This is a genomic window from Embleya sp. NPDC020886, from assembly GCF_044333915.1.
GTDB lineage: Bacteria > Actinomycetota > Actinomycetes > Streptomycetales > Streptomycetaceae > Embleya.
This window is the reverse complement of the sequence record NZ_JBIRRX010000004.1, coordinates 115,344-342,925: the sequence shown is the minus strand read 5'-3', so window position 1 is coordinate 342,925 and position 227,582 is coordinate 115,344. Positions and strand designations below refer to the sequence as shown.

General features: G+C 71.5%; 203 protein-coding genes, 7 tRNA genes, 3 pseudogenes and 2 riboswitches (2 of these 215 cut by a window edge). Of the genes and pseudogenes, 89 read left to right on the top strand and 124 right to left on the bottom strand.

Going from position 1 to position 227,582, the window contains the following annotated elements; all coding sequences use genetic code 11:
* The 9 genes from ACH4U8_RS16590 to ACH4U8_RS16550 form a co-directional block, all read right to left on the bottom strand.
* A protein-coding gene (locus tag ACH4U8_RS16590) for a hypothetical protein (RefSeq protein ID WP_360304516.1) crosses the window boundary here: on the bottom strand, positions 1–187 show its 5' portion. 218 nt of this gene lie to the left of the window's left edge; the window shows 187 of its 405 coding nt (coding positions 1–187); the start codon lies at positions 185–187; its stop codon lies off the left edge, out of view.
* 45 nt (positions 188–232) lie between these two features.
* Complete coding sequence (proB, locus tag ACH4U8_RS16585) at positions 233–1,336, bottom strand: glutamate 5-kinase (RefSeq protein WP_379992274.1); 1,104 nt, start codon at positions 1,334–1,336, stop codon at positions 233–235.
* An 83-nt stretch (positions 1,337–1,419) separates the two neighbouring features.
* Positions 1,420–2,862: a GTPase ObgE gene (gene obgE, locus ACH4U8_RS16580; RefSeq protein WP_360304512.1), complete on the bottom strand. Its 1,443-nt coding sequence runs from the start codon at positions 2,860–2,862 to the stop codon at positions 1,420–1,422.
* A 111-nt stretch (positions 2,863–2,973) separates the two neighbouring features.
* Positions 2,974–3,228 (bottom strand): 50S ribosomal protein L27, encoded by a 255-nt coding sequence (rpmA, locus tag ACH4U8_RS16575; RefSeq protein WP_360304510.1) that lies wholly within the window; start codon positions 3,226–3,228, stop codon positions 2,974–2,976.
* An 11-nt stretch (positions 3,229–3,239) separates the two neighbouring features.
* Positions 3,240–3,554, bottom strand: coding sequence for a 50S ribosomal protein L21 (gene rplU, locus ACH4U8_RS16570; protein ID WP_078977259.1), 315 nt, complete (start codon positions 3,552–3,554; stop codon positions 3,240–3,242).
* 210 nt (positions 3,555–3,764) lie between these two features.
* Positions 3,765–7,430, bottom strand: a complete 3,666-nt coding sequence (locus ACH4U8_RS16565; RefSeq protein ID WP_395778499.1) for an Rne/Rng family ribonuclease — start codon at positions 7,428–7,430, stop codon at positions 3,765–3,767.
* A 151-nt stretch (positions 7,431–7,581) separates the two neighbouring features.
* Entirely contained in the window at positions 7,582–8,451 is an 870-nt protein-coding gene (locus tag ACH4U8_RS16560) for a TIGR03936 family radical SAM-associated protein (RefSeq protein WP_360305439.1), read from the bottom strand.
* A gap of 71 nt (positions 8,452–8,522) precedes the next feature.
* A complete protein-coding gene (locus ACH4U8_RS16555; RefSeq protein WP_395778497.1) occupies positions 8,523–9,176 on the bottom strand; it encodes a hypothetical protein in 654 nt (217 codons plus the stop codon).
* 516 nt (positions 9,177–9,692) lie between these two features.
* Positions 9,693–9,983: a hypothetical protein gene (locus ACH4U8_RS16550; RefSeq protein WP_395778495.1), complete on the bottom strand. Its 291-nt coding sequence runs from the start codon at positions 9,981–9,983 to the stop codon at positions 9,693–9,695.
* Between the two features lie 316 nt (positions 9,984–10,299).
* Between ACH4U8_RS16550 and ACH4U8_RS16545 the strand changes: the two genes are divergently transcribed.
* Positions 10,300–11,124 carry a helix-turn-helix domain-containing protein gene (locus ACH4U8_RS16545; protein ID WP_395778493.1) on the top strand — a complete coding sequence of 275 codons (825 nt, stop codon included), beginning with the start codon at positions 10,300–10,302 and terminating at the stop codon, positions 11,122–11,124.
* Positions 11,121–11,312, top strand: a complete 192-nt coding sequence (locus tag ACH4U8_RS16540) for a DUF397 domain-containing protein (protein ID WP_395778491.1) — start codon at positions 11,121–11,123, stop codon at positions 11,310–11,312. The genes ACH4U8_RS16545 and ACH4U8_RS16540 overlap by 4 nt, the downstream gene beginning before the upstream one ends.
* Before the next feature lie 210 nt (positions 11,313–11,522).
* Here ACH4U8_RS16540 and ACH4U8_RS16535 read toward each other — a convergent pair whose 3' ends face one another.
* The 10 genes and pseudogenes from ACH4U8_RS16535 to ACH4U8_RS16490 form a co-directional block, all read right to left on the bottom strand.
* Complete coding sequence (locus tag ACH4U8_RS16535) at positions 11,523–13,463, bottom strand: TIGR03960 family B12-binding radical SAM protein (protein WP_360304493.1); 1,941 nt, start codon at positions 13,461–13,463, stop codon at positions 11,523–11,525.
* Positions 13,464–13,582: 119 nt separating this feature from the next.
* Positions 13,583–14,833, bottom strand: coding sequence for a rod shape-determining protein RodA (rodA, locus tag ACH4U8_RS16530; RefSeq protein ID WP_395778489.1), 1,251 nt, complete (start codon positions 14,831–14,833; stop codon positions 13,583–13,585).
* Positions 14,830–17,064 carry a penicillin-binding protein 2 gene (mrdA, locus tag ACH4U8_RS16525; protein ID WP_395778892.1) on the bottom strand — a complete coding sequence of 745 codons (2,235 nt, stop codon included), beginning with the start codon at positions 17,062–17,064 and terminating at the stop codon, positions 14,830–14,832. Before mrdA ends, rodA begins: the two co-directional genes overlap by 4 nt.
* Before the next feature lie 49 nt (positions 17,065–17,113).
* A pseudogene (mreD, locus tag ACH4U8_RS16520) lies at positions 17,114–17,620 on the bottom strand (rod shape-determining protein MreD); the annotation flags it as partial.
* A 4-nt stretch (positions 17,621–17,624) separates the two neighbouring features.
* Positions 17,625–18,671, bottom strand: coding sequence for a rod shape-determining protein MreC (gene mreC, locus ACH4U8_RS16515; RefSeq protein ID WP_395778487.1), 1,047 nt, complete (start codon positions 18,669–18,671; stop codon positions 17,625–17,627).
* Positions 18,672–18,785: 114 nt separating this feature from the next.
* On the bottom strand, positions 18,786–19,805 hold the full coding sequence (locus ACH4U8_RS16510; protein ID WP_078979486.1) for a rod shape-determining protein: 1,020 nt from the start codon (positions 19,803–19,805) through the stop codon (positions 18,786–18,788).
* A 423-nt stretch (positions 19,806–20,228) separates the two neighbouring features.
* Positions 20,229–20,639 (bottom strand): nucleoside-diphosphate kinase, encoded by a 411-nt coding sequence (gene ndk / locus ACH4U8_RS16505; protein ID WP_355543167.1) that lies wholly within the window; start codon positions 20,637–20,639, stop codon positions 20,229–20,231.
* A 119-nt stretch (positions 20,640–20,758) separates the two neighbouring features.
* The gene (locus ACH4U8_RS16500) at positions 20,759–21,094 is read right to left on the bottom strand and encodes a DUF4233 domain-containing protein (protein ID WP_360304487.1); all 336 of its coding nucleotides are present in this window, start codon (positions 21,092–21,094) and stop codon (positions 20,759–20,761) included.
* A gap of 83 nt (positions 21,095–21,177) precedes the next feature.
* Positions 21,178–22,602, bottom strand: a pseudogene (locus ACH4U8_RS16495) (bifunctional folylpolyglutamate synthase/dihydrofolate synthase); the annotation flags it as partial.
* Between the two features lie 44 nt (positions 22,603–22,646).
* The gene (locus ACH4U8_RS16490; RefSeq protein ID WP_395778486.1) at positions 22,647–25,280 is read right to left on the bottom strand and encodes a valine--tRNA ligase; all 2,634 of its coding nucleotides are present in this window, start codon (positions 25,278–25,280) and stop codon (positions 22,647–22,649) included.
* A gap of 313 nt (positions 25,281–25,593) precedes the next feature.
* On the opposite strand from ACH4U8_RS16490, the gene ACH4U8_RS16485 reads away from it, so the two are divergent.
* Both ACH4U8_RS16485 and ACH4U8_RS16480 read left to right on the top strand, forming a co-directional pair.
* Complete coding sequence (locus ACH4U8_RS16485; RefSeq protein ID WP_395778484.1) at positions 25,594–26,244, top strand: hypothetical protein; 651 nt, start codon at positions 25,594–25,596, stop codon at positions 26,242–26,244.
* A 114-nt stretch (positions 26,245–26,358) separates the two neighbouring features.
* Positions 26,359–27,006, top strand: coding sequence for a hypothetical protein (locus tag ACH4U8_RS16480; RefSeq protein ID WP_360304479.1), 648 nt, complete (start codon positions 26,359–26,361; stop codon positions 27,004–27,006).
* 21 nt (positions 27,007–27,027) lie between these two features.
* Here ACH4U8_RS16480 and clpX read toward each other — a convergent pair whose 3' ends face one another.
* From clpX to ACH4U8_RS16445, 7 genes are all read right to left on the bottom strand, one after another.
* Positions 27,028–28,308: an ATP-dependent Clp protease ATP-binding subunit ClpX gene (gene clpX, locus ACH4U8_RS16475; RefSeq protein ID WP_360304477.1), complete on the bottom strand. Its 1,281-nt coding sequence runs from the start codon at positions 28,306–28,308 to the stop codon at positions 27,028–27,030.
* Between the two features lie 152 nt (positions 28,309–28,460).
* Entirely contained in the window at positions 28,461–29,123 is a 663-nt protein-coding gene (locus ACH4U8_RS16470) for an ATP-dependent Clp protease proteolytic subunit (RefSeq protein ID WP_360304475.1), read from the bottom strand.
* Between the two features lie 106 nt (positions 29,124–29,229).
* The gene (locus tag ACH4U8_RS16465; protein WP_020550724.1) at positions 29,230–29,802 is read right to left on the bottom strand and encodes an ATP-dependent Clp protease proteolytic subunit; all 573 of its coding nucleotides are present in this window, start codon (positions 29,800–29,802) and stop codon (positions 29,230–29,232) included.
* Positions 29,803–30,179: 377 nt separating this feature from the next.
* Positions 30,180–30,386: a hypothetical protein gene (locus ACH4U8_RS16460; RefSeq protein WP_379991399.1), complete on the bottom strand. Its 207-nt coding sequence runs from the start codon at positions 30,384–30,386 to the stop codon at positions 30,180–30,182.
* A gap of 99 nt (positions 30,387–30,485) precedes the next feature.
* A complete protein-coding gene (locus ACH4U8_RS16455; protein WP_360304473.1) occupies positions 30,486–30,629 on the bottom strand; it encodes a hypothetical protein in 144 nt (47 codons plus the stop codon).
* Between the two features lie 267 nt (positions 30,630–30,896).
* A complete protein-coding gene (gene tig / locus ACH4U8_RS16450) occupies positions 30,897–32,318 on the bottom strand; it encodes a trigger factor (RefSeq protein WP_395778482.1) in 1,422 nt (473 codons plus the stop codon).
* A gap of 116 nt (positions 32,319–32,434) precedes the next feature.
* Positions 32,435–32,510, bottom strand: a tRNA-Pro gene (locus ACH4U8_RS16445).
* A 96-nt stretch (positions 32,511–32,606) separates the two neighbouring features.
* Here ACH4U8_RS16445 and ACH4U8_RS16440 point away from each other — a divergent pair.
* Positions 32,607–32,680, top strand: a tRNA-Gly gene (locus ACH4U8_RS16440).
* Positions 32,681–33,161: 481 nt separating this feature from the next.
* Here the strand turns inward: ACH4U8_RS16440 and ACH4U8_RS16435 are convergent.
* Positions 33,162–33,998 (bottom strand): EamA family transporter, encoded by an 837-nt coding sequence (locus tag ACH4U8_RS16435; RefSeq protein ID WP_395778480.1) that lies wholly within the window; start codon positions 33,996–33,998, stop codon positions 33,162–33,164.
* 176 nt (positions 33,999–34,174) lie between these two features.
* On the opposite strand from ACH4U8_RS16435, the gene ACH4U8_RS16430 reads away from it, so the two are divergent.
* The 3 genes from ACH4U8_RS16430 (at position 34,175) to ACH4U8_RS16420 (ending at position 37,336) form a co-directional block, all read left to right on the top strand.
* Positions 34,175–35,068 carry an ADP-ribosylglycohydrolase family protein gene (locus ACH4U8_RS16430; RefSeq protein ID WP_395778478.1) on the top strand — a complete coding sequence of 298 codons (894 nt, stop codon included), beginning with the start codon at positions 34,175–34,177 and terminating at the stop codon, positions 35,066–35,068.
* A gap of 295 nt (positions 35,069–35,363) precedes the next feature.
* Positions 35,364–36,149, top strand: coding sequence for a hypothetical protein (locus tag ACH4U8_RS16425; RefSeq protein ID WP_395778476.1), 786 nt, complete (start codon positions 35,364–35,366; stop codon positions 36,147–36,149).
* A 308-nt stretch (positions 36,150–36,457) separates the two neighbouring features.
* Complete coding sequence (locus ACH4U8_RS16420) at positions 36,458–37,336, top strand: hypothetical protein (protein ID WP_395778474.1); 879 nt, start codon at positions 36,458–36,460, stop codon at positions 37,334–37,336.
* Positions 37,337–37,390: 54 nt separating this feature from the next.
* Here the strand turns inward: ACH4U8_RS16420 and ACH4U8_RS16415 are convergent, their stop codons facing one another.
* Together ACH4U8_RS16415 and ACH4U8_RS16410 are read right to left on the bottom strand one after the other, a co-directional pair.
* Positions 37,391–38,389: a LacI family DNA-binding transcriptional regulator gene (locus tag ACH4U8_RS16415; RefSeq protein WP_360304461.1), complete on the bottom strand. Its 999-nt coding sequence runs from the start codon at positions 38,387–38,389 to the stop codon at positions 37,391–37,393.
* Between the two features lie 149 nt (positions 38,390–38,538).
* Complete coding sequence (locus ACH4U8_RS16410) at positions 38,539–40,323, bottom strand: bifunctional metallophosphatase/5'-nucleotidase (RefSeq protein WP_379991475.1); 1,785 nt, start codon at positions 40,321–40,323, stop codon at positions 38,539–38,541.
* Positions 40,324–40,566: 243 nt separating this feature from the next.
* Here ACH4U8_RS16410 and ACH4U8_RS16405 point away from each other — a divergent pair, with 243 nt between their 5' ends.
* Entirely contained in the window at positions 40,567–41,379 is an 813-nt protein-coding gene (locus ACH4U8_RS16405) for an integrase (protein ID WP_360304459.1), read from the top strand.
* A gap of 141 nt (positions 41,380–41,520) precedes the next feature.
* Here the strand turns inward: ACH4U8_RS16405 and ACH4U8_RS16400 are convergent, their stop codons facing one another.
* From ACH4U8_RS16400 to ACH4U8_RS16390, 3 genes are all read right to left on the bottom strand, one after another.
* Positions 41,521–42,012, bottom strand: a complete 492-nt coding sequence (locus tag ACH4U8_RS16400; RefSeq protein ID WP_360304457.1) for a glutathione peroxidase — start codon at positions 42,010–42,012, stop codon at positions 41,521–41,523.
* 129 nt (positions 42,013–42,141) lie between these two features.
* A complete protein-coding gene (locus tag ACH4U8_RS16395; RefSeq protein ID WP_360304455.1) occupies positions 42,142–43,056 on the bottom strand; it encodes an NAD(P)-dependent oxidoreductase in 915 nt (304 codons plus the stop codon).
* Positions 43,057–43,321: 265 nt separating this feature from the next.
* The gene (locus tag ACH4U8_RS16390; RefSeq protein WP_126642630.1) at positions 43,322–43,693 is read right to left on the bottom strand and encodes a hypothetical protein; all 372 of its coding nucleotides are present in this window, start codon (positions 43,691–43,693) and stop codon (positions 43,322–43,324) included.
* A gap of 807 nt (positions 43,694–44,500) precedes the next feature.
* Between ACH4U8_RS16390 and ACH4U8_RS16385 the strand changes: the two genes are divergently transcribed.
* The 6 genes from ACH4U8_RS16385 to ACH4U8_RS16360 all read left to right on the top strand — a co-directional run bounded on the left by ACH4U8_RS16385 (position 44,501) and on the right by ACH4U8_RS16360 (position 49,150).
* Positions 44,501–45,349 (top strand): class II aldolase/adducin family protein, encoded by an 849-nt coding sequence (locus ACH4U8_RS16385; protein ID WP_360304453.1) that lies wholly within the window; start codon positions 44,501–44,503, stop codon positions 45,347–45,349.
* Positions 45,350–45,508: 159 nt separating this feature from the next.
* Positions 45,509–46,054: an RDD family protein gene (locus ACH4U8_RS16380; protein WP_360304451.1), complete on the top strand. Its 546-nt coding sequence runs from the start codon at positions 45,509–45,511 to the stop codon at positions 46,052–46,054.
* Positions 46,055–46,240: 186 nt separating this feature from the next.
* Positions 46,241–46,451: riboswitch (cobalamin riboswitch) on the top strand.
* Positions 46,452–46,478: 27 nt separating this feature from the next.
* Positions 46,479–47,192, top strand: a complete 714-nt coding sequence (locus ACH4U8_RS16375; RefSeq protein WP_360304449.1) for an energy-coupling factor ABC transporter permease — start codon at positions 46,479–46,481, stop codon at positions 47,190–47,192.
* Complete coding sequence (locus ACH4U8_RS16370) at positions 47,189–47,557, top strand: energy-coupling factor ABC transporter substrate-binding protein (RefSeq protein ID WP_360304447.1); 369 nt, start codon at positions 47,189–47,191, stop codon at positions 47,555–47,557. The genes ACH4U8_RS16375 and ACH4U8_RS16370 overlap by 4 nt, the downstream gene beginning before the upstream one ends.
* A gap of 4 nt (positions 47,558–47,561) precedes the next feature.
* Positions 47,562–48,305 carry a cobalt ECF transporter T component CbiQ gene (gene cbiQ / locus ACH4U8_RS16365; protein ID WP_360304445.1) on the top strand — a complete coding sequence of 248 codons (744 nt, stop codon included), beginning with the start codon at positions 47,562–47,564 and terminating at the stop codon, positions 48,303–48,305.
* The gene (locus ACH4U8_RS16360; RefSeq protein WP_395778472.1) at positions 48,302–49,150 is read left to right on the top strand and encodes an energy-coupling factor ABC transporter ATP-binding protein; all 849 of its coding nucleotides are present in this window, start codon (positions 48,302–48,304) and stop codon (positions 49,148–49,150) included. Before cbiQ (ACH4U8_RS16365) ends, ACH4U8_RS16360 begins: the two co-directional genes overlap by 4 nt.
* A gap of 19 nt (positions 49,151–49,169) precedes the next feature.
* On the opposite strand, the gene ACH4U8_RS16355 is transcribed toward ACH4U8_RS16360, so the two are convergent.
* The 8 genes from ACH4U8_RS16355 to ACH4U8_RS16320 all read right to left on the bottom strand — a co-directional run bounded on the left by ACH4U8_RS16355 (position 49,170) and on the right by ACH4U8_RS16320 (position 56,388).
* A complete protein-coding gene (locus tag ACH4U8_RS16355; RefSeq protein ID WP_395778470.1) occupies positions 49,170–50,270 on the bottom strand; it encodes a PP2C family protein-serine/threonine phosphatase in 1,101 nt (366 codons plus the stop codon).
* A gap of 64 nt (positions 50,271–50,334) precedes the next feature.
* Positions 50,335–51,162: an Fpg/Nei family DNA glycosylase gene (locus tag ACH4U8_RS16350; protein ID WP_395778468.1), complete on the bottom strand. Its 828-nt coding sequence runs from the start codon at positions 51,160–51,162 to the stop codon at positions 50,335–50,337.
* Between the two features lie 128 nt (positions 51,163–51,290).
* On the bottom strand, positions 51,291–51,758 hold the full coding sequence (locus ACH4U8_RS16345) for a ribose-5-phosphate isomerase (RefSeq protein ID WP_360304437.1): 468 nt from the start codon (positions 51,756–51,758) through the stop codon (positions 51,291–51,293).
* A 37-nt stretch (positions 51,759–51,795) separates the two neighbouring features.
* Positions 51,796–52,554 (bottom strand): hypothetical protein, encoded by a 759-nt coding sequence (locus tag ACH4U8_RS16340; protein ID WP_379991478.1) that lies wholly within the window; start codon positions 52,552–52,554, stop codon positions 51,796–51,798.
* Positions 52,555–52,664: 110 nt separating this feature from the next.
* A complete protein-coding gene (locus tag ACH4U8_RS16335; RefSeq protein ID WP_395778466.1) occupies positions 52,665–53,261 on the bottom strand; it encodes a biotin transporter BioY in 597 nt (198 codons plus the stop codon).
* A gap of 130 nt (positions 53,262–53,391) precedes the next feature.
* Complete coding sequence (locus ACH4U8_RS16330) at positions 53,392–54,789, bottom strand: aldehyde dehydrogenase family protein (RefSeq protein WP_360304431.1); 1,398 nt, start codon at positions 54,787–54,789, stop codon at positions 53,392–53,394.
* 189 nt (positions 54,790–54,978) lie between these two features.
* Positions 54,979–55,674, bottom strand: coding sequence for a hypothetical protein (locus tag ACH4U8_RS16325; protein ID WP_360304429.1), 696 nt, complete (start codon positions 55,672–55,674; stop codon positions 54,979–54,981).
* A gap of 84 nt (positions 55,675–55,758) precedes the next feature.
* Positions 55,759–56,388: a disulfide bond formation protein DsbA gene (locus ACH4U8_RS16320; protein WP_379992015.1), complete on the bottom strand. Its 630-nt coding sequence runs from the start codon at positions 56,386–56,388 to the stop codon at positions 55,759–55,761.
* Positions 56,389–56,664: 276 nt separating this feature from the next.
* Here ACH4U8_RS16320 and pepN (ACH4U8_RS16315) point away from each other — a divergent pair, with 276 nt between their 5' ends.
* The 3 genes from pepN (ACH4U8_RS16315) (at position 56,665) to ACH4U8_RS16305 (ending at position 62,184) form a co-directional block, all read left to right on the top strand.
* A complete protein-coding gene (pepN, locus tag ACH4U8_RS16315) occupies positions 56,665–59,208 on the top strand; it encodes an aminopeptidase N (RefSeq protein WP_395778464.1) in 2,544 nt (847 codons plus the stop codon).
* A 90-nt stretch (positions 59,209–59,298) separates the two neighbouring features.
* Positions 59,299–61,842, top strand: a complete 2,544-nt coding sequence (gene pepN, locus ACH4U8_RS16310) for an aminopeptidase N (protein WP_360304425.1) — start codon at positions 59,299–59,301, stop codon at positions 61,840–61,842.
* Positions 61,843–61,914: 72 nt separating this feature from the next.
* Positions 61,915–62,184: a hypothetical protein gene (locus tag ACH4U8_RS16305; protein WP_379992018.1), complete on the top strand. Its 270-nt coding sequence runs from the start codon at positions 61,915–61,917 to the stop codon at positions 62,182–62,184.
* 75 nt (positions 62,185–62,259) lie between these two features.
* On the opposite strand, the gene malQ is transcribed toward ACH4U8_RS16305, so the two are convergent.
* Both malQ and ACH4U8_RS16295 read right to left on the bottom strand, forming a co-directional pair.
* Positions 62,260–64,434, bottom strand: a complete 2,175-nt coding sequence (gene malQ, locus ACH4U8_RS16300) for a 4-alpha-glucanotransferase (RefSeq protein WP_395778462.1) — start codon at positions 64,432–64,434, stop codon at positions 62,260–62,262.
* Positions 64,435–64,580: 146 nt separating this feature from the next.
* Complete coding sequence (locus tag ACH4U8_RS16295) at positions 64,581–65,123, bottom strand: HNH endonuclease (RefSeq protein ID WP_126642612.1); 543 nt, start codon at positions 65,121–65,123, stop codon at positions 64,581–64,583.
* Between the two features lie 190 nt (positions 65,124–65,313).
* On the opposite strand from ACH4U8_RS16295, the gene ACH4U8_RS16290 reads away from it, so the two are divergent.
* From ACH4U8_RS16290 to ACH4U8_RS16275, 4 genes are all read left to right on the top strand, one after another.
* Positions 65,314–67,533, top strand: a complete 2,220-nt coding sequence (locus tag ACH4U8_RS16290) for a prolyl oligopeptidase family protein (protein ID WP_395778460.1) — start codon at positions 65,314–65,316, stop codon at positions 67,531–67,533.
* Between the two features lie 171 nt (positions 67,534–67,704).
* Positions 67,705–68,739, top strand: a complete 1,035-nt coding sequence (locus ACH4U8_RS16285; protein WP_360304419.1) for a mechanosensitive ion channel family protein — start codon at positions 67,705–67,707, stop codon at positions 68,737–68,739.
* An 86-nt stretch (positions 68,740–68,825) separates the two neighbouring features.
* Complete coding sequence (locus ACH4U8_RS16280; RefSeq protein ID WP_360304417.1) at positions 68,826–70,304, top strand: SDR family oxidoreductase; 1,479 nt, start codon at positions 68,826–68,828, stop codon at positions 70,302–70,304.
* A gap of 89 nt (positions 70,305–70,393) precedes the next feature.
* A complete protein-coding gene (locus tag ACH4U8_RS16275; RefSeq protein ID WP_395778890.1) occupies positions 70,394–70,780 on the top strand; it encodes a globin in 387 nt (128 codons plus the stop codon).
* 116 nt (positions 70,781–70,896) lie between these two features.
* Here ACH4U8_RS16275 and ACH4U8_RS16270 read toward each other — a convergent pair whose 3' ends face one another.
* The 8 genes from ACH4U8_RS16270 to ACH4U8_RS16235 all read right to left on the bottom strand — a co-directional run bounded on the left by ACH4U8_RS16270 (position 70,897) and on the right by ACH4U8_RS16235 (position 80,774).
* Positions 70,897–71,541, bottom strand: coding sequence for a hypothetical protein (locus ACH4U8_RS16270; RefSeq protein ID WP_360304415.1), 645 nt, complete (start codon positions 71,539–71,541; stop codon positions 70,897–70,899).
* Positions 71,538–71,978: a thioesterase family protein gene (locus tag ACH4U8_RS16265; protein ID WP_360304413.1), complete on the bottom strand. Its 441-nt coding sequence runs from the start codon at positions 71,976–71,978 to the stop codon at positions 71,538–71,540. The genes ACH4U8_RS16270 and ACH4U8_RS16265 overlap by 4 nt, the downstream gene beginning before the upstream one ends.
* Before the next feature lie 130 nt (positions 71,979–72,108).
* On the bottom strand, positions 72,109–73,773 hold the full coding sequence (gene ettA, locus ACH4U8_RS16260; protein WP_360304411.1) for an energy-dependent translational throttle protein EttA: 1,665 nt from the start codon (positions 73,771–73,773) through the stop codon (positions 72,109–72,111).
* Positions 73,774–74,039: 266 nt separating this feature from the next.
* A complete protein-coding gene (locus tag ACH4U8_RS16255; protein ID WP_395778458.1) occupies positions 74,040–75,458 on the bottom strand; it encodes a thioester domain-containing protein in 1,419 nt (472 codons plus the stop codon).
* Between the two features lie 542 nt (positions 75,459–76,000).
* Entirely contained in the window at positions 76,001–76,471 is a 471-nt protein-coding gene (locus ACH4U8_RS16250; RefSeq protein WP_360304407.1) for a single-stranded DNA-binding protein, read from the bottom strand.
* Between the two features lie 165 nt (positions 76,472–76,636).
* On the bottom strand, positions 76,637–78,283 hold the full coding sequence (locus tag ACH4U8_RS16245) for a GTPase (RefSeq protein ID WP_395778456.1): 1,647 nt from the start codon (positions 78,281–78,283) through the stop codon (positions 76,637–76,639).
* Positions 78,280–79,665 carry a GTPase gene (locus tag ACH4U8_RS16240; RefSeq protein WP_395778454.1) on the bottom strand — a complete coding sequence of 462 codons (1,386 nt, stop codon included), beginning with the start codon at positions 79,663–79,665 and terminating at the stop codon, positions 78,280–78,282. Before ACH4U8_RS16240 ends, ACH4U8_RS16245 begins: the two co-directional genes overlap by 4 nt.
* Positions 79,666–79,721: 56 nt before the next feature.
* Positions 79,722–80,774 (bottom strand): Gfo/Idh/MocA family oxidoreductase, encoded by a 1,053-nt coding sequence (locus ACH4U8_RS16235; protein ID WP_360304401.1) that lies wholly within the window; start codon positions 80,772–80,774, stop codon positions 79,722–79,724.
* 161 nt (positions 80,775–80,935) lie between these two features.
* Here ACH4U8_RS16235 and ACH4U8_RS16230 point away from each other — a divergent pair.
* Positions 80,936–81,008: transfer RNA gene (locus tag ACH4U8_RS16230), tRNA-Arg, on the top strand.
* A gap of 347 nt (positions 81,009–81,355) precedes the next feature.
* On the opposite strand, the gene galK is transcribed toward ACH4U8_RS16230, so the two are convergent.
* From galK to galT, 3 genes are read right to left on the bottom strand one after another with little or no spacing between them, the layout of a single operon-like run.
* Positions 81,356–82,465 carry a galactokinase gene (gene galK, locus ACH4U8_RS16225; RefSeq protein WP_360304399.1) on the bottom strand — a complete coding sequence of 370 codons (1,110 nt, stop codon included), beginning with the start codon at positions 82,463–82,465 and terminating at the stop codon, positions 81,356–81,358.
* Positions 82,462–83,427, bottom strand: a complete 966-nt coding sequence (galE, locus tag ACH4U8_RS16220) for a UDP-glucose 4-epimerase GalE (RefSeq protein WP_360305426.1) — start codon at positions 83,425–83,427, stop codon at positions 82,462–82,464. Before galE ends, galK begins: the two co-directional genes overlap by 4 nt.
* A gap of 5 nt (positions 83,428–83,432) precedes the next feature.
* Positions 83,433–84,539 carry a galactose-1-phosphate uridylyltransferase gene (gene galT, locus ACH4U8_RS16215; RefSeq protein ID WP_395778452.1) on the bottom strand — a complete coding sequence of 369 codons (1,107 nt, stop codon included), beginning with the start codon at positions 84,537–84,539 and terminating at the stop codon, positions 83,433–83,435.
* A gap of 172 nt (positions 84,540–84,711) precedes the next feature.
* Between galT and ACH4U8_RS16210 the strand changes: the two genes are divergently transcribed.
* The 5 genes from ACH4U8_RS16210 (at position 84,712) to ACH4U8_RS16190 (ending at position 89,344) form a co-directional block, all read left to right on the top strand.
* Positions 84,712–85,515: a DeoR/GlpR family DNA-binding transcription regulator gene (locus tag ACH4U8_RS16210; RefSeq protein ID WP_360304395.1), complete on the top strand. Its 804-nt coding sequence runs from the start codon at positions 84,712–84,714 to the stop codon at positions 85,513–85,515.
* A gap of 85 nt (positions 85,516–85,600) precedes the next feature.
* Positions 85,601–85,840, top strand: a riboswitch (cobalamin riboswitch).
* Positions 85,841–85,995: 155 nt separating this feature from the next.
* A complete protein-coding gene (locus ACH4U8_RS16205; RefSeq protein ID WP_380020865.1) occupies positions 85,996–86,985 on the top strand; it encodes an ABC transporter substrate-binding protein in 990 nt (329 codons plus the stop codon).
* Complete coding sequence (locus tag ACH4U8_RS16200) at positions 86,982–88,136, top strand: FecCD family ABC transporter permease (RefSeq protein WP_395778450.1); 1,155 nt, start codon at positions 86,982–86,984, stop codon at positions 88,134–88,136. Before ACH4U8_RS16205 ends, ACH4U8_RS16200 begins: the two co-directional genes overlap by 4 nt.
* The gene (locus ACH4U8_RS16195) at positions 88,133–88,906 is read left to right on the top strand and encodes an ABC transporter ATP-binding protein (protein ID WP_395778448.1); all 774 of its coding nucleotides are present in this window, start codon (positions 88,133–88,135) and stop codon (positions 88,904–88,906) included. Before ACH4U8_RS16200 ends, ACH4U8_RS16195 begins: the two co-directional genes overlap by 4 nt.
* Before the next feature lie 90 nt (positions 88,907–88,996).
* On the top strand, positions 88,997–89,344 hold the full coding sequence (locus ACH4U8_RS16190; RefSeq protein WP_395778446.1) for a hypothetical protein: 348 nt from the start codon (positions 88,997–88,999) through the stop codon (positions 89,342–89,344).
* Between the two features lie 10 nt (positions 89,345–89,354).
* Here ACH4U8_RS16190 and ACH4U8_RS16185 read toward each other — a convergent pair whose 3' ends face one another.
* Positions 89,355–90,014 (bottom strand): RICIN domain-containing protein, encoded by a 660-nt coding sequence (locus ACH4U8_RS16185; protein WP_395778444.1) that lies wholly within the window; start codon positions 90,012–90,014, stop codon positions 89,355–89,357.
* A gap of 423 nt (positions 90,015–90,437) precedes the next feature.
* Here ACH4U8_RS16185 and ACH4U8_RS16180 point away from each other — a divergent pair, with 423 nt between their 5' ends.
* From ACH4U8_RS16180 to ACH4U8_RS16170, 3 genes are all read left to right on the top strand, one after another.
* A complete protein-coding gene (locus tag ACH4U8_RS16180; protein WP_395778442.1) occupies positions 90,438–91,637 on the top strand; it encodes a helix-turn-helix domain-containing protein in 1,200 nt (399 codons plus the stop codon).
* A 101-nt stretch (positions 91,638–91,738) separates the two neighbouring features.
* Positions 91,739–91,936 (top strand): hypothetical protein, encoded by a 198-nt coding sequence (locus ACH4U8_RS16175; protein WP_395778440.1) that lies wholly within the window; start codon positions 91,739–91,741, stop codon positions 91,934–91,936.
* 209 nt (positions 91,937–92,145) lie between these two features.
* Positions 92,146–92,706 (top strand): hypothetical protein, encoded by a 561-nt coding sequence (locus tag ACH4U8_RS16170; protein WP_395778439.1) that lies wholly within the window; start codon positions 92,146–92,148, stop codon positions 92,704–92,706.
* Positions 92,707–92,712: 6 nt separating this feature from the next.
* Here the strand turns inward: ACH4U8_RS16170 and ACH4U8_RS16165 are convergent, their stop codons facing one another.
* Complete coding sequence (locus ACH4U8_RS16165) at positions 92,713–93,630, bottom strand: LLM class flavin-dependent oxidoreductase (protein ID WP_395778437.1); 918 nt, start codon at positions 93,628–93,630, stop codon at positions 92,713–92,715.
* Between the two features lie 163 nt (positions 93,631–93,793).
* Between ACH4U8_RS16165 and ACH4U8_RS16160 the strand changes: the two genes are divergently transcribed.
* A complete protein-coding gene (locus ACH4U8_RS16160) occupies positions 93,794–94,759 on the top strand; it encodes a pirin family protein (protein ID WP_360304376.1) in 966 nt (321 codons plus the stop codon).
* 189 nt (positions 94,760–94,948) lie between these two features.
* Here the strand turns inward: ACH4U8_RS16160 and ACH4U8_RS16155 are convergent, their stop codons facing one another.
* Entirely contained in the window at positions 94,949–95,686 is a 738-nt protein-coding gene (locus ACH4U8_RS16155) for a Mut7-C RNAse domain-containing protein (protein ID WP_395778435.1), read from the bottom strand.
* Positions 95,687–95,826: 140 nt separating this feature from the next.
* Here ACH4U8_RS16155 and rpmG point away from each other — a divergent pair, with 140 nt between their 5' ends.
* Positions 95,827–95,991 (top strand): 50S ribosomal protein L33, encoded by a 165-nt coding sequence (gene rpmG / locus ACH4U8_RS16150; RefSeq protein ID WP_360304372.1) that lies wholly within the window; start codon positions 95,827–95,829, stop codon positions 95,989–95,991.
* 82 nt (positions 95,992–96,073) lie between these two features.
* Here the strand turns inward: rpmG and ACH4U8_RS16145 are convergent, their stop codons facing one another.
* The 3 genes from ACH4U8_RS16145 to ACH4U8_RS16135 form a co-directional block, all read right to left on the bottom strand.
* Entirely contained in the window at positions 96,074–96,934 is an 861-nt protein-coding gene (locus ACH4U8_RS16145) for a MerR family transcriptional regulator (protein WP_395778433.1), read from the bottom strand.
* Between the two features lie 206 nt (positions 96,935–97,140).
* On the bottom strand, positions 97,141–98,049 hold the full coding sequence (locus ACH4U8_RS16140; RefSeq protein WP_395778431.1) for a hypothetical protein: 909 nt from the start codon (positions 98,047–98,049) through the stop codon (positions 97,141–97,143).
* On the bottom strand, positions 98,046–100,112 hold the full coding sequence (locus ACH4U8_RS16135; protein ID WP_395778430.1) for a hypothetical protein: 2,067 nt from the start codon (positions 100,110–100,112) through the stop codon (positions 98,046–98,048). The genes ACH4U8_RS16140 and ACH4U8_RS16135 overlap by 4 nt, the downstream gene beginning before the upstream one ends.
* 312 nt (positions 100,113–100,424) lie before the next feature.
* Here ACH4U8_RS16135 and ACH4U8_RS16130 point away from each other — a divergent pair, with 312 nt between their 5' ends.
* The 3 genes from ACH4U8_RS16130 to ACH4U8_RS16120 all read left to right on the top strand — a co-directional run bounded on the left by ACH4U8_RS16130 (position 100,425) and on the right by ACH4U8_RS16120 (position 103,397).
* Positions 100,425–101,684 carry an MFS transporter gene (locus ACH4U8_RS16130; RefSeq protein WP_395778428.1) on the top strand — a complete coding sequence of 420 codons (1,260 nt, stop codon included), beginning with the start codon at positions 100,425–100,427 and terminating at the stop codon, positions 101,682–101,684.
* A gap of 47 nt (positions 101,685–101,731) precedes the next feature.
* On the top strand, positions 101,732–102,100 hold the full coding sequence (locus ACH4U8_RS16125; RefSeq protein ID WP_395778426.1) for a GntR family transcriptional regulator: 369 nt from the start codon (positions 101,732–101,734) through the stop codon (positions 102,098–102,100).
* 133 nt (positions 102,101–102,233) lie between these two features.
* On the top strand, positions 102,234–103,397 hold the full coding sequence (locus ACH4U8_RS16120) for a DUF5925 domain-containing protein (RefSeq protein WP_379992012.1): 1,164 nt from the start codon (positions 102,234–102,236) through the stop codon (positions 103,395–103,397).
* 99 nt (positions 103,398–103,496) lie between these two features.
* Here ACH4U8_RS16120 and ACH4U8_RS16115 read toward each other — a convergent pair whose 3' ends face one another.
* Positions 103,497–104,288, bottom strand: a complete 792-nt coding sequence (locus ACH4U8_RS16115) for an exodeoxyribonuclease III (protein ID WP_379992013.1) — start codon at positions 104,286–104,288, stop codon at positions 103,497–103,499.
* A 131-nt stretch (positions 104,289–104,419) separates the two neighbouring features.
* Between ACH4U8_RS16115 and ACH4U8_RS16110 the strand changes: the two genes are divergently transcribed.
* On the top strand, positions 104,420–104,794 hold the full coding sequence (locus ACH4U8_RS16110) for a nucleotide pyrophosphohydrolase (protein ID WP_360307761.1): 375 nt from the start codon (positions 104,420–104,422) through the stop codon (positions 104,792–104,794).
* A 14-nt stretch (positions 104,795–104,808) separates the two neighbouring features.
* Here ACH4U8_RS16110 and ACH4U8_RS16105 read toward each other — a convergent pair whose 3' ends face one another.
* A complete protein-coding gene (locus ACH4U8_RS16105; RefSeq protein ID WP_395778424.1) occupies positions 104,809–105,120 on the bottom strand; it encodes a hypothetical protein in 312 nt (103 codons plus the stop codon).
* The gene (locus ACH4U8_RS16100) at positions 105,113–105,949 is read right to left on the bottom strand and encodes an ATP-binding cassette domain-containing protein (protein WP_360307755.1); all 837 of its coding nucleotides are present in this window, start codon (positions 105,947–105,949) and stop codon (positions 105,113–105,115) included. Before ACH4U8_RS16100 ends, ACH4U8_RS16105 begins: the two co-directional genes overlap by 8 nt.
* A 1,173-nt stretch (positions 105,950–107,122) precedes the next feature.
* On the opposite strand from ACH4U8_RS16100, the gene ACH4U8_RS16095 reads away from it, so the two are divergent.
* Together ACH4U8_RS16095 and ACH4U8_RS16090 are read left to right on the top strand one after the other, a co-directional pair.
* Positions 107,123–107,725, top strand: a complete 603-nt coding sequence (locus ACH4U8_RS16095) for a TetR/AcrR family transcriptional regulator (RefSeq protein WP_360307752.1) — start codon at positions 107,123–107,125, stop codon at positions 107,723–107,725.
* A gap of 66 nt (positions 107,726–107,791) precedes the next feature.
* Positions 107,792–108,928, top strand: a complete 1,137-nt coding sequence (locus ACH4U8_RS16090; RefSeq protein WP_395778422.1) for a serine hydrolase domain-containing protein — start codon at positions 107,792–107,794, stop codon at positions 108,926–108,928.
* Positions 108,929–109,027: 99 nt separating this feature from the next.
* Here the strand turns inward: ACH4U8_RS16090 and ACH4U8_RS16085 are convergent, their stop codons facing one another.
* Positions 109,028–109,777: a hypothetical protein gene (locus tag ACH4U8_RS16085; RefSeq protein WP_379990783.1), complete on the bottom strand. Its 750-nt coding sequence runs from the start codon at positions 109,775–109,777 to the stop codon at positions 109,028–109,030.
* Positions 109,778–109,885: 108 nt separating this feature from the next.
* Positions 109,886–110,344 (bottom strand): GNAT family N-acetyltransferase, encoded by a 459-nt coding sequence (locus ACH4U8_RS16080; RefSeq protein ID WP_395778420.1) that lies wholly within the window; start codon positions 110,342–110,344, stop codon positions 109,886–109,888.
* Positions 110,345–110,600: 256 nt separating this feature from the next.
* Here ACH4U8_RS16080 and ACH4U8_RS16075 point away from each other — a divergent pair, with 256 nt between their 5' ends.
* Positions 110,601–111,773, top strand: a complete 1,173-nt coding sequence (locus tag ACH4U8_RS16075) for an amidohydrolase family protein (RefSeq protein WP_360307740.1) — start codon at positions 110,601–110,603, stop codon at positions 111,771–111,773.
* A 58-nt stretch (positions 111,774–111,831) separates the two neighbouring features.
* Here the strand turns inward: ACH4U8_RS16075 and ACH4U8_RS16070 are convergent, their stop codons facing one another.
* The 3 genes from ACH4U8_RS16070 to ACH4U8_RS16060 are packed head-to-tail and all read right to left on the bottom strand — an operon-like array spanning position 111,832 to position 115,018.
* Positions 111,832–113,004 carry a type ISP restriction/modification enzyme gene (locus tag ACH4U8_RS16070; protein ID WP_395778418.1) on the bottom strand — a complete coding sequence of 391 codons (1,173 nt, stop codon included), beginning with the start codon at positions 113,002–113,004 and terminating at the stop codon, positions 111,832–111,834.
* Entirely contained in the window at positions 112,986–114,449 is a 1,464-nt protein-coding gene (locus ACH4U8_RS16065) for a carboxylesterase/lipase family protein (RefSeq protein WP_395778416.1), read from the bottom strand. The genes ACH4U8_RS16070 and ACH4U8_RS16065 overlap by 19 nt, the downstream gene beginning before the upstream one ends.
* A gap of 23 nt (positions 114,450–114,472) precedes the next feature.
* On the bottom strand, positions 114,473–115,018 hold the full coding sequence (locus ACH4U8_RS16060; RefSeq protein ID WP_360307731.1) for a TrmH family RNA methyltransferase: 546 nt from the start codon (positions 115,016–115,018) through the stop codon (positions 114,473–114,475).
* Between the two features lie 271 nt (positions 115,019–115,289).
* Between ACH4U8_RS16060 and ACH4U8_RS16055 the strand changes: the two genes are divergently transcribed.
* Entirely contained in the window at positions 115,290–116,567 is a 1,278-nt protein-coding gene (locus ACH4U8_RS16055; protein ID WP_395778414.1) for a metallophosphoesterase, read from the top strand.
* A gap of 123 nt (positions 116,568–116,690) precedes the next feature.
* On the opposite strand, the gene ACH4U8_RS16050 is transcribed toward ACH4U8_RS16055, so the two are convergent.
* The gene (locus ACH4U8_RS16050; RefSeq protein ID WP_379990786.1) at positions 116,691–117,458 is read right to left on the bottom strand and encodes an SDR family NAD(P)-dependent oxidoreductase; all 768 of its coding nucleotides are present in this window, start codon (positions 117,456–117,458) and stop codon (positions 116,691–116,693) included.
* A 97-nt stretch (positions 117,459–117,555) separates the two neighbouring features.
* Between ACH4U8_RS16050 and ACH4U8_RS16045 the strand changes: the two genes are divergently transcribed.
* Positions 117,556–118,152, top strand: coding sequence for a 3'-5' exonuclease (locus tag ACH4U8_RS16045; protein ID WP_360307723.1), 597 nt, complete (start codon positions 117,556–117,558; stop codon positions 118,150–118,152).
* Between the two features lie 40 nt (positions 118,153–118,192).
* Here the strand turns inward: ACH4U8_RS16045 and ppgK are convergent, their stop codons facing one another.
* The 12 genes from ppgK to ACH4U8_RS15985 form a co-directional block, all read right to left on the bottom strand.
* A complete protein-coding gene (gene ppgK / locus ACH4U8_RS16040) occupies positions 118,193–118,930 on the bottom strand; it encodes a polyphosphate--glucose phosphotransferase (protein WP_379990787.1) in 738 nt (245 codons plus the stop codon).
* A gap of 125 nt (positions 118,931–119,055) precedes the next feature.
* Positions 119,056–121,710 carry a right-handed parallel beta-helix repeat-containing protein gene (locus ACH4U8_RS16035; RefSeq protein WP_360307717.1) on the bottom strand — a complete coding sequence of 885 codons (2,655 nt, stop codon included), beginning with the start codon at positions 121,708–121,710 and terminating at the stop codon, positions 119,056–119,058.
* 171 nt (positions 121,711–121,881) lie between these two features.
* The gene (locus ACH4U8_RS16030) at positions 121,882–123,048 is read right to left on the bottom strand and encodes an LCP family protein (protein ID WP_395778412.1); all 1,167 of its coding nucleotides are present in this window, start codon (positions 123,046–123,048) and stop codon (positions 121,882–121,884) included.
* Between the two features lie 211 nt (positions 123,049–123,259).
* Positions 123,260–123,913, bottom strand: coding sequence for an ACT domain-containing protein (locus tag ACH4U8_RS16025; protein WP_360307711.1), 654 nt, complete (start codon positions 123,911–123,913; stop codon positions 123,260–123,262).
* Positions 123,914–124,093: 180 nt separating this feature from the next.
* Positions 124,094–125,515: a tetratricopeptide repeat protein gene (locus ACH4U8_RS16020; protein WP_395778411.1), complete on the bottom strand. Its 1,422-nt coding sequence runs from the start codon at positions 125,513–125,515 to the stop codon at positions 124,094–124,096.
* Positions 125,516–125,657: 142 nt separating this feature from the next.
* Positions 125,658–127,019 carry a YhgE/Pip domain-containing protein gene (locus tag ACH4U8_RS16015; protein ID WP_395778409.1) on the bottom strand — a complete coding sequence of 454 codons (1,362 nt, stop codon included), beginning with the start codon at positions 127,017–127,019 and terminating at the stop codon, positions 125,658–125,660.
* Positions 127,019–127,678: an ATP-binding cassette domain-containing protein gene (locus ACH4U8_RS16010; protein WP_395778407.1), complete on the bottom strand. Its 660-nt coding sequence runs from the start codon at positions 127,676–127,678 to the stop codon at positions 127,019–127,021. The genes ACH4U8_RS16015 and ACH4U8_RS16010 overlap by 1 nt, the downstream gene beginning before the upstream one ends.
* A 129-nt stretch (positions 127,679–127,807) precedes the next feature.
* A complete protein-coding gene (locus tag ACH4U8_RS16005) occupies positions 127,808–128,110 on the bottom strand; it encodes a DUF397 domain-containing protein (RefSeq protein ID WP_360307699.1) in 303 nt (100 codons plus the stop codon).
* A gap of 164 nt (positions 128,111–128,274) precedes the next feature.
* Positions 128,275–128,350: transfer RNA gene (locus tag ACH4U8_RS16000), tRNA-His, on the bottom strand.
* Positions 128,351–128,459: 109 nt separating this feature from the next.
* Positions 128,460–129,071, bottom strand: a complete 612-nt coding sequence (gene orn / locus ACH4U8_RS15995; RefSeq protein ID WP_379991808.1) for an oligoribonuclease — start codon at positions 129,069–129,071, stop codon at positions 128,460–128,462.
* Between the two features lie 4 nt (positions 129,072–129,075).
* Positions 129,076–130,323, bottom strand: a complete 1,248-nt coding sequence (locus tag ACH4U8_RS15990) for a GlxA family transcriptional regulator (protein WP_395778405.1) — start codon at positions 130,321–130,323, stop codon at positions 129,076–129,078.
* Positions 130,324–130,556: 233 nt separating this feature from the next.
* Positions 130,557–131,483, bottom strand: coding sequence for a LysR substrate-binding domain-containing protein (locus ACH4U8_RS15985; RefSeq protein ID WP_360307690.1), 927 nt, complete (start codon positions 131,481–131,483; stop codon positions 130,557–130,559).
* Between the two features lie 11 nt (positions 131,484–131,494).
* Between ACH4U8_RS15985 and ACH4U8_RS15980 the strand changes: the two genes are divergently transcribed.
* From ACH4U8_RS15980 to ACH4U8_RS15970, 3 genes are all read left to right on the top strand, one after another.
* A complete protein-coding gene (locus tag ACH4U8_RS15980) occupies positions 131,495–132,607 on the top strand; it encodes a putative sulfate exporter family transporter (protein ID WP_360307687.1) in 1,113 nt (370 codons plus the stop codon).
* Positions 132,608–133,244: 637 nt separating this feature from the next.
* The gene (locus ACH4U8_RS15975) at positions 133,245–133,742 is read left to right on the top strand and encodes a universal stress protein (RefSeq protein ID WP_020550635.1); all 498 of its coding nucleotides are present in this window, start codon (positions 133,245–133,247) and stop codon (positions 133,740–133,742) included.
* 165 nt (positions 133,743–133,907) lie between these two features.
* Entirely contained in the window at positions 133,908–135,104 is a 1,197-nt protein-coding gene (locus tag ACH4U8_RS15970; protein WP_360307683.1) for a MerR family transcriptional regulator, read from the top strand.
* Positions 135,105–135,114: 10 nt separating this feature from the next.
* On the opposite strand, the gene ACH4U8_RS15965 is transcribed toward ACH4U8_RS15970, so the two are convergent.
* The gene (locus ACH4U8_RS15965) at positions 135,115–135,780 is read right to left on the bottom strand and encodes a helix-turn-helix domain-containing protein (protein WP_360307680.1); all 666 of its coding nucleotides are present in this window, start codon (positions 135,778–135,780) and stop codon (positions 135,115–135,117) included.
* Positions 135,781–135,956: 176 nt separating this feature from the next.
* Here ACH4U8_RS15965 and ACH4U8_RS15960 point away from each other — a divergent pair, with 176 nt between their 5' ends.
* Positions 135,957–138,425 (top strand): beta-glucosidase, encoded by a 2,469-nt coding sequence (locus tag ACH4U8_RS15960; RefSeq protein WP_395778403.1) that lies wholly within the window; start codon positions 135,957–135,959, stop codon positions 138,423–138,425.
* A 136-nt stretch (positions 138,426–138,561) separates the two neighbouring features.
* Here ACH4U8_RS15960 and ACH4U8_RS15955 read toward each other — a convergent pair whose 3' ends face one another.
* Positions 138,562–138,765 carry a chaplin family protein gene (locus ACH4U8_RS15955; protein WP_395778401.1) on the bottom strand — a complete coding sequence of 68 codons (204 nt, stop codon included), beginning with the start codon at positions 138,763–138,765 and terminating at the stop codon, positions 138,562–138,564.
* 214 nt (positions 138,766–138,979) lie between these two features.
* Between ACH4U8_RS15955 and hemC the strand changes: the two genes are divergently transcribed.
* Entirely contained in the window at positions 138,980–139,879 is a 900-nt protein-coding gene (gene hemC, locus ACH4U8_RS15950; RefSeq protein ID WP_395778399.1) for a hydroxymethylbilane synthase, read from the top strand.
* 98 nt (positions 139,880–139,977) lie between these two features.
* Here the strand turns inward: hemC and ACH4U8_RS15945 are convergent, their stop codons facing one another.
* Entirely contained in the window at positions 139,978–140,451 is a 474-nt protein-coding gene (locus tag ACH4U8_RS15945; protein ID WP_360307668.1) for a hypothetical protein, read from the bottom strand.
* A 285-nt stretch (positions 140,452–140,736) separates the two neighbouring features.
* On the opposite strand from ACH4U8_RS15945, the gene ACH4U8_RS15940 reads away from it, so the two are divergent.
* A complete protein-coding gene (locus tag ACH4U8_RS15940; RefSeq protein ID WP_360307665.1) occupies positions 140,737–141,285 on the top strand; it encodes a hypothetical protein in 549 nt (182 codons plus the stop codon).
* Between the two features lie 65 nt (positions 141,286–141,350).
* Here ACH4U8_RS15940 and ACH4U8_RS15935 read toward each other — a convergent pair whose 3' ends face one another.
* Entirely contained in the window at positions 141,351–141,590 is a 240-nt protein-coding gene (locus ACH4U8_RS15935; RefSeq protein WP_360307662.1) for a hypothetical protein, read from the bottom strand.
* A gap of 131 nt (positions 141,591–141,721) precedes the next feature.
* Between ACH4U8_RS15935 and ACH4U8_RS15930 the strand changes: the two genes are divergently transcribed.
* Entirely contained in the window at positions 141,722–141,928 is a 207-nt protein-coding gene (locus ACH4U8_RS15930; RefSeq protein WP_360307659.1) for a hypothetical protein, read from the top strand.
* Here the strand turns inward: ACH4U8_RS15930 and ACH4U8_RS15925 are convergent.
* Positions 141,919–143,082, bottom strand: coding sequence for a nucleoside 2-deoxyribosyltransferase domain-containing protein (locus ACH4U8_RS15925; RefSeq protein ID WP_395778397.1), 1,164 nt, complete (start codon positions 143,080–143,082; stop codon positions 141,919–141,921). The genes ACH4U8_RS15930 and ACH4U8_RS15925 overlap by 10 nt on opposite strands.
* 165 nt (positions 143,083–143,247) lie before the next feature.
* Between ACH4U8_RS15925 and ACH4U8_RS15920 the strand changes: the two genes are divergently transcribed.
* Positions 143,248–144,915, top strand: coding sequence for a protein kinase (locus ACH4U8_RS15920; protein WP_395778395.1), 1,668 nt, complete (start codon positions 143,248–143,250; stop codon positions 144,913–144,915).
* A 16-nt stretch (positions 144,916–144,931) separates the two neighbouring features.
* On the opposite strand, the gene ACH4U8_RS15915 is transcribed toward ACH4U8_RS15920, so the two are convergent.
* Positions 144,932–146,653 (bottom strand): class I adenylate-forming enzyme family protein, encoded by a 1,722-nt coding sequence (locus ACH4U8_RS15915; RefSeq protein WP_395778393.1) that lies wholly within the window; start codon positions 146,651–146,653, stop codon positions 144,932–144,934.
* A 164-nt stretch (positions 146,654–146,817) separates the two neighbouring features.
* On the opposite strand from ACH4U8_RS15915, the gene ACH4U8_RS15910 reads away from it, so the two are divergent.
* Both ACH4U8_RS15910 and ACH4U8_RS15905 read left to right on the top strand, forming a co-directional pair.
* Positions 146,818–147,675 (top strand): enoyl-CoA hydratase-related protein, encoded by an 858-nt coding sequence (locus ACH4U8_RS15910; RefSeq protein WP_395778391.1) that lies wholly within the window; start codon positions 146,818–146,820, stop codon positions 147,673–147,675.
* 159 nt (positions 147,676–147,834) lie between these two features.
* Positions 147,835–148,320 carry a MarR family transcriptional regulator gene (locus ACH4U8_RS15905; RefSeq protein WP_360307644.1) on the top strand — a complete coding sequence of 162 codons (486 nt, stop codon included), beginning with the start codon at positions 147,835–147,837 and terminating at the stop codon, positions 148,318–148,320.
* Between the two features lie 69 nt (positions 148,321–148,389).
* Here the strand turns inward: ACH4U8_RS15905 and ACH4U8_RS15900 are convergent, their stop codons facing one another.
* Both ACH4U8_RS15900 and ACH4U8_RS15895 read right to left on the bottom strand, forming a co-directional pair.
* Positions 148,390–150,654: a RelA/SpoT family protein gene (locus ACH4U8_RS15900; RefSeq protein ID WP_395778389.1), complete on the bottom strand. Its 2,265-nt coding sequence runs from the start codon at positions 150,652–150,654 to the stop codon at positions 148,390–148,392.
* A gap of 243 nt (positions 150,655–150,897) precedes the next feature.
* A complete protein-coding gene (locus ACH4U8_RS15895) occupies positions 150,898–152,034 on the bottom strand; it encodes a phosphotransferase family protein (RefSeq protein ID WP_395778387.1) in 1,137 nt (378 codons plus the stop codon).
* A gap of 225 nt (positions 152,035–152,259) precedes the next feature.
* On the opposite strand from ACH4U8_RS15895, the gene ACH4U8_RS15890 reads away from it, so the two are divergent.
* On the top strand, positions 152,260–153,072 hold the full coding sequence (locus ACH4U8_RS15890) for a phosphatase PAP2 family protein (RefSeq protein ID WP_360307635.1): 813 nt from the start codon (positions 152,260–152,262) through the stop codon (positions 153,070–153,072).
* A 277-nt stretch (positions 153,073–153,349) separates the two neighbouring features.
* Positions 153,350–154,015, top strand: a complete 666-nt coding sequence (locus tag ACH4U8_RS15885) for an HAD family hydrolase (protein WP_360307632.1) — start codon at positions 153,350–153,352, stop codon at positions 154,013–154,015.
* Positions 154,016–154,544: 529 nt separating this feature from the next.
* Here ACH4U8_RS15885 and ACH4U8_RS15880 read toward each other — a convergent pair.
* Complete coding sequence (locus ACH4U8_RS15880; protein ID WP_360307629.1) at positions 154,545–155,570, bottom strand: hypothetical protein; 1,026 nt, start codon at positions 155,568–155,570, stop codon at positions 154,545–154,547.
* 357 nt (positions 155,571–155,927) lie between these two features.
* Between ACH4U8_RS15880 and ACH4U8_RS15875 the strand changes: the two genes are divergently transcribed.
* Both ACH4U8_RS15875 and ACH4U8_RS15870 read left to right on the top strand, forming a co-directional pair.
* Positions 155,928–156,365 carry a hypothetical protein gene (locus ACH4U8_RS15875; RefSeq protein ID WP_360307626.1) on the top strand — a complete coding sequence of 146 codons (438 nt, stop codon included), beginning with the start codon at positions 155,928–155,930 and terminating at the stop codon, positions 156,363–156,365.
* A 385-nt stretch (positions 156,366–156,750) separates the two neighbouring features.
* Entirely contained in the window at positions 156,751–157,086 is a 336-nt protein-coding gene (locus ACH4U8_RS15870; protein WP_360307623.1) for a hypothetical protein, read from the top strand.
* A 64-nt stretch (positions 157,087–157,150) separates the two neighbouring features.
* Here the strand turns inward: ACH4U8_RS15870 and ACH4U8_RS15865 are convergent, their stop codons facing one another.
* The 4 genes from ACH4U8_RS15865 to ACH4U8_RS15850 all read right to left on the bottom strand — a co-directional run bounded on the left by ACH4U8_RS15865 (position 157,151) and on the right by ACH4U8_RS15850 (position 162,886).
* The gene (locus ACH4U8_RS15865) at positions 157,151–158,500 is read right to left on the bottom strand and encodes an AAA domain-containing protein (protein WP_360307620.1); all 1,350 of its coding nucleotides are present in this window, start codon (positions 158,498–158,500) and stop codon (positions 157,151–157,153) included.
* Positions 158,491–160,050 (bottom strand): hypothetical protein, encoded by a 1,560-nt coding sequence (locus ACH4U8_RS15860; RefSeq protein WP_395778385.1) that lies wholly within the window; start codon positions 160,048–160,050, stop codon positions 158,491–158,493. Before ACH4U8_RS15860 ends, ACH4U8_RS15865 begins: the two co-directional genes overlap by 10 nt.
* The gene (locus tag ACH4U8_RS15855) at positions 160,047–161,246 is read right to left on the bottom strand and encodes a hypothetical protein (protein WP_395778383.1); all 1,200 of its coding nucleotides are present in this window, start codon (positions 161,244–161,246) and stop codon (positions 160,047–160,049) included. The genes ACH4U8_RS15860 and ACH4U8_RS15855 overlap by 4 nt, the downstream gene beginning before the upstream one ends.
* A 74-nt stretch (positions 161,247–161,320) precedes the next feature.
* Positions 161,321–162,886, bottom strand: coding sequence for a hypothetical protein (locus ACH4U8_RS15850; protein WP_395778381.1), 1,566 nt, complete (start codon positions 162,884–162,886; stop codon positions 161,321–161,323).
* Between the two features lie 505 nt (positions 162,887–163,391).
* Between ACH4U8_RS15850 and ACH4U8_RS15845 the strand changes: the two genes are divergently transcribed.
* A tRNA-Lys gene (locus tag ACH4U8_RS15845) sits at positions 163,392–163,465 on the top strand.
* 226 nt (positions 163,466–163,691) lie between these two features.
* On the top strand, positions 163,692–164,906 hold the full coding sequence (locus tag ACH4U8_RS15840) for a cytochrome P450 (RefSeq protein ID WP_360307596.1): 1,215 nt from the start codon (positions 163,692–163,694) through the stop codon (positions 164,904–164,906).
* Positions 164,907–164,952: 46 nt separating this feature from the next.
* Here ACH4U8_RS15840 and ACH4U8_RS15835 read toward each other — a convergent pair whose 3' ends face one another.
* The 5 genes from ACH4U8_RS15835 to ACH4U8_RS15815 all read right to left on the bottom strand — a co-directional run bounded on the left by ACH4U8_RS15835 (position 164,953) and on the right by ACH4U8_RS15815 (position 169,249).
* A complete protein-coding gene (locus ACH4U8_RS15835) occupies positions 164,953–166,248 on the bottom strand; it encodes a cytochrome P450 (protein WP_360307593.1) in 1,296 nt (431 codons plus the stop codon).
* Entirely contained in the window at positions 166,245–166,868 is a 624-nt protein-coding gene (locus ACH4U8_RS15830; RefSeq protein WP_360307590.1) for an ATP/GTP-binding protein, read from the bottom strand. Before ACH4U8_RS15830 ends, ACH4U8_RS15835 begins: the two co-directional genes overlap by 4 nt.
* Positions 166,849–167,208 carry a DUF742 domain-containing protein gene (locus ACH4U8_RS15825; protein WP_360307587.1) on the bottom strand — a complete coding sequence of 120 codons (360 nt, stop codon included), beginning with the start codon at positions 167,206–167,208 and terminating at the stop codon, positions 166,849–166,851. The genes ACH4U8_RS15830 and ACH4U8_RS15825 overlap by 20 nt, the downstream gene beginning before the upstream one ends.
* The gene (locus ACH4U8_RS15820; protein WP_360307584.1) at positions 167,205–167,666 is read right to left on the bottom strand and encodes a roadblock/LC7 domain-containing protein; all 462 of its coding nucleotides are present in this window, start codon (positions 167,664–167,666) and stop codon (positions 167,205–167,207) included. Before ACH4U8_RS15820 ends, ACH4U8_RS15825 begins: the two co-directional genes overlap by 4 nt.
* 83 nt (positions 167,667–167,749) lie before the next feature.
* Complete coding sequence (locus ACH4U8_RS15815; RefSeq protein WP_395778379.1) at positions 167,750–169,249, bottom strand: sensor histidine kinase; 1,500 nt, start codon at positions 169,247–169,249, stop codon at positions 167,750–167,752.
* Between the two features lie 706 nt (positions 169,250–169,955).
* Here ACH4U8_RS15815 and ACH4U8_RS15810 point away from each other — a divergent pair.
* The 3 genes from ACH4U8_RS15810 (at position 169,956) to ACH4U8_RS15800 (ending at position 173,574) form a co-directional block, all read left to right on the top strand.
* Positions 169,956–171,215: an Ig-like domain-containing protein gene (locus tag ACH4U8_RS15810; protein WP_395778377.1), complete on the top strand. Its 1,260-nt coding sequence runs from the start codon at positions 169,956–169,958 to the stop codon at positions 171,213–171,215.
* A 165-nt stretch (positions 171,216–171,380) separates the two neighbouring features.
* The gene (locus ACH4U8_RS15805) at positions 171,381–172,568 is read left to right on the top strand and encodes an Ig-like domain-containing protein (RefSeq protein WP_360307575.1); all 1,188 of its coding nucleotides are present in this window, start codon (positions 171,381–171,383) and stop codon (positions 172,566–172,568) included.
* Positions 172,569–172,878: 310 nt separating this feature from the next.
* Positions 172,879–173,574, top strand: a complete 696-nt coding sequence (locus ACH4U8_RS15800) for a DUF6629 family protein (protein WP_360307572.1) — start codon at positions 172,879–172,881, stop codon at positions 173,572–173,574.
* Positions 173,575–173,604: 30 nt separating this feature from the next.
* Here the strand turns inward: ACH4U8_RS15800 and ACH4U8_RS15795 are convergent, their stop codons facing one another.
* Positions 173,605–174,621: an S-adenosylmethionine:tRNA ribosyltransferase-isomerase gene (locus ACH4U8_RS15795; protein WP_395778375.1), complete on the bottom strand. Its 1,017-nt coding sequence runs from the start codon at positions 174,619–174,621 to the stop codon at positions 173,605–173,607.
* A complete protein-coding gene (locus tag ACH4U8_RS15790) occupies positions 174,618–175,322 on the bottom strand; it encodes an SDR family NAD(P)-dependent oxidoreductase (protein WP_395778373.1) in 705 nt (234 codons plus the stop codon). The genes ACH4U8_RS15795 and ACH4U8_RS15790 overlap by 4 nt, the downstream gene beginning before the upstream one ends.
* 133 nt (positions 175,323–175,455) lie before the next feature.
* Between ACH4U8_RS15790 and soxR the strand changes: the two genes are divergently transcribed.
* Complete coding sequence (gene soxR, locus ACH4U8_RS15785) at positions 175,456–175,929, top strand: redox-sensitive transcriptional activator SoxR (protein WP_360307563.1); 474 nt, start codon at positions 175,456–175,458, stop codon at positions 175,927–175,929.
* 80 nt (positions 175,930–176,009) lie between these two features.
* On the opposite strand, the gene ACH4U8_RS15780 is transcribed toward soxR, so the two are convergent.
* Positions 176,010–177,266 carry a hypothetical protein gene (locus ACH4U8_RS15780; RefSeq protein ID WP_360307560.1) on the bottom strand — a complete coding sequence of 419 codons (1,257 nt, stop codon included), beginning with the start codon at positions 177,264–177,266 and terminating at the stop codon, positions 176,010–176,012.
* A gap of 286 nt (positions 177,267–177,552) precedes the next feature.
* On the opposite strand from ACH4U8_RS15780, the gene ACH4U8_RS15775 reads away from it, so the two are divergent.
* Together ACH4U8_RS15775 and ACH4U8_RS15770 are read left to right on the top strand one after the other, a co-directional pair.
* Positions 177,553–178,359: a YoaK family protein gene (locus tag ACH4U8_RS15775; RefSeq protein WP_395778371.1), complete on the top strand. Its 807-nt coding sequence runs from the start codon at positions 177,553–177,555 to the stop codon at positions 178,357–178,359.
* Positions 178,360–178,589: 230 nt separating this feature from the next.
* The gene (locus ACH4U8_RS15770; protein WP_395778369.1) at positions 178,590–180,227 is read left to right on the top strand and encodes an ABC-F family ATP-binding cassette domain-containing protein; all 1,638 of its coding nucleotides are present in this window, start codon (positions 178,590–178,592) and stop codon (positions 180,225–180,227) included.
* Between the two features lie 260 nt (positions 180,228–180,487).
* Here the strand turns inward: ACH4U8_RS15770 and ACH4U8_RS15765 are convergent, their stop codons facing one another.
* Entirely contained in the window at positions 180,488–181,012 is a 525-nt protein-coding gene (locus ACH4U8_RS15765; protein WP_395778367.1) for a pyridoxamine 5'-phosphate oxidase family protein, read from the bottom strand.
* 42 nt (positions 181,013–181,054) lie between these two features.
* Here ACH4U8_RS15765 and ACH4U8_RS15760 point away from each other — a divergent pair, with 42 nt between their 5' ends.
* From ACH4U8_RS15760 to ACH4U8_RS15750, 3 genes are all read left to right on the top strand, one after another.
* Positions 181,055–182,047: a helix-turn-helix transcriptional regulator gene (locus ACH4U8_RS15760; RefSeq protein WP_395778365.1), complete on the top strand. Its 993-nt coding sequence runs from the start codon at positions 181,055–181,057 to the stop codon at positions 182,045–182,047.
* A 334-nt stretch (positions 182,048–182,381) separates the two neighbouring features.
* Positions 182,382–183,140 carry an ABC transporter ATP-binding protein gene (locus tag ACH4U8_RS15755; protein WP_026218223.1) on the top strand — a complete coding sequence of 253 codons (759 nt, stop codon included), beginning with the start codon at positions 182,382–182,384 and terminating at the stop codon, positions 183,138–183,140.
* 22 nt (positions 183,141–183,162) lie between these two features.
* Positions 183,163–185,727: an FtsX-like permease family protein gene (locus ACH4U8_RS15750; protein ID WP_360307545.1), complete on the top strand. Its 2,565-nt coding sequence runs from the start codon at positions 183,163–183,165 to the stop codon at positions 185,725–185,727.
* Between the two features lie 140 nt (positions 185,728–185,867).
* Here the strand turns inward: ACH4U8_RS15750 and ACH4U8_RS15745 are convergent, their stop codons facing one another.
* A complete protein-coding gene (locus tag ACH4U8_RS15745) occupies positions 185,868–186,635 on the bottom strand; it encodes an endonuclease V (RefSeq protein ID WP_395778363.1) in 768 nt (255 codons plus the stop codon).
* Positions 186,595–187,752 carry an acetamidase/formamidase family protein gene (locus tag ACH4U8_RS15740; protein WP_395778361.1) on the bottom strand — a complete coding sequence of 386 codons (1,158 nt, stop codon included), beginning with the start codon at positions 187,750–187,752 and terminating at the stop codon, positions 186,595–186,597. The genes ACH4U8_RS15745 and ACH4U8_RS15740 overlap by 41 nt, the downstream gene beginning before the upstream one ends.
* Positions 187,753–187,955: 203 nt before the next feature.
* On the opposite strand from ACH4U8_RS15740, the gene ACH4U8_RS15735 reads away from it, so the two are divergent.
* From ACH4U8_RS15735 to ACH4U8_RS15710, 6 genes are all read left to right on the top strand, one after another.
* Positions 187,956–189,128, top strand: coding sequence for an amidohydrolase family protein (locus ACH4U8_RS15735; RefSeq protein WP_395778359.1), 1,173 nt, complete (start codon positions 187,956–187,958; stop codon positions 189,126–189,128).
* Between the two features lie 180 nt (positions 189,129–189,308).
* Positions 189,309–189,761, top strand: coding sequence for a hypothetical protein (locus ACH4U8_RS15730; RefSeq protein ID WP_395778357.1), 453 nt, complete (start codon positions 189,309–189,311; stop codon positions 189,759–189,761).
* A 103-nt stretch (positions 189,762–189,864) separates the two neighbouring features.
* Entirely contained in the window at positions 189,865–190,371 is a 507-nt protein-coding gene (locus tag ACH4U8_RS15725; protein ID WP_395778355.1) for a hypothetical protein, read from the top strand.
* A 121-nt stretch (positions 190,372–190,492) separates the two neighbouring features.
* Positions 190,493–190,876, top strand: a complete 384-nt coding sequence (locus ACH4U8_RS15720; RefSeq protein WP_360307528.1) for a BlaI/MecI/CopY family transcriptional regulator — start codon at positions 190,493–190,495, stop codon at positions 190,874–190,876.
* A 4-nt stretch (positions 190,877–190,880) separates the two neighbouring features.
* Positions 190,881–191,804, top strand: a complete 924-nt coding sequence (locus tag ACH4U8_RS15715; RefSeq protein ID WP_395778353.1) for a M56 family metallopeptidase — start codon at positions 190,881–190,883, stop codon at positions 191,802–191,804.
* 406 nt (positions 191,805–192,210) lie between these two features.
* Positions 192,211–193,086 (top strand): TauD/TfdA dioxygenase family protein, encoded by an 876-nt coding sequence (locus tag ACH4U8_RS15710; protein WP_395778351.1) that lies wholly within the window; start codon positions 192,211–192,213, stop codon positions 193,084–193,086.
* Positions 193,087–193,195: 109 nt separating this feature from the next.
* Here the strand turns inward: ACH4U8_RS15710 and ACH4U8_RS15705 are convergent, their stop codons facing one another.
* The 7 genes from ACH4U8_RS15705 to ACH4U8_RS15675 are packed head-to-tail and all read right to left on the bottom strand — an operon-like array spanning position 193,196 to position 202,000.
* Complete coding sequence (locus tag ACH4U8_RS15705; RefSeq protein ID WP_360307519.1) at positions 193,196–193,606, bottom strand: hypothetical protein; 411 nt, start codon at positions 193,604–193,606, stop codon at positions 193,196–193,198.
* Position 193,607: 1 nt separating this feature from the next.
* Positions 193,608–196,175: an Hsp70 family protein gene (locus ACH4U8_RS15700; protein WP_360307516.1), complete on the bottom strand. Its 2,568-nt coding sequence runs from the start codon at positions 196,173–196,175 to the stop codon at positions 193,608–193,610.
* Positions 196,172–196,918, bottom strand: coding sequence for a hypothetical protein (locus ACH4U8_RS15695; protein ID WP_395778349.1), 747 nt, complete (start codon positions 196,916–196,918; stop codon positions 196,172–196,174). Before ACH4U8_RS15695 ends, ACH4U8_RS15700 begins: the two co-directional genes overlap by 4 nt.
* A complete protein-coding gene (locus ACH4U8_RS15690; RefSeq protein WP_360307510.1) occupies positions 196,918–197,379 on the bottom strand; it encodes a hypothetical protein in 462 nt (153 codons plus the stop codon). The genes ACH4U8_RS15695 and ACH4U8_RS15690 overlap by 1 nt, the downstream gene beginning before the upstream one ends.
* Before the next feature lie 5 nt (positions 197,380–197,384).
* Complete coding sequence (locus ACH4U8_RS15685; RefSeq protein ID WP_395778347.1) at positions 197,385–198,659, bottom strand: hypothetical protein; 1,275 nt, start codon at positions 198,657–198,659, stop codon at positions 197,385–197,387.
* A complete protein-coding gene (locus tag ACH4U8_RS15680; protein WP_395778345.1) occupies positions 198,652–200,652 on the bottom strand; it encodes an AAA family ATPase in 2,001 nt (666 codons plus the stop codon). The genes ACH4U8_RS15685 and ACH4U8_RS15680 overlap by 8 nt, the downstream gene beginning before the upstream one ends.
* A gap of 49 nt (positions 200,653–200,701) precedes the next feature.
* Positions 200,702–202,000: a hypothetical protein gene (locus tag ACH4U8_RS15675; RefSeq protein WP_395778343.1), complete on the bottom strand. Its 1,299-nt coding sequence runs from the start codon at positions 201,998–202,000 to the stop codon at positions 200,702–200,704.
* Between the two features lie 206 nt (positions 202,001–202,206).
* On the opposite strand from ACH4U8_RS15675, the gene ACH4U8_RS15670 reads away from it, so the two are divergent.
* Positions 202,207–202,280 (top strand) — tRNA-Lys (locus tag ACH4U8_RS15670).
* Between the two features lie 82 nt (positions 202,281–202,362).
* Here ACH4U8_RS15670 and ACH4U8_RS15665 read toward each other — a convergent pair.
* Positions 202,363–203,388, bottom strand: a complete 1,026-nt coding sequence (locus tag ACH4U8_RS15665; RefSeq protein ID WP_395778341.1) for a DUF4328 domain-containing protein — start codon at positions 203,386–203,388, stop codon at positions 202,363–202,365.
* A gap of 201 nt (positions 203,389–203,589) precedes the next feature.
* Positions 203,590–204,411, bottom strand: coding sequence for a polysaccharide deacetylase family protein (locus ACH4U8_RS15660; RefSeq protein ID WP_395778339.1), 822 nt, complete (start codon positions 204,409–204,411; stop codon positions 203,590–203,592).
* Positions 204,412–204,521: 110 nt separating this feature from the next.
* Here ACH4U8_RS15660 and ACH4U8_RS15655 point away from each other — a divergent pair, with 110 nt between their 5' ends.
* The 4 genes from ACH4U8_RS15655 (at position 204,522) to ACH4U8_RS15640 (ending at position 207,729) form a co-directional block, all read left to right on the top strand.
* Positions 204,522–205,094, top strand: coding sequence for a hypothetical protein (locus ACH4U8_RS15655; RefSeq protein WP_360307492.1), 573 nt, complete (start codon positions 204,522–204,524; stop codon positions 205,092–205,094).
* Complete coding sequence (gene cseB / locus ACH4U8_RS15650; protein ID WP_395778337.1) at positions 205,091–205,780, top strand: two-component system response regulator CseB; 690 nt, start codon at positions 205,091–205,093, stop codon at positions 205,778–205,780. Before ACH4U8_RS15655 ends, cseB begins: the two co-directional genes overlap by 4 nt.
* On the top strand, positions 205,777–206,991 hold the full coding sequence (locus ACH4U8_RS15645; RefSeq protein WP_395778335.1) for a sensor histidine kinase: 1,215 nt from the start codon (positions 205,777–205,779) through the stop codon (positions 206,989–206,991). The genes cseB and ACH4U8_RS15645 overlap by 4 nt, the downstream gene beginning before the upstream one ends.
* Positions 206,992–207,117: 126 nt before the next feature.
* Entirely contained in the window at positions 207,118–207,729 is a 612-nt protein-coding gene (locus ACH4U8_RS15640) for an NTP transferase domain-containing protein (protein ID WP_395778333.1), read from the top strand.
* A 75-nt stretch (positions 207,730–207,804) separates the two neighbouring features.
* Here ACH4U8_RS15640 and ACH4U8_RS15635 read toward each other — a convergent pair whose 3' ends face one another.
* Positions 207,805–208,335, bottom strand: coding sequence for a cell division protein SepF (locus ACH4U8_RS15635; protein WP_360307480.1), 531 nt, complete (start codon positions 208,333–208,335; stop codon positions 207,805–207,807).
* A gap of 378 nt (positions 208,336–208,713) precedes the next feature.
* On the opposite strand from ACH4U8_RS15635, the gene ACH4U8_RS15630 reads away from it, so the two are divergent.
* The 4 genes from ACH4U8_RS15630 to ACH4U8_RS15615 all read left to right on the top strand — a co-directional run bounded on the left by ACH4U8_RS15630 (position 208,714) and on the right by ACH4U8_RS15615 (position 213,341).
* Positions 208,714–209,460, top strand: coding sequence for a hypothetical protein (locus ACH4U8_RS15630; RefSeq protein WP_395778331.1), 747 nt, complete (start codon positions 208,714–208,716; stop codon positions 209,458–209,460).
* A gap of 64 nt (positions 209,461–209,524) precedes the next feature.
* Positions 209,525–212,113, top strand: a complete 2,589-nt coding sequence (locus ACH4U8_RS15625) for a PQQ-binding-like beta-propeller repeat protein (protein ID WP_395778329.1) — start codon at positions 209,525–209,527, stop codon at positions 212,111–212,113.
* Between the two features lie 212 nt (positions 212,114–212,325).
* Positions 212,326–212,766 carry a DUF6325 family protein gene (locus tag ACH4U8_RS15620; protein ID WP_360307471.1) on the top strand — a complete coding sequence of 147 codons (441 nt, stop codon included), beginning with the start codon at positions 212,326–212,328 and terminating at the stop codon, positions 212,764–212,766.
* Positions 212,767–212,879: 113 nt separating this feature from the next.
* Positions 212,880–213,341, top strand: a complete 462-nt coding sequence (locus ACH4U8_RS15615; RefSeq protein WP_360307469.1) for a hypothetical protein — start codon at positions 212,880–212,882, stop codon at positions 213,339–213,341.
* Positions 213,342–213,414: 73 nt separating this feature from the next.
* On the opposite strand, the gene ACH4U8_RS15610 is transcribed toward ACH4U8_RS15615, so the two are convergent.
* A complete protein-coding gene (locus tag ACH4U8_RS15610) occupies positions 213,415–213,741 on the bottom strand; it encodes a rhodanese-like domain-containing protein (RefSeq protein ID WP_395778327.1) in 327 nt (108 codons plus the stop codon).
* 43 nt (positions 213,742–213,784) lie between these two features.
* Between ACH4U8_RS15610 and ACH4U8_RS15605 the strand changes: the two genes are divergently transcribed.
* Positions 213,785–214,417, top strand: a complete 633-nt coding sequence (locus tag ACH4U8_RS15605; RefSeq protein WP_395778325.1) for a TetR/AcrR family transcriptional regulator — start codon at positions 213,785–213,787, stop codon at positions 214,415–214,417.
* Between the two features lie 42 nt (positions 214,418–214,459).
* Here the strand turns inward: ACH4U8_RS15605 and ACH4U8_RS15600 are convergent, their stop codons facing one another.
* The 4 genes from ACH4U8_RS15600 to ACH4U8_RS15585 all read right to left on the bottom strand — a co-directional run bounded on the left by ACH4U8_RS15600 (position 214,460) and on the right by ACH4U8_RS15585 (position 217,378).
* Positions 214,460–215,113 (bottom strand): hypothetical protein, encoded by a 654-nt coding sequence (locus tag ACH4U8_RS15600; RefSeq protein ID WP_395778323.1) that lies wholly within the window; start codon positions 215,111–215,113, stop codon positions 214,460–214,462.
* A gap of 138 nt (positions 215,114–215,251) precedes the next feature.
* Positions 215,252–216,481, bottom strand: coding sequence for an MFS transporter (locus ACH4U8_RS15595; RefSeq protein ID WP_395778321.1), 1,230 nt, complete (start codon positions 216,479–216,481; stop codon positions 215,252–215,254).
* A gap of 58 nt (positions 216,482–216,539) precedes the next feature.
* Positions 216,540–216,968 (bottom strand): MarR family winged helix-turn-helix transcriptional regulator, encoded by a 429-nt coding sequence (locus tag ACH4U8_RS15590; RefSeq protein ID WP_395778319.1) that lies wholly within the window; start codon positions 216,966–216,968, stop codon positions 216,540–216,542.
* A complete protein-coding gene (locus ACH4U8_RS15585; RefSeq protein WP_395778317.1) occupies positions 216,968–217,378 on the bottom strand; it encodes an SRPBCC family protein in 411 nt (136 codons plus the stop codon). The genes ACH4U8_RS15590 and ACH4U8_RS15585 overlap by 1 nt, the downstream gene beginning before the upstream one ends.
* 196 nt (positions 217,379–217,574) lie before the next feature.
* Here ACH4U8_RS15585 and gndA point away from each other — a divergent pair, with 196 nt between their 5' ends.
* The gene (gndA, locus tag ACH4U8_RS15580) at positions 217,575–219,011 is read left to right on the top strand and encodes an NADP-dependent phosphogluconate dehydrogenase (protein WP_395778888.1); all 1,437 of its coding nucleotides are present in this window, start codon (positions 217,575–217,577) and stop codon (positions 219,009–219,011) included.
* Between the two features lie 61 nt (positions 219,012–219,072).
* Here the strand turns inward: gndA and ACH4U8_RS15575 are convergent, their stop codons facing one another.
* The 3 genes from ACH4U8_RS15575 to ACH4U8_RS15565 all read right to left on the bottom strand — a co-directional run bounded on the left by ACH4U8_RS15575 (position 219,073) and on the right by ACH4U8_RS15565 (position 220,551).
* The gene (locus ACH4U8_RS15575) at positions 219,073–219,603 is read right to left on the bottom strand and encodes a hypothetical protein (protein WP_379987625.1); all 531 of its coding nucleotides are present in this window, start codon (positions 219,601–219,603) and stop codon (positions 219,073–219,075) included.
* Between the two features lie 136 nt (positions 219,604–219,739).
* Positions 219,740–219,823 (bottom strand) — tRNA-Leu (locus ACH4U8_RS15570).
* Between the two features lie 179 nt (positions 219,824–220,002).
* Complete coding sequence (locus ACH4U8_RS15565; RefSeq protein WP_395778886.1) at positions 220,003–220,551, bottom strand: TetR/AcrR family transcriptional regulator; 549 nt, start codon at positions 220,549–220,551, stop codon at positions 220,003–220,005.
* 34 nt (positions 220,552–220,585) lie between these two features.
* On the opposite strand from ACH4U8_RS15565, the gene ACH4U8_RS15560 reads away from it, so the two are divergent.
* The 3 genes from ACH4U8_RS15560 to ACH4U8_RS15550 all read left to right on the top strand — a co-directional run bounded on the left by ACH4U8_RS15560 (position 220,586) and on the right by ACH4U8_RS15550 (position 224,054).
* A complete protein-coding gene (locus ACH4U8_RS15560) occupies positions 220,586–220,723 on the top strand; it encodes a hypothetical protein (protein ID WP_360307449.1) in 138 nt (45 codons plus the stop codon).
* Positions 220,724–220,843: 120 nt separating this feature from the next.
* Entirely contained in the window at positions 220,844–222,316 is a 1,473-nt protein-coding gene (locus tag ACH4U8_RS15555) for a purine-cytosine permease family protein (RefSeq protein ID WP_395778315.1), read from the top strand.
* A gap of 58 nt (positions 222,317–222,374) precedes the next feature.
* Complete coding sequence (locus ACH4U8_RS15550) at positions 222,375–224,054, top strand: amidohydrolase (protein WP_360307446.1); 1,680 nt, start codon at positions 222,375–222,377, stop codon at positions 224,052–224,054.
* A gap of 18 nt (positions 224,055–224,072) precedes the next feature.
* Here the strand turns inward: ACH4U8_RS15550 and proP are convergent, their stop codons facing one another.
* Together proP and bcp are read right to left on the bottom strand one after the other, a co-directional pair.
* Positions 224,073–225,548, bottom strand: a complete 1,476-nt coding sequence (gene proP / locus ACH4U8_RS15545) for a glycine betaine/L-proline transporter ProP (protein WP_395778884.1) — start codon at positions 225,546–225,548, stop codon at positions 224,073–224,075.
* A gap of 75 nt (positions 225,549–225,623) precedes the next feature.
* Complete coding sequence (bcp, locus tag ACH4U8_RS15540) at positions 225,624–226,100, bottom strand: thioredoxin-dependent thiol peroxidase (RefSeq protein ID WP_360307440.1); 477 nt, start codon at positions 226,098–226,100, stop codon at positions 225,624–225,626.
* 242 nt (positions 226,101–226,342) lie between these two features.
* Here bcp and ACH4U8_RS15535 point away from each other — a divergent pair.
* Together ACH4U8_RS15535 and cbiQ (ACH4U8_RS15530) are read left to right on the top strand one after the other, a co-directional pair.
* Positions 226,343–227,382: pseudogene (locus tag ACH4U8_RS15535) on the top strand (energy-coupling factor ABC transporter permease).
* 2 nt (positions 227,383–227,384) lie between these two features.
* On the top strand, positions 227,385–227,582 hold the 5' end (the start) of the coding sequence (gene cbiQ / locus ACH4U8_RS15530; protein WP_395778313.1) for a cobalt ECF transporter T component CbiQ. The gene runs 564 nt beyond the window's last position; 198 of the gene's 762 nt are visible here — the first part of the coding sequence; its start codon is at positions 227,385–227,387; its stop codon lies off the right edge, out of view.

Sequence of the window (227,582 nt, the reverse complement as noted above, 5' to 3'; positions counted from 1 at the left end):
CGTAGCGGCCCGCGAGCAGGAACGGGTGTTCGTGGGCGAGCCGTTCGAGCGCGCGCCGGACATCCTCGGGGTCACCCGGCTTGCCGGCGAGGGTCAGCGTGATGTGCCACATTCGGCCCGCGACGTCGTCCTCGACCCGCGCCGTCGTATTCGGCTGCCCCCAGGGGCGGTCCCCACGCTCCGGCACGGCCGGCCTCCCGTCGGCGAGCTGCTGATCTTCGGTGGTCGTCGCTCAGCGGCGCAGCAGCACCAGGTCGTCGCGGTGGACGACCTCGCGCTCGTAGGCCGGACCCAACTCCCGGGCCAACTCTCGAGTCGATCGCCCGAACAGGCCCGGCAGTTCCTTCGCATCAAAGTTGACCAGTCCGCGGGCCACGATGTGACCGTTTTCGTCAACCAGGTCCACCGGATCGCCGGCGACGAAACCGCCCTGGACACCGGTGATCCCGGCGGGCAACAGCGAACTGCGCCGCTCGACCACGGCCCGGACCGCGCCGGGATCCAGCGTGAGTCGGCCGCGCGCGGTGCTCGCGTGGGCCAGCCACAGGAGTCGGTCGGCGGTGCGAACTCCGGTGCGGTGAAAGAGCGTTCCGGTGTCCTTGCCGGCCAGCGCGTCGGACGCGAATCGAGCTGCGGTGAGCACCACGGGGATGCCCGCCGAGGTCGCGATGCCCGCCGCCTCGACCTTGGTGACCATGCCGCCGGTCCCCAGGCCGGCCTTGCCGGCCTTGCCGATCTCGATGCCTTCGAGATCCTGCGCCCCGCTCACGGACGCGACCCGGGCCGAGGTCGGCTTCGCCGGGTCGCCGTCGTAGAGCCCGTCCACGTCGGACAACAGCACCAGCAGGTCGGCGTGCACGACGTGCGCGACCAGCGCGGCGAGTCGGTCGTTGTCGCCGAACCGGATCTCCTCGGTGGCCACCGTGTCGTTCTCGTTGACCACCGGCACCGCGCCCATCGCGAGCAACTTGTCCAGCGTGTTGTACGCGTTGCGGTAGTGCGCCCGGCGGGTGACGTCGTCGACGGTCAGCAGCACTTGGCCGACCCGCAGGCCGTGCCGCGCGAACGACGCGGTGTAGCGGGCCACCAGCAGCCCCTGGCCCACGCTCGCCGCGGCCTGCTGGGTGGCCAGATCCCGCGGTCGACGGGACAGGCCCAGCGGGGCCAGCCCGGCGGCGATGGCGCCGGAGGAGACCAGTACGACCTGGGCCCCCTCGGCCCGCCTGGCCGCTATCGCGTCCACGAGGGCGTCGACGCGGTCCGCGTCCAGGCCGCCGCGCGCGGACGTCAACGAGGACGAACCGACCTTGACCACGATGCGGCGCGCGGAGGTCACGTCCTCGCGCGCCGCGCCGGCCCCTGTGAGCACCTCAGGCCCCGCCTTCCCTAATCACCGTTCGTCGGCGGAAAACCCGTCGGTCAGGAGTCCGAGAACGGGTCGAACTCCTCGTACTGCGACTCGATCGCCTCGCGGTCCCGTCGGCGGTCCACCGCCGGGCGGTGCGTCTGCAACCGGTGGTCCTCGCCGCGTCGACCCAGCATCTCCGCGCCGGCCGCCACGGTGGGCTCCCAGTCGAAGACCACGCCGGTGACGTCGTCGCCGATGACGACCTCGGCACCGGGCACGGCGCCGGCCGACCACAGCGCCTCCTCGACGCCGAGTCGGGCGAGCCGGTCGGCCAGGTAGCCCACCGCCTCGTCGTTGCTGAAGTCGGTCTGGCGCACCCAGCGTTCGGGCTTGGCCCCGCGCACGATGAACGCCTCGTCGCGCCGGGTGACGGTGAAGCCGCTGTCGTCGACGGCGGTCGGCCGCAACACGATCCGGGTCGCCTCGGGCGCCGGCGCGGCGTCGCGCGCACCCTGCACCTGGGCGGCCATCGCGAAGGACAACTCGCGCAGGCCCGCCCGACTGACCGCGGAGACCGCGAACACCTGGAGCCCGCGCGCCTCCAACTCGGCCTTGACCATCTCGGCCAGGTCGTTGCCGTCGGGCACGTCGACCTTGTTCAGCGCGACCATCCGCGGCCGGTCCTCCAGGCCGCCGTACGCCTTCAGTTCGGCCTCGATGGTGTCCAGATCGCTGATCGGGTCGCGGCCGGGCTCCAGCGTCGCGCAGTCGAGCACGTGCACGAGCGCCTTGCAGCGCTCGACGTGCCGCAGGAACTCCAGACCCAGGCCCTTGCCCTCGCTCGCGCCGGGGATCAATCCGGGCACGTCGGCGACGGTGTAGACGACGTCGCCGGCGGTGACCACGCCCAGGTTCGGCACCAGGGTGGTGAACGGGTAGTCGGCGATCTTGGGCCGCGCGGCGCTGAGCGTGGCGATCAACGAGGACTTTCCGGCGCTCGGGTAACCCACGAGCGCGACGTCCGCGACGGTCTTGAGCTCCAGGACGAAGTCGCCGGCCTCGCCGGGCTCGCCGAGCAGCGCGAAGCCGGGGGCCTTGCGGCGCGGGGAGGCCAGTGCCGCGTTGCCGAGGCCGCCTCGACCGCCCTGGGCGATCACGTAGCTGGCCCCGTTGCCGACCAGGTCCTCGACGAACTCCTCGTCGCCGTTGGGCAGCAGTCGCTTGACCACCGTGCCGTCCGGCACCGGCAGCACCACGTCGGCGCCGGCGGGGCCGGTCCGGTTGGCGCCGGCACCGGGCTTGCCGTTGGTGGCCTTGCGGTGCGGGTGGTGGTGGTATTCGAGCAGCGTGGTGGTGTTGGCGTCCACGACCAGCGTGACATCGCCGCCCCGGCCACCGTTGCCGCCGTCGGGGCCGCCGAGCGGCTTGAACTTCTCACGGTGCACGGAGGCCACGCCGTGGCCCCCGTTACCCGCCGCGACATGCAGCACGACGCGGTCGACGAAGGTCGTCACGTGGATTCCTCCTCGGCTCCCCGAGCGGGGAGCGAAACACTGTGGACAAACACCCGAGGGCGGACCGCATGGGGTCCGCCCTCGGGTGTCAAAGCGAATGCCGCGGCGTGATTATTCCGCCGGGACGATGTTCACGACGCGACGACCGCGCGCGGTGCCGAACTGCACGGAACCGGCCGACAGCGCGAACAGCGTGTCGTCGCCACCGCGACCGACGTTGGTACCGGGGTGGAAGTGCGTGCCACGCTGGCGGACGATGATCTCGCCGGCGTTGACGAGCTGGCCGCCGAAGCGCTTGACGCCGAGGCGCTGAGCGTTCGAGTCACGGCCGTTCCGGGTGGAGGATGCACCCTTCTTGTGTGCCATGTCGCTTCTCCCTACTTCCCGGAGTTGATGCCGGTGATCTTAAGCTGGGTGTGCTGCTGGCGGTGACCCATGCGCTTGCGGTAACCGGTCTTGTTCTTGTACTTCAGAATGTCGATCTTCTTGCCCTTGGTGTGATCGACGACCTCGGCCGTCACCTTCACACCCGCGAGGACCCACGGGTCACTCGTCACGGCTTCACCGTCTACGACGAGGATGGCCTGGAGCTCAACTGCCGTGCCCGCCGCACCGCGAATGCGGTCGACCTGGACGACGTCACCGATGGCAACCTTGTGCTGCCTGCCACCGGCGCGAACGATCGCGTACACCGTGGATCTCTCTCTCTGCAGGGTCCGAGCCCCTGAAGCCAGCCACACCGAACAGAAATCGGGGGCCTCCTCCGAAGCTTGCGATCCGGAGGGTGGTTGCTCAGGAGCCTGTGCCTAAGCACACCAAGGGGAAAGGTTACAGGAAGGCCGGGGCCGAAAGCCAAACGGGTCCGCCCCGGGGGTTTGTCCCCGGGGCGGACCCGTCGTGACTCAGGATCCGCTCGTCGCCGACACGGGTTCGGCGCCGTCCACGGCACCCTCCGGCGGACCGGCGGGGCGGGTCGCCCGCCGCGACGTCTTGCGCGGCTTGGCGGCGGCCTTGGCGGGCTTGGCCGGCTCGGCCTCCGCCTCGGTCGGGGCCTCGGCGGCGGCCTGGGCCTTGGCCGCGGCCTTCTTGGCCCGGGTCGACGTCTTGGCGGGCTTGGCGGCCGGTTCCGGCGTCGGCTCGGCGATCGGCTGCTCGGCCGGTGCCTCGCTCGCCGCCGCGGCCTCGGCCGCCTCGGCGGCGACCTTCTTGGCCGACTTGCGCGGCGTCTTGGCCGCGGCCGTCTTCTTCGCCGGTGCGGTCTTGGCGGCGGCCTTCTTGGCGACCGTCTTCTTGGCGGCGGCCTTGCGTACCCGCTTGGCCGGTGCCGGGGTCTCCTCGACGGCCTCGGCCGGCTCGGTCTCCTCGACCTCGACCGCCGGGGCCTCGGCCACCGGGGCCTCCTCGGCCGGTGCCTCGGCGACCACCTCGGCCTCGACCGGCTCGGCCTCGACCGGCGGGGCCGGCTCCGGCTCGACGGCGACCTCGGCGGTCTCCGCGGCCTCGATCGCCTCGGCGACCTCGACCGGCTCGACCGAACCGAGTTCGGCGACCTCGGGCAGCTCGGTGTCCGCGGCGATGTCCTCGAGTTCCGGCCCGTCCAGGTCGACCTCGTCGGTCTCGACGATCTCGGTGATCGGACCGCTGCCGTTCTTGTCGGCGTTGCCCTTGTTGCGCTTGCGGCGCCCGGAGCCCGCGGGGCTGCCGTTGCCGTTGCCGCCGTGCAGGTGCCCGCCGTTGCCGTGGCCCTTGGTCTCCGGCGCGTCCATGTGCACGATCACGCCGCGCCCGTTGCACCGCTCGCAGTTCTCCGAGAAGGCTTCGAGCAGACCCTGGCCGACCCGCTTGCGGGTCATCTGGACCAGGCCGAGCGAGGTGACCTCGGCGACCTGGTGCTTGGTCCGGTCCCGGCCCAGGCACTCCATCAGGCGCCGCAGCACGAGGTCGCGGTTGCCCTCCAGAACCATGTCGATGAAGTCGACGACGATGATCCCGCCGAGGTCGCGCAGCCGGAGCTGGCGGACGATCTCCTCGGCCGCCTCCAGGTTGTTGCGGGTGACGGTCTCCTCGAGGTTGCCGCCCTGACCGGTGAACTTGCCGGTGTTGACGTCGACCACGACCATCGCCTCGGTGCGGTCGATCACCAGCGAGCCGCCGCTGGGCAGCCAGACCTTGCGGTCCAGCGCCTTCATCAGCTGCTCGTCGATGCGGTACGTCGCGAAGACGTCCACCTCGCTGGTCCACCGGGACAGGCGCGGGGCCAGGTCCGGGGCCACGTGGCCGACGTAGTCGTGCACGACGCCCCACGCCTCGTCGCCCGAGACGATCAGCTTCGAGAAGTCCTCGTTGAAGATGTCGCGGATGACCCGGACCGTCATGTCCGGCTCGCCGTACAGCAGCGAGGGCGAACTGGTCGTGATCATCTTGGACTTCTTCTTGATCTCTTCCCACTGGGCCTGGAGCCGCGTCACGTCGCGGGTCAGGTCCTCCTCGGTCGCGCCCTCGGCCGCGGTGCGCACGATGACGCCCGCGTTCTCCGGCACGATCTTCTTGAGGATGGTCTTCAGCCGGGCCCGCTCGGTGTCCGGGAGCTTGCGGCTGATCCCGGTCATGGTGCCCTCGGGCACGTAGACCAGGTAGCGACCGGGCAGCGAGACCTGGCTGGTCAGCCGGGCGCCCTTGTGACCGATCGGGTCCTTGGTGACCTGCACCAGGACCGACTGGCCGGGCTTGAGCACGGCCTCGATCCGGCGCGGGCCGCTGAAGCCCGCCGCCTCGAAGTTGACCTCGCCGGCGTACAGCACCGCGTTGCGGCCCTTGCCGATGTCGACGAAGGCGGCCTCCATCGAGGGCAGCACGTTCTGGACCTTGCCCAGGTAGACGTTGCCGACGTACGAGGTGGCCTGTTCCTTGTTGACGTAGTGCTCGACGAGCACGTCGTCTTCCAGCACGCCGATCTGGGTGCGCTCGCCGTTCTGGCGCACGACCATCACGCGCTCGACCGCCTCGCGGCGGGCCAGGAACTCCGACTCGGTGATGATCGGCACCCGACGCCGGCCCTGCTCGCGCCCCTCGCGGCGGCGCTGCTTCTTGGCCTCCAGGCGGGTCGAGCCCTTGACGCCCTGCACCTCGTCGGTGGGGCTCTCGGAGAGCGCCTCACGCTTGCGCGGCTCGCGGACCTTGACCACGGTGCGCTCGGGGTCGTCCTGCGGCTCGGCGGGCGACTCCTCGGCCGCGCCGTCACGACGCCGCCGACGCCGGCGCCGCCGGCTGCTGGTGGTCGCCCCGGGGTCGCCCGGCTCGTCGACGTCCTCGTCGTCGTCGGGACCGTCGCCGACGCCTTCGGCCTGCTGCTCGCCGTCCTCGTCGGAGCTGTCCTCGGCACCGTCGTCACCGCGACCGCGGCGGCGGCGACCGCCGCGCCGACGACGTCGGGTCGGGCGCTCGCCCTCGGTCTCGTCCTCGTGCGCCTCGGCGCCCTCGGTCTCCTCCGGCTCGGTCTGCTCGGCCTGCTCGGTCGTGGCGACCGTGCGGCCCGGGTGGCGCTCCTGCTCGTCCTGGTAACGCGAGTCCTGCGGCTCGGCCTCGGCGGCCGTGTGCACCTCGTCCACCGGCAGCGCGCGTCGACGGCGACGCCGACCGCGCGGCTCGTCGGGCTCGGTCCGGGTCTCCGGCTCCGCGACGGCGGGCGCCGGGCCGGCGGCCGGGGTCGGAGTCGGCTCGGCCGTGCGCTTGGGCTCGGCGAAGACGGCCGCCTGCGGGGCCTGGAACAGCGGCTGGAAAACCGGCGGCGGTGTCTTGCGGCCGGCCCGGGTACGCGGCTCGGGGGCGGCCTCCGGCTCGGGCTCGGGCTCGGGCTCGGTCGCGGCGACCGCCTCGGCCTCGGCCGCGGGGGTCTCCTCGATCGCCTCGGCGGCGGGTACCGCACGCTTGCGGGTACGCCGGGTCCGGCGCGGGGCCTCCTCCGGCTCCGCCTCGACCTCGGGCTGTGCGGGCTCGGCCTGTACCGGCTCGGTCCGCACGGGCGCAGGGGCGGCTTCCGGCACGACCTCGTCCGAGGCCGCGGGGGTCGCCTCGGGAGCGACCGCCGCCCGCTTGCGGGTACGCCGGACGCGCCGGGGCGCCTCCTCCGGCTCCGGCTCCGGCTCGGCCGCCACCGGTGCGGGCTCGGCAGCCTCCACCGGTGCGGACGCGACCTCGGCCGTGTCGGTGACCGGCGCGGTCACCCGCTTGCGGGTGCGCCGCGCACGTCGCGGGGCCTCCGGCTCGGGCTCGGGCTCGGGGGCACTCTCGGCCACGACGGCCTCCTCGGCCTCCGGCTCCTCCTCGTCGGAGGGCGCGGGAACCTCGGGGGTCACGGCAGCCGGAACCGGCGCGGCCTCGACGGAGGGCACGCTCGGCGGTCCTGCGGGACGACTGGCGGCGCGGCGACGGCGGCGGGGGGCCGGCGTCGTGGCCGTGTCGTCCTTCGTACTGTTGTCGTTGTCTGTGCTGTTGTCGGAAATACCGGAGTTCACAACCCCGGGTGTACCTGATGTCTCAGGCGTGTCGTTGGGCTCGGTGTCGAGCATGCGGGTCTGTCTCCCGTCACGCTTCCGGGCGCTCCAACGCAGGGCGCCGCGCGGAAGCTTCTCTCTCACTCGCCGGTCCCGACCTTGCGGTCGTGATCCGGGCGATAAGTCTGTCGGAAATTCAAGCCTTGTGGCCTCGTGTACCCGGTCGTCACCGGTTCGAGGCTTCGACGACGGGTTCTGCACCGCCCTGCGGGCCGGTCCGGAGTACCTCGTCCCCCTGCGAGGTGTGCTCCACCGCCGATGCTGCGCGGTCGGGCGCGAGCGGGTCGGTCACCGAATCGGTCGCGGTGTCGAGCGGCCCCTGCGCCAGGCGGGTGACCGCGGCGGCGGTGGGCGTAACAAGTTCGGCGACCATGCGAAGACCGGACAGAACGTCGTCGGGTCGTACGGCGGGTGTGGTGTGCCGGACAACCAGTCGCAGTATCGCACAGGGTGCGGCGCTACCCGCATCGACACCCTGGTGACCTGCGTCGTTCCCGTCGGGGGTGGTGACGGTCAGCGCGATCACCGCCCCACGGGCGTCGAATGTACGCATTCCGTTCTTGCTCATCCGCTGGACCTCGACGGTCTCGGCGGCCAGGAACACGCCGATCGCGCGCTCGGCCTCCTCGCGGGTGACGCCTGCGAGGGCCAGCTCCCAGACCGACGCCTCCAGGCGTTCGGGCAGGTTGCCGCCGTGTGCCTCGACGATCTCGAGCACGTCGAGACCGGTCGGCAGGGACGCGTCGAGCAGGTCTCGCAGACGCGCCGGGTCACAGTGCGTGGCCACGCCGATCTCGAGATACTCGGCCTCGCTGGCGACGCCGGTGGGCGCCGCTCCCGCGTACGACACCTTGGGGTGTGGGGTGAAACCGGCGGAGTAGGCCATCGGCACTTCCGCCCGACGCAGGGCCCGCTCGAACGCGCGCTGGAAATCCCGGTGGCTGGTGAACCGGAGGCGCCCGCGCTTGGTGTACCGGAGGCGCAGTCGCTGGACCGTCGGCGCGGGCGGCGGTCCCTCGGGCGTACGTCGTGCCAGTTTCGCTCAGTCCTTGGCTCAAGTGGGTGGGCAGAAGTCGTTCCAAGACTACGGCCATCGCGCGGGTCGGGTCAGCGCCCCCCGATTCCGAAGGCCCGCAACACCTCGCCGGTGGCCCGACCGATCGGCCGGAGCACGTTGCGACCGACCCAGCGCAGCGGCACCACGACCAGCACCCGCCATACCGCGCGGATGCCCCTGCCGATCGGCGTGAGCACGTTGCGCCAGGCCCAGGACACCGGAAGTACGACCAGGTGATGCCAGACCACGGCGATGCCGCGACCGATCGGGACCAGCACGGCCCGCCACAACCAGGACAGTGGCCGGACGATCAGGAAGTTGAGCACGGCGGTGGACACGTCCCACGCGAACCGCAGCGCCTGAAGCGTCACCCGCCCGACCGGGCGCAGCACATACCGCCACAACCAGGTCGCGGGCTTGAGCAGCACGTATCGAAAGAGGAAGACGAGCGGGCGGGCCAGCAGGTGGGTCACCACCCACGCGATCGCGTTACCGATCGGCACCAGGATGTAGCGGCCGACGAAGGCGAGCACCGGATAAAGGAACCAGTCCCACAGCAGAACCTTCAGCCCGCGCAGAATCGGCCGCAGGAACCAGGTCCAGAACAGAAACTTGATCCCCCGCCCGATCAGGCACAACAACTCCCACAACAACCGCAACGGCACCACGACGATCAGCGCGATGATCCGCGCCGGCCACCGCACGACCGCGTACAGACAGCCCTCCGGCTCGGACCCACCCCCGCCTGCCCGCGGCGCGGGCCCGCCCCCGACCTGCTGCTGCCACCCGGGAGGCTCGCCCCCACTCGGCGCCCCCGGCGGCTGATTGCTCCTCGACGGCGTCCACGGCGCCGGTTCCGATTGCTCCCCGTTTGGATTCACCCCGGCAGATTAATGGCCCCACCACCGACCAGGAGGCCAGACCACCATTGCTGCCCCACGTGACCACACGACTACTCGACGACCGGCAACCGAGCCGACATCCACCCGTGCGTTCAGCCCTTCGAACCACACCCACCGACCGTCCCGGAGCAACGGGCGCTTCCGCACTCGCTCCCGGCCGGGCGGGGCAAGGGGTGATCGACCAACTGTGAACGGAGGTTGCCGACTTGCCCCTTGCACCCTTCCGCGCACGGATCCGCCGCACGCGGGTGGGCGCCGCCTCGACGGCACCCGTCCTCGGGACCGGCGATCGGCCGGCTTCTCACCTCTCGGTGCGATTCACGGCCGCACGGAGAGAGGTCTCACCCGATGCGGCCGTCCGGCCTCTCGTTGGTCGGGATGCAACGCCAACTGGTCACCGGCCACCACGAATGTGAACGGCACGACCCACCAGCCACGCACCCGGTAGTGCACCCCGTCCGGTCGCTCGATCACATCCGACACCCGGCAACGGGGCACCTGTTGGTGGATCGGTTCGGCGACCCCCGCCACGACGGTGCGTGCCCATCCACGGCGCGCGACCACGTACTGACCACGCCTGAACCGGACTTCGGTCTCGTCCTCGGCCATCGCCCACTTCACCCGGGACGGCACTACTCGGGCTTTCCCGAAGCCGGCGCCTCGCTCTGCGGAACGCCCGGAATTCGCGGCAACCACCTTGACCCGTCGCCCAGTTCGAAGTCCGCAGCGGGCTTGATGTCCTCACGTTCACCATTCGGATGAAGCCGGTAGACGCTCAGGGTCATCCGACTCACGCCTTCTCGCACGCCCATGGAGTACTCCTCACGACGAGTTCCGTAACCGAACCGCTACTGAGCGAACACCATTGGGTCTACGTTGGGAACGGGGCGGGATTCAGCAGCTGAATCTGACGAATAGGCGCGCGATGCCGGCAGCGAAAGAACTTGATCCGGAGGCATCCCTATGGGACCTCTTCGGCGCTCATCTGCGGTTTCTCCGTAAACTCGCAGGCAAGACACAGCAGGAGCTCGGGAACGAATTGCATTCAACAGGCTCATTTGTTGGACAGATCGAGACCGCCGACCGGCGGCCCAGCCGCGAATTCGTAGCCAACCTCGACGGCGCCCTGGGCAGGACGGGCCTGTTGATCGCCACGGCATCACATGCCTATCGCCTGGCGGAGGGACGGCCCGGGTGGTTCGAGACCTTCACGGACAGCGAGCGGCAGGCCACACGCATCCGGACCTTCCAGCCGCAAGTAATTCCAGGGCTGTTGCAGTGCGAGGAGTACACCCGGGCACTTCTGCACAGGGCAAGGATCCAGCCGGCAACCATCGATACCTGGGTTGCACTGCGGCTCAAACGAAAGCGGCTACTGACCAAGAAGGACCCCGCGCAGTACTGGGCTGCCATTGACGAGGCTGCCCTCGTCCGGCTGAAGCACGACGATCCTCGTGCAGCCACGGCGCAGCTCGAACATCTGCTGGATATGGGTGAGTTGTCGAACGTGGTGCTCGAGGTGGTCCCGATGGGTTGTGGTATCCACCCGTGCATGGATGGCTCGTTCGTCCTGCTCTCGATCCCGGGCTGTGGCGAATGCGCTTACGCGGAGGGCATGTTCGAGGAACAGGTGACTGCTGATGGGCACACGGTCGCGGAAGTACAGCGCCGATACGATCTGCTACGGGCTGAGGCTCTCTCGCCCTCGCGTTCGCGGCAGCTTCTGCGAGACCTCTTGGAGAGCACATGACCAAGGCACACCCCGGGCCGGCCCATTGGCGGAGGTCGAGCTTCAGCGGCCAAGCCGCCCCGGAATGCATCGAGGTGGCGACCTTCGACGGCGCCGTCGGCACCCGCGACTCCAAGAACCCGAGCGTCGGCCACATCACCGTCACCCCGGCATCCTGGTCGGCTCTGCTCAACACCATCAAGGCGTGATCTGCCGACCCTTACCGGTGAATGAGTGAACACGACAGCGGGCCCGCGATCGGCGGGCCCGCTGTCGCATCCATCTCGCGCCACCGAGCGGGCATGCTCGACGCCACAGGGACGCTTGGCGCATGCGAAAGGCGGCCGGGCTTGTGGTCCGGCCGCCTTTCGCTGCTCACCCGGTCGACCCTGGAGGCGGTGGGGGCGTACTGTCCCGTGCTAGCCCTGCGCGGCCGGCTGCTTCACCGAGAGCGGGAGGAGCTTCTGGCCCGTGGGGCCGATTTGAATTTCGGTGCCGAGTTGAGGACAGACGCCACAGTCGAAGCAGGGGCTCCAGCGGCAGTCGTCGACCTCGGTCTCGTCGAGGGCGTCCTGCCAGTCCTCCCAGAGCCAGTCCTTGTCCAGGCCGGAGTCGAGGTGGTCCCACGGGAGCACCTCGTTCCACTCGCGCTCGCGGGTGGTGTACCAGTTCAGGTCCACCGGCTCGTCGGACAGCGCCTCGTCGGCGCAGCGCACCCAGCGGTCGTAGCTGAAGTGTTCGCTCCAGCCGTCGAATCGGCCGCCGTCCTCCCAGACCGCCCGGATGATCCGGCCGACCCGGCGGTCGCCGCGCGAGAGCAGGCCCTCGATCGCGCCGGGCTTGCCGTCGTGGTAGCGGAAGCCGATCGACTTGCCGTACTGGCGGTCCGCGCGGATCGCGTCACGCAGCTTGTGCAGCCGCGCGTCGGTGGCGGCCGGGTCGAGCTGCGGGGCCCACTGGAACGGGGTGTGCGGCTTGGGCACGAAGCCGCCGATCGACACCGTGCAGCGGATGTCCCGGCTCCCGGAGACCTCGCGGCCCTTCTGGATGACCTTCTTGGCCATGTCCGCGATCTGCAGCACGTCCTCGTCGGTCTCGGTGGGCAGGCCGACCATGAAGTAGAGCTTCACCTGGCGCCAGCCGTTGCCGTACGCGGTGGCGACCGTGCGGATGAGGTCCTCCTCGGACACCATCTTGTTGATCACCTTGCGCAGCCGCTCGCTGCCGCCCTCGGGTGCGAAGGTCAGCCCCGAGCGGCGACCGTTGCGGGTCAGCTCGTTGGCCAGGTCGATGTTGAACGCGTCCACCCGGGTGGACGGCAACGACAGGCCGATCTTGTCGTCGGTGTAGCGGTCCGCCAGCCCCTTGGCCACCTCGGCGATCTCGGTGTGGTCGGCGGAGGACAACGACAGCAGGCCGACCTCCTCGAAGCCGGTCGCCTTCAGGCCCTTGTCGACCATCTCGCCGATGCCCTTGATGCTGCGCTCGCGCACCGGCCGGGTGATCATGCCCGCCTGGCAGAACCGGCAGCCTCGGGTGCAGCCTCGGAAGATCTCCACCGACATGCGCTCGTGCACCGTCTCGGCGAGCGGGACCAGTGGCTGCTTGGGGTAGGGCCACTCGTCCAGGTCCATCACGGTGTGCTTGGACACCCGCCACGGCACGCCCGAGCGGTTCGGCGCGACCCGCTGGATCCGGCCGTCGTCGAGGTAGTCCACGTCGTAGAAACGCGGCACGTAGACGTTGCCGGTGACCGCGAGGCGGAAGAGCAGCTCGTCCCGGCCGCCGGGCCGGCCCTCGGCCTTCCAGGCCCGGATGATGTCGGTGATCTGGAGCACGGCCTGCTCGCCGTCGCCGACCACCGCGCAGTCGATGAAGTCCGCGATCGGCTCGGGGTTGAACGCGGCGTGTCCGCCGGCCAGCACGATCGGGTGGTCCTCGGTGCGGTCCTTGGCCTCGATCGGGATGCCCGCCAGGTCGAGGGCGTTGAGCATGTTCGTGTAGCCCAGCTCGGTGGAGAAGCTCAGCCCGAACACGTCGAACGCGCCGACCGGCCGATGTCCGTCCACGGTGAACTGCGGCACGTCGTGCTCGCGCATCAGCTTTTCCAGGTCGCCCCACACCGCGTAGGTGCGCTCCGCGAGCACGTCGGCGACCTCGTTGAGGACCTCGTACAGGATCATCACACCCTGGTTGGGCAGGCCGACCTCGTACGCGTCCGGGTACATCAGGGCCCAGCGGACCGTGCACGCGTCCCAGTCCTTGACGGTCGAGTTGAGCTCGCCACCGACGTACTGGATGGGCTTCTGCACCTGGGGCAGAAGCGGCTCCAGACGCGGGAACAGGGACTCGACGGGCATGGCGGTCCTTCCGATGGGGCTGGGAGGGGGATCGACCTCCCAGCCTAACGCGATCCGGGCGGACCCCCTACCGAGATGCCCGGTGGGAGCCCGCCCGTGACGGATGATGCGACCGGACGTCAGGCCGACTTGAAGGCACCCGCGTGCCGCATGTGCACCGACTGCAACAGCCCTATCCCCATCCAGATGGCGAACATCGAGGACCCGCCGTAGGAGACGAACGGCAGCGGCAGACCGGCCACCGGCATGATGCCCAGGTTCATCCCGACGTTCTCGAACGCCTGGAAGGCGAACCAGGCGACCACACCCGCCGCCACGATCGTGCCGTAGAGGTCGTCGGCGTGCAGCGCGATCCGGATCCCGCGCCACAGCAGGACGCCGAACAGCGCGATGATCGCGCAGCAGCCGATGAAGCCCAGTTCCTCGCCGGCCACCGAGAAGACGAAGTCGGTCTGTTGTTCGGGCACGTACTGGCCGCTGGTCTGCTCGCCGTGGAACAACCCCTGGCCGGTGAGCCCGCCCGAGCCGATCGCCAGCCGGGCCATCGCGGTGTTGTAGCCGACGCCGCCCGGATCGAAGTTCGGATCGGCGAAGGCCCGGAACCGGTCGATCTGGTACTCGCTGAGCAGCCCCAGATGCACGATCGCGACCGCTCCGGCCGCGGCCATCACGATCAGCGCGATCATCCAGCGCGCCCGCGCGCCGGACGCGAGCAACACGCCGAGCACGATCATCGCGAGCACCATGACCGAGCCGAGGTCGGGCATCAGCATGATCACCGCCATCGGCACGCCGGCCACCACGAGCGCCCAGAACACCGCCTTGTCGCCGGGCCTGGCCAGATCCCCGGTGTCCACCCGTTCGGACAGGATCATCGCCATGCACAGGATGATCGCGATCTTGGCCAACTCGGCGGGCTGCACCGAGAAGCCCGCACCCAGTTGGATCCAGGCCCGCTGGCCGTTGATCGTGCTGCCCAGCGGGCTGAGCGCGGCCATCAGTCCGAGCACCGCGACGACCCCGACGAACGGCGCGAACGCCCTTATCCGGCGGTGACCGATTATCGCCACCACGGTGGCCAGGACCAGCCCGATCGCCAGGTTGAGCAGGTGCCGCTTGAAGAAGAACTGCGGATCCCCGCCGGTGAGTCCGCGCCGGTTGCGGGTCGCGGACCACACCAGCAGCGAGCCCACCGCGGACAGCGCGAGCGCCGGGCCCAGGAGTATCCAGTCCAGCCGACGCACCGGGGCGTCGCGCTGGATGATCTGTCGGGTGATCGACCGGCGTGGGGTGAACACCGGTGCGAGTCGGCCCAGGTCCGGTGTACCGAACCCGGCGACCCGCGAGGCGGGCCGCAATTTCAGGCTCATGTCCCTCTCCCCGTCCGGTGGATCCCCCGATCGGGCGGCAGCGCCCAGGGCGCGGACGACGCGGTGGTGGTGGAGCCTTCGCCGCCGCCGGGGCGCGGCGGCAGCAGGTAGGACGCGGGCACGACCGTGCCGTCCTCCTTGACCTGCGGCAGCCCGGCGGGCGGGGCGGGCAGCAGCGCCTTGGCCGGGTCGATCGCGCCCTTGTCGTCGACGCCGAGCAACGCCTCGTAGATCTTGCGTACGGACGGACCCGAGGTACCGGAGCCGGTGCCGCCCTGGCTGACCATCATCACCACGGCGTACTGCGGCCCGTCCTTGGGACCGCCGTAGGTGGCGAACCAGGACGTGCTCTGCTTGCCGTACACCGAGCCGGTGCCGGTCTTGGCCGCTATCGGCATCTGGGCGTTCGGCCAGTTGGCGAACACGCCGGCCGCGGTGCCGTTCATCTCGACGCCGATCAGCGCGTTCTGCAGGTACTTGAGCGTCGCGTCGCTTATCGGCAGCTTGGCCGCCACCTGTGGCTGGATCTCGCGCACCAGCTTGCCGCTCGGGCTGACCACGGCCTTGCCCAGGCTCGGCTTCCACAACGTGCCGCCGTTGGCGATCGCCGCGTACACCCGCGCCATCTGCAACGGGGTGACCGTGGTGTCGCCCTGGCCGATCGCGAAGTTGATCGCGTCACCGGCGCGGAACTGCCAGCCGTCGACGCAGTTCTCCTTGGCGATCTTGTCCACGTACTCGTTGCCGGTGTCGCCCTGCTTGCACCACGCGTCCTTGTTCTGCTCCCAGTTGCGCTTCTTCCAGGCCCGGTCGGCGATCCGGCCGCCGGACTCGCCGGGCAGGTCGATGCCGGTGGGGGCGCCCAGGCCGTACTTCTTGGCCATGGTGACCATCGGGTCCTTGGGGTTCTTGCCGAAGATCCCGCCGTCCTTGAGCCACATGTCGTAGCCGATGCCGTAGAAGACGGTGTTGCAGGAGACCTCCAGGGCGCGCTGGAGCGAGATCGGGCCGTAGCCCCTGGACTCCAGGTTGTTGAAGGTCTGGCCGCCGACCGAGATGCTCGGCGAGCAGTCGTAGTTGGCCTTGGTGGAGTAGCCCGACTCGGCCGCGGCCGAGGTGGAGATCACCTTGAAGATCGAGCCCGGCGCGAACTGACCCTGTATGGCCCGGGACACCAGCGGCACGCCGGCCTTCTCGTCGGTGAGCGCCTTGTAGTCCTGCGGCGAGATGCCGCCCACCCACACCGACGGGTCGTAGTTGGGCGCGCTGGCCATCGCGATCACCCGGCCGGTCTTGATGTCCATCACCACCGCCGCGCCCGCGTCGGCGATGAAGTTCTTGTGCGTGTTGCCCGCGTCGAAGGTCGACCGGGCCCGCTTCATCGCCTCGTCGAGCTGCTGCTCGGTGATCGCCTGGATCTTCGCGTCGATGCTGGTGACCAGGTGGTTCCCGGGCACCGGCGGGGTTTCCGAGACGGTGCCGGTGACCCGACCGAGGTGGTCCACGGACAGCCCGGTGACCCCGGATTTGCCGCGCAGGTCCGTGTCGTAGCTGCGCTCCAGACCGCTGCGGCCGACCTCGTCGGCACGCTGGAGATCCTTCTTGCCCTCGGCCTTCTGCTTGCTCAACTCGTCGTCGGAGACCGGCGAGAGATAGCCCACGACATGCGCGCCGTTGGCTCCCTCGGGCGCCGGATACTGCCGTACCGCGGTGGGCTCGGCGGTCACCCCGGGGAAGTCCTCGCGGTGCTCCATGATGGTCAGCGCCTGCTCGGTGGTGGCGTTGTCGGTGACCGGGATCGGTTGGTACGGCGAGCCGTTCCAGCACGGCTTGGGCACGTTGCGCTCGCACAGCCGGGTGCGGGCCTTGACCTCGTCGGCGGGCAGTTGCAGCACCTCGGCCAGCTTGGTCAGCACACCGACACCCGAGTCGGGCATCCGCAGCAGTTCGGTACGGCTGACCGACACCACCAGCGCGGTGCGGTTGTTGACCAGCGGGCGGCCCTTGTCGTCGAGGATCTGGCCGCGCACGGCCGGGGTCACCACGTCCCGGACCTGGTTCTGCGACGCGGCGGCGGCGTAGTGGTCGCCCTCGCGGATCTGTAGGTACCACAGCCGGCCGAACAGGGTGATCATCAGCGACAGGACCAGGATCTGCAGGATCACCATCCGGGCGCGCACGCTGTGTGCGCCGTCTCCCTTGGAGCGGCCGGAGTTGAGCAGGCTCGGCATCCGTTTACGCATCTTGGGCGTTCACCCCCTACCGGGACAGGCCCGAGAGCATCGGTTTCGGATCCACCTTGCGGGCCAGCGCCATCACCCACGGCACTACGAACGGCGCCAGGATCGCGTCGTAGACCACCGCCGTCAGCAACAGCTTGGTCAGCCCCACCTGGCGCACCGCGCCGTCGCCGACCAGCGCGCCGACGGCCGCGTACAGCACCGTGGTTGCCGCCGCGGCGACCGCGACCACCGCGATCGGCGCGAGCACCGAGCGTCTGGGGCTGCGCGAGACGAACAGGCCGGCGACGTAGCCGGTCAGGCACAACACGAACGCGTACCGCCCCGCCGCGTGGTCCGCCGGCGGCGCCAGGTCGGCGCACAGGCCGGCCGCGAAGCCGATCACGCAACCGGAGGTGGGCCCGTAGGTCAGCGCGAGCCCGATCACCACCAGGAGCAGCAGGTCCGGCACCGCGCCGGGCAGACCGAGCCGGGCGAGCACGCTCACCTGGACGACGAGCGCGACGACGATCAGCAGCGCGGCGTAGAACACGCGGGAGATCCGCACCGTCTCAGTCCCTTCCGGTCGGTGGGGCGGTGCCGCCGGGCGGCGGTTTGCGGCGGCCGTCGGCCGCGTTCGCGTTGGTGCTGCGGGTGTCGCCGGCCGGCGGTTTGCCGGTCGAGGCGCTCTTGGGCGGTTCGGTGGTCGCCGGCGGGGCCGGCGGCACGGCCGGCGTGCTCGGCGGCGCCGCGACCGCCTGCGCCGGGGCCAGCACCGAGTCCCGCGGATCGGTGCGCGGCGGCTCGATCACCACGCCCACCGTGTCCAGGCTGGAGAAGTGCACGTACGACTTCACCTCGACGCTGCGGGTGAGTTGGCCCGGTGTGTTGCGCACCTCGGCGACCTCGCCCACCGGCACGCCCGGCACGAACGGCTTGCCGCCCTGCGAGCCGAACGTCACCAGCCGGTCGCCCTTCTTGACGTCGGCCTGGCCGTTGAGCAGCTTGAGGTTCATCGGCTTGTCGCCGCGGCCGGAGGTGATCCCTATCTCCATCGATCCCGCCAGCCGCGAGCCGACCGCGAATCCGGGGTCGGTGGCGAGCAGCACGGTCGCGGTCATCGGACCCACCTGGGTCACCCGACCGACCAGCCCGTCGCCGTTGATCACGGTCATGTCCGGCTTGATGCCGTCGCCCGCGCCCGTGTCGATGGTGACCGTCCAGGAGAAGCCCTGGGCGGGCCCGATGGCGACCACGCGCGCCGGTTTGATCTTGTACTGCCCGGCCGAGGAGACCTTGAGCAGTTTGTCCAGTTCGGCCGCGCGATTGCGGTCCAACTGGATGTTGTCCACCTGTTGACGAAGCTTGGCGTTCTCGTCCTGCAGACGCTTCTTCTCGCCCTCGTGGGATCCCGCGTCCTTGACCGCGTTCACGGCCCGGCCGACGGGGTCCACTGCGGCGGACACGCCGCGTTCGGCGGGGCCGAACACGGCCGAGGCCCAGTCGCGGACGTTCGCGATGGGCGAGTTCCGGCCACCGCGGATGTCCACGGTGATGAGGGCGAAAGAGATCGCTAGCAGCAGCACGAGGACCAGCCGACCGTGCCGGGAGTCCCTCACGATGCGCGCCCGCCCCTTTCGTACGTTGCGGCGCTTGTGGGCAGTTGTGGTGTGTGGCCGTGCCGGGCCGAACACGGTGGGCGGCGATTCGAACGACCGCCCCCGCGTCCTCGGTCAGCGGCGCGGTTGGGCGTCCAATACCTGCTGGAGCTTCTCGTACTCCTCGACGCATTTGCCCGCGCCCAGGGCCACCGAGTCCAGCGGGTTGTCGGCGATGTGGATCGGCATCCCGGTCTCGGTCCGCAGCCGCTCGTCGAGGCCGCGCAGCAGGGCGCCGCCGCCGGTGAGCACGATGCCGCGGTCCATCACGTCGCCGGCGAGCTCGGGCGGACACTGGTCCAGCGTGCTCTTGACCGCGTCCACGACGGTGTTGACCGGTTCCTCGATCGCCTTGCGGACCTCCGAGGTGGAGATCACGATCGTCTTGGGCAGGCCGCTGACCAGGTCGCGGCCACGGATCTCGCTGTGCTCGTCCTCGCCGAGGTCGAAGGCCGAGCCGATCGACATCTTGATTTCCTCGGCACTGCGCTCGCCCAGGAGCAGCGAGTATTCCTTCTTGACGTAGGCGATGATCGCGTTGTCCAGCTCGTCGCCGGCCACCCGGATCGACTGGGCGGTGACGATGCCGCCGAGCGAGATCACCGCGACCTCGGTGGTGCCGCCGCCGATGTCGACGACCATGTTGCCGGTCGCCTCGTGCACCGGCAGACCGGCGCCGATCGCGGCGGCCATCGGCTCCTCGATGATGTGCACGCTGCGCGCGCCGGCCTGGCTGGACGCCTCGACCACGGCGCGGCGCTCGACGCCGGTGATGCCCGAGGGCACGCAGATCACCACGCGCGGACGGGCCAGATAGCGACGCCGATGCACCTTGAGGATGAAGTAGCGCAACATGCGCTCGGTGATCTCGAAGTCGGCGATCACGCCGTCCTTGAGCGGTCGGATCGCCACGATGTTGCCGGGCGTGCGCCCGATCATCTTCTTCGCCTCGGCGCCGACCGCCAGGATGCCCCCGGTGGTGGTGTTCTTGGCGACCACCGACGGCTCGTTCAGTACGATGCCGCGGCCTCTGACGTACACCAGCGTGTTGGCCGTACCGAGGTCGACCGCCATGTCACGACCGATGAACGACAAGTTGTTCGCCATATAAAGAACCTAGGGCCTTCCCGAGCTCGTAGCCATGAGGACATGAGCCGGCCGAGGGACGTCGTACCAACAACGCCGGTTCGACCGACCACAATCGTAGGCACGGTGTACCGGCGGCAGAACCGCGACGTACCGGGGCACGGCTGCACCCTCCATCCACCATGACGTGATCACGGGGCGAGGGGTTGCGTGCCACGCGCGACAAGTAAAGGGATTTCCCTCTAACAGCGCACGGTCGGGGTCCGATAGAGCGACCCCGGCGCGTCGCGCGAAGTTTCGCACGATGTGGTCACGAAAAAAATCGATCCCCGGGGCGGCCCGCGCGCGTCGCGTGGCCCCGGGCGATCGTCGCGGTGGGGAGCACCGAGATCCGGCGCGGCGCGCGCGGTGCGCGACGCCGCGACCGGATCGTCAGGCGTGTTCGGGGAAGAAGTTCTTGATCTCGCGCTCGGCGGATTCCGACGAGTCGGAGCCGTGCACGATGTTCTCCCGGGTGATCGTGGCGAAGTCGCCGCGAATGGTGCCCGGCAGGGCCTTGATCGGGTCGGTGACGCCGGCGAGCACGCGGAAGGACTCGATCACCCGCTCGCCCTCGACGATCAGCGCCACGGAGGGGGCCGAGGTCATGAACTCCACGAGCGGGGCGTAGAACGGCTTGCCTTCGTGCTCGGCGTAGTGGCGCTCGATCGTCTCGCGATCCATCACCCGCAGATCGAGCGCGGCCAGCGTGAAGCCCTTGCGCTCGATGCGGCCGATGACCTCGCCGACGAGACCACGCCGGACTCCGTCCGGCTTGACCAGGACGAGCGTGCGCTCGGACACGTTTGGCTCCTTGCTTCCTCGAAGAGGGGGTACGGGTAAGAACCCGGTGGCCCGACGAACGGTCAACGCCCAGAGCCTATCCGGGGTAACGCATCGACCTTTCGGCCGTATGTCGCGACTCAGTCCGCGGTGACCGTTCGGGCCGCCTTGGCCGCGTCGATGATCCGCCCGACCCGGACGCAGCCGTACCAGATCGCGCCGAACACCACGCCGATCAGGAACATCATCGGGACCACGAAACCGGTCACGAACAGGCCCACTTGCAGCGCCCAGCCCGCCGTGATCGCCCACGGCCGGCCGAGCTTGGCGCACAGCCAGACGCACAGCAGGGCGGACGGTCCGGCCACCGCCCACAACACGCCGGTGGAGATGTCGGTGAGTTGCATCGCCACCAGCGCGGCGAGGCAGATCACCAGGGCCTGGCCGATCAGGTGGGTCGAACACAGCGCGCGCATGCTCAGGCGTCCCTTCCGTTGCGGTTGCCGCCGCTCCCGCCGGCGGTCGGGCCCACGCCCGAACCCGAAGCCGAGCCCGGTTCACCGCCCTTGAGGAGCACCCGGGCCTCGCCGACGGTGACCACGGAGCCGGTGATCAGCACCCCCGCGCCGCCGAGGTCGCCCTCCTCCTCGGCGAGCGTGACGGCGGCCTCGATCGCGTCCGGCAGGCTCGGCTGCACCTCGACCCGGTCCGCGCCGAACACCTCGACCGCGAGCGCGGCGAGTTCGTCCACCGGCATCGCGCGCGGTTGCGAGTTCTGCGTCACCACGACCTCGGCGAGCACCGGTTCGAGCGCCTCCAGCACCCCGCGCACGTCCTTGTCGCCCATCACGCCGATCACCCCGACCAGGTGCCGGAAGTCGAACGAGTCGGTCATCGCCTGCGCGACGGCCAGGGCGCCGGCGGGGTTGTGCGCGGCGTCGATCAGGACGGTGGGACTGCGGCGCACGATCTCCAGCCGGCCCGGCGAGGTGACCGACGCGAACGCCTCGCGGACCAGGTCGGCGTTCAACGCGCCGCCGCCGGTGAGCCCGGGACGCTCGGCCACACCGACGCCCAGGAACGCCTCGACCGCGGCCAGCGCGACCGCGGCGTTGTGCGCCTGGTGGCTGCCGTGCAGCGGCAGGAAGACGTCCTCGTACTCCCCCACCAGGCCGCGCAGCGTGAGCAATTGGCCGCCGACCGCCAGGTCGCGCCGGACCACGCCGAACTCCATGCCCTCGCGGGCCACCGTGGCATCGGTCTCGACCGCGCGCCGGATCAGCGCCTCGGCCGCGTCCACCGGCTGGTGGGCGAGCACGACCAGGCTGTTCCGCTTGATGATCCCGGCCTTCTCCACCGCGATCTCGCCGGGCGTGCCGCCCAGTCGGGCGGCGTGGTCCACCGCGATCGGGGTGACCACGGCCACCGTGCCGTCGACCACGTTGGTGGCGTCCCACGTGCCGCCCATGCCGACCTCGATCACCGCGACGTCCACCGGCGCGTCGGCGAACGCCGCGTACGCCATCGCGGTGATCACCTCGAAGAAGGACAACCGGTGCGGCTGTGCGGCGTCGACGATGTCGATGTAGGGCTCGATGTCGCGGTAGGTCTCGACGAACCGCTCGGCGCTGATCGGCTCGCCGTCCAGGCTGATCCGCTCGGTCATCGACTCCACGTGCGGGCTGGTGTAGCGGCCGGTGCGCAGTTGGAAGGCGCGCAGCAGCGCCTCGATCATCCGGGCCGTGCTGGTCTTGCCGTTGGTGCCGGTGATGTGGATGACCGGGTACGCCCGCTGGGGTTCGCCGAGCACGTCCATCAGCGCGACCACCCGGTCGGTGGAGGGGTCGAGCTTCGTCTCGGGCCAGCGCCCGATCAGCTCGGCCTCGACGGCGCGCTGTGCGGCCAGTGCCTCGGCGGGGTCTGTCACAGGTGTCACCGGTTCTGATCGAGTTCTGCGGGAGCTGGGATTGCCTTGCGGCCGGCCGCGCGGCCCGGGTGGGTGTGCCCGAGGCCGCGCGGCCGGTCGGGTCAGGCGGTGGGCAGCCGGTCGAGCTGGCCCTTGATGCGTTCGATGTCGGCCTCGGCGCCGGTCAGCTTGTCCCGGACCTTGTCCACCACGTCGGGGGCGGCCTTGGCCAGGAAGCCCGCGTTGCCGAGCTTTTTGGTGTTCACGTCGCGGACCTTCTCCGCCTCGGCCAGGTCCTTGGACAGGCGCTTGCGCTCGGCGACGAAGTCGATCGCGCCGGAGAGGTCCAGCTCGATCACCGCACCCGCGACCGGGAAGGACGTGGTCGCCGAGAAGCCCTCGCCGGCCGGTGTGCAGCGGGCCAGTTGACGCAGCGCCGCCTCGTGCGCGGCGATCGCGGTGCCCGCGAGCGAGATGTTGGCCGGCACCCGCTGGCCGGGCTTGAGGCCCTGGTCCGAGCGGAACCGGCGGACCTCGGTGATCACCTGCTGGAGCGTGGTGATCTCGGCCTCGGCGGCCGGGTCGGCGAACCCGCCGGGCGTCGGCCACTGGGCCGGCACGAGCGACTCGCCGCCGGTGAGCGTGGTCCACAACTCCTCGGTGACGAACGGCACGATCGGGTGCAGCAGCCGCAGCGTCACGTCCAGGACGTGGCCCAGGACCCGCCGGGTGGCCTGCGCGGCGGCCTCGTCGTCGCCGTTCAGCGGCAGCTTGGCCAGCTCGACGTACCAGTCGAAGACCTCGTCCCAGGCGAAGTGGAACAGCGTGTCGGAGAGCTTCGCGAACTGGTAGTCCTCGTAGTACGCGTCCACCTCCGCCACGACCGCGTCCAGCCGGGACAGGATCCAACGGTCGGTCGCCGAGAGCTGCTCGGCGGCCGGCATCGGGCCCTCGACGGTGGCGCCGTTCATCAGCGCGAATCGGGTGGCGTTCCAGATCTTGTTGCAGAAGTTGCGCGAGCCCTGGACCCAGTCCTCACCGATCGGCACGTCGGTGCCCGGGTTGGCGCCGCGGGCCAGGGTGAAGCGCAGCGCGTCGGTACCGTACGCGTCCATCCAGTCGATCGGGTCGACCACGTTGCCGAACGACTTGGACATCTTCTTGCCGAACTGGTCGCGGACCAGGCCGGTGAGCGTGATGGTGTGGAACGGCGCCTGCCCGTCCATCGCGTACAGCCCGAACATCATCATCCGGGCGACCCAGAAGAAGATGATGTCGTGCCCGGTGAGCAGCACGTCGGTCGGATAGAACTTGGCCAGGTCGGCGGTCTGCTCGGGCCAGCCCAGCGTGGAGAACGGCCACAGCGCGGAGGAGAACCACGTGTCGAGCACGTCGCTGTCCTGCGTCCAGCCCTCGCCGGTGGGCGGCTCGTCGTTCGGGCCCACGCAGACCGTCTCGCCGTTCGGGCCGTACCAGACCGGGATCCGGTGACCCCACCAGAGCTGCCGCGAGATGCACCAGTCGTGCATGTTGTCGACCCAGCCGAAGTAGCGCCCGGCCAACTCCTGCGGGTGGATGGCCACCCGGCCGTCGCGCACCGCGTCGCCGGCTGCCTTGGCCAGCGGCTCGACCCTGACCCACCACTGCATGGACAGCCGCGGCTCGACCGTGGTCTTGCAGCGCGAGCAGTGCCCGACCGCGTGCGTGTACGGGCGCTTCTCGGCGACGATCCGGCCCTGCTCGCGCAGCGCGGCCACGATCGCGAACCGCGCCTCGTAGCGGTCCAGGCCCTCGAACGGGCCGTGCACCGTGATGATCGCCCGCTCGTTCATCACCGAGGGCATCGGCAGGTTGTGCCGACGGCCGATCTCGAAGTCGTTCGGGTCGTGCGCCGGGGTCACCTTGACCGCGCCGGTGCCGAACTCGGGGTCCACGTGCTCGTCCGCCACGATCGGGATCCGCCGCCCGGTGAGCGGCAGTTCGATCTCGGTGCCGACCAGGTGCGCGTACCGCTCGTCGCTCGGGTGCACCGCGACGGCGGTGTCGCCGAGCATCGTCTCGGCGCGCGTGGTGGCCACCACGATCGCGTCGTCGCCGTCGCCGTAGCGGATCGAGACCAGTTCGCCGTCGTCGTCCTGGTGCTCGACCTCGATGTCGGAGATCGCGGTCAGGCAGCGCGGGCACCAGTTGATGATGCGCTCGGCGCGGTAGATCAGCTCGTCGTCGTAGAGCCGCTTGAAGATGGTCTGCACGGCCTGGGACAGGCCCTCGTCCATGGTGAAGCGCTCACGCGACCAGTCCACGCCGTCGCCGAGACGACGCATCTGGCCGAGGATCTTGCCGCCGTACTCTTCCTTCCACTGCCAGACCCGCTCCACGAACGCCTCGCGGCCCAGGTCGTGCCGCGACTTGCTCTCCTTGGCCAGCTCGCGCTCGACCACGTTCTGGGTGGCGATGCCGGCGTGGTCCATGCCGGGCAACCACAGCGCCTCGAAGCCCTGCATGCGCTTGCGGCGGGTGAGCGCGTCCATCAGCGTGTGCTGGAACGCGTGGCCCAAGTGCAGTTGTCCGGTGACGTTCGGCGGCGGGATGACGATCGTGTACGGCGGCTTGTCGCTCTTGGCGTCGGCCTCGAACCAACCCGCGGCTACCCAGCGCTCGTACAGCTTCCCCTCTACCTCGGCGGGGGTGTACTGGGAGGGAAGGGCCTGCGGCTGCTCGGCGGCAGCGGCTGCGGGAGTGGTGTTCTCGGTCACCGCCCCAGTCTACGGAAGGCGCGCGGGCACCTTGGACGCGGCGGGGTGGGCCCGCGTCGACGGCGACGTTCCGTTTGTCGATGAGGGCGTCCCGCCCTTGTCACCGTGGTGTCACCGCCGTTCCGGCGCCGTTCCACCGGTTGCGGGCGGGCGCTACTGTCACGCCCTGGGTCGGTTCCGGTTTCGACGATGGGGGCATCGGTCGAAGCGCCGCGGGCGGCCCGGGTATCGATGATTTCGTGAATCCGGGGGGATTTTCGTGCGCGCTCGCACTTCCACACTGTTTGCCGCCGTCACCGTTTCGGTGCTCGGCGTGTCCGTACTGACGGGTTGTCAGGCCAAGGACGGGGACAAGGACGACCGGAGCGGCCCGCCGGTCGCCACGACGGCGGGGCCGGTCGACCCCGCGGTGAGCCCGGCGTCCGTACCGTCGGCCAAGGGCGAGCCGGGCACGGCGAAACCCTCGACCTCGGCCCCGTCCGCGCGGCCGACCTCGGCCGGGCCGCGCAAACTCCAGCCGTCCGCCCGGGCCGGCGGCCTGGCCAAGCTGCTCGCCGGCGGGCCCACCGACGTTCCGGTCGACCCGGGCGAGGTGCGTCACCCCACCAACAACGTCCTGGTCGCGGCGTTCGGCGCAAGCTCGGCGGGCCCGCGCTCGGTGTTGTTCGTCGGCGTGGACGGGCTGACCGGGATCGACGGCAAGCGGCTGGAGCACATGGTGCGCGGCATGGTCGAGTACGTGAACGGCAGCGGCGGCGGCGTCCCGGACGGGGCGACGATGAAGGACTACGACCCGGGGCAACTGGGCGGCACGCTGGAGTGCATGCCGGCCTCGGTCGCGCAACCGGCGGCGATCTGCGGGTGGGCGGATCGGTACACGACGGCCGTGGCCTATTTCGAGCAGTCGTCGGCGGACCAGGCGGCGGCGAAGTTCAAGGCGATGCGCGCGGATCTGGAGAAGTAGCGCGCCGTCGGCGACGCGCGGGCGCCGACCCCGGTTCGCGCGTCGCTTCCCGGTCCTACCGTCGTTGTACCGGGTGCCGACGACGTGCGGCCGGACCACGGGGCGGTGGGGGCGATGAGCGACGGATACGACGGGTGGCAGGGGCCCGGGACCGGCGGGGCGGGGTATCCGACCGGCCCGCCGGGCCGCGCGCCGCGCGGTTCGCGGGACCGGTTCGCGCTCGTGGCGGGCGTGCTGGGCAGCGTGCTGGTGGTGCTCGCCGCGGTGGTGGTCGTGCTGGTCTTCCTCGACCCCGGCGACGACGGCCCGCGTCGGCCGCGCGGCCTGCCGACCGCGCCGGTCGCCGGGCGGGTCGCCGGGCCGCTCGCGATGCCGGCCACGATCGAGGCCAGGGGTCCGGTGGCCCGGAGCGCGCTGCCGACCGCGGTCGGCGAACTCGACGCGACGATGGGGCGTACCTTCACGGGCGTGCGAACCGAGGTCTTCGGCGGCGGACGGACCAGCGAGACGGTGTTGCTGACGCTGGCCACCAGGCGGGACACCGCGCCTGCGATCTACGTCCGGGACTTCGTGCCGGCGGTGCCGGTGACCGAGGACCCGGCCGTGCCCGGCCCGCCGGGGTTGCTCCGCTGCTGGAGCAACCCCGCCACGGCGATGTGTCTGTGGGGCGACGAGCAGGACCTCGTCTACGTCAGCGACGGGGCCGGCGTCGCCCACGCCCGACTGGTGATCGCGAACGTGTACGCGGGCAGTGCCCGCTAGGACGGTCCGGCGCCGCTCGGCTCAGGCGCTCTTGTCGCGCCGCTCGCGCTTGACCACGTCGCGCGGTACCAGCGTGGGGTTGACGTGCTTGAGGACCACCTGGTCGGTGACCACGACGCGGGCCACGTCCTTGCGGGAGGGGACCTCGTACATCACCGACTGGAGCACCTCTTCGAGGATCGCCCGCAGGCCACGCGCACCGGTGCCGCGCATGATCGCCTGGTCGGCGATCGCCTCCAGCGCCTCCATCTCGAAGTCCAGCTCGACACCGTCGAGTTCGAACAGCCGGCGGTACTGCTTCACCAGCGCGTTCTTGGGCTCGGTCAGGATCTGGATGAGCGCCTCGCGATCCAGGTTGTGCACCGAGGTGAGTACCGGAAGCCGACCGATGAACTCCGGGATCATGCCGAACTTCAGCAGGTCCTCGGGCATCACGTCGGCGAACGAGTCGGCGCTCTCCACATCGCGCTTGGAGCGGATCTGCGCGCCGAAGCCGATGCCCTTGCGGCCGACCCGGCCCTCGATGATCTTCTCCAGGCCGGCGAACGCGCCGCCCACGATGAACAACACGTTCGTCGTGTCGATCTGGATGAACTCCTGGTGCGGGTGCTTGCGCCCGCCCTGCGGCGGCACACTCGCGGTGGTGCCCTCGATGATCTTCAGCAGCGCCTGCTGGACGCCCTCACCGGACACATCGCGGGTGATCGACGGGTTCTCGCTCTTGCGAGCGATCTTGTCGACCTCGTCGATGTAGATGATCCCGGTCTCGGCCTTCTTGACGTCGTAGTCGGCCGCCTGGATCAGCTTCAGCAGGATGTTCTCGACGTCCTCGCCGACGTAGCCCGCCTCCGTGAGCGCGGTCGCGTCGGCGATGGCGAACGGTACGTTCAGCATCCGGGCCAGGGTCTGCGCCAGCAGCGTCTTGCCACAGCCGGTCGGCCCGAGCAGCAGGATGTTCGACTTGGCCAGTTCGACGCCGTCGTCGCGGGACGCCTTGGCCGACTCGCCGGCCTGGACCCGCTTGTAGTGGTTGTACACCGCCACCGAGAGCGCCTTCTTGGCGACTTCCTGCCCGACCACGTAGCCGTCGAGGAACTCGTAGATCTCCCGTGGCTTGGGGAGCTCCTCGAACTTCAACTCGGAGGACTCGGAGAGCTCCTCCTCGATGATCTCGTTGCACAGGTCGATGCACTCGTCACAGATGTAGACACCCGGACCGGCAATGAGCTTCTTCACCTGCTTCTGGCTCTTTCCGCAGAACGAGCACTTGAGCAGGTCGCCACCGTCACCGATGCGTGCCACGAGGTGCATCTCCTTCGCCTGGGCCCCGGATGTCCCGGACCTGGTGCCTGGTCTTTCGACGGTACCCCGCCGGAATCTCCGATCCCCCGGTTTTGACCATCAACCGGTCACCGTTGTCCGGTCGGCGGCAAGCCGCCGACCGGGCGGGGACACTAGCCGACGACCTTCCGAGGTGCGGTGATCTCGTCGATGAGGCCGTACGCGAGCGCCTCTTCGGCCGTCAGAATCTTGTCGCGCTCGATGTCGTCGCGAACCTGCTCGATCGGCCTCGTGCTGTGCTGCGCGAGCATGGTTTCCAGCATGGTGCGCATGCGCTGGATCTCACGAGCCTGGATCTCCAGGTCGCTGACTTGCGCGCGCCCGGTTTCACTGTACGGCTGGTGGATGAGGATGCGGGAGTTCGGCAGCGCCATTCGCTTGCCCGGAGTTCCCGCGGCGAGCAGAACGGCGGCGGCGGAGGCCGCCTGGCCCATGCACACCGTCTGGATGTCGGGGCGCACGAACTGCATCGTGTCGTAGATGGCCGTCAGCGCGGTGAAGGAACCGCCGGGCGAGTTGATGTAGATCGAGATGTCCCGATCGGGGTCCATCGACTCGAGCGTCAGGAGCTGCGCCATCACGTCGTTCGCGGACGCGTCGTCGACCTGGACACCCAGGAAGATGATGCGCTCTTCGAACAGCTTGGTGTACGGGTCCTGCTCGCGGATGCCCTGCGACGTGCGCTCGATGAAGCGCGGCAGGACGTAACGGCTCTCGGCGCTGCGCGAGGCCATCGGTGCCAGGCCCTCGGGCCGGTGGAACAGATTGTCATTCATGGAAATCTCAGCCCTCCGGGACTGCGGACTCGACTCAGTGGCTGGGCGACCTGAAGCTGACCGGGGCTGGTTCGGCCGACGTGTCAGCGGTGTCGGGGCGCCGATATCAGCTCGTGCTGCCGGTGTTGGGCACCTCGGCCGCACTGCGAACCACGTGGTCCACCAGGCCGTATTCCTTGGCCTCCTCGGCGGAGAACCAGCGGTCGCGGTCCGAGTCGTGCTCGATCTTCTCGGGGGTCTGCCCGGAATGGTGCGCGATCAGGCGAGTCATCTTGCGCTTGGTGCGCAGGAGCTGCTCGGCCTGGATCTTGATGTCCGACGCCGAACCACCGAGACCGGCGGACGGCTGGTGCATCAGGATCTCGGAGTTGGCGAGCGCGATGCGCTTGCCGGGGGCTCCGGCGGTCAACAGGAACTGGCCCATCGAGGCGGCCAGGCCCATCGCGACGGTCGCGACATCGTTGCTGATCCACTGCATCGTGTCGTAGATCGCCATGCCGGCGGTGATGGAACCACCGGGCGAGTTGACGTAGAGCCAGATGTCCTTTTCCGGGTCCTCTGCGTTCAGCAACAGGAGCTGGGCGGAAATCGCGTTGGCGATCTGGTCCTCGACCACCGAGCCGAGGAAGATGATCCGCTCGCGCAGCAACCGGTTGTAGACCTGGTCGTCGAGCCCCATCCCACCCGGCTGAGATGCACGCGAAGTGGGCACCGCGAGCCCCGGAGTCACGATCTGCGGATTCGTCACGTATCCACCTGCTCGTTTCCGACGGCAATCCCGAGCCGTCACGAAGTCGACCTTGGGAGGCACCTGCGTTTGTGGCGGGTGACCCCCTTCGTACAGCGACCCTAACGCGCGGATCGTCGCAGGCCATCCCAGACTCAGGACTGTTCGCCCAGAGCGCAGCAGGGCGATATCCGGGCGGTAACGGGGTAGTCGCGCGGATCGTCACGGCGGGCGAGGGCGGTCCCGGGGTCGGGGTCGGGCGCCGCGTCGGGGTGGGGCGGGCGTCGCGGTGGGCGCGGGCGGCGGCGTGGGTCACGGTCCGGCGCGGGTCACCGTCCGGTGCGGTGGAAGGGGTGGACGACTCGTGCGTCGGGGTCGCCCATGTAGAAGTAGAGCTCCGGAGCCGCCCGGGACCCGCGGATGTACATGGTCCAGGAGCCCGGCTCCGGAGCCCGGGTCGGCGCGGTCGGCGCGCTGCGCGGCTCGGTCGAGGTGCTCGGCTCGACCGCGGGCCGCAGGACGACGGAGGCCGCCACGCCGCCGGACCCGGGCGTCGAGAACCAGGTACCGCGGCAGATCGGTGATCTCCTGGCCGACCACCGGCGTGGTCCCGGCCAACCGTCCGCGCACCTGGTTCATCCAGTCCTGTGGGGTCCCATCCGGATGGGACCGGTCTCCTCCAGGGCGTGCAACGCCCGCTCGGCGCTTTCCGCGCAGCCGTTGAAGACGCCCACCATCCCCCGCAACCAGGCGAGGTCGACTCCGAAATCAGCGCCCATGCGATCCCCCGTACGCCTTGGACGAACCCGGCCCGGGCCGGGATGTTCGGACCACCGTACCCAACGTGTGGAGCGGATCGAGTGACGGGTCATCACGATCCGTATGTCACGCGCCGGGTCCGAATCGCCCGGACATGCCTCGTTCGGGTCGCCGAAACACACGTGGGCCCGATCACCAACCGACGGTGATCGGGCCCACGTGTGGGGCGCTGCGGGAAGCGCTCACGCCGCGATTCGGGCGGCGGTCGCGGTTCGCGCGGGGGTGGATCAGGCCTCGGCCTTCTCCTCCTTGGCCTCGTCCGACGCGGCGACCTCTTCGGTCTCGGCGTGGTCGTGGCCCTCGTGGTCGTCCGCGTCGTCCGCGTGCAGGTCGACACCGAGGCTGACCTCGTTGCCGGACGCGTCCTTGGCCTTGGCGCCCTTGGCGATGACCTCGAGGGCCTTGCCGCGAGCGACCTCGCCGACCAGGACCGGCACGTAGCCGGACTGCATGACCTGCTGCGCGAACTGGTCCGGGCTCATGCCGGACTGCTGCGCACGCTGGATGAGGTGCTGGGTCAGCTCTTCCTGGTTGACGGAGAGCTGCTCCTTCTTCACGACCTCGTCGAGCACGAACTGGGCACGCATGCCCTTGCGGACGCTGTCCTGGAGCTCGGTCTCGTACTCCTCGGCGCTCTGGCCCTGGATCTCCAGCCACTTGCCCAGGTCCATGCCCATCATGCCGAGCTGCTGCTCGAGCTGACCACGACGCTGCTCGATCTCCTCGGTGACCACGCTCTCCGGGAGCGGCACCTCGATCTGCTCGAGCAGGGCTTCCAGAACCTTGTCGCGACCCTCGTTCTGCTGGTCGTGCAGCTTCTGGTGGTCGAGCTTCTCGCGCAGGTCCGCCTTCAGCTCGTCGAGCGTGTCGAACTCGCTCGCGAGCTGCGCGAAGTCGTCGTCGAGCTCGGGGAGCTCCTTGGCCTTGACGGTGGTCACCACGACCGACACCTCGGCCGTCTGCCCGGCGGCGCTGCCACCCTGGAGCTCGGTCTCGAAGGTCTTGGTCTCGCCGGCCGACGCACCGATGACGGCGGCGTCGAGGCCGTCCAGCATCGTGTCGCCGCCGATCTGGTACGACATCGCCTTGGCGACACCGTCCTCCAGCACCTCGCCGTCGACCTTGGCCTCGATGTCGACGACGACGGTGTCGCCCTCGGCCGCGGCCCGCTCGACGGTGTTCAGCGCACCGAAGCGGTCACGCAGCTCTTCGATCTTCTCGGCGACGTCCTCGTCGGTGACGGTGATGTCATCGACCTCGACCTCGATGCCGGAGTAGTCCGGCAGCTCGATCTCGGGACGGGTGTCGACCTCTGCGGTGAACTTCAGATCGGCGCCGCCGGCCAGCTCGGTCACGTCGGTGACCTCGGTGACCTCGGGCTGGCCCAGGACGCGCAGCTCGTTCTCCTCGACGGCCTTGCCGTACGAGGAGGACAGGATGTCATCGAACGCCTCGACGAAGACGGCCTCACGGCCGAAGCGCTGGTCGATGATGCGCGCAGGGATCTTGCCCTTACGGAAGCCCGGGACCGTCACCTGCTTGCCGATCTTCTTGTACGCCGCGTCGAGGCTGGGCTTCAGCTCCTCGGAGGGAACCTCGACGGTGAGCCGAACCCGGGTCGGGTTCAGCGTCTCGACGGCGCTCTTCACGGTAAGGGTCTCCTTGCTGCGGGCTGTTCTTCCGGGCCTGTGCATCTTGCCTGACGGCACACTGAAGGTTCAGAACCGGTGCTACCGATCCATCCTGCAGCGAATTCATGATGTGGTGGTCGGGGCGGGGAGACTCGAACTCCCGATCTCCTGCTCCCAAAGCAGGCGCGCTAGCCACTACGCTACGCCCCGTGGCGCCCGATGAAGTCTAGAGGACGACACGCTAGAGTCTGCACTGGCCGCGCACCAATCCGCTAACCTAGGCGCCACGTGCACGCCACACCATCTGCGGGTGTAGCTCAATGGTAGAGCCCTAGCCTTCCAAGCTAGTGGTGCGAGTTCGATCCTCGTCACCCGCTCCAAAGGTAAAGGCCCAGGTCAGAGGCAGGTTCTCTGAACTGGGCCTTTGTCGTGTCCGGATGTTTGGTGGGCGGCGGGCCGAATTCGTGCCGGATGGCCGGGACGTTGGTCCCCCGGCCGGCCGACCTTGGTCCCGACTCTTCCAGCTCTTCGGAGTAGTTTTTCGGCCCCCGGCGCCCTGTGAACCGCCCGCACCTTCGCATCGAGAGCGTCGGCAATCTCACGATCGTGGGTGTTTTTGCGGGTGTGCTCGGTGAAGGCGTGGCGATGCCGGGCGGTTGTCGCCGGTCGGCGGCGGCGCGCAGGGCTGGGAGGCCGTGCTTTTCGAGCCATCGGGTGGTGGCGCCCGGGGGTGCCGGGTGTCGCCGTGGCGGACCGTGCGGCGGATCGCGGCCGGGCGGTGGCCGCCGGATCGGGATGGGTGGGCGTGGGGCCTGGAGCGGGCCGGCGGCGGGGCCGGGTGCGGCTTCGGGTGGCGGACCGCTACGGGAGGTTGATCGCCGTGATGCCGGCCAGGACCAGGATGGTCGCGGTTATTCGGTGGCGGCCGTAGGTCTCGTGGAAGACCAGGGTGCCGATGATCGCGCCGAAGACGACCGAGGTTTCGCGGAGGGCGGCGATCGTGGCCAGGGTGCCTCGGGTCTGGGCCCAGATGACGAGGGTGTAGGCGGCCAGGGACATGGCGCCGCCGAGTAGGCCCCAGGCGCGTTGGCGGTTGGGTTCGGCGGCGGGGTCGCGGCGGCGGCGCAGGACCAGGATGGTCGGCGCCGATTCGAGGACGAACAGCCAGGCCGCGTACGACATGGCCGAGCCCGACGAGCGGGCGCCGACGCCGTCCAGGACGGTGTAGAGCGCGATCGCGCAGCCCGTGGCCAGGGCGGCGAGCACGGCGGCGGCCTCGGCGCGGCGCGGGATGCCGCCGGCCAGGGCGAGCACGAGCATGCCGGCCGAGATCACCACCACGCCGACGGTCTGGGTCACGGTCAGGTATTCGTGCAGCAGGGTCGCCCCGATCAGCGCGGTGACCCACGGGGAGGTGCCGCGGGCGATCGGGTACACCTGGCCGAAGTCGCCCAGCCGATACGTCTCCAGCAGGAGCAGGTTGTAGACGACGTGCAGGGCGGCGGAGCCGAGCAGCCACGGCCAGGCGCCGGCGGCCGGGACGCCGACGAAGGGCAGGCAGGTCAGGCCGATGGCCAGGCTCGCCACCTGGATCATCACCATCGTGCCGAGGCGGTCCTTGAGGCCGTGCGCGAGCGCGTTCCAGGCCGCGTGCAGGCCGGCCGAGCCGAGGACGGCGACGGTGACCGCCGGGGTCACGCGCGGCCGCGCGGCAGGGTGCGGACGGCCGCCCCGCTTCGGCGTTCGGCCGCCGCGGCCGGCTTCTCGGCCGTCGGCGGAGTCTGTCGTGTCCGCAACTCGGGGACCGTTTCCGCCATCTGAGGGGACGTCACTCGGGACATCCAAGCACGCGTACCGGAATAATGACCGCCCATATGACGCACACCTCTTCCGCCCTCGCCTCGCTGCGCGGCCTCGCGCTCGGCGACGCGCTCGGCGCCCAGTTCTTCGTCCCCGACAACCTCCCACACCTGGCCGATCGCAGCCTGCCCGAGGGCAGTTGGCCATGGACCGACGACACCGAGATGGCGTGCGTGCTGCATGCCGAGTTGACGTCGCACGGCACGGTCGATCAGGACGCGTTGATCAAGTCCTTCGCCCGTCGGCACGACTTCGATCGGGGCTACGGGCCGACCACGAACCGCATGTTGCGGCTGGTCCGGCAGGGCGGTGACTGGCGGGCCCTGGCCGCCGCGCCGTTCGAGGGCCAGGGGTCGTGGGGCAACGGAGCCGCGATGCGGGTCGCCCCGTTGGGGGCGTGGTTCGCCGACGACCTGGACGCGGTGGTGGCGCAGGCCACGTTGTCCGCCGAGGTGACCCACATGCATCCGGAGGGCATCGCCGGCGCGGTGGCGGTGGCCGTCGCGGCGGCGGGTGCGGCGACTCCGGACCAACCGGGCGCGGGCGACTTCGTGAGCTTCGTCCGCGATCACACCCCCGCCGGCGTGGTGCGCGAACGGCTGGGCGCCGCACTGGATCTGGTGGATCGTCAGGACTCGGTCGAGATCGGCCGGTTGCTCGGCAACGGCCGCCAGGTGAGCGCGCCCGACACGGTCCCGTTCGCGGTGTGGTCCGCGGCCCGGCACCTCGACGACTACGCGGCGGCCTTCTGGTCCACCGCGAGCGCGGGCGGCGACGTGGACACCACGTGCGCGATCGTCGGCTCGATCGTGGGCATCCGGGCGGAGTTGCCCGCCGAGTGGACGGAGCACGTGGAAGCGCTGCCGGCCTGGTGGCAGGACGCGCAGGCGAACTCGCCGCTCAAATAGTTGGCAAAGTTCGCCGAGGTACCCGAAGATGAGGGCGCTCTCCTCGCGATGCGGCGATCGGCACCAACATGCCTGCCGGGCAAGCCGGTTCGCAGCGCGTCGCGGCAGAGCCCCGACTCGTTCGTCGCCGGCTGAACCGTCTTGTGGGGAGACGTGGTCCGGGCCGCGGGTTCGGTGTGTCGATTTCCCGAAGGCCCGCCACCCTCCTTCGCGGCCCGCTTCGTCGCCCTCCCGCGTCGAGGCGAACCGGCCCGGGCGTCGCGGCGGGCCGACCTTCCTCGGAGGAACTCGTTCCATGCGCACATCCATGTCCAAGCCGGCCTCGATCGTGATCGCCGGTGCACTGGTCCTCGCGGCCGCCGCGTGCGGTTCCGACGACGACAAGAAGGACACCGGGAAGGCGACCGCCGGTGCGCCGAGCGCCGGTGCGCCGGCCACGCCGGGTCCGAGCACGCCGGCGGCCGACACCCGGCCGCCGGTTGCCCCGTCCTCGCCCGCCGGCGCGGCGTCCGCGCTGACCGGCCCGCAGTTGGAGAAGGCCGTACTCACCGCCGCCGACCTCCCGCAGGGCGTCTACCTGACGAAGGCGGCGGCGGGGGCCGGCAACCGCGCGACCGCGACGCCCGCCGACTGCCAACCGCTCGTCGACCTGTTCCTGCCGAGGCAGGGCGCCATGAAGCCGACCGCCGCGGCCCAGGCGTATGTGTCGATCGGCAGCCCGATCCCCACCGGTGTGATCGGTGGCGAATTGTTCTCCTTCTCGGGCACCGACGCCGAAACCGTGATGGCCAAGGGGCGCGCGGCCCTGAAGAACTGCGGGTCGGTGTCGACGAAGGACCCCGAGGGCGAGACCGCGACGACCAGGCACGCCGAGGTCGCCCACCCGAAGCTCGGCGACGACACCCTGGCGATCACCAGCACGCCCGAGGACGGCGGCGCCCGCGCGTCGATCGCGATCCGGGTCGGCTCCACGCTGATCGTGGTCGCTTCGGCGGAACTCTCCGGCAACACGGTCAAGCTGCCGGATCTCGCCCTGGTGACCAAGCAGGTCGAAAGGGTCACGGCAGCGGCGAAGTCCTGATTCCCGACCGGGACACCGGCGCGCGGGTGGCAAAGGCGAGTAGGTTCCAGCATGATGTTGCCGCTCTCGTTCGCTGCCCCTGTCGACGGGGTGGCCGCTCCGACCGGACACCGACGCTTCGGCTTCGAAGCGGCGAACTCCGCCCGACCCGGCGCCGGATGCCCCGCTCGCGGGTGGGGTGAGCGGGCGGCCGGTCGGCCGCTGTTCCGCTTCCTGACGGCCCATCGGATCCCGTCGGCCCGATCGCCGTCCTCGTCCGGCGTTCGGGCCGCCACCGGAACGACCGAGCTTCTTTGAAGGAATGCTGCATGCGCAAAATCGTGATCCGAGTGAGCACGGCGGTGATCGCCGGGACCCTGCTCCTGGCCGCCACCGCATGCGGTCGTGACGAGGAGGCGTTGGCGCGCAAGTACCCGAACGCGCCGACGGCCACGCCCGAGGCGGGCACCCCGGCGCCACCCGCGAGCACGCCCGCCGGCTCCGCCCCGCCGGCCCCCGCGCCGCCCGCCTCGGCCTCCTCTCCCGGCGAACCCCCGCCCGCGCTGCCACCCACCGACGAGTCCCCCGCCCCGTCCGGAACCGGGAACGGAACCGGCAACGGCAACGGGACCGGCACCGACCCCACCGCCCAGGCCCGCCTCGACGCCGCCCTGTTGACCGCCGCGGAAATGCCGCCCGGCGCCTACGAGGCCGGCACGGACGGCACCGAGACCCGGGAGACCGCCCGGGACACCAACTGCCAGGCACTCATCGACCTCACCCGCCCCGGCCAGGCCGCCTCGGCACCGGCCGCCGCCGCCCAGGCGGCGGTGACCCGGGGCGATCCGACGCCGACCGGCTTCACCATCGTCGAGTTGTTCTCCTTCGCCGGTACCGGCGCACAGGACCTGTTCACCAAGGGCCGCGCGGCGCTGGCGAACTGCCCATCGGTCGCCTCCACCGACGGCGACGGCGCGACGAGCACCGACAAGTACGCGGCGATCCCGCACGCGTCCCTCGGCGACGAATCGCTGGCGATCGGCATGACCCCCCAGGCGGGCGGCGCGCTGGGCCTGATCGTGGTCCGGGTCGGCCCGACGGTCGTGGTGGTCAGCAACGCGGACCTGTCCGCGACCACGCCCGCCCTGCCCGCCGACGACCTCGTCACCCGCCAGCTCGGCAAGCTCCTGGCGAGCGCCCGACCGTAGGCACCGAACCAGGCGCGGCGGGGCGTGGACACCGGTCCGCGCCCCGCCGCCGAATCAGCTCGACTCCCGTGCCCGCAAGGTCATCTGCCACAGCGTCAGATCCCCCCGTACGTCCCCTTCGCCGACCGCGACGATGGCCTGCGCCACCGCACTCGTCGGCATCAGTTGTTCGAAGGCGACCGAGGTCAACCGGGGACGGACCATCTCGCACAGCGTCAGGTCGTCGGTGCCCACGACGGCGATCTGTTCGGGGACCCGGATGCCGACGTCGGCCAACGCGCCGAGCAGCAGGGCCGCGTATTCGTCGTTGTAGCCGTACACCGCGTCCGGGCGGCCCTCGCCCTGCCACTCCCGCGCGATCCGGGCGGCCTCGGCCGGATTCTCGGCCATCTCGACCACCCGGACCCGCCCGCCCGCGCCCTCCGCCGCGGCACGAAAGCCGGTGAGCCGCGCCAGGCCCAATTCGTCCAGGCCCGGCTCACGCGGCACCACCACGGCGAAATCCCGTCGCCCCCGCTCGACCAGGTGTTCGGCGGCCCGGCCCCCCGCCGCCACGTGGTCGACCTTGAGGCTGAGCGCGACCGGAACCGAACTCTCGCCCAGGGCCACCACGGCGATGCCCCGCCCGGCCAGATACTCGACGCCCTCGGCCGACATGCGTTCCGGCAGGACCAGCACCACCGCCGGATTCAGCGCGCCCCACGCCTTCACCGCCTCGATGCCGTGCGTGGCGGGATTGCCGTGGATCACCAGCGTGTGTCCCAGGACGTGCAATTCCCGGGCCAGGTCGTCCAGGAAGCGCTGGATCAGTTGTCCGAACGGCACCTCGTAGGTCGGCACGAGCACCAGGTCGGTCCGCCCGCGCCGCAACGACCGGGCGTCCGAACGCGGCTCGTAGCCCAGGTCGGCGGCCACCTCGCGGACCCGGCGTCTGGTCTCCTCCGGGACCCGGCTGTCCTGGACGTCGTTCATCGCGTACGACACGGTCGCGCGCGAAACGCCTGCGGCGCGGGCCACATCGGCCCCGGTCGGGGGGCGTCTCGTTGTGCTCATGGGGCGATTGTCGCCCAGATCGGGGCGGCGCCCGGCACCCGGGCCGCCGGCCGGCCCGCGTGTCGAGGCACTCGCCCCGAATGGCTGACTATGTGTCAGAAAGGCCCGGCCGCATCGCGGCCGGGCCTTCCGGGAGCATCCGAACAGGGTCACCCGATGAAGGTGATCCGGTCCGCCGCCGGCGGCGCCAGGGGCGCGCTCGCCGAGGAGTGGGCCGCGAAGTAGGCCAGCAGCGCGTCCAGGTCGGACGCGCCGACCAGCTTGTTCGTACCGGTCTTGAAGGCCGCGAAGCCGTCGCCGCCACCGGCCAGGAACTCGTTCGCGCTGACCTTGTAGGTCGCCGCCGGGTCGATCGGCACACCGTTGAGCTTGACGCTGCCCGCCACGATCCGGGCCGCGCCGGTCTGCGCCCGGTCCACCGTGTAGGTAAGGCCCTTGGAGATCTGCAGGATCTTCGGGTTGGCCGCGTTCGAACCGGTGAACTGCTGTGCGAGCACGTCGAGTACGGCCTGACCCTTGAGGTCCAGGGTCTGCATCATGTTGGTGAACGGCTGCACCGTGAACGCCTCGCCGTAGGTGACGACGCCGTCGCCCTCGGCGCCGGCCGCCGCGAACTGCAGGTCGGACCGGATCCCGCCCGGGTTCATGAAGGCGATCTGCGCGCCGCCCTTGTCGGCCGGTGCGGTCGCCTCCAGTTGCGCGTCGGCGATCACGTCGCCGAGCGGCGACTCGGGCGTGGTCGCGCCGCGGCCGCGGATGTCGCCGGTGATGTACCCGATCGAGCGGTTGGCGACCGGAGCCGCGAGCTTTTGCCACTCGGCGAGCAACTGCGTCAGGTCCGGGGCCTTCGGGGTGTCCCGGCGCACGACGGTGTTCGTCGCCTTGACCGACGTACGCACGATGTCGCGCGTGCGCTTGTCGTAGGTGGCGTCGATCTTCGTGTACATCTTGCCGAACGACGAGGCGCTGGTGACCAGTCGCGGCTGCCCGGCCGGGTCCGGGATGTTGCACGAGTACGCCTGGTGCGTGTGGCCGGTGACGACCATGTCGATCGCCGGGTCCAGGCCCTTGGCGATGTCCACGACCGGGCCGGACAGACCGAGGTTGCCGCCCGCGTTGCAGTCGTAGTTGTACGCGTTGCTCGCGGGCAACCCGCCTTCGTGCAGCAGTACCACGATCGACTCGACGCCGATCAGGCGCAGCCACGGCACGATGTTGTTGGCGGTCTTGATCTCGTCCTTGAACTTCAGGCCCTTGACGCCCTCGGCCGTGACGATGTCCGGCGTGCCCTCCAGGGTCATGCCGATGAAGCCGACCCGGGCACCGCCCACGTTCTTGATCGTCACCGGCGCCAGGATCGGCAGGCCGGTGCGCTCGTCGAGCACGTTGGCGGCCAGGTACTGGAAGTCGGCGCCCTCGAACTTGCGACCGGGCGTGTAACAGCCCTCGGTCGGGTGGCAACCGCCCCACTGCATGCGCTGCAGTTCCTTCTTGCCCTCGTCGAACTCGTGGTTGCCCACCGAGGTGACGTCCAGGCCGACCTTGTTCAGCGCCTCGATCGTCGGCTCGTCGTGGAACAGCCCCGACAGGAGCGGGCTCGCGCCGATCATGTCGCCGGCCGCGATGGTCAGCGAGTTGGGGTTCTTCGCCCGCTCCGCGCGCAGTTGGGTGGCGAGGTGCTCGATGCCGCCGGCCGGGATCGCCACGGGCTTGCCGTCGGGGCCGAGCTCGGTGACGGTGCCGGCGGAACCCTGCGGTTCCTCCAGGTTGCCGTGCAGGTCGTTGAGCGCGAGGAATTCGAGGTCCGTCGTGCCGGTGGGTCGGCCGTGACCGCCGCGTGCGTCGGCCATGGCCGGGCCGGTCATCGCCAACAGGCTCGCGGCGACCAGGCCGGTGAGGGCGAGGCGACCGCGGCGTCGTCTGTTCCCGAGCATGGGATCCCTTCGGATGGCGCGCTCAGTGGTGACGCGCGTAGAAGTGGGCACTGAACGTGTCTCGCAGCCAGAGATTAGGGGCAGTTCACCGACCGGCACGAGACCTCACGCGAAACCGATGCGTGAAACCGCTGTGAACTTATGTGGCCGCTACCGCGCATAGGGCATGATCAACCACCGTTTCCCACCCCCGAGGGCTGGGCAGCCGTACGGCGTGGCACCTAAAAGGGAGGGATGTCCGCGATGCGCGTGGAATTCGCGACAGAACCGGGTCATCCGGGCACGCCGAACGAGGATTTCGTCGTCGCGGGGCCGACGACGATGGTGCTGCTCGACGGGGTGACGTCCGGTTCGGAGAACGGCTGCAAGCACGGCGTCCCGTGGTTCGTCCAGCGGTTGGGCACCGCCTTGTTCACGCACAGCGCCGGGCGGCCGGACCGGTCCCTGGCCGAGTGCCTGCACGACGCGATCGAGGACACCTCGGCGCTGCACGTGGACGGTTGCGATCTGGCCCGGCCGGACGCGCCCGCCGCGACGGCGGTGGTGGCGCGGGTGGTCGAGGACCGGTTGGAATACCTCGTGTTGTCCGACTCGACGTTGTTGATCGAGCGCGACGAGGATCTGACCGTGGTCACCGACGATCGCCTGGACGTGATCTCGGTGGCCGCGCGGCGGCGCCGGGACGAGCACGCGGTCGGCGGTCCGGCCTACCTGACGGCACATCAGGAGTACCTGGACACCCTGCGGATGTCGCGGAACGTGGCCGGCGGCTACTGGGTCGCGGCGGCCGATCCGGCGGCGGCCGGCGAGGCGCTGACGGGTGGTCTGGCGCTGGGCGAGGTGCACGCGCTGGCCGCGCTGAGCGACGGGGCCAGTCGACTGGTGGACCGGTACGGGCTGAGCGACTGGGATCGATTGATGACCACACTGCGGCACTTCGGGCCGGCCGAACTGCTGGCCCGGGTGCGGGCCGCGGAAAGCTCCGACGCGGACGGGGCCAGGTGGCCGCGCGGCAAGATCTGCGACGACGCGACCGCCGTGTGGGCACTGGTGTAGACCCCGACCCGGCCCCGGACCCGGCGAAGAGCCCGGCGAAGGCGCGGCGAAGGGCCCCACGAAGGACGCCCACCCCCGGCAGACCCACGAACGCCGGCCGGGCCCCCGACGACCCGACCGGCGTTCTACCCGTCCACCGACCTATTTCGGCAGCACGCTCTCGATCGCCGCGATCAGGTTCGGGTCGTGCGGGTCGGTCTGCGGCCGGAACCGGCCGACGATCGCGCCGTCGGCGGAGAGCAGGAACTTCTCGAAGTTCCACTGCACGTCACCCGAGCCGCCCTCGGCGTCGGAGGCCGCGGTGAGCACGTCGTAGAGCGGGTGCCGGTCCGGACCGTTGACGTCGATCTTCTCGGTCAGCGGGAACGTCACGCCATACGTCGTGGAGCAGAATTCGAGGATCTCCTGGGCGCTGCCCGGCTCCTGGCCCATGAACTGGTTGCACGGCACGCCCACCACGGTGAAGCCGCGGGCGCCCAGTTCCTTCTGCAGTTCTTCGAGGCCGGTGTACTGCGGGGTCAGACCGCACTTGGACGCGACGTTGACGACCAGTGCGACCTTGCCCTCGGTGACGCCGCCCAGGGTCGTGCTCTCCCCCGCCAGCGTGGCGATGGGTGTATCGAGGATGCCCATGATCGTTGTCCTTCCTGCGTGGTGCCGCTCGCAGCGACGCGGTCCGGTGACGTGGAGCGCTGTGCGGCGGCGCGAGTAAGACCTGAAGACTCGACGCTATCGAGCACAGCCGTAGGCTGCCCGACCCGGTCAGGCCGAATCACCGCGCCGGGCGGCGTACACACCCGCCAGCCCCGCCCGCCACCCCACCGCGCACGGCCCGGTGATGGCCGCGCGCCTGGTCGTGTCCTGCACCTGTCCGCGCAGCGTGCCGGGCTGTTCGCGGACCACCACCTCGGCCGGCAGCCCGCTCAGGTCGGCCATGTGCGCCGCCCACTCCTGCACGCTCACCGGCTCGTCGCCGCCCCAGTTGACCACCGTCGCGGGGGTGGACGCCGCGTCCAGCAGGGCCGCCGTCTGGCTGTTGATGTCGTCCTGGTGGATCGGGCTGTACATGCACGGATCCCAGCGGGTGACGATCGGCTTTCCGGCCAGCACCGCGTCCAGGTGCATCGTCGGCAGGCCGCCGCCCGGGCCGTAGGAGGCGTTCATCCGGGCGATCACCACCGGGAGGTCGAAGGCGCGGGCGCAGTAGCGCGACACGGCCTCCTCGGCGGTCTTGGAGACCGAGTAGGTGGGCGCGTGCGAGACGTTGGCGTCGCCGAGCGGGTCGCTCTCGTGGAAGACGTGCATCGGGTCCGGCTGCGGCTTGAGCACCGACGCGGTGGACATCACCAGCGCCGCCTTGGCCCGGCGACAGTGCTGGAGCAGCAGCCCGGTGCCCTCCGCGTTGACCCGCAGCGCCTCGTCGTAGTCGAGTCCGGGCCCCTGGAAGGTGGCCAGGTGCAGCACGTAGGTGAAGTCCCGGGGCAGTTCGTCGAACCGCCCGGCGCCGAGGTCGACGGCGCGCGTGGTCACCCCCAGCGCGTCGACCCGCTTGCGGTCCTCGGGGTTCGAGAAGCGGGCGATGCCCCACACCTCGTTGTCCCGGGCCAGGTACTCGGTCAGCGGGTAGGCGATCTGGCCCGCGGGACCGGTGATCAGGATCTTCTCGCCGGACAACATGCGGCTCCTCGGGTGACTCGGGTACTCGGGCACACGATCCGTACGGGATCCGGCTGCGATCCGTACGCGATGTACGACGTCGAGCTCGACGCTACATCTGACGTACCGTCATATCCGAGACGGTGCGGGGAGACCAGAGCGTCCACACGTGTCGCCGAACACCCCGACGGCGCCCTCCGCACGGGGGTGGCGGAGGGCGCCGGGGTATCGAGGACGGGCCTGCGCGCCCGGACGGCGGGCCCGGGCACGTCGGCCGGGCCCGAACTCAGACCTCGATCTCCTCCTCGACCCGCTTGAGGCTGTGTCGGGCCAGCGCGAGATTGGCGCGGTCCTTCATCAGCACGAGATACAGGAACAGACCCTTGCCGGCCCGCCCGGAGAGCGGCCGGATCAGGTGATACTGCTTGCCGAGCGTGATCAGGATGTCCTCGATCTGATCGCCGAGGTGCAACATCTCCATCGTGCGCATCTTGGCGCGCATCACGTCGGTGTTTCCGGCGGCGGCCACGTTCAGGTCGAGTTCCTTGCTGCCGCCGAGAATTCCCAGCGCCATTCCGCTGGTGTAGTCGACCAGGGCCACTCCCACGGCGCCCTCGATCGTCATTGCTTCCTTGAGGGCCGTTTCCATATTGGCCATGATTGCCTCCGGGGCGATCGGCGGTGCGGCTTTCCGGTGGACTCCGACGGGCTCGTCCTCGGGCGGTGCGTCACCCGGGGTCGGCACGGCGACCGGGACCGAATCGATCGGTTCGGCGGCGCCCGCCGCAGGGGTGTCGACCTCGACTGCTTCGCTGACGTTCGTCTCGGTCACCGCGCCCCGCTCGGTGTCGGACCCGACCGGCGGGTCGCCTGATCTGCGTCGGGACGGCCTGGACCGCCTCGGGGGTTGTGCCATCTCCGGCCGGCTCCTCGCCATCGGGCTCCGCGCCGGCGACCCCGGCGCGAGCGACCCTCGCCGGCCCGAGTCGCCCCGGAACCGGTCCGTCCCGGCCCGGGACACCGCCGGATCGGCGCGCCCGAGGCCGGACACCGAGGGCGCCCGGGCGCCGATACCGACGACCTCCGTCGAATTCCCGCCGCCACCGCTCACGTCACGCGCCCCTTCCCCCTGGTGTGCGCCGGTCGAGTTGCCGTATGCCCGCCCGAGTTGCCCGCGCGCCCGCATTTTGCCGCGCGTGCTCGGATTTCGCGGGGCGGATCCGGTAATTCGAGTTCGACCGCTTCGAACTCGACGTCCCGGACTCGCTGAACGGCAGCGTAGAAGCAGCCCGAAGCGGACTGCGGGCAATATTCGCTTAATTCCCGGAAACCCGACCCGAACGACGACGGGGCGCTAAACTCCCCGGCTTCGCACGAACGAACGCCCGCCGAGGGCTGTCCCCGGATGTGACTCGCCGGTAGCGTCGGCCGAAGTCCCGCGCGCGCCGAGTCCGAGGAGATGGACATGTCCGACACCGATGCCCAGCAGGCCCAGGACGTGCAGGCCCAGGCCCCGCCGCAACCGGTGTCGCCCGCGGACCTGACCTTCGCGCTGCCGCCCACGTTCGACACCGTCGAGCGGGAGCGCCGGCACCGCAAGGAGCGATTGACCGCGGCCCTGCGGCTGTTCGGCCGATTCGGCTTCGAGGAGGGCGTGGCCGGGCACATCACGGCGCGCGACCCGGAGTTCACCGACCACTTCTGGGTCAACCCGTTCGGGATGTCGTTCAAGCACATCACCGTGGACGACCTGATCCTGGTCAACCACGACGGGCAGGTCGTCGAGGGCCGATTCCACGTCAACCAGGCCGCGTTCGCGATCCACTCGCAGATCCACGCGGCCCGCCCGGACGTGGTCGCGGCGGCGCACAGCCACTCCGTGCACGGGCGGGCGATCTCCGCGCTCGGCGTCCGGCTCGAACCGATCACCCAGGACGTGTGTCCCTTCTACGAGGACCACGAGGTGTTCGACGACTACGCGGGCGTCGTGCTCGACGCCGAGGAGGGGCGCCGGATCGCCAAGACGCTCGGCCCGCGCAAGGCGCTGATCCTGCGCAATCACGGCCTGCTCACGGTCGGGCAGTCGGTCGACGCCGCGGCGTGGTGGTTCATCACCATGGAGCGCTCCTGCCAGGTGCAACTGCTCGCCCGGGCGGCCGGCGAGCTCAAGCCGATCTCACCGGAGAACGCGCGGCTGACCCGCGAGCAACTGGGCAACGACACGGTGGCCTGGATCAACTACAAGCCGCTCTACGACGTGATCAGCCGCTCCGAGCCGGACCTGTTCGGGGCTCAGGGGCCGATGACGCTCTGATCGCCGCGGTCACCGGATCGCGACGTTCCCACGCTCGCGGTGACCGCTCGATCACCCGCTGCCGCCCGGTCGGCACCCGTGTGCGCCGACCGGGCGCAATCTCGGCGATATCCGGTCGCGGCGGGAGTCAACCCGCCCGGTTGCGGAAAGTACAAAGGCATGTACGAACGGAGCCTTCCGCAGCACTTCGCGCGTTCGGCGCGCCCCGCCCGGTCGGGTGCCCGAGTGTGGCTGCCCGAGGTCGAGAGCCGGCTCGATCCGTTGGTGTTGTGGCGTCGATTCGGCCAGTTCCTGGTGGACGTGGTGGCGTCGGCGCTGTTGCCCGGAGCCGCGATGTTCCTGTTCGTCCTGCTGCCCACGCACCCCGACGGTTCGATCCGCAGCGGTCCGCTGACCGCGACGATCACCGCCGGCGTGGTCGTGGTCGCGGTCGCGATCCTGTTCTGGTACTGGGTGCTGCGACCCGCCGAGCACGACGGGCGCACCTGGGGCATGCAGGTGTTCGGCATCCGCGTCGTGGACGTCTCCGGGGGACGCGCCGGCCGACGCCAACTCGGGACCCGTTGGCTGCTGTTGCTCGTCGACGCCTTCGCGCTCGGGGCGATCGGGCTGACCGCGGTGCTCACCAGCGAGCGGCGCCAGCGGGTCGGCGACCGGGTGGCGGGCACCCTGGTGGTCCGCGGTCGCGGACCCGGCCTGGACTGAGCGGCCCGCGCGGTGTCGGGCCGCGGGTCGGTGCCACCCGCCGCCCTCCCCCGTCGCGCCCGCGAACGGCCCGTCACCGCACCTCGACGGCGTGCCGGAATGCGGCTATTGCTCGACCGCTCCGCCCCTCTTGTGGCCTTGCGCACGGTTTGCAAATGCCACCTTGTCGCCATGTCCATCCGACCACTAGTGTCGGCTCGCCGTGGTGTTCGGGAAGCCGGTTCGATGCCGGCGCGGCCCTCGCCACTGTGATCGGGAAGTTCTCCTCCATCCCCGCGGAAACGTTGAGTCGTCGCCTCGGGGAAGCCACTGGGACCGCTTGCGCGGCCCCGGGAAGGCGGAGACGTGAACGTACGACCCGTCAGCCAGGAGACCGGCCACGGCGATCGTCCGTCCACGAGGTGTTGGAGAGGGACCCTTCCTCATGCATATCGCCGAGGGCTATCTGCCCTGGGAACACGCCGTCGCCTGGGGCGTCGCGTCGACCCCGTTCGTCGTACACGGCGCCCGCGCGCTCACCCGCGAGGTGCGCGACCGCCCCGAGAACACCCTGCTGCTGGGCGCTTCGGGCGCCTTCTCGTTCGTCCTGTCCGCGCTGAAGATCCCTTCGGTCACCGGGAGTTGCTCGCATCCCACCGGCACCGGGCTGGGCGCCATCCTGTTTCGACCACCGATCGTGGCCGTGCTGGGCACGATCACCCTGCTCTTCCAGGCGCTGTTGCTGGCGCACGGCGGGCTGACCACGCTCGGCGCGAACGTGTTCTCGATGGCCATCGTCGGCCCGTGGGCCGGCTACGGCGCCTATCGGCTGGCCCGCTCGCTGCTCGATCGACGCGGCGGCACCATGCCGCTGGATGTCGCGGTGTTCCTGGGCGCGTTCGTCGCCGACCTGAGCACCTACTGCGTCACCAGCGTGCAGCTCGCGCTGGCCTTCCCCGACCCCGACAGCGGATTCGCCGGTGCCCTGGCCAAGTTCGGCGGCATCTTCTCGCTCACCCAGATCCCGCTGGCGATCAGCGAGGGTCTGCTGACCGTGCTGGTCGTACGCCTGCTGCGGCAGTCCAGTCGCGGCGACCTCATCCGCCTCGGCGTGCTCACGGACGCGCGGGTCGCCCGCGAGGAGGAGAAGAGCAAGTGAAGCGCTCGACGAAGATCAACCTGCTGATCGTGCTGGCCGTGGTGCTGCTCGCGGCGCTGCCCGTGGTGTTCGGGATGGGCGACCACAAGGACGAGCCGTTCACCGGCGCCGACTCCCAGGCGGAGACCGCGATCACCGAGAACGACCCGGACTACAAACCGTGGTTCAGCCCGCTGTACGAACCGCCGTCCGGCGAGATCGAGTCCGGTCTGTTCGCGTTGCAGGCCGCCCTCGGCGCGGGCGTGGTCGGTTACATGTTCGGCGTCAAGCGCACCCGGCGCCGACTCGCGCCGGAGGCGGCGGATACGCCCGACGAGCCGGCGGACACCACCGGCGAGGCACCGGTATCGGTCCCGGGTCGCTGATTCCGTGTTGCCGATCGACGCGGCGGCGCACGCGAGTTCGTGGCGCCGCCGCCATCCGGCCGACAAGGCCGTGCTCTCCTTCGGACTGCTCGGATGCGCGGTGGCGCTGCCGCCGTGGCCCGGCGCGGTGCTGGTCGCCGCGACCGTGCTGGTGATCGCGTTCGGGTTCGCGAAGGTGCCCGCCCGGCGACTGTGGCGGGCCGCCCGGGCACCGCTGGGCTTCGCCGCGACCGGCGCCCTGACGCTGCTCGTGACCATCGGCGCGGACGGCGTCGGCTGGGCCGAGGACGGGCCGCGGCGCGCGGCCGAGTTGCTGGTCCGCTCCGGTGCCGCCGGCCTGGCGATGTTGCTGTTCGCGTTCACCACGCCGCTGTCGGACGTGTTGCCCAGACTGACCCGGGTGGGTGTCCCGGCCGCCGTGGTGGACGTCGCGGCGGTGATGTACCGGATGTTGTTCCTGCTCTACGACACGACCGCGCGGATCAACCAGGCGCAGGCCGGCCGGCTGGGCCACCGCACCCGGCGGGCCCGCTGGCGGTCGGTGGCCGGGCTCGGCTCGGCGGTGTTCGTGCACGCGTTCGCCCGCGCCCAGCGGCTGGAGGCGGGCCTGGCCGGGCGCGGCTACGACGGGCGGCTGCGGGTGCTGGTGGACGAGGTACCGATCTCGCGCGCCTTCGTGGCGGGCTCCCTGACCCTGGTGGCGGCGGTCGTCGCCGCCACCCTTCTCCTGGTATCGGTGGTGCCGTGATTCCGTTGCGTGTACGAGAGATCGGCTATGCCTACCAGGACGGGCCGCCGGTGTTGAGCGACCTGTCCCTGACCGTTTCGGCCGGGCGGGCGCTGGCCCTGCTCGGGCCGAACGGCAGCGGGAAGACCACGCTGCTGCGGCTGTTGACCGGCGGTCTGGTGCCGGACTCGGGGCGGGTCGAGCTGCACGGGGTGCCGATTCGGCACGACCGCAAGGGGCTCACCGCGCTGCGCCGCGTCGTGCAGTTGGTCGTCCAGGATCCCGACGACCAGTTGTTCTCCGCGTCGGTGGCCCAGGACGTCTCGTTCGGGCCGCTCAACCTGGGGCTGGACCCGGCCGAGGTGCGCTCGCGGGTGGCCGAGGCGCTGGCCGCGCTCGGGATCACCGCGCTGGCCGAACGGCCGGTGCACCTGCTGTCCTTCGGCCAGCGCAAGCGGGCCGCCATCGCCGGGGCGATCGCGATGCGGCCCGAGGTGCTGGTGTTGGACGAGCCGACCGCGGGCCTGGACCCGGCCGGGCAGGAGGCGCTCCTGGACACCCTCGCCGAGTTGCGCGCGGCCGGGACGACGGTGGTGATGGCCACCCACGATGTGGACCTCGCGCTGCGCTGGGCCGACGACGCGGCCGTACTCGCCGACGGGCGGCTGCACACCGGGCCGGCCCCGGTGCTGCTCGCGGACACCGCGTTGCTGGCCGCGGCGAGTCTGCGGCCGACCTGGGCACACGCGGCCGCCGCCGTGCTGGCCGCACACGGCCTGGCGCCGGCGGGCGTGCTGCCCCGGACGCCGGCCGAGTTGGCCGCCCTGGCGGTACGACCGACGACCCTCGAACCCCGCTCCGGTTGAGCCGGCCCGCCGGGGCCGCTCAGCGCCGGCGCAACAACACCACCGCGCGGTCGTCGCTCACATTGCGGCCGGCCGCCGCCACGATCCGCCGCGCCGCGTCGCGGAAGTCGTCCCGAACCATGCGCTCGGCCTCACCGAGGAAGCGGTCGATGCCGGTGGCGATGTCCTCGCCCGGCAGCTCCACCATGCCGTCGGTGAACAACAGGAGCGCGTCCCCTCGGCCCAGCCGGCCCTTGACGCCCTCGAAGCCGGCGTCCTCGATCACCCCCAGGAGCGGGCCGACCGCCTCGATCACCTGCCACCGGCCGGAACCGGCGATCCAGTGCACGCCCGGCGGGTGGCCCGCCGAGATCAACTCGTAGTCGCCCGACTCCAGGTCGAGCACCACGTGCACCGCCGTCGCGAAGCCCTCCGCCCACTCCTGGCGCAGCAGGTAGTCGTTCGCCGCCGGCAGGAAGTCGCGTGGGGGCAACGAGCCGAGCAGCCCGCCGAACGCGCCGGAGAGCATCAGCGCGCGCGAGCCCGCGGCCAGCCCCTTGCCGGAGACGTCGACGAGCACCACCTCCAGCACCCGCCCGCCGCCGGCCCCCCGGGAGGCGACCAGGAAGTCACCGGAGAACGATTGGCCACCGGCCGGCCGCAACACCACCTCGGTATGCCACTGCGGCGGCAACACCGGCATCTCGCCCTGGGCCCGCAACCGGTCGCGCAGGTCGAACAACATCGACTCGCCGCGCGTCCACTGCACCCCCAGGCGGGTCCGCATCCGCGCCATCAGCAGCACGATGCCCGCGATCGCGCCGACCACCAGGACGGTGCCGCCGGTGACCTCCGCGGGGTCGTGCACCTGGTGCTGGGCGATCAGCACACCCGCGGTGGCCGCGTACAGGAGCAACAGGCTGGGCATCCGCAGCACCAGCCCGCCGATCAGGATGGGCACCACCGCCATCGTCGCGGGAAACCACGACGCGTCCACGTCCGACAACAGGCCGCACGCGGTGACCGAGGCCAGCAGTCCGGCCAGGGCGAACCCGTCCGAGGGCAGCACGTGATGCCGCAGCCAGGACACGACCCGGCGCCCGGAGCGCGCCAATGCCGCGCGCCTCCCGGTCCTGCCCACCCGGTTTCCACTGCTCGTCGGCGCGGCCACCCCGCGACACTACCGAACGGTCATCAACCGGAGGTTACGCCGACGGCTGACAGGTGGGACACCAGAACAGATTCCGCCCGACCAACTCGGCGGTCTTGACCGGGGTTTCACACACCAGACAGGGCATCTCGGTGCGCCGATAGACGTAGACCTCGCCGCCGTGATCGTCCTTGCGCGGCTCGCGACCCATCGCCTCGGGGGTGTGCTCGGGCCGCACCGTGTCGATCCGGCCCAGCCGCACGCCCTCGCGCATCAGCAGCACCAGGTCGGCCCACATCGCGTCCCAGGTCGCCCGCGCCAGCTTGTTGCCGGCCAGCTTGGGGTCCACCCCGAACCGGAAGAGCACCTCGGCGCGGTAGACGTTGCCCACGCCGGCGAGCACGTCCTGTTCCATCAACAGCGCGCCGATCGGCTTGGCGCTGCGCTGGATCCGCCGCCAGGCCGCCGCCGGGTCGGCGTCCGCCCGCAGCGGGTCGGGGCCCAGTCGAGCGTGCACCGCGTCCTTCTCGGCCCGGTCCAGCAGTCGGCACGCGGTCGGCCCGCGCAGATCCGCCCAGGTCGCCCCGCCCGGCACCTTCGCGGCCAGCCGCAGTCGCACCTGGCCGACCGGTTCGGGCAACTCGGCGCCCTCGCCGAAGGAGAACTGTCCGTAGAGACCCAGGTGCACGTGGATGAAGCGCTCGCCGGAGAACTCCAGGAACAGGTGTTTGCCGTGTGCGTCGGTGTCGACCAGGGGCTCGCCGTCGAGCAGCGCCGCGCTCTCCGCGAATCGCCCCTGCGGGCTGCTCAGCCGCAGTGGCAGGCCGCCGAAGCGCTCCTGATGGGTGGTGGCGAGACGGTGAATGGTGTGGCCCTCGGGCACGCGGCCTCCAGCGCTGCGATGACGGTGGGATGCGGGGTGTGGTGACGCCCCCACGCTACCGACCCGCACCGACATGCCGACGCCCCCGACCGGACGGACCGGTCGGGGGCGGCTGGGTACGGTGCGGGCTACGGCAGGGTCGGCAGTTCGCCGGTGTTCTCGTACTTGGTGAGCATGTTGATCCGGCGGGTGTGCCGCTCGGCCTCGCTGTACGGGGTGTTCACGAAGACCTCCAGGAACTTGGCGGCGTCTTCGAGCGAGTGCATGCGCGCGCCCATGGAGATCACGTTCGCGTTGTTGTGCTCGCGGGCCAGCGACGCGGTCTCCCGGCTCCACACCAGCGCGCAGCGCACACCCTTGACCTTGTTCGCCGCGATCGCCTCGCCGTTGCCGGAGCCACCGAGCACGACGCCGAGGCTGCCCGGGTCGGCGGCCACCCGCTCGCCGGCCCGCAGGCAGTACACGGGGTAGTCGTAGGAGTCGGCCTGGACGGCCGGGCCGCAGTCGACGGCCTCGTGGCCGTTGGCGTCGAGCCACGCGATGAGGTGCTGCTTGAGGTCGTAGCCGGCATGGTCGGAGCCGAGGTAAACGCGCATGGGCCGCAGTCTCTCAGGCGCGGTCCCGAACGTCCCATCAGGGCCGGTATCCACCGGGTGGCGTGTCCGGCGCACCGGTCGGCCGGGGCGGCGCGGAGGGCGGCGGGCCGGCCGGTCGGATGGTGGTGGGGAGGTCGTGCGGCGACTGCGGCGGCGGCCCGGCGTAGCCGAGGTTGCCGAGTACGCCGGGCGCGCCGTATGCCGGGCTGTACACACCGGGTGCGCCGTAGGGGTGCGACGCCGGGTAGGCGGACGCCCGGCGCGTCGACGCGTAGGAGGCCAGCACCGCCAGGCCCACGAGCCAGCCGGTGAGCAGCCCGAAGTAGGCACCGCTCTGGATCTGGGTCATCGCGTAGTGGAAGTCGGAGAGGCCGCGCGGCCGGCCCGCCCCCTCGTCCTGCACGATCGTGAACACGGTCAGCCCGTGGATCGCGCCGCCGAGCACCGGGGCGAACCAGCCGAGCAGGAAGGCCGTGAAGCCGGCCCGCTCGCTCAGACCGCGCGCGCCGAGCGCGAGCACGGCCGCGACCACCACGAACAGCAGTACGGCGCCGACATAACCGGCGGTGACGTCCTTGGTGGTGAAGCTGTGCCGGAACTCGTCGCCCAGGTCGTCCCGGTCCGCGATCCACAGCGGGTAGCCGACGATCCGCAGCAGTTCCATGTACCACTTGCCGGTGTCGCTGCTCCGGCCCCACGACTCGTCGAACACCCACTGATTGCCCAGTCCGGCCACGATCAGAAAGGCGACGACGATCCCACTGACGACGATGCGCTTGGCAGCCCCCGGTCTCATGACACGAGGTTAGGCGCGTTCGGGTGTCGCGTGCCAAGAAGTGTCGCGACCGGGCAAAAAACGGGCCCCGCTCCCGAAGAGGGAAGCGGGGCCCGACCGGTGACGGGGCGTCAGCCGCGCCGGCCGACCAGCTTCCAGGCGGCGGGCAGCAGCGCCATCGCCAGGACGATCTTGACCGCGTCGCCGAAGAGGTAGTTCTGCATGCCGATCTCGTACGCCTTGGACATCGAGATGCCCAGGTCGTGCGCGAGGTAGGTGAGGCCGGCCGCGTAGATCACCGCGTTGCCCAGCACCATCGTGCCGGCGGTGCGCAGCGGGCTGCGGTCGGTGCCGCGCTGGGCCAGGAAACCGGCGACGGTCGCCGCGAGCACCATGCCGAGCACGTAGCCCAGGGTCGGGAAGCCGGTGCCGGAGGTGCCCTCGGCGAACCACGGCATGCCCGCCGCGCCCAGACCCAGGTAGAGCACCATCGCGGCGAGTCCGCGCCACGCGCCGAGCGCACTGCCGGCGAGCAGCACGGCGAAGGTCTGGCCGGTCACCGGGACCGGCGAGCCGGGCACCGGGACGGTGAGCTGGGCGGCGAGGCCGACGAACGCGGACGCGCCGACGACCAGCGCGGCGTCGCGCACGTCGGCGCCTCGGAAGACCCGGGCGGGAACCAGGTCGGCCAGGACGGGGCGGCGCGCATCGAGAAGGGCAGTACTCACAGCGGACTCCACACTCTTGGGTTGCGGGACCCGATGAACTTAACCAATCGGACATCGAACGCTCACGGGGGTGTCCGACAAGGTACCGATCCGTACTTTGTCGAACACCACCGAAAGCGCCCGTCCCGGGTCACAGTTGCAGCGACTTGACCTCCAGGTATTCCTCCAGGCCGAACCGACCCAGCTCGCGCCCGTTGCCCGATTGCTTGTAACCGCCGAACGGGGCGAGCGGGTTGAACGCGCCGCCGTTGATCTCCACCTGGCCGGTGCGCAGCCTGCGCGCGAACGCCACCGCCGCCTCCCGACTGGGGCCCCACACCGCGCCGGACAGGCCGTACGGGGTGTCGTTGGCGATCCGCTCGGCCTCCTCCTCGGTGTCGTAGGGCAGGATCGACAACACCGGCCCGAAGATCTCCTCGCGCGCGATCGTCATGTCGTTGGTCACGTCGGAGAAGACGGTGGGCCGCACGTGGTAGCCGGTTTCCACGCCCTCGGGCGGTTCCGCGCCACCGGTCACCAGGGTGGCGCCCTCCTCGATGCCCTTGGCGATGTAGCCGCGCACCCGCTCGAATTGGGTCGCGTTCACCAGCGGGCCGAGCTTGCCGGTCATCGCCCTCGCGCCCTCCGCCGCCAGCTCGACCGCGCGCGGCAGGTCGTCGCGGTGCACCAGCATCCGGGTCAGCGCGCTGCACGTCTGCCCGCTGTTGCGGTACGCGCCGCCGATGCCCGCGCGCACCGCCTTCTCCAGGTCGGCGCCGGGCAGGATCACGTTGGCGGACTTGCCGCCGAGTTCGAGCGCGACCCGCTTGACCGTCGCGGCGGCCAGCTCGGACACCCGGGTGCCGGCCCGGGTCGAGCCGGTGAAGGAGACCATGTCGACGTCCGGGTGCGCGGCGATCGCCTCGCCGACCACCGGGCCGGTGCCGGAGACCAGGTTGACCACGCCCGCCGGGAAGCCCGCGTCGTGCAGGATCTCGAAGAACACGTGCGCGGCCTGCGGCGCGACCTCGCTGGCCTTGAGCACCACGGTGCAGCCGGCGACCAGGGCCGGGCCGAGCTTGTTGGTGATCTGGTGCAGCGGGAAGTTCCACGGGGTGATCGCCCCGACCACACCGACCGGCTCGCGCACCACCAGCGAGGAGCCGATGGTCTGCTCCCACTCGAACTCGGCGGCGAGCTTGACGAAGCTGCCCAGCACGACCAGTGGCAGGCCCAGGTGCACCCGCTCGACCAGGGCCGCCGGGGCGCCCATGTCCGCGATGATCACCTCGGTCATCTCGGCCGAACGCTCGGCCAGCAGGTCCCGTGCCTTGGCCAGCAGCGCGGCCCGCTCGGCCGGCGGGGTGGCCGCCCAGCCCGGGAAGGCGCGCCTGGCGGCGGCCACGGCCAGGTCCACATCGGCGGGCGTGCACTGCGGCACGGTCGCCACGACCTGCTCGGTATTGGGGTCGACGACGTCGATGGTCTCGGTCGACGAGGGCGCCGTCCACGCGCCGTCGATGTAGATCGTGTCGTAAGCCTTGGTCATGCCGCCGAACTCCTCCGCTTGCCACTGGGACATGGCGCCGCAGCCGGGAACGGTCACCGGGCCCGGTCGCGACACCCGCCGAGAGTACGTCGACACGTGTGCAATCCCCAGGGCCGGCCGACCCCGATCTTCGCCCACCGACACCACGACCGCACAGGTCAGGGGCGCGGAGCCGGCCGCGGGCGGGCGCTACCCCGCGAAGCCGTGCGGCCCGTTCGAGGTCCACACCAGTTCGCCGCTCCGGCCGGTGACCGGGAATTCGCGGGCCAGACCGACCTCGTGCAGGCGCGCGAGCGGCGTGAAGGACACCCCGTACTCGCCCTGCCCCTTGTCGAAGCCCCAGTCCTTGTACACCTCGACCCGGTACACCAGCCGCACGTCCGGCAACACCGGCGAGCCGGGGGTGGCGGTGCCGCCGGGAAGTACCTCGATCCGGCCGGTGATCCGATATTGCAGACCGCGCATGGCCAACCACCAGTCGGTGTCGTCCGCGCGCCGGATCAGCACCCCGTGCCAGTGCGTGGTGGTCTCGAAGACGCTCTCGATGCCGCCGCTGTCGTGCCAGCGGATCGCCGCGAGCGCCCACCACTCCTCGAAGTGGGTGAGCGCCGCACGGCGAAACGGCTTGGCCCGCAGCGGCTGGGCCGGGTCGATCACGAACGGCGCGCCGCGCCCGACCAGGTAGTGCCGCAACGAGGCGGCCCCGGTGCGCAGTCCCACCCAGCGCCACAGCGGCACGACCGCGCGCAGCCCGAAGGCGAGCGCTCGGTCGCGCAGCCGCGGCATGCGGGAGCCGTAGGGGGCGTTGCCGTTGGGCGTGCGTGGATCCGGCCGCCCGGTACGGGAGGTGTGGATCACGCTGCTCTGGCGCTCCGGAGCCGTCATTTATCCAGATTAATTAGCTTTGCTTTGCTTTGTAGTCGATTCCGAGTCGGGACCGACAGGTTTCATCCGGTCAGTCGAAACCGGTCAGTCGAAAATCGGCCCCTGGTCACGGGTGCGCTTGATCTCGAAGAAGCCCGGCGTGCCCGCGACCAGCACCACGCCGTCCCAGAGCCTGCCCGCGTCCTCGCCCTTGGGCGCCGGGGTCACCACCGGACCGAAGAAGGACACACCGTTGACGCTGATCACCGGGGTGCCGACGTCCATGCCCACCCGGTCCATGCCGTCGTGGTGCGACTTGACCAGAGCCTCGTCGTACTCGGTCGAGTCGGCGGCGTCGGCGAGCTCGGTGGGCAGGCCCGCCTCGGTCAGCGCGGCCTCGATCATCTCGCGCGAGAACTCCTCGCCGCCCGGGTGCCGGCGGTTGCCCAGCGCGGTGTAGAGCGGCAGGAGCACCTCGTTGCCGAACCGCTGCTCGGCGGCGATGCACACCCGCACCGGGCCCCAGCCGCGCTCCAGCATCTCCTTGTACGCCTCCGGGATGTCGTCCCGGCCGCTGTTGAGCACGGACAGGCTCATCACGTGCCACTGCACGTCCACGGGGCGAATCTTCTCCACCTCGAGCATCCAGCGCGACGTCATCCACGCCCACGGACACAGCGGGTCGAACCAGAAGTGCGCTATGTCGCGGGCGGATCCGTTGTCCTTGGTGGTCACTGCGGGGTTCCTCTCGATCCTGCTGCCTGGTTCGCGACGCCGTGCGCCCGGCCGCGCTGCACCCGGGTCGCCTCGACGGACGGCGGACGGGCCGTCGATGACTGTGCAACCTCCGACCGCACCCCGCCATTCCTGCCGATCGCGACAATCCCACGCTCCCGGGCCGGCCGGGGCCGCACCCGCGCCGGACCGGGAATCCGGTCGAGAACCGGGCCGACACAGCCGCCCCCGCCGTGAAAGGATCGCCCGGACCGCAGCCAACCAGGGAGTGATCCAGTGCCCGGCAGGAATCTGACCCGCGAGGAGGCCCGCACGCGGGCCCGGATCCTGAGCGTCGAGGACTACGACGTCAGGCTCGATGTCACCACCGACAGCACGGAGACGTTCCGCTCCGAGACGGTGCTCCGTTTCGGTTGCCGTGAGGCGGGTGCGGCCACGTTCGTGGATCTGCTCGCCCCGGCCGTCCACGAGGTCGTGCTCAACGGCCGCGCGCTCGACCCCGCACAGGTCTTCGACGGCGCCCGAGTACTGCTGGACGACCTGGTCGAGGGAACCAACGAACTGCGCGTGCTCGCGTCGTGCGCCTACAGCCGCACCGGCGAGGGCCTGCACCGCTTCGTCGACCCGGTCGACGATCGGGTCTACCTCTACACCCAGTACGAGCCGGCCGACTCGCGCCGGGTCTTCGCGAACTTCGAACAGCCGGACCTCAAGGCGTCGTTCCGGTTCTCGGTGACCGCGCCGGCCGACTGGCACGTGGTGTCGAACTCGACCACGCCGAAGCCGGCACCGGTGCGCGAGGGGGTCGCACGCTGGGACTTCGCCCCGACGCCGCGGATCTCCACCTACCTGACCGCGGTCGTGGCCGGCCCCTACCACGCGGTCTTCGACACCTACACCGGCCCGGACGGCCTGGTCGTCCCGCTCGGCGGGTTCTGCCGCGCGTCGCTGGCCGAGTCGTTCGACCACGAGGACATCTTCGAGGTCACCCGGCAGGGCCTGGACCTGTTCCACGACCGGTTCGACTTCCCGTATCCGTTCGGCAAGTACGACCAGCTCTTCGTGCCGGAGTACAACCTCGGCGCGATGGAGAACCCGGGCGCGGTCACCTTCACCGAGGACTACGTCTTCCGCTCCAAGGTCACCGACTCGGCGTACGAGAACCGCGCCAACGTGATCCTGCACGAGATGGCGCACATGTGGTTCGGCGACCTGGTCACTCCGCGCTGGTGGGACGACCTGTGGCTGAAGGAGTCCTTCGCCGACTTCATGGGCGCCTACTCGCAGGGCGCGGCGACCCGCTGGACCGACGCCTGGACCAGCTTCGCCGCACGCCGCAAGGACTGGGCGTACCGCCAGGACCAGTTGCCCACCACCCACCCGATCGTGGCGGTGATCAACGACCTGGAGGACGCCAAGCTCAACTTCGACGGGATCACCTACGCCAAGGGCGCCTCGGTCCTCAAGCAACTGGTCGCCTACGTGGGCGAGGACGAGTTCTTCGCGGGTGCCCGGTCGTACTTCCGCAAGCACGCGTGGGGCAACACCACCCTCGCCGACTTCCTCTCCGCCCTGGAGGAGACCTCCGGCCGCGACCTCAAGTCCTGGTCGGCGGATTGGCTGGAGACCTCCGGCGTGAACACGCTGCGCCCGGCGATCGAGACCGACGCGGACGGCGTGATCACCTCGTTCGCGGTGCTCCAGGAGGCCACGCCGGCGTTCCCGACGTTGCGCCCGCACCGGATCGCGATCGGCCTGTACGACGGCGCCGAGCGGGTCGCCCGGGTCGAGGTGGACGTGGTCGGCGCCCGCACCGAGGTGCCCGAGTTGGTCGGCCGCGCCCGCACGCCGCTGATCCTGCTCAACGACGACGACCTCACCTACGCGAAGGTGCGCTTCGACCCGCGGTCGTGGCAGGCGGTGCTCGACTCGCTGGGCGAGCTCGACTCCTCGCTCGCCCGCGCGCTGTGCTGGGGCGCGGCGTGGGACATGACCCGGGACGGCGAACTGCCCGCGCGCGACTACCTGGACCTGGTGCTGCGGCACGCCGGTCGGGAAAGCGACGTGGGCGTGGTGCAAAAGCTCCAGGTGCAGGTCAAGACCGGCCTGGACCGCTACACCGACCCGGCCTTCCGGGCCGAGGCCCTGCGGCTGCTCGCGGCCGGCTCGCTGACCGAACTGCGGGCCGCGGAGGCGGGCGGGGGCCATCAGCTCGCCTGGGCCCGCTGCCTGGCCTCGGCCGCCGGCACGCCCGAGGAACTCGCGTTGCTGCGCGACCTGCTGACCGGTGAGCAGCGGATCGCCGGGCTGAGCGTGGACACCGAGCTGCGCTGGGCGATGTTGCGCGCGCTGTGCGCGGGCGGTGCCGCCGACGAGCCGGACATCGCCGCCGAACTGGAGCGCGACGGCACCGCGGCCGGTCGCCGACACGCGATCGAGTGCCGCGCCGCACGCCCCACGCCCGAGGCCAAGGCCGAGGCGTGGCGGCTCGTGGTGGAAACCGACGAACTGCCCAACGCGACGCTCGCCGCGGTCATCGCGGGCTTCGCCACGTCCGGTCAGGAAGACCTGACCGACCCGTACACCGACCGCTACTTCGCCGCGATCGCGCCGGTGTGGCGGGACCGCTCGATCGAGATCGCCCGCCGGGTCGTGGTCGGCCTCTACCCCTCGGGTCGGATCGACGTCGACACGCTGCGGCGCACCGACGACTGGCTGGCCGCGACCGAGCCGGTGCCGGCGCTGCGCCGGCTGGTCCTGGAGTGCCGCGACGACGTGACCCGTGCGCTCGCGGCCCGCAAGCGCGACCGACGCGACTGACTCGCCCGTTCGGATCCCGCCACCATCCCGACGGGGTCCGATTCCCCGGCCGCCCCTCCCCGGCGGCGCCCATCCCACAAGGAGCGCAGCGTGCCCGGAACCAACCTGACGCGTGACGAAGCCCGCGAGCGGGCCCGGATCCTGTCCGTCGACTCGTACGACATCGCCCTCGACCTGACCGGCACCGGTGCGACGTTCCCGTCCACGACGGTGCTGAGGTTCGGCTGTAGCGAACCGGGGGCGAGCACGTTCGTCGATCTGATCGCCCCCGACGTGCAGGAGATCACCCTCAACGGCAAGGCGCTCGACGTCGCGTCGGTCTTCGCGGACAGCCGGATCGCGTTGAGCGACCTCGCCGAGCACAACGAGCTGCGGGTGGTCGCGTCCTGCGCGTACATGAACACCGGCGAGGGCCTGCACCGCTTCGTCGACCCGGTGGACGGCAAGACCTACCTCTACACCCAGTTCGAGGTGGCCGACGCGCGCCGGGTCTTCGCCAACTTCGAACAGCCGGACCTCAAGGCCACCTTCGCCTTCACGATCACCGCGCCGAGCGAGTGGCGGGTGGTCTCCTGCTCGCCCACCCCCGAGCCCTCGGCCGGTGCCGACGGCGCCTCGGTGTGGGCGTTCGAACCGACGCCCAGGATCTCCACGTACATCACCGCCCTGGTGGCCGGCCACTACCACGCGGTACAGGACAGCTACACCGCCGCGGACGGCACGGTCGTCCCGCTCGGCGTGTACTGCCGGTCCTCGCTCGCGCCGTTCCTGGACGCGGACGCCATCTTCGACGTCACCAAGCAGGGCTTCGACTACTTCCTGAAGCAGTTCGACTTCGCCTACCCGTTCGCCAAGTACGACCAGCTCTTCGTGCCGGAGTACAACGCGGGCGCGATGGAGAACGCGGGCTGTGTGACGATCCTGGAGGACTACGTCTTCCGCTCCAAGGTCACCGACACGTCGTACGAGACGCGTGCGGAGACCATCCTGCACGAGCTCGCGCACATGTGGTTCGGCGACCTGGTCACCATGCAGTGGTGGGACGACCTGTGGCTGAACGAGTCGTTCGCCACCTACGCGTCGGTGCGCTGCCAGGCCGAGGTGACCCGCTGGTCGCACGCGTGGGCCACGTTCGGCAACCGGATGAAGACCTGGGCCTACCGGCAGGACCAACTGCCCTCCACGCACCCGATCTTCGCCGACATCCGGGACTTGGAGGACGTCGAGGTCAACTTCGACGGCATCACCTACGCCAAGGGCGCCTCGGTGCTCAAGCAGCTCGTCGCCTACGTGGGCAGCGAGAACTTCTTCGCGGGCGTACGGGCGTACTTCAAGAAGCACGCGTGGGGCAACAGCAGGCTGGCCGACCTGCTGGGCGCGCTGGAGGAGACCTCCGGTCGGGACCTGAAGTCGTGGTCGCGCGAGTGGCTGGAGACCGCGGGCGTGAACACGCTGCGGCCCGCGATCGAGACCTCCTCGGACGGCGTGATCACCTCGTTCGCGGTGCTCCAGGAGGCTCCGCAGGCGTGGCCGACGCTGCGTTCGCACCGGATCGCGATCGGCTTCTACGACCGCACCGACGCCGGTCTGGTGCGCACGCACCGGCTGGAGCTGGACGTCACCGGCGCCCGAACCGAGGTCGCCGACCTGGTCGGCCGGGCCCGTCCGGACGTGGTGCTGCTCAACGACGACGACCTGACCTACACCAAGATCCGGCTCGACGAGCACTCGCTGGCCTTCGTCACCGACGCGATCGGCGAGTTCGTCGACCCGCTGCCGCGCGCGCTGTGCTGGGCGGCGGCGTGGGACATGACGCGCGACGCGGAGATGGCGGCGCGCGACTACCTCAAGCTGGTACTGGCCGGCGCGGGCGGCGAGCGGGACATCAACATCGTCCAGACGTTGCAGCGCCAGGTCACCAGCGCGCTGGAGCTCTACCTCGACCCGGCGCACCGCGAGCGTTCGCTGGCCGAACTCGCGGTGGCGGCCGAGCGTTTCCTGCGCGCGGCGGAGCCGGGCAGCGACCACCAGTTGGCCTGGACGCGCTGCCTGGCGTCGGTGGCGGCGCGGCCGGACCACCTGGCGATCCTGCGTGCTCTGCTCGACGGCAAGGAGCAGATCGAGGGCCTGGCGGTGGACGCGGATCTGCGCTGGGCGCTGCTGCTGCGCCTGTCCGCGACCGGGGTGGCCACCGACGCGGACGTCGACGCCGAGTTGGAGCGCGACTCCACCGCGGCCGGTCGCCGGCACGCGGCGGCCGCGCGGGCGGCCCGGCCGACGGCCGCGGCCAAGGACGAGGCGTGGGCCTCGGTCGTCGAGTCCGACGCGCTGCCCAACGCGATCCAGGCGGCGGTGATCGGCGGCTTCGTCCAGCCGGCCCAGCGCGACCTGCTCGCGGCCTACACCGAGCGGTACTTCGCCACGATCGCGAACGTGTGGACGACCCGCACCAACGAGATCGCCCAGCAGATCGTGATCGGCCTGTACCCGACCCTCCAGGTCACCCAGGACACCCTGGACCGCACCGACGCGTGGCTCGCGAGCGCCGAGCACCCGGCGGGCCTGCGGCGCCTGGTGGTGGAGAGCCGCGACGGGGTGGCCCGGGCCCTGCGGGCGCAGGCACGCGACAAGTAGCACCCGACGTGGGGCCGGCCGGGCCGATCGACGGTCCGGCCGGCCGGCGGTTCGCACGGAAGGGTCAACCCGGTGCGTGTGTTCGTGCACCGGCCCGGTAGCGTGGGTTTCGTGGTGAACAGGAATGCACTTCGCGCCGGGGCCGTGTCGGCCGTTGTCACGCTCATGTCGCTGATTTCGACACCGGCCTTCGCGAACATCCGCGACGACGGCGACGAACCGGGCGCCGGCATCGGTATCGGCGAGACCCTCGGGGTCTTCGTCGGCATCCCGATCCTGGCCTTCGTGATCATCGCGGGTCTCGTGATGCTTCCGGACATCATCAACAAGAAGAAGAACTGACTTTCCCCGAAGCCGCCGAGCGGGTGCACACCCGCTCGGCGGCTTCGGCACGTCCGGGGCCGGGCCGGACAGGGCCTAACGCCCCCGGAGCACCCGGGCCAGCGACACCGCGCGCGGGTTGACCGGCAGGTCCTCCAGGTAGACGTGTCGGCCCTCGTCGTCGGCCACCGGCAGCAGCCAGTTCGGATACTGGTTCCAGGTGCCCGGCAGGTTCTGCGGGCGACGATCGCCCACCCCGTCCGGCAGCCAGACGCCGAGCAGCCGGCACGGCGTCGCGGCGAGCAGGCGGTGCAGCGCCTCGACCGTCTCCCGCTCGCCCGCGCCGGGCCGCAGGTAGCCGCGCCGGCGCAGCAGTTCGAGCCACTGCTCGCGGTCGGCGAGATCCTCGGCCCGTTCGATGTCCACGTCCCGGACCAGCAGGTGCAGGCGCTCCCACAGGTCGATGTGCTCGCCCGCGAGCCGGGCCGCGGTGGGCGGCAGGTCGTGCGTGGTCACCGTGGCCAGCGAGCCGGCGCGCCACTGCTCGGGCGGCAGCGGCCGGCCCTTGTCGTCGCGTTCGAACCACAACACCGAGGTGCCCAGGATGCCGCGCTCGGCCAGATAGGTCCGCACCCACGGCTCCACCGTGCCCAGGTCCTCGCCGATCACCACGGCACCGGCGCGGTGCGCCTCCAGGGCCAGGATGCCGACCATCGCCTCGTGGTCGTAGCGCACGTACGCGCCTTCGGCGGGGCTGTTGCCCTTGGGCACCCACCAGAACCGGAACAGCCCGAGCACGTGGTCCACCCGTACCGCGCCGGCGTGCCGAAAGGCCGCGCGCAACAGCTCCCGGTAGGGCGCGTAGCCGGTCTCGGCCAACCGCAGCGGATGCCACGGCGGCTGGTTCCAGTCCTGCCCGATCTGGTTCATCGCGTCCGGCGGCGCGCCGCCGGTGGCGCCCAGCGCGAGTACCCGGCCGCCGCGCTCGGACCCGAGCACCCACGCGTCCGCGCCGTCGGGGTGCACGCCGACCGCGAGGTCGTGCACGATGCCCACCGACATGCCCGCGTGCGTCGCCGCGTCCTGCGCGGCCTGCAACTGGTCGGCCAGCACCCACTGGGTCCAGCGGTGGAAGTCGATCGCGCCGGCGAGCCGTTCGCGCTCGGCGGCGACCTCGGCCGAGTCCGGGTCGTGCAGGTGCGCGGGCCAGTTCCGCCAGGACGGGCCGTACTCCTCGACCAGCGCGCACCACGTGGCGAAGTCGGTCAGCCATCGGCCCTCGCGCGCGACGAACGCGCGGTAGTCGGCGTCCCGGCCCAGGCTGCGCGGCACCTTGTGCACCAGCGCGAGCGCTTCCCGCTTGGCCACCCGCACCGCGTCCCGATCCAGGTGCTCGGCGCCGTCCTGCCCGTCCCCCGCCTCGGCCCGAAGCTCCTCGGCCACCGCCCGCTCGACCGGGGTCAGGTAGGCGAACTCCGGGACGGCCTCGACCCGGACGTACATCGGGTCGGGAAACCGGCGGCTCACCGGCAGGTACGGCGACGCCTCCACCGGCGGCACCGGCGAGGCCGCGTGCAGCGGGTTGACCAACACGAAGCCGGCGCCCTGGGTACGCGCCGACCACACCGCCAGGTCGGCCAGGTCGGCCAGGTCGCCGATCCCCCACGACCGGCGCGAGGGCAGCGAATAGAGCTGCACCATGTAGCCCCACGAGCGCTCCGCGGGCGTGGGCAGCACGGCCGGGGTGATCGCGATCGGGCACGAGGCGCGACTGCCCGCGCCGGCGGTGCTCGGCACCCCGCCCGAGCCGAGCGACTCCTCGGGCTCGGGCGAGCAGCGGGCGTGCAGGGTGTGCCAGCCCAGCGGCAGATCGGCGGGCACCCGGTGGGCGCCGACCGGGTCACCGAGCGGTCCGAGGCCGGGTCCCGCACCGAGGTCGCGGCGGACCCCGCCGTCCTCCAGCTCGATCCACAGCTCGACCCGATGCCCGGCCGGCACGTTGACGGTGAAGCCGGCCGGCCGGCCCGAACGCAGCACCAGCACCGGGGGCAACAGCCGGGTCCGCCGCAGTTCCTCGTGCTCGGCGAGCGCGGCCCGGGCACTCTCGGGGGTCGACGCGTCCACGCCGAGCGCACCGAGCACCGCTATCACCGTCGCCGGGTCGGTGTGCACGGCCTCGCCGCGCCACCCCTGATACTCCGTGGCCACCCCGAACGCGGAGGCGAGCCGGACCAATTCGGGAGACAACTGCGATACGCGTGGTTCCTCCATGCCCGCGAGCATCGCACCCGAACGGCCCCGGTGTCGGCGTGTCCGACCGACACGCGAGCAGATGTGTCGGGTTCCGGACCGCGGCTCCGGTGGAACCCGTCGAAACAAAAACGGCGACGGGCTCCCCGGAGGAAATCCGCCGCCTTCTAGGCGCTCGCGACCTGGTCGAAATGGTCGAAGCCCGCCTCCTGCGCACCGTACGGCGCCAGGTATGGCTCCCAACGTGGATCACGAAACCCGGTGCCCAGGATCCGCCACGCCAGGCCGGTGGGTTGGGATGGGGGACGCGGCATTCGCCAGCCCAGCTCGGCGATGTACCGATCGCTCTTGACGTGATTGCAGCGACGACACGCCGAGACCACGTTGTCCCACGTGTGTTGTCCACCGCGGCTGCGGGGGACGACGTGGTCGACACTGGTGGCGGCGCTTCCGCAGTAGACGCAACGCCCTCCGTCGCGAGCGAACAGCGCGCGCCGGGTGAGCGGGACTTGGCCCCGAAAGGGGATACGGACGAAACGGGTCAGTCTGATCACACTGGGTACGGGAATCTCGGTGGTGGCGCTGTGCAGGATGGTGCCTGTTTCTTCCAGGCACATTGCCTTGTCGTTCAGCACGAGAATCAGTGCGCGGCGAACGGGCACCACGCACAGGGGCTCGTACGACGCGTTGAGGACCAGCGAATGCGGCACGTATGCCTCCCTGTGACGCCGACAGCGCGTGGCTCGCGCCGGGGACGATCGGCCTCCAGTGTCCATGGCGGGATACCCCCCGCGCTACCAGGAATCGACAAGGTCACAGAGCGTTCACCTGCATGGGTGGCACCACGTGGCCGGGTGGTGACGGTGCGCACCGATCCGCCCGGGCGTCTAGGGTGCGCCCATGACGCGCTCTGTGCAGCCCGCGGAACACGCCCCCCACGAGACCCCGCACGCCCCCGCCGCCGCCCGCGGCGACACGGTCGACGTGCTGTTCGGCCGCTCCGTCCCGGACCCCTATCGGGCACTGGAGGACCCTGACGCGCCGGACACCCGCGCCTGGGCCGCGGCGCAGGACGAGTGGTTCCACGCCCATGTGGACCATCTGGCCGGACGCGATCGGCTGCGGGCGCGGCTGTCCGAGTTGCTCGCCACCGGCCTGATCGGGCTGCCCTGTTGGCGCGGCGACCGACACTTCCTGATCCGCCGCGACCCCGAGCACGAGCACGCGGTGTTGTTCGTGGTCGAGCCGGACGGGACCGAGCGCGCGCTGGTGGATCCGATCGCGATCGACCCGACCGGCACCACCACGCTGGACCAGTGGACGCCCTCGGACGAGGGTGATCGGCTCGCCTACCTGCTCTCCACCGGCGGCGACGAGGAGTCCCGCCTGTACGTGCTCGACGTGCGTACCGGCGAGCACGTCGAGGGCCCGATCGATCGGATGCGCGACACCTCGATCGCCTGGCTTCCCGGCGGCGACGCGTGCTACCTGGTGCGCCGACTCCCGCCGGAGGCGGTGCCCGCGGGCGAGGAACAACATCACCGCCGGGTCTACCTGCACCGGATCGGCGCCGATCCCGCCACGGACGTCGAGGTGTTCGGCGCGGGCAGCGAACCGGCCACCTACTTCGGCGTCGGCGTCAGCCGGGACGGCAACTGGCTCACCGTGTCCGCGTCCGCGGGCACCGCGCCGCGCAACGACCTGTGGCTGGCCGACCTGCGCACGGGTGCGCCGGAACGGCCGCGGTTGCGCCCGGTGGTGGTGGGCCGCGACGCGCTCACCGGCCTGCGGGTGGGCCGGGACGGGCGGCTGTACGTGTTCACCGACCTGGACGCGCCGCGCGGTCGGCTGTGCGTGGCCGACCCGGCGGCGCCGGGCCCCGAGGGCTGGCGGGACCTGGTACCCGAGGAGCCGGACGCGGTGCTCACCGGATACGCGATCCTGGACGGCCCGCACGCGCCGCGGCCGACGCTGCTGCTCGCCCGGACCCGGCACGCGGTGGGCGAGCTGACGGCGTGCGACCTGGCCACCGGCGAGGTGTTGGCCCGGCCGAAGACGCCCGGCGGCTCGCCCGGTTCGATCGGCGGACTGGCCGAGCACCCCGAGGGCGGCCACGAGGCGTGGTTCGGCTGGTCGGACTACACCGCGCCGTCGGCCGTACTGCGCTACGACGCGCGCACCGGCGCGATCGAGACCTGGGCCGGCGCGCCCGGCAACGCACGACTGCCGCGGGTGCACGTGCGCCAGGAGTCCTACCGCTCGGCGGACGGCACCACCGTCCGGATGTTCGTGATCGCGCCGACCGCCGAGCCGGACCGACCCCGGCCCGCCGTGTTGTACGGCTACGGCGGCTTCGGCATCGCGCTCGGCCCCGCCTACTCCGCGGGTGTACTCGCGTGGGTGGAGGCGGGCGGCGTGTACGCGATCGCCAATCTGCGCGGCGGCTCGGAAGAAGGCGAGGAGTGGCATCGCGCGGGCATGCGTGGGCACAAGCAACGCGTGTTCGAGGATTTCCACGCCGCCGCGGAGCATCTGATCGCCCGGGGTTGGAGCACGTCCGAGCGGCTGGCCGCGTCCGGCGGTTCCAACGGTGGGCTGCTCGTGGGCGCCGCGCTCACCCAGCGGCCGCAGTTGTACGCGGCGGTGGCCTGCTCGATGCCGCTCCTGGACATGGTCCGCTACGAGCGGTTCGGGCTGGGCCGGTTGTGGTCCGACGAGTACGGCAGCGCGGAGACGGCCGAGGAACTGGACTGGCTGCTGGGCTACTCGCCCTATCACCACGTACGGGCGGGCGTGGCCTACCCGGCGGTGCTGTTCACCGTGTTCGACGGCGACAGCCGGGTGGACCCGCTGCACGCGCGCAAGATGTGCGCGGCCCTCCAGGACGCGACCACGAGCAGCCGCCCGGTGTTGTTGCGCGCCGAGGCCGAGGTCGGCCACGCGGCCCGCTCGGTCTCGCGCACCGTCGAACTCACCGTGGACACGCTGTCCTTCCTGGCCGATCGGACCGGCCTGGACCTCGACACGCTCGGCACACTCGACGGCACGCCCGGCACGCCCGGCACCCCCGGCGCGCTCGGCGCGGCGACCGGCCGGGACGGCGAAGGTGGGGATCGGTGACCTAGCGGTGATCAGCGACACAGCAGCAACCAGTGACATAGCGGCAATCAGTGACAAAAGGAATGAACAAGAGGTATCGCACGAGGCTTTCCACCCGCGTGACTACTGTGGGAAGCCGATCCCCCGTCGCCGGGGGAGGTTCCTCCGCTCGCCGTCCGAAAGGTCCAGTACGTGTCCGCGCCCGTCCCCGGAATCCTGCTGTCGTTCGACGTCGCCAAGAGCGACGGCAAGGTGTCGTCCTGGTTCGACCGACACGGCGAGTCCCTGGTGGTGACGCCGATCCGGATCCTGGTGATCATCCTGGTCGCGCTCATCCTGCGCGCGGTGACCCGGAAACTGATCACCCAATTGGTCGGCCGGATGGCCAACAGCGGTACGGACAGCAGCGGGCGGCCGGTGACCGGCTTCCTGCTCAACGCCGAACGGCGCCGGCAGCGCGCCGAGACGGTCGGTTCGGTGCTGCGCAGCACCGCGTCGTTCGTGATCCTGGGCATCGCCGGACTGATGGTGCTCGGCGAGTTCAAGGTCAACCTCGCGCCGCTGCTGGCCAGCGCGGGTATCGCCGGCATCGCGCTGGGCTTCGGCGCGCGCAACCTGGTCACCGACTTCCTGTCCGGGATGTTCATGATCCTGGAGGACCAGTACGGCGTGGGCGACCTGGTCGACGCGGGCGCCGCGACCGGCACGGTGGTCGAGGTGGGCCTGCGGATCACCAAGCTGCGCGATGTGGACGGCACCGTCTGGTACATCCGCAACGGGGAGATCAAGCGGATCGGCAACAAGAGCCAGGGCTGGGGCACCGCCAAGGTGGACGTCCAGGTCGGCTACCACGAGGACGTGGACAAGGTGCGCGCGGTGATCTCCTCGACCGCCGAGGCGCTGGCCGAGGTCGAGCCGTGGAACGAGCGCATGTGGGGTTCGGCGACCGTGGTCGGGATGGAATCGGTGACCCCGGACGCGGTCGTGCTCCAGGTGCAGATCAAGACCATGCCCGGTCAGGAGCTGCCGGTGGCGCGCGAGCTGCGCGGCCGGCTCAAGCGGGCGTTCGACGACGCGGGCATCCGGATCAGCGAGCCGGTCGCGAGCGCGGCGGGGCCGGCGAGCGACGACGGCCCCGCGCCCGCCCCGGCCGAGCCCGCGCCGGTCCCGGTGTCCCCGCCGCCGGCCCCACCGACACCGCAGGCGCCCGGGGCGCCGGGAGCCTGAGCCCCGCCCCGGGGCGGAGACCGAACGGGTCACCGTCGGGCGCGCCCTCGCGGGATTCGGGCCGGCCGTCGCCGAGACTGGGTCGGGTGGACTCTCCCCTGTGTCTGGTCACCGGCGCCACCGGCTATCTCGGCGGCCGGCTCGTGCCCGAACTGCTCGCGGCCGGTTATCGGGTGCGCTGTATGGCCCGCACCCCGGACAAGCTGCGCGACCACCCGTGGGCGGACCGGGTGGAGATCGTCCGGGCCGACGCCCTCGACCCCGCCGAGGTCCGCCGCGCCCTCGACGGCGTGCAGATCGCCTACTACCTGATCCACGCGCTCGGCAGCGGCCCGCGCTTCGCCGACACCGATCGCGAGACCGCGCGCACCTTCGCCGCCGCGGCCGAGGAGGCGGGCGTCGGCCGGCTGGTCTACCTCGGCGGTCTGGGCCCGGCCGCCGGTTCCGCCGCCCGGGACTCCTCGCCGCACCTGCGTTCGCGCGCCGAGGTCGGCGAGATCCTGCTCGGCTGCGCGGTGCCCACCGCGGTGTTGCGCGCCGCGGTGATCATCGGCTCGGGGTCCGCCTCCTTCGAGATGTTGCGCTACCTGACCGAGCGGCTGCCGGTGATGGTCACGCCGCGCTGGGTCACCTCGCGCATCCAGCCGATCGCGGTCCGGGACGTGCTCCACTACCTGGTGGGTTGTGCCGCGCTGCCCCCGGAGGTGGACCGCGCCTTCGACATCGGCGGCCCGGACGTGCTCACCTACGAGCGGATGATGCAGCGCTACGCGGCGGTCGCGGGCCTGCGCCGGCGCCGGGTGTTGCCCGTGCCGATGCTCACCCCGTCGTTGTCCAGCCACTGGGTGGGCCTGATCACTCCCGTGCCCGGCGGCCTGGCCCGACCGTTGGTGGAGTCGCTGCGCAGCGAGGTGATCTGCCACGAGCACGACATCGCGCGCTGGATCCCGGACCCGCCGGACGGCCTGACCGGATTCGATCGTGCACTCGAACTGGCCCTCAAGCGCATCCGCGACGCGGACGTGGCCACCCGCTGGTCCTCGGCGGCCCTGCCCGGCGCCCCGAGCGATCCGCTGCCCACCGACCCGGACTGGTCCGGCGGCTCGTTGTACGAGGACGTGCGCGAGGCGGAGCCGGCCGCGAGCCCGGCGGCGGTGTGGCGGGTGATCGAGGGCATCGGCGGCGACAGCGGCTGGCACTCGTGGTCGCTGGCCTGGGCGGTGCGCGGTGCCCTGGACCGGATCGTGGGCGGGGTCGGGCTGCGTCGCGGGCGCCGGGACCCGCACCGCCTGCGGGTCGGCGACTCGCTCGACTTCTGGCGGGTCGAGGAGGTGGTGCCCGGCGAGCTGCTCCGGCTGCGCGCGGAGATGCGGCTGCCGGGCCTGGCCTGGCTGGAGTTCACCGTCTCCGCCGCCGACGGGCACACGTGCTACCGCCAGCGTGCGCTGTTCCATCCCCGGGGGCTGCTCGGGCACGCGTACTGGTGGGCGGTGTTCCCCTTCCACGGCATCGTCTTCGGCGGCATGCGCCGGGGCATCACCCGAGCCGCCGAGGAATCGGGCTGATCGGTCCCGATCCGTTGGGCCGCCCGGACCGATCGGACCGAGCATCCCCGGGTCGGCGGGCCGTCTGGGAGGATGGGACGGTGACCGAGATGCGAGAGCCGGAACCGAGTCTCTACGAAGCCGTGGGCGGCGAGGAGACGTTCGTCAAGCTCGTGCACCGCTTCTACCAGGGCGTGCGCGAGGATCCCCTGCTGCGCCCGATGTATCCGGAGGAGGACTTCGCCGGTGCCGAGGATCGCCTGCGGATGTTCCTGGTGCAGTACTGGGGCGGCCCGCGCACCTACAGCGAGCAGCGTGGACACCCTCGGCTGCGGATGCGGCACGCGCCGTTCGCGGTGACCGAGGAGGCTCGGGACGCGTGGCTGCGGCACATGCGCGCGGCGGTCGACGACATCGCGTTGCCCGCCGAGCAGGAGAACACCCTGTGGGACTACCTGGTCTACGCGGCGCAGTCGATGGTGAACCGACTCGACTGACCCGGCAACAGCCGCCTCCGCGCTCCGACGGAGGCGGCCGGGCCCGGTCGGTGGCACCCGGGCCGCACCGAGTGTCGACGGACCCGACCGGGTGGTGGTCGAGCACACCGACCGGGTCAGCGTGTGAAGAGCAGGCCGGGGGCGTCGGGGCGACGGACCGAGACCGAGCCGTAGCGGGCTTCCAGGCGTAGCCAGGGCCCGACGGTCAGCACCTCGACCCGGGCCTCGGGGTCCGGTGGACCCAGGAACCCGAAGGACTGGGCGGCGTGTGCGGCGCGCAGCGGGAGCCGGCCGGGCAGCGGTCGGGTCCAGATGTCGGCCGCGATCCGGTCGAACTCCGCGCGTGGCATCCCGGGTTCGGTGCGGGACCGGAACTCGGCCACGCCGGCCGCCACTTCGCGGCCCAGGTCGAGCACGGCCAGCTCGGCGACCCGTTCCCAGCCGGTGCGCGGCGGCAACATGCCGGCCCACCCCGGACCGGTCACCGACGCCGGCAGCCGCACGCTCGCGTCGTCCGCGATCGCGTCCAGGAGCTGCCCGGCGGACACCGTCGCGTCCACGGTCGCGGGCTCCGCCAACTCGCTGGTCCGCAGCGTGATCACACCCGACGCGGCCTCCCCGAACGGCGGGTGGCCGAACGTACCGAGCACCGATCCATCGGCGCGCACGCGTACCACCGCACGGCGGTCGTAGCGCAGCAGTCGGGTCAGGTAGCCGCCCAGGTCCGTGCCGGCGGCCGCATCGAGTCGCAACACGCTCATGGCCGGACCGGCCGCCCCGCCGGCTCGTCCCGGGGTTCGACGAAGCGCTCCAGATAGGCCCGTTCGTCCCCGGTCAGCCGCCGGGGGCGCTGCTCGTCGAGCGAATACGGCACCAGTACGGACAACGCCGTCGCGTACACCTGCTCGTCGTCCTTGATCTCGTAGGCCAGCGTGAACCGGGCGGCACCGATGTGGGTCACCCAGGTCTCCACCCGCACCGGCTCGGCGCGCCACACCATCGGGCGCTTGTAGTCGATCTCGTGCCGGGCGATCACCACGCCCTCGGAGAGCGTCTTGGCCCCCTCGCGCTGCCCGAGGGTGAACATCATGTCCACGCGCGCCTCCTCCAGGTAGCGGAGGTACTGCACATTGTTGATGTGCCGGTAGGCGTCCATGTCGGACCACCGAAGCGTCGCCTGGTAGATGTGCCTGGCCACGTGCCAGTCCTCTTCTCTGTTTTCCGGTCGTTCCCCGCCGAGGCGACCCGGGTGCCGCCGGGTGATGCCGGTGGCCTGCCGTATGCGGACATACGACAGGCCACCGGTCGCGCCGTACCGACCGCTCGGGTCAGTTGCGCTTGAGCTTCTTGTACGTCGCGCGGTGCGGCCGGGCCGCGTCCGCGCCCAGGCGCTCGACCTTGTTCTTCTCGTACGACTCGAAGTTGCCCTCGAACCAGAACCACTTCGACTCGCCCTCGTAGGCGAGGATGTGCGTGGTCACCCGGTCCAGGAACCAGCGGTCGTGCGAGACGACCACGGCGCAGCCCGGGAACTCCAGGAGCGCGTTCTCCAGGCTGGACAGGGTCTCGACGTCGAGGTCGTTGGTCGGTTCGTCGAGCAGCAGCAGGTTGCCGCCCTGCTTGAGCGTCAGCGCCAGGTTGAGGCGGTTGCGCTCACCGCCGGACAACACGCCGGTCGGCTTCTGCTGGTCCGGACCCTTGAACCCGAACGCGCTGACGTAGGCCCGCGAGGGCACCTCGACGTTGCCGACCTTGATGTAGTCCAGGCCGTCGGAGACGACCTCCCACAGGTTCTTCTTCGGGTCCAGGCCGCCACGCGACTGGTCGACGTAGGAGACCTTGACCGTCTCGCCGACCTTGATGTTGCCCGCGTCCGGCGTCTCGGCGTCGATCAGCATCTTGAACAGCGTGGTCTTGCCCGCGCCGTTGGGACCGATGATGCCGACGATGCCGTTGCGCGGCAGCGTGAAGGACAGGTTGTCGATCAGCAGCTTCTCGTCGAAGCCCTTGCTGAGGTGGTCCACCTCCACCACGACGTTGCCCAGGCGCGGACCCGGCGGAATCTGGATCTCCTCGAAGTCCAGCTTCCGCATCTTGTCCGCCTCGGCGGCCATCTCCTCGTAGCGGGCCAGTCGCGCCTTGCTCTTGACCTGGCGGCCCTTCGCGTTGGAGCGGACCCATTCGAGTTCGTCCTTGAGGCGCTTCTGCCGCTTGGCGTCCTTTTGCCCTTCGACCTTGAGGCGGGTGGCCTTGGTGTCGAGGTAGGTGGAGTAGTTGCCCTCGTAGGGGTGCAGTCGACCGCGGTCGACCTCACAGATCCACTGGGCGACGTTGTTCAGGAAGTACCGGTCGTGGGTGACCGCGACGACGGTGCCGGCGTACTTCTCCAGGTGCTGCTCCAGCCACTGCACGCTCTCCGCGTCGAGGTGGTTGGTCGGCTCGTCCAGGAGGAGCAGGTCGGGCGCCTCCAGGAGCAGCTTGCACAGCGCCACGCGGCGCTTCTCGCCACCGGAGAGGTTCACGATGGGCCAGTCGCCGGGCGGGCAGCCCAGCGCGTCCATCGCCTGTTCGAGCTGCGAGTCGAGCTCCCAGGCGTTGGCGTGGTCGAGCTGGTCCTGCAGCTCGCCCATCTCGGCCATCAGCTCGTCGGTGTAGTTGGTCGCCATCTCCTCGGCGATGGCGTTGAACCGGTCCAGCTTGCCCTTGATCTCCTTGACGCCGTCCTCGACGTTTTCCAGGACGGTCTTGGACTCGTCCAGCGGAGGCTCCTGGAGCAGGATGCCGACGGTGTAGCCGGGGGACAGAAACGCGTCGCCGTTGGACGGCTGCTCCAGCCCGGCCATGATCTTCAGAACGGTCGACTTACCCGCGCCGTTCGGGCCGACGACGCCGATCTTGGCTCCCGGCAGGAAGCTGAGCGTCACGTCGTCGAGGATCACCTTGTCGCCGTGCGCTTTACGCGCCTTGCGCATGGTGTAGATGTACTCAGCCATGCGTCCAAGCCTATGGTCTGGCGACCAGTGCCCGTGCATGGGTGCCCGGAGGGCGCGGGATTGTCCGGCTGCGTGTACCCGGCGGGCCGTACCGGGAGTGTGGCCCCGGGTCGTCTCGGCCGGCCGGCGGCCCGCTCGTCCTCGAACGCCGGACGGGCTCGGCGGACCGGCCGAGGGCACGGGGCCGGACGATGACGTCGGGCCCCGGCGCGCTCGGTGCGCGCCGGGGCCCGGCTGTCATCGTGGTTCGAGCGGTGTTGCCTGGATCAGGCAGCGGCGCCGTTCGAGCCGTTGTTGCGGCGGCGCATGTAGAACACCAGGCCGCCACCCGCGAGCAGGAGCGCACCGGCGCCGCCCAGGATCGCGGGGGTGTTGTTGCTCTCGCTGCCGGTCTTGGCCAGCTCGGGGCCCTTCGGGTTCACCGGGGCCACGGTCTCGCCGGTGGTCCCACCCGAGGTGCCGCCGGTCACGCCTTCGGTGGCACCGGCCGTCTTGCAGTCGAGCGTGCCGGTGAACTCCTTGGCGGTCTTGCCGTCGGGGCCCACGATGGTGATCTTGTACGCCTGGTCCTCGGCGACCTTGACCACCTGGTCGACCGACTTGCCGGCCGCGACGGTGGTTTCCTTGCCGTCGAGCTTGAACTTGTACGACTCGTCGCCGTTGTTCTTGACGGTGACCTTGACGCCGCCGTCGACGCAGTCCTTGGTGGCGTTGATCTCCGGGAGCGGGCCCTTGCCGGGGTTGCCCCACTTGGCGATCGCCTTGTCGGAGGTCTGCACCTTCTGCTTGTCCGCGACGATCAGCAGCTGGCTGGTCGACCCGTCCTTGTTGACGCCCTGGAAGACCCGACCCGCCTGCACGGTCGACTCGCCGGAGACCTCGAAGGCCTGGCTGCCTTCCTTGGTGGCGTTGGCGGCGTTGACGTAGAGCTTGTCGCCGTTGCCGACCTTGTCGACCGCCTTGCCGTTCGCGTCCACCAGGGTGGCCTTGGCGTCGGCGTCACCGGCGAGCAGCTTGGCGTTGATCGACTTGCCCTCGGCGTTGGTCTTGACCTCGAACGGGCCGATGCCGGGCTTGTCGCTGATCTTGCCGGCCTTCTCGCCCGGGGTCACCGAGAGCGAGACGGGGGGCTCGGTGACGTCGCCCTTGTTGGCGTCGCCGACCAGGTACTTGTAGAGCTTGACGACATCGCCGTCGTTCTTGTTGCTCTCGTCCAGGTTCTGGCCGTCGGTGAAGTGCCAGATGGCGGCCTGCGTGGCGGCGGCGGCCTCACCCTCGGTCAGCTCCGGGGCGGCGACCGCCTTGCGGACGCCCTCCAGGTTCACCGTCGGGAAGGAGTTCAGCAGCACCCACTTGACCTTGGCCTTGTCGGCCTGCTTGCCGAAGGAGGTCTCCTTCCAGCCCGACTCGTCGTACGTCGCCTCGCTGCGCACGAGGGTGTGGAAGTCGATGCAGTAGGTGCGCAGGATCTTGCCGTCGACCTCGAGCTTCAGGATCGAGGCGCGCTGCGAGTCCTTCTTGCCCTGCAGGAAGATGTTCGCACCGACATCGCCGCCCTTGTAGACGCCCTTGGCGCCTTCCGCACTGGCCGCACCCGCGAAACCGATCACGCCGGCCGCCGCCAAGCCGCCGGCGATGACCATGGCCGACAAGCGGGTGGCCGTCCGTCCCGGTGTACGGAACATGTGGTGGTCCCCTCAAAAATGTAAGCCGACTCGCGCGCGGCGCATGGTCCCCCGAGCGGGGCGCGAGTAAAGAACCGTTGAATGGTATGAGCAGCCGGGCCATCTCTCGCGACCCGGGGTACGCATTTGTTTCACGTTCTTTACCTCGGGAGAACATCCACGCCGAGGACATCAATTCGGATATCGCGAAGTCGACAAGTCTTCGACGGATATAACCGCTTATAGGGTATGTCAAGCCGCATAGGTGCCGATCGGGTCGATCCTGCTCACTATTGATTTTTCGAGGTGCAAAACAGCTCGAATCGGTCCTTCCATGAGCAATGCCTCGGCTCGGGCGCTATTCGCCTCCACGATCCGACCCTTTCCGACCTCCTGCCCCCTCGGCTGAGCGACATGCGCCGATTGGTCCGATAGTGCCGCATCGCTCCGTCTTCGATGTCGTCACAATTCTGTTTCAGATTCGTCCCGGAAACCGACTTGAATTACCTCCGGTATCGCCAATGAATGGCTTTCCCGAACATGCGATCAGCCGTCGCGGCAATTCACGCGGCCTCCTCTTCACCGATGGATCCGAGGTCGGAGTCGATCGCGAGGGTGCTCTGTTCGGCCATCGATGCCACCGCGCCGGCGTCCGCGACCACCGACAGCCGCGCCGATCGACCCACCCGACGAAACTCCGCGATCCCCCGCGCCAGGTCGTGTCCCACCGAGGACGCGTCGATCTCGGTGACGGTCCACCACTTCCCCTCCCGCTCCCACTCGCGCACCCGCAACCGGCCGGTCACCACGAGCGGGTCACCCTTGTCGATCGAGCTCGTCACGTTCTCCGCGAGCCCCCGGAAGCACACGACCGAGTAGAAGGAGGCATCTCCCGAGACCCACGTGCCGCTCTCGCGGTCGAAGCGCCTGGGCGACACCGCCATCCGAAATCGCGCCAGCGGGACGCCGGACTGGGTCACCTGGATCCGGACATCGCTCGCGGCGTTGCCGATCACCGTCACGTACGTGTCCACGCTTGCCTCCGTGTGTCACCGGCGTGCCCCGCAACATCGCCGTACGCCTTCGACGATCCGACATCCGGTGATCGACCGGGACGGGCGTCCGCAGGCTGTGGACAACTCGGCCCCTGTGCATCACGCGCGGTCACCGACGTGGGTGACACCCCGGCGGCCCGTCACTCACGTGGGTGACGCCCCGGTCACATCCCCCGACCGCGCCCCCTCACCCACACCCTCCGGCCGCATCGGCTCCCGAGCCGCCAGGAAACACCCGTGCGCCTCCCGATACCGCGCCGCCTCCGCCTCGGCCGGCCCCACCAGCAACCGATCCGCCGTCGCCGCCACCCGCGACCGCAGCACCGCCGCCACCTCCGCCGTCCGCCGCGCCGCGGCCACCCGCGCCGCCCGCCGCCCGAGCCACACCCCCACCGTCAGCACGACCAGCCCCGCGATCACCACCCACCACGGCACGGACAGCCCGAACCAACGCCCCACCGGCACCCCCGTCCAGGCCGACCCGGCCCCCGCCAACCCGACCGGCACCGCGACCACCCCGACCCACTGCACGCCCACCGCCGCCCGGGCGCCCGCCGTCGGCGCGGCGGCCTTCGGCACGGCCTCCGCCGGCACCGCGTCCACCTCGGCCGGCAACCCCCGCAGCCCCTGGGCCAACACCCGATGCAGCCCGCCCGCCCACGGCGCCGGCAATCCCCGCGTCAGCCGCGTCCCCGCCCGCCGGATCGCCTGCTCGGCCCGATGCACCTGCACCGGCTCGGGCCGCACCGCGGGCCGGCGCACCCGGCGTCCGGACAGCGGCCCGCGCGGCGTCCGCAGCCCCGCTCCCGCCGCCGTCGCGACCACCGCCACCCCGGCCGCGTCGCACAGCCCGTCCACCAGCGCGTCACGGTCCTCGGCGGTGAACGCGTCCGCCCCGGGCCCCTCGCCGGCGAACCACGGCTCCAGGCGTTCGGTCAGCGCGTCCAGGTCCGCGCCCAGCCGGGTCACCGACGCCTCGCCGGATCCGGCTGCGGCCAGCACCACACGGCGCAACTCGGCGATCCCGAGCCCGGTCTCCGACGACGTCGCGAGCACCCGCACCTCGGCGAGGCCGTCCGCCGCCAGCAACATCCGCACATCGGTCAGGCACGCCGCCAGGTCGCCGGGCGGCAACCGGTCCGCGTGGTTGAGCACGACCGTCATGGTGTGGCCGTGATGCCGCAACGGCCGCAGATAGCGGTCGTGCACGATCGCGTCCGCGTACTTCTGCGGATCCAACACCCACACGATGTGGTCCGCGACCGCCACCACCGCGTCCACCTCCGACCGGTGCGCGAGGTCGAGCGAGTCGTGGTCGGGCAGATCGAGCAGGACCAGACCGGCGGGCATCCCGCCGCCCCGGCGCGCGTCCAACGATCCGTGCCGGGCCACCCGGCGCACCGGTTCGATCCCGAGCAGGTCCAGCAGCGGCGCGGCACCCTCGGGGTCCCACGCGCACGCCAGGGTGGTCCGCGTGGTCGGCCGCCGGACACCGGTGTCCGCCAACCGCAGTCCGGTGAGCACGTTGAACAACGACGACTTGCCGCCGCCGGTGGCCCCCGCGAGCGCGACCACGGTGTGCCGGCCGGCGGTGCCCATCCGGGTCTCGGCGTGGCCGAGCAGGTCCTCGATCAGGGCGAGATCGGCGCTCGGCAGCCGATCCCGGCCCAGCACCGCGACGCGATCGAGCGCGGTCAACCGCGCCATCAGCCGCCCGGCCTCCTCGGTCCCATTGGCGTACCGGGCCCGACGCACGGCGAACCGATCGACCTCCTGCCCCCCGGCGCTCACCCGCTCCTCCGCACCAGGTCGAGTGCCTCGATCAAGGCGGCCTCGGCCCGCGCGGGCGGCGCGCTCGTCGTCGCCACCAGGAGCGCCCGCTCGCCGTCGAGCGCCGCCGCGACCACGCCGCGCAGTCCCCGGTGCACGTCCAGGATCAGCCGCGCGGCCGGCTCGGAGCCGATCCGGGTACCGAGCCGACCGGCCGCCTCCCGACCGATGCCGGGCCCCAGCGCGATACCGCCCACCGCCGCGATCAGCGCGAGCGGCTCGGCCGGGCCCGGCCAGGCGGGCGGCGCCGGTGCCGGTCGGCCCGCCCCGCTCGCCGACCGGGGCAGGCAGCCCGCCGCCCGCTCGGCACCGCGCGCGAAGGCGTCCGCCACCAGCGCGTCCAGGTTCTCCCGGACCGCCCGCGCGGCCCCCGAGGCGTCCCCGTCGTACCAACGTCCCGTCGCCGCCCCGCGCAACAACGACCCGTCGTCGATCGCCCCGAGCGCCCACCGCGACGTCGCCGCATAGGCCCGGTCCACGCAGTCCCGCACCCGATCGACCGCCTCGTACTGTCGGGCCGCCGCCTGCGCGAGCGGCGGCACCCGCCGGTCCAGGCTGTGCAACAACCCGCCGACGGTGCGCCGGACCACCGCGGCCCGCGCGTCCGGATCGGCGCCACGCTCGGCGAGCCAGGTGCGAATGGGCACCACGTTGCGCTCGGGCAGCCCGGCCCCGGGCCGGGTCTCCACGATCGGATACAGCGGCACGTCGCCCAACCCCGCCTGCCGCAACAACCGCACCAGGTCGGACCGGACCTCGTCGAGTTCCTCCGCCGGCACCCGGTCCAGCACGATCGCCAGCCGCGTGTCGCGCTCCCGGGCCAGCCGGAGCAGATGCCACGGCGCGGCGTCCGCGTACCGCGACGCGGTGGTGACGAAGATCCACAGGTCGGCGGCGCCGAGCAGGCGCACCGCCACCCGCCGGTTGTCCGCCGAGACCGAGTCGATGTCCGGTACGTCGAGCAACGCCATCCCGGGCGGCACCCGCTCGTCCAACCGCAGTTCGATGCCCGCCTCGTCGGCGAACCAGTGCCGATCCCCCGAGCGGCACACCAGGACCGGTACGCGCGTGGTCGGCCGCAGCGGCCCGGCCGGCGTGACCTCGCGCCCGACCAACGCGTTCACCAGGGTGGACCGCCCCGCGCCGGTGGACCCGCCGACCACCGCCAGCAGCGGCGCGCGCGGCACCGCCAGGCGCGGCAGCAGGTAGTCGCCGAGTTGGTCGATCAACTCGCGGCGGGCCAGCCGCGCCTGCACGGCGCCGGGCAGGTCCAGCGGGAAGCACGTCGCCACGACCTGGTCCCGCAGGCCGGCGAGGGCTGCGGACAGGGTGTCGCTTCCCATGATCACCACGGGCGACCAGTGCCCGAATTGTCCGCATTCCCAACGCGCGACGACCGTTACAGCACGACGGTCACTCCGTCGGCGGAGGAGCGCTGCGCCGCCTCGATCGTCTCCAGTACGGTCACCGCCTCCTCGATCGCCACGGGCGGCGCACCCTCGCCACGTACCGCCCGCGCGAACGCGGCGTAGTAGTCCTGGTAGGCGCCCGGTTCGGTCCGCACCGGGGCGGTCTCACCGGGCGTACCCAGCACTCCCCACGCCGCCGGCGGCTCGGTCCCCCATCCGGGCACACCGACCTCGGCGCCGGCGCGCAGCAGTTCCTCCTGCGGGTCCATCCCGAACTTCACATACGACGCCGTCGACCCCAGCACCCGAAAACGCGGCCCGAGGTCGGCCGCCGTCGCACTCATCCACAGATGCGACCGCACGCCCCCCGGGTGGGTCAGGGCGACGAAGGTGTCGTCGTCCACCAGCGCCCCGGGCCGCCGGGCGGCCGACTCGGCGTACACGTGCGTGGGTCGCCCGAACAGCGTGACCGCCTGATCGATCAGGTGGGTCCCGAGGTCGTACAGGATCCCGCCCAGCTCCGCCGGATCGGCCTGCTCCTTCCACACCGAGGTGCGCACCTGTGGACGCCAACGCTCGAACCGCGACTCGAACCGGTGCACCTCGCCCAGTCGCCCCTCCTCGACCAGCCGCCGCACGGTCCGGAAGTCACCGTCGAAGCGCCGGTTCTGGTAGACGCCCAACAATCGTCCGTGGCGCGTCGCCGTCGCGGCCAGCTCCCGCCCCTCGGCCGCGGTCCCGGCGAACGGCTTGTCCACCACCACGTGCAGCCCGGCCGCCAACGCCCGGGTGGCCAGCGGGACGTGGAAGCGGTTCGGCACGGTGATCACCACGAGGTCGAAGTCACCCGCGCGAGCGAACATCTCCTCGGTCGTCCCGATCACCTCGGCCTGCGGATGCCGCTCGCGCACCTGCGCCGCGCGCTCCGGATTCCCGGTCACCACGGCAACCAGCTCCAGGCCCTCCACGGCCTCGACGACCGGCGCGTGGAAGGCCGAGCCCCCCACGCCGTAGCCGACAAGTACAGTCCTGGTGGGACCCACTGCGCCTCCCTCTGTCCGTTTCGGCCCTTCTCTGATCACATTCTGGCCGCCAACTGCGTCTGATCAGGTAACGGTGACCATCGGAACGCCGGTGAGGCATGCACACGGCCCTATTCTGTTGTGCCGCGACCGGATCCGGTGCAAGATCCTGATTCGCCCACGCCCTCGTAGCTCAGTGGACAGAGCAGGCGCCTTCTAAGCGCTTGGTCGCAGGTTCGAGTCCTGCCGGGGGCACCGCCACGCCGCCGTCCGCCGCCCGCACCCCCGGGCGGCGTCCGCGCAGGTCGGCCCCGGTGCTCGGCCGTCCGGCCCGGCCCGGTGCACGACGCCGGCGAGACGTTCGTGCCGGACCGTCACCGGGCTTGCGCGAGCGGTGACCGAGGCCCCGCACGGGGGGTCGACACGGGTCGGCAATGCACCCTTTCGCAGTGTTTGCGGCGCACGGGGTTCTGGCCGGAAACAGACGGCTCCCGGGACGTGAACGAGCGGGCTCGCCCGTTGCCGGTGGAACGGCTCGGGCGACCACGCCGGTCGCGTGATCGCCCGAGGGAGAAGCCGGTTCGGAGTCGGTCGGGAGTCGGTCAGGAGTCCCGGCGCGCGCCCGCCGACGGCACCGCCTGGAAGAACCGCGGGGCGGTGAAGCCGCGGGCCGCGAAGGTCTTCGCGACCGCCTCCTCGACCGCCGTGCAGCGGTCCGCGTCGACCAGTGCGATGGCCGAGCCGCCGAACCCGCCGCCGACCAGCCGGGCGCCCAGGGCACCTGCGGCCAGCGCGGTGTCCACGGCGGCGTCCAGTTCGGGGCAGGAGATCGTGTAGTCGTCCCGCATCGACACGTGCGACGCGGTCAGCTCGGGCCCGATCGCCCGGACGTCGCCGGCCGCCAGCGCCTCGACCACCCGCAACACCCGCGCGTTCTCGGTGAACACGTGCCGCGCCCGCCGGCGCAACGGCCCGTCCGGCAGCGCCGCCAGGGCCGCGTCCGGGTCGGCCGGCTCGCGCAGCGACGGCACCCCGAGCAGTCGCGCCGCCTCCTCGCACGAGGCCCGGCGCTCCGCGTACCCGCCGTCCACGAGCGCGTGCTTGGCCCGGGTGTCGATCACCAGCAGCCGCAGCCCCACGCTCGCGCAGTCGAACGGGACCTGACGGCCGGTCAGATCGCGGCAGTCCAGGAAGAACGCGTGGCCCGCGACGCAGCCGAGCGAGGCCATCTGGTCCAGCATGCCCACCGGGACACCCACGAAGTCGGTCTCGACGCGCTGCGCGATCCGGGCCAACTCAAGGCGATCCAGGCCCAGTTCGTACAGATCGTCGAGCGCCAGCGCAACCGCGCAGGACAGCGCCGCCGACGAGGACAGCCCCGCGCCCACCGGCACGTCGCTGTCGATCCTGATGTCGGCACCGCCGATCTCGTGCCCCGCCGCGCGCAGCGCCCACAACACGCCCGCCGGGTACGCGGACCACCCGGTCAGCGCGCCGGGCGCCAGGTCGGCGACGGCCAGGTCGACCGATTCGCTCCCGGCGTGCCCGGAGGCCAGCCGCAGCCGGCCGTCCGTACGCCGCCCGACGGCCGCCCGCGCGGTCTGCGGGATCGCGATCGGCAGCACGAACCCGTTGTTGTAGTCGGTGTGTTCACCGATCACGTTGACCCGGCCCGGCGCCGCCCAGACGCCCTCGACGCGAAACTCGCTCATCCTCCCGCCTCGCCGTCCCGCAGGAACGTCCACGCGTCCGCCACGATGTCCTCCAGCGACGTCCGGGTGGGACGCCAGCCGAGCAGGTCGCGCGCCCGGTCGGCGGCGGCCACCAGCACCGGCGGATCGCCCGCCCGGCGCGGCGCCTCGTGCGCGGGCACCGCGCAGCCGGTCACCGTGCGGACCGCGTCCACCACGTCGCGGACCGAGAAGCCGGTCCCGTTGCCGAGGTTGCAGATCAGGTGCCCGGTGGCCGCGCCGCCCGCACCGGTCGCGGCGAGCGCGAGCAGGTGCGCGTCGGCCAGGTCGGCGACGTGGATGTAGTCGCGCACACACGTCCCGTCGGGCGTCGGGTAGTCGGTGCCGTAGAGCGCGACCGAGCCGCGGGTGCCGTTGGGCACCTGGAGGGCCAGCGGGATCAGGTGGGTCTCGGTCGCGTGCCGCTCGCCGTACCGGCCGTACGCGCCCGCGACGTTGAAGTAGCGCAGGCTCACCGCCCGCAGGCCGTACGCGTCGCAGTACGAGGTGATCAGCCGGTCGACGGTCAGCTTCGAGGCGCCGTACGGGTTCGTCGGCGCGCACGGCGCGTCCTCGGTGATCGGCGAGACCTCGGGGGCGCCGTAGACGGCCGCGGTGGAGGAGAACACGAAGCGGCCGACGCCGTGCGTGCGCAGCGCGTCCAGCAGCGCGAGCGAGCCGCCGACGTTGTTGTGCCAGTACTTGGCCGGCTCCGTGACCGACTCGCCGACCAGGGAGGACGCGGCGAAGTGCAGGACCGCGTCGAACGACGCGTCCAGATACCGCGCGGCGTCCTGGACCCGGCCCTCGACGAAGGCGGCCTTGTCCGGGACCGCGTCCCGATGCCCGGTGGACAGGTCGTCGAGCACCACCACGTCGTGTCCGGCCGCGACCAGATGGGCGGCGACCACGCTGCCCACGTAGCCCGCGCCGCCGGTGACCATGAGCTTCATTCGCCGACCTCCCGCAGTCGTGCCGCCGCGGTCTCCGGCGGTACGTCGCTGATGAACACACCCATCCCGGATTCGCTCCCGGCAAGGTACTTCAGCTTGCCCGGTGCCCGGCGAATCGAGAAAAGCTCCAGGTGGAGCGCGAAGTCGATCCGGCCCGAGCGCACCGGCGCCTGCTGCCAGGCGGCGATGTACGGCGCGGGCTCGCCGTCGAAGAGCCGATCGAAGCGGCCGAGGAGATCCAGGTACATCGGCCCGAACTCGGCGCGCGCGGCCTCCTCCAGCGCGAGCAGGTCCGGCACCCGGCGGTTCGGATACAGGTGCACCTCGTACGGCCACCGCGCGGCGGCGGGCACGAACGCGGTCCAGTGCTCGCCCTCGGCCACGATCCGCGACCCGTCCGCCCGCTCCGCGGCGAGCACGTCCTCGAACAGGTTGCGGCCGGTGCGGTGCCGGTGTGCGGCCGTGCTCGCGACCATGGTGGCCGTGCGCGGCGTGACGAACGGGTAGGCGTAGATCTGCCCGTGCGAGTGCGGCAGCGTGACGCCGATCTCCCGACCGCGGTTCTCGAAGCAGTACACCTGCTCGACGCCGGGCAGCGCGGACAACTCGGCGGTGCGATCGGTCCAGGCGTCCAGCACCAGGCGCGCGCGCTCGGGGGTGAGATCCTTGAAGGACGCGTCGTGTTCGGGGGTGAAGCACACCACCTCGCACCGTCCGCCGGACGGCCGGCGCGGGAACGGGTCGCGGTCCCAGCCGGGTTCGGGCCGGTCGGCCGCGCCGGGCCCGGACACCGACGAGCCGGACATCGACGGGAAGCGGTTCTCGAAGACGACCACCTCGTAGTCGGCCTCGGCGACCTCGGTGGCCCGCTCGGGCGTGGACGGACACAGCGGGCACGCGTCGGCGGCGGGCAGGTGGGTCCGGGTCTGCCGATGCGAGGCGACCACGACCCATTCGTCGAGCAGTCGGTCGTAGCGCATCTCGGACCCGCTCACCACGGGCGCGAGATCTCGCGGGTCGACGGCGGTGCGGACCGCGTCGTCCCGCGTGTCGTAGTAGACGATCTCGCGACCGTCGGCCATGACGGCCTGAGTCTTCTTCATGTCTCCAATTTTGCGAAGCTTTCCAAAACTTGTCAATGAGAAAGCGATGAGAAGACTCTGGGAAAGTCCTGAGACCCCGAGATGCCTGCCAATCCCGTCGAATCGCATCGTCATATCGGCGGCCCCGGCTGCGGTTTGACAAGTTTCGGAAGGTGTCCGCAAGATGCTGCCCATGCCTGACGACGACACCGACGGTCTGCCCGCCGAGGGCCGCCGCGCCCGGATGGCCGCGACGATCGCGGACCGCGGCTTCGCCAAGGTCACCGACCTGGCCGAGGCGTTCGGCATCTCGCGGGTGACGGTCCGGGCCGACCTGGAGGTGTTGGAGCGCCAGGGCCGGCTGCGCCGGGTCCGCGGCGGTGCGATGTTCACCGGCCGCGATCCCCGGGTCGAGCCGTCCTTCGAGGAGGCGCTGACCTCGGCGTCGCCCGCGAAGACGCTGATCGGGCGGGCCGCCGCGGCGCTGGTGTCGCCGTCCGAGAGCGTGGTCCTGGACGTGGGCACCACCACCACGTTCGTGGCCCGCGCCCTGGTGGACCGCGGCGACCTGCGCGACCTCGTGGTGTTCACCAACGGGCTGACCATCGCGCTGGAGCTGGAGCGGGCCATCCCCCGGTTCTCCGTCGTGGTCACCGGCGGCACGCTGCGTCCGTTGCAGCACTCGCTGATCAATCCGCTCGGTGACCACATCCTGGAGCGCATCCACGCGGACACGGTCTTCCTCGGCTGCAACGGCGTGCACCCCACGGGTGGCATCACCAACGTGAACCTGCCCGAGGCCGAGGCCAAGCGGGCGATGTTGCGGGCCGCCGGGCGTCGGGTCGTGGTCGCCGACGGCTCGAAGCTGGGCCGGATCGAACTCGCCGAGGTGTGCCCGCTGGCGGACATCGACCTGCTGATCACCAGCGGCCCGGCCGACCGGGACACGCTCGACGCGCTGCGCGACGCCGGGTTGGAGATCCTGGTCGCCCAGTAGCGGCCGAAGTCGTCGGGCGGCAGCCGAAGTCGCCCGAGCGGCAGCCGAAAAAGCACCCTCGCTCGGCCGCCGCGGCGCCCGTGGTTAGGCTGCCCTTGCGAACGGTTCACCCGGCTTCGACCGATTCCGGGTGTCGCAAGAGGGAATCCGGTGCGAATCCGGAACTGCCCCGCAGCGGTAAGTGGGAACGAAAGTCGCCATCAGCACTGGGCCCGGTGAAACGGGATCCGGGAAGCGGCGACCGGTAGGACGACCCGGTCACACACCCGTGGCCCGCGGAACCCGCCCACGAGTCCGAAGACCTGCCGTCGCCCGCGTTCGCCTCGCGCACGCGGACTTCCGGGACCTCGCGGGCGGGTTCGTCGGACGACGGCGCCGAGCGGTGTCCGCCGCCGCGCTCCCTCCCTCCCGAGTTCCCCCGACGAGGACTCGCAAGGGAGAGCTTCGACGATGCCGACGCCGATACGAACGCGGACACCGATGGGCCGCAGCCGACACTCGTGGGCCGCGGCGGTCGCCGCGCTCGCACTGTTCGCGACCGCGTGCGGCGGGGCGGTGCAGGACAAGAAGGCGAGCGCCCCCGCACCCACCGCGTACAAGCCGTACACCGACACCGACAACTGCGGTGTGAGCACGACCTACGACCGGCCGCCGCAGCGCGCCGCCACGCTCACCTCCAACGCCACCGAGCTGATGCTCGAACTGGGCCTGGCCGACAAGATGGTGGGCACCGCGTACCTCAAGGGCCGCACCATCGGCGACAGATACCGGGAGGCGTACGGGCGCATCCCGGTGCTCGCCGACGCGCAACCCTCGCTGGAGAAACTGCTCGAAGCCACGCCCGACTTCGTCTACTCGGGCTACCCCGACGGCTTCTCCGAGTCGTCCGGCCACACCCGCGCCCGACTCGGCGAACTGAACATCAAGACCCACCTCAATCCCGAGGGCTGCGCCAAGGCACCGGTCACCTTCGAACAGCTCTACGGCGAACTGCGCTCCATCGGCGGCATCTTCGGCGTGTCCGAGCGCGCCGAAGGCTCCGTCGCCGCACTGCGCGGGCGGCTGGACGCGGTCACCGCGCGGCTCGCGGGCGCCGCACCGGTCAAGGTCTTCGTGTACAACTCCGGCGCCGACGCGGCGCAGACCACCGGCGGCAACTCGATGCTCAACGAGATCATCACCCGCGCCGGCGGCCGCAACGTGTTCGCCGACCTGAACGAGCGCTGGACCAAGGTCTCCTGGGAGCAGGTCGCCGAACGCAAACCGGACGTGGTGCTGATCTACGACTACGTGACGCCGTCGGCGGAGGCCAAGATCACCACGCTCAGGGCCACTCCGGTGCTCGCCGACGTACCCGCGCTGCGGGCGAACGCCTTCCCGGTGATCTCGCTGTCCGTCGCCCAGCCGGGGCCGCGCTCGGTGGACGCGGTCGAGGAACTCGCGAAGCAGCTCCACCCCGACCGGTCATGACGATCGATCGGGACCCGACGGCGGCCCGGATCGCGGTGCTCCGTGGGGAGGGCGCGGCGGCGCCGGACCGGGGCCGGCCGGCCGACGTGCCGGGCGGCCGGGTACGGCTGTCGCTGGTGGTCGGCGTGCTGCTCGTGGCGCTGTTCGCGGCGGCGACGGCCGGGTTGCTGGTGGGCTCGGTGCCGGTGCCGTGGTCGGAGACCTGGCGCATCCTCGCGCATCGCATCGGCGGGGACGCGTGGGTGCAACCGTCCTGGAGCCGCGCCCACGACCTGATCATCGCCGACACCCGGCTGCCCAGGGTGCTGCTCGCGGCCGTCGTCGGCGCGACGCTGGCGGTGGTGGGCATGGTGATCCAGGCGATCGTGCGCAACCCGCTGGCCGGGCCGGACGTGCTCGGTGTCTCCTCCGGCGCGGCCACCGGCGCGGTGCTGGTGATGCGCTGGGGCGTGGCCTCGGTCGGCGGCCTGTCGCTCGGCGCGCTCACCCTCAACGCGGCCGCGTTCGCCGGCGGGCTGATCACCCTGCTCGTGGTGTTCTCGGTGGCCCGCTCCGGTGGCCGGGTCACCGCCGTGCGGCTGGTCCTGGCCGGGGTCGCGGTCAGCGCCGTGTTGTCCTCGCTGACCAGCCTGCTCGTCCTGACCTCGCCGGATCCGCAACTCGCCGCCCAGGTGCTGTTCTGGACGCTGGGCGGGTTCGGCTCGGCCCGCTGGACGCTGCTGCTGGTACCGGCCCTGGCGCTCGCGATCGGCCTGGTCGTACTGCTGCTCCAGGCGCGCAACCTCAACCTGCTGCTGGCCGGGGAGGAGAGCGCCGCCGCACTGGGTCTGGACGTCCAGCGGTTCCGGCAGGGGATGTTCCTGCTCGCGGCGGTGCTCACCGGGGTCGTGGTGGCGGTCAGCGGGGTGATCGGCTTCGTCGGCCTGATGTTGCCGCACGTGGTGCGGCTGCTGGTCGGGGCCGATCACCGGCGGGCGTTGCCGGTCGCCGCGCTGCTGGGTGCGGTGTTCGCGATCTGCGCGGATCTGGTGGCGCGTACGGTGCTCGCTCCCCAGGAGTTGCCGGTGGGCATTGTGACCTCGCTGGTCGGCGGGCCGTTCTTCGTCTGGTTGTTGCGCCGGGACGCGCGCCGGGAAGCGGGGGCACGATGAGCGGCCTCGCCGCGCGGTTGGTCCTGGACGAGGTCGGCTTCGCGGTCGGCGGCCGAAAGCTGGTGGACGCGGTGTCGTTGACCGTGGCACCGGGCGAGGTGTTCGGCCTGCTCGGCCCCAACGGCAGCGGCAAGTCGACCCTGCTGCGCAGCGTCTACCGGGTGAACCGACCGACCTCGGGTCGGGTGCTCCTGGACGACGAGGACGTATGGACACATTCGGCGCGCTGGGCCGCCCGGCGGATCGGCACCGTGCTCCAGGACATGCCGACCGACTTCCCACTGACCGTGCGGGACGTGGTCGCGATGGGCCGCTCCGCGCACAAGGGCCTGCTCGACCCCGACGACGCGGGCGACCGGGCGATCGTGACGGCGGCGGTCGAATTGCTCGAACTCGACGGCCTGACCGAGCGGGCGTTCGCGTCGCTCTCCGGCGGCGAACGGCAACGGGCGCTGGTGGCACGGGCGTTGGTGCAGCAGCCGGGGTTGTTGGTGATGGACGAGCCGACCAACCATCTCGACATCCACCACCAGCTCGGGTTGTTGCGGTTGGTCCGTCGACTGGGCGTGAGCGTGCTGGTGGCGCTGCACGACCTCAACCTGGCGGCGATGTTCTGCGATCGGGTCTGCCTGCTGGCCGACGGCCGACCGGTGGCGAGCGGCACGCCGGCGGAGGTCTTGACGGCGCGCACCATCGAGCGGGTCTACCGGATCGAGACGGAGATCCGGACGCATCCTCGGACGGGGACGCCGTTGGTGGTGGTGTTGTAGGGCTGCGAACGCCGGGAGGCGGCCGATGGGACGCGCAAGTGAGTACTTGTACGGATGCCCGCGTCGGACCCGCCGCCTAGCGTGACCCGCATGACCTACACGCCTCCCGGCCCGGCCGGCAACGGCGACGGCTTCGCCCGTGCGGCGGTGTTCGTCGTCGGCCTGTTCGCGTTCGTCGTGCTTGCGATGACCGACCTGTTCGTGCTGATCGGATTCGGCGGCGCCACCGAATCCTGCGCCAACCAGGCGTGCCGTGACTGGTACGAGGACCGACTCCCCTGGGTCTTCGGCCTGTTCGCGGTCAGCTTCGTGACGGCCCTGATCGCGCTGGTACGACCGGGCGGTCGCCGCGCGGCGGTCACGCTTCCGCTGATCCTGGCCGCCATCGCCCTCCAGGCCACCGCATTCGCCTTGAGCCAAAACGGTCCGGCGGCCTGAGGGCGGCGGATCAGACGTCGTAGACGTACCAGGCCTGGTTGTCACCGTAGTGGCACGCCCATTGCCCGACGGGGGTGCCGTTCGAGGTTCCCCAGGAAAGGGCTTCGAGGCACCTGGAGTTCGGGGCGGACGAGTTCGAATTGCCGAAGATGCTTTGGTTGGTCACGCTGTTCCAGTACCAGATCCACAACTGGGTGGCGGACTCGTTGCACGTCCACTGATTGGCTTCGGCACCGTTGGCCGTACTGTCGCCGCGAATTTCCAGACATTTTCGGGAATTCAGATTACCGAATTCATACAGACCATTGAAGACATGCCGCGCGCCCCATGTTTGCGTGTCGGACCCGTTGCATGTCCAAAGGTTGGCTCCGGCGCCATTTTCCAGACTGTCACCTCGGATCTCCAGGCATTTACCCGGCGCATTCCGGTTCTCGATCACCACCCATCGGTCCGCGTTGACCCGAAGCTCGTTGCTCGGCTTGACCTGGAGGAACCCCGCCGGAACATTGGGGTCCGAAACCGCGACTGCGACCGTTCCGGAAACCGGCCCGGGCCTGGTCACCTCGGTGGTGGCGGCGGTGGTGGTGGTGGTTGCCGACGACGAACCGGCCACGAACACCAGGCTGGTGGCGACGGACGCCAGGGCGAGCGCGAGTACGCGTATTCGCATATCGGAATTCGCTTTCTTTCGAGGAAATCCGTCCATTTATTGACACGCAGCGCCAACCTAGCGTTCGCGCACTGCGCGGTCAATGGATGATCTTGCAATGGCGCAAAACATCCGTGGATATGATTTTGCGTCCACCGGCCGGAATGAATGACAAATGCTCTGAATGGCACGTCATCCTTGCGTGCTTAAATCTGCAAGTTTACCCGCATATAGGGCAGCCCCGGCGGGCCGTCGGTAGCCGAGCCTCGGTACCGGGTGTACCCGTTGCGCCAACCGCCGGCAAAACATCGGCGCCCGCCGCCGGGATGCGCCGCTACCGGCACTGCCGCGTCCTCGCCCGGCGTACCGTGACGAGGGCAACCTTCCCACTGGCAGGCCATGCCTTTGAAGGCTCCTGCTCGACCGGCAGGCAGGTGAGGAACCGTGGTTGACGACCACGATCTGAGCATCGGGCAGCGCGTGAAGGCGCTCCGGAAAGAACGCGGCATCGACCGTCGCGCGATGGCGACGGCCCTGGACAGATCGCCCGACTGGATGCGCAGCGTCGAGGACGGGCGCCGCCAACTCGACCGGTTCAGCACGATCCTGACGATCGCCGACCTACTCGGCGTCTCCCTGCTGGACCTCGTCGGCACGCCCCACCGCGAGGCACGCCGCGACGAAGCGCCTCGGGGGCTGGACGCGGTGCCCACCCTGCGGCGGGCCCTCCTGCGGCACCAACTCGGGCAACCGACCGGCGCACCCCGGAATCTCGCGGATATCCACCTGGACACCCTGACCGCACATCGCTATCGGGCGAACGCCCGATTCGGCGAACTTGGCCTGCTCCTCCCGGCCTTGATCGACGACGCCTCGACGGCGGCTGCGGGCTTGGCGGGAGACGAGCGACTGGCCGCTGCGGGGTTCCTCTCCTCATGCCTCGCCGACGCGGCGATGATGGCCAAGAAGCTCGGCGCGATCGACCTGGCCACGATCGCGGCCCGGCAGGCGGCCGATGCCGCGATCGATGCCGAAAGCCCGTTGTTGTCGCTCGCCGCCGCGTGGACCCAGGCCGAGGTATGCATGTCGGCGGGTGCCACGTCCGAGGCCGACGCCACCATTCGCACAGCTCTCGATCGACTCGACGGCATGCTCGGCGACGACATGGCCGTCTGGTCGCTGTGGGGCACCCTGCACCTGGTCGCGGCCGTGGGCGCGGCGCAGTGGTGCGAACGACGGGACGCCGAGCAGCACTTGGCCGAGGCACGCCGCGCGGCGGAGCGAACCGGCGAACGCAACGACTTCGAGACTGCCTTCGGCCCGGCGAACGTTGCGCTGCTCGGTGTCTCGGCCCGGCTCGAACTCGGCGACGGTCGCGCCTCGTTGGAGGCGACCCGAGGCGTCGACCTGGCGCGCCTCCCGAAGGAACGAAAGGCGCGCCGATACATCGACATCGGCCGCGCCCACGCCCAGGACTCGGACGACGAGGCAAGCATGCGCGCCCTGCTGGAGGCCGATCGAATCGCGCCCGAGTACGTCCATGCGCATCCGCTCGTGCGCGACATGGTCACCACCGCGAAGCGGCGAAACCTCCTCGCCTCCCGCGAGCCGGTGTTGCGGATGGCGCGCCGCATCGGGATCTGACCGCAACGGATTTGCCCGGTATTGACGGGCCGGGTACGGAGGGTACCCGGTCCGTCGCCGCGCTCACGACACCCTGGTGGGACCACGACACAGGGAGCGAGATGAGCGACGAGACGACCCTCGACGACATCGTGCGCGTCGGACCCGGCGGGAACGGCCGCGAGCCGGTGCGGATACGGCTCCCGGGCCGCGAAGAACTGCCCGATATCACCGAAGCCGAGGCCGCCGCCCTGTATCGCCGACTCGGCGCCTACCTGATCCGGCGCGGCAACAGCCCGATCACGCGTGCCGACGCCTGATGCCTCGACCGCCGCCCGGCGTGTGTGTCGGGTGGCCATCGTCCCGGTCCGGTGGTCGTTGATCGCGGTCGGGCCGGGCCATACGCGGGGCGGGTCGGCAGGGATCGGAGGAGCTCTCCCCCGCGCCGTCCCGACGGCGGCACCGACCCGCCCCGCCACCATCCGCCCACCGTCGACGTCCATCACCCGTACCAGCCATGGAGCCCCTCGTGACCGAAGCCGAGGCGGTCGGCGCGACCGTCACCCTGCCCGCGTGGACCGCCCACCTCGCGCCCGTCGACCACCCGCGCCCCTGGCGGCTCGCCGTCGTCGCCGCCCCCGGGCCGTACCCGCCGGTCGGCCAACCCGACCGCGCCGACGTGCACCTGACCGACGCCGAGATGGCCGCACTCGCCGAGACCCTGCTCCGCCCGCGACCCACCCACGAGCCGCGACCGGGCCGAGCCCGCCTCGTCCGCGACGGTCCCGGCCTGCTCCTGCGCATCCTGGTCGACCCGATCGGCGGCGAACCCGCCCTCGTCGCCCACGTCGAGGAACACCACCGCCGAGTGCTCCTGGCCGACCTCGCCCGTCACCGCCCCGACCTGATCCCCACCACCGCACCACCCGAGCCGAGGTTGTGCCTGGACCCGGCACCGGTCGTCGGCCTGACCATCGACCAGGTCGCCGAACTGCACACCCGGCTCGGCCGATGGCTCGACAGCGAGGGCATCCGCGCGACCCTGGACGACCGCAGGGTCGCGTGCCCGCTCCGGGACCCGAAACCATGACGCCGACTACGCCAACAACGGTCGAACCTCGTGCGCGGTCCGGCGCATCGCGGGCAGCAGTTCGGCCGGCGACAGCCGAGCGGGCTGGGTGTGGCACAGCAGATCCGTGGCGTGCGGGTAGCCGGGGTCGGCCCGCAGCGACCGGGCCACGGATTCCGGGTCACCCGTGTACATGTTGCCGATTGCCAGGTAGTCGGCCGGCGTGAAATCGACCGGGAACCGGCCGGCCGCCCGACCCCGGGTGATCCACGGATTCAGCCGCTCGGCCAACGCACCCGCCTCCCCCGGATACACCGGACGGGACAGCGCGACCCGCACCGGGGTGTGCCGGGCCAGGTGTTCCGCCGCCTCGCGGTCGCCCGGCAGCGGCCCGGCGGGACCACTGGACCGGCGACCCGAGAGCACGCCGAGGCCACGCTCGACCGCCCAGGCGATGCCTTCCGAACTACCGGTCCCGAGCCAGATCCGGTCCCGCAGCGTGGGTGCCGACGGAACCAGTTCGGCGCCGGCCAACAGGTCGAGCACGGTGTCCACGGTCTCCCGCAGGCGCGCGTGGCGGCTCTCGTGCGCGATCCCGAACCGGGCCGAGGTGGCCGGGTCGGCGCCCGCGCCGAGGCCCAGTTCGAGCCGGCCGCCGCTGAGCGTGTCCAATACGGCGGCGTCCTCGGCGAGGCGGATCGGGTGCTCGGTGGGGCCCACCACGACGCCGGTGCCCAGCCGGATCCGGGTGGTGCGTTCGGCGATCGCGGCGAGCAGTACGAACGGCGAGGGCGACAACGCCCCCTGCGCCCCCAGGTGGTGCTGCGCGACCCAGAACGAGTCGTAGCCGAACTCCTCGGCGGCGACCGCGAGTTCGATGGTCCGGCGATAGACCGAACGGGCGTCGCCGGCGCCGGCCACATGGGTGAGGAAGCCGAGCCGCACGCGTGTCTTCCCTCCGGGCCGGAAAAGTGAAAGCCCCGACGACATGCGCGGGATCATCCGTGCCCACCGCCCCCGGAGCCCTGCCGATCCTAGAGCGCACCCCCGAACCGGGGGCCGCGCAGGGCCGAATACGAGCCTTCCCGGCCCGCGTACCGTTGGCGCCATGAGCAACCTCGATACCCACCCGGCCCTGACCACGTGCGGCGGCCGGGCCGACGTGCCCGGCGAACCCGTCCACGAGTTGCTGAAGTCGCGCGATGTGCGGCTCGGCGAGAGCACCATGGTCCGCCGGTTGTTGCCGAGCCTGGGTCGACGGATGATCGGCGCGTGGTGCTTCGTGGACCACTACGGGCCGGACGACATCGCGGACGAGCCCGGCATGCAGGTGCCGCCGCATCCGCACCTGGGACTCCAGACGGTGAGCTGGCTGCGCGAGGGCAGCGTGCTGCACCGCGACAGCCTGGGCAGCCTCGCCACCGTACGACCCGGCGAGCTGGGTCTGATGACCTCGGGTCGGGCCATCTCGCACTCCGAGGAGTCGCCGCGCGAGCACGCCCGGTTGTTGCACGGCGCCCAGTTGTGGGTCGCGCTGCCGGACGCGCATCGGCACGTTGACCCGCACTTCGAGCACCACGCCGACCTGCCGGTGGTCAGCGGCGGCGGCCTGACCGCGACCGTGATCATGGGCACGCTGGACGGGGCCACCTCGCCGGGCACCACCTACAGCCCGCTCGTCGGCGCGGATCTGACCCTGGCGCCGGGCGCGCAGGCCCGGCCGCCGCTGGAGCCGGACTTCGAGTACGCGGTGCTGTCGATGTCGGGCGAGGCCGAGGTGGACGGCGTGCCGCTGGCCCCCGGCGGCCTGCTGTATCTGGGCTGCGGGCGGACCTCGTTGTCGATCCGGTCGGCGAACGGGGCCGATCTGATGTTGCTCGGCGGCGAGCCGTTCGCCGAGGAGATCGTGATGTGGTGGAACTTCGTGGCGCGCACGGGTGAGGAGATCACGGCCGCGCGCACGGCGTGGGTGGACGCGACCGACTTCGGCACCGTGACCGGCTACGACGCTCCGCGCATGGACGCGCCCGCGTTGCCGTCGGTGCCGCTGCGGGCGCGGGGCCGGGTGCGCTGAGCCCGGGCCGAGTCGGGCCGTCGGCGTCGCGAACACCCCGTCGGCCTCGGGTGTGCCGCCGGAGCGGGCGGTCGGGTTCGGCGGATGCCGCCGTACCGCGCCCGACCCGGCGGCCCGCCGACGAACGGCGGGTTCCGTGCGTCGTGGCAGCGCCCGCCGGCGCGAGCGTCGATGCCCCGACCGCGGCCGTCAGCCGATGCTCGCGACCGTACGTCGCGCCGCCTCCACGATCTCGTCCAGGTGGCCGCCGTGCGCGCCATGCCAGTAGACCCGGTCGCACGCACGGCACCGGGCGAACGCGTCCACCTTGTCCAACGTGCCCGCCTCGATCTCCGACTCGACCTCCTCGCGCGTCGCCGCGCGCAGCTCGCCGTTGCACGCCGTACAGCGCGTCCAGGGCGCGAGCGGCAGCGCGAACCGGCGGAGCAGGTCGTCGAGTTGGCCGTCGGCACGGATCCCGTAGACGTATGCGCCGAACCACAGGTTCTTGCGCCGAAGCAGGCCGCGGTCCTGGGTGAGCAACACCCGGCGTTCGGCGTTGGCCTGGATCACCAGGGTCGGGTCGTCGCAGTCGTTGTGATACGCGGTGTCGATCCCGACCAGGCGCATCCGTCGGGCCAACGCGCCCAGGTGCACGTCGAGCAGGAAGCGCGGCGGCGTGTCGGCGAACTCCGGGACGGCCTGCGGACGCCGAATCGGCAACACGTCCACCACCTCGCCGCCCACCGGCCGGTGTCCCGGCCCGACCTCCCGGCCGTCCACCAGCAGCGCGCCGACCTCGGGCAGCGGCGGTCCCGCCGATTCCACCAGATGCCCGATCGTCGAATCACCGTCGGCGGGAATGCTCACCGGCATCCCCCGCAGCCTCGGCGGCAGGAACTGTTGCAACTCGGCGGGGATCTGAAGCAGCACATCCGATCGATTCACCCGGCCAGCATCCCACCGCCGCCCCCACCGGCGCCGAGAGTTTCCTTGCCCGACCGGGCCGGGGGCGCCGTGGAATATCCGGGCATCCGGGCGCCTTGAAGCAGCCATCGGGGCAGACTTCGAAACTTCGGGAGGCGTGCATGGCTCGCAGCGAGCTTCGTCCGATCGTGAAGCTTCGGTCCACGGCCGGGACCGGTTTCACCTATGTGACCAGAAAGAACCGGCGCAACGATCCGGACCGGATGACCCTGCGCAAGTACGACCCGACGGCCGGAAAGCACGTGCTCTTCCGCGAGGAACGCTGACCACGACGACAACGACGACAACGACGAGCCGAGGCCGCGCACCGAAAAGTGCGCGGCCCCGGCCGTGCCCGCCGGCTCTGCGTCATATTCCGGGGTGTGGCAACTCTTCCGCGGATTGGGCGTCGGCGAGGAGTCGTGCCGTGAGTTCCATACAGCGCATCCGGGCGGGAGAGAAGTCGTAGGGCATTTTGGTGATCGCTTCGAGGGGGCTCATCCTTGTGTCCTCCTGCCCTTTCAGATCGGCGTCGTAGATCTCGAAGAGCTCCTCCTCGGCCGCATCCAGCCCGGCTGCCTCGATGGCCTGCTCCAGGGCCATTTGTTGGGCGCATCGCTGTACGGCGATTTCTTCGACGCGTGGGTCGTGGGGATCGACGCCGTCGTCGAGGGCGGCCTCGGCGGCGTCGAGACGGTCGTCCTCGGTCCTCAGGTCGGGGTGGGTGGCCAGCACGATGAACACGCCGGCTTGGATGGCGGCGCCCAGTGGGCCGAAGACCCGTTCCGTGACCAGCAGAGTGTCCAGGTCGGAGGGGCGCAGCGCGCCCGGGGGCAGGTGGCCGAGCCGGTCCGTGACCAGTTCGGAGAGCAGTCCCAGCGGGCCGTCCAGCGCCTGCAGGCGCTGGACGGCCGCGCGCCGACGTTTGATTTCGCTCTCCTCCGCCGCCAAGGTCTCCTCCAGCCTGCTCAGGATCTCCTCGATGTCCCGGGCTTCGTCGAACGCGGTCCGCATATCGTCCAGGCTGATGCCGACCGCTGCCATCCTGCGGATCCACAGCAGGCGGATCATGTCGTCGTAGCCGTAGCGGCGGCGGCCGTCCCCGCCTCGCTCCGGCTCCGGCAGCAGGCCGATCTCGTGGTAGTGGCGGATGGCACGTGGGGTGGTCCCGGCGAACGCGGCCGCGTCACCGATCCTGACCCGGCGGGGAGGCGTGATGGAGGGGTACATCGGACAGAGCCTTTCGTGCCGTGGAGCCTCGACCACACCACATGCCGCTACGGCAGGTGCAAACAACACCATCCGGGTTCCACCGGAGCCGGGCCCCGGCCGCCACCGGGACCGGGACCGGGACCGACCAAGAACGACGAAACATCCGGCAACACGGAGTCACCGCCACCGGTTTCACCACCCGTGGCCGTATGCCGACCGCGCCGTTATCCGCGCGGTCCCACGTCGCCCGGCGGCTCGTCCGGCCCGTCTTCGACCAGGTCGTCCCACAGGCCCAGGGTGCGCAACACCCCCACCCCGCGCGGCCCGGAGGCGGCGAGACCGGCGGCGATCGACTTCCGCAACTGATTCCGCTCGAAGTCGTCGGCACTGCCGAGCAGGGCCAACAATTCCGTACTCAACGTGAGATCCGTGCCCGCAGCCGAGCCGTTCGCGTCCAGGTGATCCAGCACCGCCTTGATCTGATCCGGAAAACGGGTCAGCCAGTATGCGACCAACGCCTCCGGGCCCTCGCGAATCAACGCCCGGTGAAAGTCCAGCCGCAATCGGGTGAGCCGCTGTTGCTCCCTTTCCAGGGGCACCGCCCAGCGGGCCTGTTCCAGCGCGGCCCGGACACTGTCCGGAATCTCCTCGGCACACAGGAATACGCCCACCGTTCGATAACCGAGCCCGTATTCCGCCAGCACCACCGGGTGGGCCGACACGATGTCCAGTTCGTCCCGGAGCCGGGACTCGTCGGCGCCGGGCACCACGTCCATCGCCTTGCGGAGGCGGTCGTGCACGTCGCGATGGATGAAGGAGACGGCGTCCACGGGGCGACGCAGCGCGACCGTCCTGGCGTCGTGCACCCACCAGTGGAGCTGTACCCGCACCCGGCAGGCCCGCTCCCCGTCCGGCCCGCTCCACAATTCGAAGTCGCGGATGTCGGCGAACTCGCCCGTGGCCACCCACCACACCTCGCCGGCCCGGCGCACCTCCGCGAAGGTCGGCCTCGGATCGGCGCTCGACGGGACCACCAGCACCCGATCCGCATGCCGCCCTAGACGGTGGCGAAGCCAGGTCAGGCCGCGCGCGCCGGTGGCGGGCCGGAGCAGGGGAACCCGGTCGTCGGTCATACGTTCGTTCCCCTGTTCGTGGGCACTGTGGGTTCCTCGAACGCGTCGATGGCGGGTTCGAGCACCCCGATGTCGATCACCTCGCCGTTCGGCAGACCCTCGTAGGCCAGCCGGGTCAGGTCGTACGCGAGGCGGTCCAGTCCGTGGCCGCGTCCGGGGCGAAACAGCAGCGCGAAGGTCTCCCGCAAGACCTCGGCGCGCCGCCGGTCACCGCGGATGTTGCCGAGCAGCGTGGTGAACATCCGGGCCACCACGGCGTATCCGTCCCGTTCGCGGACCGCGAGCCGGATCACGGCGAGGAACCGCTCGTCGGTCGACAGCTCGCCGTCGGCGTGCTCGGCGACCAGCGCGGCGGCCACCTCGGCGGCAGCCGCGGCCTCCTCCCAGCCCTCCACCCGCTCCAGCACCGAATCGGCGCGCATACCGTCCCGGCACAGCGTCACGATGCCCGCCCGGGCCGCCGCCGCCACCGAACGATCCCCTGTCCGGGCGAGGCGCAGCAGTTCGGTCATCGTGCGACCGGGATACACCGACGCCAGCCCCGGGTACGCCCGGGCCGCCATCAGCCGCAGCCCCGAGTCGGTGGCGTCCCGGCTCCAACTCGTCAACAGGTGCCGCACCTGGGTGGCCACGACCGCGTCCTGCGCCGCCGCCCGCAACGCCGGCACCACCATCGCCCGCTTGGCCTCGTCCTCCCGCACCCAACGCAACACCGGTGCCAACGGCCGGTGTCCGCGACCGCCGGCGATGAAATCGCCGGCCGCCCGGGCCGCGATCCGGTGGACGTCCGGTGGATACCTCGGGGTGGTGGCCAGCCAGTCCACGAACGCGTCGCGCAGGTCCGGATACGCGTCCCGGACGTGTGCCCGCACCGCCGCCGCCCAGTGCGGCCGGTTGAAGCCGACCACGTCGAGTCGGTAGTGGGCACCGCCCCGGGTCGCGTCGGCGGCGACCGAGGTCGCGTCGATCACCGCCAGGCGCTCCGTACGTGCCCGCGGCGGCCAGCCGTCGGCCGGTTCGCCGGCCGCGATCGGCAGCCGCGCGAGCAACGCCTCGCGCAGCGCCGTCGCCCGCTCGGCCACGATGCCGTAGTCCTGTCCCTCGAAGACGGCCGCCGCGATCATCAGCGCCCAGTCCGCGCGCCCGGGGTTGGCACGCAACCAGGCTTCCACGGCGGCGTGTTCGCGATCGCGCAGCGCGTCCAGCACCTGGGTCCTGGTGAACCTGCCGTCGGCCAGATCGGCCAGGTCGCCCGCGATGCCGGCCGCCCGGCCCGGCCGGCCGCCGTCGGCGCGCACCAGTTCGGCGATGTCCTCGTCCACCAGATCCAGGTGTCGGCGCTCCCAGTCCCGGCCCAGGTGGTGGGCGAGGTGGCTGTGCAACACCTGGAGTGGGTCGGGCCGTTCGCACGGCACGTGCCAGGGCGCCCAGAGCGCGAGTACCGGTGCGCGGGCGACCGCCGTCACGACCAGCACACTGTCCCGCTCGACCAGACGTCGGCGCACCGCTTCGAGATCGTCGCGGGTGTAGCCGGTCAACAGGTCCGCGCCGGCGCAGTCGATCAGGTAGCCCCGGTCGCGCTGGATCCGGCGGGTGGTCAGGTCCTCTTCGGGGTCGAGCGCGATCACCTTCTCGATGTACTGATCCTGGAGCAGGTGCAGGGCCAGCGTGCGCTTTCCCGACTCCGCCTCGCCGGTCAGCAGGATCAACTGCCGCGCCAGCATGCTGCGGGCCCGCAGATACCCCTTCGGCGGCACGAACGTACGGCGGACCAGATCACTCTCCTCCTGCCAGATCGGCCCCTCCCGTGCCTGGCGCGGCCGGCCCAAGGCTCCGGGGCCGGCGGCGGTCCCGGCCCCGAACATCCGCGCGCCGAAGGCGTGCTTTCCCGTCGTGCCGTTGAAATCGACGAGCACCGTCGTGGCCGCGGCCGGCGACGCGAACTCCTCGCCCGGCCACGTCTCGTCGGGCTGCTCCGGCGGGACTTCGCCCGAACCCCCGCGCGCCGGGCCGGCGGCGGTCGAGACGACCGGGTCGAGCGGTCGCTCGTCGGGGACGGTCATCCGGACCTCTCGGCGTCCACGGCGAACAACAACCGGATCGGCGGTATGTCGGACACGGAATCCCCCTTCGCTGAGCGTGTGACCACGCCGGACTCGACGGGTCCACCGTGCCGCAGCCGTGCGGGCGGTGCCGAGTACTTCCTGTCTCCACCCGGGATCCGCAGAGCCGGTCCGCCGCAGGACGGACCGGCAATTCGTGACCTTCGCTGACGAATCGGCGCACCGGGCGGATGGAGGCGGGCGCGGTTCGGCGTGGGTGGGCGGACCGGAAATGGGTCGACATCGGCGTGGTGGATGTGCCGATAGTCACGCATGCCGAACCGTCTTGGGCTGCCCGTGTGGGCCGGCCGCAACTACGTGCTCCAGACCGGGGCCACGTTCATCACCGGTCTGGGCAATTCCGGAGCACTGATCGCGGCGGCGTTCGCCGTGCTGGCGGCCGGCGGCAGCGGAACCGGGGTCGGGTTCGTGGCCGCCGCGCGGACCCTGCCGTTGGTGGGGTTCCTGCTGCTGGGCGGGGTGATCGCGGATCGTTTCCCCAGGCATCACGTCATGGTGGTGGCCAACGTCGCGAACGCGCTGTCCCAGGGGGCCTTCGGGATCTACGTGCTCACCGGCGGGACCGAGCTGTGGGTGATGATGCTGCTCTCCGGCATCGGCGGCTCCGCGCACGCGATGTATCTGCCCGCCGCACAGGGCCTGTTGTTCGCGTCGATGGAGGCCGAGCACGCCGGTCCGGCACTGGCCGCGTACCGGGTCGCGGTGAGCAGTTCGCAGATCGGCGGGGCCGCACTGGGCGGGGTGCTGATCACCGCGCTCGCGCCCGGAGCGGTGCTCGTGCTGGACGCCGCCGGCTTCGTGGTGGCCGCTCTGCTCCGCACGCTCATGCGACTGCCCGCCGCGGAGCCCGCCGGGGACGATCCGATGTGGCGCCAACTCGTCGACGGCTGGCGGGTATTCGTGGCCCGGCGCTGGTTGTGGGGGATCGTTGTGCAGTTCGCCCTGCTCAACGGTGTGGTGACGGCCGTCGAGACGGTGTACGGGCCGCTGGTGGCCGAGGAGCACTGGGGCGCGGCCTGGCCGTGGGGCGTGGCGCTGAGCGCACTCGGGCTGGGCACCCTGTTCGGCGGCCTGATCCTGGTGCGGTATCGGCCGCGTCGGTTGCTTCGGGCGGGCAACTGGGGGCTGCTGCCGCTCGCGCCCGGCTTCGCCGCACTCGCCGTTCCCGTGCCGTGGCCGCTGTTCGCCCTGTCGATGTTCGTCTGCGGTGTGGGCCTGGAGGTGTTCGGCGTGTGCTGGATGCTCGCCCTGCGCCAGGAGATCGCGCCCGAGTACGTGGCCCGCGTCTCGGCGTACGACTGGATCGGGTCGATGGCCCTGGCTCCGGCATGTACCGCCCTGGCGGGGCCCGCCGGCAACGCCTTCGGCACCGGGAACATGTTGTGGGCCTGCGCCGCGGCAAGTGTCGTGCTCGTCCTGGGCGTGTTCGTGATCCCCGAGGTCGGCACGTTGTCCCGGACGCCGGCCGGGCAGCGGGTCACCGACCGGGTCGACCCCGCCGAGGTGTCCTGAGCCGCGCCCCCGGGGAGATCCGCCGGGCAGGGCCTAGGCTCGCGGGCATGGTGATCAGCATCGATCCGGCCTCCGCCGTCGCGCCGTTCGAGCAGATTCGGGTCCAGGTGGCCGAGCAGGCCCGGGGCGGGGCGCTGCCGGTCGGCACTCGGCTGCCCACCGTGCGCGGTCTGGCGGGCGAACTCGGCCTCGCGCCCAACACCGTCGCCCGCGCCTATCGCGAGTTGGAGGCGGACGGCGTGATCGAGACCCGGGGTCGCTCGGGCAGCTTCGTGGCCGCCGTCGGCGACACCGCGCAGCGGGCCGCGAGCGAGGCCGCCCTGGACTACGCGCACCGCGCCCGCCGACTCGGACTGACCCGCGACGCGGCGATCGCCGCGGTGCTCGCCGCGTGCGACGCGGTCTACGACGACTAGGCCACGGGCCGGCGGACAGGGCCCAGGCCGGGACTTCGATCCCGCGCCGGGCGGCACAACGGTCCGGCGGGGCCGGAAACCACTATTCGAAAACCTCTGTACGGACGGCCCGGGGCACCGGATCATCGAAATCATGTCGATGCCTCGCCAGACGCCCCGCCCATCGGATGGGGCGCCGAATTCAGCCGGTGACGACCCCTCAACGCTGTTGCCCTTCGTTTTCGGCCTCGATGACGCGGACACCCCGTACGACGCCGTGGACGGACTCGCCCTCGCCGCCTTCCTGACCGGCGCTCAGCCGTGGGCCAGGACCACCCGACTGGACCGGGTCAAACCCGGCGCCCGACTCGTGCCGCGCGGCGCCAAGGTGGTGCGCGCCGTCGAAGAGGACGACCGCTCCTCCCAATTGGCCGTCGGCGACGGCTGGACCCTGCGCTCGGTCCGCTGGCGCAGCGGCGGCGGCGAGGTGACCGTGACCGCCGTCGACGAGAAGATCGGCCGCGCGGTGCTGAAGAAGGCGGTCAAGGGCGCCGCCGCCGATCCGCCGCCCAAGGACGAGGCCGTCGCGATGGGCTTTTGGTACTTCTCCGCCCGGCGCGGCCCGTACCGCACCACCCGGGCGATCACCGCCGCGCCGTGGGCGGACATCCGCTGCAACTACACCGCGCCCACCGCCGGCGCGTTCGACCGGCTGATGAAGGTCACTCCGGACGACGTGTCCGGGCGGCTGATCCTGCTGCACGGCCCGCCCGGCACCGGCAAGACCACGGCGCTGCGCGCGCTGGCCCGCTCGTGGCAGGACTGGTGCCGGATGGACTGCGTCCTGGACCCGGAGGCGCTGTTCGGCGACACCGGCTATCTGATGGACGTCGCGATCGGACGCGGCGACGAGGACGAGGAGTCGCACGACAAGTCCAAGACGCAGCGGTGGCGACTGCTGGTCCTGGAGGACTGCGACGAACTGATCCGGGGCGAGGCCAAACGCTCGGCCGGTCAGGCGTTGTCCCGGCTGTTGAACCTGACCGACGGACTGCTCGGGCAGGGCCGCAATGTGATGGTCGCGATCACCACCAACGAAAGCCTCGGCCGGCTGCATCCGGCGGTGGTCCGCCCGGGCCGCTGCCTGGCCCAGATCGACGTGGGTCCGCTGGACTTCGCCGAGGCCCGCGAGTGGCTCGGCACCGCCGACGGCATCGGCACCCACGCCACGCTCGCCGAGTTGTACGCACTGCGCAACGGCGCGGCGCCGGTGGAGGTCGAACGACCGGCGCACGGCGGCGAGGGGTTGTACCTGTAGCGCGCTTGGCCTTCGTCGAAGGCACCCGCCCGCTCCCGGTCGGAGTCGACGGCTCGTCGCACCGTCGACTCCGATGCCGGACGCGGCCCGGACCGGGACCTAGACGGCGAGGTCCACCACGACCGGCGCGTGGTCGCTGGTGCCCTTGCCCTTGCGGGCCTCGCGGTCGACGTATGCGTCGGTGACCGCGGCCTGGAACGACGCGTTGCCGTAGACCAGGTCGATCCGCATGCCCTTGTTCTTCGGGAAGCCCAGTTCGCGGTAGTCCCAGTAGGTGAACGGCACGTCGTACTTGAGCGCCCTCGGCATCACCTCGCGCAACCCCACGCCCTCCAGCGCACCGATCGCGTCCCGCTCGGCCTGCGTCACGTGCGTGGAGTTCTCGCCGAACAGCGAGATGTCCCACACGTCCCGGTCGGTGGGCGCGACGTTGAAGTCGCCGAGCACCGCGAAGGGCAGCGGGCCCGCGGCGTCGGCGGCGACCGCGGTCCGCAGTGCGGCCAGCCACTCCAGCTTGTAGGCGTAGTGCGGGTTGTCCACCTCGCGGCCGTTGGGCACGTATACCGACCGCACGCGCACCCCGCCGCAGGTCGCGGACACCGACCGGGCCTCGTGCGGACCGTCGACCTCCGGGAAGCCCGGCCCCGACTCCAGACCGACGGTGACGTCCGCCAGGCCGACCTTGGACAACACCGCGACGCCGTTCCAGCGCCCGCCGGCGTTGACCGCCGACGCGTAGCCGAGCTCCTCCAGCTCCTTGGTCGGGTATGCCTCGGGCGTGGACTTGAGCTCCTGCAGACACACCACGTCGGGCGCGGCCCGCTCCAGCCACTCGACGAGCTTGGGCAGCCGGGCCCCGATCGAGTTGATGTTCCAGGTGGCGACCCTCATGCGAACCTTCCAGAGCGGACGACGGCGTTCGGGCCCGCCGGATCGACCGGACGGGCCTGGGGGCCATTCTCCCTCGCCGGGGTGACACCGCCGGTGCGCCGAGGCCGTGGCGGATGCGGTAGTCATGGGGCATGGACACCACTCCCCCGGCCCGCACGGACGCCACTCCCCCGCCCGGTTCCGATCTCGCCGACCTGACCGCCGCGGTTGTCGCCTTCTCCGCCGAGCGGCACTGGCAGCCCTTCCACACCCCGAAGAACCTGGTGATGGCGCTGAGCGTGGAGGCGGCGGAGTTGGTGGAGATCTTCCAGTGGCTGACCCCGGAGCAGGCCGCCGACGTGATGTCGGACCCGGAGCGCGGCGAGCACGTCCGGGAGGAGATCGCGGACGTGCTGGCCTATCTGCTCGGGCTCGCGAACCGGCTCGGCATAGATCCGGCGCAGGCGCTGCGGGACAAGATGGTCAAGAACGCGATCAAGTACCCGCCGGGCGCCCCGGGCCTGTAGGGCCGCCTCCCAGCCTAGGGTCGGCGCAGCCGGATCCAGCGCCGGGCGCGGGTGATCCCGTGCGCGGCGCGGGGTGTGCGCTCGTCCGGCTTCGCGCCGGCCACGAGTCGGGTCTGGGTGCGTGGCGCGTCGGGTTCGTACGGCAGCGCGCCGAGATCGCCGGGCAGGCCGTCGACCGCGGACCGGGGGCCGTCGAGCGGGTCGGACGTACCTGCTCGCTGCTCCGGGATCCGGCCGATCCGCGGGACTGCGGCAACCTCGTCGACGTCGCCGGATGGCATTTCCGTCTCCGGCGTTTGGGTCTCCGGTGTTTCGGTCTCAGGCATCGCGTACTCCCCCCGAGCATGCGTCCACGGCGCGGCGGTCCCCTCGCACCTCGGCCGGCGTGCCCTCCGCAACCACGCGGCCGGATTCCAACACGGTGACCCGATCGCACAACGCGTCCACGAAGTCGATCTTGTGGTCCACCACCAACAACCCCACGCCGTCCGCCGCGACCCCGCGCAGGAGCAGCAGCAGGGCGTGCGTCTCACGTGCGTTCAACCCGGCGCTCGGCTCGTCCAGGATCAGCACCCGGGGCACCGCCACCATCCCGCGTGCGATGTCCAGCAGCCGCCGTTCGCCATAGGTCAGTACGTCCGAGGCGCGCTCTCGACGGCCTCGCGCGCCGGCCCGATCCGGTGTGATCCGGGCGCCGAATTGCCGCTCGTGCTCGACCCGCGCGAGCAGCGGCCGGGACAGCCAGGCCGCGAGCAGCCCGCGATGGCGGATGTCCGAGCCGGCGAGCACGACGTTGTCCGCCCCGGAGAGCGCACGCACCGGTTGCGGCGTCTGGAACATCCGGACCAGGCCGGCCCGGCGCGAGCGTTCGGGGCTGCCCAGGCGGACCGGCAGCCCGGACACGAACAGCTCGCCGGTGGCCGGCACGACTCCGGTGATCGCGTTCAACAGGGTGGTCTTGCCGCTGCCGTGCGGCCCGATCACGCCGACCGCCTCGCCGCGCTCGACGCGCAGGCACACGTCGTCCACGGCGCGCGCACCGGCGAAGTCCACCCGCAGGTGCCGGGCCCGCAGGACGGGTTGGCGGACCTGATCGGAGGCGGTGGCCGGAATCGGTTCGGGTCCGGACGCGTACAGCCGCGCCGGGTCAGGCATGGTCGCCCTCCTTCGCAGGACCCGGCTCGCGCACGTACGCGACGGCCGCTCGCGCACGCGTGGCCGGGCCGCTCGAACCCGCGGGTGTCGCTTCCCCGAGCGAACCCGCGTGCGCCGCGGCGATCACAGCCGCGGCGCCTGGTGCATCGGGCCGCCGACCGCACGGCCGTTCGGGCCCCGAGCCGGGGCGCGCATGCGGGCGCGCCCCGGCCTCGGACCCTTCCCCCGGGCGGCGCGCGGGGCCGGACGCCATACCTGACCAGGCGTCACCCCCCGCCCGCGCGCCACCCGTATCGGGGGCCGTACCGGAAGCCGGATCGACGGTCGAACAGGGCTCCCCCGCCCCGTCCGACCGCGACCCGGATGTATCCCGGACGGCCCCCGCGCCCCGGACGGACGCCGACTCCCCTCCTGACCCGGCGTCACCTCCCGGCCACGACAAAGTTTTTGTACCGGTTTGCTGGATCTCGTCCCGCCACGATCCGATCGGCCGGGTCGGGAACGGCCCGTGCGGGCGCACCACGAACCCGGGAATCGGGACCGGACGCGACGACACACCCGCGTGGTCACGCAACCGGCATGCGGTCCACGGGAGTTCTCCCGGACCGAGGGCCGGGCAGCCGATCGCCGGGTGGGCGACGGCGGCGAGTGACGCGACGAAGGTGTCCATGGTTCAGGACACGCCGATTGCGGGCGCGAGCAGTCGAGCCGATGTGCCGTTGCGGGCGTCGGCTAACGACGTGCGGCGGGCGCACGAAATAAGGCCGCCCGCACGGGAGTTGCCTCCGACGATTCGCCGATGTGTGCGCCCCGCTCTCGCGGTGCAGGTCGTGTGCACGGCCTGCGCCGTACGTGTGGTGCGACGAGCCATGGGAGCCAACGCCTCTCGCGTCGTCTCCCCGCCCGGCCATCCCCCACGGAGTCCCGGATGCGGCTCAAGCTAGACCGCAACGCCCTTCGCCGGCAAGGGCCTTGACAGCGATTCGGAAACTGGCGTAGAAGGTTCAGCACAATCTAACAAATGTTAGATAGGCAGTCAGGCTCTGCCGAGTTGTTCCCTAGGTTCTCCCTGAAGGCAATCCCCCACAGATCAACGGCAACCGCTCCACCTGCGGTTAGGCTGCACAGCACCAACGCAGCCGCATCCACCCGCCGGACCGAGAACGGGCGCTCATGGCACGCAGGAAGACGGAACCCGAAGCACTTCCGCGCCGGGAGGTGATCCTGTCCGAGGCTGCAACACTGTTCGCCCGCAAGGGCGTTGTCGCTTCGACCATCCGTGAGATAGCCGACGCGTCGGGAATCCTCGCGGGCAGCCTCTACCACTGGTTCGGTTCCAAAGAGGATCTGATCGACGAGATCCTCACCGCTGCGATGCGCGACCTGTCCGGCTGGTACGACGAGGCGTTCGCCGACGCGCGCAACTCCAGCGACCGGCTCCGCGGGCTCGTGCATGCCGCGTTCCTCACCATCGAGCACCACCCCGACGCGGCCACGATGTATGTCCGGGACTACGCGTACCTGGCCACGCTGCCGCGCTTCGCGCATCTCGCGGTGGACGGCATGCGAGTCCGTGATCTGTGGCTGGACACCCTCCGGGAGGGGATCGAGTCCGGGGAGTTCCGTGCCGATCTGGACCCGGAGTTGGTCTACCGCTATCTCGCGTACCCGCTGTGGCTCACCGCCGGCTGGAAGTCCGGCACCGACCGCACCCTGCCCGAATTGGAAGCCCAATTCACGGCGCTCGTACTCGAAGGCGTCACCCCCCGGAACTGACCAGGCGACGGCCGCCAGGCCACCCCGACACCGGTGGGTACTTCGAGCGCTCGAAAGGACCACACCATGCACGTCGACGGTTTCGTCGCGCCCGGATTCGCGCCCGTACAGGCCGCGTTCGAGGAGAACTTCGCGCTCCACGGCGAGGTGGGTGCCGCGGTCGCGGTCCACCTGCACGGAGCACCCGTGGTGGACCTGTGGGGCGGGCTGGCCGAACCGGACGCGGGGCGCAGTTGGGAGCGGGACACCGTACAGGTGGTCTGGTCGGTCACCAAGGGCCTGGTCGCGACGTGCCTGGCGGTGCTGATCGACCGGGGGCTGCTCGATCCCGCGTTGCCGGTGTGCCGCTACTGGCCCGAGTTCGCGGCGGCCGGCAAACGTGATGTGACGGTGGCCCAACTGCTCTCGCATCAGGCCGGGTTGCCGTTCCTGGACGAGCCGATCACGCTCGCCCAGGTGGCCATGCCGGACGCACTGGCGGATGCCTTGGCCTCCCGGCGGCCCGTGTGGGAACCGGGTGCGGCGCACGGCTATCACGCGGTGACCTGGGGCTTCTACGCGAGCGAGCTGATCCGCCGGGTGGACGGTCGCACGGTGGGCGCGTTCCTGGCCGAGGAGGTGGCCGGCCCACTGGGCGTGGACGCGCACATCGGCCTGCCCGCGACCGTGCTGCCCCGGCTCGCGCACCTGACCACGCTCACGCCGACCGACCCCGCGCTGCTCGACCTCGGCTCGGACCTCGGCCGGGCGATGCTCGCGCTGCCCGAACTCGCCGCCCCCGGCGCGGATCACGACCCGGACGTGCTGGCCTGGGAGGTGCCCTCGGGACTCGGCGTCACCAACGCCCGGGCGTTGGCGCGGGTGTACGCGATGCTCGCCGGCGGCGGCACGCTGGACGGCGTGCGGCTGCTCTCGCCCGCGACCGTCACCGAGGTGACCCGTACGGTGGTCGAGGGCCCGGACCGAATCCTCGGCGAACACACCGCCTTCAGCCTCGGCTTCATGAAGCCGGAGACCACCTTCTTCGCCGTCTCCGCCGACCCCGCCGCCTTCGGACACCCGGGCAGCGGCGGTCCACTGGCCTTCGCCGATCCGGCCGCGAGTCTGGCCTTCGCCTACGTGACGAACGGCCAGTCCCCGCTGCACACGGATGGGCGGGCGCTGGGTCTGATCGACGCGGTGCGGGGGTGCCTGGATCGGTAGGGGCGGGCAGGCCCCGGGAAGGCGGGCTCCGCAGCCCGGAGTTGCGTCGTGCGGCCGATCACGGTGGGGTCTGTCGGGGCGCGGCCGATCACGGTGGGGTCAGTCGCGGCGCGGGCGGTCGCGGCCGGGGCGGTCACGGCGGCGGCCGGCGACGAGAGCCAGGCCCCCGACGAGCAGGAGCACGCCGGCCGCCAGGCCGAGCGGCAACAGCGGGGCCGAACCGGTGTTCGCCACGCGGTCGGTGATGGCCCTGCGGGCGATCAGCGCGGGCCCGTCGTGCACCGCCCGCTTCGCGGCGGCGGCGCCCCGTTCCTCGGCCGCGTCGTCCCGCGCACCGGGAGGCTTGCGCCGCTGCGAGGGCTTGCCGGGGGCGGCCGGGGGGCGGCCGTCCGCCCGGTGTCGACGCGGTCCCACGCCGGCCCGATCGTGCTCGGATCGCCCGGCGGCGCCCGGCGACACCGCCGGCTCGGCGCCGCGGTCGGCCTCCGGCAGCCCGGGGCAGTGCGCCCGGAGCGCGGCGGTGCCGAGGTCGCGGGTGCGGTCGCGCCGGAGCGAGGTGCCGGGCAGGCCCGCCCCGTCCGCATCCGGCGGGCCCGAAGGCGTCGGGTCGAGGCAGGAATCCGACGGGATCGCGTCCGTCCCGGGCAGTCGCAGGCCGGGCCGAAGCGGCCCACTCGACGACGGCGGGGAAGGCAGCGGAGGCGGGATCGGCCGGCGGAACACCTCGGCCGAACCGCGACCGAGGGCCGGCGCGGATCCGGTGAGCGGCGCCGCGGCCGCGGCCGGCACGGCGACCACACCGAGCGCGACCGCCAGCGCCGCCGCCCGGTGGATTACGTGTCTACTCACCCGACCACGCTAGATCGCCCCGACCTCGCCCGACGGTCGCCGCGCGTACTATTCCCTCGTTCGGCCCAGCAACCATCACCCGCCCGGGACGGCCCGGACGACCCCGGGTCATCGGCGCAGGGTCAGTTCCGGCAGGTTCTCCATGTTGCCGCTGCCGTCGTCGGTGTCGACCACGACGAAGCCGTGCCGGCGGTAGAAGGCCCGGGCACCGTCGTTCTGTGCGAACACGTGCAGCCGGAGCCCGGTCGGGCTGTGTCGGGCGACCTCCTCCAGCAGCAGTGTGCCAACCCCTCGGCGCAGCAGGTCCGGTCGTAGATACAGGCATTCGAGCAGGTCGCCGGCCAACGCCGCGTAGCCGACGACCTCGTCCCCGCGCACGGCCACCCACACCCGACACTCGGCCGTCAGCACCTCGCCGACCCAGCGGGTCACCTCCTCGTGGGTGCGCCGCTGCGGCGGCAGGTAGGGCATCGTCGCGGACCGGGAGGCCATGTGCACGGCGGCCACACTCGCCGCGTCCGCCGGTTGTGCGGCTCTGATCCGCACCGCCCCGAGATCATTCGTCATGCCCGACCCGATACCCGGCCGACACCGGGCACAGACCCGAACCGCCTTGCCGTTCCCCCGCGTCGGCCGCCGCGCACCGGCCGGCGAGGCGGGATCGGCGGCCGCGTCGCAGGGGTCGGCGGCCGGCTCGGCGATCGGCATTCCCATAAAAGACAGCTTCCCTTACCGTGTAACGGCGTTACGACTCGGGCGACGATCCCCGGGTCCGCGTCCGGACCCGGGTCCGGTTCCGTGCCGCTCCGAGGGGGTCTTCGCCATGCGCGTCTTCGACGCCGACAACCACTACTACGAGGCCATCGACGCCTTCACCCGACACCTGGACCCGAGGCTGGGCGAGCAGGTCGTCCAGTGGTGCGAGATCAACGGCCGCAAGTACCACGTGCTCGGCGGCACGGTGAACCACGCCGTGGTCAATCCCACCTTCGACCCGATCGCCAAGGCCGGCGCGATGGCCGAGTACTTCCGCGGCAACCCCTCCGGGCGCAACCCGCTGGACTACCTGCGCGAGCGCGAGCCGATCCGCCCGGAATACCGCGACCGGGACGCGCGGCTGGCGGTGATGGACGATCAGGGCCTGGACCGGATCTGGCTGTTCCCGACGCTGGGCATGGTGTACGAGGCGGCGCTCGCGCACGACCCCTGGGCGGTCGGGCAGTTGTACTCCTCGTTCAACCGCTGGCTGGAGGAGGACTGGGGGTACGCCTACCGGGACCGGATCTTCGCCGCGCCCTACATCGCGCTCGCCGACCCGCAGACCGCGCTCGCCGACCTGGATCGGGCACTGGCGGGCGGCGCCCGGATCGTGTGCATGCGCCCGGCCGCGCCGAACACCGCGGACGGTCCGTACCCGCCGGGGCACCCGGTCTTCGATCCGTTCTGGGCCCGGGTGAACGAGGCCGGGGTGCCGGTGATCGTGCACGCGGGCGACAGCGGCTACTCGGCCAACGGCTACACCCGCAAGCAGGGCCTGCGTACCGACTTCAAGGGTGGCGGCGGCCCGTCGGTGACGATGTTGTGGACGATGGAGCGGCCGATCTTCGACTTCCTCGCGTCGCTGATCCTCGATCGCCTCTTCGAGCGTTTCCCGAACGTGCGGGTGGTCTCGGTGGAGAACGGCTCCGAGTTCCTCGGCGACCTGTTCCGCAAGCTGCGCTCGGTCGGCCGCAAGATCCCGGGCCTGTTCCCGGAGGACCCGGTGGAGACCTTCCGCCGGCACGTCTGGATCAACCCGTTCTGGGAGGACGACCTCGTCGAGGTGGTCGACCTGATGGGCCCCGACCGGGTCGTCTTCGGCTCCGACTGGCCCCACATCGAGGGCCTCCCCAACCCCAGGGACTACGAAAGCGAACTGAAGCCCTTCGACGACCACACCAAGGCCCTGATCATGGGCGAAAACGCCGAGGCCCTGAACACCCCCCGCCCGATCTGACCGACGCCGGACCACGCTCGGATCGCGCTCTTGCGGCGAACGAGCCGGGTGGTCCGGGTCAGATCAGGACGGCCTGGCCGCCCGGACCCTCCTCGGTGCTGTCGAGGACGGTCGGCGGGCGGCGGGTCGCGGGGGCGGGTGGGAGCAGGGCGGTGGGGTCGAGAGTGGGGCCTGCGCCGGCCCGGGCACGGAGTTCGGCCTGAGCTGCGGTCAGGTCGGCGAGCAGGCCCAACACGTGCAGCAGGTCGATCAGTTCGCTGGTCAGCTCGCTCGACCAGGTGCGCTCGCGGATCCGCTCCAGGCCCTCGCCCGGGGGTTCGGTGCGGGCCGCGATCCACGGTTCGAGGATGCCCAGGTCCCACACCTCGCGCGGCACCGGCCCGATCCGGCCGGTGCCCAGCAGCAACGAACGGCTCTCCTGGTCATAGGTCGCGCCGGTCGGCCGGGCCGGGATCGGCTCGCGCACGAACGGGCGGCGCCCGCCCGGCAGCCGGGGCTTGCCGTCGCCGGGGCGGCCGAAGCGCGCACCGAACGTGTACAGGCCGATCAGTCGGCGGCCGAGTTCGACGCCCGCCGTCCACAGCCCCGGGTCGGCGGTCAGCGGCACCCGCGCCGGGTCCACCGTCACCGCCACGATCCAGCCGAACAGGTCCTCGGCCGCGACCGGGACGGCGAGCCGGTCCGCGAGCAGTTCGACCAGTCCGGGCACCAGGTTGGGCTCGCGGCCCGCCGGGTCCCGGTACAGCGGCGCGACCCGCCCGCCGCGACCGCCGTGGTGCGCCGCGTCCGGCAGCAGCGCACTGCACAACAGCGGCCAGGGATCCCCGGCTTGACGCTCCGTCAGGTAGACCTGCCGGTCCCCGCGCACCCGCCACAGTTCGGGCCGGGCGAAGTCCACCACGCGGTGGTCCGCGAGCAGCCACTGCCGATCGAAGGGCCGCCGGGCGACCCGCACCAGTCGAGGCGTCGGCCCGACCACCCGCGCCAGCGGGCCGGTCGGCGCGTCACACCCGGGCAGCGGCGCGGGCCGAGACGACTCGGTCCGCGAACGGGTCGGCTGCAACAGGGCGTTGCGGTCCTCGGCGGCGGCCAACCGGGCCCAGCGCCGACGCAGCGTCTCGCGTTCGGGCGCGTACACCCAGGTTCGGCCCGTGCCGATCCCGGTCGTCCCCCACGGCATCAGATCGGCGAGCGCCGCCGCCCCGACCGGATTCACAGCGCGTGGTCCCACACCCGCCGCTCCTCCCGATCCGGATCCCCGACCACCGTCGCCGGCACGTCGAGCAACATCGTGCGCCGCTCGATCGGGTCGTACTCGGGCCAGTGCGGCAGCCCGTCGGCCACCGGCGGCCCACCCTCGACGAACGCGGCCCACGCCTGCTGCACACGATCGGACAACTCCCGCGCGGCGGGCGGCACACCGCCGGTCAACCAGCGACCGAGCGGCGTGTCCAACGTGCCGAACACGAACGGGATGTCGATCGCGTGCGGCGATCCGAGCCGTTGCGGATGTGCCTTGGGCGCCCAGCGGAACCGGTACAGGTACGCCGTTCCGCCGGCCGCGAGTTGCGCCTCGGCGAGCCGGACGGTCGGTATCCCGTAGGACTCCGCGGTGAGCAGCCGGATCCGCCGCGAACGCCCGTTCAGCTCGGGATACAGCTCCGCGTACCTGCGCACCAGGGCGGCGAGGTCGTCCGGGCGGCGCAGGTTGGCCAGGTCGGCGGGTCCGGGCTCGTGGGCGTCCGTACCCTCCATGACCACGAACATCTCCTCCTCGTCCTGATTCGACCCGAGCAGGATCGGCACGTCGCCCCGGATCGCGCGCACCGGGGTCACCGGCAGCGGCCCGGCGGGATCGACCACCGGCCGGAACACGAACCGCGCCGCGCCGCGCCCGATCGCCTCGGCCTGCGCGTCGAGCAACTCGGCCACGGGGACCCGGATCAGCGCGGCGGCCCGATCCGGGGCGATCCCCAGCGCGGCCAGCACGTCGCCGGTGGCCTGCTCGGCCTCCGGCACGCTGCGCACCGTCTGGGCCCCGCCGCTCTGCACGATCGCCCGGTGGAAGAGCCCACGCGCGGCGGGCAGCGCGAGCAGGTTGGCGGTGAGCTTCGCGCCGGCCGAGACCCCGCCGAGGGTGACCCGGTCGGGATCCCCGCCGAAGGCGCCGATGTGTTCGCGCACCCAGCGCAGCCCCTGAACCACGTCCAGGAGTGCGTTGACCCCGGAGGCGGCGTACTCCTCGCCCAGCAGGTGCCGCAGGTGCAACAGCCCGAGCACGCCGAGGCGGTAGGCGAGCGTGACCACCAGCACGCCGCGCCGGGCGAACCCGCTGCCGTCGTACACGCCCTCGAAGGACGCCCCGCCGGTGTATCCGCCGCCGTGCACCCACACGAGCACCGGGTGCGGGCCGGGCCCGGCGGGCGCGTGGATGTTCAGGTACAGGCAGTCCTCGTCGACAGCCACCGGCGCGGCGCCGTACTGGCCCATCGGCTGCGGCGCCGCGCGGGCGAATTCGCGCGCGTCCCGATCCCCGTCCCAGGCCACCGCCGGCCCGGCCGGCCGAAACCGGGCCGGTCCCAGCGGCGGCGCGGCGAAGGGTACCCCTCGAAAAATCCGGACCCCGTCCGACTCCTCGCCGATCAGGCCACCCAGCGACGTCTGCACTCGCACCATGGCATCGAGCATAGGACCCGCCGTCAGAGCAGACCCGCGAGCTTGTAGGCGACCAGCGACCCGGCCACCGCGACGTTGAGGCTGGTGCCGGTGCCGATCATCGGGATCTCCACCATCTCGTCGATGAACGGCAACGCCTCGAACGGGATGCCGTCGCTCTCGTGTCCGAGCACGGCGATGGTGGGTCGGCGGGCGGGTTCGAGGTCGGCGAGTCGGACCGCGTCGTCGGCGAGTTCGACGCCGACCACCCGGGCGCCGCGCTCGCGTCGACCGGCCAACCAGGTGAGCGGGTTGCCGACCCGATGCACGCAGGTCGGCCGGCGCAGCGTGTTGCCGCGGGCCAGTGCCTCGGGCACCCAGGGCAGGCGCGGCACGACCAGGCACGCGCCGACCGCGTCGCACGTGCGCAGCAGGGTGCCGAGGTTGACGCCGTGCTTGGGCCACAGCGGCGCGAGGTAGAGGTGGTCCCAGCAGCCGTGCGCCCGGGGTCGGCGCTGCCGTTTCAGCTCGGCGCGGGTGTTGACGTGGTACGCGGGGTCGGCGGGGCGAGGGCCGCCGCGCGAGGTCATCGCTCCCGGGAGGAGCGCCTCCCGTCGACGTGCGTGCCGATGCGATCGATGCGGTTCGATCGGTGTTCGCGGTGCTTGATTCGCTTCACGAGTGGGCCACTTCGCGGCGTGACCGGGCCATCGTCGAGTGTCGCTACCGCGTCAGGATACGGCGAACGACGCCGCATTGCGCCCACGGGAGCAACCTCGGATACTCCGCGAGCCGGATGCCGGTGCCGGCACGGGCGTGACACGCTTCCCGGGAAACATCCATTCACTCGGGAGTCCTGCCTTGACCGTTGTCCTGGTGATCGTCGCGGCCGTCGCCGTGCTCGCGCTGCTGGTCGGCGTGCACCTCTACGTGTGGCGGCGGCTCGTGCGCGACACCACCCGGTCGGGGCCGGTGCGGCGGATCGGCGCGGGCGTGGTGGTCGCGCTCGGCGTGTCGATGGTGGGCGCGTTGGTCCTGCCCAAGGTGTTCGGCCCACGCGGCACGGAGTGGATCGCCTGGCCGGGCTTCGTCTGGATGGCCCTGCTGCTCTACGTGGTGCTCGCGCTCGCGGTGCTGGAGGTGCCTCGGCTGCTCGCGCTGCGGACGCTGCGGCGGCGCGCGGGGGCGACCGAGCAGCCCGCGGACCTGCCGGTCGCCGTCCCGGTCGCGGTCGGCGCGGACGGGGACGGGGACGGGGACGCCGACACCTCGGAGCCGCCGGCCGCCGTCGCGGGCACGCCGTGGGCTCCGGACCGCCGGCTGGTGCTGAGCCGCTCGGTCGCGCTGTTGGCGGCGGGCACCTCGCTGGGCACCGTCGGATACGGGATGTCCCAGGCGCTGGGCGCGCCGCGCACCGTGCGGGTCCGCATACCGATCGCCCGGCTCGACCCTCGGCTGGCCGGTTTTCGGATCGCGGTGGTCGGCGACATCCATCTGGGCCCGCTGCTCGGACGTGCGCACACCACGCGTGTGGTGGAGACGATCAACCGGACCAACCCGGACCTGGTCGCCGTCGTCGGCGACCTGGCCGACGGCACGGCCGGGCAACTGGGCGGCGACGCCGAGCCGTTGCGGCGGTTGACCAGTCGTCATGGGTCCTTCTTCGTCACCGGCAACCACGACTACATGTCCGGCGCGGCGGATTGGGTCGCCGAACTCGCCGAATTGAACGTGCACACACTGGCCAACGACCGGCTGGAGATCGCCCGGGGCGGCGCGGCCTTCGACCTGGCCGGGGTCAACGACGTCACCGGCAAGTCGCACCACGACGGCCCCGACTTCGCCAAGGCACTGGCCGACCGCGACCCGTCCCGCCCGGTGGTACTGCTCGCCCACCAGCCGGTCCAGGTGGACCGGGCCGCCAAGTACGACGTCGACGTACAACTCTCCGGCCACACCCACGGCGGCCAGATGTTCCCGGTGCAACTCATGGTCAAGCTCGACCAACCGGCCGTCGCCGGCCTGCACAGGGTCGACGACACGATGCTCTACATCACCCGAGGCGCCGGCTTCTGGGGCCCACCGGTACGCGTCGGAGCACCCCCGGAGGTCACGGTGGTGGAACTGAGTACGCGATAGAACAGCCTGAGCGGGGCACCCCGAAATCCCACGTCGGCGCATCCGCAACCGGGTGTCCGGGTCGAGCGTGACGGTCACTCGGGGCAGGGCGGCGTCCGCTCGGGGCGGCCCTGCCCCGACACATCAGACCGTTTCCGTCATTCCACCGTCCACCATCAAGTGTGTGCCCGTGACGAACGACGCCTCGTCGCTCAGCAGGAAGCGGATCGCGCCGGCGATCTCCTCCGGACGGCCCAGCCTGCGCAGCGGGGAGCTGTTCTCCATCCGCTCCCGGGTGCCGGGGCGGGCGAAGGAGCGGGCCAGCATCGGGGTCTCGACGTAGCCGGGGCAGACCACGTTGCTGCGGATGTGGTACTCGGCGAGCTTGGCGGCGATCGAGCGGTTCAGGCCGAGCATGCCCGACTTGGACGCGCAGTAGGACGGGTTGAGCGCGTTGCCGACGATCGCGTTGAGCGAGGCGATGCCCACGATCGCCGAGCCGGCGTGTTCGCGCAGGTGCGGGGTGAGCGCCTGGACCAGCAGCGCGAACGAGCGCAGGTTGACGTCCAGGACGCGGTCCCAGTTCTCGGCGGTGACCTCGGTGATCGGGGTCGAGTCGACGATGCCCGCCGCGTGCACGAATCCGCCGATCGTGCCCAGCGCCTCGACCGAGGCGTGGATCGCGGCCGCATACGCCTCGGTGTCGGTGACGTCCAGGGCCAGACCGAGCGCCGGCACGCCGTGCTCGGCCTCGATCTCCTTGGCCGCCTCCTCGACCGGGCCCGCCGCGATGTCCCACAGCGCGACAGGTCGGCCGGTGGCGGCCAGCGCCCGCGCGGTGGCCCGCCCGATGCCCGAGGCACCGCCGGTGATCACGACGCCGGTTTCGGGTGATGTCTTGTGCGTACCCATTTCGAACTCCTCCGTGGACGGGCGGGCCGTACATCTGACGTACCGTCAGAACAAAAACCAGTGGTAGCACGAAGTCCGTAATGGTGTCCTGACCGGCATGGCGAAACGACTGATGGACCTGCTCGTGGTGATCGACGTCGAGGCGACCTGCTGGGACGGCCCGCCTCCCGAGGGGCAGCACGGCGAGATCATCGAGATCGGCGTCGCCACCCTCGACATCGCCACCGGCGAGCGCGACGCCAACCGCGGCATCCTGGTCCGCCCGACCCACTCCACCGTCGGCGCGTTCTGCACCGAACTGACCACGCTGACCCAGGCGAAGGTGGCGACCGGCCGCTCCTTCGCCGAGGCGTGCGCACTGTTGCGCACCGAGTTCCGGACCCATCAGCGGGTCTGGGCGAGCTGGGGCGAGTACGACCGGCAACAGTTCGAGCGCCAATGCGCCGCCGAGGGTGTCCCGTATCCCTTCGGCACCCGCCACCTCAACGCCAAGTCGCTGTACTCGCTCGCCCACGGTCTGGACCGCGAACTCGGCATGGCCGCCGCCCTCGAACACGCCGGCCTCCCGCAGGAGGGCACCCACCACCGGGGCGTCGACGACGCGTGGAACATCGCCGAGCTGCTCGGCGGCGTACTGCGCGCCTCCCGCCGCGATCGCCCGGACACCCGATCGCCGGCGGCATCCGCCCGATAGACCGCACCGACGGCCGGCAACCCGCAGGACGACCCCGGCCTCAGTCCCCGGCCACCAGCATCGCCGCGCCCACGATGCCCGCGTCGTTGTGCAACCTCGCCGGCACCAGGTCGGCGCGGATCTTGATGTACGGCAGGAACTTCTCCGGCTTCTTGCTGATCCCGCCGCCGATGATGATCAGCGACGGGGAGAAGAGCATCTCCACGTGCCGCAGGTACTCCTGCACCCGTGCGGCCCACTTCTCCCAGGAGAGATCGTGCGTCTCCCGGGCCACCGCCGAGGCCCGACGCTCCGCCTCGTGGCCGGCCAACTCCAGGTGCCCCAGCTCGGTGTTGGGCACCAACGTGCCGTCCACGAACAGCGCGCTGCCGATACCGGTGCCGAAGGTCAACATCAGCACCGTGCCGCGCTGCCCCCGGCCCGCACCGAAGCGCATCTCGGCGACGCCGGCCGCGTCCGCGTCGTTGACCATCGTCACCGGCCGGCCCAGCGTCGCGGTGAACAACGCGTCGGCGTCCAGGTCGATCCACGACTTGTCCACGTTCGCCGCAGTGCGCACGATGCCGTCGCGGACCACGCCCGGGAAGGTGATGCCGACCGGACCCGCGGTGTCGGCGAACTGCTCCAGCACCTCGCGGACCACCCCGATCACCGCCTGCGGCTCGGACGGCTCGGGCGTGAGCAACCGCACCCGCTCGTGGGTCAGCGCGCCGGCGGCGGGGTCCACCGGCGCGCCCTTGATCCCGGTCCCGCCGATGTCGATGCCCATGACCGGCACGTGAGGCTCCTTCGCCGTCGCAACCATCCACAACCCTGCGCACCGCCCACAGTCCTGCGCACCGTCCACCGCGCGACGCGGGCGACCGCGCCCCATCGGCCGTTACCCCGCCGGCGCGGGCCGATTCATCGCAGTTCGGGGAGATCCTCCGAATGCAACGTGCGCAACTCCTCCATGCCCGCGCCCGGCAGTTGGGCCAACCGGGTCGCATGCCGCTCGATCATCGCCTCGAACGTCCGCCGCGCCTCACGCGCGTTGCCGAACGCGGCGCCGCGCGGAAGCCGGCGGAAGTAGCCCAGCAGCGCATCGCACGCGTCGTCGGTGAGCACGTACTCGTGCTCGCTCACCTGCTTGCGGGTGATCTCGACCAGGTCGTCGGCCGAGTAGTCCTGGAAGGTGATGGTGCGCGAGAACCGGGACCCGAAGCCGGGGTTGGCGCCCAGGAAGCGTTCCATCTCGTCGGTGTAGCCGGCCACGATCACCACCACGTCGTCGCGGTGGTCCTCCATCATCTTCACCAGCGTGTCGATCGCCTCGCGGCCGAAGTCGCGCGAGGGATCCGGCGGAGCCAGGCTGTACGCCTCGTCGATGAACAAAACACCGCCGCGGGCCCGGTCGAAGACCTCCTTGGTGCGCGGCGCGGTCGAGCCGATGTGTTCGCCGACCAGGTCGACCCGGGAGACCTCGACCAGGTGGCCCATCCGCAACACGCCGAGCGCCTGGGCGATCTCGCCGTAGAGGCGGGCCACCGTGGTCTTGCCGGTGCCCGGTGAGCCGGTGAAGACCAGGTGCCGGCGCAGCGTGGGTGCCTTGAGTCCGGCCTCCTCGCGCCGCCGGCCGACCGAGATCAGGTCGATCAGGTTGCGCACCTCGGTCTTGACCCCGGCCAGGCCGACCAACGCGTCCAATTCGGCGAGCAGTTCATCCACGGTGCGCCCGGACGCCTCGGCGACGGGTCCGTCCACCGCCCCGCCCTCGCGCGCGCCCGGGATCGGCAGCGTGGCGGTCAGCGTGGCCACGCCCTGTGGTTGCGCGCCCGCCGCCGCGATCGGGCCGGGCGTACCCAGGATCCCGCCGCCGGCCGGTGTCTCCGTGCCGCTCGCCCCGTCCCCCTGCGACGTGCACTCGACCGCCACCGGCCCCGGACCGGCGAACTCGAAGCCGCCCTTGGCGTTGTCCCGCGTGGTGCACCGGGTGAACACCGGGTGGCAACCCTCGCGCACGTGGACACCGTAGCCGCGCCCGCCGAGCACCTCGCAGTCCTCGAAGTCGCCGCGCCCGCCCCCGGCGACGCGGATGCCCTCACCGCTCGCCCGGTCCACCCGGACCCGGCGCACGGTGGGACCGGCCGCGCCGGTGACCGAGACGCCGTCGGTGGTGTCCTCGATGGTGCAGTCGGCGATGATCCCGCCGCAGTCCGATTCCATGAACCACACACCGGTGGTGGCCTTGCGGACCTTGCAGGACTTGACCGAGACCACCGCGCCGGCGCCGATCCCGATGCCGGTCTCGTCCACGTCGTGGATCTCGCAGTCGTGCATGGACAGGCCGGTGCCGGAGCCGGCCACCTTGACCCCGTCCAACACGTCGTGGATGCGGCACTCACCCAGCGCCGCGTCCGCGCCGTCGGCCACCCACACGGCCGGCTTGCCGCCGGTGGAGTCGTGGAACTCGCAGTCGATCGCGGACGCCCGGGCGCCGTGGTCGGCGAGCGAGAGGCCGTTGCGGCCGAAGCTGCGGATCGTGCACCCGCTCAGGGTGACCTCGGAGTGACCGTGCACGTCGACGCCGTTGCGGCCCATGTCGCGCAGCCGACAGCCGACCAGGGTCAGGTTGGCGCCGCGGTCGACGGACACGCCATTGCCCTCGGCGTCGCGGATCGTGCAGTCGTCGAGCGAGAACGTGGCCAGGTCGTCGGCCTGGACGCCGGTGCCCTTGACCGAGGTGATCTCGGTGCGCGAGAGCGATCCGGCGCTGCCCTGGCCGCCGACCGAGATGCCCGCCCAGCCGACCCGCTCGATCCGCGAGTCGGCGATGATCGGCGCCGCGCCGCCCGCGACGCAGATGCCGCCGCCGCCCACGTCGTGGATGTGCAGGCCGGTCAGGTGCGGCGCGGCCTGGTCGCCGACGAACACCGCGGGCTCCGCGTCGGAGCCGTCGTGGATCTCGCACTCCTGCACGCTGCCGGTGGTCCCCGGGCCGGTGAACCGCAGTCCGTGCCCGGACGCGTCGCGCACCCGACCGCGGCGCAGGATCGGCGCGCTGCCCTCGCGCACGTCGAAGCCCTCGCGTCCGGTGTCGCCGATCTCGCAGTCCTCGAAGGTGCCCCGCGAGCGGCCGGTCACCCCGATGCCCACCCCCTGCGGGTTGCTCACCCGACAGCGGCGCATCATCGGGTCGGCTCCCGCGCGCAGTTCGACCCCGACCACCGAGGCGGCCCGGACCACACACTCCTCCAGTATCGGCGCGCAACCCTCGATCACGATGGCCGGCGACAACACCCCGGCGCCACCCTCGACGACCAGACCGTGCACGGCCGCGTCCGAGGTGATCGTCAGCGCGACGCCGTCGGCGGCGGTCAACACCACCGTCCCCGGCCCGTCCGAGCCGACCACCGTCACGGCGACGGCTATCGACACGTCCTCGCGGTACGTCCCGGGCGCGACCAGAATCGAGTCACCCGCCGCCGCGGCGCCGACCGCGGCGCCGATCGAGGTGTACTCACCCGTGCGCCGTCGCCAACGAGTGCCCTGCACCACCTGAAGAACCCGACCCGTCATGGCGCCCCTGCCACCAGCCCCTCGGTCCACACCCAGCACCCTCGCGAGTCCACCGTAAAGCGTCGCGGGCGGCCCCATTACCGGGTCTTGCCCCGGGGGCCCGGACGCTGTGTCGTCGGCGGACCCCTGCACCGTACAGTTCAACGCCCCGAGGGCACGGCCGGGTGGCGGTTAACGTCCCGCACTGCCCTGATTCGTGCTACCGGCCCCGGCCGTTCCGACGCTCGCGGTCGCGGTCGCGGTCGCGGCCGGCGTGGGCGCCGGCGCACCGTCGCGAAGCCGGGTGAACAGTTGCGCCGCGTCGGGCTGCTTGAGCGCGACCCGGTTGGGGTCCGGCGCGTAGTCGGTCAGCGGCGTGGTGGTGAACTCGATCCTGTCCAGCGGGATGCCGCGCAGGCCGTTGGCGAAGTCGTACAGGCTGACCAGCGAGTTGATCCCGGAGTCGGTGGTGATCGCCTTGGTCGCGGCGTCCATCACGTTGTACGCCTTGGCCGGGTTGGTCAGCAGGTTCTCGTCCTGGACCTTCTTGATCAGCGCCTTGAGGAACTCCTGCTGACGCGCGATCCGCTGGATGTCGCTGCCGTCGCCCAGGCTCTTGCGCACACGCACGAAGCCGAGCGCCTGCTCCCCGTCGAGGGTGATGTCACCGGCGGGCAGTTGCAGGTGCGCGGCCTTGTCGTCGATCGGCTGCTCGATGTGCATCGGCACGCCGCCGAGCGCGTCCACGACCTTCTTGAACCCGGTGAAGTCGATGGTGATCTGATGATCGATGCGCGCACCGGTGAGCCGTTCCACGGTGGCCGCCACACACGGCACGCCACCGACCTCCATCGCACTGTTGAACTGGCCGAAGTAGGCGCGCTGGGTGCCGCCCGTCGTGGTGCGACACGCGGGCACCGAGACCATCAGGTCGCGCGGGAAGCTGACCGCGGTCGCGGTCTTGCGCCCCTCGGGCACGTGCAGCAGGATCGTGGTGTCCGAGCGCTGGGTCCCGCCGTCGTCCCGGCCGTACGCGGAATTGTCACCGGCGCGCGAGTCGGACCCCACGAGCAGCACGTTCATCCCGCCGGTGGGCGGCGGTCGATCGGTCAACTGGTCGGCGAAGTCCTGCGTGCGGATGTTGCCGTTGAGGTGGTCGTACAACCACCACCCGAAGCCCCCCGCGGCCAGCAGCAGGGTGACGAGCCCGCCGGCGGTCCAGGCCAGGATGCGACGCCGTCGGCGTCGCCGATCCCGGATGCGCCGTTCTATGCGACCGGGACGCTCCGATCCCGGCTCCCCACCCGACGCCCCCGAAACGGCGTCGGCCGCCGGGGACGTCTCATCCTTGTCCTGCACGTCGTCGTCGCCTTCGTCGGGCCCCCGCGCTCGATGTGCGCTCGGCTCGATGCCCCGAAGTACGCACAATTACACAATCATAGTTGTTCCGATCGTTACACGCTGAATAGCATCAATTGGTTCCCACCCCGCGCGCCACAAAACCCCGCCCGAGCGCGGGATGGGCGGTCCACACCCCCGCGAGCGCAGGGCGGCCGAGCCGAATCCCGACCTATCCGGTCCCGCCCGCGGCCTTCGCCGCGCCGCGCTCGCCCAGGACGCCCAACGCGACGTCGACGATGCGGCCCAGGCGTTCGAGTTCGGTGCGGTGGAAGGCGGGGCCCTCGTGCCGGACCACGTACAGGGTCAGCCAGGAGGCGCCGATCGGCGCCGCCGCGCCGTGGCCGCTCGGGTCGCCCTCGTAGGCGAAGGCCAGCGGGCGCATCGGGGTGAGCGCGGGCAGCACCGGCGTCTCCGGGGCCCGCCAGCTCTGGTGCACGAGCTGCCGACCGCGTCCGCCGCGCGTGGCGACCGCCCAGTCCGCGTGGAAGAGCGTGGGCGCCGCGTCGATCAGCGTGGCCACCGCCCGTCCCGGATCGCGCGCCACCTGCCCCAGCACGTCCAATTCCGGCGCGGATCCGGGCACCTCGCCGGCCGCCCAGCAGCCCTCGACCCGGACACCCACCGAGCGCTCCATCGCGCCGACCAGCGCGGCGATGTCCCGCTCACCACCCCAGGAGAGCGTGAACTCGTCGACCGCACGGCCGCCGAGCTGTTCGAGCACGGTCATCTGCATCACGTCGGCGCCCGCCGCGCCCAGCAACTGCGTGATCCGCGCGAGCGATCCGGGCCGATCCGGCAGCGACACCCTCAGTCGGTACAGCACGCGACACCTCCTCCATTACCTGTCTTGCATCCTGACCTTTCCCCGTTTCGTTCGTGTTGCGTACATATGACAGCACCAAGTGATCATCGGCGTCGCGGACATCGCGGCGCGCGGGGCGACACCACCCGCCGAACGTGGAGGGGCGCCATCGGAGGATTCCGATGGCGCCCCTCCCCCTGCCTACTTCTTTTCGTCGGGCTCCCCGTCGCGGGTGACCTCGTCCGCCGCAGCCGCCGAGCCGTTCACGTGCATCGGCTCGTCGTCCGGGGCCACGCTCGACACCCGGGTCACCGCAGCATCCGGCGCCCGGTCCGCGGCGGACGCGTCCGCGCCGGCCGGCCGATCCGCATCGACCTTCGGTGCCGCCTCCTCGACCGGGTCGGGTCGCGAAGCCGGCTCGGCCGACACCGCCGCGTTCTCCTCGGTGTCCGGGACGAGCCCGGCCACCGGAGCGAACGCCGTAACGTCCCCGTCCGGCTCCGCGGGCGGTGGCACCGCCGCCGAAGCGCCGGCCGCCGGCGCGGCAGGCGCGGTCACCTCGATCGGCGCAGCCGCCGCGGCCTCGGCCGCCTTCGGCTTCCCCGCCCGCTCGGCCCTCGGTGTCCTCGGCGCCCGCGGCGGTTTCGCCGCCTTGGGCGGCTTCGGCTCCTTCGCCGGCCGCCCCGCCCGCACCGAGCTGTTGCCCACCGCCGTCGCGAACGTCGGCGCCGGGTCGTTGGCCTTGGGCCCGTAGGTCCACCACATCAGCCCGCGTCGAGCGTTCTCGCTGTCCGGGTGTTGCTCGCCGAGCACCCGCGCACAGTCCGCGACCAACTGGGTCAGCAACGTCCGGGCGCCCAGCGGATCGCCGGACTCGCCGGTCCAGTGCGCGTGGTTGTGCCGGATCACCAACGTGTCGTGGTGGTCCGGTCCCAGTACCCGCGTCGCGTCCTCGACCAGGTGCATCAACGCGTCCCGGGCCACCGAGACGTCGCCGGCCTCACCCGCCCAGGTCGCCCGGTCGTGCCGCGCCGTCAACGCCGCGGGATCGTCCGGCTCGTGCACCTCGCCGCGCTCGTCCGCGATCGCCGCCATCAACCGGGCCGCCTGGATCGTCTCGCCGGAGCGGCCCACCCAGTGCGCGTGCTGGTGTCGGATGGTCAGCGTGTCCGGATGCACCGGTCCGAGCGCGTCGGTCGCCTCCTCCACGATCGGTCGCAACATCCGGGCGGCGCCCGCGGCGTCACCCGCCTCGCCGATCCATCGGGCCCACCCGGCACGCACGTTCAGCGTCTCGGGATCGTCCTGACCGAGCACCAGGACACAGTCGGCCGCGACATCGCGCGCCAGCGACTCGGCGGTGACCGCGTTCCCGGACAATCCCAGGCAATAGGCATGGTTGTGCCGGGCCAGGAGCGTGTCCGGATGTTGCGCGCCGAGCACGCGCGCGTAGTCGCCCGCGAGCTCGCCGAACATCCGAGCGGCCTCTGCGGGCCTGCCCTCGTCACCGACCACCCGGGCCCACGCGGCGCGCGCGTCGAGCGAACCGGGGTGCTCGGGCCCGAGTTCCCGCGTCCGGGTCTCGGCCTCGGCCCTCAGTTTCTGTATCTCCTGCTCGTTCATCGCCGCTGATTCTCCCTCTTCCACCACAGGTGGCAAACCCGCGGTACCCCCTGATTGTGGGCGACGTGCACGGAGCGGGCGTGGTTGCACTCCCCGGGTACAACCGTACGGGGGAGTGCATTGACCCATCAGCGGTGCGCGGTCACAACTCGACGGCCGGCTTCAGCGATGCCATCGTCCACATCCGCCGATGCCGAACCACGAACACGGTCGCGATCAGCGCCACCACCAGGTAGCCGCCGAGCACCGCGAAGGCCACCCCCAAACGTGCGCCCTCGCCACCCGTGAGGGTGACCCGCAGTCCGTTCACCAGGTACGTCATCGGCAACACCGGATGCAGGGCCTGGAACGGCTCGGGCGTCGTGGTGACCGGATACAGGCCGCCGCACGAGGTGAGTTGCAGCATCAACAGCACCAGGATCAGCACGTCGCCCACCGCGCCGAACGCGGCCCGCAGGAACTGCGCGATGGCCACGAAGGTGACCGCCGCCAACGCGATCAGCAACAGGCTCAGGCCCGGATCGTCGGCGTCCAGCCCCAGCCCCAGTTGCACCACCGCGTACAGCACGAACGCACCCGCCAGACCGAGCGCGGCGGCCGGCAACCAACCGGCCATGGCCACCTTGACCGCACCCGCCCGCCCCGCGAGCGCCCGCGGGTTGTACGGCCGCAGGAGCAGAAAGCCGACCAGCCCGAACACCCACAGCGCGATGCCGAAGAAGAACGGCGCCAGCCCGCGGCCGTACAGCACCGCCGGATGCAGATTCGTCACCTCGATCGCCACCGGCGCGCCGAGCACCCGCGCGTCCTCGCCCGCGGCCTGCGCCGGCGGCGGAGCCGGCACCGTCGTGTTCAGCCGGGCCAGGCCGTCGGCGAGTTGCTCGGCCCCCTGCCGGACCTGATCCGGCGGCGCGGTGCCGACACCGGCGGCCAGTTGCCGGGCGCCGTCGGTGGCGCGGGCCAGTTCGTCCTTGAGCGCCCCGGTCTGTCCGTAGAGCTGCTGCACCAGGGTGCTCTGCGTGGTGGCCGAAATCTGCTGCTGCAACTGCGTCTTGGCGATCTCGGCCATCTTGCCGATGATGAAGCCGTTCGCGTCGTCCAGGGTCATGAACAACTTCGCCTGCTGCGGCCGGTCCGACGCCGTGGTGGCCAGCGTCGCACTGAAGTCCGCCGGCACGGTGACCACGAAGTGGTAGTCGCCGTCCTCCAGGCCGGTTCGGGCCGCCTTCGCGTCGGTGACCTTCCACCGGAAGTTGTCGTCCGTCCGGATCGACTCGGTCAACCGGCCGCCCGCGTCGATGTGCTGCCCGCGCACGTCCACCGGCCGATCCTCGTTCACGAAGGCCACCGGGACCTGGTTCAGCCGACCGTACGGGTCCCAGTTCGACCACAGGTAGAGCGCGCCGTACAGGGTCGGCACCAGCATCAGCATGACCGGTACCAGCCGGGGCAACGGGCCTCGGAATCGCCGTAGTTCGAACCAGGCCAGGCGCAGCACACCCATCAGGCGATACCGCCTCTCGGGTACAGGTGGTGTCCGGGCAGGTCCACCACCGCGTCGGCGCCGCGCGGCGCCTCGGTCGCGGTGGCGACGACGGTGATGCCGGTGTCGGCCAACTCGCGCAACGCCCGCCACACGCGCAGCAGGTCGGCGCCCGCGATGCCGCTGTCCACGTCGTCGACCAGGACCGCGCCGGGCCGCCCGGCCGCGGCCAACGCGACCGAGAACAACAACTGCTCCACCGCGGCCAGGTGCTCGACCAGGACGTGGCCGGGTGGGTCGATGCGCAGCAGGTCGTACATCCGGGCGAGCGCGGGCTCGGTGGGCAGGCCGCCGCCGATGGCTCGGCGCTCGGCGACCGTCTCGGCGACGAACAGGTGGGGTTCCAGGTCCAGACCGGGCCGGGCGCGGGCGAGTGCGGTGTGCGCCCGAGCGGACGCGGCGCTGTGGCTGCCCGCGACGGTCACGCGGCCCGCGTCGGTGCGGAACCGGCCGCCGAGCGCGAGCAACAGCGAGGTGCGGCCGGCACCGGCCGGGCCGACGAGCACGGTCAGACCCGCCGCGGGCGCGGTCAACCGGACATCGCGAAAGATCGTGCCGTCCGGTCCGGATGCCGCCAGGCCGACCGCGCTGATCTCCACCCCGGAGGTGGTTGTGGACACGGATCTCCCTCGTCGGTGGGACGTCCACCGAGGAGTAACCGGTACACGGGGTGCCAAACGAGCGAAACGGATGACGCCCGCCCGCCCCACTCGCCCGACCAGGCGTCGGGCGAGACGTCGGGAACCGGGTCAGCCGCGCTGCTCCGGCAGCGGCTCGGCGAGCCGGTCCAGGTCGAACTCGCCGTCGCGCACCCCGAGCACGAACGCGGTCCACTCGCCCTCGGTGAACCGCAGGATCGGCCCCTCCGGGTGGATCGAGTTCCGCATCGCCATGCCCCCACCGGGCAGTTCGGCGGTCTCCACGATGCCTTCGCCGGTGGTGTCCTCGCCGTAGCCGATCCAGGTGACACCGCTGATGTCCATCGCGTACAGCGCGGCCTTCTCGTCGTCCAACCGCTGCCGCGACGGCTGCTCGGACTCGCCGGTGCTCATGATCGAAACCCTCCCGATGACGCGTGCGTAACCCTCAGGTGACCGCACGCTACGCCGCGTCCGGCACCACACACAACGCGAACGCCGACATCGGGTGCACCGACCCGGGGACCGGTACAAAACGAGCGAGGTCCCGAGGCACTCGCGTGCCTCGGGACCTCGTCTGGGGTGAGTGACGGGACTTGAACCCGCGACTTCCTGGACCACAACCAGGTGCTCTACCAGCTGAGCTACACCCACCATCACCGAGGCGTTTCCGTCCCGGCGAGGAAAAGTGTACAGGCTCGCGGAGACTGCTCGCCGCAGGGTTTCCGGGCGGCCGGTGCCGCGCCTCGCGCGGCACCGGATCTCACGCGCGCGCGGCCGGCTTGTGGCCGTACTTGGCCGAGATCGCCTTGGCGGTGTCGCTGTCCGGGCCGGGCTCCGGCACGAAGATCGCCTCGCGGTAGTACCGCAATTCCTCGATGCTCTCGTGGATGTCGGCCAACGCGCGGTGGTTGCCGGCCTTCGGCGGGCTCTGGAAGTAGACCCGCGGATACCAGCGGCGGGCCAGTTCCTTGATCGAGGAGACGTCGATCACCCGGTAGTGCAGAAAGGCTTCCAGGTCGAGCATGTCCCGGGCCAGGAAGCCCCGGTCGGTGCCGATCGAGTTGCCGCACAGCGGTGCCTTGCGGCCGTCCGGGACGTGCTTCTTGATGTAGGCGAGCACCTCGGCCTCGGCCTCGGCGAGGCTGACGCCCGCCTCCAGCTCCTCCAGCAGACCTGAAGCGGTGTGCATTTTGCGCACCACATCGGGCATGCCGGCCAGCGCCTCGGCGGGCGGGCGGATCACGACGTCGACACCGTCGCCCAGGATGTTCAGCTCGGAGTCGGTGACGAGGGCCGCCACCTCCACCAACGCGTCCCGGGACAGGTCGAGTCCGGTCATCTCACAGTCGATCCAGACCAAGCGGTCGTTCATAGGGTCACCCTACGGCCCGGGCACATGCCTCCTCGTCTCCGGTCTCCTCCGGACTCCGGGTGCGGAAGGTCTCCCGGTAGGAGGCCGGCGGGACACCCAGTTGTTTGCGGAAGTGGCCGCGCAGCGCCACCGGCGAGCGGAATCCGCAGCGCCGGGCGATCTCCTCGACCTGGAGATCGGTGGTCTCCAGCAGCCGTTGGGCCTGGAGTACTCGTTGGGTGAGCAGCCATTGCAGCGGGGCGCTGCCGGTGAGCGTGCGAAAGCGTCGATCGAAGGTGCGCCGACTCATGTACGCGCGGGTCGCCAACTGCTCGATGTCGAAGCGGTCGGCGAGGTTCTCCAGCGCCCACGAGATGACGGTGGCCAGCGGGTCGCCGCTGATCTCCTCGGGCAGGGTGAGATCCATGTACTGCGCCTGACCGCCGATCCGGTGGGCCGGCACGACCAGTCGGCGGGCGAGCGCGTTGGCCGCGTCCGGGCCGTGGTCGAGGCGGACCAGGTGCAGGCACAGGTCGATGCCCGCCGCGGTGCCGGCGCTGGTGAGGATGTCACCGTCGTCGACGTACAGCTCGCGGGGGTCGACCCGGACCTTGGGGTAGCGCTTGGCCAGCGCGGGCGCGTACATCCAGTGCGTGGTCGCCGGACGGTCGTCGAGCAGGCCGGCCGCGGCGAGCACGAACGCGCCGCCGCACAGGCCGACGATCCGGGCTCCCTCGCGATGCGCCCGGCGCAGCGCCTCCAGCACGGGCGGCGGCGGCATCCGGGACGGCGAGTGCCACGCGGGCACGATCACGGTGCCGGCCCGGGCGAGGGCGTCGAGGCCGTACGGCGCGATCAGTTCGACGCCGCCGGTGGTACGGAGCGGTCCGGGTTCGGCCGCGCATACCAGTAATCGGTAGTTCGGCACGCCGGCGTCGCGTCGATCCACCCCGAACACCGATATCGGGATGGAACTCTCCAGGATCGGCGAGTTGGCGAACAACAACACCGCGATCGTGTCCGGGCGACGCCGACCGAGCAGCGGGCGCTCGCGCCCCGGGGCCAGGACGCCCTCGGCATCGGGGTCGTACTCGCCGTCGAGGTCGAGGTCGCCGGCCAGGTCGCCCTCGCCGTCGATCGAGTCGCTCTCGGGCGGGGCCTCGGACAGCACGGTGGACGCCGCGACGATCACCACCGCGTCCTGATCGCCGGCCGGGACGGCATCGACGCCGTCGATCGTGGTGAGCTCGGCCGGGTGGTCGGCATCGACCACGCGGGCTCGCCCCCGTCGCCGGTCTTTACGGCTGTCGATCCTGCTCATGGCCCCGATCGCCCCCTTCTCCCCTCACGCCCCAGTAGGTCACAGGCGTCACTCACGTAACCCAAGATCGGAACTTACTCTCTCTTACCTTGTCTATGCATGGTGTTCTCTACGTGACGTTAAGTAGATATGCGTGTTTGTGACGGTGGTCACATCACAGAACTTGTCGACAATGACGCGCGCGGTCAGGTCCCGGGCTGCCGGCGGGCCGCGTGCAGCAGGTGCAGGGCCGCCTCGGGCAGCTCCCGACCACGTGGCCAGACCGCCCGCAGGATGCGATCCATGGCGGGCAGATCGGCCATCGGCACGGCCACCAGACGCCCGTCGGCCAGGTCCTCGCGCACCGCGAGATCGGACAACACCGCCGGCGCGGATCCGGCGATCGCGGCCGAGCGCAGCGGTGCCGTGGCACCCAACTCCAGCGCCGGCACGGCCACTCCGTCGTAGGCGGCCAGCGCCCGCTCCAGCGTCTCCCGGGTGCCCGACCCGGCCTCGCGCAGCAGCAGCGGCGTCGCGGCCAACTCGGCCGCGGCGATCGGGCGCCGCCGCCGGGCCCACGGGTGGGTGGGCGCGACCACCACCACGAGCCGGTCCCGGCCCACCGCCGCCGATTGCAGGTCACGCGGCACCCACGGCCCCTCGACGAAGCCGAGGTCCGCCTCGCCCGCCCGCAACGCCTCGATCACATGCAGGCTGTTGGTCACCTGCAGGCCCACATGCACCCCGGGCACCGCCTCGCGCAGCGCGGTCAGCCAGCCGGGCACCAGGTGCTCGGCCACGGTCAGACTCGCCGCGACCCGCAGCCGGTCCTCCTGCCGGGCCTTGAGCGCGGCGGCGCCCTCGACCAGGGCGTGCGCCTGGTCGAGCACTCCACGCGCCCAGTCGGTGATCACCAGGCCCGCCGCGGTGGGCACCGAGCCGGTGGTGCTGCGCTCCAGCAGCCGCACCCCGAGTCGCCGTTCCAGCGTGCGCATCCGGGCGCTGGCCGAGGGCTGGCTGATCCCGAACCGGCGGGCCGCGCTGCCCAGGCTGCCGCTCTCGGTCACCGCGACGAGCAGTTCGAGGGTGTACAGGTCGGGCAGTCGGTCCGAGGGGCGTGCCGGCGAGGTCATAGCCAAACCCTATGACCTACCAGGCAACCGACCGCTACCCGCGCCGACCCGGCGGGTCGAGGGTGGTGATCATGACCTTGACCGTCGCGCGACGCGCTCACCCCGGACCCCGTTCGGCCGCCACGAAGTCGGCGAAGCCGCGATTGTGGCCGGGGCTGCTCGCCGCCGCGCTCGCGGTGGCGGCGGGTTGGGGCGCCCACCGGTTGTGGCCGCAGTTGCCGATGCTCACCGTCACCGTCGCGCTGGGCATCCTCGCCGCGAACGTGCGCGCCCTGCCCGCCGCGACCGCGCCGGGGCTGGGCTTCGCCGGCCGGCGGCTGATGCGCGCCGGCGTCGTGCTGCTCGGCCTCAAGCTCGCGCTCGGCGACATCGTCGGACTCGGGTTCGCGCCGGTGGCCATGGTGGTCGTGGTGGTCGTGGTGACCTTCTTCGGCACCCGGTGGCTGGGGCGGCGGATCGGCCTGCCCGGCGATCAACCGTTGCTGATCGCGACCGGCTTCGCCATCTGCGGCGCCTCCGCCGTCGCCGCGATGAACGGCGTCAGCGACAGCGACGAGGAGGACGTGGCCACCGCGGTCGCCCTGGTCACGCTGTGCGGGAGCCTGGCCATCGTGGTGCTGCCGCTGCTCCAGGCACCGCTGGGCCTGGACGCGGTGCGGTACGGCGGCTGGGTCGGCGCGAGCGTGCACGACGTCGGCCAGGTGGTCGCGGCCGGTGGTGTGGCCGGGTCGGTCGCGCTGCACACCGCGGTGGTGGTCAAGCTGATGCGGGTGCTGTTGCTCGCGCCCATCGTGGTGGGCACCGGCTACGCGATGCGTCGCCGGGCCGCGCGAGCGGGCGACACCGGGCCCGCGGGGGCTCGGCGGCCGGCGCTGATGCCGCTGTTCGTGGTCGGCTTCCTGGCCATGGTGGTCGTGCGCAGCACCGGTCTGCTGCCGGAGTCGGTGCTGGAGGTCGCGGGCACCGTGCAGGACCTGCTGTTGGCCGCCGCGCTGTTCGGCCTGGGCAGCATGGTCGACCTGAGCAAGCTGGTGCGCACCGGCTGGCGGGCGCTGGCCCTGGGCTTCGCGTCCTGGGCGCTGATCGCCGGCGCGGCCTACGGCGGCGTGCTCCTGACCATGTGAGCGGTGCGGCCGGCCTGTCGACGGCCGAGCCGAAGCCGCCGACAGGCACGCGCGTCCGGAAGTACATCGAACCCGCCGACGGCCCGGCGCGTGACGGGCCGTCAGACAGGTTCGACGTCGGCGCCGCGGCGCGGGTCGGCGTGCGGCAGGGTCGGCGTCCAACCTGCGGATCGCCGCCCGTTTCGACGCGGTCGCCCGGACGCACGGTGTCGTGCTGACCAACGCTCGGGCGGGGCCCGGGGTAACGCCCGTTCCCTCCTGCGGCGTCAGCGCGCCCCCTCGAACGGGCGCCGGGGCCGCCCCGCGGCCGGCCGGAACAGACCCCCGACCGGGCCGCCGAGCGACCCCGGGGAGGGCCGGGAATCGACTGCGGCCGGATCACAATCACCCACACGGCCGCCCGGGTCTCCCCATTCACGGTGTTGTCCGGCTAATGTGCGTGTCTCGCCGAGGCTTTGTCGGGGGCGCCATCCCCGTGCGTGGTCCGGCGGATCGCATCAAGCCCCGACCGGCACGCGCCGTGGTGTCTTTTTTGTCCGGGAGAACCCCGGCCGACACTTCGAATGTGCGGGTCGGCGCAGTAATCTGGTACAGGAAGCCCCGAGGCGCCCCTCCACAGCAAAGACGCCCGATTCCCATGGCTGCTTTCGAGTTCAGTGACCTTCCGGACGGCACCCCGTTGCTCCGTCCCGACTCCCCTCATCAGCGCGATCCCGCGTTCCAACACCCCGTCGTCGTCGGTTTCGACGGGTCCGAGTCCAGCGAACGTGCCTTGGCGTACGCGTCCGGCATGGCACGCAGACTCGGTGGTGGGCTGGTGATCGTGCATGTGGCCAACCGCATTCCGGCCACCGTGTGGGCCGGCTGCGAGCCACCGGTCTTCATCGACGTGCCGGACAGCCGCTCCGAGGCCCTGGGCCTGGAACTGGCCTGCGCGGACCACCTCAGCGACGTGCCGTGGATCCTGGTCGAGCGCGGGGGTGACATCTGCCACGAGATCGAGGACGTCGCGCGCGAATTCACCGCCGACGCGATCGTGGTCGGCGGGTCCACCGGGCTGGCCAGCCGGATCTTCGGTTCGGTCGCGTGCCGCCTGGTCAAGCACGCCAAACGGCCGGTCGTGGTGATTCCCTGACGTTGCCGCGTGCCCGGTCCGCAGTGTGTCGAACAGGGCGTCGCCGCCTTGCCACCGCTTTTCCGTGCCTTCCCGCACCTTTGCCACCGAAGTGTGATCGAACCTCGAACACATCTGCATTACGTTGGCCGCGGACACGGGGCACGAGGATCGCGAGGCACGAGGTTGGCGGAGTACCGGATCGAGGACCTCGCCCGCGAGGGGGGCACCACCGTACGCAATGTGCGGGCGTACCAGGATCGCGGGCTGCTGCCGCGGCCGAGGCGCCAGGGGCGGGTGTCCCTGTACGACGACGGGCACCTGGGCCGGCTACGGCTGATCGGGCAGTTGCTGGAGCGCGGCTACAGCCTGGTGAGCATCAAGGAGTTGCTCGACGCGTGGGACGGCGGGCGCAGCCTCGGCGGAGTGCTGGGGCTGGTCGCCGAGGCGAGCGGGCCGTGGAGTGACGAGACGCCGGAGCGGATGACCCGGGCCGAGCTGATCGCGATGTTCGGCGGGCTGTCGGATCCGGTCGCACTCGCCGGGGCGGTGCGGTTGGGCCTGCTCGAACCCGAGGACGACTCGCTGACCGTGTTCCGGGTGCCCAGTCCGCGCGAGCTCGCGGTGGGCGCCGAATTGCACGCGGCCGGCGTACCGGTGACGGCGGTCACCGAGCAGTTGCGGATGTTGCGGGCGGCCATGGAGCACGTGGCCGAGGGGTTCGGGCGGCTGATGGAGTCGCATCTGCTGCCCGCCGACGGCGACGCGGACGAGACGGCGGAGATGATCCGCCGGATGCGACCGCTGGCGCTGCGCGCGGTGGAGGCCGAACTCGCCCGGGCGATGCGCCGCACGGCCGCCCGTCGGCTCGGCGAGGAACTCGGGAAGGTGTTGCGCGAGGAGCCCGAGCCGACCCGGGGCCGGCCGGAGCCGGTCGACGACGAGGAGCCCGCGCTCGATCGGCACCCGTTCATGTCGGACGCGTGGATCGCCGCGGTGTCCCGACTCAGTCGGCTGATCACGCCGGATCCGGAGAAGCGCACGCCGCATCCGGCGATCGTGGACATCGTGGTCAGCGACGTGCCGGATCGGGACGACCCGGCCGAGCTGCACCTGGACTGCTTCCAGGGCCGGGTGCTGGTGCGTCCCGGGTTGTTGCCGGGCCCGGATCTGGTGGTGCACATGGACTACGACACCGCGCGCCGGGTGATCCTGCTCAACGACCGGCACGCCCCGCGCGAGGCACTGGCCGCCGGTCGGATGACCGCGCGCGGTGATCTGTTCGGGCTCACCGTCTTCCGCGAGGCGCTGGCCGGCCTGTCCAACTGGGATCTGGGCGCGGTGTTGCGCGAGCTGACCGCGGGCGAGGGTCCGACCGGGTAGGTCCGCCGGGTCAGGCCCGGATGCGGCGCAGCAGGTGTTCCACGTAGTCGCGGAAGAGCGTCGCCATGTCCACGTGTTCGGGGTCGAGCAGCCATTGCAGTTGCAGGCCGTCCATCATCGCGAAGATCTGCGCCGCGATCGCGGCGGGATCGATGTCCGCGCGCAGTTCGCCGGACGCCCGACCGGCCTCCAGCGACGCGGTGACGCCGGTGCGCACCATCGCGTAGCGGTCCTGGGCCCAGCCGTGTGCGGGGTGGTCGGTGGTCACCGCCTCGCCGGTGAGCACGGTGAAGAGCTGGACCAGGCCGGGGATGTTGCGGTTGTGCTCGGCGAGTTCGGTGAGTTTGGCCAGGGCCGCCTCGCCGCCGGGCGGGAGCTCGCCCAGGTCCAGATGTTCCGTGTCCATCCGGTCGCGCAGGTCGAGCACGGCCACCAGCAGTTCCTGCTTGCTGCGGAAGTGGTGCAGCAGGCCGGCCTGGGTCAGTTCGGCGCGCTCGGCGATCCGGGCCAGCGAGGTGCCGCGGTAGCCGTTCTCGGCGAATTCCTGGAGCGCGATGTTGAGGATCCGCGTGCGCCGGGCATCGCCGGAGGCGTAGCCGCGACCGCGCGGTCTCGCCGGGGCGGCCCGGGTGCGGGTCGGCGGGTTGGCGGGGGTGTCGTCCGGTCGTGCGTCCATGTGGTCATCCTGCCGTGTCCCGGCGACGATCCGCCGAGGGGTATGTCACGTCCAGATAACAAAGCTACCGTGTCATAGGTTTTTGTGGTTACCGTACGAGCGGATCCTCCGGCGGACTCGATCGGCGGGTCGCCCGGACCACGGGTCCGATCAGGCACGCGAGCGGAAGGCGAACCATGGCGTCTCACCCCACACCCACCGGCAACGAGGCCACCGAGGACGAGCTGCGCGACCTGGTGGCGCGGCTGACCCTGGAGGAGAAGCTCTCGCTGATCGTCGGCGAGGACTTCTGGTCGCTTCCCGAGATCCCGAGCATCGGCCTGCGCAAGCTGCGCGTCTCGGACGGCCCGGTCGGCGTCCGCGGTGTCACCTGGGACGAGCGCGAGACCTCGCTGCTGTTCCCCAGCCCCACGGCGCTCGCCGCCGCCTGGGACCCCGAGGTCACCCGCCGGGCCGGTTTCGTCATGGGCGCGCAGACCCGGGACAAGGACATCCACGTCCTGCTGGCGCCGACCGTGAACCTGCACCGCAGCCCGCTGGGCGGTCGGCACTTCGAGTGCTACTCCGAGGACCCGCTGCTGACCGCGCGGATCGCGACCGCCTTCATCGAGGGCGTGCAGTCCGCCGGTGTCGGGGCCACGATCAAGCACTTCGTCGGCAACGAGACCGAGGACGACCGGATGTCCTACGACTCGCGGATCGACGAGCGCTCGCTGCGCGAGGTCTATCTGGTGCCGTTCGAGGAGGCCGTGCGCACCGGTCGGGTCTGGCTGGTGATGAGTGCGTACAACCGGGTCAACGGCGAGACGATGACCGAGAACTCGCGCCTGGTCGACGACGTGCTCAAGGACGAGTGGGGCTTCGACGGCGTGGTGATCTCGGACTGGATGGCGGTTCGCTCCACCGAGGCCGCCGCCGCGGGCGGCACCGACGTCGCGATGCCCGGCCCCTCCGAGGTGTGGGGCGCGCCGCTGCTGGCCGCCGTGCGCGAGGGTCGGGTCGCCGAATCGCTGATCGACGAGCGGGTCACCCGGGTCCTGCGGCTGGCCGCCCGGGTGGGCGTGCTGGGCGACCGCACCCCGGCCACGACCACGACCCCTGCGGACGCGGTGGCCACTCTGCGCGCGATCTCGGCGCAGGCGATGGTGCTGCTCGGCAACGACGGCGCGCTCCCGCTCGACGCCGCGGCGCTGTCCCGGGTCGCGCTGATCGGCCCGAACGCGTTGCGGCTGTCCGCGCAGGGTGGCGGCAGTGCGCACGTGAACCCCGAGCACGTGGTCTCGATCCCCGAGGGCCTGCGGGCCGCACTCGGCGAGAACGTCGAACTGACGGTCACCGAGGGCGCGTTCACCCACCGGGCGCTGGCCGACCTGGACCTGGGGACGGCCGCCGACCCGGAGACCGGCGAGCCGGGCCTGCGGGCCGAATTCCTCGACGCGGCAGGCACCGTGCTCTCCTCCGAGCACCGGCTGGGCTCGAACCTGATGTTCTGGCCGGACAACATTCCCGCCGGGGCGGCGGTGATCCGGCTGCGTACGACGATCACCCCGGCCGAATCCGGGACCAACATCCTGGACGTGCGCGGCGCGGGCCGGTTCGAGGTCAGCATCGACGGTGCGACCCGCACCGTGGACATGACGCCGCCCGAAGGCACCGACGTGATCGAGATGATCATGCGTCCCGAGGCCACCCGCATCGAGATCGAGGCGACGGCCGGCACGCCGATCGGGATCCGGGTCGACTTCAGCCAGGGCGAGCAGTTCTACATGGCCGCGCTCGGTCTGGGCTGGGCGAACCCGCGCCGGTCCGAGGAGGCCGAGTTGGCGGCCGCGGTCGAGGCGGCGCGCGCCGCCGATGTCGCCGTGGTCGTGGTCGGCACCACCGACGACATCGAGTCGGAGGGCTTCGACCGCGCGAACCTGGCGCTGCCGGGCCGCTCCGACGAGCTGGTCCGCCGGGTCGCGGCGGTCAACCCGAGGACCGTCGTGGTGGTCAACGCGGGTTCGCCCGTGCTGATGCCGTGGCGGGACGAGGTGGCCGCCGTGTTGTGGGCGTGGTTGCCCGGCCAGGAGGGCGGCGCGGCGCTGGGCGACGTGCTCACCGGCGTGGTGGAGCCGGGTGGCCGGCTGCCCACGACCTACCCGGCGGCCGAGGCCGACGTGCCGGTCTACTCCACGGCCCGGGTGAACGACGACGAGCACCACTACGCGGTGCAGTCCAGCAACATCGGCTACCGCGCCTGGGCCCTGGGCGACGTGGCGCCGGCGTACCCGTTCGGGCACGGCCTGGGCTACACGACCTGGGCCTACCGGGAGGTCGCGGTCAAGGGCGACGCGAGCGGGGTGCGGGTGGAGATCACCGTGGCCAACACCGGCGAGCGGGCGGGCCGCGAGGTGGTGCAGGTCTACCTGGAGACCGCGGACGGCACGCTGATGGGCCGGGCGGAGCCGATCCGCCTGGTCGGCTTCGCCGCGATCGACGCCGAGGCGGGCGCGCAGGTCACCACCGTCGTGGAGATCGACGCACGCACGCTGGCCCGGTGGGACGAGCAGCGCGCGGCGTGGACCACCACGCCGGGCACCTACACGCTGCGCGTCGGCCGTTCCCTGGGCGACCTGCGGCTGAGCGCGGATCTCGCGCTCTGACCGAAAGCGCGGCCGCGTCGGGCCGGGGAGTCACGGCCCCGCCCGGTGCGGCCGTTCGCACGCCCGCCCTCGGCTGGGTCCGGGCGCGGCGCGCGGCCCGTGCCGGCCGGCCGGGCGCCCGACCCGCCGCCGAGCGTCAGCAGCGCTGACCGAAGGCCGGGTTGATGACGCCCACCAGGTCGGCCGTGTTGCCGCAGAGGCCGCCCGCCGCGTCGATCGGGTGCGCCCGGACCGTGTGCGTCTCGGTGCCGGCCGGTGCGGCGAGCGCCATGGTCGCGCCGACGACGGGGGTCGCGATGACGGTCGTGCTGACCAACAGGCCGCGGACGATGCGCTGCATGGGGACGGTTCCTTGTCTCGATGCGGACGGTCTCGAACGCCGAGGCGGCGCGAATCGCCAACGCGGCGAACCGCCGGAAGGACACGGGGATTGGGCCGAACGGAAGGGCCGCCCGGCTCCTCCCGACGGGTGCGCGGGTCGGCGTCCCACCTTCGAGGGATCGGACCCGGCCAAAATGCGGTGCCACGCGCGTCGCAGCCTTAGCGTGTCGGCCATGCAGCTCCGCATCGGTACCCGGTCCTCCCCCATGGCCCTCGCCCAGGCTCGGCTCGTCGCCTCCCTGTTGCCCCGGCATCCGCACGAACCCGTCGTCGTCCCGATGTCCACCAGCGGCGACCGCTGGGGCGGCAGCCTCGCCGAACTCGGCGGCAAGGGCGCGTTCGTCAAGGAACTCGACCGCGCACAGCTCGACGGGGAGGTGGACCTGGTCGTGCACTGCCTCAAGGACATGCCCGGCGACGTGCCGCTGCCCGACGGGCTCACCGTGGCCGCCTACCTGCCCCGGGACGACGTGCACGACTGCGTGGTCGGCGCGCGGTTGGCCGAGCTGCCGCCCGGCGCCCGGGTGGGCACCAGTTCGGTCCGGCGCGCCGCGCAACTGCGGCGCAGCCACCCTCGGTTGACCCCGCTGCCGGTCCGCGGCTCGGCGAACACCCGGCTGGCCAAGCTCGACGCGGGCGAGTTCGACGCGCTGATCCTGGCCGTCGCGGGCCTGGAACGCATCGGCGAAGGACGGCGCATCACCCAGATCCTGACCACCGGTCAGATGTTGCCCGCGGTCGGCGCCGGCGTGCTGGCCCTCCAGTGCCGCAGCGACGATCCGACCGTCCTGGCCGCCGCGCGGACCCTGGACGACGCACCCACCCGGGCCTGTGTCGAGGCCGAGCGGGCCCTGCTGCGCGAGCTGCGCGGCCACTGCCACAGCCCGATCGCCGCCTACTGCACGAACACCGAGGCCGGCCTGATACTGCACGCGGCGGTGTACTCCCCCGACGGCGCACGGCTGCTGGAGGCCACCGACCACGGGGGCGAGCCGGACAAGCTCGGCGTCGTCGTGGCCGGCGACCTGCTGGCCCGGGGTGCCCGCGCGCTGATCGACGCGATCCCGCACTGAGCGCGGGCCCTCCCGGGCCGCGATCGCTCGCGGCCCGGGAGGGCCCGTTCACGCCGGTCGGTCGCGCCCCCGGACGACTCGGCCGGCGTCGGGTGCGCTCAGGTGTTCAGGCACCTCTGCACGGTGGTCTGCAACTCGGACGGCAGCTTGTTGGTCCGCGCGTACTCCTGGTCGAACGCGTTCATCTGGGCCTGGCTGTACTTGCCCTGGAGTTCGGTCAGCGCGCAGTTGCAGTACTTCGTGTTGTTGTTCGACGTGCTCAGGCACCCGTTGAGGAAGTTCGTCGAGTAGAGCGAGCTCCAGTCGCCGCGGCCCGCCCCGGTCGAGGTCGGCGAGGCCGGCGCCGTGGTGCGCGGGCGCGACGTGGTCGGGCGCTCGGTGGCGGGCGGCGCCGGCGTGTCGTCGTCGGTGGCCCGGCTCGTCGGCGTCTTCCCCGTCGGCGTGGCGTCCGAGCTCGCACCGGTGGTCTTCGGGGCCCCCAGACCCCCGAAACCGCTGTCCCCGTCGCTCCCACACGCCCCGACCGCGCAGGTCAACATCACCGCGATCAGCCCGACTTTGATGGTGCGCATACATTCCCCCTAAAACGATGTTGGTCGAGACCCTCCTCCCCGGACTTCATCGGTCACAAGGGGATCTTTTCGGCCATTGCGTAATGGTTACGTCGCCGCAACCGTTACGACATCGGGGGCTTCGCACCATCGAGGCCGCGGGCTTCGCCCGGGCTTACCTCTCGACAAACAGGAGCAAACCGGGCACCAACGTGCCGATCGTCACATTCCATGGCGTTTATTGATCGAATCTGTTCACTATGGATGAGTTGCCTCCCGTCGGACGGCAGAAAGGAACGGCACACCATGACCTTGACGCCCGAGCACGTGGCCGCGCTGCGCGGCCTTGCCGCCGATGTCTCGGCCCTCGGCGCCGACGGCGCCCAGCGGCACCCCGCCTTCGCCGGTTCCGCCGGTTCGATCGCCGACCGCGCGGACGCGCTCGCGAGCGACGCGCCGCCGTTCCACAAGGTCGCCCTGCGCCGGATCGGCGACGCGATGCGCGCGTGCGCCGAATCGCGCGAGGCGGGCGACACCACCCGGGTGGCCACCACCCAGCGCACCGCCGCGCACCTGGCCGACCGGCTCGTGCACGCGCTCGACCGCTACGCCTCGGCCTCGCCGACCGCGACCCCGGCCACCTGCACCCGCTGCAACGAGCCCTACATCGCCCAGCTCATCCCCACCCAGCGGCGCTACCTGTCGCGCATCGACGCCCCCGTGTCCGGCCACGTGTTCAACGCGGCCGGCACCACCTACGTGGTCGAGCGGCACGTGTTGTGCCCGCTCCAGGACGTGGCCGGCCTGTCCGACCTGCCCGAGTTCGAGAACCTGGACGATCTCGACAACGCCTGAGCCCCACCCGCCCGGACCGCGCCGGGCACGCACGAACGAGGCCGGATCCCCGCGGGGGCCCGGCCTCAGTCGTCGCCGTGATCCTTCTTGTCCTTCTTCAGCCGGCGCAGGTACTCACGCGTCCACCCGGTCACCTTGACCACCTCGGACTGTTTGACCCCGGCGGCTATCGCCCGCACCGCCGCCCGTTTGAGCTCCTGACGCGCCTCTTCGTGCGCCTTCTCGGTCCTTCGATACGCCTTCGCGGCCCGGACCAGGCCCTCTCCGGCGGAATCGGGGTGCTGATCGACATCCTTGTGGTCCACCCCGTCAGGATGCCATATGGGTCGCCACCTCCGTAGGCCAACACAGTTGACATTTCTTCATACAAGAAGGAAACTGGGGACCGAACCAAAGGTGAACGGAAGGTTAACGTCACCAGTCTCGGAGGAACGACATGTTGAAGACCCTCACCGCCCCGGCCATGTGCACCCGCTGTGGCGAGCCGTACATCGCGGCACTCAGCCCGCGCTCGCTCGTCACCGTCCAGACTCCCGCGTTCCGCGCGCCGGAGATCGTCGGCGGCCGGCTGATGACCATCGACGACACCGTCTGCCTGGTCGAGCGGCACGCCCCCTGCACGGGTCCGGGCAACTACCGCTGATCCTCGGCGGCACCTGCCAACACGGCCGCCAGCATCCCCAGCGTCGACCAGTCGACGCGCCCGCAGCGCAGCAGTTCGCCGTACGTCGTGATCTCGACGTGAGTGCGTTCCCCGTCCCCGGCCACACCATGTGGGCCGGGGTCGCTGCGTAGTACGGCCAGTTCCGCCTCGGTCAGTTCGGCCGAGTAGACGTGCGCGTGATGCGCCGTCAGGGTGCCGGCGAGTTGCCGCGAGCCGTGCGCGCGCAACCGCTCGGGCGACAGTGCCAGACCGGTCTCCTGGACCACCTCGGCGCACCCGTCCGCCGCCGTGCGCCCGCTCCCGCCCGGCAGTTCGTGGACGAAGCCGTCCGCGGTACGCGCCGCCGACCGGAACTCGCGCACCAACACCACGGTGCTCGCCGAGAGCGGCTCGGCGCGCCGGTAGAGCACCACCGCGGCCACGTCCGGCCGGCCGAGCACCACCTCGGCGTCCTTGACCCGGCCGGCCTCGGCGGCGATCGCCACCCGCACCTGCGCCGCCCACAACCAGGTGTCCGCGCCGTTGCGCCACACCCACGCGATCCGGCCGCCGAGCAGCGTGTTGCCCGCCGCCCGCTGGGCCGCGTACCAATCCTCGAAGGCCCGGGTCAGCCACACGTTCAGCGGGATGTCCCGCTCGCCGTCCGTGCGCGGCGCGCCGACTCCGAGCCCCTTCAGCACGGTGTCCACCGTCTCGGGCAGCGTGTCGCGAACCGGCACGTCGTGGCCGAGCGCGTAGGCCCGCTGATAACGCACCTGCGGTGCGTCCGGCGGGGTGCCCAGCACCGCGCGACCCGAGTCCTTGAGCCAACCCCACTCGTCGTTGGTGGTCAGCCCGGGCAGATCACGCAGATCGCGCGGGATCCAGAACAACACCCGGTCGCTGCGGTCCAGGTTGCGCAACTCCCAGTCCCGCTGCACCCGATGCGTGGGCCAGGACCGCCCCTCGCCGGGCTCGGGCACGAACACCACCAACCGGCCCGGCCCGCGCCACCGCTCCCGAAGCAGCTTCAGCGCCGCCGGACGCCAGGAGGCCACGTGCGCCGCCCGGGGGGTGGGCCCGGCCAGGAAGACGCTCGCGTCCCATGCCGTCGGGGGCTCGTCGGGCGAGTTCACCACCACGATCTCGGTCATGGCCTCGACAGTAACGGTCGTCACCGCAGGGTGATCGAAGGTCTCGGCGAACCCCGTGCGGCCGACCCGATCCGCGTCCGAGTGGTGATGTCGCATACCGTTCCCCGCACGCACGCTGCTACGAAAGAATCACATCCATACGGCGCGTACGGGGAGGCGTTTGCGGTGGCTCAGTTGTGGCTTGGCAGCCGATACCGGCTGGACAAGAGGCTGGGCTCGGGAGGCAACGCGACCGTGTGGCGGGCCTGGGACCAGAAGATGCAACGGTTCGTCGCGGTCAAGGTGCTCAAGGAGTCGTTCGGGGCGTCCAACAACAACGTGGACCGATTCGGCCGGGAGGCGATCATCGTCGGCGGGCTGTCCTCGCCGAACATCATCGTCGTGCACGACCAGGGCCGGAAGGCGGTCGTGGAACACCGCACCGCTCCCGGGGCGACCGGGTCGACCGAGTCGGAGCCGGGCGATCACGAACGGCTCGATCCCGCGACCCGGGTGTTCACCCACGAGGCCGAGACGGTACACCACGACGCGCAGATCACCTCCGCGCTCGGCCCGGGACCGGGCGACCTGCGCCGGACCGACGGCAAGGTCATGTACCTGGCGATGGAGCTGATCACCGGTCGCTCGATGGCCCAGCTCGTCGCGGACGGCGCGTGGTTGCCCCTGGGGCATGTGGTCGGCTGGGGGATCCAACTCTGCGACGGCCTGGACGTGGCGCACGCGGGCGGCGTGCTGCATCGCGACATCAAGCCCGCGAACGTCATGGTGACCTCGCGCGGCGTGGTCAAGGTGCTCGACTTCGGCATAGCGCGCTACATGGAGAAGGTTTCCTCGCGCGCGGGCATCACGATGCCCGGCAGCATGATCGGCACACCCGCCTACATGTCACCCGAGCAGATCCTCGGCGGTCGCATCGACGGCCGGGCCGACCTGTACAGCGTCGGCTGCGTGCTGCACGAGTTGTTGACCGGTGCGCCGCCGTTCGGCCTGGATCGGCCGCATTCGATGATGACCGCCCACCTGCAGCGGCCGCCCGAGTCGGTCCGCAACACCCGGCTGGAGGTGCCCGAGGACCTGGCCGCGCTCGTGCTCGCGCTGCTCGCCAAACGACCGGAGAACCGCCCGGCGAGTGCGGCCGAGGTGCGCGATCGACTGTTGGAGCTGTCGGTCGTACCACCGCGCAACCTCGCGCCGCAGCCGTGGGGGATACCGGCCTCGGACCCGATCGCGTCGATGGATCCGCAGCCGACCCAGGACCTGCCGGTCCGGCTGGTCTCCGAGACGACCGACTCGCGCCCGGTCCGCGCGAGCGATTCGCTGCAGGTGTTGCGGGCCGAACTCGGGCAGCGCATGCGCGCGTTCGGCGTGGACCACCCGGATACCCTGCTGCTGCGCGAGCAGTTGGCCGCGCGGCTGGGCAAGGACGGGGACCCGCTCGCGGCGATCACGCTGCTGCGCGGGGTGATCTCCGACGGCGGGCGGTTGCGCGGCGCGCTGTCCCCGGACACGCTGCGGGCCCGGCGGGCGCTGGCGCACTGGACCGGGGAGGCGGGCCGGCCGGCCGAGGCGGCGCAGTTGTTGAAGAACCTGCTCCAGGACCAGGTCCACGTGCTGGGCACCGACCACCTGGAGACCCTGCGGGTGCGCCGCGAACGGGCCCGCCGGGACGGCGAGGCGGGCAACTTCGTCGGCGCGGTGCTGCACCTGCGTGCGCTCGTCCCGGACGTGATCCGGGTGCTGGGCCCCAATCACGAGCTGGTCATCGAGGTCTGGGACGACCTCACCTACTGGGAGCATCGCCTCGACGGCTACGGCTTCCGGGACGAGGCGTGAGGCGGCGCGCTTGGCGTCACAGGGTCAGCATGTCCCGCAGTTCGCGCTTGAGTACCTTGCCCACCGCGTTCCGCGGCAGCGCCCGCTCGGTGAACCGCACCAGCGTGGGCACCTTGAACGCGGCGAGCCGGCGCGCCACGTGCCCGCGCAGTTCGGCCGCGGTGACCGCGCCCGCCACGTGCAGCAGGACCACGGCGGCCACCTCCTCGCCCAGATCGTGGTGCGGCACCCCGACCACCGCGACGTCGGCGATGGCCGGATGCTCGAACAGGACCGCCTCGACCTCGGCCGAGTAGACGTTCTCGCCGCCGCGGATGATCACGTCCTTGAGCCGGTCCACCACGTACAACAGGCCCTCGGCGTCGACGTAGCCCAGGTCCCCGGTGCGGAACCACCCGTCCGGGAACGCCTCCTCGCTCTCCCGCGGCCGGTTCCAGTAGCCGCGCACCACCTGCGGGCCGCGGAAGCGGATCTCCCCGGTTTGCCCGGTCGGCAACTCCTGGCCGGTCAGCGGATCGGCCACCCGCAGATCCACCGTGGGCACCGGCCGGCCGACGCTGTCCGGATTGGCGTGGTAGTCGTCGCCCGAATTCGCCACCACCACGCACGTGGTCTCGGTCATCCCGTAGGCGTTCAACGGCACGATGGGGTTGCCGGACATGGCGCCCACCCGCCCGACCAGGTCCGGCGGCACCGGCGAGCCGCCCGTCCCCAGGCTGGTCAGGCTGGACAGGTCGCGCCCGGCCCGCAGCGGTGATTCGACCAGCCGGCGCAGCAGCGTGGGCACCATGTTGGCGGTGGTGATGCGCTCGGTCTCGATCAACTCCAGCGCCGTGGCGGTGTCCCAGTGGTGCAGCAGACACAGCTTGGCGCCCTGCGCGGCACCGATGTACAGCCCGGCCAGTCCGGCGATGTGGAAGAACGGGTAGACCTGCAGATTGCTCGGCGTCGGCAGGCCCGCGGCCGATTCCTCGAACACGGCCGGCCCCTTGGCCAACTCGGCGGTGGGCAGGCCCAGTCGGGCCAGCCCGATGGCCTTCACGAGCTGCATCGTGTGCAGGTTGGTGGTGTGGTTGTGGTGCGTGGCCACCGCGCCCTTGGGCCTCCCGGTGGTGCCGGAGGTGTACAGGATGGTCGCGTCGTCGAACGGCTGCGGCCCCTGCGCCGGCAGCGCGCACTCGCCGGTGAAGGTGCGCAGCAGCGCGGACAGGTCCCGCTCGCCCGCGACCGGCGGCTCCTCGGGACGGACCACCAGCACCTCGGGCGCCGTGCTCGGATCCAGGTGCCCGCGGATCAGCTCGGCCCGTTCGCCGTCGCAGATCAGCACCGTGCTGCCGGAGTCCTCGACGGCGTACCGAAGCTCGTCGGCGGTCCACCACGCGTTGAGCGGCACCGCGACCGCGCCCATCACCTGGGTCGCCCAGAACGCGAGCGGCCATTCGAGGTGGTTGCGCATCGCGATGGCCACCCGGTCGCCGCGCCGCACACCGCACTCGACGGCCAGGAACCGGGCCAGGTGGGCGACCAGTCGATGCTGCTCGGCGTAGTCGATCCGCTCGCCGTCGGCGACCAGCGCGTCCCGGGTCCCGTACGCCGCCAGGTCCTCGAAGACCGCGCGCAGCGTCGGCGGGGCCTTGCTCAGGACCCGCCAGGGGATGCCGTCGTGGACGACCCTCTCGATCGCGTAGGCCGATTCGGGTCCGGTGAGTTCGGCCAGGGCCTGTGTCCGATCCAGCATCCGGTGGGTCCACCTCCTGCACGCTGCGCGCGACTGGTACCGGGGTAGGAGCCCATCAAAGCTAGTGCGGAGATCGCACTGCGGGAACCCTGGCAATCGACATGATCACCCGGCAGGGTGGCCGAACGGGTACCACCGGCACGTGCGCCAACCGGGGAGCTTGCGTGGACTACGAGCAGATCTCGACGTCGGTCGAGGACAACGTGCTGACCGTGACGCTGGACCGGCCGGAGCGGCTGAACGCGTACACCCACCGGATGCGGCAGGAGATCTCGCACGCGTTGGACCGGGCGGACGCGGACGACGAGGTCCGCGTGGTGGTGTTCACCGGAAGCGGGCGGGCCTTTTGCGCGGGAGCGGACCTGGAGCTGGGCGCCGACTCGTTCGACCCGGGCGTACACGCGCGCCGATTCGAGAACGCGGTGGACGACGCGGACGCGTTCCGCGACGACGGCGGGCGACTGGTGTTGCGGATGTACCGCTCGAAGAAGCCGCTGATCGCGGCGATCAACGGTCCGGCGGTGGGCGTGGGCGCGACCATGACGCTGCCGATGGACATCCGGATCGCCTCCTCGGCCGCCCGGTTCGGCTTCGTCTTCGCCCGGCGCGGGATCACCCCCGACGGGTGTTCGACCTGGTTCCTGCCGCGGGTGGTGGGTCTGGATCGGGCCCTCGAATGGTGCTTCACCGGCCGGGTCTTCGACGCGGCGGAGGCGAAGGAGGCCGGCCTGATCCGCGAGGCGGTGCCGCCGGAGGACCTGCTCCCGCGCGCTCGCGAGGTGGCCCGCACGATCGCGGAGAACACCCCGGCGGTGGCCATCGCCCTGACCCGGCGGTTGTTGTGGGGCATGCAGACCGTCCCCGACCCGGAAACCGCCCACCTGCACGAGTCCCGCGCGCTGCACTGGACCGGCGGCTCGGCCGACGTCCGGGAGGGTGTGCAAGCCTTCCTGGAAAAACGCCGGCCCGACTTCCCTCTCCGGGTCGGCACCGACCTCCCGGACCTGCCCGGCCTGCCCTGACCACGCGCGGTGCACCCGCCGGTCCGGGGCCGCCCGGGGTGTGTTCGGGGGTGTGTCGGGGGCCGCACTCGGATGGCCCTTACAGCTTGTTGTGTTTTGCAACTGTTTCGGGCACTCTTGGCGCACATTCAGGGCGCGTGGCGGTTGAGGAGCAAGGCGATGTCGGAGAGCGTTGAGCGGCGAGTGGTCCGTGAGGTCGGTGCGGCCACCCGGCTGATTCGGCTGTTGATGGCTCCCCCGTTGCAGGCGGCGGGGATCACCCAGGCGGAATACCACCTGCTGGCCCACCTGGAGGAACGCGGCACCTCCACCGGCAAGGAACTCGCCTGCCGGCTGAGCCTGGACAAGACCACCATCAGCCGACAGCTCACCGCGCTCGAGGAGGCCCGGCTGATCACCCGGACCACCGATCCCGGCAACCGCCGGTCGCACCTGATCACCCTCACCGACGCCGGCCACCTGCGGCTGGCCGACGCCCGCCAACGCAGCCTCGCGGTGATGGCGGAACGGTTCGCCTCCTGGCCCGAGGAGGAACTGGGCGCCCTCGCCGACCACCTGGCCCGGTTCAACGACATCCTGCGCGGCGACACGGCCGAACCCGCCGCACCGGGACGGCGGGAACAGCACCAACAACCGCAGCAGTAGTCGGGCCGCCCGGACGGACCGCCCGGCGGTGTCGGGCGGCGCGGCCCACCGGGATCCGCCGGACCGGGCCTAGTTGTCCGCCACCCTGGGGTGCACCCGCGGACGGGCCCGGTATACGTCGTAGACGCCCTGGACTCGGCGCAGCGCCCGCAACAGTTTCGGCAGCGTCGCGAGGTCGGCCAGGCGGATCGTGTAGGTCTGGCGTACGCGCATCTGCTGCGGCGGCGCGATCGAGGCCGAGGTGATGTCGGCGCCCTCCGCGTCGATCGCGGCGGTCACGTCGGCGAGCAGCCGGGGGCGGTCCAGGGCCTCGATCTGCACGGTGACCCGGTAGCCCTGGTCGGCCTGGTGCGGCAGCCACGACGCGGCGACCACGTCGCGGCCCGCGCGGCGCATCTGTTGCACGTTGGTGCAGTCGGCCCGGTGGACCGCGACGGTGCCGCCGCGGATCACGAAGCCGGCGAGTTCGTCCGGCGGGACCGGGGTGCAGCAGCGGGCCAGTCGCACCGGCGCTCCGGGCGATCCCGGCACGCTGACCACGGCCTCGCCGGGGTCGGACAGTGGGCGCCTGGTCCGTACCGGGGCCTGCGCGGCGTCGCCGGGGGGCCCGGCCGGGGCCGGGACGGTCGCGGGTGCGCCCTGGGCGGCCTCGCCGGCGGCGGCCAGATTGCCCAGCGGCGGGGCCAGCAGGGGGTCGATCCGACCCTCCAGGCCCTGCGGGTACTTGGCCAGCCAGGCTTCGATCGCGACTCGGGCCAGCGGGCTGCGGACGAACGAGAGCCATTCCTTGGACGGTGCCGCGGCGCCGGGCGGGGCGGTGATGATGGACACCGTCTCGCCGTCCGCCAGGACGGAACTCAGGGCCACCAGGCGGCCGTTGATCTGCGCGCCGATACATCGGTGGCCGGTCTGCTCGTCGATCGCATAGGCCGCGTCCACACACGTGGACCCGGCGGGCAGGGTGAGCGGGCGGCCACCGGGGGTGAACACCAGGAGCTCGCGGTCCGCCGACAGGTCGGCGGTCAGCGAGCTCCAGAAGACGTGCGCGTCCGGGATGCCGCCCTGCCACGCGAGCAGTCGGTGCAGCCACGCGAGCTGCTCGGGGGCATCCGGCCCGGTGTCCGGTTTGCCGGTGTGCGCGACCACGCCGAACTCGGCCAGGCGATGCATGCGCCGGGTACGGATGAGCACCTCGACCTTGTCGCCCTCGGGCAGCGTGATCGCGGTGTGCAGCGACTGGTAGAGGTTGAACTTGGGGGTGGCGATGTAGTCCTTGAACTCGCCCGCGATCGGCGACCAGCAGGTGTGCAGTACGCCGAGCGCGCCGTAACAGTCGGTGTCCGCGTCCACCACGATCATCAGCCGGGAGAGGTCGAACGGACCCAGTTCCTCGCGCCCGCGCCGCTTTTGTACTCGGCGTACGGATACGTGGTGCCGCGCGCGCGGCGATACCTCCGCCTCGATCCCGGCATCGCGCAGCGCGCGTTTGACGGTCGTGCACAGCTTGGACACGGCCTCGTCGGTGGCCGCCTGGCTCGCGCCGACGGTGCGCGCGGTCGCGGCGTGCTCCTCGGGCCGGAGCGTGGCGAAGACGATGTCCTCCAGCTCCGACTTGAGCACGTGGATGCCCAACCGCTCGGCGAGCGGGATGAACACCTCCTGCGTGGCCTCGGCGGTGCGGATCTGGCTGGCCCGGCGGCGATATCGGATCGTGCGCATGTTGTGCAGCCGGTCGGCCAGCTTGATCACCGTCACCCGCAGGTCCCGGCCGGTGGCCACGATGATCTTGCGCATCGTCTCGGCCTCGGCCCGGTCGCCCAGGTCGACCCGCTCCAGCTTGGTCACCCCGTCGACCAGGTGCGTGACGTCGTCGCCGAACGCCGCGCGGACCTCTTCCAGGGTCAGGTCGGTGTCCTCGACGGTGTCGTGCAGCAGCGCCGCGACCAGCGTCGTGCTGTCCGCGCCCAGCTCGGCCAGGATGGTGGCCACCGCGAGCGGGTGGGTGATGTACGGCTCGCCGCTCTTGCGCATTTGCCCGCGATGGGACAACTCCGCGACCGCGTACGCCTCCTGAATGGCCGTCACGTCGGCCTTCGGGTGGTGCACCCGATGCACCTGGAGCAGCGGTTCGACCGCGTCCGGCGTGCGTCGGCGGCTTCCGGTGAGGAAGGTGACCGCGGCCAGACCCAGTCGTTGGATGGGTTGTTGGACAGGCCGGCGGGAGAGTCGTCCGACGCGGTCGGACATGCTCCGGCTCGGAACGTCACCCTCGGCTCGCGGCGCACCCTTGGGCACACCCGCACCGGCCGGCGGGTCGAGTCCCCCGATCGTCATGCGGCACCTCCGGCAGCTACCCCCGGAGTCGCCCCCGGTGATTCATGCTACCGACAACAACACGGACCGTGTCCGCGTGATGTCGCCCGTCACACACGATCACCCGCACGGATCACGGCGCCCGTTTCGGATGATGGTGAAGAGGCCAGCCTAACCCCTCGGGATCTTGTCCGGGTGCGCACCCGCCGGGCTCGGGGGGCGCACCCGGCGCGCGGCGGGTGTGCGGGTCGCGATGACCGGGCGTCAGTTCCCGTCGGCGCGCTCCCAGTAGGTGCCGGCGATCATCGCCTCGATCAGGCCGCGGTGCAGCACCGTCTCGTCCAGGTCGGCCGGTTGCTCACGCTCGCCGAAGTGCCATTGACGGTGCGCGATGCGGGCCATCACCACACCGTGCCGCACCGCCGCGTACATCTCGAAGTACCGCATGTCGCGCGGTGCGTAACCGGTGAGCTTCTCGTATTGGGCGCACACGTCCTCGGTGCGCATGAGGTCGGGCAGGCCCGGCATCCCGTAGCGGGTGGCGATGTCCTGGAAGAACGCGTGGATGAAGATCATCCAGGCGATGTCCAGCTCGCGCGGGCCGACGGCGGCCATCTCCCAGTCCAGGACCGCGGTCGGCTCGAAGTCCACGTACAGGATGTTGCCGATCCGTGCGTCGCCCCAGCTGATCACGTCCGGGCCGACCTCGGCCGGGAAGTTGTCCTCCAGCCAGGCGAACGCACGGTCCAGGAGCGGGACGCGCTGCCCCTCGATGCCCCACTCGTAGAACGCGCGCAGGTCGTCCAGATGCCGGCGCAGCGCGGTCTCCCCGGCACCGTCGTACTGGAGGAAGGCCAGTTCCTCGGGAGTCGCGGCGATTTCGTGGATCGCGGCGACGACGGCGACGGACTCCTCCTGGAGCCGGCGGCGCTGCTCGGGCGTGGCCGCGAGCATCCAGCCGTCGATCGTGTACGGCATCACGTCCGGCGGCGCGGCGCCCTCGGCCCGGCGCATCACGAAGAACGGGGCGCCGAGCGGACCTTCGTCCGGCTCGTTCCACAGCAGCGCGGGCACCGGGATCGAACAACGCTCGCCGACCAGGGTCAGTACCGCGTACTGCTTGTCCAGGTCGTAGGTCGGGAAGACCGGCTTGGCGTCCATCGACGGCCGCATCCGCACCACACAGCGCTCGGTGCGGCGCTCGCCGGCCACGGTCCAGGTCGCGTCGAACAGCAGCGTCTCGCTGGACATGCCGTTGCCGGAGGGGGCCTTGAGCTCGGAGATCTCCGGCGCCGCGCCCTCGGGCAGGCGGCCGGTCAACCAGGCGAGCAGTTGATCGTGCACCGTCGCCAGGTCCCGCGTACTCGTCTGCGGACGGGTGACCTCGTCGGAGTCGGACACGACAACCTCCGGTATCCATGTCGCAAGGTGCGACCGGCGCGGCCGGGCGTCCCTGCCGACGTCCGGTCCCCGCCCTGTTGTCGGCGGCTGCCCTGCCCCGCCACAAAAGTGAAACACGTTCTATCATGTGTGACACGTGTCATCAATGGCCGCGAGAGCGGGCATCGGCCGGGATCCCTCGGACGCGGTGCCGGGTTCGGGCAACGGGTGTTGCAGACTGGACGGATGCCCTCAACCCCCACCACGGTCCGCCGGCGCCCGCGCTGGTGGACCGAGTTGCTGCTGATCGCGGTGCTGTACGAGGCGTACTCGCTCAGTCGGCTCGTGGTCCGCGGCGACGTGGACGCCGCGATGCGCAACGCCGAGCGAATACTGCACGTCGAATCGCTCACCCACCTCGATCCCGAACGGCTGCTCAACCAGGTCGTCACCAACCACGTGTTCATCGGCGTGGTCTGCGACTACGCGTACGCGACGCTGCACTACGTGGTGACCCCGCTGGTGCTGTTCTGGCTGTGGCGGTCCCGACCGGAGCGCTACCGGGGCGCGCGCACCACGCTGGCGATCGCGACCGTGGTCTCGCTGGCGGGCTTCATGCTCTTCCCGACCGCGCCGCCGCGGATGATCGACGGCTTCACCGACACCATGGCGCACTTCGCGTCCTGGGGCTGGTGGGGCGAGGGCGCGAGTGCGCCGCGCGGCATGGAGCACATGACCAACGAGTACGCGGCGATGCCGTCCCTGCACGTCGGCTGGGCCGCGTGGTGCGGGTGGCAGTTGTGGCGGCACGGTCGCGGTCGGGGGCTGCGGGTCCTGGGCGTGCTGTACCCGCTCTTCGTGGTCGTGGTGGTGTTGGGCACCGCGAACCACTACCTCGCGGACGTGGTCGCGGGACTCGCGGTGATGGGGCTGGGCGCGCTCGCGTCGCCGTGGGTCCTGCGCGGCGTGGACCGGGTACGCAACGGGGTGGCGATGCGCCGAGCGGGGTCGGAAAAGTCTGTTCAACCGATCGAGGTCGATCAAAGAAACGCCGCTTGATCACGCCGAATCGCGATCGAAAAACGATTTCGATCAAGATCGGCCGGATACGACTTCCGAACGTCGCTTGCCTCCCAGGCAAGCGGTACCTTCTGGGTGTTCCCGCGCCCGGCAACGGCAAGGATTCCGTCATCGGGCACATGCCGATCGGACAATCCGCCACAACGGCGGACGAACCCGGTCGGGCTCGGCCTGACAGGCCCGGACCCCGCATGGTGGACGGAGGGTACGGCGAACCGGAGACGGGGCCGGCAGGCGACGACAGCGGGGAGCGGTAATGCGAATCAGCGCCGTGGTGTTCGACGTGGGCGAGACCCTGGTCGACGAAACGCGGGAATACGGCACGTGGGCCGACTGGCTCGGAGTGCCCCGACACACGTTCGCGGCCACCTTCGGGGCGGTGATCGCGCAGGGCCTCGACTATCGCGAGGTGTTCCAGCGCTTTCGGCCCGGCTTCGACCTGACCGCGGAACGAGCCGCGCGCACCGCGGCGGGCTTTCCCGAATGGTTCGGCGAGGAAGACCTCTACGCCGACACCCGACCGTGCCTGAAGGCCCTGCGCGACCAGCGCCTGTGGCTCGGCGTGGTCGGCAATCAGACCGTGAACGCGGGCGTCATCCTGCGCGGCCTCGACCTGGGCGTGGACCTGCTCGCGACCTCCGACGACTGGGGCATCAGCAAGCCCGAGCCCGCCTTCTTCGAGCGCCTCGTGGCCGAGTGCCCGTGCCCCGCCGAGGAGATCCTCTACGTCGGCGACCGCCTCGACAACGACGTCCGCCCGGCCCACCTCACCGGCCTCCGCACCGCCCACGTCCGCCGCGGCCCCTGGGGCTACCTCACCGCCGACGACCCCGAACTCCTCGCGGTCACCGACCTACGCCTGGAATCCCTCGGCGAACTCCCCGCCGCAGTAGCCCGCATCAACGGCATCACGGAACCCTGACCGGCCACCCCAACACAAACCGGCCGGGCAACAAACCAACGAGCCCGGCCGGCCCGACAGACTCCACCCCGACCGGCACCTGCGGCCACTCGACCCCGCAGGCGTTGAAAACCACTCAACCTCGCCGACGCCCGAGGCCACACAGCCCGGCCGACGCTTGAGGCCAACCAGCCTCGCCGGCGCTTGAGGCGAACCCAGCCCGGCCGGCGCTTGAGGCCACTCAGCCCCGCCGGCGCTTGAGGCGAACCCAGCCCGGCCGACGCTTGAGGCCACTCAGCCTCGCCGGCGCTTGAGGCGAACCCAGCCCGGCCGACGCTTGAGGCCACTCAGCCTCGCCGGCGCTTGAGGCGAACCCAGCCCGGCGGGCGCATGAGGCCAAGCAGCCCGGCCGGCGCTTGAGGCCACTCAGCCTCGCCGGCGCATGAGGCGAACCCAGCCCGGCCGGCGCATGAGGCCAAGCAGCCCCGCCGGCGCATGAGGCGAACCCAGCCCGGTGGGCGCATGAGGCCACCCGAGGCGCCGACCGTGGTCACGCCGAGCCCTCCTCCGCCCGCGCCCCGCCGCCCGAGTGCAGGCGATCGTCGATCTCCCGGACGAAGGACTCCCGAGCCCACGGCGCCAGCGAAGCCCGCACCGTGCGCATACGATCCACCGCCGTCGCATACCCCTGCACACCGACCAGGTCCAACGCCTCTTCCAACAGCCGACAGGCATCCTGCGGCTCGCGCGCCCCGACCGCCGTCGCGGCCAGTTCGGCCAGCGTCATCGCCCGCTGCTTGTGGCTGTCCGCCGGCAATCCGGCGAGTGTGCGTTCCAGGCTGGCCCGCGCCTCGGCCGAGCGCCCGGCCGCCACCTCCGCGGCCCCCCGGAAGCCCTCCAGACGGGCCGCGGAGAACCAGTCCAGCCAGGCCGGCGGCCCGTCCGCCGTCCACGACCCGGGCGTCTCCGGCGGCGCGTACGTATCGGCGGCGCGATCCAGCAGCGGGAAGGCCGCGTCCGGTGTGCCGAGCCGGACCTCCGCCTCGGCCGCGATCGCGTCCAACCACGCCCGCAGCGTCGGCCCGGCGTCGCCGCTCGTGGTGCGTTCGCGCGCGGCGGCCAGCGTGTCCCGGGCCTCCGCGCCCCGCCCGGTCCAGGCGGGCGCGAACGCCATGTGTCCGAGGACGGCGGCGGCCAACGAGCCGTCCCGGCCCCGGTCCGCCGCGTCCAGCGCGAGGTCCTGCCAGCGCCGCACATGCGGCCCGCGCAGGCTCAGGTCGAAGAAGGCGATCCGCGAAGCGAGCAACGCGGTCTCCGCGATCGCGGAATAGTGCGCCCCCTCCGGCCCCTCGGCCAGCAGCCGGGCACCGTTGCGGGCGTGTTCGGCCACCACCGGAAGCAACCGCCCGGGTTCCTCGATCCAGTAGCGGGACCGGAGCCGGGCGGTGGTGGCGACATAGGCGGTGGGATCGGGGAGAGAGGCCGCCGACCCCGAGGAGGCGTATGCGGCGGAAGCGGAACTCTTGGCGGTGAGGCCGGCGACGGCGGCGCCGGCCAGAAAGGTTCGTCGTTGCACCGCGTCCTCCCATACGCGTCGTGGTGACGGACATGACTGCGTGGACCCGATCACGCGGTGCACCGGGCCCGACCGCTCCGTGCTGGATCTCGATCGTGACCCCGTCCCACCTGCGGCGTCATGCCTCTAGCCCGTTAGAGCGGCAAGAGTCCTCAGCGCGTCCTGCAGGAGTCCCACCGCGGGCCTCGTCACACGGTGTGCCGACCTGGTTGCATCTAAGGCAGAAGCGGACGCCCCGAAAGTCGGACGCTTCGGGCTCGTGCAGGACGAAGAGGACGCTTCGAGGACCTCCCGGCCCCCGAGGACGATTCCGTTTCCAGACGAAACGAGAGGACCGCCTCACCGATGGACGCCGACGTGAACCGAACGACGCTGGCAGCGCTGCCGCAGGACGCGCTTCGGAACCCGTACGCCCCTCGCCTGGTCGCGGCCGGCGAGACGTTCGACGTGATCGAGGTGGAGGACCGACTCGGCCGCGAGGCCCTGGCCACGCTGCACGCACACCGCGTGCCGGTCGGCCCGGTCATCTTCGACCGCCGTTACCGCCGGATCGGCTTCCTCGTACCGCCGACCACGGTGATGCCGATGCGGCCGCGCGAGCGCCGGCTCGGCCCGCGCCATCACGGGCGGGGTGCGTGGATCACCTTCCCGCCGCCCCCGGAGCAGAACGACGGACCGCTGGTGTGGCTCGTACCGCCGACGCCCGACAACCGCCTGACGACGCTGCGGCACGTGCGCGCGGCGATCGCCGAGGCCGCCCGCGCGCTCGCCGAGCGCCACCAACAGGCGATCTGAGGTCGCCCCACAGGACGTACCGGTCGGGGACCTGACATCACGAGCGGCTCCCCCAATACCTGCTCGACCCGGCCGGTACCGGTAAGACGCGATGCGCCCCCTCGCCACTGCGCGAGGGGGCGCATCCGCTTGTCCGGACCGGCTCCGCGAGGTTTACCGGCCGCCGAAACCACCCGGCGGTACCGGGTCGACACCCCCGATTCGGGGTTTATCGGCGCGGGTCCCGGGCTGTCGTCCCTCTTTCGGGCAAGGGTCTTTCGGATGGCGTCCGGTTGGCGACAATGGCAAGGGCGCGGGATCTTGCGGGCCGGTTTCGGCCGATCCCGTTGCTCCCCCCGTCCGTATTCGTCGTCAGCACGTCTGCACTGTCGGAAGGAATCCGCGCATGCCGTCCGAGTCGCGCAAGCCCCGTATGCGGCCCGCGCCGCTGTTGTTCGAGCCCGCGGTACCCGAGCCGCCCGACGAACGCTTCTTCGACCTGGACGATCTGACCGATCCCCAGGAGGTGCTGGCCCGCTCGACGGACCTGGCCGAGGCGTTTCGCGCGGCGGCCGACCGGGCGGTGGACTATCAGGCGATGGCCGTGGCGCGGATGGCGGATCCGAATCGCTTCGACCATCTGACGACGGCTCAGGTCGCGGCGCGGGCGGGTTGGGGCGAGGAGTACACGGCGAAGATGATCGAGCACGGCCGAAAGTTGTTGTTGGAGCGCGGCGAGTAGCGCCGGCGCGGATTCCGGGCCGTGAACGCCGGTCGGGCTCGGCCCGGCCGGCGTTCGGATGTGTTCATCCGGGCAGGGCGACCCGGTGCCGGGCGAGTTCGGCCAATACCGCCTGATTCGCCTCCCAGCCGTCCGGGAAGCTGACCGGCACGCCCAGGTGCACCGGGTCGGCGGTGGGATGCGCGTCGAGCAGGTCGGGGATGCCCGCCCGGGCCACCACCAGGCACGCGTGCCGATGCCGCGAGGCCAGCACGCACAACCGGCCGGTCTCCAGGTGGAACTCGGTCGCGTCGCGCCGACCGGACAGCGGATGCAGCACCACGGTCACGTCGAACTCGCGGCCCTGGAGCCGGTTCGCGGTGTCCACCACGACGTCCGCCGCACCCAGGTCGCGCAGCGCCGACTCGATCCGGGCCCGCTGCTCGCGATGGCTGACCCCGATCGCGATCCGGGACGCGTCCAGCGGCACCCCGTCCGGCGTGCGCTCGCCGATCGTGGTCCCGCCCCGTGCGAGCAGCCGCGCGGCCAGCGTGGCGACCGCCCGAACCGCCTCCTCGTCGGCGGCCGCGGTGAACCGCGCGGGCAACTCCAGCAGGCCCCAGCCGGACTTCGCCGCAACGTCCACGGCCGCGTCGTACGCGTCGTGTTCGACCGCCGCACCGAAGTGCAACAGCCGCTCGCCCGGACCGGTGCCGGAACGGAACGGGGTGAACGGGTAGAACGCCTCGGACACCAGCGGCGCCGCACTCGCCGGCAACCGCCAGGACACCGGCAGTCGATGCACCGGCAGGTCCGGGTTGTGCCGTCGGAGCACCACCACCGCACTCTGCGAGGGGTCGTAGCTCAGGCTGTGCCAGCGCGAGGTGTCCACGGTGGCGAACGGGTCGAGTTGGCCGGGGTCGCCGACGAACAGCGCCCGGTCGAACAGTCGGGCCACCAGCAGCAGCGCGTCCGACCGCATCTGGTACGCCTCGTCCACGATCGCCCACGGCCAACGCCGATCCTGCACGAGCGCCCACTTGGCGGCGGTGGCCACCACCACCACACACGCGTCCAGCGCCTCGGCCTTCTCCGCGTTCGACACCGAGCTGCCCACCAGCGCGGGCGGCAGCCGATACCCGGTGGCGGACAACCGGCCCACGGCCAACCCCGGGTGCTCCTCGACCAGCCGGACCAGCAGGTCGTCCACCTGGTTGTTGGTCTGCGCGACGATCATCAGCCGCTCGCCGCCCCGGGCCAACTCCCCCGCCGCGCGCACCACCAGCGTCGACTTGCCCGCGCCGGGCGGCGAGTCGACCACCACACCGCGATGCGCGCCGGAGGCGAGATCGGCGAGCACGGCGTCGGTCGCGGCGGCGGCAAGCGCGGCCGGGTCGCCTTCGGGACGAACGGTGGCCACAGCCGTCACGACCAATCCTCCAACGCGTCGTCGTCCGCCTCCGGGGCAGCCTCCGGTTCGGGCACGGGCGGCGGGCCGCCGTGCGTCCACGGGGTGTCCTCGACGTCGGGCCAGTCCGGGCCGCGCCGGAATTCGGCGATCAGCGAGGTCCAGCAAAGGACTTCGCCCACTTCGGGCACGCTGCCCGGCTTGGGTGTCTTGCCGCCGCCCATGCCACCGCGCAGTTCCAGTACGACCCGACCGGGCTCGGTGGCCAGGACCCGCGCCTTGGCGTCCGGGCGTTCGACGCACGCGAGGTCGGTGCCCGGCCCGAACAGCGGTTCGTCGTCGGTGGCGAAGGTCAACATCGGACGCGGGCGGGCGGTCTTCTTCCCGGGCTCGGCAACCATGCGCTCGGCGTCCACCGCGCCCAACTCGCCCCGGAACGCCTCGCCCGCGAGCCGGACGGCGGCCATCAACAGCGGGTCGTCGCGCACCTGTTCGGCATCCAGTCGGGCCTGCGCCCGTTCCCTGCCCGCGAGTTGCGCGGCGGCCGAGATCGCTCCGGGAACGCGCGGCTGCGGGCGGGACTCGGGGTCGGCCAGCGCGGCGGCGAAGAAGCTGTACGAGGCCCGATCCGCCTCCCATCGCCCGGCCACCGACGCGCCCGAAGGCAGTGCGCGAAGCAGTTCCACCCCGCGCCAGACGCGATCCCAGGTGGGCAACAACTCGGCGGCCAACGCATCCCGGATCGCCTGCTCGGCGTCCCGACCGCGGGGTCCGAGGTCGGTCCGGGCGCCACCGGCCGCATCGGCCTCGTCCCGCTCCGCGGCCTCGCCCCGGTCCGCCGCCACCGCGTCGTCGAAGGCGGCGATCAACGGCACCAGCCGCTCGTCGAACGCCGGATCGGTCGCCGGCCCCGCGGTCGGACCACCCTCGACCGCACGCGCCGCCCGATCGCCGCGCTGCCCGGCCGGCGGGTCGATCCAGGCGAGCAGCGCGGCCAGGTCACCGTCCTCCAGCGCGCTCTGTCCGGTCACCCACGCCTGGGTGAGCAGGTCCGTCATCGCCAACAACACACTCGATCCGGGCACTCCGGCCCGATCCGCGAGCCACGTGCTCCACCGGCCGAGCAGCGGCACCTCCTCGGCCACCGCGAACTCGCCGTCGGTGCGCCGGAATCGGGTGGACCGGCCGAGCAGGCGCAGATACTCGACACCGCCCGCCGTGGGCACCAGCACCTGCGGCGCGTCCAGGCTGCGCTCGTACGGGTCCTCGCTCCGCCGCTCGATCGTCTCCGTCTCGGCCGCGAACGCGCCCAGGTAGGGCAGCAACAACCGACCCAGTTCGGCCGCGTGTGCGAACCGCCGGTCGCGGTCCCGCGGTTGCGGCACCGCGAGCAGATGCGGCCGGTCCCGGTCGGTGCCGACCAACACGGCCAACGGCGCGAACGCCTCGCCCGCGAGCACATACGGCACCAGCACCAGCGGCCCGGCGGACAGATGCCGGTGACGCACGGTGGCGGCCGGTTGGGCCACCCCGGTCGCGGCGGCCCGCAGCCGACCGAGCGCGGCGATCGCGCTCACCCGACACCGCCCGACACCTCGGAGAGCGGTACCTCGGTCCCGGGCGCCCGGGACCCGGGCTCCGCCGCCCCCAGCACCTCGGCGCGCAGCGCCTGGGCCCGACGGAGCAGCCGGGCCACGTCCTCCTCGCCGGGCCGGGCCGCGCGCCGGCCGTCGGCCAGGGCCAGTGCGTCGGCGATGTCCTCGATCCCGCCCAGCACACCGCGCACCGAGGTGCCCAGCGTGCCGACGCTGCCGCCGCCGGGAGCACAACCGCGGGCCTCGTCCCGACAGAACAGCGCGAGTTCGCACGCGGACAGACAGTCCGGCACGTACGCGGCGGGCACCCGTGCGACGGCCGCCCCGACCAGTTCGCCGTCGACGTCGAAGGTGAGCGTCTCCGGCAGTTCGCCCAGCAGTTCCTCCACGCCGGACAGGCGCTCCAACCGACGCCGGGTGGTGGCCAGTTCGCGCCGTACGTCGAGCACGACGGCGACCGGACGATTGGAGAAGTCCTGCGCACACACCAGCACGATGTCGGTGGCCACCACGTCCGGGTCCAGGCCCAGCTCGGCGGCCAGTCGGCGCAGCGCGTGCACGTAGACCGCGGCCTGGCGGGTGGCCGAGGCGAGCTTGCCCGGGTCGGCGGACCCGTCGATGATCGCGAACGACTTGATCTCCACCACGTACAGCCGGCCGGCCACCCGGCAGGCCATCGCGTCCGGTTCCAGGTAGGCGCGTCGGCCGGCCACGTCCAGCGGCAGCAGCGGGTGGTCCAGGATCGCGCACGCGTCCGGTTCGCCGCGGGCGGCCCGGGCCAGTGCGTCGCGGGTGCGGGCCACCCGCTCCTCGCGGCTCGGCCGGCCGGCGCTCTCGTGGTCCACGTCGATCAGCGCGCCGGCGTCCGGGTGCGCGCCCAGCGTCTCGGCGAGCAGTCGGCGCAGTTCGGTGCCGCCGTCCGCCTTGACCCGGGCCTCGAACACGTTGCCGCGGCCGATCGCGAACGGCGAGCGACCGCCGTATCGGGCCGGGAAGCCGAGTCGGTCCGCGAGCACGGTCTTCTCGATGCCGGCCGCGTCCAGCACGCCCCGGCGGGCGCAGCCCGGATTGGCCGCGAGGGCCGCGACCGTGCGTGCGTTGTGATTGCGGGTGGGCAGTGTGCCGCGCAACTGCTCCAGCCTGCCGGCGATCGCGCCGGTGGTACCCGTCGTGCGCATGTCTCGTGTACGGCTTTCGTCGTCGAACCGTCCGGTCCCGGGTCAGTGTGGACCATGTCACCGACAGGGGGAATTCAGCTCTGTTCGTCGGCCCCGGGCAGCGCCACGAACCCGGTCTCGTCGGTGGGCGCGAGTTCGCTGAACGATTCCAGCACCTCGTCGAGTTGGCGCACCGCGACCGAGTTCTTGTACGGCTCCAACTGCTTGCGGGTGACCCGCACCCGCTCCATCGCCATCGAATACCAGTGCACTCGCAACATGTCGGCGGCCTGGAACAGTCGGCCGCACGCCTCGTCCACCTGACCGGCCTGAAAGGCCGCCTCGGCCAGGTCGGCGTACATCACCGCGCGCTGTTTGTCGGCGTTGGGCGGCAGGTTCTGCAACGCGTCGTTGAGCGAGCCCTGGGCCTGGTCCATCCGGCGGGCGGTGAGTTCGGCCTTGCCGCGAAAGCCCCACAGCCGGGAGGCGTCGAAGAAGTCCAGCCACGGCGGCGTGGGGGTGTTGTCCGGGTGGCACAGCAGGTCCTCGGCCCGGTCGAGCAGGTGCAGCCCGCGTTCGGGGGTGCCGCGCAGCGACTCGAATTCGGACTGCACCGCGTCGAACCACGCGAGCATCACCATCGGCGCACCGCGCGTAGCCGTCTTGCGTGCGAAGTCCAGGATGTCCTGCGCGGCGGAGGGGGCCGCGTCGAAGGCGGGGATGAACGCGGTGTGGGCGAGCACCGCGGCGGCGAGCAGGGTGTCGCCGGCCTCGTTGGCGGCGCGGTAGGCGACCAGGTAGTGGTCCTGTGCGTCGTGCGGGCGGTCCAGATCGAAGAAGGCCATCCGGCCGGCCAGCATCGCGGTCTCGGCGAGCGAGGCGCCCAGGATCCGGCGGGCCCGGGGGGGGCCGGGGGCGTTGAGCAGTTGGGTGCCCAGGCGCACGTGGGCGATCACCGACGGGTATGCGATGGCGGCGGGGGCGACCCAATACATCTGTCGGTAGGTGCGGGTGAGCATCGCGTACTGGTCCGCGCCGACCACGGTGAGCCGGCCGGCCCGCGAGTGCATCGGCACCGCGAGTGGGCCCGGGTCGGGGGTGTCACGGAGCAGTTGGCGCAGCACCGCGGGGGTGGCGATCTCCAGCGTGCGGGCGGGCGGCTCGGCGACCGGCGAGCCGATCACCCGCAGCGGCGGGCGCACCGGCAGGCCGGGCGGACCGGGGCCGTCGCCCTCCAGACGCCGGCCGCCGACCACGGTGGGGCCGGTCTCCACCGAGGTCCGGGGGGGCACGATCGCGGGCCCGGGCGGCGGCACCGGACCGGGTGGCGGGACCGGGCGCGGGGGCGGCACGGGGCCGGGAGGGGGCACCGGGCCGGAGCGGGCCGGCGGCACCTGGCGGTTGCCCCCGGGGGCCGGGGCGATGGGCACCACCATCGCCCCGCCGACCGGTCCGCCGGTGGGCGGTGGCTGCCGACGGACGCGCGCCTCGCCGTAGGCCTGCTGCTCCCCGTGCTCGGGCGCCCGCCCGATTTCCCGGGTGGGCGCCGGGAACACCGGTGGGACGGGCGGTTGCTCGGCGACGGGAGACGGATCGACGAAGCTCTCGCCGTACTCGGCCAGCTCGGCCTGCCATGGCGGAGTGAACCCGAGGTCGGTCAACGGCCGTTCGAACAAAGCTTGTAGGACCTGTTGATAATCGGGGGTCGGCCAGGGCGGATCCGCGCTTTCCCACCGTCGCACCTGTCGCACGCTGACGCCGAGGCGAAGCCCGCATTCGAGGGCCTTCTTCTCGAAGGCGTCGGCCAATTGCTGCTGGGAAACCCAGCCATGCGAGTGCCGTAGGGCCTTGAGCCGGACATTCCCGGACGAAGGACCGGCCCCCTGCCGCATGGCCATCGGCCCTCCCGGTTACGACGTGCGGTGTGCTGTGCAGGCTGTGATGCCGACGGTACCCGCCGTGAGACTGGCCGGGGGACCTCTTTGCGGATGTCTGGAAAAGGGCGTCCTCCCCGTGTCCTCAAAGAAGTCCTACGGGGGACCTTGCGCGCCCTCGTCACGCTCCATGTGCGCCCCCCTGAGCCATCCGGCGCAGGACGGAAGAGTGTCGAAGGGTGTCGATTTTCGATCGCCGCCGACCCCTGCTAATGTTTCCCACGCAACGCAAGCGCCGCTAGCTCAGTTGGTTAGAGCAGCTGACTCTTAATCAGCGGGTCCGGGGTTCGAGTCCCTGGCGGCGCACCTTGCGAAACGGCGATGGGGCCCTCGGTTCACCGAGGGTCCCATCGCCGTTTCGTCGTTCTCTTCCGCCGTATTTCGGGCTTCTTTCCGGCAATGTCACGGGAACATTTGTTCGCCTCGGTGAATACGGCACCGCATGGACGGGGGTGGACCCCGGGTGTCGTGGTCCATAGCCTGGACGGGTTGGTTGATGATCTTCGATTGCGTTGTTGGACAAGGGGATTCGATGACCGCCCTGGATGTGCCGGACATACTTTCGCCCGAGTTCGCGGCCGATCCGTATCCGCTCTACCGAAGCATGCGTGACGAACACCCGTTGGTGTGGCACGAAGGCATGCAGAGTTGGATCATCTCGCGCTATGCGGACCTGGAACGGGCTTTCAAGGAACCGGTGTTCACCACCGACAACTACGACTGGCAGTTGGAGCCCGTGCACGGGCGGACCATCCTGCAGATGAGCGGGCGCGAACACTCGGTGCGGCGCGCACTGGTGGCGCCCGCGTTTCGCGGCAACGCCCTTCAGGAAACCTTCATGCCGGTGATCGAGCGCAATGCCCGGCGGCTGGTGGACGCCTTCCGCGAGCGCGGATCGGTGGACCTGGTGCCGGAGTTCGCCCAGCGCCTCCCGGTGGACGTGATCGCCGACATGCTCGGCCTGGACCAGGCCGACCACGCGCGCTTCCGGGGCTGGTACACGTCGGTCATCGCGTTCCTGGGCAACCTGAGCCAGGACCCCGACGTGGCCGCGTCCGGGTTGCGCACGCGCGACGAGTTCGCCGCGTACCTGCTGCCGCTGATCGCCGAACGGCGCGCGAATCCGGGCACCGATCTGCTGTCCACGCTGTGCCTGGCCGAAATCGATGGCACTCGAATGAGCGACGAGGACATCAAGGCCTTCTGCAGCCTGCTCCTGGCCGCCGGCGGCGAAACGACGGATAAGGCGATCGCGAGCCTGTTCAAGAACCTGCTCGAACACCCCGACCAACTCGCCGCGGTACGCGCGGACCGGTCGTTGATCCCGCGCGCCTTCGCGGAGACGCTGCGCTTCTCGCCGCCGGTGCACATGATCATGCGCCAGCCCGCCGAGGACGTCGAGCTCAGCGGCGGCGTGGTGCCCGCCGGCAGCACGCTCACCTGCCTGATCGGCGCGGCCAACCGGGACGACCGGCGCTACGCGCACCCCGACCGGTTCGACATCTTCCGCGAGGACCTGACCGCCAAGACGGCGTTCTCCGCGGCGGCCGACCACCTGTCCTTCGCGCTCGGCCGGCACTTCTGCGTCGGCGCGCTGCTCGCGGTGGCCGAGGTCGAGGTGGGCACCAACCAACTCCTCGACGCGATGCCCGACCTGGCCTTCGCCCCCGGGTTCGCACCCACCGAGAAGGGCGTGTTCACCCGCGGCCCGGTCGCGCTGCCGGTGACCTTCACGCCGGCGGCCTGACGCGCGGTTCGGGGCGGGCGTCGGGCCCGCCCCGAACCGACCGGGGTCAGCCCACGTACGCGGGGGTGAACTCGACCGGGAGATCCTCCAGGCCGCGCATCCACACCGAGTCGCGCCAGACCAGCTCCCGGGTGGGCACCGAGAGGTTGACGTCCGGCAGCCGGTCGAGCAGTACCTCGATCGCGGCGCGCGCGATCACCTCGGCCAACTCCGGGGCCGGGTACGGGCAGCGGTGCTCGCCGTGGCTGAAGGACATGTGCGCGTTGTTGCCCGCGGCGCCGACGTAGGAGTCCGGGCGCACCTGCGGGTCGGTGTTGGCCGCCGACAGACCCAGCACGAGCAGGTCGCCGGCCTTGATCTTCTGACCGCCGAGCACCGTCGCGCGCACCGCCCAGCGGCCGATGAAGTTCTGCGTGGGCGTGTCCTCCCACAACACCTCGTTCAGCGCCTGCCCGACGCTGCGTCGGCCACCGAACAGGGTCAGCGCGAAGCGGTCGTCGGTCAGCATCAGCCGCAGCGTGTTGCCGATCCAGTTCGCGGTGGGCTGCTGGGCGGCGGCCATCACCACGAGCATGTCCTGGATCAGTTCCTCCTCGGCCAACCCGGCCGGGTGCGCGAGCAGTCGCGAGGGCACGTCGGCGCCCGGGTGTTCGCGCTTGCGCTCCAGCAGCCGGGCCATCGTGGCCCGGACCCGCAGGTGCGCCTCGACCGCACCGTCGCCGCCGTCCAAAGAGCCGGCCAGGTCCTGCACCAGCGCGGGGGTCTCCTGCTCGGGCAGCCCGAACAACCCGGCCACCACGAGCGAGGGCAGCCGGTGCGCGTAGTCGGCCATCAGTTCGGCCTCACCCACCCCGGCGAACTCGTCGACCAGGTGGTCCGCGATCCGCTCCGCCTGAGCGCGCAGCTCGAACTGGTCCACCGCCGCGAGCGCGTCGCTGATCGCCCCGGAGCGGCGCCGGTGTTCGGGCCCCTCGGTGAACATCACCGACGGCTGATAGCCGACGAACGGCATCAGCGGCCAGTCCGGCGCGATCCGGTCCCACGCGTGCCAGCGCCGCGAGTCGCGGGCGAACAGTTGGTCGTTCGCGGTGACGTGGTGCACCTCGCGGTAGCCGAGCACGAACCACGCGGGGATGTCACCGTCGAGCAGGATCGGCGCCACCGAGCCGTGCTCCTGCCGCAGTTTGCGGTACATGCGGTGCGGGTCCTGCCACAGACCCGGGCCGGACATGCGCTCGGCACCCGCGTGCGAGGCTTCCGACGGCCCGCCGCCCGCATGGGCCGGGCAACCCTCCGGCGGCGCGGAGGCGCTCGGGTCGTTGAGGTCCGAAGGCGTGGTCACAGGGCGCGCTCCCGGGCGGCAGACAACGTGTAGAGGTGGTTCACCAACGCGATCAGCACGGCCTTGCTGGACTCCCGGCTGCGCGCGTCGCAGTCGATCATCGGTATCGCCGCGGGCAACGACAGCGCGTCGCGCACCTCGTCCAGGCTGTGCTCGGGCGGATCGAAGTTGTTGCGGGCGAGCACGAACGGCATGCCGTGGTGCTCCAACCGGTCGATCGCGTACCAGGAGTCCTCCAGTCGCCGGGGGTCCACCAGCACGACCGCGCCGAGCGTGCCGGAGAACAGCCGGTCCCACAGGAACCAGAAGCGTTCCTGGCCGGGGGCACCGAACAGGTAGAGCACCATCTCGTCGTTGAGCGAGATCCGACCGAAGTCGAAGGCGACCGTGGTCGTGGTCTTGCCGTCCGCGCTGCGCGCGTCGTCGATGCCCACGCCCGCCCGGGTCATCGTCTCCTCGGTGTTGAGCGGACGGATCTCGCTCACCGAGCGCACCATCGTCGTCTTGCCGACGCCGAACCCGCCCACGATGGCGATCTTGAGCCCGTCGCGCGCGGTGCTCGCCAGGGGGGTACGCACGGCCGCCGCGGACGTGGCGAGCTCAGAGGTTGTGGAGTCCAACGAGCACCTGCTTCAGGATCTCGGTATCGGGTAGTTGCGCCCGGCGCGGGGACGTGCGCGGGTGCCGTGCGGTGATTCGCCCCGTGTCGAGCAGATCGCACAACAGGATCTTCACCACGCCCACGGGCAGGCCCAGTTCGGCGGCGATCTCCACGACGGCGGTGGGTCGATCGCACATCCGCAGGATCCGGACGTGCTCGGATTGCATGCCCGGACTCGGTTCGCATTCGCTGACGATCAGCGTCACCAGGTCGAACGCTTCCTCGTTCGCCTGGGTGCGACCGTTGGTGACCGTGTACAGCCGGTCCGGGTCCCCGGTGTCGACTGGCCGCCGAATCATGTCGATCGGCCGCCTTCGTCGAACTCCCGGGCCGGTGTGCTCAGGTACTCGCCGATCTGTTCGACCAGTTCGTTCATGTTGTGGCCGACCACGCCCGCGTCCGCGTCGTCGTCCGCGATCACCGCGAGGTGGGCGCCCTCGCCGGCCTCGACGATGAACAGGATGCCGCCGTGGAACTCGGTCATCGACTGCCGGACGCCGCCGCTGCCGTCGCCGAACTCGATCGAGGCGCCGTGCGACAGGCTCTGGATGCCGGAGGCGATGGCCGCGAGTTGGTCCGCCTGATCCACCGTGAGTCCGGCGGTGCGGCACAACTTGAGGCCGTCCTTGGACAACACCAGCGAGTGCCGGGTGCCCGGGGTGCGCTCGATCAGGTTCTCCAGCAGCCAGTCGAGGTCACGCTCGGGCTGCCGCTGGGTACCGCGCTGTGCGTCGGTGCCGTGTGCTGTTGCGCTCATAGGGCTTCCGAGGTGGACATCCGGTCCGGATGGCCGACCTCCGCCTCCGTTCTCTCGTTGCGTACGACCCGGCGAAGGGGCGATCAGGAATTGTCGTCGGGGGACGCCGTCACGTCCCGACCCGGCCGTTCGCCCTGGATCGCCTGGCGGAACGCGCCGAAGCGGGCGCCGGGCGCGGGACGGGGCTTGCTCGCTCGCGGGGCCGGGTCGGGGCGCGACTCGGCCCGCTCGGCCGCCTTGGCCGCGGCGGCCAGGGTCTGCCCGGGGCGGCGCTTGGCCAGCCCGGAGAGGGTGGGTGCCGCGGGCGCCGATTCGGGCGCCGCGGGGGTCGGCTCGGCCGGCGAGGCGAGGAGCGCCGGCGCCGGCTCGGCCGGCTTCGCCGCGACGCGCCGCGCCGGCGCCGGACGTGCGTCGGGCACGGCCCGCTTGCGCGGCTCGGGGCGGGCCTCGCCGACCAGTTGACGGGGAATCATCACCACGACGCCGGTGCCGCCGCGCGAGGACGGTCGGAAGGACACCGTCAACCCGTGCTTGCGGGCCAGACAACCGACCACGGCCAGGCCCAATCGGGTGCCGGAGAGGGTGGTCAGGTCCAACGCCTCCGCCGCGACCGCCTGTTCGGCCCGCCGCAGGGCGAACTCGCCCATCACCAGGCCGCCGTCCTCGACGGTGACCACGACACCCGCGGGTACGTCCTCGACGTAGACGTGCACCTGCTCGGACGGCGGCGAGAACTTGGTCGCGTTGTCCATCAGTTCGGCGAGTGCGTGCATGACGCCCTCGGCCGCGTAGCCGGCCACCGCCGCCTCGCTGGTCGAATGCACCCGCACCCGCTGGTAGGCGCTGATCCGGCCGACCGCGCCGCGCAGGATGCTCTCCATCACGATCGGCTTGGTCCACCGGCGGCCCGAACGCGCGCCGGTGAGCACCGCGATGCTGTCCGCGAGCCGACCCGCCTGGGCGGTGCTGTGGTCCAGCCGCAACAGGTCGCCGAACACCTCCTCGCCGTGCCGACCCTCCATCTCGCGCAGGTCCGCGAGCATGCTGGTGGACAGCGCCTGCACCCGGCCGGCGGCGTTCGCACACGCGGACATCGCCGCGGCGCGCATGCGCTCGCCCTGGCCGACCTCGCGGGCGACGGTGGCCAGCGTGCGCTGCAACGCCTGGTGTTGCGGGGCCGATACGCCGGCGAGCGCGGTGTCCACCGACGCGCCCTCGCGCAGCAGCGTCACCAGCGCCGGCAACGTCTCGTCGGCGAGCCGGGTCGCCTCGGCCTCGAACGCCGACACGCGATCCCGGTTGTCGTCGTTCCACCGGGCCGCGTTGCCCTCCATCTCGGCGATCCGGGCCCGCAACCGATCCGCGGTGCCGACCGCGTGCACGGTGGCCGCGACCGCGATGGCGAGCGCGAGCGCGACCGCCACGCCGCCCACCGCCACGGCGGTGCGGTGATTGGAGCCGACGACGGACACCGCCCACCCGACCGCGCCGGCGGTGATGATCGACACGGCCGCGAAGGCGAGCAGCGCCCGTCCCAGAGGCGGTCGTTCGGACCGGGCGCGAGGGGGCATGTGTGCTGACATCAAGCGGATCCTCGTTGCCGGGGGCGGGTCGGGCGTGAGCCTACCGGGCCGGATCCGGACGTGCGCAACACCGACGTTCCGGACGCAGGCGTAGCCTGACCTGTCGCCAACTGCCCGGAAATGTCCGGGACTTACCCTCTCTGGGCAATCCGGAACAGCCCGCCGAAACCGCCGCCGACCACTGATTCCGGCCGTCTTGCGGCGACACCCACACGGCCGACCGGGGCCCTTCGGGCGACGGACGACACCGGCACGGTGATCAGTGTCACCACGATCGCCTCGAACTCGTGTCCGGTCGGCCGGATTTCACCGGTCGACGCCGTATTTCGGCCGGCGTGTCGCGCGTGCACGGGATTACCCGGCCACGTCGGCCCGGGCGCTATATCTTTGCGAACGTCGCCCGCGCAAGCCGCGCGCCGAGGCCGATTCGACCGCCGGATCACTCGGCACGAGGGGCTCGCACGGCGGGCGCGAACCCGGGAATCCGCCGCCGTACCGGCCCCCGGCCGGTACCGAGGGCGCCCGAGGACCGGCTTCGGCCACGGTCCGAAACGGGGTTCCCATGGTTCATACGAGACATACATCACATCCCTCGGAGAGCAACCTGAGGGGCCTTCCGGAAGTCAATGATGCGGAGACTCGCGTCGCGCGGCCTCCGTCTTCTCGACCCGTTTGAAGGGAACCCCGAAACGTGGCAGGTAAAGCGATGCGACGGCGCACCATTCCGGCCGTCCTGGTCGCCGGCGCGATCCTGTTCACGGGGGCCTGCGGGCTGCTGGGCGGCGACGACAAGGGCGACAAGACGAGCAACGCGGGCAGCGAGTCCAAGGTGACCCCCGGGGCCGCCGGCGGTGCCGCGGGCGGCACCGAGTCGGGCAAGCCCCAGGATCCCGCCAAGGGCGCCGCTCCCCAGGTGAACACGAACCCCGAGGACGGCGCGACCGGGGTCGACCTGGCCGACCCGCTGACCTTCGCGGTCGACGGCGGCAAGGTCACCGCGGTCAAGGTGGTCAACGCGCGGGGCGAGTCGGTCGACGGCACGCTGGCCGCGGACGGCAAGACCTGGAAGCCCAAGGTCCCGTTCACGCCGGGCGGTCAGTACACGGTGAGCACCACCGCCACCAACGCGGACAACCAACCGACGACGGTGTCCACCAGGTTCACCACCCAGACGCTGGGCAAGGAGGTGACCGCGTCGATCTTCCCGGACGGCGGGACGGTCGGCGTCGGCCAGCCGGTGTCGGTGCGCTTCGACCGGCCGATCACCAACAAGGCCGAGGCGGAGAAGGCGATGAAGGTCACCGCCACCCCGGCGGTGTCCGGCGCGTGGCACTGGTTCGGCAACACGCGCGTGGAGTGGCGACCCAGGGAGTACTGGAAGGCCGGCACCAGGGTCAAGGTCGACCTCAACCTGCGCGGCGCGGACCTGGGCGGCGGTACGGGCTCCAAGCAGTACAAGAGCTTCAACTTCGCCATCAGCAACATCGCCCGGATCTCCACCGTCGACGTGGCCGCCAAGACGATGACCACGACCGAGAACGGCAGGGTGGTCAGGACCACCAAGGTCACCACCGGCGAGTCCCCCAAGTACGACACATGGGGCGGCGTGATGGTGGTGATGGAGAAGTACGCCCAGACCCGGATGAACTCGGCCACCGTGGGCCTGGGCAAGGAGTACGACATCGCGGACGTCCCGTGGGCCGTCCGGATCACCACCTCGGGCACCTTCGTGCACGGCAACTACTGGTACGACAAGGCGAATCCGCCGTTCGGTCGGGTCAACACCAGCCACGGCTGCGTGAGCATGACGCCCGACGACGCCAAGTGGTTCTACGACCACGCGGATCGCGGTGACGTGGTCAAGGTGATCAACACCAAGGAGCGCACCGTCGCGGCCGACAACGGCTACGGCGCGTGGAACCTGACCTGGTCGCAGTGGTTGGCCACGAGCGCGACCAAGCAGTGACGCGGGTCCGACCTCCGGGGGCGCGCCGCGATCGTGCCCCCGGTCGTCGATCGGGCCGCCCGGACGACTGAGACCGCGATCACACCGCCCCCCGCGCAACGGCTGCGCCGCCGCCGGCGTCACTGTGGTGAATCCACAGACGGCCGAGCCCGGGGGAACCTTTCCATGCCTCGAACCACCCAGCGCCTGGGGATCGCCGCGATCGTCGCGGCGTCCCTGTTGTTGACCGGTGCCTGCAGCAAGGACGACGCGAAGAAGAAGGCACCGGATCCGGCGAAGGCGGCCGGTGAGAACCGCAACGGTCCGGCCGAGGCGGCCACGGTCACCCTGACCCCGGCGGACAGGACCACCGGGGTCGAGCCCGGGACGCCGATCACGGTCGCGGTCGGCGGCGGCAAGGTCTCCGAGGTCACGGTGACCAACGCGGGCGGCGAGACGGTGGACGGCGCGCTCGCGGGCAACGTGTGGAAGCCCAAGGTGCCGTTCATGTACGGCGGCAAGTACAAGGTGACCGCGACCGCGACCAACGCGGAGAACAAGCCGACCACCGCGACCGCCGCGTTCACCGTGCTCAACCCCACCCAGGCGGCGACCGCTACGTTCATGCCGGACGCCGATTCCACCGTCGGCGTCGGTCAGCCGGTCTCGATCACCTTCGACGAACCGGTGAAGAACCACAAGGCGGTGCAGGAGGCGATCAAGGTCACCGCCACCCCGGCGGTGGACGGCGCCTGGCACTGGTTCGGCAACTCGCGGGTGGAGTGGCGGCCGAAGGACTACTGGCAGGTCGGCACCCAGGTCAAGGTGGACCTCAACCTGCGTGGTGTGGACCTCGGCGGCGGCGTGATGTCGAAGCAGTTCAAGAGCTTCTCGTTCAAGATCTCGGACACCAAGCGGATCGCCGTCGTGGACGCCAACGCGCACACGATGACCGTCTCGGAGAACGACCAGGTGGTCAAGACGATCCCGATCACGGCGGGCGAGGACCCCAAGTACACGACGTGGAACGGGATCATGGTGATGCAGGAGCGTTACCCCACGCTCGACATGAACTCGCAGACGGTGGGTCTGGGCAACGAGTACAACCAGCCGGCCGTGCCGTTCGCGATGCGGATCACCGAATCGGGCACGTTCCTGCACGCGAACACGTGGGCGCCGAACAACCCGTTCGGCAACGCCAACACCAGCCACGGCTGCGTCAGCATGACCCTGGAGAACGCCAAGTGGTTCTACGAGCGTTCGATCCGCGGTGACATCGTGCAGGTCAAGGGCAACGAGGAGAAGCCGGTCGCGGGCGACAACGGCTACGGCGCGTGGAACCTGTCCTGGGAGCAGTGGACCGCCGGCAACTGACCCACCGGCCGACGGACACCCCGAACACGCGGACTAACCTGTCGGGGTGACCACCCGTCGGGACCCACCGCGGGCCCGGTCGCACGCTGTTTGCGGCGGCCGGGCCCAACCACCCGGGTCGACCGATGGTACGTGCCCACTACACGGGAACGTGACCGAGACCACGGCGGTGAACGCGCCCGAATGAGCGTATGAACTGTTGAACACATCGACGCCGGGTACGCCTGCCAGGAAACAACCGTTTTGACAGCCGTCCCGACACCCTTTCGAGGATCCCCCGACAACCCTTCCCTGGCGAGACGAGGCAGCCGTGTGTTGGAGCGCCGAAGCCGATCTCGTGATGGGCAGCGCCATCACGGCCGTGGGTATAGCAAGCGTCGCGTCGGTCCGGCGGATCAACGATCTGCCGATGGCGATGTTGCCGGTGATCCTCGGCGCCCATCAACTCGTCGAGGCGGTGGTGTGGAAGGGCGAGCGGGGTGCGGTGTCCGCCGGCACCGCCGAGATCGCGCGCGAGGTCTGGGCCGTGATCGCCTTCCCGCTGCTGCCCGCGTTCGTCCCGCTCGCCGTGGTGGCCGCGCAATGGCCGCTGAAGCGCGGCCGGGAGCGGGTCCGGGCGGCCTGCTTCGTGGTACTGGGCCTGGTGGTCGCCGGCGCACTCGGACACGCGCTGGCCTCGCGCCCGGTGAACGCCGAGATCTGCGGGAACACCGTGCGCTACTCGGTGGGCATTCCCGGCGCCCCGTGGGTGATCGCCGGCTATCTGGTGGCGACCCTGGGGTCGTTGTTGTTGGCCCGGGACCGATTGTTGCGTTTCCTGGGTCTGGTCTGCGCGATCGGTGCGGCCGTCACGATGCGCCTGTGGTTCCACTCCTTCGCCTCGACCTGGTGCGCGGTGGCCGCCGCCGCGAGCGTGATCGTGTTGTGGTGGGTGCGCTCCAGACGCGACCTGCCACCGGGAGGCCCGGGGCACCGACACGGGCCGGTCTCCCAACTCGTGTCCTAGGCCCGGGTCCGGCGGATCTTGGTGGGGGGGTCAGGGCAACAGCAGCGAGCTGTCCCCGAATTCGTGCCACAGGTAGCCCTGGGCGAGCGCCTCGTCATATGCCCGGCGGACCACCGTCGGGCCCACCACCGCCTCCAGGAGCAGCAGGTGGGTGGCCTCCGGCGCGTGCAGGCCGCTGATGATGCCGTGCACCACCCGGGCCGGTCGGTCCGGACCGAGCAGTAGATCGGTCCAGCCGCGCGCGGCCGCGATCTCGCCGTCGGGTCGGACCGCCGACTCCAGCGCCCGGGTCACCGTGGTGCCCACCGCGATCACCCGACGGGCCTGGCGGACCAGGCTCGCCGTGTGCTCGGGCACGCTGAACCACTCGCGCAGCGGCGGCTCGCCCACGTCCGGCGAGGACACCCCGGTATGCAGCACGATCGGCGCGACGGTGACGCCGCGGGTGATCAGGTCGACCACGAGTTCGTTGGTGAACGGGCGCCCCGCGCTGGGCATCTCGGCGCTGCCCTCGTCGCGCGCGAAGACCGTCTGATACGCCGTCAGCGGCCATCGGTCGCGCAGGTAGGCGTAGGTGATCGGGCGGCCGCGCTCGGCCAGGAAGGTCTCCACCCGGGCCTGCGGCACGGTGATCCGCGCCTTCCACAACCGCTGCGGGGTGTGTTCGACCGGGTACGGATCCAGCAGCAGCGCCATCCCGCAGCCGGTGCCGGGAAAGCGCACCGCCTCGAACCGGCGCACCCCGCTCACCGGCCCGGGCGTGCCGTCGGTGTGTCGCAGTTCGAGCACCCAGGTCTCGTCGTCGATCCGGGTGGCGAAGTGCACGGTCACCGGCGAGCCGTCGGCACGGTAGCCGTCCACCGCGGCGGGCAGCGTCGCGGAGGTGTTCACCACCAGCAGGTCGCCGGAGCCCAGATGCCGACCGAGGTCGCGGAACACGGTGTGCTCGACCCGCTCCCGGGCGTGCACGAGCAGCCGGACGCCGTCGCGGGAGAGTCCGCGCGCCTCGGCGGGTTCGGTCGCCGCCTGGGCGACCGGGGTGCTCACGAGGTCACCGCCGAGGCGAACTCGGCGACGGTGTACCGGCCGCTCGCGGGCCGCTCGTCGAGCAGCCGCAGCAGCGCCGGCGCCACCGTCGCGGCGGCGGGCCGATCCGAGACGTCCTCGCCCGGGAACGCCTGGCGGTGCAGTTCGGTGTTCATGTCGCCGGGATCGAACGCGTAGACGTCCAAGCCGGGTTGCTCGACGGCCAGGGTCGCGGTGACGTGGTCCAGGGCGGCCTTGGTGGAGCCGTAGCCGCCCCACCCGGGGTAGGCGTTGACGGCGGCATCCGAGCTGATGTTCACGACCGCGCCGCGATCGGGACCGCCGAGCAGCAGTGGCAGGGTCAGTTGGGCGAGCGCGAGCGGTCCGAACACGTTCACCTCGTACGTGCGGGCCAACTCGGCGAGGGGGTGGTCGGCGATGGGCGGCATCGGGCTCGGGCCGAGCACGCTCGCGTTGTTGACGAGCAGGTCGAGCCGACCGGACTCGCGGACCGCGTCGAGCAGTTCGCGGCGATGAACGGGGTCGGCCACGTCGCCGGCGACGGCGGTCACGTCGGCGCCGGGGCGCAGTTCGTCGGCGGCGCGAGCCAGGTCGGCGGCTCCGCGGGCGTCCAGGACCAGGGTCCAGGAGCGGACGGCGAGCGCGTGGGCCAGGGCCAGGCCGAGCCCGCGCGAAGCGCCGGTGATCAGTGCGACAGGCATGGTGTTCTCCAGGGGAAATCCTCACCCCACCCGGTGATGGGTTGCCCCTCTACACTGCAAGTTCAAGTGCACTTCAGGTCAAGCGAACGAAACCGGGACGGACCGGATCGTGGACCGGACTTCAGGAGGCGGCGTGCTCACCGGGACGGACTTGTTGACGGTCGGCCAGATGACCGCGCGCAGCGGATTCGCGGCATCCGCCCTGCGTTACTACGAGGCGGAGGGATTGATCAGCGCGAGCCGCACGACGGGCGGACAACGCCGCTACGAGCGGCACATCCTGCGCCGGCTGGCGTTCATTCGCGCGGCGCAGAACATCGGCCTGTCCCTGGAGGAGATCAAGGAGGCGCTCGGCAGGCTCCCGGAAGGCCGAACGCCCACGCCGGCCGACTGGGCGAAGATCAGTCGGGCCTGGCGCGGGCGTCTGGAGCAGGAGATCGAGGCACTGGTACGGCTGCGGGACGGCCTGGAACAGTGCATCGGCTGCGGCTGCCTGTCGATGAAGCGCTGCCGTATCTCCAACCCCGACGACGTGGCCGCCCGCTACGGCTCCGGCGCGGTAACCCTCCCCGAACTCCTCCGCGAAGACCGGCGCGCACACGGCTGACGCCGGCCGGTGACCTCGAACGCCGGCCGAGCCGGATTCGGCCGGGCCGGCGTTCGAGGCCGAGCGGTCCGCGGGTGCGATCAGTACCGATCCCGCACCACCGCCGGAACCGCGGGAGCGCCCGGCGGCACCGTGAGCGTCGACCAATTCGGCTTCGCGCCGATGTCGTACGTCCGCAACTTCGCGAGGACCGCGGGATCCTGGACGTCGAGCCAGTCCACCAGGTCGCGGAAGCTCACACACTTGGTCTCCGGTCGCGCGCACGCGGTCCGCATGGTGCGCTCGACGGCCTTCATGTAGATGCCGCCGTTCCACCCCTCGAAGTGGTTGCCGATCAGCAGCGGCGCCCGGTTCCCGGTATAGGCGCGGTCGAAGCCGGCCATGTAGCTCGCGAACGCCTGATCCTCCCACTCCTGGTACTTGGCCGGATCGCCCTTGACCGTGCGCGACTGGTTGAACATCACGTTGTAGTCCATCGACAGGACCTCGAACTTGCGCCCCGGCAGCGGAATCTGCTGCAACGGCAGGTCCCACACCCCGTTCACCTTGACCGGCCACACCTGCCGCCCACCGGGCGAACTCGCGTCGTAGCGAAAGCCCAGCGACGGTTCGGCCGCGAGCAGCGCCTTCTGACCCTCCAGGCACGGCGCCCGGCCGCCGATCAGTTCCTTGTCGTAGTCGAACGGAAGCGCCGGCAGGTCGGCCCAGCCGGTGTTGGTCTTCCAGTTCTTGACGAACGCCTTGGCCTGCTCGACCTCGCTGCGCCAGTCGTCGGCCGACCACGAACCGCCGCCGGTCGGCCCGCAGAAGTGGCCGTTGAAGTGCGTGCCGATCTCGTGGCCCTCGTTCCACGCGGCGCCGAGCTGTTCCAGCGTCATCCGCAGGTGCGCGTCGTCGAGGTAGCCGATGTCCGAGGCCCCGATCGGCTTGTGCGGCGGCTGGTACCTGGCCTTCCGGGCCTCCGGCAACACGTACACCCCGGACAGGAACAGCGTCATCTTCGCGTTGCTCTCCTTGGCCACCTGGCGGAAGCGGGAGAACAACTTCTTGTCGTCCTCGCCGGCGCCGTCCCAGGAGAACACCACGAACTGCGGCGGGACCTGGCCCGGCGCGAGCTTCTCCGGCTTGAGCCGGCCCGGCTGCTCGCCCGTATTCGAGGTCGAGCCGTCGCCGATCAGGGTCGGTGCCTGCGCGGGCGCTGCCTGGCCACCCCGAGCCGGCGCGCCGGCCTGCTGCTTCGGGTCGTCGCCCTGTCCGCGGGCGAAGACGACGAAGCCGATGGCGGCGACCACCGCCACCACCAGGACGATTGCGGCCGCGCCGCGGGATGATCGCACGAGTGCCCCAAATGGTCGGAATCATAGGGAAATTCACAGCAGGCTAAGTCGACCGTCGCCACGGTTGGGGGCACGCCGAGCCGCGCGAAAGTCGATGATCACCGCATGGGGTGAACCGGTACGGCCACTCGGCGGCAGCGTGATCGCGTTCACCGGCCGGCCCAGGTGTCGGCGCCCGCCGGACGGGCTATGGATAGCCGGGTCGGCGCCGGAGACCGGGCATCCCGACGGCGGTCGAGGTCGACCGAAGCACGGCCGATCCCGCGGCCGATCCGAAGGGGGCGCGATGCGTGAAACGCTTCGGGAGGCGAAGGACACCCTCGTGCCGCCCCGCGAGGTGGGTCCGCTCCCGCCGCTGCTGATCGTGCTCACCGTGGTGACCGGCCTGGTGGACGCGCTGAGCTACCTGGAACTGGGCCGGGTGTTCGTCGCGAACATGACCGGCAACGTGGTCTTCACCGGCTTCGCCCTGGCCGGCACTCCCGGCCTGTCCGTGGCCGCCTCGATGGCCGCCCTGGCCGCGTTCCTGGTCGGCGCCGCCGCCGGTGGCCGACTCGGCGCCGCGTTCGGCGACCGGAAACTGCTCCTGCTCCGGGTCGGGTGCACCCTCCAGGCCGTGCTGATCGCGGCGGCCCTGGTGGTGGCGGCGGCGGTGAGCGGACTGGGCACCGGCGAGCGATACACGCTGATCCTGCTCCTGGGCCTGGCCATGGGGCTGCAGAACGCGGTGGCCCGGCGGCTGGCCGTACCGGACCTGACCACCACGGTGTTGTCCCAGACGCTCACCGGACTCGCCGCGGACCTGCGCCGCTTCGGCGGCCCCGGCTCGCGCGCGGGCCGTCGGCTGCTCGCCGCGGTCGCGATGGCCCTAGGCGCGTTCTCCGGCGCGACGCTGGTCCTGCAGGTGCACGTGCTGATCGCCTTCGCCGCACCGCTCGTGCTGCTGGTCGGCGTGGCCGGGTGCGCCTACCGCCTGGATCGCCCGACACGCGCGGCCGGGGTCCGGGACGAGGTCGCGCGTCCGCCCCACCCGGACGCCGATCCGGGGCCGGTCGGGCCGCCGGACGGACCGCCGGACGGAAAAAGCGTTTGAGGTTCGCCTCGACCGGGGGTTAGCCTGGTCCGGTCACATTGTCGTCCGTCTGGATGGTCCGTTGCGCATCTGAGGTCAGGACATCGCGCCGCTTGAGCCCGAGTGCTCGCGGTCGCGTTCTCGACCTCGGTGTGGCCGTCCCGGACGACTTTTTCATGTCCGGCTCCCCCCGATCCCGCCGCGCGGTGTCCCACGCGATCCGTTCGTCACGCGTCTCCGGGAGCCACCCCATGTCTTTTCCGACCGCACCCGCGATCGTCTGTTCCGACCTGTCCTTCGCCTGGCCCGACGGAACGCCCGTCTGCACCGGCCTCGACCTTGCCATCGGCAACGGCCGAACCGGCCTGGTCGGAGTCAACGGCGCGGGCAAGTCGACCCTGCTCAAACTGATCGCCGGCGTCCTGCGGCCCACCTCCGGGTCGATCACCGTCGGCAGCGACCTCGGCTACCTGCCGCAACATCTCCCGCTCGACGCGGACCGCCCGGTCGACGACGTAATGGGCATCGCCGAAACGCGCGCCGCGTTGCTGGCGATCGAGGCCGGCGACGCGGACGTACGGCACTTCGACGCGGTCGGCGACGACTGGGACGTCGAGGAACGCGCCCGGGCCCAACTGGACCGTCTCGGGCTGCCGCACGTCGATCTCGACCGCACGGTCGGCACGCTGTCCGGCGGCGAGTCGGTGCTGCTCGGGCTCGCCGCGTTGTTGCTGCGTCGTCCCGACGTACTGCTCCTGGACGAGCCGACCAACAACCTCGACGCGTCCGCGCGCGAGCGGCTGTACGACGCGGTGCGGGGATATTCGGGCGTACTCCTGGTGGTCAGCCACGACCGGGTGCTGCTCGATCTGGTGGACCGGATCGTCGAATTGCTCCCGGACCGGGCCCGCACCTACGGCGGAAACCTGAGCGCGTATCTGGAGGTCCTGGAACAGGAGCGGGCGACCGCCGAACGGCTGGTCCGCACCGCCCAGACCGACCTGCGCAAACAGAAGCGGGAACTGGCCGAGGCCCAGGTGCGATTGGCCCGCCGGGTCCGGACCGGCCGCAAGGCCCAGTTGGAAGGGGGCCTGCCCAAGATCGTCGCGGGCAACCTGAAGCGGGCCGCCGAGGTCTCCGCCGGCAAGCTCCGGGGCACCCAGGAGGGCCGGCTCGACGACGCCCGCACCCGGTTGTCCGAAGCGAAGGACGCGGTCCGGGACGACAAGGAGATCCGGATCGAGCTGCCCGAGACCGAGGTGCCCGCCGGGCGCACGGTGCTCGTGGCCGAGGGCCTGAACACCGCGGACGGGCTGTACGGGCCGGACGGCCTGGACCTGATCGTGCGCGGCCCCGAACGCATCGCACTGACCGGCGACAACGGCGCGGGCAAGACCACGCTGCTTCGGCTGCTCACCGGTGCGGAGCAACCGGCCGCGGGCACGGTGCGGATCGGCGTCGAGGGGGTGCGTCATCTGCCCCAGCGGCTGGACGTGCTGGACGAGGACGCGAGTGTCCTGGACAACGTGCGCCACTTCGCGCCCTCGGCGACGGACGCGCAACTACGCGGCCGGCTGGCCCGCTTCCTCTTCAAGGGCAACCGCCCCGATCAGCAGGTACGCACCCTCTCCGGCGGCGAACGTTTCCGCGCGGTCCTGGCCGCACTCCTGTCCGCCGAACCGCCGCCACACCTACTGATCCTCGACGAGCCCACCAACAACCTGGACCTGGCCTCGGTCCACCAACTCGAACAAGCCCTCAACGCCTACCGAGGAGCCCTCCTGATCGCCACCCACGACCGCCCCTTCCTCACCAACATCGCCATCACCCGAGAACTCCCCCTCCACCGAGGCCACGGCCTCACACCCCCCACCGAAACCCCAACCTGACCAACCCCAACCCAGCCCCTCCAGCCCGGCCGGCGCATGAGAGCACTCAGCCCGGCCGGCGCTTGAGGCCACTCAGCCCCGCCGGCGCTTGAGGCGAACCCAGCCCGGCCGGCGCTTGAGGCCACTCAGCCCCGCCGGCGCTTGAGGCGAATCAGCCTCGCCGGCGCTTGAGGCGAACCCAGCCCGGCCGGCGCTTGAGGCGAATCAGCCCCGCCGGCGCATGAGGCGAACCCAGCCGGGCCGAGCGCATGAGGCCAACCTCAGTGCGCGTCGCGCACAGGTGCGTCCAAAGGATCGTTCCCCCGCCGAATCGTGCGCACGGAAGCCCCCGGCCGCCAGACCCGAATCACCATCTCGTCCCCGTCGATCCCCATCCGACTCACCTCCTCCAGCTCCGCCCGAAACAGGTGAAACGGCTCCGGCGGCTTCGTCTCGACCACATACCGCCCCTTCACCGCGTCGTCCACGACCTCGACCGCCCGCCCACTCACCCGCACGTCGCCATGCAGCATCTCCGCCCCCTCCCCCGGGTTGGCGAAGATCGAAAACCGCGGATCGCGCAGCAGATCCCGCGCCTTCAACGACGACGGCATCATGCCGAGCCACAGCTCCCCGAACCGGAAGTCCACCTCCAGCCCGCTCAACCGAGGCGCCCCGTCGCGCCGCACCGTGCCCAGCACATGGTGCTTGTACATCCCGAATCGCTCACGCACCGTCGCCGCGAACTCCGGCTCGACCTTCTCGAACTCCGCCCAACTCGTCATACACCGATGCTGCACCGCCATCCCTGACAACCGTTGGCAAGGATTCCGAGTTATTTTCGAGTCATGCGATCCGGCCGACTGGTGGCGCTCCTGCTCCACCTGCAGAACCGACCCGGCGGGGCGACCGCCGCCGAACTGGCGACCGAGTTGGAGGTCTCGGTCCGCACCGTCTACCGCGACGTCGCCGCGCTCCAGTTCTCCGGCGTACCGCTGTGGACCGAGACCGGGCCGCACGGCGGGATCCGGCTGGTCGAGGGGTGGCGGACCAGGCTGGACGGGCTCACCGGGGACGAGGCCGCGGCACTGTTCCTGTCCGGCGCACCGCACGCCGCCGACGCGTTGGGCCTGGACACCGTGCTCGTCGCGGCGCAGACCAAGGTGATGGCCACGCTGCCCGCCGACCTGCGCACCCGCGCGGGTCGGGTCCGGCAGCGCTTCCACCTGGACGCGCCGGGCTGGTTCCAGCGGGACGAGGACGTCCCGTGCCTGACCGAGATCGCGAGCGCGGTGTGGACCGGTCGCCGACTGGACCTGCGCTACGCGCGCCGCGATCGCGAGGTGACCCGCAGGCTGGACCCGCTCGGCCTCGTGCTCAAGGCCGGCGTCTGGTACCTGGTCGCCCGTCACCGCGCCGACATCCGCAGCTACCGGATGTCCCGGGTGGTGGCCGCGACCGCCCGGCCGGAGCGCTTCGAGCGTCCCGACGGCTTCGATCTCGGCGCGTGGTGGGCGCACAGCAACGACGACTTCGCCCGCTCCCTGCTGCGGTCGGCCTGCGTGATCCGGGTGTCGCCGTTCGGATTGGGGCAATTGCCCCGGGTGTTCGGCCCGGTGGTCGCCGCGGACGCCCTCGCCTCGGCCGGGCCGCCGGATCCCACCGGTTGGCGCGAACTGCGACTGCGCACCGAATCCGAGGAGGTCGCGGCGGGCCAACTGGTCGCATTGGGACCGCACATGGAGGCCGTGTCCCCGCCGAGCCTGCGCCGCGCCCTGGCCGAGATCGGCGCGGCGATCGCGGCCCGCCACGAGGGCGCGGAAGATCCCTCGCAAGGCTGACGGCGCCCCCCTTGCGGCGTGTGTCGAGTCCGGCCACGACATTTCGGGAACCCGGGGTCGGATGCGGATCGTTGGTACGGAGCAGGTGGACGCAGCGTGACGAATCGTCGACTCCGGTCGGCGACATACCCCACCGGTACGGGCCTCCCCTAGGGGTAGGGGTCGTTCGGCGTACCCGGGGTCCTCCCTGCGTAGGACGACCGGATCTGTCCTTCGAGAGGATTCGCGAGGCCCTCCTCCCCCCTACGGTGATCGTGTGCACTGCAAATCGCGGGGCGCGCCACCGTTACCACCTCATCTGGGGGACAGACTCGTGACCACGGCCACGGCTGCCATGACCGACGCGGACTCCAGGGGCACGATCGCCGCCCGCGCGCAGCAGCTCACCAAGGCGTACGGCGAAGGCGAGACCCGAGTCGTCGCTCTCGACAGCGTGGATGTCCAGATCGGTCGCGGTCAGTTCACCGCGATCATGGGCCCCTCCGGCTCCGGCAAGTCGACCCTGATGCACTGCCTCGCCGGCCTCGACTCGGTGAGCAGCGGCAAGAGCTGGATCGGCGACACCGAGATCACCGGCCTGAAGGACAAGGCACTCACCAAGCTCCGCCGCGACAACATCGGCTTCATCTTCCAGGCGTTCAACCTGCTCCCGACGCTGACCGCGCTGGAGAACATCACGCTGCCGATGGACATCGCGGGCCGCAAGCCGGACAAGGCCTGGCTGGACACCGTGATCGAGACCGTCGGCCTGCGCGACCGGCTCAAGCACCGCCCGAGCGAGCTCTCCGGTGGTCAGCAGCAGCGTGTCGCGTGTGCCCGCGCGCTGGCCAGCCGGCCGGAGATCATCTTCGGCGACGAGCCGACCGGCAACCTCGACTCGCGCTCCGGCGCCGAGGTGCTGGCCTTCCTGCGGCGCAGTGTCAACGAGCTCGGTCAGACCATCGTGATGGTCACCCACGACCCGAACGCCGCGTCCTACGCAGACCGGGTCCTGTTCCTGGCAGACGGTCGAATCGTCGACGAGATGCTGCGTCCCACGTCCGACGCCGTCCTGGAGCGCATGAAGCGCTTCGACGGCGCCCGGACCAGCTGAAACAGGCGGAGAGCCCCCCACCATGTTGAAAGCCACGTTCCGCAGTTTCCTCGCCCACAAGGGGCGAATGGTGCTGTCCGCCCTGGCAGTGCTGCTGTCGGTCGCGTTCGTCTCCGGCACCCTGGTATTCACCGACACGATCACCAAGACCTTCGACGACCTGTTCAAATCCACCGCGTCGGACGTCTCGGTCAAGCCCAAGTCCGAGTTCGACAAGGACGACCTCGCGATCACGGGGGAGACGCCCACACTGCAGCGATCGGTGATCGACAAGATCGCCAAGGTCGACGGCGTCAAGGAAGCGCACGGCAACGTCAGCCTCGAGTCGCTCACCGTGGTCGACAAGCACAACAAGTCGGTGGGCCCGTCCTCGGGTGCCCCGACCATCGCCACGAACTGGTTCGAGACCGACCGCACGCCGGTCAAGATCACCAGCGGTGCCGCGCCCAAGGGCCCGGCCGAGGTGATGATCGACGCCGACACGGCGGACAAGAAGCACGTCAAGATCGGTGACGAGCTGCGGGTGATCGCGCCGAACGGCGAGTTCCCGGTCAAGGTCAGCGGCATCGTCACCTTCACCACCACCAACCCCGGTGCGGCGCTGCTCTCGTTCGACAACGCGAGCGCGTCGCAGCGACTTCTCGGGGACGCGAACCTGGTCACCTCGGTGTCGGTGTCCGCCGCCCAGGGGGTCAGCGACAAGGACCTCAAGCTGCGCGTGCAGCAACTGCTCAACGACCCGAAGACCTTCGAGGTGCAGACGGCCGCGGAGTCCGCCAAGGACGCCAACGACCAGTTGAGCGGCTTCCTGAACGTGATGAAGTACGCGATGCTCGGCTTCGCCGGTGTCGCCGTGCTGGTCGGCATCTTCCTGATCTTCAACACCTTCTCGATGCTGGTCGCCCAGCGCACCCGCGAGTTGGGCCTGATGCGGGCGATCGGGGCGAGCCGGGCGGACGTGAACCGCTCGGTGCTGCTGGAGGCGGTCCTGCTGGGCGTGGTCGGCTCGACGCTCGGTCTGCTGGCCGGTCTCGGTCTGGCCGTCGGGCTCAAGGCGCTGATCAGCGCGGTCGGGATCAACCTCAAGGGCACGTCCCTGGTGATCAAGACCGCGACCCCGATCGTGGCCTACCTGGTCGGCGTGATCGTCACCGTGATCGCCGCGTACGTGCCGGCCCGTCGCGCGGGCCGGGTCGCCCCGATGGCGGCGCTGCGCGAGGCGGGTGCGCCGCCGCAGAAGTCGATCAAGACCCGCTCGATCATCGGCGCGGTGTTGTTCGGCCTGGGGGCACTCGCGCTGGTCGCGGGGGCCACCGCGGAGAACGGCGGCCAGGGCGGCGGATTCCTGGGCCTGGGCGTGCTGTTCACGCTGCTCGGCTTCATCGTGTTGGCGCCGCTGCTGGCCCGCACGGTGGTCCCGGCGCTGGCGTCCTGGTACCCGAAGCTGTTCGGCTCGATGGGCCGGCTCAGCCGGGAGAACGCGCTGCGCAACCCGCGCCGCACCGGCGCCACGGCGTCGGCGATCATGATCGGTGTCGCGCTGGTCAGCGGCATGGCGGTCGCGGCCTCGTCGATGTCGGCCTCGTTCGACAAGCAGATCGACAAGTCCCTGGGCGCCGACTACACCATCCAGTCGCTGACCGGAACCTTCCCCGAGACCATCGTCCAGGCGGCGCGCAAGACTCCCGGCGTCGGCGAGGTGGTCGCGCAGACCCTGAGCAACGCGACGGTCACCGCGGACGGCAAGTCCAAGAAGGACTTCATCCTCGGCTCGGAGCCGGGCATGGACGCCACGCTCAAGACCACCTACCTCCAGGGCAGCGGGGACGCGGCCATCGCGGCGGGCAAGGCGGCCATCGGCGAGGACTTCGCCAAGGACCACCACCTCGGCATCGGCGGCAAGATCGAGATCGGCTTCCCGAACGGGCAGAAGACCACGGTCGAGGTCGGCGCGATCCGCAAGAAGTCCGACGATGTCATCGGTGTGGGCGAAACGCTCGTGATCCCGAACACGATCATGAAGAAGTTCGTCCCGAACGTGCAGTACCAGAGCGTGAGTGTCAACGCGGCGAGCGGTCAGGACGAGAAGAAGGTCGGCGCGGCGCTCAAGGCGGCGCTCGATCCCTTCCCGCAGGTCAAGGCCCGTGACCAGAGCGACTACAAGGAACTGATCGGCAAGCAGATCGACACGTTCCTGTACCTGATCTACGGTCTGCTCGGCCTGGCGATCATCATCTCGATCCTGGGCGTGATCAACACGCTGGCGCTGTCGGTGGTCGAGCGCACCAGGGAGATCGGCCTGATGCGGGCGATCGGCGCCTCGCGCCGGCAGATCCGCCGGATGATCCGCCTGGAGTCGATGGTCATCGCGACCTTCGGCGCCCTGGTCGGGCTCGCGCTCGGCATGGCATGGGGCATCGGCGCCCAGCGCCTGCTGGCCAAGCAGGGTCTGGACGTCCTGGAGGTCCCGTGGGGCACGGTCATCGGCATCGTGATCGCCGCGGCGGTGGTCGGCCTGCTGGCCGCCGTGATGCCCGCCTTCCGGGCGGCGCGGATGAACGTCCTGCGGGCGATCGCGACCGACTGATCCACCTCGAGTGACGCACCCATGAAGCAGCCGGCTCCCCATCCTCCCCCCTTGGGGAGCCGGTGACCGAAGAGCCCCCGAACCACCTTGCGCAGGTGGTTCGGGGGCTCTTTCGCGTACGGGGGCCGGGTTCGGGCGGGCTACGCGCCGGCGGTCTCCCGGTGGGTCTTCAACGCCCGGCGGCAGACCTGGTCCGCCTGGCGGGTGGTTTCCGGGAGGCGGTAGCGCGGGGTGAGGGCCAGCACGTGCGCACACGCCGTGTCCAGGTCGACGCCGTGGCCGATGGACACGAACACCGGCCTGATCGCCTCGCGGGTGCGCAACGCGCGCCCGACCACCTCCCCTTCGTGCACGATGTCGGCCGCGGCGCCCCGCTCGACCGCCGGCGTCTCGTACGCGCCGACGAAGAGCGTCTTGCCGACCCCGACGGCCGGCAGCCCGGTCAGCACGCCGAGGTGGCAGGCCAGGCCGAACCGGCGCGGATGGGCCAGGCCCTGCCCGTCACAGACGAGCAGGTCCGGCGTGGTGCCGAGTCGTCCGAGCGCGGCCAACAACGCCGGCACCTCCCGGAAGGCGAACAGGCCGGGCACGTACGGAAACGTCGCCACCCCGTGCACGACGGAGCGCTCCACCACCGCATGCGTGCGGGCGTCCAACACCACTACGGCGGCGGCCAGTTCGTCCGAGTCCTCGGCGTAGGCCACGTCCAACCCGGCGACGAATCGCACATCCCGAGGGCCCGGCCCGGGCCCGACGGTGTCCAACGACGGCCGCAACCGGTCCTGCACGGCCAACGCCTCGGCGACCGTCCGGGGCCAGGGCTCGGTCGCGTCGGTCGCATCGGGCGCGCGGGTCGCGTCGGGCGCGTCAGACGCGCCGGCCGCTTCGGTCGCCGAGGAAGTGCTCATCCCGGAACGCTACCGCCGCGGGTGGTGCACCGAGCCGCTCGATGTCGCCGGTCGGCACCGCCCACGCGGCGGGCCCGGGGACCGGGCGCCGGGCGGGACGTACCGCCCGCCGGCCCGGCAGCGGCACCCGGGCGTGGGCGCCGGTACGGCCGACGCCGAACTCGGCGGTGGCGCCCAGGTAGGTGCGGGCCTGATCGCGGGTCAGGCCGTGGCCGGCGACCAGCAGTTCCTCGCCCTGGGCGGTGCACCGACGCAGCGCCAGGGCCGGATCGGCGGCGATGCCCAGCGGGATCAGCGTGTCCGCCGTGCTCGCGAACGGGTGCCGCAGGTTGCCGAATCGGGTGCGGACCTGCGCGTAGGGGATCACCTCGACGCGCAGGGTCACCTTGAGCGGCCCCTCCAGCGCCGCACCGCGGCCGTGTGCCAGGCGTGGGCCGCCGAGGTGGAGCAGGGCGCCGGCGGTCCGCACCGGCAGGTGCAGGGTGGTGCCCGCGCCCAGGAACGGCAGGTCCAGGTTGCCGCCGTGCGACCCGGCCCGGGTGGACAACCGGCGCAGGCCGTCGGGGGTGGCCACGCCGAGGACCGCCAGGCTCGGGCGCAGGGGCAGGGTCAGCTCGCCGGCCGGGGTGGGGATGCGGGCGAGGCCGTCCCGGATCGGGCACACGGTGACCGGCGGGGTGCCCCGGCCCCGGCCGTGCCGCTCGGTCAGGACGCCGTAGCCGGTGCGCGGGGCCAGGTCGAGCAGGTGCACCGCGAGTACGTCGCCCGGCCGCGCGCCGGCCACCGCGATCGGGCCGGTGATCACATGCGGGCCGTCCACGACCGGATCGTGCGTGAGATCGGACGCGGCGAGCGCGTGGTGGTCGGCCGGCACCCGGTCGGCCGGGATGTGGTGCCGGCCGAAGAAGGCCGCCGGGTCGCGGCCCTGTTCGTCGAGCAGGCCCTCGTGCGACACCGTGTCCACGGTCAGCGTCTCGCCCGATTCGGCGAGCAGGACGGGCCGGTCCCGGGCGCCGGGCAGCCAACCCCACAACACGGTGCCGGGCCGGGACGGCAGGTGTCGCGGGTGCCGCCCGGGGCCCGGTACGGCGACGGGGGGCGCCTCGGTGATGGTCATGGAAACGGTTGTACGGGTGTGCCGTTGCCGGTCGGCGTCGGTCGCGTTACGTACCCGTTTCGCCCACTCGGGGTGCTCCGTAACGACGTCGAAACGCCGACGCAACAGCCCCGGGCCACAGTGGGGCGAGCGGCACGAGGATGCGGTGCGCGGCCCGCGACGGACGCAGCCGGTCCGCGCGGATTCGAGTCCAGGGGGTAGCGATGAGCGACAGGATCACCTTGTTCGGTGCCACGCTGCCGGACGGACGCAGGCGCGACGTGGTGCTGCGCAACGGTCGGATCGGCCTGGTGCGCGAGCCGGGTCGGCTGAGCCGGGAAGCCTGCGCCGGCCCGGACCTGACCGGCTACCTGCTGCTGCCGGCCCCCGCCGAGCCGCACGTCCATCTCGATCGTGCGCCGACCTGGCAGCCGGTGGGCTCGGATCCGGACGGGCGCGACGGCGCGTGGCGATCCTGGCTGCTCCGGCCCGCCCGCTATCACCCCGGCGACCTGCGGCGGCGCTCGTGCGCGGCGTTGCGCACGCTGGCCGGGCACGGGGTGAGCGCGGTGCGCACGCATCTGGACATCGGCGAGGGCCGTACACCCCTGCGCGCGGTGGAGGTGATGGTCGAACTGCGCGCCGAGTTCGATCGGGTGCTCGACCTGCAGATCGTCGCGCTCCCGGTGCCGGGGACGACGGACCGCACCATCGTGGACGCGGTGGGCGCGGGCGCGACGGCGCTCGGCGGGCGACCCGGGTACGCGCCGGACTGCCGGCAGGAGACCCGTCGGCTGTTGCGGCTCGCGGACCGGGCCGGGGTCGCGCTGGACCTGCACCTGGACGACGGCTTCGACCCTCGGCTGCTCGCGGTCGGCGACCTGGCCCGACTGCTGCGCGCGTCGGGCTTCGACCGACCGGTGACGGCCGGTCACCTGGCCGGCCTGAACCGGCTCGCGCCGTCCGCCCTCGGGCGGGTCGCCGAGACGATCGCGGCCTCCGGCATGCGGGTCGTGGCGCTGCCGTCGGAGCGTGGCGGCGGACTGCCGATCCGCGAACTGGTCGCGGCGGGCGTCACCGTCGCGGCCGGCGGCGACCACCTGCGCACCGCAGGCCATCCGATGGGCCTGGCCGACCCGTTGGCCACGGCAGCCGCCACCGGGTTGCCGCCCGCCCAGGCGTGGGCCGCGGTGTCCGAGCACGCCCGAAGCGTGCTGGGCCTGGCTCCCGGCGGCCTCGAACCGGGCGCCGCAGCCGACCTGTTCGCGATCCGCGCCTCCTCCCTCGCCGAGGCCCTGCGCACCCGCTCCCGGGACCGCATCCTGATCCGCGGCGGACGAGTGGTCGGCCGGAACGCGCCTCCTGCTCGGCAGCCCGGCGTCCCGAGGGCCGCCTAGCCGTATCGACCCGGGAGATCGACGACCCGCCCTGGACACCGGCTCCGGCCGCAGAGCGGGACCGGCGCTCGGATGCGGAAGGGAACCGTCCGGCGCCGGTCGTGCGTGCCCATCGGGGAAGGCCCGGGCGGCATCGGCTCGGGCGTTGCTCCGCACGAAGCCGCCGGCCTTGGAGTCCACGTGCACCCACGATCGGATGTGCTTCCCCTCTCGCCGCGTTCGACTCGGCGGGCCGTCTCGGTCACGCTCGGTCTGCTCATCGCGTTCATCGCCCTGGTCACGTGCCTGCACGATCCGCGACGGGAGCCCGACGAGGGTGCCATCGATGCGTATCTGCGGCAGTACGTCCGGCTGCTCAACGCGCGGGACACGGACGGCCTGCGCGGCAGGCTGCATTCGCGCGAGGCGCGTACCGACGCGGCGGTACGCGTCGCGGTGTTCGGCGGTCAGGGGTGGACCGACCTGAGGTTTTCTCGGGAGCAGCAGTTCTACGGCGTGTATCGGATCGTGTTGACCGCCGTGCGGACCGACACCGGTGCCCGGGTCGCGGTGGTCGAACACCTGGTGTGGGGCGGTGACAACACCTGGTCGCTGAGCCCGTACGTGCCGGGCGCCGGCGGGTGGTCCGGGTAAGGGACGCGCTCGGATCGGTGGGACGAACGCCAAGAGCGCGTCAACAGGGGGCCGTGCGGCCCGATTCGGGGCGAGGCTTGAAAGCGGTCGAAAGGAGGCCGCCATGTTCGCCACGATTCGTCGGGTCACCGGAATCCGCCGCACCGCCTCGATCCGCCGGGCCGACGCCCGCCGGGTCGAGGGCGATCCACAGGCCGTCGTGGTGCCGATCGCCCGGATGGACGTCGCCGCCGTCGCCGCGCTGTCCGCCGCTCGGGCGATGGCCGGTCGGGCGATCGCCGTGCATGTCACCCGGGCCGGCGAGCGGGCCGCGCGGGACGAACTGGTGGCCGCCTGGGACGCGTCCGGTGTGGATGCGCCGTTGAGCGTGGTCCACGACGAGCGTGATCGGCTCGTCGAGGCGTTGGCCACCTTCGTGCGGGGGTTGCCGGAGCGGCGGGTGGCCGTACTGCTTCCGGCCGGCGCGGCGCCGGCGCGCGGTCGGCGACACGATGTGCTGGTCGCCGCCCTGCGCGCGGAGGGCTGTGCGATCCGGGTGGAGCGCGCCGCCGCGCCGACCGGGAACGCCCCGACCGCGGGTCCGCGAAAGCCACTGGTCAGCGCGGCCTGACGCCGGCTCGGCTGCGCGCCCCCGGCGTCGCCGCGAGCCGGTGGGAGGGGTGTGCGCCGCCGATCCCGGAACACCACCGTTTAGGCTGCCGGGGCGTTGTGCCCATCCACCGGAGGCCGAAATGACCGAAAGCAGAGCAGGCGGACCGTCCGCGCGGCGTGGCCCCGGCGAGTTGGAGTCCGAGATCCTGTCGCTGCTGTGGACGTCGCCGACGGCGATGGGCGCGGGCGCGGTCCAGGAGCAGTTGTCCGGTGAGCTGGCCTACACGACGGTGGTGACCATCCTGTCCCGCCTGCACGACAAGGGTGTGCTCCAACGCGCCCGGTCGGGCCGCTCGTACGTGTACGCGCCCGTGTACGACGAGGCCGGGCTCGCCGCGCGACGGATGCGGCAGGTGCTGGACAAGGAGGGCGACCGGCAGGCGGTGCTCGCGCGGTTCGTCTCCGACCTGTCCACCGACGACGAGGCGCTGCTGCGCCGGCTGTTGGAAGAGGGCGGGTCGTAGTCGCGTGCGTTGGATCGTCTACCTGCCCCTGCTGCTGCCGATAACCTCGGTTCCCGTGGCCCGGCTCGCGGCCGACCACCTCGCGCCGCGCCGCGTGGTGGTCCTGCTCACCGCGCTGACCTGCGTGTTGGCGCTGTGCGCGACCATCAGCCTGGGTCTCCTGACCGTGGTGGGCACGGCGCAGCTCCCGGGGGTACCGCTGCCGGACCACTGGTCGGACCCGCAGGTGCGGGCCTCGATCCCCAATGTGCAGGTGATCGGCTCGTTGGCGAGCGCGGCGCTGGCCTCGGCTCTGATGTGCGTCGCGATCGTGTCGCACCGGCGGCGGCGCGCGCTCGCGGCATTGCGCGCGGGGGTCGCGACGGCCGGCGACACCGAGTTGACCGTGCTGCCGACCGGCCCGCCGACCGCGTTCGCGCTGCCGGGCCGCCGCCCTCGGATCGTGGTCTCGGCGTCGATGCTGGCCCGACTGGACGCGGACGAGCGACGGGCGCTGCTGGCCCACGAGCGGGCCCATCTGAGCGGCCGGCACGATCGGGTGCTGCTGGTGGCGACACTGGCGATGTGCGCGCATCCGCTGTTGCGGCCGATGCGCACGGCGATCGCGTACGCGCTGGAGCGCTGCGCGGACGAGGCCGCCGCGCGTGTGGTGGGCGATCGTCGAGTGGTGGCGCGCGCCGTGGGCAAGGCCGCGCTGGCCGGCCCGGTCACACCGCGCGGGGCGATGGCCGCGACCGGCGGCCCGGTCCCGCGTCGGGTGGCCGCCCTGCTCGCGCCGACCCCGGCCGACCGCTGGCCCACCCCGTGGAGTCGCCCCGGCGCCGCCACCCTGATCGCCCTCGGCGGCGCCGCCCTCTCCACCTGGGCCACCTGGGACGCCGCCATCGACCTGCACGCCATCCTCCTGACGGCCGACCACATGTTGTGACATCGCCCCGAGCGATACGCGTCCCGACGATGCGCGATGCGGGCGTGGCGATACCTGCCCGGGCCCGGTGGGCGGGGTCCGCGTGCTGGTAAACGGTTGACCGGCGCGGGTGTGTGTGGCCAGAATCCATGCCGTGGGGATCACGGGGACTACGCGGACGGCCGGCATCGCCGGTCATGTCGTCGCGTGCGTGATTCGTCGACACCGGATCACCCACCTGCCCGTCCCGCCCGGCACGCGCTGTCGCTAGGGCGTACGCCGGCCCCGGTTCGTCACCTTCGCCACACCCGTGGTCGACGGACCGTCACCATGCTCGATCGCCGATCCGCTCGGCGGTCCGCGGCCGCGTGCGCCCGCTTCGGATGACGTCTTCCTCCATCTGAAGGTCGAAAGGGACACCGCACTCATGACTGCCACCACCATCGCCGTATCGCCCGTCTCCGCCCGAATAGGGGCCGTGGTCGAGGGAGTTCGCCTGGGCGGCGACCTCGACGCGATCACCGTGGACACCATCCGCGGCGCATTGCACCGGCACAAGGTGATCTTCTTCCGCGGCCAGGACCACCTGGACGACGCGGGTCAGCTCGCGTTCGGCCGGTTGCTCGGCGAGCCGATCGGGCATCCGACCGCGTCCGCCGAGGGCGACCTGATCGTGCCGATCGACAGCGACCACGGGGTGGTCGCCGACCGTTGGCACACCGACGTCACGTTCGTGCCCGCGTATCCGCTCGCGTCCATCCTGCGCGCGGTGCGGCTGCCCGATGTGGGCGGCGACACGCTGTGGGCCAACACCGCGACCGCGTACCGGGATCTGCCCGCGCCGCTCCAGGCGTTCGCCGACTCGCTGCGTGCGGTGCACAGCAACCGGTACGACTACGCGGCGGCCGATCCGGACCGCTACTCCGAGGCGCAGAAGGACTATCGCGAGCTGTTCGAGTCGACCCTGTACGAGACCGAGCACCCGCTCGTGCGAGTGCACCCGATCACCGGCGAACGCGCGTTGCTCGTCGGGGCGTTCGTACGTCGACTGGTCGGCTTCGAGGCCGAGGACTCGACCGCGCTGATCGAGCTGTTCCAGAACCGCGTCACCCGGGTGGAGAACACCGTGCGGTGGCAGTGGCGCACGGGCGACGTGGCGATCTGGGACAACCGGGCCACCCAGCACCGGGTGATCGGCGACTTCGGCGCCACGCGACGGCTGTTGCACCGGGTCACCATCAACGGTGACGTTCCGGTGGGCGTGGACGGGAACAGCAGCCGAGTGCTGAAGCCCGCGGCGTAGGGCGGCCGGCCGCGAACGCCGACCGGGCCGAATTCGTGCCCGGCCGGCGTTCGCGCGCAGGAGCCGACCACGGCCGAGCACCGGCGTCGGCCGCGTTCGTGGTCCGTGGTCAGCCCGACTTTCGTGCCGTCGCCAGCCGTCGGCCCGCCTCGTCCAGGAGGCGACGCAGCTCGGCTTCGCGGGGTAGCGAGACCGGGAGGCGTTCGCCGTAGGGCAGGTGGGTGCGGGCCTTGTGCCACAGGCGGTTCGGGAGGGTTTTCGGGTCCTGGTGGTAGCGGACCTTGGTGAGCAGTCCGCGCGCCTCGGCGTCGGCCGGGTTCAGGGCGAGGGTGACCGCCAGGTGTTCGGCGGCGGTGTTCCACCGGCGCGCACGCGCCGCTCGCACCGCGTCGTTGAAGTGCCGGTCGGCCAACTCGACGAGGCCCGCGAGCGCGCCCAGATCGCCGCCGCACGCCGGACAGCGCTCGGTCAGGTCGGCGATCCGGCGGCGGCACAGGGGACAGGTGATCGCGAACGCCATGTCATTTCTCCAGGGAGCTCTTCGGGAGCCGCAGCCCGATGTGCGGGGAGCCCTCCCGGATCTGTTCCATCCAGCGGTCCGCGCGGGCCCGCAGCGGCATGATCCGACCTCGATAGATCTCCACGAGTCGGCGATTGCCCGCCGCCTCGTCGCGTACGTCCACCTCGGCCGCGTCCTCGGCGATGGTGTCCAGTTCGCGCAGGTAACCGTCCGCGTCCGCGCGATGGCGGCCGGCGGACGCCTGGTCCATCTCCTGGATCGAGCGGCGCAGGTACTCGACCTCCTGGAGCACCGCGACCTGGAACTCGGCGGCGGTGAACTGCTGCGGCGAACGGCCGCCGTGCAACATGCGCTCGGCCGCGTTGATCCGGTCCCGCACCGCCTCGTTGGCCAGGTGCCAGTCCATCTTGTTGCCCGCCGCGTACGCGGCCCGCCCCGTCGCCCGCAGGCCGGGGATCGCACCGCGGAAACGCTCCGCCTCGACCGGGTCGTGATCGACCAGTCGGTCGGCCAGCCGGGCCAGGAAGGCCAGGTTGTCCTCGAACTCGCCGATCGCCGGGTTCAGCGCGCTGCCCGCCGTGGTGGCCACCCGCAGGCCCTGGACCAGGGTCTCCGCCTCCAGGATCTTGTGGTGCGTCTTGCCCGGGTCGATCCGGTCCCGGACCAGCTCGGCGATCTCGGCGAGCAGCCGGTCCAGCGCCGGCCCGACCCGGATCGCGTCGGCGGCCGGGATCGCGTCCCGCTTCTCGGCCCAGCCGGTCAGCACCTGGCGGTGTCGTTCGGCCAGTTCCGGCCAGCCCGGGATCTCCCGACGCGGGATGTCGATCACCGCGCTGCCCTCCGCACCGACCTGCGGTAGCCGCGCCTCGGCCCGGATGCTCCAGCCCGCCTCGAATTCGAGCGTCACCTCGACGGTCGAGCCGACCGGCACGTCCGTGGGCAGGTCCCGGATCGAGACCTCGCCGATCGGTACCAGACCCTCGACCAGGCCGACCCGCAGGCTGGACCCCTGGGACGCGGTCTCCAACCGGAAATCGGTGCGGTAGGGCACCATCGTCCCGGCCCGGACCACCACATGCAGACCGTCCACCAACTCGACCGAGAAGTCGTGTGCGAGGACGTCGCCGGTCGCGTCGGAACGCGGCTTGCCGTCGGATTCGATCAGCAGTTGCCGGGCCTCGATCTCCCGCCCGTTCACCATCACCTGCACCGTGAAGCCGTTCTCGCCTTCGCGCAACGGCACGTCGGCGAACAGGAATCGGCCCTCGGCGTCGGCGGTCTCGCTCAGTTGCACCCGCCCGTCGTGCGAACCGAGCAGGATCTGCGCGCCCGCGGGCGAGGCCAGTTGCGGCCCGGCCAGCACCCGACCGCCGATGTCGGTCTCCGGCGGCAGCGCCTCGGGCCGGTCCAGCTCCAGGTGTCCGCTGCGGCTGGGCACGTTCGCGGCCTTGAGCGCCGCGCCCAACGCCACGCACAGGTCGGGGTTGAGCAACCGGGGCCCGCGCCCGAAGTGTTCGGTGAGCATCGTGGCCACCAGCGGGATCCGGGACGAACCGCCGACCATCACGATCTCGTCCAGGTCGGCGGCGGTCATCCCGGCCCGCAGCAGCGCCCGGTCGCAGTCGTCCAGCGTGCCGCGGATCCGGTCCGCGATCATCTCCTCGAACTCCTCGCGGCGAATCGGCAGTCCGATGTTCATCGGGGTGCCGCGCCGGTCCTCGCAGTACTGGCTGACGATCTCGGTCTCGGGATAGCGGGACAGGTCGTGCTTGGCCCCCTCGGCGACCGAGAGCAGTTGCGCCTCGACCTTTCCGTCGGCGGGGTCCTCGGTGTCGATCGCCAGGTCGTACTCGGGCAGTTGGGCCGCGATCCAGGACACGATCCGGCGGTCGAAATCGAACCCGCCCAGATAGCGGTCGCCACTGAACGAGCGGTTCTCGAAGCCCACTTCGGGGTCCCAGGTGACCACCGAGGTGTCGAACGTGCCGCCGCCGAGGTCGTAGACCAGGAACGTCTGCGGCTCGGTCAGCTCGCGGGCCCGCTCGTGGGTGTAGGCGAGGGCCGCGGCCACCGGCTCGATCAGCGTCTCGACCACCTCCAGGCCGGCCGCCTGCCCGGCCCGCGTGGTCTCGTTCTTCGCCCGGGTCTCGAAGAACGCCGGCACGGTCACGATGGCGCGCTCCACCGGCACGCCCAGGGTCTCCTCGGCCACCTGCTTGAGGTGACGCAGGATGTGCGTGGACGCCTCCAGCGGGGTCAGCCGGGCGTGGCCGGCGGTGACCACCCGGTCGGTGCCCATGTTGCGCTTGAAGAACATCGCGGGCGGCGCGCCGGGCAGTCGGGCCTTGTTCTTGGCCAACTGACCGACGATCGCCCGGCCGCTCGGGTCGATCCACACCGCCGACGGCGTGGTCGGCGAGCGGTCCGGATTGGCCACGATCAGCGAGTCGCCGACCGGCCGCAACCGGCGGGCCGCGATCAGCTCCTCCTTCCCGGGGATCTCGGCGTCGGCCGGTATGGCGATGCACGAGTTGGTCGTGCCCAGGTCGATGCCGACCACGATGCTCATCTGGTGGTACCGCCTTCGTCGTTCGCGTTCGCGTCGTTCACGTCACTCGGGTCGCTCGGGTCGTTCGGGTCGTTCGGGTCGCTCGTGGCATCGGGATGCGGCGGGGTCGGCTCGGCCGCCGTCGGGTCGGACACGTCGACCGGGTGCTCGGCGGCACCGCGCGCGTGCGCCGCGCCCTCGCGCCGAGCCGGCGTCGGCACGAAGCCCAGGACGACCTGGGCACGCCGGATCACCTCGCCGTCGTCCAGGAGTACGCCCGGCCGCAGCGTCTTGGTCACGATCATCGCGCCCTCGTCACCGCTGTCGGGCGCGTGCGCGACGTCCACCCGACGGCCCACCGCCGCGTACGGCTCGCCCACCGGGTCGTCGAATCGCACCCCGGCCCGGTCCAGCGCGGTGGCGAACCGCCGGGCGATCGAGGCGAGAATGCCCGGCACCGGCTCGCCCTCCAGGCTGCCGCGCAGCTCGTGCAGCGCGACCGCGGCGTCCGCCGCCAGGCCGGTGTACCGCTCGTGGGTCGACTCCAGCCGTTTGCGCATCTCCTCGCGGCCCGCCTCGCGTTCGCGCGCCGCCCCCCGCACCGCGTCGTACACGAGCGCGAACGGCGGGTCCAACGGGCGCTCGGGGACCGGCCGTTCGGTTTCGGTGATCGCCATCGGGTCGGCCGCGGGGTCGGCCGTGGCGTTCGCGCGATCCGCCGGTGGGTCCGCCGCGACCGAGCCCCGCTCGGGTGTCGCTGCCATCAGTGCGCCCCTTCTTCCGTCCACAACGGTACGAACTCACGCGGCGCGGGCGCCGGCACCAGGCCCGCGAGCACGCGTCGGTCGATCCCGATTCTGGCCGGGCCACTCGACTCCGGCGGGTCGGTCTCGGCGAACTCCTCGGCCAGCTCGGCCGGATCCGGTCCGGGTCGCTCGGGCCGATGGGTGAGCAATTCGGCGAGCAGCCGGCCGGCCGGGTCGGCCAGCGTCTCCTCCGCCGCGTTGACCTCGGCCGCGCTCAATACCCGTCCATGCACGGGGAAGCGGTCCGCGCTGCGGGCGATCCGCTGTCTGCGCTTGCGCACCCGGGCCTTGATCGCCGCCCGTCCGGCCAGCTCCGGATCCAGGTCCAGGATCTGAAAGACCGTGCCCCGGTAGGGATTTCGACCCGCCTGCCAGGCCCAGGGGTTCTCCCGGGCGCTCTCGTTCGCGGTGCCGCTCATCGCGCTCAACTCCATTCGGACCCGCGCGCCGACGCCAGGGACAGCACGACCCCGCGGAGCGCGTTGACGACGTCGGGCTGGTTCGCCTCCGGATCGGCGGCCACCTCGTCCGCCAGCCGGCGGGCGGTGGCCAGGTCGTCCGGCCGCACGGTGTGCAGGTTGATCAGCACCCGCGCCATGAACAGTCGACCCCACGATCCCGGCTCGGACATCGCCAGCGCCCGGCGCAGCGCGTCCCGGACGTGGCCGTCCGGCAGGCCCTGGCGTTGTCGGGCGGTGGCGGCCAGGGCCCATTCCTCGGCGGCGAGTTGTTCCACGTCGCGATACATGTTCTTGACCGCGAGGTCGCGGTCGAGTTCGAGCGCGCGCAGCAGGTGCCGGCCCGAACGCAGGGTGGCCTGTTCCAGCGCGGCGGGTTCGGTCGCCGGACCGGATTCCAGCTCGCGCACCACGATCCCGCGCCAGTACTCGTTGCGGGCCAACTCGACCGCGAACGAGCCCTCGGGCGTGCCGATCTCGTCCCAGGCCGGCAGCACCAGCCGGGCCACCCGCTCGACCAGCGGTTCGATCTTTCGGGCCCAGCCCGGCGCGGCCACCACGATCTCGATGTGCCGCCGGGCCGCGTAGAGCAGGGTCCGGGCCAGCCCGAGGTTGCCCGGGTCCACCGCGAGCCACGAGGCGAGCAGTTCGACCACCTCGTCGAAGCGGCCCTCCTCCACGTCGCGCGACGCCTCGGCCAGCACCTCGCGGACCAGGTCGGCCCGGGCACCCAGGACGGCCGAGCGCGGGAAGCCGGACTCGCGGATCAGGTCCACGTGCGAGCGGGCGCGCAGCGGATCGGGCACCCGGTGTTCGGCGGCCAGGGTCAGGTGCGGCGCGAGCAGGTCGCGGGGCAACCGCTCGCGTACCTCCTGCACGATCGCCGCCGGCACCTCGGTCCCGCCGACCGCCTCCAGGTGCTCGTGCATCCGGTCCCAGAACGCGCTGTCGTGGTAGAGCTCGGCCCAGTGCGCCAACCCCCGTTTCCAGTACGGGAACGCCCCCTCGGGATCACCGGCCGCCTCCAGGTCGTAGGCCCGCGCGTGCAGCGCCACCGCGAGGTGGTGGGTGCGCCACGAGCCGCCGCCGCTCGTCCACAGTTCCTCGGCCCGCGCGCTCCACGGTTGCGCGTCGCCGCCGCTGCCCAGGCCGGCGTAGGCGTCGCCGTCCACCGCGTCCTCGCCGACCCCGTGGGCGCGCAGCCGGGCGGCGAACGCGCGCAGCGTCGCCCGGTCAGTCATCGCCGCTCCCCACCACGAGCGTGTCCGCCGCGACCTCGACCCGGACCGAGCCGATCGGCCGACCGGCCGCGTCGCGCTCGTCGAGCAGCCGCAGGACGCCCGGCACCACCGCGTTGACGCAGCGGTTGACCCCGCGGGCGGCCTCCTCGGGTCGGCCGCGCCAGGCCACGGTGGCGATGTGGGCGGCGGCCTCGTCGCTCCAGCGCAGGTCGACGCCGATCTGCTCGCGCAGCCGGGCGGCGAGCCGGGCCAGGCCGTTCTCGGCGATGCCGCGCAATTCGGTGGGGCCGAACGGCGAGTACAGGATCACCTCGTCCACGCGGTTGAGGAACTCGGGCCGGAAGAACCCCTCCATGGTGCGGCGCAGGCGGGCACTCGCGGCCGTATTACCGGTGGAGCCCTCGGCCAGGATCGAACCGATCAGGTTGTCCACGCTGTCCACGTCGTCCTCGACCGCCTCGGCCGCCGAGTGCGTCGCGCCCAGGTTGGTGGTCAGGACGACCACCGCGTCGTGCGCCTCGCGGACGGGGCCGGCCGGATCGCTGATCCGACCCTCGTCGAGCAGCCGCAGCAGCGCGTCCAGGACCCGGGCGTCGGCCTTCTCCACCTCGTCGAACAGGAAGACCCGGCGCGGGTTGTCGCGCAGTCCGTTGGTCAACTTGCCCTCGCCGAAGCCGACGTAGCCGGGCGGTGCGCCGATGAAGTTGTTGATCGACTCGCGCGCGCTGAACTGCCCCATCTCGAAGACCAGGACGTCCTCCTCCGAGCCGTAGACGACCTGGGCGAGCAGCCGCGCGGTCATCGTCTTGCCCGACCCGCTGGGGCCGCACAACAACAGGGCCGCGCGTGGCCGGTCGTCCGGGCGGAAGCCGCGGCTCAGCGAGCGCTTGATCAGCTCGATGTGGAAGGCCAGTCGCTCGACCACGCTCTCCTGGCCGATCAGCCGGGAGCGGACCCGGCGCACCGCCTCCTCGGGGGACAGCGGTTCGGCGACCCGGGTCGGCTCGGGCTCGGCGGGTTCGCGGTAGTAGGTGTCGGCGAAGCGGCGCAGCCGGTCCAGGTCCAGGCCGATGTCGCGAAAGAAACCGGCCGCCAGCCCGCTGGGGGTGTCCAGCAGCGCGGCGAGCAGGTCGCGTTCGGTGATCGGCTCGCCCTTGTCCGGATCGCCGCCCGGTTCGGCGCGGATCGCGGCGAAGGCCGCCGCCCGGCGCAGGGTCGAGCGCAGCGACTCGTCCGGCCCGGCGGGCCCGGTGCCCGGCGCGCCGCGGCCCCGGGTGCCGGTGAGCGCGATGGTCTGTTCGCGCAGTGCCCGCACGTCGCGCCGCAGGAACAGGAACGCCTGTTCGAGCAGGCCGCCCGGGGTGGCGGCGAGCGCGTGCAGCAGCAGCGCGATACCGCAACGTTCGTGCCCGAGGCCGGCCGCCTCGGTGGCCATGATCGCCAGCACCCGGCGGGCTCCCGGGCCGAATGGGGCGGGATCGATCGACCCGTCGGCCCGCAGCACCTCGACCGCCGAGCGCGGCGCGGCCACCTCGGCCTGCCAGGCGGCCAGGTCGACCCGGCCGTAGCCGACGAGCAGGTCCACCGCGCCCACTTCCAGGCGCGGCAACAGCTCGGCGAGCAGCGCCCGTTCGTCGACGTATCCGGCGTCGGCCGCGGCCGTGAAGGCGAGCCGCAGATCGCCGGTGACCGGCAGCCCGCCCAGCAGCCCGGCCGGCCGGCCCTCGCGACCCGGCGCCGCGTCGGCTCGGTCGGCGGCCCCGCCACCGAGCAGGCCGGCCGCGAGCACGTCGGGCGGAATGCCCTGCCGATCGAACAGGCCCGCCGTGCGCCCGCCGTCGATCCGGGCCAGCGCGATCAGCGTGTGCGCGACCTCGACGGTGTCCGCGCCCAGTTCGCGCGCCACCGCGGCGGCGCCGGCGAATCGGCGGGTGGCCGCGAGCAGCGCACTGTCGAACACCTGCTCCGGCACCCCCAGGATGTCCGTGTCCACGTCGTCTCCCCCGCCTCGCTCGCCTCGCCCGCCGTCCACGTCGCGCCGTTCACGCCTCGTCGCCGTCGAGCAGTCGCTCGGCCAGGTCCGCCCGGGCCCGGGCCACCTCCGGCCTGCCCGCGCCCAGGGCGCGTACACCCGAGGCCAGTATTCGGTACGCGGCCGCCGTCGAGACGGCCCGGCCGAGTCGCCCGGCGCGCAGCTCCGCCGGCAACGACTCCACCAACGCGGCGGCCAGTTCGGGGTCGACCCGGGTGACTCGATGCAGCACCAGGCCGGGCCCCAGCGGCGTGCGCCGGGCCCAGGCCGCGCCGTGCCGCTCGAACAGGTCGCGGGCGGCGCCGGCCACCATCGCGTCGTGGTCCTCCAACGCGCCCAGCAACAGGCGCACGGGCCAGCTGTCCGGCTGCGGCCCCGCGGCGTCCTCGGCCTCGCGCAGGCCGCGCCGCAGCAGTCGGACCGCACCCATGTCGTCGCCGCGTTCCAGCAGCTCCGCCGCCGCCGACACCAGGGCCGCCGCCGAGCCGGGCCGGGTGCCGGCGGCCGGGCGGCCGTCCCGAGCCGCGACGGCGGCCCGATGCAGTTCGCCGTACTCCGCGTGGTCCGGATCCAGCATCGCCGCCTCGTACAGGAACCGGACCGCCCGGCCCGGGTCGCCGCCGGCCAACTCGCGATGCCCCTCGACGGCGAGCCGATGGGCCAGCCGCGGGGCCGCCGCGGCGCACCCCTGTTCGAAGGCGAGCCGGTAGCAGGTCCGGGCCTCGGCCTCCGCACCGCGTGCCGCCGCCCGATCGCCCAGCACACACACCCAGTCGCCGCGCCCGGTCGGCGCCCCCGGCGGCGCCACCACCGGCAACAGCCGCCACAGGTCGTGCTCGGGGTGTCGGCAGGGCTGCTCGAAGCGCTCCTCCAGGCATTCCAGCACGCGCGTGGTGGCGGCCACCCGCCAATGCCGGACCGGCGCGCGCGGGTCCAGTCCGCCGAGCACCTCCAGCAGCGCGCGTTCCAGCGGGCGCGGCCCGTCCGCCAGGGCCCGCTCCAGGGTGCCCCACGTCTCGGCGAAGCCGTTGCCCGGCTGCACCACCCACCAGCGCAGTACCGCGTCCACCGCGCGTGCGTACCGACCCTGCGGGTCGCGTGCGAGCACGTCCGCGAGCATGCGCGCGGCGGTCTGCGGCTGCCGGGCGGCGACCGCCTCGATCTGACTCTCGATCAGTCCCCGGTTGCGGGCCACCTCGGCATCGGAGGCGTTGGCCAGAAAGTCCCGCATCGCGACGAGTCGAGGCTCCACCCCGTCCTCCCGATGCGTGGCCGACCGGAATGCCCGTACCGCCCCGGCATCCGACATGGCGTCTCCCCCGCGAACACGACCGGCCCGACGGTATGGGTCGCGACGACGTACAAGCAGCACGGTACTCGGCCACACCAACGCCGGGCAGCGCACCCGGCGAACCCGTCCCCGTAACGTGATCGTCACCGATGGTGAGAGCGCTCCGGCCGGAAAACCCGGGTGAGAGCGCCCCCGAACATCGGGTAGTATTTCTCTCGCAGCAAGCGCCGCTAGCTCAGTTGGTTAGAGCAGCTGACTCTTAATCAGCGGGTCCGGGGTTCGAGTCCCTGGCGGCGCACAGCGGCAACACCGAGAAGGGCCCCCGGTTTCCGGCGGGCCCTTCTCGCCGTTCCGCACCGCACGGGGGCCGGTGGCGGTTCTCAGTCCTTGCGCAGTTCGTAGCGCATGGACTGGTCCGGGTCGCCCAACTCGGTGATCAGCCGCGGGTGTGCGCGCGCGCCGCGGGGCCGAAGGCCATCCAGGTAGAACTCCGGCAGGGCCGGCGGGGATTGCGAGCCGGCGGCGGGCTGCGTGGTCAACGTGAGAGTGCCCTCGTCGTACGTCCAACGGCCCTCCCCCGACCAGCGCTCGGCGATCGGCACGGGCAGGTGCTCCGGGTGGTTCTCCTGCCAGTCCCGGCCGGGCAGGCCGTTGGCGACGAATCGTCCGTCGGCGGTCAGGGTCACCCGGCCGCCGCCCGCGTCGTGCCAGGTGCCGACGAACTCGTCGTGGGACAGCGTGACCGAGAGCGGGCCGGTGGCCACGTACACCGTGCCGACCCAACACATCGGGAGGGCGCCGAGGCAACACACGACGACGACCGCGGGAGTGGTGAAGTCGAGCCCGTTCCGGCGCAGTTCCGCCCAGCTGCGGTCGGCCGGGGGCTCCGCACGAAGGGCGTGTTGGGCCCGGGTCAGCGCGAGGACCAGGACGATCGCGGCGACCGCGGCGCCCACCGCCGCGGCGCGGAAGGTCGCGTCGGCGCCGATCACCCAGGAGTCGGCGCCGCGGCCGTCGGAGTCCGCGAACAGGCCCATCCCGACCGACGTCCACCAGGCCGCCCACATCCCGATCCACAACGTCCACCACACCCGCAGCACGACCCGTAACCGCGCGCCGCCCGCGCAGCCGGCGACGATCGCCCGCATCAGGCCGTAGGGGGCCCAGCACTGGTGGAACGGGATCAGCCAGGGCGCGACGGGGGACCGGGTCAGTTCCGGGGAGAGTCCGCCCGGCCGAAACAGGGCCCGGGACCGCATGGTGGCCACCCAGGCCAGGAACGGCACGCCCGCGACGGCGATCCCGACGATCCATCGCGGTCCGTCGTCCCCGTCGTACTGGCGACCCGTCAGGACCTCCCGGAAGCCGAGCACGTGATCACCGGCGACCACGACCAGCGTGAGCACCGTGAGCAGCGCCCACCGTCGCGCCCCGGGCAGCGGGCGAGGCGGTCGCGGCCCCTGGGCCGCCGCCCCCGGTATCGACGCACGTGCCCCACTCGACCCACTCGTCCCGCTCCGCATCGCACAGCCCCTCCACGGTGGCGCCCCCGCCCGGGCACGTTGTGCCCACACTCGCACGCGAGCCCGCCGGCCGGTGGCGCGGCGCTACTTCAGGTAGTCCTCCAACAACGCGGGGGTGAGGCCGGCGGCCCGGGTCCGATCGACGAAGGACCGGATGTCCGCCTTGAATTCCTTGCGGAAGTGCATCAGCACGATGTCGCCCGGCCGGAGCCGGTCCCCGACGGCGAATTGCATTTCGCCGTTCCGGATCTCGGCGCTCCAATGCACGACGCGCTCGATGCCGCAATCGCCCGCCGCACGCATCGTGTTCTCGTCGTGGTTTCCGTACGGCGGGCGCAGCAGCGTCGGGCGCTTGCCGAAGGCACGTTCGTAGGCGTCGGACGTGCCGCAGATCTGGTTCTTTTGCACGTCGTACGACTTGCCCTGGAGATTGGGGTGGTCCAGGGTGTGATTCTCGATCGCCCCGCCGGTCTCGTCGCGCATCCGCCGGAAGAACTCCGCGTCCTGCTTCGCGTATTGATCGGTCAGGAACAGCGTCGGCCGGATCCCCGCCTCGCGCAGCACCCGAATCATCTCCGGGTCCTTGTACGCCCCGTCGTCGATGGTCAGGAACGCGACCTTGTCCTGGGTCGATATGCGATAGAGCGGCTTTTCCGGCAGCGGTCGCGGAATCGGCTTCGCGGCTATCTGCGCCGTCGTCGGCGCGGTCCCGGCCGCCTGCGGCGACTTCTGTCCCAGGGTGTCGGCGTCGGCGGCGACCAAGCCGGTGATCGCGACCGCGACGAGCAGGGGCACGGCGAGGAGCGCGCTGCGACGCAGGGTGCGATTCCGGCGGTTCTCGGGCGTGTCGAGCAGGCCCGTGGGGTCGTCGTTCCTCGGGGTGCCGGAGTCGTCTGCGAAGGTCATGACGGCGACGCTAATCGGCGCCGCCCATCCGGTTGCCCGCGTCGTCGTTGCGGGTGGCCGTCGGTCATCCGTAGATCGTGTAACAGGGCCCGACGGGTAGGATCGGTCGGATGTCGGTGAAACGTGGCGTTCCGCTGGTTCTATTGCTGTTTGCCCTGATCACCGGGTGCGCGGTGGACTCCGGTGTGCGGGTCGCGGGCAAGCCGGACCCGGTCGGCATACCCCTGGCCCCGGCCCCCTCCGGCGCCGGCCTGAGCATCGACCCGGTCCGCGTCCTGCGCGAGGACTCGGGGGTGAACGCCAAGGTCAAGGCGGCCCTGACGCCGTCCTGCGGCACGTCCTATCCGGTGGTCGCGCAATACCTGAACGCACCCGGAACGAGCGGGCCGCCGGTGCCCATCGCCGTGGTGTCGGTGTTCCAGTGCGGTGCCGAGACCTGCACGGTGCGCCGGGACGTGGCCGCGTACGTCTACCGGCTCTTCGAGGACGGGCGCACCGAGCGGGTGTTCGATTCCGAGGAGCCCGGCAGCCGGATCGAGATCGGCAAGCAGATGCTGGTACTGCAACTGCCGGTGTACCAGGGCAGCGAACCCGCGGTCTGCCCGTTCGGCGAACACGGGGTCGGACTGCGCTGGGACGGCTCGGAGTTCGTCGAGGACGTCGATGGAAAGGCTGTGTCGTGAGCAAACCGCACGTGCTCCTGGTCGAGGACGACGAGGTCATCCGCGAGGCGACCCAGCTCAATCTGGAACGCGACGGCTTTCGGGTGAGCACCGCCGCCGACGGCGAGGCGGGCCTCGCGGTGTTCCGGGCCGAGGGGCCGGACCTCGCCCTGCTGGACGTGATGTTGCCGCTGATGAACGGGATCAGCCTGTGTCGGCGGATCCGCGCGGAGAGCCTGATCCCGGTGATCATGGTGTCCGCCCGCGACGACCCGATCGACATCGTGGTCGGGCTGGAGGCGGGCGCCGACGACTACGTCACCAAGCCGTTCGACACCGTCGTCCTGCTGGCCCGCATCCGGGCCCTGCTGCGCCGCGCGCAACGCGCCGCGGGTCCGGACCAGGACCCGGGACCGCTGCGCTTCGGGGACCTGGAGATCGACCCCGACGGGGTGCAGGTGCGCCGCAACGGCAAGGTGCTGGCCCTGACGCCGACCGAGATGAAGCTGCTGTTGCGGTTCGCCGAGTCGCCGGGCACGGTGCTCGGTCGGGAGACCCTGCTCGAAGGCGTGTGGGAGTACGCGTGGGGCGGGGACACACGCGTGGTGGATGTGCACGTACAGCGGCTGCGCAACAAGATCGGCGCGCACCGGATCGAGACGGTGCGCGGTTTCGGCTACAAGTTGCGGGCCGGGTCGACCGGGTGAGCCTGCGTTGGCGCATCTCCGCGGTGGTCACGGTGGTCAGCGTGGCGGTCGCCCTCGCGCTGAGCCTGACCGTGCACTTCGCGTTCGCGTACAAGCAGGCGGACGAGGCGCGCAAGCTCCAGGTCGACCGGATCGACCTGGCCCTGCGCGAGTTCGCCCGGACCGGGCAGCCGACCTTCGGCAGCCGGGTGGACGATCCCGCGCTGCCCGGGGCGCTGCGGGTCGCGGTGCGCGACGGCGATCGGGCCACCCAGTTGTCCGACGGGTGGATCTGGGCGGCGGTCGGGGTGGACGGGCACGTGTTGTCGCTGCGCTCCAGCTATCGGGACCGGACCAGCGATCTGGCCTCGCTGGACCGGGTCCTGGTGCTGGGCGCGGTGTGCGTGGTGGTGTGCGGCGCCGCGGCGGGCGTGCTGATCGGAGCGCGGCTGTCGCGCCGACTGCGCCGGGCGGCGGACGCGGCTCGGCGGGTCGCGGCCGGCGAGCGCTCGATCCGGGTCCGGGCGGCGATCGGTGGCAGCAATCGGGACGAGGCCGCCGAACTGGCCACCGCGATGGACGCGATGGCGGACACGCTGCAGGCCCGGTTGGACGCCGAGCGCCGGGTCACCGCCGACATCGCGCACGAGTTGCGCACCCCGCTGACCGGGTTGAGCGCCGCCGCCGACCTGCTGCCCACCGATCGACCGGGCGAGTTGGTCCGGGATCGGGTCCGGGCGCTGCGCTCGCTGGTCGAGGACGTGCTGGAGGTCGCCCGGTTGGACACCGCGACCCAGCGCGCGGATCTGACCGAGGTGGCGCTGGGTGCGTTCGCCGCCCGGCGTGTGGCCACGATCGCGCCCGCGGCCGAGGTGCGGGTGGCGGACGACGAGGTGGTGATCACCGACCCCCGGCGGCTGGAACGCATCCTGGCGAACCTGCTGACCAACGCGACCAAGCACGGGCTGGCGCCGGTGGTGGTCGAGGTGGACGGGCCGCGCATCCGGGTTCGGGACGCGGGACCGGGTTTCCCGGCCACGCTGCTCCGCGAGGGGCCCAGCAGGTTTCGCAAGGGCACGGACGACCGGGCGGTGGGTGGGCACGGGCTGGGGTTGACCATCGCGATGGGCCAGGCGGCGGTACTGGGCGCGTCGTTGACGCTGGCCAATCCGGAATCGGGCGGGGCGGTGGCGGAGTTGACCCTGCCGTCGGGGGCGTCGGCCGCGCCGTGAGGGCGGGTCGCCTCGGACGGGCGGCTCGCGTTCGGGCGGGTGTGTGCCCGCATCGTGCGGAGGGCTCGCCCGCGTTGTGCGGAGGGCTCGCGTCATGGGGGCGCGGCCCGGCGCTCCCCCGGGCGAATGACAGCGAAGAAGGAGTGTCGCGTGGGTCCTGTGGTCGGTTTGTTGTTGGCCGCCGGTGGTGGGCGCCGGCTCGGCGGGCGGGCCAAGGCCCGGTTGCCGCATCGGGGGCGGCCGTTGGTCGAGTTCGGCATCGGCGAGTTGTTGCGCGGCGGTTGTGACCGGGTCGTCGTGGTGCTCGGCGCCGAGGCCGACGCCGTGCTGGCCGAGGCGGACCTGGCCCGCGCCGTCGTGGTCCGCAACGACGACTGGGCGAGCGGCATGGGTTCCTCGCTCGCCGCCGGCATCGCCGCCCTGCCCACCGACGCCGAGGCGGTCGTGGTCACCCTGGTGGACATGCCCGGCGTGGGCGCCGCGGCCGTCGCGCGCCTGATCGCCGCGGCCGCCGGGCCCGAGGACCTGATCGCGGCGGGCTACACCGGCCGGCGCGGCCATCCGGTGTTGTTCGGCCGCGCGTGGTGGGCCGAATTGGCCCGTACCGCCGAAGGCGACGTCGGCGCCCGAACCCTGCTCGCCGCCCAGCACGCCCGGGTCCGGCTGATCGAATGCGCGGACATCGCCGACCCGTTCGACATCGACACACCCGCCGACCTGGACCGGCTCGCCCCCTGAACGCCGTACGGACCCGGGCCACCCGGCCCGGGTCCGTACGAAGTCTCGTGTGCTCGGCACCACCCGAGCCCGGTGCTATGCCTGGTTGAAGAACCCGTCGTGGTTCTGCTGCGACGGATCGCCCGTCAGCAGGCGGGCGTCGGCCGGCATCAGCAGGAACACCCGCTTCGCCAGTCGCTCGATCGCACCTCGGCGGCCGAAGGTCAGCCCCGAGGCGAAGTCGACCACCCGCTTGGCGTCCGACTCGTCCATCGACGTCAGGTCGATCACGACCGGAATGTCCTGCCGGAAGTACTCACCGATCGCCCGTGCCTCGTGGTAGCTCTTCGGGTGCACGACGGCGATCCGCGTGCTCGGCCGAGCCGGCGTCTCCGAGGCGGCTGCCCGCGCGGCGAACACCTCCGACGCCGGCACCACGCTGCCCTCCAAGGCGCGCGAACGCGACTCCTCGGGCTCGTCGTCGTAGACCCAGCGCGACCCCGTGTCGTCGTCTTCCGCGTCGTATGTACCGGTCTCGTAGGCACCCGCGCCGGTGCGGTACAGGTCGTCGTCCACGTCCCCCGAACCGATCCCGAGCCACGAGCCGGCCTTGCGCAATGCGCCCATGGGCACCTCCGCGTCCGCTCGTCCCGGCCCCGTCCGGGCTATCTCGTCATCCTCCACTCGACCGAACTGTATGCGAGTGCCGGGCCTGGTGCGTCGAACGACGCGCCTATAAACGGACAGATCATCCAACCGACCTCGAACGGGCGTACCCAGTGCGGCTTCTGACGCCATTTGAGGTCTTTATCCGCGCATTTCGAAGCGAACCGCATCGAAATTCCGGGCGCGTCGTTCGAACACGATAACTCGAACGGATGTACGAATACCCGAATTCCACGAACCGCGGCCGGTCGGGGACGGACACGGACGCACCGGCACGGACCTCTACCGGTGGACCGGGGACAGGTCGCACACTCGGATGCGACATCTTCGGAGGTGAGCATGGATTCGCCTTTCCGCATCGTGCGGCCCCCTCGTCCGCTCGAAGAGCCGTATCCCTCGCGGGCCCGCATCAACGAACAGGTGGGCGCGGTCTGGGAGTGGGGGATGCGCGAGGATCCCGCGGCGGCCGTCCGGCTCTACCACCACCTCGGCGAGGTCGCGAGTCGGGTGCTCGGCAGCACCGACCGCGACACGCTCAACATCCGCCGGGCCTATACGCACTTCGTCGGTCTGGACGGCGATCCCCGGCGCGCCGCCCAATTATTGGCCGGCCTGATCCCGGTCGCCGCGCAACACCTGGGCCCCGGCGACTGGGTCACCCTGGACATGCGGCTGTGTCACGCCCGGTTCACCGGCGAGGGCGGCGAACCACCGCGCGCGGTGGCGCTGTTCACCCAGCTCGCGGCGGACATGACGCACGCGCTGGGCGCCGAGGCGGAGAGCACCCTGACCGCGCGCAGCTTCCAGGCCCGGTTCACCGGCGAATCCGGCGACCCGCTCCGGGCCGCCGCGATGTACGGCGCGCTCGCCCTGGACTCGATCCGGATCCTGGGCGCCGATTGCCTGGAATCGCTGGTCGCCCGGGCGGGACACGCGGTCAATCGCGGCCTCGCGGGCCATCGTGGCGAGGCCCTGGCCCTGTACGGACCGCTGGTCGCCGACTTCGCCCGAGTACTGGGTCCCGATCATCCCGAGACCCGTCAAACCCAGGTCTGGCAACAGTATTTCCGAGGGGGAAGCAGCTGATTCCCGTTCCCCGACGGCGGTTGAGGTGGCCTCTCCTGAACGACCGGAACGGGGAACGGTGGTCATGGAAGCACTGCGCGACGGGGATCCGACGCGGCTCGGGCCGTATCGGCTGCGCGGCCGGTTGGGTGAGGGCGGGATGGGCGAGGTCTTCCTCGGCACGTCCCCGAGCGGGGTTCGGGTCGCGGTCAAGACCGTGCGTCCGGAGTTCGCGACCGACCACGGCTTCCGGGACCGGTTCCGGCGCGAGATAGACCTCGCCCGGCGGGTGGACAGCGCCTGGACCGCGCCGATCGCCGAGGCCGACCCGGATGCGCAACCGCCGTGGCTGGCCACCGAATACCTGACCGGGCTGTCGTTGTCCGAAGTGATCGCCCGGTACGGTCCCCTGCCCTCGGGCGCGGTGCGCGTGCTGGGGGCGCAGTTGGCCGAGGCGTTGATGGCGATCCACCGCGCGGGCCTGATCCATCGCGACCTCAAGCCGTCCAACGTCGTGCTCGGTCGGGATCGGCTGCGGGTGATCGACTTCGGCATCTCCCGTGCGGTGGACGACGGCGGCCAGGGACTGACCGGAACCGGACGGGTGGTCGGATCGCCCGCCTTCATGTCGCCGGAGCAGGCGGGCGGGCGCACGCTCGGGCCGGCGAGCGACGTGTTCTCGCTCGGTTCGGTACTGGTGTACGCGGCCACCGGACACGGGCCGTTCCATCGGGATCCGCCGGTGCCGCAGTTGCAGATGATGTGGCGGGTGCTGCGCGACGAACCGGCGCTGGACGAAGTACCGGACATCATCCGGAACTTGCTCGCCGAGTGCCTGGACAAGGAGCCGACCCGGCGACCCGAGCCGATCGCCGTGCTGGAGCGCTGTCTGGGCGGCGACGAACCGCCGTCCACCACATCGTGGTTGCCGGCCGGGCTCGCGGCCGAGCTGGAGCGGCGCCACCTGCACGATCCGGCGGCGCCGGTCGAGGTGACAAGCGAGATGCCGGAGCCGCCGGCTCGGACCCCGGTCGGCGGAACGGACGACGGCGCATCCACCGCGACGAGCCGGCCGGCATCGGGCGGTTCGAACGGCACGGGCGGATCGGGCGCGCTTGGTGGGCCGGGCGGGCCCGGTGAGCTGCCGCAGCCGAGCCTGCCGCCGACCGTCGGCAGCCCGGATCCGCCGCTCGGGAAGCGGGCGTTGGCCCGCCGCACCTTCCTGTTCGGCGGCGGCGCCATCGCCGTGGCCGCGGCGGGTGGCGGCATCGGCTGGATGTTGATGGGCGACGAGGCGGATCCGGGCAAACGGGTGTGGACGTATCCGGCCGGCGCCGCCGCCGGTTGCGCACTGAGCGTGCAGGGCGACCTCGTCTACCACGTCGCCGAAGGCGTGGGCGGCGGCAAGGGCCAGGTCACCGCGATCGACGCGGAGTCCGGCAAACAGGTCTGGCGCAAAGCCACCGCGGGCAGTTCGGTGTCCGCGCCGCTGACCACGAAGAAGCACGTGTTCGTCGTCTCCTGGACGGTGAACACCACGGCATCGGTCCCGGAGCCGTCCCAGCCCTCGACCTGCGTCGTGCACGCGTTCGACCCGATCAACGGCGAACAACGCTGGGTCCTGGAGTACGCGGCCCGCTGGGTCAACCTGCCGGCGGCCCTGGACGGCGAATTGTTGTACCTGGGCGTCGCCGAGGAGAACTCGTTCTCCACCGGCCCCGGCCGGATCGTCGCGATCGACGCGACCACCCACCGGGAGGTGTGGAAGGCGGACATGTCCAGGGACACCGGTTTGCCGGCCACGCCGGTGTTCGCCAACGGTCTGGTCTACGTGTTCGCCGAGCCTCGGAACAGCTCGAACCCGGCGGTGATCCGCGCCTACGACCGCAGCGGTACGCCCGGGTGGGAGATCCCGTTCAAGGACTGCCCGTGGGGTCGCGACGTGGTGCCGGCCGGCGACCGGGTGCTCGCGCTGGTGACCTCGGGTCGGAGCAACGGCCAGTACACCTGGCAGCGCTACGCCCGCGACGCGACCACCGGCGCCGCGGTCTGGGGCCCGATCCCGGTCAAGGGCGGAGCCACCGGCGGTCTCACGCTCGCCGGCGACACCGCGTTCCTGGTCTACGAGGGGGCCGACGACACGGCCCGGTCGGGTGTGGTGGCGGTGGATCCGCTCATCGGCGCACAGGTGTGGAAGTACGAGATGGAGACCCGCAACGTCAGCGGGATCACCCGGGTGGGCGACACCGTCTACGTCGCGAGCCACCCCTCCGAGGCGCAGGCCGGCGTACCGCCCACCGCCTCGGGCACCGCGCCGCCCACGAACGGGCCGGCCACGTCGGTGGCCAAGGGCGCGGTTCACGCCCTGGAGGCAAAGACCGGCAATCTCGTCTGGAAGCGCGAAATGCCGTCCCGCGGCGCGCTGGAGACACCGGTCGTGGCGGACGGCAAGGTGTACGTCGCGATGGACGCGACGTCGAGCAATGCGAGTGGCGACGACGCCGCGCACCTGTTCGCGCTGACGGAGAAGACCGGCGAACCGGCCTGGCAGGTCGTCCTGCCGGCGCCGGTGTCGTCCCGGGTGGTGTCGGCGAAGGGCAACGTCTACCTCGGGCAATGGCAGCGTCCGGACACCCCGAAGCCGGAGGCATCGGTGGTCGCGTACGAGGGGTGAGCCCGGAGGGGGCTCGGGCGGGCGGCCCGGGTGGGCGCTCGGACGGGCGGGCGGTCGCGCGGCTCGCGCGGCCCGGCTCGGGCGGGCCACACATGAATGGGCGCGAAGCGGGAACGGGAACGAAGTTGTGGGCGGATCGCCCACTCCGCCCCCGCACATCCCCTGCACATTCCTTCCCCTCCCTCCCCTCCCCCTCCCCGAGACGAGGAAGCATGGCCGAGTTGGGACCTGTCGACGCCATCGTGTTGGGCTTTCCGGGCCAGCGGCTGACCTCGTCCGTGCTGGAAGCGTTCGAGTCGGTCGAGGAGCGCGGCGACGTGCGGTTGATCGACGCGATGATCGTGGTCAAGGACATCGCGGGCGAGGTGAGCAGCCACGAGGTCAGCGAGTTCGAGGGGCTGCGCGACATGGCGGCGGAGTTGGCCGCGCGCGAGATGTTGGGGCTGGCCGGGGACGAGGACGCCGACCAGATCGGGCAGGTCATGCCGCCCGACTCGCTCGTGGTGGTGCTGTTCGTGGAGAACATCTGGGCCCGCGAGGTGGCGACCCGAATCCGCGATTCGGGCGGCCGGTTGCTCTCCTACACCCGGTTGCCGCAGTCCGTACTGGACGACGCCGAGGAAGCGCTGGCCGGGACACCCGACGGCACCTGAAGAAAACGAATCGATTCCCGAATGGCAAAGTAGGGCAAAGTATCGCAACCCACCCTACCGGTTGGCCGTCTCCACCAATGCAAGGGCACATCCCCAAGCAAGCGGAGGTCGACATGACCACCAACATTCGCCGCACGGCCGCCATCACCCTGGCCGCCGGACTCCTCCTCACCGCCGGCGCCGCCGCTCCGGCACTCGCCGCGGAGGGCTCCCCGCCCGGCGTGACCCAGACCCGACAGATCGGCGTCGTGGAGAAGGTGACCGCCTTCTACGACCAATACCTCTCGGCCGTCAACGGCACCAACCCGAACATGAACCCGACCGAGGTCCGCAACGAATTCCTCACCCCCGACCTCAACGCCCGCCTGGACCAGTGGGCCGAGGAGCACGGGGCCGACCCCGTCTTCCGCGCCCAGAACACCCCCCAGAGCCGCGACGTCCGCTACGAAGGCAGCGGCGCCGGCAGCGCCACGGTGATCGTCACCGAACACTTCGGCGACTCCACCATCGACGTCTGGTACCAAGTCCCCCTCGCCGGCGGCCGAATCACCGACCTGACGGACGCCCCGCAGTAGGCCGACGTCGGATCGAACCGAGGGAGGGTCGAGGTGATTCGCCTCGGCCCTCCCTCTTCGCGCCCCGCCCGAATCAGGCCGATTCGGTCGGGAGGCTCGCGGCGGTCCAGTCCTCGATGCCCTCGGCGTACTTGCGGATGTTGGTGTAGCCCAGACGCGTCAGCCGGTCGGCGACTTGGCCGCTGTTCGGGCAGGCGGTGTTCGAGCAGTACGTGACGATCGCCGCGTCGCGGTCGGGCAGGAGGGTCGGGGCGAGGGTGTCGACCTCGTCCCGGACCAGGGCGAGCGCGCCGGGCAGGTGCTGCTTGGCCCAGTACTCCCCGCCGAGCGCGTCGACGACGGTCACGGTGCCGGCGGCGATCTCGGCGCGCAGTTCGTCCCGGGTGATGAGCGCGGTCATGGCGGTGCCTCCACCTCACAGAGAATCGGACTATAGTCCGCTTGTGCCAAGAGACGCTAACGGACCGCAGTCCGCTTCCGCAATCCCCCTGGACCTCCTCCGCACCCCACCCCCCAAGGAACGCGCCGACGCCGCCCGCAACCGAGCCGCAGTCCTGGAAGCCGCCGCACGGCTCTTCGCCGAACACGGCGTCGCAGCGGTATCGATGGACCAGGTGGCAACGGCGGCCGGAGTCGGCAAGGGCACGCTGTTCCGCCGCTTCGGCGACAAGTCCGGCCTGGCCGCGGCGCTCCTGGACACCCGGGAGCGGGTCCTGCAGGAGGCGATCCTGCACGGCCCGCCACCCCTGGGCCCGGGAGCCCCGGCGGCGGAACGCCTCCCCGCGTTCGTCGACGCCTACCTCGACTACCTACTGGAACACCTGGACCTGATCCGCATGTCGGAAACCGCCTCCCCCGGCGCCCGCTACCGCATCGGCGCGTACCGCTTCTGGCACCGCCACGTGACGATCCTGCTGGACGCGACGACCCCCGACCCGGAACACACGGCCCACACACTCCTGGCACCCCTGGCAGCCGAACACGTCACCGCCCTGCTCCCGGAACTGGGCCCGAAACGAATCCGCACGGGTGCGATCCGGTCGGCTCGCGCCGCAGCGCGCCCCGAGCACCGCTGACGGGCCCGCCGGCGCTGCGGCCGCTCCCGGCGATCCGCAGCGTCAGCGACCGACCCCCGTCGCGGAGTGCACCCGCCAACTCTCCTCGTATGGGATCCGCGTGCCCGGCGTGCCCCCCGTGTCGAGATGCGCGAGCAGACTTTCGACGTACCGGCTTTCCCCGTCCGTGCGCATCGGGGCGATCTTCGCGCCGGAGAACTTGCGCACGACGCTCGCATCGGCGTCCGTCCACAGGCGGTCGACGGCCAGCGCCAAGCGGTCGAGAAGGTACTCGAACGTCCGGTGGGAGAACTGCAGTTCCGACCCCGCAGGCGGTTCGAGGCTGGGGTGGGCCGTGAAACCGCGCAGCTTGACCAGGGCGTCGGACTCGGGAACGGACTCACCCTCCGCGACCGTCTCCAGGTTCTCCAGATGGTTCAGCCCATTGCGCAACCGCTGCGTGACGCCCTGTTCGGTGCGCTCCGAGACGCATCGCCCGACGAGTTCGGCCCCGTCGAGCGACAGCGACGCGGCGGCGAGGTACTGCCCCTGCGTCACCAACAAGCCTGCCGACGCGATGTATTCGCGCAGCACGCCGGCGGTGTACAGGTACTTGCAGCCGTACGGCGGTATCCCGTACCGCGCGGAGACCGGCGCCCAGACCTCGGCCTCACCCCGCGGCAACGCGTGCCGGGTACGGCGAATCGATGACTTCATGGCCACATGGGTACCGGTGCGCACAACCCTCGGACAACCGGATTTCTCCGCATGGCGTCCCGACCGAGTATGCGACGGACGTTCTCGGTGTCGGTCGCGAGTTGTCCGTCGAGTACACGCTCGACCGAGGATCCGGGGTCAGTCGCCGGCGGGCCTTGGCACGGGTGGGGTCGGTTGGGTGGTGGGCTTTGCCGGTTGCCGGCGGAACAGGACCGGGGCGGCGGCCAGGGAGGCCAACAGGGTGCCGGCGCCCGCCAGTTGCAGGGCGCCCGCGCCGCCGAGGGAGGTTGCCGTCGGGCCGCCCAGGGCCGTGCCGGTCAGGTTCGCGGCGTTGAGGGCCGCGCTGGAGGAGGCGAAGGCGCGGCCTCGGGTTTCCCGTGGAACGCGGGCGTGGATCAGGTTGCGGATGGCCAGGTTCTGGAGGGTGTTGGCCACGCCCGTCAGGACGAAGGCGACGAAGGCGACGGCGAGGATCGGTACGGTCGCGCTGACGAACAGGGCCCCGCCCATCATCGCCCCGGCGCCGGCCAGGACCCGGGGTTGCCAGGCCAACGGGATGCGCGCGGCCAGGAACGCGGCGGCGAGGAGCATGCCGACGGTGTGGCCGGTGACCAGCCACCCGTAACCCGCGTCCGAGGCGCCCAGATCGTCCCGGATGAAGAAGACCCGCGCCACGTTCAGCATCGCGGTGAACACGATCGCGGTCGCCAGCGCCGGGATCGCCACCCGCAACAACCGGTCGCCGCCGAGCACGCCGACCCCCTGGCGCACCTGGCCGAGCCACCCGAGTCGAGCGTCGCCGGCGGCCGGCTCGCGGCGGATCCGCAGGACGACGAACACCGCGGCCACCACCGCGAAGGACCCCGCGTTGCCCAGCAGAACGGCCCGATCACCGACCACGGCGACCAGCACCCCGGCCAGGGCCGGCCCCGCCACGTTGCCGACCGAGCGAAACGTCTCCAGGCGCGCGAACCCTCGGGTCGTGTCCGCGTCGCCCACGATCTCGGGTACCAGGAGCTGAAGCGTCGGCGAGACCACCGCCAAACCGGCGCCCAGCAGTGCCAGCAGCACGATGGTGGCCACGACGTCCGTGGTGAACGCCAACCCGAGCGCCACCACCGCCTGGAGCCCGGTCACCGTCACCACCAGCCGACCACTCTCCACCCGATCCGGCAACGGACCCGCCAACGGCCCGACCACGACGATCGGCAACACGCTCGCGATCACCAACGCCGAGATCACCACCCCGGACCGTCCTTGATCGTGTAATCGCAGGGTCAACACGACCATGGCCATCTGGTCGCCCATCGAGGACAACCCGTAGGCGGCGGCCACCACGGAGAGCACGACGTTCGCATTCCGACTCATCCCGCGATGCTGCCGGCCGCAACGGCCGGTCGGCACCCGCGAAATACCCCCGGTCGACTCAGGATTCGGGGTGGGCCAGCGGCCGGAGCAGGGCCACCGCGTCGTCGACGGCGACCGGCTCGAAGAAGCGCGCGTCGGCCTGTTCGACGGCGGCGATGGCACGCGGAGCCAGCTCGGCGCCGGTGTCGGTGACCCGTAGCCGTTTGGCGCGGGTGTCGGCCGGGTCGACCTCGCGTTCGATCAATCCCTTGCCCTCCAGGGTGCGCAGGACCTGTGAGGTCATCTTCACGTCGGTGCCGGCCTGGCGTGCGAGGGCGAGCTGGTTGGGCTGTTCGTCGCGCGTGTTGAACCACCAGGTGCAGGCCAGCAGGACGAACTGCACGTGGGTGAGGCCGAGGGGCGTGAGGGCCGCGGCGATGTCGCGCTGCCAGCGCAGCGTGGCATGCCAGAGCAGGAAGCCGGGGCTTTCGGCGGGACCGAGAGCCATCAGGCAAGCGCCAGTTCGACCAGCGCGGCCATGGTGGCGGGCCAGTCGGAGGTGATCGCCGGGCCGATTTCGGGACCGACGACGTCGGCTGCGGCGCCGGTGATCTCCATCCGGTACACCACCCGGGTGCGCCCGGTGTCGCCCCGGTCGAGCCGGTGGGTGGTACGCAGCACCAGACCCTCGATCCGGGCCTCGTCCACGAACAGTTCACCGGCCTTCACCTCGGCGACGCCCAGCCGCACCGGATCCTGCCCGGACGGCGTCATCACGATCTCGGCGCCCACCGCGAACGGTCCGCTGATCGTGATGCTCTCGATGTCGGCGTTCCAGGCTCCCCAGTTCTCCACATCGGTCCACAGTCGCCAGATCGCCTCGGGCGCGGCATCCGTCTCGACATCGTGCTCGTACATCCACATGAAGGGTCTCCGCGGTCCGACGGGCAAAACCATCAACGCAGAGATTATCTATGCACAGACTATCTGTCCATCCACCTCCTCGCGCCCGAGCCGGCCGGCGTGTTGCCGGTGGGGATCAACCGCGGACGCGGACGATGTTGTCGCAGTGATCAAGGTGATCCACCCGCACGAACAGCAGGAGTTGACCAACATGGCGGAGCGAGCCCGTATCGGTGTGACCGGCCTGGCCGTGATGGGGCGCAACCTGGCCCGCAACTTCGCGCGGCACGGGCACACCGTCGCCGTGCACAACCGGACCTCGGCCAAGACCCGGGCGTTGGTCGACGAGTTCGGCGACGAGGGCACCTTCCTGCCCGCCGACACCGCCGAGGAGTTCGTCGCACTACTGGAGCCGCCTCGGCGGCTGGTGATCATGGTCAAGGCCGGTGCGCCCACCGACGCGGTGATCGACGAGTTCGCCGCGCTGCTCGAACCCGGCGACATGATCGTCGACGGCGGCAACGCGCACTTCGCCGACACCCGCCGGCGCGAGGCCGCGCTGCGCGAGCGCGGGATCCACTTCGTCGGCTCCGGGATCTCCGGCGGCGAGGAGGGCGCGCTGCTCGGCCCGAGCATCATGCCGGGCGGCTCCCCCGAGTCGTATGCCGCGCTCGGCCCGATCCTGGAGGACATCGCCGCGAAGGTCGACGGTGTGCCGTGTTGCGCGCACATGGGCCCGGACGGCGCCGGTCACTTCGTCAAGATGGTGCACAACGGCATCGAGTACGCCGACATGCAGCTGATCGCCGAGGCGTACGACCTGCTCGATCGCGCGCTGGGGTGGCAACCCGCCCGGACCGCCGAGGTGTTCCGGACCTGGAACTCCGGCCGGCTGGAGTCCTACCTGATCGAGATCACCGCCGAGGTACTCGCGCACACCGACGCGGCCACCGGCCGGGCGTTCGTCGACGTGGTCCAGGACCGGGCCGAGCAGAAGGGCACCGGCCGATGGACCGTGCAGACCGCGCTGGACCTCGGTGTTCCGGTCAGCGGTATCGCCGAGGCGGTGTTCGCCCGGTCGTTGTCCGGACACGCCGACCTGCGCGCGGCGGCCCGGGAGTTGCCCGGTCCGACCCGCACCACGCTCGACGCGGACGCGGCCGACCGCTTCGCCGACGACGTCGAGCAGGCGCTGTACGCGTCCAAGATCGTGGCGTACGCGCAGGGCATCCATCAGATCGAGGCAGGCAGTGCCGAATACGACTGGTCGATCGATCCCGGTAAGGTCGCCGAGATCTGGCGTGGCGGCTGCATCATCCGGGCCCGCTTCCTGAATCGCATCCGGGAGGCGTACGACGCCGACCGCAAGCCCGACTCGCTGCTGACCGCCGACTACTTCCGAAACGCGATCGCCGGCGCCCAGGACGCCTGGCGTCGGGTGGTCGTCACCGCCGCCGAACTGGGCATCCCCACCCCGGGCTTCGCCGCCGCGCTGTCCTACTACGACGGCCTGCGCTCGCCCCGCCTGCCGGCCGCGCTGATCCAGGGGCAGCGGGACTACTTCGGTGCGCACACCTACCGCCGGGTGGACCGCGAGGGTTCCTTCCACACCGAGTGGTCCGGCGACCGCACCGAGCACTCGGTCTGATCGAGGGCGGAGCCGGCCACCGGCAGCGGCCACCACACGGCCGCTGCCGGTCCGGATCACCTCACTCCCAGCGCCCCGCCAGCAACCGCGTCATCGCGCCCGTCAACGACCCGCGCAACTGTCGACGCACCGGCGGCGTCAGGTGCCGCAGCCACAGATGCGCCGCCCGCTCACCCATCAGCCCCACGCACAACAGCGGATCCTCGAACAGGAACGCCGGCGCGTGCCAGCTCACGCACACGTTCGGATCGGGGTCCACGGCCGGCACCCGCCGGATGCCCACCGCGGCCAGCCCGGTGGCACAGAGCAGACAGCAGCCCCCGCCGACCTCCATCGCGGTGTCCGTGAACTCGCCCGATTCCAAAGGCAGTCCGTGCATCCGGGCCTGCTGGAGGCAATCCATCTCGGCGTGCAGCCCGCGCTTGGGCGAGCCCTCGAAAATCCGCCGGCCGAAGCTCATCACACAGTCCGCGTCGGGCTTGGCCGGCACCGCCCGCCCGAGCGTCTCGACCCGCCCCTCGGCGGCCCGCACCCACCCCACCCAGTCACCGGCGATCTTCGGCACGATCATCTCGGCGGGCGGTGTCTGCACCCGGCCGCCGGAAACCTTCGGACAGTACTCGCAGTGCATGGCGCCTCCCCAGGGACGACATGCCGCAAGCTAGCGTGCGCGGGGTCGAACCCGCCAGCATAAGACCGGCCGACAATCACCGGAAAACCACCACTTGTGCGGCCGAAGGGACTCGAACCCTCATATCCTCTCGGACGGCAGGACCTAAACCTGCTGCGTCAACCAATTGCGCCACGGCCGCGCGACCGACCTGCGCGACAACGCCCCGAGGTCGACCACGCCTCATGCTAGTGCCCACCGGATCGACCGGCCGGCATATATCCCCCCACGACCAACCATCCGGCCGAGCCCGAGCCGACGTCGAGTCGACCTCGAAGTCGTTCCCGAGCCGCACCCGCGGTGGCCCGCGACGCCCGTCCCTCAGCGGATCAGCCGCCCGGTCGCCCGCCGCGCCAGCGCCAACGCGCTCTCCCGAGTCGTCCCGCCCAGTCCGAGCACCGTGCGCGTACTCAGCCCCTCCAACAGCGCGAGCAACTCCGAGGCGACCGCGTCCGGATCGTCGATCAGCAATACCTTGCGCTCCGCACCCCGGGTCAGGACGGTGACCAGGTCGGCGTGCCAGCCGAGGTCGATCTCGTCCTGCGCGACCCGCAGTTCCACGTTGCCGGCCGTCCTGGCCCACAGCTCCAGCCACAACATCCAGCGCGGATCGCGCGGGCCGACCGGCAGGTACAGGCCCAGGAACAGGTCGAGCTTGCGATCGGCCGCGACCCGGCGCGCGAGCAGCCGGGCACGCTCCTCGCCCAACCGCTCCTCACTCCAGCGCAGCGCGGCCAGCAACAACCGATCCTTGCTGCCGAAGTAGTACAGGATGTGCCCGCCACTGGTGCCCAGGCGCTCCGCGAGACCGGACATGGTCAGCTTGGCCAGGCCGTGCTCGGCGATCGCCGTTATGGCCTCCTCGAGCATCCGATCCTGGGCGATCCGACCGTCGCTCCGCCGCGTGGCCACCACCGACACCCGCCTTTCGATCGCGCGGCCGACCCACGACCCGCTCGCGCAAGGGCTCGACCCTATCCCGCCGGCCACGCCGACCTTGAACGACGGTCAAATTCTGGTCGGGTTCGCCACGAACTCTTGACACCTTCCTTGCTCGCAGCGCACCTTGAGTGGCGTTCAAAGTTCTTGAATGCCATTCAAGCTTCCGGTTCGGCCCGAACGCCCACGAAGGCCGCACCGCACACCATGAGGAGGAGGTCCGGTGACCCTGCCCCGCACGGACTCCACGAGCGGCGCGGCAAGCGGCGACGCATCCGCCGCCCCGCGCACCACCCCCGCCGCCGACCCGCCCGGCTTCGGCCGGGGGGTCGCCTCCGACGAGCTCTTCCAGGTGGAGACCCGCGGGATCGACCCGATCCCGGACGACGAACGACACGGCAGCGCCAAGGACGTCTTCTGGCTCTGGTTCGGCTCGAACCTGTCGTTCACGTTCGTCATCAACGGCACCCTCGCGGTGATGTTCGGCCTCTCCTTCTGGGCCGCCATCGCCGTGGTGGTGGTCACCGGTCTGTCCTTCTTCGCGGTCGGTGCGCTCGGCCTGGCCGGGGTCCGCACCGGCACCGCGACGCTGGTGATCTCGCGCGCCGCGTTCGGCGTACACGGCAACTTCCCGGCCGGCCTGCTGAACTGGGTGGTCGGCATCGGATACACCATCCTCAACACCGTGGTCGGCACCTTCGCGCTCGAAGGGCTGTTCGCCAAGCTCGGCTGGGCCGGCGGCGACCTCGCCCGGGTGGTCGCGCTCGCGATCACCCTCTCGCTCACCTTCGCCGTGGCGATGTGGGGGCACGCCACCGTGCAGGCCGCCGAACGCTGGATGGCCTACGTGCTGGGCATCGGCTTCGGCCTGCTGATCCTGTTCGTGGTCCCGGGCCTGGAGACCGGAGCCGCGCCGGAGACCTCGAACAGCTTCCACGCGATCTCGCTCGCCGTGCTCGTCCTGGTCGCCGGCCCGATCTCCTACCTGCCGATGCCCTCGGACTACACCCGTTATCTGCCCCGGGACACCTCGCTGCGCTCGATCACCCTGTGGGGCGCGGCCGGCGGGATGCTCTCCTCGGTGCTGCTCGGCGTGGTCGGCGTGGCCGCCGCCACCCAGGCGGACATGACCGACCCGGTGGCCGGTGTCGCCGACCTGGTGCCGAACTGGTTCGAGGCGCTGTTCCTGCTGCTCGTGGTGGGCGGCTCGATCACCAACTCGATCCTGACCCTGTACTCCTCCAGCCTGAACCTCCAGGTGCTCGGCATCCCGTGGTCGCGCTCCAAGGGCATCCTGGTCAGCACCGCGTGCATCCTGGTCGGCTCGTTGTGGGCGCTGTTCAACGGCAACTTCACCGACAACCTGACCAGCTTCCTGTCCGTGCTCGTGGTGGTGTTCGCGCCGTGGGGCGGGGTGTTCATCGCGGACACGCTGATGCGCCGCTGCCGCTACGACGCCGACGGCCTGCACGACCTGCGCGGCGGCGCCTACCGGTATCGCGGCGGTTTCCACCCCGCCGGGATGATCGCGCTCGCCGCCGGCATCGTCTTCGCCTGCCTGACCGCCGAGTCCGCGCTGTGGACCGGCGCACTGGTGGAGACCTTCGACGGCGACTTCACCCTGCTGGGCGCGGTCGTCTCCGGCGGCCTGTACTGGCTGCTCGCCCGCCGCGAACCGCAATTCGCCGAGCGCTGACCGACCCCGAAACCAACCACCCCGCACCACGTTTCCGCGCCACCCCCCTGGAGTCACCGTGTCCCACACCGCCGATCTGGTCCTGCGCAACGCCCGCCTGCACACCGTGGACCCCGACCTGCCCGAGGCCGAGGCACTCGCGGTGCGCGCGGGCCGGATCGCCTGGGTGGGGGCGGACGCCGACGCCGCGGCCTGGATCGGTCCGGACACCGTCGTGCTCGACGGCGCCGGGCGGCGGGTGTTGCCCGGCTTCGTCGACGCGCACAACCACGTGCGGCTGGGCTCGGACGACGCGTGCGTGCAATTGGCGGGCGTGCGCACGCTGGCCGGCATCCACGAGCGGATCGGCACCTGGCTGGCGGCCAACCCGGACGCCGAGTGGATCGAGGCCGAGGCGTTCGACTACTCGGCGATCCCGGACGGCCGGATGCCGCGGGCGAGCGACCTGGACCCGGTCACGGGCGCGGTGCCGGCCTTCGTGCTCAGCTACGACGTGCACACCGCGTGGCTCAACAGCGCGGCGATCAAGCGGCTCGGGATCACCCGGGACAGCGACATCCTGCCGTTCGGCCGGGTGGACAAGGACCCGGAGACGGGCGAGCCGACCGGCTTCGTCAAGGACTTCGCGGTCCGCGGGCTCTCCCGTGACGGGCACCGGGCGCTGCGCGAGCTGGGTCTGCCCTGGGCCTCGGCCGACCGGCAGTACGGCCGGCTGGCCAAGAGCCTGGACGACGCGATCCGGTTCGGCATCACCACCGTGGTCGAGCCGCAGAACTCGCTCGACGACCTGGCCCTGTACACCCGTGCCCGACACGAGGGCCGGCTGCGCTCGCGCGTCGTCGCGGCGCTGTTCCACCCGCGCGGCACCACCGCGGCCGACCTGGACGAGTTCGCCGAGGCCGCCCGCACCTACGCCGACGACCGGCTGCGGGTGGGGCCGCTCAAGCTGTACATCGACGACGTGGTCGAGCCGCGCACCGCCGCGCTCCTGGAGCCGTACCGCGGGTGTGCGCACCACCGGGGCGAGACGTTCTACCCGGCCGAGGAGTTCGCCGACCTGCTGGCCGAGTTGGACGGCCGCGGCTTCCAGTGCTTCGTGCACGCCACCGGCGACCGGGGCATCCGTACCGTCCTGGACGCGGTCGAGCACGCCCGTACGGTCAACGGCGCACGCGACGCGCGGCACCAGGTCGTGCACGTGGAATGCCTGGACCCGGCGGACGTGTCGCGCTTCGCCGAGTTGGGTGTGGTCGCCTGCATGCAGCCCAGGCACTGCGCGCCGGAGATCGCCGGACCGGGTCGGGACTGGGCGGAGAACGTCGGCGAGGAGCGCTGGCACAAGGCGTGGCCGATGCGGAGCCTGCACGCGGCGGGCGCGGTGTTGGCGCTGTCCAGCGACTGGAACGTGGCCGAGATGGACCCGATGGTCGGCGTGTACACCGCGCTCACCCGGGCGCCGCTGGCCGGCGGCCCGTCCTGGATCCCGACCGAGACGCTCGACGTCGAGACCGCGGTGCGCGGCTACACGATGGGCTCGGCGTACGCCAACTTCCTTGAGCACGAGCGCGGTTCGCTGACCGTCGGCAAGCTCGCCGACTTCGTCGTGCTCTCCCGGGACGTCATGACCATCGCCCCGGCCGACATCTTGGGCACGGTCTGCGAGATCGTCGCGGTCGGCGGCGAGATCGTGCACACCACCGAAGCCGAGCGCACCACCGAAGCCGTGCACCCCGCCTGACCGGCCCCGCCGTGCCGCCTACGGTCGCTGCGCCGCCACCAGTTCGCGGGCCTCCTCGACCGTTTCCACCGCCGGGGGCGAGCCCATCAGCGGCTTGCGCGCGGTCTCGGTCATCGAGATCGCGGCGACCAGGCCCACGACGGCCGCGAGCATCATGTAGAAGGCCGGCATGTAGTCGTTGCCCGTCCCGCTGACCAGCGCCTCGCTCACGAACGGGGTGGTGCCGCCGAACAGCGAAACCGAGATGTTGAACGAGACGGACAACGCTCCGGAGCGGATCTCGGTCGGGAACAGGGCGGGCAACGCGGCGGACATGGTGGCCAGGAAGCAGACCAGGACCAGGCCCAGGATCAGCAGGCCGATGAAGATCGGCACCAGCCGGCCGGTCTGGAGCAGTACGAAGCACGGCAGCGGCAGCACGATGAAGCCGACGCAGCCGGCGATGATCACCGGCCTGCGGCCGATCCGGTCGGTCAGCGCGCCCAGCGGGTGGATCACCGCGAGCAGCACGACCATCACCACGACGATCTGCAACAGGCCGTGCGTCTCGTCGTAGCCGAGGGTGTCGGAGAGATAGGTCGGCATGTACGACAACAGCATGTAGTCGTTGATGTTGTACGCCGCGACCAGCGCGATGCAGATGATCATCGCGCGCCGCTGGCCGAGGAAGATGCGCTTGAACTCGCTCAGGGTCTCCGACCCGCTCCCGGCATCGTCGCCCTCGCCCGCCGCCGACCGTTCCAGCACCTTCGCGAACGCCGGCGACTCCTCCAGCCGCAACCGCAGATACAGCCCGATCACCCCGATCGGACCGGCCACCAGGAACGGGATGCGCCAACCCCACGACCGCATCTCGTGCTCGCTGAGCACCGCGGTCAGCAGGGTGACCAGGCTCGCCGCCAGGATGTAGCCGATCAGCGTGCCGAACTCCAGGAAGCTGCCGTAGAACCCGCGCCGCTTGTCCGGCGCGTACTCGGCGATGAAGGTGCTCGCGCCGCCGTACTCGCCACCGGCCGAGAAGCCCTGGAGCATCCGGAACAGGATCAGCAACACCGGCGCCAGGAAGCCGATCGTGTCGTAGCCCGGAATCAGCCCGATGCACAACGTGCCGCTCGCCATCATCAGCATGGTGATCGCGAGCACCTTCTTGCGCCCGATCCGGTCGCCGAGCGGCCCGAAGAAGAAGCCGCCGAGCGGTCGGACCAGGAACGCGGCGGCGAACGTCGCGAACGAGGACAACGTCTGCGCGGTGTCGTTCCCGGACGGAAAGAACACCTTCCCGATCGTGACCGCCATGTAGGCGTAGATGCCGAAGTCGTACCACTCCATGGCGTTGCCGAGCATGGTCGCCCGGACCGCGGTGTCCACCGTCTTGGTGTCGACGACCGTGATGTCTTCCTCGCGCACCTGTCTCCCTCGCCTTGCGGTCGCCCCGCGCTCCAGGTTGGGGCAGACCGCCGCGCAAGACGGGGCACGACACAGGCTTACGCGCAAAAAGCCCCGAATCACCCGAAGATCGGGCGAATCGGGGCCGTTCTACGGAGCTCCGAGCGGAGCGTCCGAGCGAGCTCAGGCCGCGTCGAGCTTGAGGTCCTTGATCAGCTTGGCGACGTGACCGGTCGCGCGCACGTTGTAGAGCGCCCGCTCGATTCGGCCGCTCTCGTCGACGACGAACGTGGAGCGGATCACGCCCTTGACGGTCTTGCCGTACATGGTCTTCTCGCCGAACGCGCCGTACGCCTCCAGCGTGCTCTTGTCCGGGTCGGCGACCAGCGTCACCGTGAGCTTCTCCTTCTCCCGGAACTTGCCGAGCTTCTCCGGCTTGTCCGGCGAGATGCCGACCACGTCGTAGCCCGCGCCGGCGAGCAGCTCCAGGTTGTCGGTGAAGTCGCACGCCTGCTTGGTGCAGCCCGGGGTCAGTGCGGCCGGGTAGAAGTACACGATGACCTTGCGGCCCGCGTAGTCAGACAGCGAGACGTCCTTGCCGTCGGCGTCGGACAGGGTGAAGGCGGGGGCGGTGTCGCCCGCCTGGAGGCGGTCGCTCACGAAGAACTCCTCGGATCGCTCGGCAACGTATGCCGCCACGCTAGCGCTGCCGTCCGACCGATTCGGCTCCCGAGCGCCGCGGCGCGGTCGCGCGTCCCGCAGGGGCGTCGTTCGTCAAAGCCGGGCAAAGAACGCCCCCCGTGCGCCGTTGTTGCCTCGATCACCCAATTGCGAGCCTTTTGCAGTTGCGGCCACAAGCCATAAAATCCCACAGCCGAATCCGGCATTTCGGGAGGCGTCACATGCACATACCCAACGGGTTCATCGACGGCCCGGTATCCGCGGGGGCCGGAGTCGTCGCCGTCGCCGGGATCGCCGTCGGCCTGCGCGGCGCGCGCCGGGAGCTGGACGAGCGCACCGCGCCGCTGGCCGGCCTGGTCGCGGCCTTCGTCTTCGCGGTCCAGATGCTCAACTTCCCCGTGGCCGGCGGCACCAGTGGCCATCTGCTGGGCGGCACCCTGGCCGCGATCCTGGTCGGCCCGTACACCGGCGTGTTGTGCGTGGCGGTGGTGCTGCTGATGCAGGGTCTGTTCTTCGCCGACGGCGGCCTGACGGCGCTGGGCCTGAACATCACCATCATGGGCATCGTGACCGTCGTGGTCGGCTACGGGCTGTTCCGCCTCGTGCTGGGCCTGCTGCCGGCCCGGCACTCGTCGGTGCCGATCGCCGCGTTCGTCGGCGCGCTCGTCTCGGTGCCCGCGGCGGCCTGCGTGTTCACCGTTTTCTACGCGATCGGCGGGACCACCGACGTGTCGATCGGCAAGGTGGCCGGCGCGATGATCGGCGTGCACGTGCTGATCGGCATCGGCGAGGCGATCATCACCGCGGCCACCGTCTCCAGCGTGCTCGCGGTCCGGCCCGACCTCGTCCACGGCGCGCGCGGCCTCGCGCGCCCGCTCGAACTGCGCTCGGCAGGGGGATCCCGATGACCCGCGTCCGTACTCGCACCCTGCTGATCGCGGGCGCGCTGCTCGCCCTCGTGCTGGCCGGTTTCGTGAGCTATTACGCGAGCCAAAGCCCGGACGGCCTGGAGAAGGTGTCCGCGGACAAGGGCATCGACGCCAAGGAGCAGGAACACCAGATGAAGGACGGCCCGCTGGCCGACTACACCGTCAAGGGCGTGCACAACGAGCGGCTCTCCGGCGGTCTGGCCGGCGTGATCGGCGTGGGTGCCACCCTGCTCGTCGGCACCGGCGTCTTCCGGCTGGTCCGCAAGCGTTCCACCGGCACCGACCCGGCGGGTGCCCGCACCGCCGACTCCGGCGCGGGCGACGGCGCCTGATCATGTCCGCAGGACACGGCCATCGGCTGTACCGACCCGGCGACTCGCCGATCCATCGACTGCCCCCGCACTGCAAACTGCTCTCGCTGGTCGCCTTCGTGCTGGTCACCGTGTCCACACCGCGCGAGGTCTACTGGGTGTTCGGCGGGTATGCCGTGCTGCTCGCCGCCGTCGCCGCGCTCGCCCGGGTGCCGGCCGGC

Bases quoted from the DNA above. Each gene is read 5' to 3' on its own strand.
- rpmA (WP_360304510.1), bottom strand. From the start codon at position 3,228: ATGGCACACAAGAAGGGTGCATCCTCCACCCGGAACGGCCGTGACTCG.
- ACH4U8_RS16565 (WP_395778499.1), bottom strand. From the start codon at position 7,430: ATGCTCGACACCGAGCCCAACGACACGCCTGAGACATCAGGTACACCC.
- ACH4U8_RS16550 (WP_395778495.1), bottom strand. From the start codon at position 9,983: ATGGCCGAGGACGAGACCGAAGTCCGGTTCAGGCGTGGTCAGTACGTG.
- ACH4U8_RS16545 (WP_395778493.1), top strand. From the start codon at position 10,300: ATGCCGGCAGCGAAAGAACTTGATCCGGAGGCATCCCTATGGGACCTC.
- ACH4U8_RS16540 (WP_395778491.1), top strand. From the start codon at position 11,121: ATGACCAAGGCACACCCCGGGCCGGCCCATTGGCGGAGGTCGAGCTTC.
- ACH4U8_RS16535 (WP_360304493.1), bottom strand. From the start codon at position 13,463: ATGCCCGTCGAGTCCCTGTTCCCGCGTCTGGAGCCGCTTCTGCCCCAG.
- rodA (WP_395778489.1), bottom strand. From the start codon at position 14,833: ATGAGCCTGAAATTGCGGCCCGCCTCGCGGGTCGCCGGGTTCGGTACA.
- mrdA (WP_395778892.1), bottom strand. From the start codon at position 17,064: ATGCCGAGCCTGCTCAACTCCGGCCGCTCCAAGGGAGACGGCGCACAC.
- ACH4U8_RS16500 (WP_360304487.1), bottom strand. From the start codon at position 21,094: ATGCGCGCGCTGTGTTCGACCCACCTGATCGGCCAGGCCCTGGTGATC.
- ACH4U8_RS16480 (WP_360304479.1), top strand. From the start codon at position 26,359: ATGAGCGACGGATACGACGGGTGGCAGGGGCCCGGGACCGGCGGGGCG.
- ACH4U8_RS16470 (WP_360304475.1), bottom strand. From the start codon at position 29,123: ATGAATGACAATCTGTTCCACCGGCCCGAGGGCCTGGCACCGATGGCC.
- ACH4U8_RS16465 (WP_020550724.1), bottom strand. From the start codon at position 29,802: ATGGGGCTCGACGACCAGGTCTACAACCGGTTGCTGCGCGAGCGGATC.
- ACH4U8_RS16455 (WP_360304473.1), bottom strand. From the start codon at position 30,629: ATGGGCGCTGATTTCGGAGTCGACCTCGCCTGGTTGCGGGGGATGGTG.
- ACH4U8_RS16430 (WP_395778478.1), top strand. From the start codon at position 34,175: ATGACGCACACCTCTTCCGCCCTCGCCTCGCTGCGCGGCCTCGCGCTC.
- ACH4U8_RS16425 (WP_395778476.1), top strand. From the start codon at position 35,364: ATGCGCACATCCATGTCCAAGCCGGCCTCGATCGTGATCGCCGGTGCA.
- ACH4U8_RS16420 (WP_395778474.1), top strand. From the start codon at position 36,458: ATGCGCAAAATCGTGATCCGAGTGAGCACGGCGGTGATCGCCGGGACC.
- ACH4U8_RS16415 (WP_360304461.1), bottom strand. From the start codon at position 38,389: ATGAGCACAACGAGACGCCCCCCGACCGGGGCCGATGTGGCCCGCGCC.
- ACH4U8_RS16410 (WP_379991475.1), bottom strand. From the start codon at position 40,323: ATGCTCGGGAACAGACGACGCCGCGGTCGCCTCGCCCTCACCGGCCTG.
- ACH4U8_RS16405 (WP_360304459.1), top strand. From the start codon at position 40,567: ATGCGCGTGGAATTCGCGACAGAACCGGGTCATCCGGGCACGCCGAAC.
- ACH4U8_RS16400 (WP_360304457.1), bottom strand. From the start codon at position 42,012: ATGGGCATCCTCGATACACCCATCGCCACGCTGGCGGGGGAGAGCACG.
- ACH4U8_RS16395 (WP_360304455.1), bottom strand. From the start codon at position 43,056: ATGTTGTCCGGCGAGAAGATCCTGATCACCGGTCCCGCGGGCCAGATC.
- ACH4U8_RS16390 (WP_126642630.1), bottom strand. From the start codon at position 43,693: ATGGCCAATATGGAAACGGCCCTCAAGGAAGCAATGACGATCGAGGGC.
- ACH4U8_RS16385 (WP_360304453.1), top strand. From the start codon at position 44,501: ATGTCCGACACCGATGCCCAGCAGGCCCAGGACGTGCAGGCCCAGGCC.
- ACH4U8_RS16380 (WP_360304451.1), top strand. From the start codon at position 45,509: ATGTACGAACGGAGCCTTCCGCAGCACTTCGCGCGTTCGGCGCGCCCC.
- ACH4U8_RS16375 (WP_360304449.1), top strand. From the start codon at position 46,479: ATGCATATCGCCGAGGGCTATCTGCCCTGGGAACACGCCGTCGCCTGG.
- ACH4U8_RS16345 (WP_360304437.1), bottom strand. From the start codon at position 51,758: ATGCGCGTTTACCTCGGCTCCGACCATGCCGGCTACGACCTCAAGCAG.
- ACH4U8_RS16340 (WP_379991478.1), bottom strand. From the start codon at position 52,554: ATGAGACCGGGGGCTGCCAAGCGCATCGTCGTCAGTGGGATCGTCGTC.
- ACH4U8_RS16330 (WP_360304431.1), bottom strand. From the start codon at position 54,789: ATGACCAAGGCTTACGACACGATCTACATCGACGGCGCGTGGACGGCG.
- ACH4U8_RS16325 (WP_360304429.1), bottom strand. From the start codon at position 55,674: ATGACGGCTCCGGAGCGCCAGAGCAGCGTGATCCACACCTCCCGTACC.
- malQ (WP_395778462.1), bottom strand. From the start codon at position 64,434: ATGGAGGAACCACGCGTATCGCAGTTGTCTCCCGAATTGGTCCGGCTC.
- ACH4U8_RS16290 (WP_395778460.1), top strand. From the start codon at position 65,314: ATGACGCGCTCTGTGCAGCCCGCGGAACACGCCCCCCACGAGACCCCG.
- ACH4U8_RS16275 (WP_395778890.1), top strand. From the start codon at position 70,394: ATGCGAGAGCCGGAACCGAGTCTCTACGAAGCCGTGGGCGGCGAGGAG.
- ACH4U8_RS16270 (WP_360304415.1), bottom strand. From the start codon at position 71,541: ATGAGCGTGTTGCGACTCGATGCGGCCGCCGGCACGGACCTGGGCGGC.
- ettA (WP_360304411.1), bottom strand. From the start codon at position 73,773: ATGGCTGAGTACATCTACACCATGCGCAAGGCGCGTAAAGCGCACGGC.
- ACH4U8_RS16255 (WP_395778458.1), bottom strand. From the start codon at position 75,458: ATGTTCCGTACACCGGGACGGACGGCCACCCGCTTGTCGGCCATGGTC.
- ACH4U8_RS16240 (WP_395778454.1), bottom strand. From the start codon at position 79,665: ATGGGAAGCGACACCCTGTCCGCAGCCCTCGCCGGCCTGCGGGACCAG.
- galK (WP_360304399.1), bottom strand. From the start codon at position 82,465: ATGAGCGAGTTTCGCGTCGAGGGCGTCTGGGCGGCGCCGGGCCGGGTC.
- galE (WP_360305426.1), bottom strand. From the start codon at position 83,427: ATGGTCACCGGCGGCGCGGGCTACGTGGGCAGCGTGGTCGCCGCCCAT.
- galT (WP_395778452.1), bottom strand. From the start codon at position 84,539: ATGAAGAAGACTCAGGCCGTCATGGCCGACGGTCGCGAGATCGTCTAC.
- ACH4U8_RS16210 (WP_360304395.1), top strand. From the start codon at position 84,712: ATGCCTGACGACGACACCGACGGTCTGCCCGCCGAGGGCCGCCGCGCC.
- ACH4U8_RS16205 (WP_380020865.1), top strand. From the start codon at position 85,996: ATGGGCCGCAGCCGACACTCGTGGGCCGCGGCGGTCGCCGCGCTCGCA.
- ACH4U8_RS16200 (WP_395778450.1), top strand. From the start codon at position 86,982: ATGACGATCGATCGGGACCCGACGGCGGCCCGGATCGCGGTGCTCCGT.
- ACH4U8_RS16195 (WP_395778448.1), top strand. From the start codon at position 88,133: ATGAGCGGCCTCGCCGCGCGGTTGGTCCTGGACGAGGTCGGCTTCGCG.
- ACH4U8_RS16190 (WP_395778446.1), top strand. From the start codon at position 88,997: ATGACCTACACGCCTCCCGGCCCGGCCGGCAACGGCGACGGCTTCGCC.
- ACH4U8_RS16185 (WP_395778444.1), bottom strand. From the start codon at position 90,014: ATGCGAATACGCGTACTCGCGCTCGCCCTGGCGTCCGTCGCCACCAGC.
- ACH4U8_RS16175 (WP_395778440.1), top strand. From the start codon at position 91,739: ATGAGCGACGAGACGACCCTCGACGACATCGTGCGCGTCGGACCCGGC.
- ACH4U8_RS16160 (WP_360304376.1), top strand. From the start codon at position 93,794: ATGAGCAACCTCGATACCCACCCGGCCCTGACCACGTGCGGCGGCCGG.
- rpmG (WP_360304372.1), top strand. From the start codon at position 95,827: ATGGCTCGCAGCGAGCTTCGTCCGATCGTGAAGCTTCGGTCCACGGCC.
- ACH4U8_RS16145 (WP_395778433.1), bottom strand. From the start codon at position 96,934: ATGTACCCCTCCATCACGCCTCCCCGCCGGGTCAGGATCGGTGACGCG.
- ACH4U8_RS16140 (WP_395778431.1), bottom strand. From the start codon at position 98,049: ATGACCGACGACCGGGTTCCCCTGCTCCGGCCCGCCACCGGCGCGCGC.
- ACH4U8_RS16135 (WP_395778430.1), bottom strand. From the start codon at position 100,112: ATGACCGTCCCCGACGAGCGACCGCTCGACCCGGTCGTCTCGACCGCC.
- ACH4U8_RS16130 (WP_395778428.1), top strand. From the start codon at position 100,425: ATGCCGAACCGTCTTGGGCTGCCCGTGTGGGCCGGCCGCAACTACGTG.
- ACH4U8_RS16125 (WP_395778426.1), top strand. From the start codon at position 101,732: ATGGTGATCAGCATCGATCCGGCCTCCGCCGTCGCGCCGTTCGAGCAG.
- ACH4U8_RS16120 (WP_379992012.1), top strand. From the start codon at position 102,234: ATGTCGATGCCTCGCCAGACGCCCCGCCCATCGGATGGGGCGCCGAAT.
- ACH4U8_RS16115 (WP_379992013.1), bottom strand. From the start codon at position 104,288: ATGAGGGTCGCCACCTGGAACATCAACTCGATCGGGGCCCGGCTGCCC.
- ACH4U8_RS16110 (WP_360307761.1), top strand. From the start codon at position 104,420: ATGGACACCACTCCCCCGGCCCGCACGGACGCCACTCCCCCGCCCGGT.
- ACH4U8_RS16105 (WP_395778424.1), bottom strand. From the start codon at position 105,120: ATGCCTGAGACCGAAACACCGGAGACCCAAACGCCGGAGACGGAAATG.
- ACH4U8_RS16100 (WP_360307755.1), bottom strand. From the start codon at position 105,949: ATGCCTGACCCGGCGCGGCTGTACGCGTCCGGACCCGAACCGATTCCG.
- ACH4U8_RS16095 (WP_360307752.1), top strand. From the start codon at position 107,123: ATGGCACGCAGGAAGACGGAACCCGAAGCACTTCCGCGCCGGGAGGTG.
- ACH4U8_RS16090 (WP_395778422.1), top strand. From the start codon at position 107,792: ATGCACGTCGACGGTTTCGTCGCGCCCGGATTCGCGCCCGTACAGGCC.
- ACH4U8_RS16080 (WP_395778420.1), bottom strand. From the start codon at position 110,344: ATGACGAATGATCTCGGGGCGGTGCGGATCAGAGCCGCACAACCGGCG.
- ACH4U8_RS16075 (WP_360307740.1), top strand. From the start codon at position 110,601: ATGCGCGTCTTCGACGCCGACAACCACTACTACGAGGCCATCGACGCC.
- ACH4U8_RS16065 (WP_395778416.1), bottom strand. From the start codon at position 114,449: ATGGTGCGAGTGCAGACGTCGCTGGGTGGCCTGATCGGCGAGGAGTCG.
- ACH4U8_RS16060 (WP_360307731.1), bottom strand. From the start codon at position 115,018: ATGACCTCGCGCGGCGGCCCTCGCCCCGCCGACCCCGCGTACCACGTC.
- ACH4U8_RS16050 (WP_379990786.1), bottom strand. From the start codon at position 117,458: ATGGGTACGCACAAGACATCACCCGAAACCGGCGTCGTGATCACCGGC.
- ACH4U8_RS16045 (WP_360307723.1), top strand. From the start codon at position 117,556: ATGGCGAAACGACTGATGGACCTGCTCGTGGTGATCGACGTCGAGGCG.
- ACH4U8_RS16035 (WP_360307717.1), bottom strand. From the start codon at position 121,710: ATGACGGGTCGGGTTCTTCAGGTGGTGCAGGGCACTCGTTGGCGACGG.
- ACH4U8_RS16020 (WP_395778411.1), bottom strand. From the start codon at position 125,515: ATGAACGAGCAGGAGATACAGAAACTGAGGGCCGAGGCCGAGACCCGG.
- ACH4U8_RS16015 (WP_395778409.1), bottom strand. From the start codon at position 127,019: ATGGGTGTGCTGCGCCTGGCCTGGTTCGAACTACGGCGATTCCGAGGC.
- ACH4U8_RS16005 (WP_360307699.1), bottom strand. From the start codon at position 128,110: ATGAGCACCGGCGAGTCCGAGCAGCCGTCGCGGCAGCGGTTGGACGAC.
- orn (WP_379991808.1), bottom strand. From the start codon at position 129,071: ATGAACGACCGCTTGGTCTGGATCGACTGTGAGATGACCGGACTCGAC.
- ACH4U8_RS15985 (WP_360307690.1), bottom strand. From the start codon at position 131,483: ATGACCTCGCCGGCACGCCCCTCGGACCGACTGCCCGACCTGTACACC.
- ACH4U8_RS15980 (WP_360307687.1), top strand. From the start codon at position 131,495: ATGACCTACCAGGCAACCGACCGCTACCCGCGCCGACCCGGCGGGTCG.
- ACH4U8_RS15975 (WP_020550635.1), top strand. From the start codon at position 133,245: ATGGCTGCTTTCGAGTTCAGTGACCTTCCGGACGGCACCCCGTTGCTC.
- ACH4U8_RS15965 (WP_360307680.1), bottom strand. From the start codon at position 135,780: ATGGACGCACGACCGGACGACACCCCCGCCAACCCGCCGACCCGCACC.
- ACH4U8_RS15960 (WP_395778403.1), top strand. From the start codon at position 135,957: ATGGCGTCTCACCCCACACCCACCGGCAACGAGGCCACCGAGGACGAG.
- ACH4U8_RS15955 (WP_395778401.1), bottom strand. From the start codon at position 138,765: ATGCAGCGCATCGTCCGCGGCCTGTTGGTCAGCACGACCGTCATCGCG.
- hemC (WP_395778399.1), top strand. From the start codon at position 138,980: ATGCAGCTCCGCATCGGTACCCGGTCCTCCCCCATGGCCCTCGCCCAG.
- ACH4U8_RS15945 (WP_360307668.1), bottom strand. From the start codon at position 140,451: ATGCGCACCATCAAAGTCGGGCTGATCGCGGTGATGTTGACCTGCGCG.
- ACH4U8_RS15940 (WP_360307665.1), top strand. From the start codon at position 140,737: ATGACCTTGACGCCCGAGCACGTGGCCGCGCTGCGCGGCCTTGCCGCC.
- ACH4U8_RS15930 (WP_360307659.1), top strand. From the start codon at position 141,722: ATGTTGAAGACCCTCACCGCCCCGGCCATGTGCACCCGCTGTGGCGAG.
- ACH4U8_RS15925 (WP_395778397.1), bottom strand. From the start codon at position 143,082: ATGACCGAGATCGTGGTGGTGAACTCGCCCGACGAGCCCCCGACGGCA.
- ACH4U8_RS15915 (WP_395778393.1), bottom strand. From the start codon at position 146,653: ATGCTGGATCGGACACAGGCCCTGGCCGAACTCACCGGACCCGAATCG.
- ACH4U8_RS15905 (WP_360307644.1), top strand. From the start codon at position 147,835: ATGTCGGAGAGCGTTGAGCGGCGAGTGGTCCGTGAGGTCGGTGCGGCC.
- ACH4U8_RS15900 (WP_395778389.1), bottom strand. From the start codon at position 150,654: ATGACGATCGGGGGACTCGACCCGCCGGCCGGTGCGGGTGTGCCCAAG.
- ACH4U8_RS15890 (WP_360307635.1), top strand. From the start codon at position 152,260: ATGCCCTCAACCCCCACCACGGTCCGCCGGCGCCCGCGCTGGTGGACC.
- ACH4U8_RS15885 (WP_360307632.1), top strand. From the start codon at position 153,350: ATGCGAATCAGCGCCGTGGTGTTCGACGTGGGCGAGACCCTGGTCGAC.
- ACH4U8_RS15870 (WP_360307623.1), top strand. From the start codon at position 156,751: ATGCCGTCCGAGTCGCGCAAGCCCCGTATGCGGCCCGCGCCGCTGTTG.
- ACH4U8_RS15855 (WP_395778383.1), bottom strand. From the start codon at position 161,246: ATGCGCACGACGGGTACCACCGGCGCGATCGCCGGCAGGCTGGAGCAG.
- ACH4U8_RS15840 (WP_360307596.1), top strand. From the start codon at position 163,692: ATGACCGCCCTGGATGTGCCGGACATACTTTCGCCCGAGTTCGCGGCC.
- ACH4U8_RS15825 (WP_360307587.1), bottom strand. From the start codon at position 167,208: ATGATTCGGCGGCCAGTCGACACCGGGGACCCGGACCGGCTGTACACG.
- ACH4U8_RS15820 (WP_360307584.1), bottom strand. From the start codon at position 167,666: ATGAGCGCAACAGCACACGGCACCGACGCACAGCGCGGTACCCAGCGG.
- ACH4U8_RS15815 (WP_395778379.1), bottom strand. From the start codon at position 169,249: ATGTCAGCACACATGCCCCCTCGCGCCCGGTCCGAACGACCGCCTCTG.
- ACH4U8_RS15810 (WP_395778377.1), top strand. From the start codon at position 169,956: ATGCGACGGCGCACCATTCCGGCCGTCCTGGTCGCCGGCGCGATCCTG.
- ACH4U8_RS15805 (WP_360307575.1), top strand. From the start codon at position 171,381: ATGCCTCGAACCACCCAGCGCCTGGGGATCGCCGCGATCGTCGCGGCG.
- ACH4U8_RS15790 (WP_395778373.1), bottom strand. From the start codon at position 175,322: ATGCCTGTCGCACTGATCACCGGCGCTTCGCGCGGGCTCGGCCTGGCC.
- ACH4U8_RS15775 (WP_395778371.1), top strand. From the start codon at position 177,553: ATGCGTGAAACGCTTCGGGAGGCGAAGGACACCCTCGTGCCGCCCCGC.
- ACH4U8_RS15770 (WP_395778369.1), top strand. From the start codon at position 178,590: ATGTCTTTTCCGACCGCACCCGCGATCGTCTGTTCCGACCTGTCCTTC.
- ACH4U8_RS15765 (WP_395778367.1), bottom strand. From the start codon at position 181,012: ATGGCGGTGCAGCATCGGTGTATGACGAGTTGGGCGGAGTTCGAGAAG.
- ACH4U8_RS15760 (WP_395778365.1), top strand. From the start codon at position 181,055: ATGCGATCCGGCCGACTGGTGGCGCTCCTGCTCCACCTGCAGAACCGA.
- ACH4U8_RS15755 (WP_026218223.1), top strand. From the start codon at position 182,382: ATGACCGACGCGGACTCCAGGGGCACGATCGCCGCCCGCGCGCAGCAG.
- ACH4U8_RS15750 (WP_360307545.1), top strand. From the start codon at position 183,163: ATGTTGAAAGCCACGTTCCGCAGTTTCCTCGCCCACAAGGGGCGAATG.
- ACH4U8_RS15745 (WP_395778363.1), bottom strand. From the start codon at position 186,635: ATGAGCACTTCCTCGGCGACCGAAGCGGCCGGCGCGTCTGACGCGCCC.
- ACH4U8_RS15740 (WP_395778361.1), bottom strand. From the start codon at position 187,752: ATGACCATCACCGAGGCGCCCCCCGTCGCCGTACCGGGCCCCGGGCGG.
- ACH4U8_RS15735 (WP_395778359.1), top strand. From the start codon at position 187,956: ATGAGCGACAGGATCACCTTGTTCGGTGCCACGCTGCCGGACGGACGC.
- ACH4U8_RS15725 (WP_395778355.1), top strand. From the start codon at position 189,865: ATGTTCGCCACGATTCGTCGGGTCACCGGAATCCGCCGCACCGCCTCG.
- ACH4U8_RS15720 (WP_360307528.1), top strand. From the start codon at position 190,493: ATGACCGAAAGCAGAGCAGGCGGACCGTCCGCGCGGCGTGGCCCCGGC.
- ACH4U8_RS15710 (WP_395778351.1), top strand. From the start codon at position 192,211: ATGACTGCCACCACCATCGCCGTATCGCCCGTCTCCGCCCGAATAGGG.
- ACH4U8_RS15705 (WP_360307519.1), bottom strand. From the start codon at position 193,606: ATGGCGTTCGCGATCACCTGTCCCCTGTGCCGCCGCCGGATCGCCGAC.
- ACH4U8_RS15700 (WP_360307516.1), bottom strand. From the start codon at position 196,175: ATGAGCATCGTGGTCGGCATCGACCTGGGCACGACCAACTCGTGCATC.
- ACH4U8_RS15695 (WP_395778349.1), bottom strand. From the start codon at position 196,918: ATGGCAGCGACACCCGAGCGGGGCTCGGTCGCGGCGGACCCACCGGCG.
- ACH4U8_RS15690 (WP_360307510.1), bottom strand. From the start codon at position 197,379: ATGAGCGGCACCGCGAACGAGAGCGCCCGGGAGAACCCCTGGGCCTGG.
- ACH4U8_RS15685 (WP_395778347.1), bottom strand. From the start codon at position 198,659: ATGACTGACCGGGCGACGCTGCGCGCGTTCGCCGCCCGGCTGCGCGCC.
- ACH4U8_RS15675 (WP_395778343.1), bottom strand. From the start codon at position 202,000: ATGTCGGATGCCGGGGCGGTACGGGCATTCCGGTCGGCCACGCATCGG.
- ACH4U8_RS15660 (WP_395778339.1), bottom strand. From the start codon at position 204,411: ATGACCTTCGCAGACGACTCCGGCACCCCGAGGAACGACGACCCCACG.
- ACH4U8_RS15655 (WP_360307492.1), top strand. From the start codon at position 204,522: ATGTCGGTGAAACGTGGCGTTCCGCTGGTTCTATTGCTGTTTGCCCTG.
- ACH4U8_RS15640 (WP_395778333.1), top strand. From the start codon at position 207,118: ATGACAGCGAAGAAGGAGTGTCGCGTGGGTCCTGTGGTCGGTTTGTTG.
- ACH4U8_RS15635 (WP_360307480.1), bottom strand. From the start codon at position 208,335: ATGGGCGCATTGCGCAAGGCCGGCTCGTGGCTCGGGATCGGTTCGGGG.
- ACH4U8_RS15630 (WP_395778331.1), top strand. From the start codon at position 208,714: ATGGATTCGCCTTTCCGCATCGTGCGGCCCCCTCGTCCGCTCGAAGAG.
- ACH4U8_RS15625 (WP_395778329.1), top strand. From the start codon at position 209,525: ATGGAAGCACTGCGCGACGGGGATCCGACGCGGCTCGGGCCGTATCGG.
- ACH4U8_RS15620 (WP_360307471.1), top strand. From the start codon at position 212,326: ATGGCCGAGTTGGGACCTGTCGACGCCATCGTGTTGGGCTTTCCGGGC.
- ACH4U8_RS15615 (WP_360307469.1), top strand. From the start codon at position 212,880: ATGACCACCAACATTCGCCGCACGGCCGCCATCACCCTGGCCGCCGGA.
- ACH4U8_RS15610 (WP_395778327.1), bottom strand. From the start codon at position 213,741: ATGACCGCGCTCATCACCCGGGACGAACTGCGCGCCGAGATCGCCGCC.
- ACH4U8_RS15600 (WP_395778323.1), bottom strand. From the start codon at position 215,113: ATGAAGTCATCGATTCGCCGTACCCGGCACGCGTTGCCGCGGGGTGAG.
- ACH4U8_RS15595 (WP_395778321.1), bottom strand. From the start codon at position 216,481: ATGAGTCGGAATGCGAACGTCGTGCTCTCCGTGGTGGCCGCCGCCTAC.
- ACH4U8_RS15590 (WP_395778319.1), bottom strand. From the start codon at position 216,968: ATGGCTCTCGGTCCCGCCGAAAGCCCCGGCTTCCTGCTCTGGCATGCC.
- ACH4U8_RS15585 (WP_395778317.1), bottom strand. From the start codon at position 217,378: ATGTACGAGCACGATGTCGAGACGGATGCCGCGCCCGAGGCGATCTGG.
- gndA (WP_395778888.1), top strand. From the start codon at position 217,575: ATGGCGGAGCGAGCCCGTATCGGTGTGACCGGCCTGGCCGTGATGGGG.
- ACH4U8_RS15565 (WP_395778886.1), bottom strand. From the start codon at position 220,551: ATGCTCGAGGAGGCCATAACGGCGATCGCCGAGCACGGCCTGGCCAAG.